208 protein-coding genes, 4 tRNA genes, 1 pseudogene and 1 riboswitch (1 of these 214 only partly in view) are annotated in these 230686 nt (G+C 64.9%); of the genes and pseudogenes, 114 read left to right on the plus strand and 99 right to left on the minus strand.

The genetic code is table 11. The features are described from left to right. Window positions 1–73 precede the first annotated feature (73 nt). Both adhP and ACVT6V_RS10045 read left to right on the plus strand, forming a co-directional pair. Window positions 74–1108, plus strand: coding sequence for an alcohol dehydrogenase AdhP (adhP, locus tag ACVT6V_RS10040; RefSeq protein WP_489899662.1), 1035 nt, complete (start codon window positions 74–76; stop codon window positions 1106–1108). A 41-nt stretch (window positions 1109–1149) separates the two neighbouring features. Next, window positions 1150–2034: an alpha/beta fold hydrolase gene (locus ACVT6V_RS10045; protein ID WP_489899663.1), complete on the plus strand. Its 885-nt coding sequence runs from the start codon at window positions 1150–1152 to the stop codon at window positions 2032–2034. Window positions 2035–2046: 12 nt separating this feature from the next. On the opposite strand, the gene ACVT6V_RS10050 is transcribed toward ACVT6V_RS10045, so the two are convergent. From ACVT6V_RS10050 to ACVT6V_RS10070, 5 genes are all read right to left on the minus strand, one after another. Continuing rightward, complete coding sequence (locus tag ACVT6V_RS10050) at window positions 2047–3825, minus strand: NAD-binding protein (protein ID WP_489899664.1); 1779 nt, start codon at window positions 3823–3825, stop codon at window positions 2047–2049. Between the two features lie 96 nt (window positions 3826–3921). Continuing rightward, entirely contained in the window at window positions 3922–4557 is a 636-nt protein-coding gene (locus ACVT6V_RS10055) for a LutC/YkgG family protein (protein ID WP_489899665.1), read from the minus strand. After that, complete coding sequence (locus tag ACVT6V_RS10060) at window positions 4554–6071, minus strand: LutB/LldF family L-lactate oxidation iron-sulfur protein (protein ID WP_489899666.1); 1518 nt, start codon at window positions 6069–6071, stop codon at window positions 4554–4556. Before ACVT6V_RS10060 ends, ACVT6V_RS10055 begins: the two co-directional genes overlap by 4 nt. Then, entirely contained in the window at window positions 6068–6808 is a 741-nt protein-coding gene (locus ACVT6V_RS10065; protein ID WP_489899667.1) for a (Fe-S)-binding protein, read from the minus strand. Before ACVT6V_RS10065 ends, ACVT6V_RS10060 begins: the two co-directional genes overlap by 4 nt. Before the next feature lie 100 nt (window positions 6809–6908). Continuing rightward, window positions 6909–8606 (minus strand): BCCT family transporter, encoded by a 1698-nt coding sequence (locus ACVT6V_RS10070; protein WP_489899668.1) that lies wholly within the window; start codon window positions 8604–8606, stop codon window positions 6909–6911. 259 nt (window positions 8607–8865) lie between these two features. Here ACVT6V_RS10070 and ACVT6V_RS10075 point away from each other — a divergent pair, with 259 nt between their 5' ends. Together ACVT6V_RS10075 and ACVT6V_RS10080 are read left to right on the plus strand one after the other, a co-directional pair. Next, on the plus strand, window positions 8866–10119 hold the full coding sequence (locus ACVT6V_RS10075) for an ATP-grasp domain-containing protein (RefSeq protein ID WP_489899669.1): 1254 nt from the start codon (window positions 8866–8868) through the stop codon (window positions 10117–10119). Between the two features lie 59 nt (window positions 10120–10178). Then, complete coding sequence (locus ACVT6V_RS10080; protein WP_489899670.1) at window positions 10179–12185, plus strand: hypothetical protein; 2007 nt, start codon at window positions 10179–10181, stop codon at window positions 12183–12185. 105 nt (window positions 12186–12290) lie between these two features. On the opposite strand, the gene ACVT6V_RS10085 is transcribed toward ACVT6V_RS10080, so the two are convergent. The 3 genes from ACVT6V_RS10085 to ACVT6V_RS10095 form a co-directional block, all read right to left on the minus strand. Further along, window positions 12291–12758 carry an ester cyclase gene (locus ACVT6V_RS10085; protein WP_489899671.1) on the minus strand — a complete coding sequence of 156 codons (468 nt, stop codon included), beginning with the start codon at window positions 12756–12758 and terminating at the stop codon, window positions 12291–12293. Next, window positions 12758–13186 (minus strand): ester cyclase, encoded by a 429-nt coding sequence (locus ACVT6V_RS10090; protein ID WP_489899672.1) that lies wholly within the window; start codon window positions 13184–13186, stop codon window positions 12758–12760. The genes ACVT6V_RS10085 and ACVT6V_RS10090 overlap by 1 nt, the downstream gene beginning before the upstream one ends. A gap of 140 nt (window positions 13187–13326) precedes the next feature. Then, window positions 13327–14118: a hypothetical protein gene (locus tag ACVT6V_RS10095; RefSeq protein ID WP_489899673.1), complete on the minus strand. Its 792-nt coding sequence runs from the start codon at window positions 14116–14118 to the stop codon at window positions 13327–13329. 190 nt (window positions 14119–14308) lie between these two features. Between ACVT6V_RS10095 and ACVT6V_RS10100 the strand changes: the two genes are divergently transcribed. Then, window positions 14309–14512, plus strand: coding sequence for a YgaP family membrane protein (locus ACVT6V_RS10100; protein ID WP_489899674.1), 204 nt, complete (start codon window positions 14309–14311; stop codon window positions 14510–14512). A gap of 313 nt (window positions 14513–14825) precedes the next feature. Here ACVT6V_RS10100 and ACVT6V_RS10105 read toward each other — a convergent pair. Further along, window positions 14826–14901, minus strand: a tRNA-Lys gene (locus ACVT6V_RS10105). A gap of 106 nt (window positions 14902–15007) precedes the next feature. Beyond that, entirely contained in the window at window positions 15008–15418 is a 411-nt protein-coding gene (locus ACVT6V_RS10110) for a hypothetical protein (RefSeq protein ID WP_489899675.1), read from the minus strand. A gap of 227 nt (window positions 15419–15645) precedes the next feature. Here ACVT6V_RS10110 and ACVT6V_RS10115 point away from each other — a divergent pair. From ACVT6V_RS10115 to ACVT6V_RS10130, 4 genes are all read left to right on the plus strand, one after another. Then, window positions 15646–15718, plus strand: a tRNA-Glu gene (locus ACVT6V_RS10115). 46 nt (window positions 15719–15764) lie between these two features. Next, window positions 15765–15838: transfer RNA gene (locus tag ACVT6V_RS10120), tRNA-Asp, on the plus strand. A 38-nt stretch (window positions 15839–15876) separates the two neighbouring features. Continuing rightward, window positions 15877–15950, plus strand: a tRNA-Phe gene (locus tag ACVT6V_RS10125). Between the two features lie 184 nt (window positions 15951–16134). After that, window positions 16135–16929, plus strand: a complete 795-nt coding sequence (locus ACVT6V_RS10130) for an enoyl-CoA hydratase/isomerase family protein (protein ID WP_489899676.1) — start codon at window positions 16135–16137, stop codon at window positions 16927–16929. Between the two features lie 25 nt (window positions 16930–16954). Here the strand turns inward: ACVT6V_RS10130 and ACVT6V_RS10135 are convergent, their stop codons facing one another. Then, window positions 16955–18448, minus strand: a complete 1494-nt coding sequence (locus ACVT6V_RS10135; RefSeq protein ID WP_489899677.1) for an alpha-amylase — start codon at window positions 18446–18448, stop codon at window positions 16955–16957. A 125-nt stretch (window positions 18449–18573) separates the two neighbouring features. Further along, window positions 18574–19509, minus strand: coding sequence for a LysR family transcriptional regulator (locus ACVT6V_RS10140; protein ID WP_489899678.1), 936 nt, complete (start codon window positions 19507–19509; stop codon window positions 18574–18576). A 114-nt stretch (window positions 19510–19623) separates the two neighbouring features. On the opposite strand from ACVT6V_RS10140, the gene ACVT6V_RS10145 reads away from it, so the two are divergent. From ACVT6V_RS10145 to ACVT6V_RS10155, 3 genes are all read left to right on the plus strand, one after another. Next, window positions 19624–21015, plus strand: a complete 1392-nt coding sequence (locus ACVT6V_RS10145) for an MFS transporter (protein WP_489899679.1) — start codon at window positions 19624–19626, stop codon at window positions 21013–21015. Then, the gene (locus ACVT6V_RS10150) at window positions 21012–21764 is read left to right on the plus strand and encodes a 3-hydroxybutyrate dehydrogenase (RefSeq protein WP_489899680.1); all 753 of its coding nucleotides are present in this window, start codon (window positions 21012–21014) and stop codon (window positions 21762–21764) included. Before ACVT6V_RS10145 ends, ACVT6V_RS10150 begins: the two co-directional genes overlap by 4 nt. A gap of 212 nt (window positions 21765–21976) precedes the next feature. Beyond that, the gene (locus tag ACVT6V_RS10155; RefSeq protein WP_489899681.1) at window positions 21977–23581 is read left to right on the plus strand and encodes a hypothetical protein; all 1605 of its coding nucleotides are present in this window, start codon (window positions 21977–21979) and stop codon (window positions 23579–23581) included. Between the two features lie 408 nt (window positions 23582–23989). Here ACVT6V_RS10155 and ACVT6V_RS10160 read toward each other — a convergent pair whose 3' ends face one another. Then, on the minus strand, window positions 23990–25588 hold the full coding sequence (locus ACVT6V_RS10160; protein WP_489899682.1) for a GMC family oxidoreductase: 1599 nt from the start codon (window positions 25586–25588) through the stop codon (window positions 23990–23992). A gap of 25 nt (window positions 25589–25613) precedes the next feature. Then, the gene (locus ACVT6V_RS10165) at window positions 25614–27335 is read right to left on the minus strand and encodes an aldehyde dehydrogenase family protein (RefSeq protein ID WP_489899683.1); all 1722 of its coding nucleotides are present in this window, start codon (window positions 27333–27335) and stop codon (window positions 25614–25616) included. 176 nt (window positions 27336–27511) lie between these two features. Between ACVT6V_RS10165 and ACVT6V_RS10170 the strand changes: the two genes are divergently transcribed. From ACVT6V_RS10170 to ACVT6V_RS10180, 3 genes are all read left to right on the plus strand, one after another. After that, window positions 27512–28702: a PucR family transcriptional regulator gene (locus ACVT6V_RS10170; protein ID WP_489899684.1), complete on the plus strand. Its 1191-nt coding sequence runs from the start codon at window positions 27512–27514 to the stop codon at window positions 28700–28702. 731 nt (window positions 28703–29433) lie between these two features. Then, entirely contained in the window at window positions 29434–30945 is a 1512-nt protein-coding gene (locus ACVT6V_RS10175; RefSeq protein WP_489899685.1) for a long-chain-fatty-acid--CoA ligase, read from the plus strand. Between the two features lie 91 nt (window positions 30946–31036). After that, window positions 31037–32083 (plus strand): hypothetical protein, encoded by a 1047-nt coding sequence (locus tag ACVT6V_RS10180; protein WP_489900769.1) that lies wholly within the window; start codon window positions 31037–31039, stop codon window positions 32081–32083. 33 nt (window positions 32084–32116) lie between these two features. On the opposite strand, the gene ACVT6V_RS10185 is transcribed toward ACVT6V_RS10180, so the two are convergent. Continuing rightward, window positions 32117–33046 carry a cytochrome c oxidase assembly protein gene (locus ACVT6V_RS10185; protein WP_489899686.1) on the minus strand — a complete coding sequence of 310 codons (930 nt, stop codon included), beginning with the start codon at window positions 33044–33046 and terminating at the stop codon, window positions 32117–32119. A gap of 193 nt (window positions 33047–33239) precedes the next feature. Here ACVT6V_RS10185 and ACVT6V_RS10190 point away from each other — a divergent pair, with 193 nt between their 5' ends. The 6 genes from ACVT6V_RS10190 to ACVT6V_RS10215 all read left to right on the plus strand — a co-directional run bounded on the left by ACVT6V_RS10190 (window position 33240) and on the right by ACVT6V_RS10215 (window position 39024). Next, complete coding sequence (locus tag ACVT6V_RS10190) at window positions 33240–33842, plus strand: NUDIX hydrolase (protein WP_489899687.1); 603 nt, start codon at window positions 33240–33242, stop codon at window positions 33840–33842. Window positions 33843–33945: 103 nt separating this feature from the next. Then, window positions 33946–34746 carry an enoyl-CoA hydratase/isomerase family protein gene (locus ACVT6V_RS10195; RefSeq protein WP_489899688.1) on the plus strand — a complete coding sequence of 267 codons (801 nt, stop codon included), beginning with the start codon at window positions 33946–33948 and terminating at the stop codon, window positions 34744–34746. Next, on the plus strand, window positions 34743–35501 hold the full coding sequence (locus ACVT6V_RS10200; RefSeq protein WP_489899689.1) for an SDR family oxidoreductase: 759 nt from the start codon (window positions 34743–34745) through the stop codon (window positions 35499–35501). The genes ACVT6V_RS10195 and ACVT6V_RS10200 overlap by 4 nt, the downstream gene beginning before the upstream one ends. A gap of 127 nt (window positions 35502–35628) precedes the next feature. Then, window positions 35629–36177 (plus strand): YceI family protein, encoded by a 549-nt coding sequence (locus tag ACVT6V_RS10205; RefSeq protein ID WP_489899690.1) that lies wholly within the window; start codon window positions 35629–35631, stop codon window positions 36175–36177. A gap of 162 nt (window positions 36178–36339) precedes the next feature. Next, window positions 36340–38043: an adenylate/guanylate cyclase domain-containing protein gene (locus ACVT6V_RS10210; RefSeq protein WP_489899691.1), complete on the plus strand. Its 1704-nt coding sequence runs from the start codon at window positions 36340–36342 to the stop codon at window positions 38041–38043. A gap of 105 nt (window positions 38044–38148) precedes the next feature. Next, window positions 38149–39024, plus strand: coding sequence for an oxidoreductase (locus ACVT6V_RS10215; RefSeq protein ID WP_489899692.1), 876 nt, complete (start codon window positions 38149–38151; stop codon window positions 39022–39024). A 21-nt stretch (window positions 39025–39045) separates the two neighbouring features. Here ACVT6V_RS10215 and ACVT6V_RS10220 read toward each other — a convergent pair whose 3' ends face one another. Together ACVT6V_RS10220 and ACVT6V_RS10225 are read right to left on the minus strand one after the other, a co-directional pair. Next, on the minus strand, window positions 39046–39606 hold the full coding sequence (locus ACVT6V_RS10220) for a hypothetical protein (protein ID WP_489899693.1): 561 nt from the start codon (window positions 39604–39606) through the stop codon (window positions 39046–39048). Between the two features lie 99 nt (window positions 39607–39705). Further along, window positions 39706–40335, minus strand: coding sequence for an alpha-ketoglutarate-dependent dioxygenase AlkB (locus ACVT6V_RS10225; RefSeq protein ID WP_489899694.1), 630 nt, complete (start codon window positions 40333–40335; stop codon window positions 39706–39708). A gap of 198 nt (window positions 40336–40533) precedes the next feature. Between ACVT6V_RS10225 and ACVT6V_RS10230 the strand changes: the two genes are divergently transcribed. From ACVT6V_RS10230 to ACVT6V_RS10240, 3 genes are read left to right on the plus strand one after another with little or no spacing between them, the layout of a single operon-like run. Next, window positions 40534–42771, plus strand: coding sequence for an MMPL family transporter (locus ACVT6V_RS10230; protein ID WP_489899695.1), 2238 nt, complete (start codon window positions 40534–40536; stop codon window positions 42769–42771). Between the two features lie 18 nt (window positions 42772–42789). Continuing rightward, window positions 42790–43410: a TetR family transcriptional regulator gene (locus tag ACVT6V_RS10235; protein ID WP_489899696.1), complete on the plus strand. Its 621-nt coding sequence runs from the start codon at window positions 42790–42792 to the stop codon at window positions 43408–43410. 18 nt (window positions 43411–43428) lie between these two features. Then, window positions 43429–44241, plus strand: coding sequence for a mycofactocin-coupled SDR family oxidoreductase (locus ACVT6V_RS10240; RefSeq protein WP_489899697.1), 813 nt, complete (start codon window positions 43429–43431; stop codon window positions 44239–44241). Between the two features lie 28 nt (window positions 44242–44269). On the opposite strand, the gene ACVT6V_RS10245 is transcribed toward ACVT6V_RS10240, so the two are convergent. The 3 genes from ACVT6V_RS10245 to ACVT6V_RS10255 are packed head-to-tail and all read right to left on the minus strand — an operon-like array spanning window position 44270 to window position 47004. After that, window positions 44270–44938: an acetoacetate decarboxylase family protein gene (locus ACVT6V_RS10245; protein ID WP_489900770.1), complete on the minus strand. Its 669-nt coding sequence runs from the start codon at window positions 44936–44938 to the stop codon at window positions 44270–44272. Next, on the minus strand, window positions 44910–46430 hold the full coding sequence (locus ACVT6V_RS10250) for a flavin-containing monooxygenase (protein WP_489899698.1): 1521 nt from the start codon (window positions 46428–46430) through the stop codon (window positions 44910–44912). The genes ACVT6V_RS10245 and ACVT6V_RS10250 overlap by 29 nt, the downstream gene beginning before the upstream one ends. Further along, window positions 46423–47004: a TetR/AcrR family transcriptional regulator gene (locus ACVT6V_RS10255; RefSeq protein ID WP_489899699.1), complete on the minus strand. Its 582-nt coding sequence runs from the start codon at window positions 47002–47004 to the stop codon at window positions 46423–46425. Before ACVT6V_RS10255 ends, ACVT6V_RS10250 begins: the two co-directional genes overlap by 8 nt. Window positions 47005–47132: 128 nt before the next feature. On the opposite strand from ACVT6V_RS10255, the gene ACVT6V_RS10260 reads away from it, so the two are divergent. Both ACVT6V_RS10260 and ACVT6V_RS10265 read left to right on the plus strand, forming a co-directional pair. Then, window positions 47133–48083 carry an SMP-30/gluconolactonase/LRE family protein gene (locus tag ACVT6V_RS10260; RefSeq protein WP_489899700.1) on the plus strand — a complete coding sequence of 317 codons (951 nt, stop codon included), beginning with the start codon at window positions 47133–47135 and terminating at the stop codon, window positions 48081–48083. Between the two features lie 143 nt (window positions 48084–48226). Further along, window positions 48227–49816, plus strand: a complete 1590-nt coding sequence (locus tag ACVT6V_RS10265) for a GMC oxidoreductase (RefSeq protein ID WP_489899702.1) — start codon at window positions 48227–48229, stop codon at window positions 49814–49816. On the opposite strand, the gene ACVT6V_RS10270 is transcribed toward ACVT6V_RS10265, so the two are convergent. After that, window positions 49809–50450 carry a TetR/AcrR family transcriptional regulator gene (locus tag ACVT6V_RS10270; protein WP_489899703.1) on the minus strand — a complete coding sequence of 214 codons (642 nt, stop codon included), beginning with the start codon at window positions 50448–50450 and terminating at the stop codon, window positions 49809–49811. The two genes, ACVT6V_RS10265 and ACVT6V_RS10270, sit on opposite strands and share 8 nt — an antisense overlap. Before the next feature lie 104 nt (window positions 50451–50554). Here ACVT6V_RS10270 and ACVT6V_RS10275 point away from each other — a divergent pair, with 104 nt between their 5' ends. Then, window positions 50555–51538 (plus strand): LLM class F420-dependent oxidoreductase, encoded by a 984-nt coding sequence (locus ACVT6V_RS10275; protein WP_489899704.1) that lies wholly within the window; start codon window positions 50555–50557, stop codon window positions 51536–51538. A gap of 310 nt (window positions 51539–51848) precedes the next feature. Here the strand turns inward: ACVT6V_RS10275 and ACVT6V_RS10280 are convergent, their stop codons facing one another. Then, window positions 51849–53012, minus strand: a complete 1164-nt coding sequence (locus ACVT6V_RS10280) for a pyridoxal phosphate-dependent aminotransferase (protein WP_489899705.1) — start codon at window positions 53010–53012, stop codon at window positions 51849–51851. 82 nt (window positions 53013–53094) lie between these two features. On the opposite strand from ACVT6V_RS10280, the gene ACVT6V_RS10285 reads away from it, so the two are divergent. Continuing rightward, complete coding sequence (locus tag ACVT6V_RS10285) at window positions 53095–54438, plus strand: LppU/SCO3897 family protein (RefSeq protein ID WP_489899706.1); 1344 nt, start codon at window positions 53095–53097, stop codon at window positions 54436–54438. A gap of 330 nt (window positions 54439–54768) precedes the next feature. Here ACVT6V_RS10285 and ACVT6V_RS10290 read toward each other — a convergent pair whose 3' ends face one another. Next, window positions 54769–56436, minus strand: a complete 1668-nt coding sequence (locus ACVT6V_RS10290; RefSeq protein ID WP_489899707.1) for a DNA repair helicase XPB — start codon at window positions 56434–56436, stop codon at window positions 54769–54771. A 142-nt stretch (window positions 56437–56578) separates the two neighbouring features. Further along, complete coding sequence (locus ACVT6V_RS10295) at window positions 56579–58918, minus strand: helicase-associated domain-containing protein (protein WP_489899708.1); 2340 nt, start codon at window positions 58916–58918, stop codon at window positions 56579–56581. 64 nt (window positions 58919–58982) lie between these two features. Between ACVT6V_RS10295 and ACVT6V_RS10300 the strand changes: the two genes are divergently transcribed. The 5 genes from ACVT6V_RS10300 to ACVT6V_RS10320 all read left to right on the plus strand — a co-directional run bounded on the left by ACVT6V_RS10300 (window position 58983) and on the right by ACVT6V_RS10320 (window position 61327). Then, window positions 58983–59219 (plus strand): hypothetical protein, encoded by a 237-nt coding sequence (locus ACVT6V_RS10300; protein ID WP_489899709.1) that lies wholly within the window; start codon window positions 58983–58985, stop codon window positions 59217–59219. A gap of 166 nt (window positions 59220–59385) precedes the next feature. After that, entirely contained in the window at window positions 59386–59847 is a 462-nt protein-coding gene (gene moaC / locus ACVT6V_RS10305; protein ID WP_489900771.1) for a cyclic pyranopterin monophosphate synthase MoaC, read from the plus strand. Between the two features lie 24 nt (window positions 59848–59871). Then, window positions 59872–60369, plus strand: coding sequence for a MogA/MoaB family molybdenum cofactor biosynthesis protein (locus ACVT6V_RS10310; protein WP_489899710.1), 498 nt, complete (start codon window positions 59872–59874; stop codon window positions 60367–60369). Beyond that, window positions 60369–60821, plus strand: a complete 453-nt coding sequence (locus tag ACVT6V_RS10315) for a molybdenum cofactor biosynthesis protein MoaE (RefSeq protein WP_489899711.1) — start codon at window positions 60369–60371, stop codon at window positions 60819–60821. Before ACVT6V_RS10310 ends, ACVT6V_RS10315 begins: the two co-directional genes overlap by 1 nt. Continuing rightward, the gene (locus ACVT6V_RS10320; RefSeq protein WP_489899712.1) at window positions 60821–61327 is read left to right on the plus strand and encodes a DUF6328 family protein; all 507 of its coding nucleotides are present in this window, start codon (window positions 60821–60823) and stop codon (window positions 61325–61327) included. Before ACVT6V_RS10315 ends, ACVT6V_RS10320 begins: the two co-directional genes overlap by 1 nt. A 666-nt stretch (window positions 61328–61993) precedes the next feature. On the opposite strand, the gene ACVT6V_RS10325 is transcribed toward ACVT6V_RS10320, so the two are convergent. From ACVT6V_RS10325 to ACVT6V_RS10345, 5 genes are all read right to left on the minus strand, one after another. Further along, complete coding sequence (locus ACVT6V_RS10325; protein WP_489899713.1) at window positions 61994–62638, minus strand: transglycosylase family protein; 645 nt, start codon at window positions 62636–62638, stop codon at window positions 61994–61996. A 7-nt stretch (window positions 62639–62645) separates the two neighbouring features. Continuing rightward, window positions 62646–62830, minus strand: a riboswitch (cyclic di-AMP (ydaO/yuaA leader). Window positions 62831–63082: 252 nt separating this feature from the next. Beyond that, a complete protein-coding gene (locus ACVT6V_RS10330) occupies window positions 63083–63331 on the minus strand; it encodes a MoaD/ThiS family protein (protein ID WP_489899714.1) in 249 nt (82 codons plus the stop codon). A 6-nt stretch (window positions 63332–63337) separates the two neighbouring features. Continuing rightward, the gene (gene moaA / locus ACVT6V_RS10335) at window positions 63338–64426 is read right to left on the minus strand and encodes a GTP 3',8-cyclase MoaA (protein WP_489899715.1); all 1089 of its coding nucleotides are present in this window, start codon (window positions 64424–64426) and stop codon (window positions 63338–63340) included. After that, window positions 64423–64965: a flavin reductase family protein gene (locus ACVT6V_RS10340; protein ID WP_489900772.1), complete on the minus strand. Its 543-nt coding sequence runs from the start codon at window positions 64963–64965 to the stop codon at window positions 64423–64425. The genes moaA and ACVT6V_RS10340 overlap by 4 nt, the downstream gene beginning before the upstream one ends. A 2-nt stretch (window positions 64966–64967) precedes the next feature. Next, window positions 64968–65177 carry a hypothetical protein gene (locus tag ACVT6V_RS10345; protein ID WP_489899716.1) on the minus strand — a complete coding sequence of 70 codons (210 nt, stop codon included), beginning with the start codon at window positions 65175–65177 and terminating at the stop codon, window positions 64968–64970. Window positions 65178–65421: 244 nt separating this feature from the next. On the opposite strand from ACVT6V_RS10345, the gene ACVT6V_RS10350 reads away from it, so the two are divergent. After that, window positions 65422–65835, plus strand: a complete 414-nt coding sequence (locus tag ACVT6V_RS10350; RefSeq protein WP_489900773.1) for a cold-shock protein — start codon at window positions 65422–65424, stop codon at window positions 65833–65835. An 18-nt stretch (window positions 65836–65853) separates the two neighbouring features. Here the strand turns inward: ACVT6V_RS10350 and ACVT6V_RS10355 are convergent, their stop codons facing one another. Together ACVT6V_RS10355 and ACVT6V_RS10360 are read right to left on the minus strand one after the other, a co-directional pair. Beyond that, complete coding sequence (locus ACVT6V_RS10355; RefSeq protein WP_489899717.1) at window positions 65854–66405, minus strand: DUF2771 family protein; 552 nt, start codon at window positions 66403–66405, stop codon at window positions 65854–65856. Between the two features lie 9 nt (window positions 66406–66414). Continuing rightward, window positions 66415–68370, minus strand: coding sequence for an MFS transporter (locus tag ACVT6V_RS10360; RefSeq protein WP_489899718.1), 1956 nt, complete (start codon window positions 68368–68370; stop codon window positions 66415–66417). Window positions 68371–68475: 105 nt separating this feature from the next. Here ACVT6V_RS10360 and ACVT6V_RS10365 point away from each other — a divergent pair, with 105 nt between their 5' ends. Then, the gene (locus ACVT6V_RS10365; protein ID WP_489899719.1) at window positions 68476–69267 is read left to right on the plus strand and encodes a DUF3027 domain-containing protein; all 792 of its coding nucleotides are present in this window, start codon (window positions 68476–68478) and stop codon (window positions 69265–69267) included. Between the two features lie 62 nt (window positions 69268–69329). Next, complete coding sequence (locus tag ACVT6V_RS10370) at window positions 69330–72062, plus strand: sacsin N-terminal ATP-binding-like domain-containing protein (protein ID WP_489899720.1); 2733 nt, start codon at window positions 69330–69332, stop codon at window positions 72060–72062. On the opposite strand, the gene ACVT6V_RS10375 is transcribed toward ACVT6V_RS10370, so the two are convergent. Beyond that, window positions 72031–72618, minus strand: a complete 588-nt coding sequence (locus tag ACVT6V_RS10375) for a TetR/AcrR family transcriptional regulator (protein ID WP_489899721.1) — start codon at window positions 72616–72618, stop codon at window positions 72031–72033. The two genes, ACVT6V_RS10370 and ACVT6V_RS10375, sit on opposite strands and share 32 nt — an antisense overlap. A 61-nt stretch (window positions 72619–72679) precedes the next feature. Between ACVT6V_RS10375 and ACVT6V_RS10380 the strand changes: the two genes are divergently transcribed. Further along, a complete protein-coding gene (locus ACVT6V_RS10380) occupies window positions 72680–73822 on the plus strand; it encodes an acyl-CoA dehydrogenase family protein (RefSeq protein WP_489899722.1) in 1143 nt (380 codons plus the stop codon). 676 nt (window positions 73823–74498) lie between these two features. Further along, entirely contained in the window at window positions 74499–75890 is a 1392-nt protein-coding gene (locus ACVT6V_RS10385) for an IS1380 family transposase (RefSeq protein WP_489897037.1), read from the plus strand. Between the two features lie 164 nt (window positions 75891–76054). On the opposite strand, the gene ACVT6V_RS10390 is transcribed toward ACVT6V_RS10385, so the two are convergent. Then, the gene (locus tag ACVT6V_RS10390; protein ID WP_489899723.1) at window positions 76055–76789 is read right to left on the minus strand and encodes a hemerythrin domain-containing protein; all 735 of its coding nucleotides are present in this window, start codon (window positions 76787–76789) and stop codon (window positions 76055–76057) included. 90 nt (window positions 76790–76879) lie between these two features. Continuing rightward, window positions 76880–79054, minus strand: coding sequence for an MMPL family transporter (locus tag ACVT6V_RS10395; RefSeq protein WP_489899724.1), 2175 nt, complete (start codon window positions 79052–79054; stop codon window positions 76880–76882). 126 nt (window positions 79055–79180) lie between these two features. On the opposite strand from ACVT6V_RS10395, the gene ACVT6V_RS10400 reads away from it, so the two are divergent. From ACVT6V_RS10400 to ACVT6V_RS10415, 4 genes are all read left to right on the plus strand, one after another. Beyond that, the gene (locus ACVT6V_RS10400; protein ID WP_489899726.1) at window positions 79181–79732 is read left to right on the plus strand and encodes a phosphatase PAP2 family protein; all 552 of its coding nucleotides are present in this window, start codon (window positions 79181–79183) and stop codon (window positions 79730–79732) included. A 90-nt stretch (window positions 79733–79822) separates the two neighbouring features. Then, window positions 79823–80899: a phosphotransferase family protein gene (locus ACVT6V_RS10405; RefSeq protein ID WP_489899728.1), complete on the plus strand. Its 1077-nt coding sequence runs from the start codon at window positions 79823–79825 to the stop codon at window positions 80897–80899. Window positions 80900–81761: 862 nt separating this feature from the next. Next, window positions 81762–84524 (plus strand): ABC transporter permease subunit, encoded by a 2763-nt coding sequence (locus tag ACVT6V_RS10410; RefSeq protein WP_489899730.1) that lies wholly within the window; start codon window positions 81762–81764, stop codon window positions 84522–84524. Next, window positions 84517–85278, plus strand: a complete 762-nt coding sequence (locus ACVT6V_RS10415; RefSeq protein WP_489899732.1) for an ABC transporter ATP-binding protein — start codon at window positions 84517–84519, stop codon at window positions 85276–85278. Before ACVT6V_RS10410 ends, ACVT6V_RS10415 begins: the two co-directional genes overlap by 8 nt. 595 nt (window positions 85279–85873) lie before the next feature. Here ACVT6V_RS10415 and ACVT6V_RS10420 read toward each other — a convergent pair. Further along, on the minus strand, window positions 85874–87142 hold the full coding sequence (locus tag ACVT6V_RS10420; RefSeq protein ID WP_489899734.1) for an ABC transporter substrate-binding protein: 1269 nt from the start codon (window positions 87140–87142) through the stop codon (window positions 85874–85876). Between the two features lie 577 nt (window positions 87143–87719). Beyond that, entirely contained in the window at window positions 87720–89399 is a 1680-nt protein-coding gene (locus tag ACVT6V_RS10425; protein WP_489899735.1) for an FAD-dependent oxidoreductase, read from the minus strand. Window positions 89400–89638: 239 nt separating this feature from the next. On the opposite strand from ACVT6V_RS10425, the gene ACVT6V_RS10430 reads away from it, so the two are divergent. Then, window positions 89639–90499 (plus strand): 3-carboxyethylcatechol 2,3-dioxygenase, encoded by an 861-nt coding sequence (locus ACVT6V_RS10430; RefSeq protein ID WP_489899736.1) that lies wholly within the window; start codon window positions 89639–89641, stop codon window positions 90497–90499. A gap of 205 nt (window positions 90500–90704) precedes the next feature. On the opposite strand, the gene ACVT6V_RS10435 is transcribed toward ACVT6V_RS10430, so the two are convergent. The 4 genes from ACVT6V_RS10435 to ACVT6V_RS10450 are packed head-to-tail and all read right to left on the minus strand — an operon-like array spanning window position 90705 to window position 94493. Beyond that, window positions 90705–91505, minus strand: a complete 801-nt coding sequence (locus tag ACVT6V_RS10435; RefSeq protein WP_489899737.1) for a crotonase/enoyl-CoA hydratase family protein — start codon at window positions 91503–91505, stop codon at window positions 90705–90707. A gap of 36 nt (window positions 91506–91541) precedes the next feature. Beyond that, complete coding sequence (locus ACVT6V_RS10440) at window positions 91542–92633, minus strand: CaiB/BaiF CoA transferase family protein (RefSeq protein WP_489899738.1); 1092 nt, start codon at window positions 92631–92633, stop codon at window positions 91542–91544. Continuing rightward, the gene (locus ACVT6V_RS10445) at window positions 92626–92931 is read right to left on the minus strand and encodes a hypothetical protein (protein ID WP_005199568.1); all 306 of its coding nucleotides are present in this window, start codon (window positions 92929–92931) and stop codon (window positions 92626–92628) included. The genes ACVT6V_RS10440 and ACVT6V_RS10445 overlap by 8 nt, the downstream gene beginning before the upstream one ends. 50 nt (window positions 92932–92981) lie before the next feature. Further along, the gene (locus ACVT6V_RS10450) at window positions 92982–94493 is read right to left on the minus strand and encodes a class I adenylate-forming enzyme family protein (protein WP_489899739.1); all 1512 of its coding nucleotides are present in this window, start codon (window positions 94491–94493) and stop codon (window positions 92982–92984) included. A gap of 342 nt (window positions 94494–94835) precedes the next feature. Between ACVT6V_RS10450 and ACVT6V_RS10455 the strand changes: the two genes are divergently transcribed. After that, window positions 94836–96980, plus strand: coding sequence for an acyl-CoA dehydrogenase family protein (locus tag ACVT6V_RS10455; RefSeq protein ID WP_489899740.1), 2145 nt, complete (start codon window positions 94836–94838; stop codon window positions 96978–96980). After that, entirely contained in the window at window positions 96980–98161 is a 1182-nt protein-coding gene (locus tag ACVT6V_RS10460; RefSeq protein WP_124711251.1) for a CaiB/BaiF CoA transferase family protein, read from the plus strand. Before ACVT6V_RS10455 ends, ACVT6V_RS10460 begins: the two co-directional genes overlap by 1 nt. A 117-nt stretch (window positions 98162–98278) precedes the next feature. Here ACVT6V_RS10460 and ACVT6V_RS10465 read toward each other — a convergent pair whose 3' ends face one another. The 5 genes from ACVT6V_RS10465 to ACVT6V_RS10485 form a co-directional block, all read right to left on the minus strand. Continuing rightward, a complete protein-coding gene (locus tag ACVT6V_RS10465) occupies window positions 98279–99049 on the minus strand; it encodes an SDR family NAD(P)-dependent oxidoreductase (protein WP_119032216.1) in 771 nt (256 codons plus the stop codon). Between the two features lie 182 nt (window positions 99050–99231). After that, complete coding sequence (locus ACVT6V_RS10470; RefSeq protein ID WP_124708218.1) at window positions 99232–100566, minus strand: TetR/AcrR family transcriptional regulator; 1335 nt, start codon at window positions 100564–100566, stop codon at window positions 99232–99234. Window positions 100567–100633: 67 nt separating this feature from the next. Further along, on the minus strand, window positions 100634–101065 hold the full coding sequence (locus ACVT6V_RS10475) for a MaoC/PaaZ C-terminal domain-containing protein (protein ID WP_124708217.1): 432 nt from the start codon (window positions 101063–101065) through the stop codon (window positions 100634–100636). Then, window positions 101062–101514 carry an FAS1-like dehydratase domain-containing protein gene (locus ACVT6V_RS10480; RefSeq protein ID WP_005199561.1) on the minus strand — a complete coding sequence of 151 codons (453 nt, stop codon included), beginning with the start codon at window positions 101512–101514 and terminating at the stop codon, window positions 101062–101064. Before ACVT6V_RS10480 ends, ACVT6V_RS10475 begins: the two co-directional genes overlap by 4 nt. After that, a complete protein-coding gene (locus ACVT6V_RS10485) occupies window positions 101511–102614 on the minus strand; it encodes a phosphotransferase family protein (RefSeq protein ID WP_489899741.1) in 1104 nt (367 codons plus the stop codon). Before ACVT6V_RS10485 ends, ACVT6V_RS10480 begins: the two co-directional genes overlap by 4 nt. Window positions 102615–102705: 91 nt before the next feature. On the opposite strand from ACVT6V_RS10485, the gene ACVT6V_RS10490 reads away from it, so the two are divergent. From ACVT6V_RS10490 to ACVT6V_RS10500, 3 genes are all read left to right on the plus strand, one after another. Next, on the plus strand, window positions 102706–103788 hold the full coding sequence (locus tag ACVT6V_RS10490; RefSeq protein ID WP_269462495.1) for a TIGR03857 family LLM class F420-dependent oxidoreductase: 1083 nt from the start codon (window positions 102706–102708) through the stop codon (window positions 103786–103788). 116 nt (window positions 103789–103904) lie between these two features. Next, complete coding sequence (locus ACVT6V_RS10495) at window positions 103905–105341, plus strand: aldehyde dehydrogenase (RefSeq protein WP_124708215.1); 1437 nt, start codon at window positions 103905–103907, stop codon at window positions 105339–105341. Window positions 105342–105376: 35 nt separating this feature from the next. Beyond that, window positions 105377–106540 (plus strand): NDMA-dependent alcohol dehydrogenase, encoded by a 1164-nt coding sequence (locus ACVT6V_RS10500; protein ID WP_119032214.1) that lies wholly within the window; start codon window positions 105377–105379, stop codon window positions 106538–106540. 128 nt (window positions 106541–106668) lie between these two features. Here ACVT6V_RS10500 and ACVT6V_RS10505 read toward each other — a convergent pair whose 3' ends face one another. Then, entirely contained in the window at window positions 106669–107871 is a 1203-nt protein-coding gene (locus ACVT6V_RS10505; protein ID WP_039880777.1) for a CaiB/BaiF CoA transferase family protein, read from the minus strand. A 322-nt stretch (window positions 107872–108193) separates the two neighbouring features. On the opposite strand from ACVT6V_RS10505, the gene ACVT6V_RS10510 reads away from it, so the two are divergent. Together ACVT6V_RS10510 and ACVT6V_RS10515 are read left to right on the plus strand one after the other, a co-directional pair. After that, on the plus strand, window positions 108194–108607 hold the full coding sequence (locus tag ACVT6V_RS10510) for a Zn-ribbon domain-containing OB-fold protein (protein WP_005199555.1): 414 nt from the start codon (window positions 108194–108196) through the stop codon (window positions 108605–108607). Further along, window positions 108604–109788 (plus strand): thiolase family protein, encoded by a 1185-nt coding sequence (locus ACVT6V_RS10515; protein WP_005199554.1) that lies wholly within the window; start codon window positions 108604–108606, stop codon window positions 109786–109788. Before ACVT6V_RS10510 ends, ACVT6V_RS10515 begins: the two co-directional genes overlap by 4 nt. 101 nt (window positions 109789–109889) lie before the next feature. On the opposite strand, the gene ACVT6V_RS10520 is transcribed toward ACVT6V_RS10515, so the two are convergent. Both ACVT6V_RS10520 and ACVT6V_RS10525 read right to left on the minus strand, forming a co-directional pair. Next, the gene (locus tag ACVT6V_RS10520; RefSeq protein ID WP_489899742.1) at window positions 109890–110939 is read right to left on the minus strand and encodes an alpha/beta hydrolase; all 1050 of its coding nucleotides are present in this window, start codon (window positions 110937–110939) and stop codon (window positions 109890–109892) included. Window positions 110940–110953: 14 nt separating this feature from the next. Further along, a complete protein-coding gene (locus tag ACVT6V_RS10525) occupies window positions 110954–111745 on the minus strand; it encodes an SDR family oxidoreductase (protein WP_005199552.1) in 792 nt (263 codons plus the stop codon). A 220-nt stretch (window positions 111746–111965) separates the two neighbouring features. Between ACVT6V_RS10525 and ACVT6V_RS10530 the strand changes: the two genes are divergently transcribed. From ACVT6V_RS10530 to ACVT6V_RS10540, 3 genes are read left to right on the plus strand one after another with little or no spacing between them, the layout of a single operon-like run. Then, on the plus strand, window positions 111966–113198 hold the full coding sequence (locus ACVT6V_RS10530; protein ID WP_164473764.1) for an amidohydrolase family protein: 1233 nt from the start codon (window positions 111966–111968) through the stop codon (window positions 113196–113198). A gap of 11 nt (window positions 113199–113209) precedes the next feature. Next, the gene (locus ACVT6V_RS10535; protein ID WP_124708212.1) at window positions 113210–113416 is read left to right on the plus strand and encodes a hypothetical protein; all 207 of its coding nucleotides are present in this window, start codon (window positions 113210–113212) and stop codon (window positions 113414–113416) included. Continuing rightward, window positions 113413–114213 carry an SDR family NAD(P)-dependent oxidoreductase gene (locus tag ACVT6V_RS10540; protein WP_005199548.1) on the plus strand — a complete coding sequence of 267 codons (801 nt, stop codon included), beginning with the start codon at window positions 113413–113415 and terminating at the stop codon, window positions 114211–114213. Before ACVT6V_RS10535 ends, ACVT6V_RS10540 begins: the two co-directional genes overlap by 4 nt. Window positions 114214–114223: 10 nt before the next feature. Here the strand turns inward: ACVT6V_RS10540 and ACVT6V_RS10545 are convergent, their stop codons facing one another. Next, a complete protein-coding gene (locus ACVT6V_RS10545; protein ID WP_489899743.1) occupies window positions 114224–114826 on the minus strand; it encodes a cysteine hydrolase family protein in 603 nt (200 codons plus the stop codon). 147 nt (window positions 114827–114973) lie between these two features. Here ACVT6V_RS10545 and ACVT6V_RS10550 point away from each other — a divergent pair, with 147 nt between their 5' ends. From ACVT6V_RS10550 to ACVT6V_RS10570, 5 genes are read left to right on the plus strand one after another with little or no spacing between them, the layout of a single operon-like run. Further along, entirely contained in the window at window positions 114974–116239 is a 1266-nt protein-coding gene (locus tag ACVT6V_RS10550) for a cytochrome P450 (RefSeq protein ID WP_489899744.1), read from the plus strand. Then, window positions 116236–117057 (plus strand): enoyl-CoA hydratase/isomerase family protein, encoded by an 822-nt coding sequence (locus tag ACVT6V_RS10555; protein WP_489899745.1) that lies wholly within the window; start codon window positions 116236–116238, stop codon window positions 117055–117057. Before ACVT6V_RS10550 ends, ACVT6V_RS10555 begins: the two co-directional genes overlap by 4 nt. Before the next feature lie 2 nt (window positions 117058–117059). Next, window positions 117060–117500, plus strand: coding sequence for a Zn-ribbon domain-containing OB-fold protein (locus ACVT6V_RS10560; RefSeq protein ID WP_489899746.1), 441 nt, complete (start codon window positions 117060–117062; stop codon window positions 117498–117500). A gap of 49 nt (window positions 117501–117549) precedes the next feature. Next, window positions 117550–118473, plus strand: coding sequence for an SDR family NAD(P)-dependent oxidoreductase (locus tag ACVT6V_RS10565; RefSeq protein ID WP_489899747.1), 924 nt, complete (start codon window positions 117550–117552; stop codon window positions 118471–118473). A gap of 5 nt (window positions 118474–118478) precedes the next feature. Further along, window positions 118479–119288 carry an enoyl-CoA hydratase/isomerase family protein gene (locus ACVT6V_RS10570; protein WP_489899748.1) on the plus strand — a complete coding sequence of 270 codons (810 nt, stop codon included), beginning with the start codon at window positions 118479–118481 and terminating at the stop codon, window positions 119286–119288. 25 nt (window positions 119289–119313) lie between these two features. Here ACVT6V_RS10570 and ACVT6V_RS10575 read toward each other — a convergent pair whose 3' ends face one another. The 14 genes from ACVT6V_RS10575 to ACVT6V_RS10640 all read right to left on the minus strand — a co-directional run bounded on the left by ACVT6V_RS10575 (window position 119314) and on the right by ACVT6V_RS10640 (window position 132630). Then, window positions 119314–120282 (minus strand): NADPH:quinone oxidoreductase family protein, encoded by a 969-nt coding sequence (locus ACVT6V_RS10575; protein WP_489899749.1) that lies wholly within the window; start codon window positions 120280–120282, stop codon window positions 119314–119316. Window positions 120283–120288: 6 nt separating this feature from the next. Further along, a complete protein-coding gene (locus ACVT6V_RS10580; RefSeq protein ID WP_005199540.1) occupies window positions 120289–120906 on the minus strand; it encodes a TetR/AcrR family transcriptional regulator in 618 nt (205 codons plus the stop codon). A 45-nt stretch (window positions 120907–120951) separates the two neighbouring features. Then, window positions 120952–122271, minus strand: coding sequence for an acyl-CoA dehydrogenase family protein (locus ACVT6V_RS10585; protein WP_124708211.1), 1320 nt, complete (start codon window positions 122269–122271; stop codon window positions 120952–120954). Between the two features lie 22 nt (window positions 122272–122293). Continuing rightward, window positions 122294–123055 carry an SDR family NAD(P)-dependent oxidoreductase gene (locus ACVT6V_RS10590; RefSeq protein WP_005199538.1) on the minus strand — a complete coding sequence of 254 codons (762 nt, stop codon included), beginning with the start codon at window positions 123053–123055 and terminating at the stop codon, window positions 122294–122296. A gap of 1 nt (window position 123056) precedes the next feature. Then, window positions 123057–124079, minus strand: a complete 1023-nt coding sequence (locus ACVT6V_RS10595) for a phosphotransferase family protein (protein ID WP_119032210.1) — start codon at window positions 124077–124079, stop codon at window positions 123057–123059. Between the two features lie 116 nt (window positions 124080–124195). After that, complete coding sequence (locus ACVT6V_RS10600) at window positions 124196–124390, minus strand: ferredoxin (protein ID WP_119032209.1); 195 nt, start codon at window positions 124388–124390, stop codon at window positions 124196–124198. A 28-nt stretch (window positions 124391–124418) separates the two neighbouring features. Further along, on the minus strand, window positions 124419–125132 hold the full coding sequence (locus ACVT6V_RS10605; RefSeq protein WP_119032208.1) for a tyrosine-protein phosphatase: 714 nt from the start codon (window positions 125130–125132) through the stop codon (window positions 124419–124421). Next, entirely contained in the window at window positions 125129–126637 is a 1509-nt protein-coding gene (locus ACVT6V_RS10610; RefSeq protein ID WP_174718269.1) for a class I adenylate-forming enzyme family protein, read from the minus strand. Before ACVT6V_RS10610 ends, ACVT6V_RS10605 begins: the two co-directional genes overlap by 4 nt. A 35-nt stretch (window positions 126638–126672) precedes the next feature. Further along, window positions 126673–127824, minus strand: a complete 1152-nt coding sequence (locus ACVT6V_RS10615; protein ID WP_005199533.1) for an acetyl-CoA acetyltransferase — start codon at window positions 127822–127824, stop codon at window positions 126673–126675. Further along, window positions 127821–128849 (minus strand): acyl-CoA dehydrogenase family protein, encoded by a 1029-nt coding sequence (locus ACVT6V_RS10620; protein WP_489899751.1) that lies wholly within the window; start codon window positions 128847–128849, stop codon window positions 127821–127823. Before ACVT6V_RS10620 ends, ACVT6V_RS10615 begins: the two co-directional genes overlap by 4 nt. Before the next feature lie 16 nt (window positions 128850–128865). Continuing rightward, window positions 128866–130038: an acyl-CoA dehydrogenase family protein gene (locus tag ACVT6V_RS10625; RefSeq protein WP_119032205.1), complete on the minus strand. Its 1173-nt coding sequence runs from the start codon at window positions 130036–130038 to the stop codon at window positions 128866–128868. A gap of 84 nt (window positions 130039–130122) precedes the next feature. Further along, complete coding sequence (locus ACVT6V_RS10630; protein ID WP_119033734.1) at window positions 130123–130845, minus strand: aldolase/citrate lyase family protein; 723 nt, start codon at window positions 130843–130845, stop codon at window positions 130123–130125. 58 nt (window positions 130846–130903) lie between these two features. Then, window positions 130904–131737 carry a 2-oxo-hept-4-ene-1,7-dioate hydratase gene (gene hpaH, locus ACVT6V_RS10635; protein ID WP_489899752.1) on the minus strand — a complete coding sequence of 278 codons (834 nt, stop codon included), beginning with the start codon at window positions 131735–131737 and terminating at the stop codon, window positions 130904–130906. Next, window positions 131734–132630 (minus strand): alpha/beta fold hydrolase, encoded by an 897-nt coding sequence (locus ACVT6V_RS10640; RefSeq protein ID WP_489899753.1) that lies wholly within the window; start codon window positions 132628–132630, stop codon window positions 131734–131736. Before ACVT6V_RS10640 ends, hpaH begins: the two co-directional genes overlap by 4 nt. A gap of 252 nt (window positions 132631–132882) precedes the next feature. On the opposite strand from ACVT6V_RS10640, the gene ACVT6V_RS10645 reads away from it, so the two are divergent. The 15 genes and pseudogenes from ACVT6V_RS10645 to ACVT6V_RS10715 all read left to right on the plus strand — a co-directional run bounded on the left by ACVT6V_RS10645 (window position 132883) and on the right by ACVT6V_RS10715 (window position 147515). Then, window positions 132883–133197, plus strand: a complete 315-nt coding sequence (locus ACVT6V_RS10645; RefSeq protein WP_005199527.1) for a hypothetical protein — start codon at window positions 132883–132885, stop codon at window positions 133195–133197. Next, window positions 133194–134342 carry a thiolase family protein gene (locus ACVT6V_RS10650; protein ID WP_005199525.1) on the plus strand — a complete coding sequence of 383 codons (1149 nt, stop codon included), beginning with the start codon at window positions 133194–133196 and terminating at the stop codon, window positions 134340–134342. The genes ACVT6V_RS10645 and ACVT6V_RS10650 overlap by 4 nt, the downstream gene beginning before the upstream one ends. Further along, window positions 134339–134800, plus strand: a complete 462-nt coding sequence (locus ACVT6V_RS10655) for a Zn-ribbon domain-containing OB-fold protein (protein ID WP_005199524.1) — start codon at window positions 134339–134341, stop codon at window positions 134798–134800. The genes ACVT6V_RS10650 and ACVT6V_RS10655 overlap by 4 nt, the downstream gene beginning before the upstream one ends. Next, window positions 134787–136100, plus strand: coding sequence for an aromatic ring-hydroxylating oxygenase subunit alpha (locus ACVT6V_RS10660; protein ID WP_197718213.1), 1314 nt, complete (start codon window positions 134787–134789; stop codon window positions 136098–136100). Before ACVT6V_RS10655 ends, ACVT6V_RS10660 begins: the two co-directional genes overlap by 14 nt. Further along, the gene (locus ACVT6V_RS10665) at window positions 136097–136612 is read left to right on the plus strand and encodes an aromatic-ring-hydroxylating dioxygenase subunit beta (protein WP_119032204.1); all 516 of its coding nucleotides are present in this window, start codon (window positions 136097–136099) and stop codon (window positions 136610–136612) included. Before ACVT6V_RS10660 ends, ACVT6V_RS10665 begins: the two co-directional genes overlap by 4 nt. A 58-nt stretch (window positions 136613–136670) precedes the next feature. Next, on the plus strand, window positions 136671–138239 hold the full coding sequence (locus ACVT6V_RS10670) for a class I adenylate-forming enzyme family protein (protein WP_124708208.1): 1569 nt from the start codon (window positions 136671–136673) through the stop codon (window positions 138237–138239). Between the two features lie 23 nt (window positions 138240–138262). Beyond that, window positions 138263–139741 (plus strand): annotated as a pseudogene (locus tag ACVT6V_RS10675) (class I adenylate-forming enzyme family protein); the annotation flags it as partial. A gap of 93 nt (window positions 139742–139834) precedes the next feature. Beyond that, on the plus strand, window positions 139835–140617 hold the full coding sequence (locus ACVT6V_RS10680) for an enoyl-CoA hydratase/isomerase family protein (RefSeq protein ID WP_232017167.1): 783 nt from the start codon (window positions 139835–139837) through the stop codon (window positions 140615–140617). Window positions 140618–140673: 56 nt separating this feature from the next. Further along, the gene (locus ACVT6V_RS10685; RefSeq protein ID WP_085950799.1) at window positions 140674–142140 is read left to right on the plus strand and encodes an aldehyde dehydrogenase; all 1467 of its coding nucleotides are present in this window, start codon (window positions 140674–140676) and stop codon (window positions 142138–142140) included. 30 nt (window positions 142141–142170) lie between these two features. Beyond that, complete coding sequence (locus ACVT6V_RS10690; protein WP_489899755.1) at window positions 142171–143370, plus strand: thiolase family protein; 1200 nt, start codon at window positions 142171–142173, stop codon at window positions 143368–143370. Between the two features lie 52 nt (window positions 143371–143422). Further along, window positions 143423–144007, plus strand: a complete 585-nt coding sequence (locus ACVT6V_RS10695; RefSeq protein WP_489899756.1) for a flavin reductase family protein — start codon at window positions 143423–143425, stop codon at window positions 144005–144007. Window positions 144008–144014: 7 nt separating this feature from the next. Next, the gene (locus ACVT6V_RS10700; protein WP_489899757.1) at window positions 144015–145202 is read left to right on the plus strand and encodes an acyl-CoA dehydrogenase family protein; all 1188 of its coding nucleotides are present in this window, start codon (window positions 144015–144017) and stop codon (window positions 145200–145202) included. 10 nt (window positions 145203–145212) lie between these two features. Continuing rightward, window positions 145213–146127, plus strand: coding sequence for an LLM class F420-dependent oxidoreductase (locus ACVT6V_RS10705; RefSeq protein ID WP_489899758.1), 915 nt, complete (start codon window positions 145213–145215; stop codon window positions 146125–146127). 31 nt (window positions 146128–146158) lie between these two features. Next, window positions 146159–146734 carry a hotdog domain-containing protein gene (locus ACVT6V_RS10710; RefSeq protein WP_489899759.1) on the plus strand — a complete coding sequence of 192 codons (576 nt, stop codon included), beginning with the start codon at window positions 146159–146161 and terminating at the stop codon, window positions 146732–146734. 34 nt (window positions 146735–146768) lie between these two features. Then, window positions 146769–147515, plus strand: coding sequence for an SDR family NAD(P)-dependent oxidoreductase (locus tag ACVT6V_RS10715; RefSeq protein ID WP_124708203.1), 747 nt, complete (start codon window positions 146769–146771; stop codon window positions 147513–147515). Window positions 147516–147544: 29 nt separating this feature from the next. Here ACVT6V_RS10715 and ACVT6V_RS10720 read toward each other — a convergent pair whose 3' ends face one another. Then, window positions 147545–148150: a TetR family transcriptional regulator gene (locus ACVT6V_RS10720; RefSeq protein ID WP_051989316.1), complete on the minus strand. Its 606-nt coding sequence runs from the start codon at window positions 148148–148150 to the stop codon at window positions 147545–147547. Window positions 148151–148274: 124 nt separating this feature from the next. On the opposite strand from ACVT6V_RS10720, the gene ACVT6V_RS10725 reads away from it, so the two are divergent. Both ACVT6V_RS10725 and ACVT6V_RS10730 read left to right on the plus strand, forming a co-directional pair. Further along, window positions 148275–149771 (plus strand): aldehyde dehydrogenase family protein, encoded by a 1497-nt coding sequence (locus ACVT6V_RS10725; RefSeq protein WP_489899760.1) that lies wholly within the window; start codon window positions 148275–148277, stop codon window positions 149769–149771. Window positions 149772–149809: 38 nt separating this feature from the next. Beyond that, window positions 149810–150679 (plus strand): mycofactocin-coupled SDR family oxidoreductase, encoded by an 870-nt coding sequence (locus ACVT6V_RS10730; RefSeq protein WP_124708201.1) that lies wholly within the window; start codon window positions 149810–149812, stop codon window positions 150677–150679. Window positions 150680–150791: 112 nt separating this feature from the next. Here the strand turns inward: ACVT6V_RS10730 and ACVT6V_RS10735 are convergent, their stop codons facing one another. Beyond that, on the minus strand, window positions 150792–151568 hold the full coding sequence (locus ACVT6V_RS10735; RefSeq protein WP_124708200.1) for an enoyl-CoA hydratase: 777 nt from the start codon (window positions 151566–151568) through the stop codon (window positions 150792–150794). A 237-nt stretch (window positions 151569–151805) separates the two neighbouring features. On the opposite strand from ACVT6V_RS10735, the gene ACVT6V_RS10740 reads away from it, so the two are divergent. The 6 genes from ACVT6V_RS10740 to ACVT6V_RS10765 all read left to right on the plus strand — a co-directional run bounded on the left by ACVT6V_RS10740 (window position 151806) and on the right by ACVT6V_RS10765 (window position 156300). Beyond that, window positions 151806–152207, plus strand: a complete 402-nt coding sequence (locus ACVT6V_RS10740) for an acyl-CoA thioesterase (RefSeq protein WP_119032201.1) — start codon at window positions 151806–151808, stop codon at window positions 152205–152207. A 9-nt stretch (window positions 152208–152216) separates the two neighbouring features. Next, entirely contained in the window at window positions 152217–153119 is a 903-nt protein-coding gene (locus ACVT6V_RS10745) for an alpha/beta fold hydrolase (protein WP_124708198.1), read from the plus strand. A 98-nt stretch (window positions 153120–153217) separates the two neighbouring features. Next, window positions 153218–153982, plus strand: coding sequence for an SDR family NAD(P)-dependent oxidoreductase (locus ACVT6V_RS10750; RefSeq protein WP_489899761.1), 765 nt, complete (start codon window positions 153218–153220; stop codon window positions 153980–153982). Then, on the plus strand, window positions 153979–154542 hold the full coding sequence (locus ACVT6V_RS10755) for a TetR/AcrR family transcriptional regulator (protein WP_124708196.1): 564 nt from the start codon (window positions 153979–153981) through the stop codon (window positions 154540–154542). Before ACVT6V_RS10750 ends, ACVT6V_RS10755 begins: the two co-directional genes overlap by 4 nt. Further along, the gene (locus ACVT6V_RS10760; RefSeq protein ID WP_124708195.1) at window positions 154539–155399 is read left to right on the plus strand and encodes an acyl-CoA thioesterase; all 861 of its coding nucleotides are present in this window, start codon (window positions 154539–154541) and stop codon (window positions 155397–155399) included. The genes ACVT6V_RS10755 and ACVT6V_RS10760 overlap by 4 nt, the downstream gene beginning before the upstream one ends. Beyond that, complete coding sequence (locus ACVT6V_RS10765; RefSeq protein WP_489899762.1) at window positions 155392–156300, plus strand: LLM class flavin-dependent oxidoreductase; 909 nt, start codon at window positions 155392–155394, stop codon at window positions 156298–156300. Before ACVT6V_RS10760 ends, ACVT6V_RS10765 begins: the two co-directional genes overlap by 8 nt. Window positions 156301–156321: 21 nt before the next feature. Here ACVT6V_RS10765 and ACVT6V_RS10770 read toward each other — a convergent pair whose 3' ends face one another. Further along, window positions 156322–157125: an SDR family NAD(P)-dependent oxidoreductase gene (locus ACVT6V_RS10770; protein ID WP_489899763.1), complete on the minus strand. Its 804-nt coding sequence runs from the start codon at window positions 157123–157125 to the stop codon at window positions 156322–156324. 171 nt (window positions 157126–157296) lie between these two features. Beyond that, window positions 157297–158046 (minus strand): enoyl-CoA hydratase-related protein, encoded by a 750-nt coding sequence (locus tag ACVT6V_RS10775; protein ID WP_124708192.1) that lies wholly within the window; start codon window positions 158044–158046, stop codon window positions 157297–157299. 175 nt (window positions 158047–158221) lie between these two features. Here ACVT6V_RS10775 and ACVT6V_RS10780 point away from each other — a divergent pair, with 175 nt between their 5' ends. The 3 genes from ACVT6V_RS10780 (at window position 158222) to ACVT6V_RS10790 (ending at window position 161484) form a co-directional block, all read left to right on the plus strand. Next, complete coding sequence (locus ACVT6V_RS10780) at window positions 158222–159262, plus strand: aldo/keto reductase (RefSeq protein WP_124708191.1); 1041 nt, start codon at window positions 158222–158224, stop codon at window positions 159260–159262. Between the two features lie 67 nt (window positions 159263–159329). Next, window positions 159330–160169, plus strand: a complete 840-nt coding sequence (locus ACVT6V_RS10785; RefSeq protein WP_124708190.1) for an SDR family oxidoreductase — start codon at window positions 159330–159332, stop codon at window positions 160167–160169. A gap of 133 nt (window positions 160170–160302) precedes the next feature. Next, on the plus strand, window positions 160303–161484 hold the full coding sequence (locus ACVT6V_RS10790; RefSeq protein ID WP_489899764.1) for a thiolase family protein: 1182 nt from the start codon (window positions 160303–160305) through the stop codon (window positions 161482–161484). Window positions 161485–161554: 70 nt separating this feature from the next. On the opposite strand, the gene ACVT6V_RS10795 is transcribed toward ACVT6V_RS10790, so the two are convergent. Next, the gene (locus tag ACVT6V_RS10795; RefSeq protein ID WP_255220728.1) at window positions 161555–162319 is read right to left on the minus strand and encodes a FadR/GntR family transcriptional regulator; all 765 of its coding nucleotides are present in this window, start codon (window positions 162317–162319) and stop codon (window positions 161555–161557) included. A 219-nt stretch (window positions 162320–162538) separates the two neighbouring features. Between ACVT6V_RS10795 and ACVT6V_RS10800 the strand changes: the two genes are divergently transcribed. After that, window positions 162539–163570 carry a DUF2889 domain-containing protein gene (locus ACVT6V_RS10800; protein ID WP_489899765.1) on the plus strand — a complete coding sequence of 344 codons (1032 nt, stop codon included), beginning with the start codon at window positions 162539–162541 and terminating at the stop codon, window positions 163568–163570. 1 nt (window position 163571) lies between these two features. Here ACVT6V_RS10800 and ACVT6V_RS10805 read toward each other — a convergent pair whose 3' ends face one another. Continuing rightward, complete coding sequence (locus ACVT6V_RS10805) at window positions 163572–164216, minus strand: TetR/AcrR family transcriptional regulator (RefSeq protein ID WP_489899766.1); 645 nt, start codon at window positions 164214–164216, stop codon at window positions 163572–163574. Between the two features lie 185 nt (window positions 164217–164401). On the opposite strand from ACVT6V_RS10805, the gene ACVT6V_RS10810 reads away from it, so the two are divergent. From ACVT6V_RS10810 to ACVT6V_RS10830, 5 genes are read left to right on the plus strand one after another with little or no spacing between them, the layout of a single operon-like run. After that, window positions 164402–165538 carry an amidohydrolase family protein gene (locus ACVT6V_RS10810; RefSeq protein ID WP_124708187.1) on the plus strand — a complete coding sequence of 379 codons (1137 nt, stop codon included), beginning with the start codon at window positions 164402–164404 and terminating at the stop codon, window positions 165536–165538. Window positions 165539–165543: 5 nt separating this feature from the next. Next, window positions 165544–166758 (plus strand): thiolase C-terminal domain-containing protein, encoded by a 1215-nt coding sequence (locus ACVT6V_RS10815; RefSeq protein WP_124708186.1) that lies wholly within the window; start codon window positions 165544–165546, stop codon window positions 166756–166758. Then, on the plus strand, window positions 166758–167189 hold the full coding sequence (locus ACVT6V_RS10820; protein ID WP_005199492.1) for a Zn-ribbon domain-containing OB-fold protein: 432 nt from the start codon (window positions 166758–166760) through the stop codon (window positions 167187–167189). The genes ACVT6V_RS10815 and ACVT6V_RS10820 overlap by 1 nt, the downstream gene beginning before the upstream one ends. An 11-nt stretch (window positions 167190–167200) precedes the next feature. After that, window positions 167201–167425, plus strand: a complete 225-nt coding sequence (locus ACVT6V_RS10825) for a hypothetical protein (protein ID WP_005199491.1) — start codon at window positions 167201–167203, stop codon at window positions 167423–167425. Then, a complete protein-coding gene (locus ACVT6V_RS10830) occupies window positions 167422–168069 on the plus strand; it encodes a PaaI family thioesterase (RefSeq protein ID WP_232016859.1) in 648 nt (215 codons plus the stop codon). The genes ACVT6V_RS10825 and ACVT6V_RS10830 overlap by 4 nt, the downstream gene beginning before the upstream one ends. 247 nt (window positions 168070–168316) lie before the next feature. Here the strand turns inward: ACVT6V_RS10830 and ACVT6V_RS10835 are convergent, their stop codons facing one another. The 4 genes from ACVT6V_RS10835 to ACVT6V_RS10850 are packed head-to-tail and all read right to left on the minus strand — an operon-like array spanning window position 168317 to window position 172857. Then, the gene (locus ACVT6V_RS10835) at window positions 168317–169954 is read right to left on the minus strand and encodes a class I adenylate-forming enzyme family protein (protein ID WP_232016858.1); all 1638 of its coding nucleotides are present in this window, start codon (window positions 169952–169954) and stop codon (window positions 168317–168319) included. A 49-nt stretch (window positions 169955–170003) separates the two neighbouring features. Next, window positions 170004–171176, minus strand: a complete 1173-nt coding sequence (locus tag ACVT6V_RS10840; RefSeq protein WP_489899767.1) for a thiolase family protein — start codon at window positions 171174–171176, stop codon at window positions 170004–170006. Continuing rightward, on the minus strand, window positions 171169–171621 hold the full coding sequence (locus ACVT6V_RS10845; protein ID WP_489899768.1) for a Zn-ribbon domain-containing OB-fold protein: 453 nt from the start codon (window positions 171619–171621) through the stop codon (window positions 171169–171171). The genes ACVT6V_RS10840 and ACVT6V_RS10845 overlap by 8 nt, the downstream gene beginning before the upstream one ends. Window positions 171622–171648: 27 nt before the next feature. After that, a complete protein-coding gene (locus tag ACVT6V_RS10850) occupies window positions 171649–172857 on the minus strand; it encodes an amidohydrolase family protein (protein WP_124708184.1) in 1209 nt (402 codons plus the stop codon). A gap of 250 nt (window positions 172858–173107) precedes the next feature. Between ACVT6V_RS10850 and ACVT6V_RS10855 the strand changes: the two genes are divergently transcribed. Further along, window positions 173108–173404, plus strand: a complete 297-nt coding sequence (locus tag ACVT6V_RS10855) for a hypothetical protein (protein ID WP_124708183.1) — start codon at window positions 173108–173110, stop codon at window positions 173402–173404. A 12-nt stretch (window positions 173405–173416) separates the two neighbouring features. Here the strand turns inward: ACVT6V_RS10855 and ACVT6V_RS10860 are convergent, their stop codons facing one another. From ACVT6V_RS10860 to ACVT6V_RS10880, 5 genes are read right to left on the minus strand one after another with little or no spacing between them, the layout of a single operon-like run. Next, a complete protein-coding gene (locus ACVT6V_RS10860) occupies window positions 173417–174229 on the minus strand; it encodes an enoyl-CoA hydratase/isomerase family protein (RefSeq protein ID WP_124708182.1) in 813 nt (270 codons plus the stop codon). Continuing rightward, on the minus strand, window positions 174226–175182 hold the full coding sequence (locus ACVT6V_RS10865) for an acyl-CoA dehydrogenase family protein (RefSeq protein ID WP_124711244.1): 957 nt from the start codon (window positions 175180–175182) through the stop codon (window positions 174226–174228). The genes ACVT6V_RS10860 and ACVT6V_RS10865 overlap by 4 nt, the downstream gene beginning before the upstream one ends. Then, window positions 175172–176329 carry an acyl-CoA dehydrogenase family protein gene (locus ACVT6V_RS10870; RefSeq protein WP_232016855.1) on the minus strand — a complete coding sequence of 386 codons (1158 nt, stop codon included), beginning with the start codon at window positions 176327–176329 and terminating at the stop codon, window positions 175172–175174. Before ACVT6V_RS10870 ends, ACVT6V_RS10865 begins: the two co-directional genes overlap by 11 nt. Continuing rightward, complete coding sequence (locus tag ACVT6V_RS10875) at window positions 176326–177489, minus strand: thiolase family protein (RefSeq protein WP_489899769.1); 1164 nt, start codon at window positions 177487–177489, stop codon at window positions 176326–176328. Before ACVT6V_RS10875 ends, ACVT6V_RS10870 begins: the two co-directional genes overlap by 4 nt. Continuing rightward, window positions 177486–177938, minus strand: coding sequence for a Zn-ribbon domain-containing OB-fold protein (locus ACVT6V_RS10880; RefSeq protein WP_124708180.1), 453 nt, complete (start codon window positions 177936–177938; stop codon window positions 177486–177488). The genes ACVT6V_RS10875 and ACVT6V_RS10880 overlap by 4 nt, the downstream gene beginning before the upstream one ends. Window positions 177939–178111: 173 nt before the next feature. On the opposite strand from ACVT6V_RS10880, the gene ACVT6V_RS10885 reads away from it, so the two are divergent. Together ACVT6V_RS10885 and ACVT6V_RS10890 are read left to right on the plus strand one after the other, a co-directional pair. Further along, a complete protein-coding gene (locus ACVT6V_RS10885) occupies window positions 178112–179590 on the plus strand; it encodes an aldehyde dehydrogenase family protein (protein ID WP_489899770.1) in 1479 nt (492 codons plus the stop codon). Between the two features lie 14 nt (window positions 179591–179604). Then, window positions 179605–180492 carry an SDR family NAD(P)-dependent oxidoreductase gene (locus tag ACVT6V_RS10890; RefSeq protein ID WP_124708179.1) on the plus strand — a complete coding sequence of 296 codons (888 nt, stop codon included), beginning with the start codon at window positions 179605–179607 and terminating at the stop codon, window positions 180490–180492. A 90-nt stretch (window positions 180493–180582) separates the two neighbouring features. On the opposite strand, the gene ACVT6V_RS10895 is transcribed toward ACVT6V_RS10890, so the two are convergent. Together ACVT6V_RS10895 and ACVT6V_RS10900 are read right to left on the minus strand one after the other, a co-directional pair. Beyond that, window positions 180583–182079 carry a class I adenylate-forming enzyme family protein gene (locus ACVT6V_RS10895; protein ID WP_489899771.1) on the minus strand — a complete coding sequence of 499 codons (1497 nt, stop codon included), beginning with the start codon at window positions 182077–182079 and terminating at the stop codon, window positions 180583–180585. 3 nt (window positions 182080–182082) lie between these two features. After that, a complete protein-coding gene (locus ACVT6V_RS10900; protein WP_124708177.1) occupies window positions 182083–183162 on the minus strand; it encodes an amidohydrolase family protein in 1080 nt (359 codons plus the stop codon). Window positions 183163–183314: 152 nt separating this feature from the next. Between ACVT6V_RS10900 and ACVT6V_RS10905 the strand changes: the two genes are divergently transcribed. Both ACVT6V_RS10905 and ACVT6V_RS10910 read left to right on the plus strand, forming a co-directional pair. After that, entirely contained in the window at window positions 183315–184619 is a 1305-nt protein-coding gene (locus ACVT6V_RS10905; protein ID WP_124708176.1) for an acyl-CoA dehydrogenase family protein, read from the plus strand. Next, the gene (locus ACVT6V_RS10910) at window positions 184616–185731 is read left to right on the plus strand and encodes an acyl-CoA dehydrogenase family protein (protein WP_124708175.1); all 1116 of its coding nucleotides are present in this window, start codon (window positions 184616–184618) and stop codon (window positions 185729–185731) included. The genes ACVT6V_RS10905 and ACVT6V_RS10910 overlap by 4 nt, the downstream gene beginning before the upstream one ends. Before the next feature lie 59 nt (window positions 185732–185790). On the opposite strand, the gene ACVT6V_RS10915 is transcribed toward ACVT6V_RS10910, so the two are convergent. Further along, the gene (locus ACVT6V_RS10915) at window positions 185791–186915 is read right to left on the minus strand and encodes a serine hydrolase domain-containing protein (RefSeq protein ID WP_489899772.1); all 1125 of its coding nucleotides are present in this window, start codon (window positions 186913–186915) and stop codon (window positions 185791–185793) included. A 100-nt stretch (window positions 186916–187015) separates the two neighbouring features. Here ACVT6V_RS10915 and ACVT6V_RS10920 point away from each other — a divergent pair, with 100 nt between their 5' ends. Further along, window positions 187016–187615, plus strand: coding sequence for a TetR/AcrR family transcriptional regulator (locus tag ACVT6V_RS10920; RefSeq protein WP_124708173.1), 600 nt, complete (start codon window positions 187016–187018; stop codon window positions 187613–187615). A gap of 353 nt (window positions 187616–187968) precedes the next feature. After that, complete coding sequence (locus ACVT6V_RS10925) at window positions 187969–189528, plus strand: AMP-binding protein (protein ID WP_489900775.1); 1560 nt, start codon at window positions 187969–187971, stop codon at window positions 189526–189528. Between the two features lie 17 nt (window positions 189529–189545). Here the strand turns inward: ACVT6V_RS10925 and ACVT6V_RS10930 are convergent, their stop codons facing one another. Then, entirely contained in the window at window positions 189546–191177 is a 1632-nt protein-coding gene (locus ACVT6V_RS10930; protein ID WP_489899773.1) for an AMP-binding protein, read from the minus strand. A gap of 168 nt (window positions 191178–191345) precedes the next feature. Here ACVT6V_RS10930 and ACVT6V_RS10935 point away from each other — a divergent pair, with 168 nt between their 5' ends. After that, window positions 191346–192143, plus strand: coding sequence for an enoyl-CoA hydratase/isomerase family protein (locus tag ACVT6V_RS10935; RefSeq protein ID WP_489899774.1), 798 nt, complete (start codon window positions 191346–191348; stop codon window positions 192141–192143). Here the strand turns inward: ACVT6V_RS10935 and ACVT6V_RS10940 are convergent, their stop codons facing one another. From ACVT6V_RS10940 to ACVT6V_RS10950, 3 genes are all read right to left on the minus strand, one after another. Beyond that, on the minus strand, window positions 192144–192677 hold the full coding sequence (locus ACVT6V_RS10940) for a hotdog domain-containing protein (RefSeq protein ID WP_489899775.1): 534 nt from the start codon (window positions 192675–192677) through the stop codon (window positions 192144–192146). Window positions 192678–192760: 83 nt separating this feature from the next. After that, on the minus strand, window positions 192761–195040 hold the full coding sequence (locus ACVT6V_RS10945) for a CoA transferase (RefSeq protein ID WP_489899776.1): 2280 nt from the start codon (window positions 195038–195040) through the stop codon (window positions 192761–192763). Between the two features lie 161 nt (window positions 195041–195201). Beyond that, complete coding sequence (locus ACVT6V_RS10950) at window positions 195202–196350, minus strand: acyl-CoA dehydrogenase family protein (protein WP_489899777.1); 1149 nt, start codon at window positions 196348–196350, stop codon at window positions 195202–195204. 110 nt (window positions 196351–196460) lie between these two features. Here ACVT6V_RS10950 and ACVT6V_RS10955 point away from each other — a divergent pair, with 110 nt between their 5' ends. From ACVT6V_RS10955 to ACVT6V_RS10990, 8 genes are all read left to right on the plus strand, one after another. Next, entirely contained in the window at window positions 196461–197222 is a 762-nt protein-coding gene (locus ACVT6V_RS10955; RefSeq protein WP_489899778.1) for a crotonase/enoyl-CoA hydratase family protein, read from the plus strand. A gap of 25 nt (window positions 197223–197247) precedes the next feature. Beyond that, window positions 197248–198018, plus strand: a complete 771-nt coding sequence (locus ACVT6V_RS10960; protein WP_489899779.1) for an SDR family oxidoreductase — start codon at window positions 197248–197250, stop codon at window positions 198016–198018. Window positions 198019–198056: 38 nt separating this feature from the next. Beyond that, window positions 198057–199226, plus strand: coding sequence for a thiolase family protein (locus ACVT6V_RS10965; protein WP_489899780.1), 1170 nt, complete (start codon window positions 198057–198059; stop codon window positions 199224–199226). Between the two features lie 18 nt (window positions 199227–199244). Then, entirely contained in the window at window positions 199245–200861 is a 1617-nt protein-coding gene (locus tag ACVT6V_RS10970; protein ID WP_489899781.1) for an AMP-binding protein, read from the plus strand. Between the two features lie 582 nt (window positions 200862–201443). Then, complete coding sequence (locus ACVT6V_RS10975; protein ID WP_489899782.1) at window positions 201444–204428, plus strand: ABC transporter permease subunit; 2985 nt, start codon at window positions 201444–201446, stop codon at window positions 204426–204428. After that, window positions 204428–205135 carry an ABC transporter ATP-binding protein gene (locus tag ACVT6V_RS10980; RefSeq protein WP_489899783.1) on the plus strand — a complete coding sequence of 236 codons (708 nt, stop codon included), beginning with the start codon at window positions 204428–204430 and terminating at the stop codon, window positions 205133–205135. The genes ACVT6V_RS10975 and ACVT6V_RS10980 overlap by 1 nt, the downstream gene beginning before the upstream one ends. Window positions 205136–205309: 174 nt before the next feature. Continuing rightward, window positions 205310–206428, plus strand: a complete 1119-nt coding sequence (locus ACVT6V_RS10985; protein ID WP_489899785.1) for an ABC transporter substrate-binding protein — start codon at window positions 205310–205312, stop codon at window positions 206426–206428. A 242-nt stretch (window positions 206429–206670) separates the two neighbouring features. After that, window positions 206671–207534 carry an SDR family NAD(P)-dependent oxidoreductase gene (locus ACVT6V_RS10990; RefSeq protein WP_489900776.1) on the plus strand — a complete coding sequence of 288 codons (864 nt, stop codon included), beginning with the start codon at window positions 206671–206673 and terminating at the stop codon, window positions 207532–207534. Between the two features lie 317 nt (window positions 207535–207851). Here ACVT6V_RS10990 and ACVT6V_RS10995 read toward each other — a convergent pair whose 3' ends face one another. From ACVT6V_RS10995 to ACVT6V_RS11030, 8 genes are all read right to left on the minus strand, one after another. Beyond that, window positions 207852–208733, minus strand: coding sequence for an alpha/beta fold hydrolase (locus ACVT6V_RS10995; protein WP_489899786.1), 882 nt, complete (start codon window positions 208731–208733; stop codon window positions 207852–207854). Between the two features lie 92 nt (window positions 208734–208825). Further along, entirely contained in the window at window positions 208826–210526 is a 1701-nt protein-coding gene (locus tag ACVT6V_RS11000) for a thiolase C-terminal domain-containing protein (RefSeq protein WP_489899787.1), read from the minus strand. Window positions 210527–210539: 13 nt separating this feature from the next. Next, window positions 210540–210962 (minus strand): Zn-ribbon domain-containing OB-fold protein, encoded by a 423-nt coding sequence (locus ACVT6V_RS11005; protein ID WP_489899788.1) that lies wholly within the window; start codon window positions 210960–210962, stop codon window positions 210540–210542. Then, a complete protein-coding gene (locus ACVT6V_RS11010) occupies window positions 210959–212137 on the minus strand; it encodes a thiolase domain-containing protein (RefSeq protein WP_124708157.1) in 1179 nt (392 codons plus the stop codon). The genes ACVT6V_RS11005 and ACVT6V_RS11010 overlap by 4 nt, the downstream gene beginning before the upstream one ends. After that, on the minus strand, window positions 212134–213357 hold the full coding sequence (locus ACVT6V_RS11015; protein WP_489899789.1) for a CaiB/BaiF CoA transferase family protein: 1224 nt from the start codon (window positions 213355–213357) through the stop codon (window positions 212134–212136). The genes ACVT6V_RS11010 and ACVT6V_RS11015 overlap by 4 nt, the downstream gene beginning before the upstream one ends. A gap of 9 nt (window positions 213358–213366) precedes the next feature. Continuing rightward, window positions 213367–214290, minus strand: coding sequence for an SDR family NAD(P)-dependent oxidoreductase (locus tag ACVT6V_RS11020; protein WP_005199483.1), 924 nt, complete (start codon window positions 214288–214290; stop codon window positions 213367–213369). Next, window positions 214290–214988: an SDR family NAD(P)-dependent oxidoreductase gene (locus ACVT6V_RS11025; RefSeq protein WP_005199482.1), complete on the minus strand. Its 699-nt coding sequence runs from the start codon at window positions 214986–214988 to the stop codon at window positions 214290–214292. The genes ACVT6V_RS11020 and ACVT6V_RS11025 overlap by 1 nt, the downstream gene beginning before the upstream one ends. Window positions 214989–215069: 81 nt before the next feature. Continuing rightward, window positions 215070–215822 carry an enoyl-CoA hydratase-related protein gene (locus tag ACVT6V_RS11030; protein ID WP_489899790.1) on the minus strand — a complete coding sequence of 251 codons (753 nt, stop codon included), beginning with the start codon at window positions 215820–215822 and terminating at the stop codon, window positions 215070–215072. 265 nt (window positions 215823–216087) lie between these two features. Here ACVT6V_RS11030 and ACVT6V_RS11035 point away from each other — a divergent pair, with 265 nt between their 5' ends. The 5 genes from ACVT6V_RS11035 (at window position 216088) to ACVT6V_RS11055 (ending at window position 220962) form a co-directional block, all read left to right on the plus strand. After that, the gene (locus tag ACVT6V_RS11035) at window positions 216088–217002 is read left to right on the plus strand and encodes a VOC family protein (RefSeq protein WP_489899791.1); all 915 of its coding nucleotides are present in this window, start codon (window positions 216088–216090) and stop codon (window positions 217000–217002) included. 38 nt (window positions 217003–217040) lie between these two features. Next, window positions 217041–217502 (plus strand): Zn-ribbon domain-containing OB-fold protein, encoded by a 462-nt coding sequence (locus ACVT6V_RS11040; protein ID WP_005199479.1) that lies wholly within the window; start codon window positions 217041–217043, stop codon window positions 217500–217502. Further along, complete coding sequence (locus tag ACVT6V_RS11045) at window positions 217499–218650, plus strand: thiolase family protein (RefSeq protein ID WP_005199478.1); 1152 nt, start codon at window positions 217499–217501, stop codon at window positions 218648–218650. The genes ACVT6V_RS11040 and ACVT6V_RS11045 overlap by 4 nt, the downstream gene beginning before the upstream one ends. A 105-nt stretch (window positions 218651–218755) precedes the next feature. After that, window positions 218756–219910, plus strand: a complete 1155-nt coding sequence (locus ACVT6V_RS11050) for an acyl-CoA dehydrogenase family protein (RefSeq protein WP_489899792.1) — start codon at window positions 218756–218758, stop codon at window positions 219908–219910. Further along, on the plus strand, window positions 219910–220962 hold the full coding sequence (locus ACVT6V_RS11055) for an acyl-CoA dehydrogenase family protein (protein WP_489899793.1): 1053 nt from the start codon (window positions 219910–219912) through the stop codon (window positions 220960–220962). The genes ACVT6V_RS11050 and ACVT6V_RS11055 overlap by 1 nt, the downstream gene beginning before the upstream one ends. A gap of 46 nt (window positions 220963–221008) precedes the next feature. Here the strand turns inward: ACVT6V_RS11055 and ACVT6V_RS11060 are convergent, their stop codons facing one another. After that, a complete protein-coding gene (locus ACVT6V_RS11060) occupies window positions 221009–222232 on the minus strand; it encodes an acyl-CoA dehydrogenase family protein (RefSeq protein WP_489899794.1) in 1224 nt (407 codons plus the stop codon). A 99-nt stretch (window positions 222233–222331) separates the two neighbouring features. Here ACVT6V_RS11060 and ACVT6V_RS11065 point away from each other — a divergent pair, with 99 nt between their 5' ends. Further along, complete coding sequence (locus ACVT6V_RS11065; protein ID WP_489899795.1) at window positions 222332–223465, plus strand: acyl-CoA dehydrogenase family protein; 1134 nt, start codon at window positions 222332–222334, stop codon at window positions 223463–223465. Between the two features lie 423 nt (window positions 223466–223888). On the opposite strand, the gene ACVT6V_RS11070 is transcribed toward ACVT6V_RS11065, so the two are convergent. The 5 genes from ACVT6V_RS11070 to ACVT6V_RS11090 are packed head-to-tail and all read right to left on the minus strand — an operon-like array spanning window position 223889 to window position 229176. Next, window positions 223889–225013 carry an acyl-CoA dehydrogenase family protein gene (locus tag ACVT6V_RS11070; RefSeq protein WP_489899796.1) on the minus strand — a complete coding sequence of 375 codons (1125 nt, stop codon included), beginning with the start codon at window positions 225011–225013 and terminating at the stop codon, window positions 223889–223891. Continuing rightward, window positions 225010–226257, minus strand: coding sequence for an acyl-CoA dehydrogenase family protein (locus ACVT6V_RS11075; RefSeq protein WP_119032182.1), 1248 nt, complete (start codon window positions 226255–226257; stop codon window positions 225010–225012). The genes ACVT6V_RS11070 and ACVT6V_RS11075 overlap by 4 nt, the downstream gene beginning before the upstream one ends. A 20-nt stretch (window positions 226258–226277) precedes the next feature. Beyond that, window positions 226278–227195: an acyl-CoA dehydrogenase family protein gene (locus ACVT6V_RS11080; RefSeq protein WP_124708147.1), complete on the minus strand. Its 918-nt coding sequence runs from the start codon at window positions 227193–227195 to the stop codon at window positions 226278–226280. Further along, a complete protein-coding gene (locus ACVT6V_RS11085; protein WP_489899797.1) occupies window positions 227192–228382 on the minus strand; it encodes an acyl-CoA dehydrogenase family protein in 1191 nt (396 codons plus the stop codon). The genes ACVT6V_RS11080 and ACVT6V_RS11085 overlap by 4 nt, the downstream gene beginning before the upstream one ends. Further along, window positions 228379–229176, minus strand: coding sequence for an enoyl-CoA hydratase/isomerase family protein (locus ACVT6V_RS11090; RefSeq protein WP_119032179.1), 798 nt, complete (start codon window positions 229174–229176; stop codon window positions 228379–228381). Before ACVT6V_RS11090 ends, ACVT6V_RS11085 begins: the two co-directional genes overlap by 4 nt. A gap of 183 nt (window positions 229177–229359) precedes the next feature. On the opposite strand from ACVT6V_RS11090, the gene ACVT6V_RS11095 reads away from it, so the two are divergent. Both ACVT6V_RS11095 and ACVT6V_RS11100 read left to right on the plus strand, forming a co-directional pair. Further along, complete coding sequence (locus ACVT6V_RS11095) at window positions 229360–229866, plus strand: MaoC family dehydratase (protein WP_489899798.1); 507 nt, start codon at window positions 229360–229362, stop codon at window positions 229864–229866. Continuing rightward, a protein-coding gene (locus tag ACVT6V_RS11100; protein ID WP_119032178.1) for a class I adenylate-forming enzyme family protein crosses the window boundary here: on the plus strand, window positions 229863–230686 show its 5' portion. 733 nt of this gene lie beyond the right edge of the window; only the first 824 of its 1557 coding nucleotides appear in the window; its start codon is at window positions 229863–229865; its stop codon lies beyond the right edge, outside the window. Before ACVT6V_RS11095 ends, ACVT6V_RS11100 begins: the two co-directional genes overlap by 4 nt.

Genomic DNA, 230686 nt, shown 5'->3' on the forward strand with positions numbered 1-230686 from the left:
CCGGACCGTCGACGCCCGCGGTGGCGAACACTGGGGAACGCCAGGACACACAGATGTACAAGGTGGTGCGGAGATGACAGGCAATGGTCAGACGTTCACGGCGGCGGTGGTCACCGGCTTCGGTGATCCACTCGAGATCACCGAGCTCGAGGTACCCGAACCCGGACACGGTCAGGCGCTGGTGAAACTCGAGACGTCCGGCGTCTGCCACACCGACCTGCACGCGGCGCACGGCGACTGGCCGGTCAAACCGTCGCCACCGTTCGTGCCCGGTCACGAGGGGTATGGCACGGTTGTCGCGGTCGGCCCCGGCGTGACCGAACTCGCCGTGGGGGACAAGGTCGGCAATGCCTGGCTGTGGTCGGCGTGCGGGACTTGCGAGTACTGCCGGACCGGGTGGGAGACGCTGTGCGAGAAGCAGCAGAACGGCGGCTATTCGGTCAATGGTTCGTTCGGCACCCACATGCTGGTCGACGAGAAGTTCGCGGCCCGCATCCCCGACGGACTCGACCCGGTGGAGGTCGCCCCGATCCTCTGCGCGGGTGTGACCGTCTACAAGGGTCTGAAGGTGTCGCAGACCAGGCCGGGGCAGTGGATGGTGATCTCCGGGATCGGCGGACTCGGCCATGTCGCGGTGCAGTACGCCACGGCCATGGGCATGCGGGTGGCGGCCGTCGACATCGGCGACGACAAACTGGAGCTGGCACGCGAGCTCGGCGCCGAGGTGACGGTGAATGCCGCCGACACCGACGTCACCGCGGCGATCGTCGATCAGACCGGCGGCGCGCACGGCGTGCTGGTGACCGCCGTCCATCCGCAGGCCTTCGGCCAGGCGATCGGCATGGCCCGACGAGGTGGAACCATCGTGTTCGTCGGACTGCCGCCGGGAGATTTCCCGGCGCCGATCTTCGATGTCGTGCTGAAGGGCCTCACCATCCGCGGGTCGATCGTGGGGACGCGTCAGGACATGGCGGAGGCGCTCGACTTCTATGCCCGCGGCCTGGTGAAGCCGACGGTCACGACCACCCGCCTCGACGAGATCAACGATGTCTTCCGCCGTATGGAGGAGGGCAAGATCGAGGGTCGAATGGTCATCGATTACCGCTGATCACAGGTGTTTCTCAACCTGAACCGCGTACCGTCGTCAGTGTGAGATCTGACTTCGCGCGCGGAGCGGCCCGCGCCTTCGGCCATGTCACACGCCCGTACCCGGCGCGCAACATTCCGTCCGGGTCGATGCTCGATCTGCCGGGGCGCGGTGAGGTGTTCGTCACCGACTCCGGCCCCAAGGATGCGCCCGTGGTGTTCCTGCTGCACTCGGTGCTCACCACCGGACTGCTCTGCTGGTATCCGGTCATCCCCGAGCTGAACAAGCGGTATCGGGTGATCACCATGGACCAGCGCTGGCACGGGCGTGGCATCCGGTCGGACGAATTCGATCTGCGCGACTGTGCCGACGACGTGGTCGCGGTCGCCGACGCGCTCGGGATCCGGCGGTTCACCGCGGCAGGTTTCTCGATGGGTGGCGGCATCGCCCAGCTCGTGTGGCGTCGACACCGGCAGCGTGTCTCCGGTCTGGTCCTCTGCTCGACCGGTCCGTACTTCAGCACAAATGATCCGGACCTGCGCGCACAGTCGCAGCGCACCGGGCGGATATTGACGGCGATGAACCGCCTGCTGCCGCGTCCTCGGGTCGGCCGCCTCGACGACACATCCGTGCACACCGCGGTGTGGGCTCTGCGGCAGTTCTTCTCCACCCCGCTGTCGCACATGGGACAGTTCGGCGACGGACTCGGCGCGTTCGACTCGCGGTCGTGGCTGGCCGACGTGGACGTTCCCACCTCGGTGGTGGTCTCGGTGCGCGATCGGGTCGTCGAGCCCGCTCGTCAGCAGCTGCTACTCGACGGCATCCGCGGCTCGCGACGGTTCGAGGTCGACGGCGGACACGCGTGTTGTGTGCTCGGGGCCCAGTGGTTCATCCCGCCGTTCGTCGAGGCGGTCGACGCGGTCAGCCACATCTCGGTCGAGACGTAGCGGCACGCCAGCTCAGGCGTTGCCCTGTCGCTGCTGTTCCAGGACGGACAACAGTTCTTCGTAGGGCCCCATCAGGTACGCGCGGTCGCCCGCGGCGAAGCTCGTCCCGCGACGCGGCGGATACTCGAGCGAACCGTCGGTCCGGGCGATCGCGACCACCCGGGTGTGTGCCGAGAGCTCCTTCATCGCGATGCCGTCGAGCCCCTGGCCGGCGTGGATCGCGACCCGTCCCACCATGAACGACTGCGACCGCACCGACATCGTGCCCAGCACCTCCAGGCCGAGCGCGGCACCGATGAACCAGGGCGCGGCGAGCTCGGCCGTCGACCGGACGTTGCGGAACCCGAACCGGGCCGTGAGGGCGTCGGCGAGCGGCCGGTCGAAGATCCGCATCACAACCGGCACGCCGCGCCGGTACGGCGTGTCGGCCCACCGGTCGCCCAGGACACCGCGTGCGGTGATGCCGATCTCCACGTTGACCATGTCGTTGCTGGTCAGGACGGCCACTGCGGATGCGCGGTCGACGCCGGCGTCGAACAGGGTCTCCGGCAGGGTGGCATCGCCGACCACGATCGGGATGCCGAGGTCGCGGGCGGCAGACACATAGCGGTCGGCCTGCGATATCTCGACGATGACGACCTGACGACCGCGGGCACGGAGCTCGCGCGCAACGCGGATTCCGAAGGTGCCCAGCCCGATCACCACCACATGCCCCGACATCATGCGTGCCCGGCGCCGGCCGATGGTGTGGGAGAACCGCCGGGACACCAGCAGCTCGGCGAGGAACGCCATGACCAGTGCGGTCGTGGTGAGGCCGGCGAACATCAACACGATCGACCAGACCCGCAGCCACGTCGGTTGAAACGAGAAGTTGAAGTCGCCGTAGCCGACGGTCGCGACGGTCTCGGTACTGAAGTAGATCGCGTCGAGCACCGACATCCCGGGGCGCTGATAGCCGAAGCGCAGCACGATGGTGGACACGATCAGCAGGCTCGCGAGCGCACCGAGCATCCGGAAGAAGTTCGGGTTCACGTCCTGGACGAACGACGATACGGCCTGACGTAGCCGACTCAGCGGGCCGATTCTGGGTTTCGTCGCGTCCGACCGTCTCACCGGTTCCTGCCCGACATCGATCCGATGCTCGGCGAACTGCCGCGGTGTACCGAACATCGTCGCGGTGTCTCCGGGACGCACGATGACGTCACGTCCGGGGCAGGCGGTCAGCCCGGGGCGGTGCGACCGGTCTCCCGGCCCGGCCGCGACCGCGACGGGCGCGAGGTCGCCGAAGAGTTCCCGCAGGGTGGATTCGGTCTGGATCGGCAGCTGGGCGGCGACGAACGGTACGCCCTCGATCTCCAGGTGATACTCGGGGTGGCCTTCGCAGGCCTCGATCACCGACGGCGCCGCCAGCTCGGCGATGTCGAGGGTGGCGCCGGGGAATATGCCGTCGGAGAGCGCACCGCGCACCGTGGTGTTGGCCATCTGCGTGACCACGCGGACATCGGGTCGCAGCTCCCCGGCGGTCAGTGCGGTCTCCAGATTCCACAGTTCGTCGTCGGCGACACACACCACGGCCAGCGCGGATTCGATGCCGGCATCGACCAGTGCGGCGCTGACACTCACCACCGAGGTGTGATGATCGATCTCCCACCGGCGCAGCGCGGCAACGAGTTCGGGCTCGACGCTGCGCACCACGAGTACCACCCGCTCGCCGGAGCCGATCAGCTGCTCCACGATGCGGACACCCATTGCGGAGAATCCGCAGACGATCAGGTGCCCTCGGTCGGCCATCGAATCCTTTCCTCGGAGCGTCTCCTCAGGCACACGCCTGACGAGACGACTGTACGAGTCCTCGGCTGTTCGCGCCGGTGGTCCGGGGCGGGCGGTTCACGGCGCCCCGGTGATGATCACGTGCAGGGTGCGCGGCCCGTGCACCCCTTCGACGCGGTCGAGCTCGATGTCGCTGGTGGCGCTGGGGCCGCTGATCCACGTCTGTGGCCGCGACTGGACACCGAGTTCGATGAGCCGGGCGACCGCCTGCGGGACGTCGTCGACCACCCGTGCGGCGTCGACGGTGCAGATGTGGACGTCGGGGACCAGTGACAGCGCGCGTCGACCTTGCCCGGCACCGTGGTCGAGGACGATGGTGCCGGTGTTGGCGATCCCCACGGTCGCCTCGGTGACGACCGCCCCCACGGTGTCCAGGTCGGCCGCGGAGAGGATGTCGTCGACCCAGGTCAGGTCTGTGTGGACCCGCTGCCGGATCGTCTCGTCGGCGAGGATCGGGCCGTCGACCGCCGCCAGGGCCGTGGCCACCGCCGAGCCGAGCTCGTCCTCGCTCACGTGCACGACGGCTGCCCGGTAGTCGGCCACCCGCTCGGCGAATCTGTCGACGAGGTCGAGGTCCCCGGTGCCGACCGGCCGCCCATACGACCAGTCGACCGGTGTCTCGGTGACATCGGTGTTCGCCACATCGGCGAGGGCCGACCGGACCCGGCCGAGGATCTCCTCGCGGGCGCTCATGATCGCGGCCCTCGGTCGCCGGAGCGCCCACCGCGCTCGCGTTTCCACCAGTCGCGGAACGATTCCGCCGGCGGCACCGGGATGTCGCGGGCCGAGCTCCAACCGGACAGCGGACCGGGCAGCGCGCCGATGGTCATGCGTCGGCCGAAGAACCGGTGGCTGGTGGTGGCGGCCTTCTGCGCGGCCTCCAGACGTTTGTGGCTGCCGAACATCCAGGCCATGGCCTTCATCGCGCCCGACTCCGGGGTGGGCAACCCGCCTCGGTGCTCGTCGACCACCCGGGTTCGCAGGTGCACCAACAGTTCGGGGATCGGGATACGAACCGGGCAGACATCCGAGCAGGCGCCACACAGGCTCGACGCGAACGGCAACGACTGGTCCACCGCCGACGTCGTGCCCCGCAACTGCGGCGTGAGGATCGCGCCGATCGGGCCGGGATAGACCGAGCCGTAGGCGTGGCCGCCCGCGCGTTCATAGACCGGACAGACATTGAGGCAGGCCGAGCAGCGGATACAGCGCAACGCGGCACGCCCGATCTCGTCGGCCAGCGCCGTGCTCCGATTGTTGTCGAGCAGGACGATGTGCATGTCCTGCGGTCCGTCGCCCGGGGTGACGCCGGTCCAGATGGACGTGTAGGGGTTCTCGCGCTCGCCGGTGCTCGATCGCGGCAGCACCTGCAGGAAGACCTCGAGGTCGGCCCAGGTCGGGAGAACTTTCTCGATGCCGACCACACAGATGAGGGTCTCGGGCAAGGTGAGGCACATCCGGCCGTTTCCCTCGGATTCGACGACGACGAGGCTGCCGGTGTCGGCGACGGCGAAGTTGGCGCCGCTGATGCCCACCCTGGCTCGTAAGAACTTCTCCCGCAGGTGAAGCCGCGCCGCTTCGGCAAGCCGCTTCGGTTCGTCGGTCAGGTCGTCGGGTGCCGCGCGTCCGACCTCGCCCATTCGCCGCCGGAAGATGTCGCGGACCTCGCTGCGGTTGCGGTGGATGGCCGGAACCAGGATGTGGCTGGGCCAGTCGTCGCCGAGTTGCACGATGAGTTCGGCGAGATCGGTTTCCCAGGCATCGATCCCGGCGGCCGCGAGCGCCTCGTTGAGCTCGATCTCCTGGGTGGCCATGGATTTCACCTTGACCACTTCGTCGGCGCCGGTCGCGCGCACGAGGTCGACGACGATCCGGTTGGCCTCCTCGGCATCTAGGGCCCAGTGTACGACGGCGCCTGCTGCGGTGGCGTTTTCCTCGAACTGGACGAGGTAGTCGTCGAGGTGGCGCAGCGTCCGGTTCTTGATGGCCTCGGCCGCCAGGCGGAGCTCTTCCCAGTTGTCGAGCTCGCTCACCACCTCGGCGCGCTTGCTGCGGATGATCCCGGTGGCGTGGGCGAGGTTGCGGCGCTGCGTCGTGTTGGTCAGCTCGTCGCGCGCGGCGATCGGGAACTTCGGCATGCCGACGAAGGCGGACGTCACCCCCACGTGTGGATGTGCGGCGTCGACGGTCTCGTCAGCGGTGCTCATGCCGGTTCCTCCTCGGTGGACACCAGGATCTCGGCCAGGTGCATCATCCGGATCCCGGATCGCTCTCGAGAGAGCAGTCCGCCGATATGTGCCAGACACGAGTTATCTCCCGCGACAAGCACTTCGGCCCGGGTTTCCTTGACGTTGGCCGCCTTGTCCGACCCCATCGCCACGGACACGTCGGCGTTCTTCATCGCGAAGGTCCCACCGAAGCCGCAGCACTCCTCGGCGGCGGGCAACTCGACCAGGTCGATGCCGCGCACTTGGCGGAGCAGCTGCAGAGGTTTGTCGCCGACCCGCAGCATGCGCAGCGAATGGCATGTCGGGTGATAGGTCACACGGTGCGGGAAGTATGCGCCGACATCGGTGACCTGCAGGACGTCGACGAGGAACTCGCTGAGTTCGAACACCTTTGGGGTCAGCGAGTCCACCGCACTGCGCAGTCGTCGGTCGCCCGCCCGGTCGGCGATGTCGCGGTGCTGATGCCGGACCGATCCCACACACGACCCCGAGGGCGCGACCACGGCGTCGTAGTCGCCGAACACCTCGGTGAACTGCCGCACGCCGGGAATTGCTTCTTCGGCATAGCCGGTGTTGGTGAACATCTGTCCACAACAGGTCTGTTCGATCGGGAACTCGACCTCGACCCCGAGGCGCTCGAGCAGGAGCACAGCCGCTTTCGGGGTGTTCGGCCACATGGTGTCGTTGAAGCAGGTGGCGAACAGTGCGACCCTCATGACGCGATCATCCTCCACCGGGGGATCGTGCGCAGCCCGATCGTCGAAGGCTGTTCGGGACCGGCGTGGGGCGGGCCGATCCGCGCAGGCCGATGGCCCGTCAGGAGGTGTCGGCGGTCGGTCTCGCCTCGGACCCGATGTCCACCGAGGTGCTGGGTTCGGAGGCGTCCGACGGAGGCGGCGGTGAAGCGGCTCCGTCGGGTTTGAGCTGATCCTTGTACATGTCCAGGAAGTGCGCGTGCGTCATCGGTGTCACCTTGTGCTTCTCGGCACGCAGACCCATGAACAAGGTGACGATCATCAGACTGACGAGGATGAAGATCGGCAGCCCGACGACGGTGATGACCTCCTGCAGTGCGCTGAGTCCGGCCTCGCCACCGACCACGATCAGGGTCGCGGCGACCGCTCCCTCGGTCAGTCCCCAGAACACTCGTTGCCGGACCGGTCCCGCCTCGGCATCGCCCGAGCACAACATGTCGACGACCAGCGACGCCGAATCCGACGAGGTGGCGAAGAACAGCGCCACCACGACCACGGCGATGCCCTGGATCAGCGTCGTGAGCGGGAAGTTCGCGAAGAACTCGAACATCGCCAATGGCACACTGTCGGCCACTGCCGCCGAGATCGGTCCGCCGTCGCCGCCGATGCCGTCGATCTCCATGGCCGACCATCCGAAGATGACGAACCACACCAGGGTGAACAGCGACGGGGCGACGAGCACACCGCCGACGAACTGCCGGATGGTGCGGCCCCGGGAGATGCGGGCGAGGAATACGCCCATGAATGGTGCCCACGTGACGGTCCATGCCCAATAGAAGACCGTCCAGCCGCCCTGCCAGCCCCAGCCGCCCTCCTTGGTGAAGTCGGCCATCGCGTCGTTCCAGAACGCCAGCGGGACGATCTCGGCGGCGTAGGAGCCGAGACTCTCGATCACCTGTCGTAGCAGGAAGACGGTGTCGGAGAAGACCAACACGAACAGCATCAGGCCGACCGCCATCAGGATGTTGATGTTGGACAGGCGTTTCACGCCCTTCTCCAACCCGACGACGATCGACGAGGTCGCGACGACGGTGAGGGTGGTGATGATGATGACCTTCGCCCAGACCGAGTCGGGCAGTCCGATGAGTTCGCTGAGCCCGGCGTTGATCTGCGAGGTACCCAGGCCGAGGGACACCGCGAGGCCGAAGACCGTTCCCAGTACCGCAGCGACGTCGATGGCCTTGCCGATCGGCCCGTGGATGCGCTCTTTGAGGACCGGGTAGAACACCGACGAGACGCGCATCGGCAATTTGTATCGGTAGATGAAGAAGCCGAAGGCGAGTCCGGGCAGGGTGAAGATGGCCCAGGTGTGCAGGCTGAGGTGATAGAGCGAAATGTTCATCGCATCCTCGGCCGCCTCGGGGCTGTACGGCGCGACGCCCTCGAACGGGGGATTCGAGAAGTGTGAGATCGGCTCTGCGACACCCCAGAACATGAGTACGGTGCCGATCCCTCCGGCGAAGAGCATGGCGAACCAGGAGAGATTCGAATACGCGGGTTTGTCCCCGTCGTCGCCCAGGCGCAGCCGCCCGTACTTGCTCAACGCCACACAGATGAGGAATATCAACCAGACGGTCACACCGAGGATGAAGAACCATCCCAGATTCGTGACGATCCATTCACGCCCGTTGCCGAACGCATCGCCCACCCAGTCCTGGAAGATCAGGAACAGGACGAGCAAGGAGATCGTCAGGCCGGCTGACCAGAAGAAGATGTGCGGATTTGTCCGAAGGCCGAGTTTACGTGCGAGAGTATCCACTTTTCGCCGTCTCCAATTCTCGACGGCTCCATCGTGGGTTCGGTTTCGTTGCTGGTCGGATCGCGTGTGATCGGGAGTACCGTCGACTGTTTCTCAGCATCGTCGTTCGCGGCGGCGTTGGCCACCGATGCAATCGAGTCGTTACACTTGCGAAGTTTGTCCGTTTTGGGTGCAGACGGCGGGCGCGATGCGATTGGCACATCTGTACGGTTGAATCGAGTCCACATGACCGCGCAAGATCCTGAGCGAAAGGACATGTATGTCGCAGCCCGCGACGATCGAGGCAAAGAGAGAGAAGGATCCGACCAAGGGCTATGTGGCACTGCTCGGCTGGAGTCTGGGGGCCATCGAGGCCGTCGACAGATTCGACCGCCGCTACGTCGTGGTGGCGCCCGATTGGGCCGAGGAGTACTGCGCTGAGCATGACATCCCTTATGTGTCATGGAATTTCGAAAGACTCAACGACCGGTCGCTGGAGATCGCCGAGACGCTGCAGGACATGGGCGTCGACGTCGCGATCCCGCTGTTCGAGGAGACCGTCGAATGGGCCGGTGCCATCAACTCGGTCCTGATGAACAAGCCTCGACTCTTCGGTCAGGCAATGCTGTTGCGCGACAAGGCGCTGATGAAGCGTCGCGCGCAGCTCGGTGGCATCCGGGTCGGCATCTTCGAGGAGGCGCACGATCGCGAGGACGTGATCCGCTTTCTGCGCCGCGTGAACCAGACGTTGCTCAAACTCGACGGGGATCCGAACGACCCGATCCACCTCAAGGCCTTCGACAAGGCCGGCTGCCTGGGTCATCGTGTCATCCGAACTCCCGACGAGGTCGACTCGATCCCGGACGAAGAATTCCCGGTGCTGATGGAATCACATCTCGACGGTTGGGAATTCGCGGTCGAGGCATGGATTCACAACGGAAAGATCAAGTTCCTCAACATCTCGGAATATGTGACCTTGGGGTACTCGGTCTTCGTGCCGGCCACGCCCGAGCTCGAGAAGTACCGGCCACAGATCACCGCGCAGATCGAGAAGCTGATCAAGACGTTCGACATCGACTTCGGATTCGTGCATCCGGAGTACTTCGTCACCAACGACGGCGAGATGTACTTCGGTGAAGTCGCTTACCGGCCACCGGGTTTCAAGGTGTTCGAGCTGCTCGAACGTGCCTACGGCTTCAATGCCTATCAGGCGCTGGTGCTCTCGTTCGACCCCAAGACCACCGAGGAGGAGATCGACGCGTTCTTCCCGCGTGAGGTGGTCGACGCGAACGGTATCGCCGGGTGTTTCGGGGTGTACCCGCGTCGCCGCGTGGTGTCCAATCTGGAGATCCCCGAGGTCACCGCCGACGACGACTACTACGAGACCAACGATCTCTCCGAGCCGCTGGAGGAGACCGTCACCAAACGCACGGCTTTCGGCACGCACTGGGGTCTGCTCTACTTCTTCGGCGAGGACCCGTACCGGATGCGTGACCTCCTCAAGCAGCAGGAAGAGCTCGACTTTTACGTATGACGGTTCGCGTTGGGCCACAGGACGGCGCCGCGCGGACCTCGAGGACAGCAGAGGTTTTCGTGGCCACTTTGGACGCCCCCGATCCCGGCCGGGCGCTCGCATCCCGGATCGAACAGCTCGATCACGCGGTCGCGGCGATCCGGGATGCGCCGGACTATGCCAAGCCGGGCAAGCTGCGTCGGGTCCTGGACTCGCTGCGCCGTGTGCTGACGCAGGACGGCGGGGCGGCGGCGATCCGCGATCGTGCCGGCGCGCTGGAGGCGGCGGGCGTGTTCGCGGGGTCGGACTGGGACCACCCGGCCATCCTGGTGCCCGGCCTCGCCGGGCCGAGCTTGCGCAGCGATCACGCCGACACCGTGGTCCTCGAGGCGACCAGTGAGTTGCGGATGCTGGCGATCGCCATGGGGGAGCACAGTCGCGACGACGTGACCGCCGAGGATGCCCGTCGGTTTCTCTCCCAGATCCTCGCGATGAACTTGGAGGTGCTGCTCGCCGCGCCGTCGGAAGCCGACCGTGTGCGACAGGGCCGCACCGCGCACATGACTCGAGACGTGTTCGGCTACATCGTCGATCAGATCGGCTACGACAGCGTGCTCGACGAACTCGTCGAGGAACTCTGGCGGATACTTCGGCAGCGTCCCATCCAGGTGGACCACGTGACCGCGATGGTCACGCGGATCGCGATCCAGCGCAACGACCCGTCGGTGGACCTCGGGTCCGCGGGTCAGGGACTCGATCGCCTGACCAGCGCCCTGTTCGGCCCGACCGAGGCGTGTCGAGAGGACCCCGGCGTCGACGTGTATCTGTCCCGGGTGGCCGCGATGGACGCCGAGGGGCTGGAGTTCGAGGCCCGTGGCTTCGCCCGCGCGATGCACGACACCGGACTGGTCTCGGCGTATCACGCTGCGCTGGTGCGCTTCCTGGTCGACGACAACATGTACCTGCTGCCCGAGGCGCTGGGGGTGTCGGACGTGGGCCGCAACTGCCTGCTGCGCTACCCGGAGCTCGTGCACGAGTTGATCATGCGGGCGGTCCATCCGCACTCGCCGCAGTGTCTGTACGGCCTCGCGCTGCTGTTGGATCGCGGGATCCTGCATCAGCCGCCGGTGGTCCCGTCGCTGTGGCGACAGGCGGGACTCACCCTCACACCGCGGGTGAGTGAGCGTATGCATGCCGCGTTCGGCCCGGACGTCGATCCCGCCGCGCTGTTGTTGGGTGGCCTGCTGTCCATGTTGGGCCAGCCACTCGGGGTCGGACAGGGCGACAACCCGACGTGCCAGGCAGCCCGAGCGCTGTCCATGTGGGCCTACAACGATCCCGACTACCTTCTGCAGGTCGTGGCGTGGGCGGCCCGCGACGATGAGGTCGTCGCCCATTTCGAGGGGCAGGCCATCTCATCGGCCGACAGTGTGGGCGGGGTCGCCGCCACCGACCCCATCGACCTCGATCCGGTGTCGTTGCTGGTTGTCCCGCATCTCGACCGGATCTATGCGGAGATGGTCCGGCGCTGCGCGGGACGGCCCGGTGACCCGCATCGCTGGGTGAACCCCGAGTTCCACGGCTGGTGGTCGGCCCGGGGATTCCGGATCAACGTCGACGTCGAGACCGGTAACCTGATCGACCTCGACGACTTCATCCGCCAGTTCTATGCGGCGTATCACCCCGCCTACAACGGCGGCCAACCGCTCATCCACCCCCAGCCGGCCGGGATCGCCTTCACCGACAGCGCGGCCCGTTATGTCGGCTGGCACGCGATCACGATCCTGCGCGTGACCGACGACCCGAACGGGGTCGTCCGCGTGTACTTCTTCAACCCGAACAACGACAGCGGCCAGGACTGGGGCGACGGTGTCGTCGTCGGCACCGCCGGCAACGGCGAGCGGCCGGGCGAGGGGTCGTTGCCGTTCGAGCAGTTCGCCTCCCGGCTGTACATCTTCCACGCCGACCCGCTCGAGGACGGTGCACCCGAGGAGGTCCCGGCCGCCGACGTCGCCGATGTGGTCGGCTACATCGAACGCAGCTGGGGCGCCGATCGGATGCCGGCCACCTCAGAAGCCGGCGCGTAGCCACGGATGGATTCTCGCTCCCCGATTACGTTCCCGCTCCCTCGATCGAAGGAGCGAGAACGAAATGGGGGAGCGACAGGCGCCTGTCACCCTCGGCACCGTCGGTCAGTGGACGCCGGGCGGCGGGACGGCTCCCATCTGGACGAACAGATTGAGCAGGTCGCTGATGCCCCAACGGCTGACGATCTTCCCGTCGACGACTTCGAAGATGGTGACACCGCGCATCGACACATCCTTGCCGGTGGCCGGTATGCCCAGTAGTTCGCCGGTGTGGCGGCCGCCGGCGGTGAGCCAGGTGGCCACGAGGTCGCCTTCGGCGATCTGGCCCTCGATGACGTGTGATGGTGCGGAGAACGCCGACTGGTTGACCTCGTAGACCTGTCGGGCCCCGTCGATGCCGGCCGCGAGTCCGGGAATGGGAAGCGGTGTGTGGTCCACGTAGTTCGGGTCGAAATAGTCCGTGTGCAGGGTGGGACTCAGCGCATCGATGTCGTGGAACAGTCGCCGGATCAGCGCCTTGTTCGCCTCGGTCGCGCTCGTTTCGTCGCCCCGCTCGGCGTCGAGAAGAGACATCAGGCGCTCGCCGCGGCCGGGAGCGCGCCGAGTTGGGCGAGCAGACTCATGTCATCGAGTCGGTTCCATCGCTCGGCGATCAGCCCGTCGACGAAGCGCACGATGGTGATGCCCTCCACGGCGAGCGGACGGCCGGTTCCGGCGGCGCCGAACAGTTCCCCGCGGTGGGTACCGGTGAGAGTGAATCGGAGCGCGACACGATCTCCATCTGTGAGGACGTCGGTCGCCGTGATCCGCGCATCCGGTACCGCTTCGATGAGGGTACGGAAGAACTCGGCAATGCCGTCGCGGGTGGGGGCGAAGGCGTCGGGAAACCCATGGAACCGGCAGTCGGGCGCGTACAGAGAGGTCACATAGCCCTGCACGTTCCCGGCGTTGAGTTTGTCCACTGCGTTGGCGATGGTGGCGGTGTAATCAGTCGTGGTCACGATGGGTTCCTTTGCGAGTTGTGGTTGCCTCCTGATACTCGCCCGATCCTCGGGCGCTGGATAGTTCCAGATCTGTACCCATCACTGAGGTGAAGCCGGCCTCGGACCGACGACCATGAAACGAGCCACCTCCGTGCTTCTCACCCACGCTCCCGGTCAGACAGATAGTCACGGAGGGCGTCCGAGTGTCGCGCCGCCCAGGTCACCGCGAACCGGTGCGCCCACCACCAGCACACCCCGCTGATCGCCATGGCCATCAGCGCACACACCGCGGCATCGGACGTCGGTAGCCGCTGACTGCCGTCGATGTCGGTGATCAGCCACCAGATGCCGAGCGGAATCGCCAGGATGGCTATGGCCGACGCGGGATACACCAGGAACGGCATCACCGTCAGCACCGACCATCGCAGGATCACCGGTCGGAATCGGGACCGCTCACGCCAGCGCCAGCGCAGCGGTCGCTGGTGGTACGGGAACAGCACTCCGAGTACTCCGCTCACCGCGAGCGCGCCGATCGGCACCACGGTCACCGTGAGTATGACGACCGCCGTGTACCGCCAGTCGTTTTCGAAGTAGCCGCACACCACCGCTGCCACCACACACACGGGCGCGATGATCAGCCAGAGGGCGGTTTCCTTGGCGCGCAGGACGGTGCGCAGCGTGTCGGGGTCGTCGAGAAACGTCAGCACGCGATCACTGTCTGCCGCCAGAACATTCGTCGCGGTGACGTCGGCGTACATCCAGCAGGACAACGCGACCGCATATCCCGAGGGTCCGGTGAAGTGGAAGAACCAACTGCGCGGCAAGGCAAACCAGACAAAGGTCATCAGCAGTCCGTTGATGACTACGACGGCGATGGTGTCACCCGGGTGCTGTCGGATGCGCGTGAACTCGGCGCTCAGCGCGTCGCGGAATCCGATGCCGCCGCTCATGTGCTCTCCGTGGGTTCGACCCAGAAATCGTGCCCTCAGGCTAACGCTCACGGTCGGCGATTCCGCGGTTTTCGTACCCTCGATCGCCCTGCCTGTCGGCCGCTTCTCAGGCCGACCGACGCATACCCCGATTGGTGGACAAAATACCCCCGGGGGTATTATGTCCACGAAGTCATCGGAAGGAATGTTTGTGACCATCGATCGTGCTGTGTTGACCATGGCCGGGACCATCGTGCTGATCTCGGTAGTGGTGGCTGTCCTCGTCTCGAACTGGTGGCTGGTGCTGACGGTGTTCGTCGGTCTCAACCTGATCCAGTCGGCCTTCACCGGATTCTGTCCGGCCGCCCTGATCTTCAAGAAGGTGGGGCTCAGGCCCGGCGTGGCCTTCCGCTGATCGGGGGAGTCTGCTGCCCTCGTGGACGCAGGACGACAGAACACTGAAAATTACTGTGGTACTGGCTGTTTGACTCGTCGGGACGCCTGTGTGATCGAGGGCGGCGAGACGGGTGGTTTCGTGGATGCTCGGAAAGGGCTGCCGGATGTGGGCGCAACGCGACCCGAATCGGCTGTTGCGGTGCGCGTGGTCGGCGTGATCACAACTCGTTGACGGCGCCCGCGACGATGTCGATCGCCAGGGCGGGTGCGCTACCTCCATCGTGAGTCGCGCCACGCGGTTGCGCGTGTTCCGCCCGTGACCAGGCGATTCATGGTGCCCCCACCAGGGCTCGAACCTGGGACCTGCGGATTAAAAGTCCGTAGCTCTACCAACTGAGCTATAGGGGCCGTGCCCTGCGAGCAGGGCGTCGATGAGTTTACAGGTCCCGGGGATCGCTGCGGCAGGGGCCTGCCGCGCACTGCACTCGCGGCGCACGCTCGACCTCGGTGGGCATCACGTGCGGCCGTCGACGATGCCGGATCGGTTGGCGCCCATCCGCATCGCCTCTCGCAACTCCGTGATGGTCGAGACCACGACCAGGGTGTTCGCCGGGCTGGCGCCGGCATCGAGCCACGACGGGTCGCAACTGATCGCCAGGGCATGGTCCGCGTCGACCGCGATCCCGCCGACTTCGTTGAGCGCCGCGAAGATGGTCTGTTCGGCAGCGCTGCCGCCTTCGTGGAAGACGATCGCGCCGGGCCCGACGTCGACCCGGATGCCCGAGGGAGCGATGTAGGCGGCGCCGGCGGGTCGGTGTCCGTCGACGAACGGCGCGTCGTCGGCGTCGAGATCCTCGATCGGCATCGCCAGCAGGTGGCGTGCGACAAATCGCCGGATGGCGTCCTCGTCGAACGGTGTCGCCACCGTTCGATGATCGCTCGGATCGGCCGGACGGACGACAAGCTGTTCCCCCATTGCTCTTGCTTATCATGAACGACGGATCGTTGTCAGCGAAGGGTGGGCGCGAGTCACGTGTCTGAACATCCGGTGTTCAAGGTGGGCGCCAGAGCCACCAAAACCGGCTCCGACCACCTGATTTGTGAATTGTTCGAGGAGTGTCCTAAGCTAAGTCGGCTCCCAACGGAGAACCGGCCCCCTTCGTCTAGCGGCCTAGGACGCCGCCCTTTCAAGGCGGTAGCGCGGGTTCGAATCCCGTAGGGGGTACGCTTGCCCGGCCCCCTGCGGACCGGGGGAGCACACAACAGAACATGGCCCTGTGGCGCAGTTGGTTAGCGCGCCGCCCTGTCACGGCGGAGGTCGCGGGTTCGAGTCCCGTCAGGGTCGCAATTTATTGCGATTGGCATTCGGTTAGGGTGCCGTCCGGCCAGGTAGCTCAGTTGGTACGAGCGTCCGCCTGAAAAGCGGAAGGTCGCCGGTTCGATCCCGGCCCTGGCCACGTCAAACCCCCGACATCGTTCGGGGGTTTTCTCGTCTCACTGGCGTGTCGAGTCCGAACACCCACATCGATAGGCGATGGCAAACCCTCCAGGTGAGATCGTGTCTTTGACGCGGTCGATCTCTCTCAATTGAATTGTTGTGTGCCAGTTCACGCGGGCGTCAGAACAATCCGAGGAGGACCATTGACCGGTCATACGCAGCTCACCATCGACGGGGCGATCGCGACCGTGCTGCTCGACAACCCCGGTCGGCGTAACGCGGTCTCCTGGGCCGTTCTCGATGAACTGCGCGAGGTCGTCGACAAGGTCTCCAGGTCGCCGGACCTCAGGGTGGTGATCCTCGCCGGGCAGGGTCAGGACTTCAGCGTCGGTGGTGATCTGTCCGCGCCGCTAGAGTCCAGGACGCTGCGCCGCGACTCGGTCGAGGCGGACACGGCCCGGATGCGGCAGGTGGGCAACACCCTGCTCGCCTTCCACCGTCTACCGCAGATCACGGTCGCGGCGATCGACGGCGCGTGTGCCGGCGCCGGCCTGTCGCTCGCTGCGGCCGCCGACTTCCGGATCGCGTCCGAGCGCGCAGTATTCAACACCGCGTTCGTCACTGCGGGGCTGTCGGGAGATCTCGGGGGTGTCTGGTTGATCAGCAATCTGATCGGTGGTGCCCGCGCCCGTGAACTGTTTCTCACGCCGAGTAAGTTGACTGCGGCCCAGGCGCACGATCTGGGGCTGGTCTCATCTGTGGTGTCCGTCGATGTGCTGCACGAGCGAGCCGGCGAGCTCGCACACCGGCTGGCATCCTCGGCGCCGCTGGCGCTGCAGGCGATGAAGCAGAATCTGCTCCAGTCCGCCACCGCGCCCCTGAGCGAGTATCTGCTCGACGAAACCGACCGGATGGTGCGCTGCTTCCATTCCGACGACGCTCGCGAAGCTGCGGGCGCCTTCCTCGACAAGCGCCGACCGGTATTCACCGGTCGCTGACGACCGCGGCCCGCATTCACGCGTACTACCGGTCGGCCTCGACGCGGAAGAAGTGCCAGTGCCACGGCTCGAGTTCGACGTGGAACCCGTCCACCGCGTCACTGAGCTCGAGCGTGATGCCGCCGGTGGCGTCGGCGAGGCGAAACCTGCTTCCCGGCGCGTCTTTCCAGGGGAACTTCACGTGGCCGCCGGCCACCTCGTCACCGAGATTGACCACGATCAGCCACCGGTGTTCGCCGGTCCAGCACCACGCGACGAGCTTGCCTACTGTGGCGTTGCCGGGTCGGCCGGACCGATCGCAGAGCTGCCAGCTGCCGGTACGGAACGTCCTGTCGCGCACTGCCGCGAGCAGAGACCGATGGAAGTCTGCGAGGTCCCGGTCGACCGGTTCGTCCGGGAACCGGCCCAGGAAGACCGGTAGCCGCACCCGGCGACCCTCGATCTGGCCGTCGTGGACCAGGCGTGCCCCGGTCTGGGTCAGGGTCGTGACCGTCACGGCCTTGAGCTGTGCCCGCCCGAACACCTCGGCTGCGCGCGGTTCGTCGTGGTTCTCGACGAATCGCAGCAGCTTGTTCTGGTAGTCGGTGTCGGCGCGCACGTGCTGCAGTACCGCCTCACCGTCGCCGTGACGAAGGTGGTCGTAGAGACGTTTGTCGTAGCAGAAGTCGAACCCCTGCTGCTGTAGCTGCCGTTCGAGGTCCCAGTACGCTTCGGCGATGAACGTGAACCCGGGGTGGGTTTCTCGGACCGCGGGGATGACGGTCGGCCAGTAGTCGTCGGTGGGCCGGTCGCCGACCCGCGACCCCCAAGTGCGTGCGAAGGTGTCGTTCATCATCAACATCGCCATATCGCAGCGCACCCCATCGCACTGGTCGGCGATCATGCGCAGCACGTCGATGGCGGCGGACCGCAGCGCCGGCGCGAATGCATCGAGCTGAACGACATCCGGCCATGCCGCAAAGTGTGGGTCGCGGCCGTTGGCCAGGATCGTGCCCGCGACCTCGACAAAGGAGGATGGATCGCTGCGCAGATCCTCGACACTGCCGTGCACGAACAACTCCGGATGTGCCGTGGTCCAGGGATGATCGGGAGCAACGTGATTGGGCACGAAATCGAGTAGCAGCCCGACACCCCGCTTTGCCAGGGCCGCCCGCGCCGCCGCGAGGCCGGCCGGACCGCCGAGCGCTGCGTCCACTCGGTAGTCGCGGATGCAATACGGCGACCCGACGACATCGTCAGGGGTGAAGTCGGGCAGTGCCACCTCGAAATCGGCGACCAGATCGGCGTTCTGCAGTGCGATCGCCACACCGGCCGGGCTGCGCTGCCACACCCCCGTGAGCCACACGGCGTCGAAACCGTTGTCGGCGATGGTGTCCCACTGCTCGTCGGGGACGGATCCGAGGTCGACGGGCTGTCCGGCCGTCACGCTGAGCTCCCGCAGCCATGGCCACGTGTTGATCTCGAAGACAAACGGGTGGTCCGCGTCGGCCCACCGCGACGCAACGGCTGTCCGGGTCACGATGACACCGCCTTCCGATCGGTCGAGACCGGTCAGCGCCCAGCTAACCACCCGGCGTCACCGGCGGGCGCGGTGTTCACCGAGGATTCCTTCCGGTCGCGGTCGGCTGACGGCGTGCCGCGATGTCATGTGCGCGGGGCGGCGGGCGGTTCCGGGGCGGGGCCCTCGCCCATCAATTCCTGACGCCGCACATCCACCACAGCGCGGATGGCATCGACGACCGCGGCCACCTCGGGCCGCCGGAACGACTCGGTGCGGGCCACCAGCCAGTACGTCAATTGCGCTCCGACGGTGGGCAGGACACGCACCAGGTCGTCGTGGCGGTCGGCCATGTAGCAGGGGAGTAGACCGATGCCGGCGTGCGCCCGACTGGCCTCCACATGGACGAACACGTTGGTCGACGTCACCGATTCGGCCATCTGCGGCACCAGGGTACGGGCGAGGTCGAGGTCGTCGACCTGCAGCATCGCGTCGACGAAGTAGATCAACGGGTGCGCCGTCAGATCCTCGGGAGTCTGCGGTGCCGGGTTCTCGGCGAGATACCTCGCCGAGGCGTACAGGCCGAGCCGATAGTCGGCGAGTCGGATCGCCTCGGCGCGATGGACATGGGGCTCGCCGACGACGATCTCGATGTCGAGGCCGGTGCGGTGCTGAGAGGCGAGACGCGTCGCCGTCACGATCTCGACGTTCACGCCCGGATGTCGACGACGCACCGCCACCACCGCCGGGGCCGCCAGATAGGCAGAGAAACCGTCGGTCGCCGACATCCGCACGACGCCACTCAGGGTCGGCGAACCGTCGATGTCGGTCTCGAGCCGACGCACCGCGCCCTCCACCTGCTCGGCCGCGGCGAACGCCCGTCGCCCCCGATCGGTGAGCTCCCATCCGGCGCTGCCGCGGGACAGGACCCGGCCACCGATCGCGCGTTCGAGGGCTTCGATCCGACGGGCCACGGTCGTGTGGTTCAGGTCGAGCAGATCGGCCGCGGTGGTGAAACGGCCACTCCGGCCGACCGCGAGCAAGACGAGCAAGTCGTCGGAACTGAGCTTGTCAACCGGCATATCTGCATTCTTGCAGATGTGATCCGCCCTTTCGGTTATTGCGTGCGCACTTTTGGTTATCGATACTCGACCGAGTACGTGACCCGCATCACACGCAGATCGTGAGGAGACACCATGCACGGTGCAACGAGCACAAGCCCGCCCACACCGGGCGACGCCAAACCATCGGGACTTCGCCGGATCGTCGCCGCGTCGATGGCTGGCACCGTCGTCGAGTGGTACGAGTTCTTCCTGTACGGGACCGCCGCAACGCTGGTGTTCAGCAAGGTGTTCTTCCCGGCCGGAGGTAACGAGCTCGACGCGATCATCGCGGCCTTCGTGACCTACGCGGTCGGTTTCATCGCGCGGCCCCTCGGCGGTGTGGTCTTCGGACACTTCGGTGACAAGTACGGCCGCAAGAAGCTCCTGCAGCTCAGTCTGATCATGGTGGGCGCCGCGACGTTCCTGATGGGCTGCCTGCCGACGTTCGGTCAGGTCGGCTATTGGGCGCCCGCGCTGCTCGTCGCCCTGCGGTTCATCCAGGGATTCGCGGTCGGCGGTGAATGGGGAGGTGCGGTGCTGCTGGTCGCCGAGCACAGCCCCAACCGCTCTCGGGCGTTCTGGTCGTCGTGGCCGCAGGCAGGAGTGCCGGCCGGCAACCTCGTCGCCACGATCGTGCTGCTGGTCCTGACGACCACGCTCTCCGACCAGGCGTTCCTGGGCTGGGGCTGGCGTGTCGCGTTCTGGCTGTCGGCGGTCATCGTGCTGGTCGGATACTACGTGCGGACCAAGGTCACCGACGCGCCCATCTTCGTTGCGGCGCAGCGTGAAGCAGAGGAGATCAAGACCTCGTCGTTCAGTGCGGTGGAGGTGCTCAAGCGCTACCCGCGAGGCGTCTTCACCGCCATGGGCCTCCGGTTCGCCGAGAACATCATGTACTACCTCGTCGTCACCTTCTCGATCACCTATCTCAAGGTCGTGGTGCACGCTCCCACCGCGGACATCCTGTGGTGGATGCTCGCGGCACACGCCGTGCACTTCGCGACGATTCCCCTCGTGGGCCGTCTCGCCGACCGGGTCGGTCGCCGCCCGGTCTACCTGATCGGAGCGGTCCTGACCGCCACCTGGGGCTTCTTCGCCTTCCCGCTCATGCACACCGGCCACTACGGCGTCATCATGTTCGCCATCATCCTGGGCCTGATCTTCCACGCCTTCATGTACGCCCCGCAGCCGGCGATCATGGCGGAGATGTTCCCGACCCGCATGCGCTACTCCGGTGTGTCCCTGGGGTACCAGGTGACGTCCATTGTGGCCGGATCGCTGGCGCCGATCATTGCTGCGTCACTGCTGAGTCGGTTCGACTCGTCGGTGCCGATCGCCATCTACCTCGCCGTGGCATCCGCCATCACGATCGTCGCCGTGATCGCCGCCCGGGAGACCAAGGGCATCGCGTTGGAGACGATCGATGCCGCGGACGCCGCTGCGCACGTCGATGTCGCGGCGCGCGGAGTGAAGGTGCCGGCATGACCGCGACCGGTATGGAGGGACGCCGGGCCCTGGTGACCGGGGCCGCCGCCGGCATCGGCGAGGCGTGTGCCCGCGCTCTGGCGGCACGCGGAGCCCAGGTGGTCGTCGCCGACATCGACGACGTCGGTGCCAAGCAGGTGGCCGCCGACATCGGTGGCACCGCCTGGCAGGTCGATCTGTGTGAGACCGCCGAACTGGACTCACTCGATCTCGACATCGACATCCTGGTCAACAACGCCGGGATCCAGTCCGTGGCACCGATCGAGGAGCTGGACCCCGAGACGTTCCGGCGGATGCAGCGGTTGATGGTCGAGGCGCCGTTCCTGCTGATCCGTGCCGCGTTGCCACGGATGTACGAACGGGGGCACGGGCGGATCGTGAACATCTCGTCGGTGCACGGTCTGCGCGCGTCGGCCTACAAGTCGGCCTACGTCGCGGCGAAGCATGCCCTCGAAGGATTGTCGAAGACGGTGGCGCTCGAGGGTGCGTCTCGCGGCGTCACCAGCAATTGTGTGAACCCGGGCTATGTCGAGACCGAGCTGGTGACCAAGCAGATCGCCGACCAGGCGCGGGTGCACGGGATGGACACCGACGAGGTGGTCGAGAAGATCATGCTGACCGAGAGCGCGATCAAGCGGCTGGTCCGCCCGCATGAGGTCGGGTCCCTGGTGGGGTGGCTGGCCTCGGACGAGGCGTCGATGGTGACCGGGTCGTCCTATCCGATGGACGGTGGGTGGAGCGCACGGTGACGTCGGGGCACCCGGTCGGTCGGCCGGTCGGGTGATCCCGTCCTCGTTAGGCTCTGACTGTGGCAAAGAAAAAGAAGGGTCGAGACAAGCGAAAGCCCCAACGGCATCCCGTGAGGCCACGCCCCGCGAGACCGGAGGCGAGTCCGGAGGATCAGGCGCTGTTTCAGCAACTGCGTCCGGCACTGCGGTCCGATGAGCCGTTAGACCTGCTCATGACCGTCGGAGCGCTCATCGCGGCCACCGACCGGCGTAGCCGCAACCCGTTCGCTCGCGACGAAGAGATCCCGGCGTTGGTCGATGTCGTGGAGTCGTTCATCGGCACGCCGTACGCCGAGACGACCGCGGCGCTGATGGTCATCCGGGCCCTGACGACCGACGAGCTGCTCGCTGCCCGGATCGGCCGTGAACTGGCCACCCGCCGGCACCCGATGCCGGACTGGCTGACCGGGCTCGATCGGGCCCGGCTCGAGCCTGACGTGTGGTTCTTGACCCACATATTGGCCGACGGCGACGACTATCTGCTCGGTGTCTCGCTGCCGTCGGGGCATACCCTGTCGGCGCTGGTGTACGTCGATCACAATCTCGGAACGGTCGTCAAGGATGCCTTTGTCGTCCCCGACTCCTTGGCGGAGTTGTCGAACAAGCTCGCCGACCTGATCGGCGACAGAACACAGACCCTGAAGACCACGGACGCGGCCACCGCACGGGCGGTGATGGAGGACGCGATCGATCACGGGGCACGGATGCTTCCCCCGCTCGAATCCGAGACGTGGCCGATATGCCGCCCACTCGTCGAGTGGATGCTGCGGATGCTGCCGCCGGATGGAGTGGTGCCACGCCGCAAGGAGTGGTCCGACGAGGAGCGGGCGGCGATCGCGGCGGACTTCTTCGCCTCGCCGTTCGGCCAGCCGGTGGACCGCGAGGACGAGCGCGGGTTGATGGACAACCTGTTGTGGTTCGGTACGGACTACGCGAACGGGGACCCGTTCCGTTGGAGCAGCGTCACCGTCGAGCTGCTGCTGGCCGACTGGTTCCCCCGCAAGATCGTCGCCGAGCCCGTATACCTCGCCAAACTACCGAACCTGTTGCGTGCCTTCATCCGCTATGCCCACGATCACGAGGGGATCGTGGCGTCGCTGACCGAGGCCGCGCTGGACGCTGTCGACGACTTCGAGCCCGACTATCAGCGGGTCATCCGGTCGGCACGGCCGCAGGGACCGCAGGCGTTGTTGGCCGGACTGATCGACACCCATGTGGACGTCGAGGACGGGGCCGAGTCAACCACGGGCGGGTCCATGCTCGAGTTCCTCGACCGTTCGGTCGGCGACCGCCTGACCTTGATGGACCTCGACGACGCACCTCTCCCCGACGAATCGTTCGAATGGGCCGGTATTCCCGATGACATCGTGCCCGCGGTCCGGGAGGTGCTCGCTGCCTGCGATGCCTGCGCCGACGAGCTTCTCGATGTCGAACACCGCACGGCGATGAGACGTTTCCTCAGCCGAGCGGCGGCCGGTGACCCGGAGATCTTCCGCCGCAAGGCGTCGCCCGCCAGGGGTGCGGCAGCCGTCGCCTGGGTGATCTGTCGCGCCAACAGGACCGTCGGACAGTACGACTCGGGTCTGTCCGTGCAGGAGTTGTTGGCGTCATTCGGTGTCAAAGGCAGCGTCTCCCAACGCGCCGAGCCCATGTTGCGGGCCAACGGCGTCAACCCTCACGGGCTGTACGGCGTGATGGACCTCGGTGCGCCGGACCTGCTGATATCCGAGCGACGCGAGGCCATCATCGACGTCCGGGACCGGTACGTGAACAGGTGACGAGCGTGGGGAGTCTCTCAACGCCGTTGTGGGACAGAAAGAGTCCTCACCCCCGGTCTCTGGGCCGGCCCACCGCGCCCTACCCACCCCCGGTCTCTGAGCGGTCCACCGTGAGCGGTCCGCTCGGTCCCTGAGCGGTCCACCGCGCCCTACCCACCCCCGGTCCCTGAGCGGTCCACCGTGAGCGGTCGGCTCGGTCCCTGAGCGGTCCACCGTGCCCAACCCACCCCCGGTCCCTGAGGAGCCTCCGAGCCTGCGAGGATGCGTCACGAAGGGCCCTTCGTGACACTCGGCTGGCGCCTCGTTCCTCAGGGACCGGGGTTGGGTTGCGCGGCGCGCTGATCCGGCAACTCTTCCGATCAGGACGGTTCCCCAGGGACCGGCCGGCGAGAAGCGATGCTCGTCGATTCAGCGATCGGCGAGGATCAGGTCCGCGGCCTTCTCGCCGATGAGCACCGACGGGGCATGCGTATGCCCTCGAATGATCGTGGGCATGACCGAGGCGTCGGCGACGCGCAGGCCCGCGACGCCACGCACTGCGAGTGTCGGGGTGACGACGCTGTCGGGATCGTTGCCCATCCGGCACGTGCCCGCCGGGTGATACAGCGTGTGCGAGTGACGGTTCAGCACCTCGGCGAGCGTGTCCTCATCGGGCACGCGGGAGTTTGTGCGTGGTTGTGACACCACACCGAGACGCCCGCGCAGCGACGGCGCCTGCGCGATCTCGACGGTGGCCCGCAGACCCGCCATCATGGCAGCCCGGTCGACGCCGTCGGAATCGCTGAGGTAGCGCGGGTCGATGAGCGGCTTCGCGGTCGGGTCCGCCGAGCGCAGCGTGATCGTTCCGGTGCTCTCCGGTTTGACCAGGATCGGCCCCATGGCGACGGCGTGGTGTGGATATGGCTCGCCGAGGCCTTCGTTGTAGAAGGCCACCGGGGCGAAGATCAGCTCGAGGTCCGGCAGTCGCAGATCATCGCGGCTGCGGATGAAGCCATAGGCCTCGCCGACGTTCGATGTGAGCATCCCGCGACGTCGCAGCAGGTACTTCGCGAGCTCGAGGGGACTCTCCGCGTCGGCGAGAGAACCGGATTCGACATCCCAGCCGATCGGGGCGAGCAGGTGATCGAGCAGGTTTCGCCCGACGCCGGAATTGTTTGCGACGGTGCGGATTCCGTGGGTGGCGAGTTCCTCGCCGTGTCCCACACCCGAGAGCATCAGCAGCTGCGGGGTGTTGACCGCCCCACCGCACAGCACCACCTCGCGCCGCGCGTGGACGGTCAGCGATCGTCCCGCGCGAGAGTATTCGACACCGACCGCGCGGGTGCCCTCGAACAGCACCTTGGTGGCGGTCGCCTCCGTGATGAGGTGCAGGTTCTTGCGGTTGAGGGCGGGGCGCAGGTACGCGTCGGCGGTGCTCAACCGCGAGCCCTTGTGCTGGGTGACCATCGTCTGTGAGAAGCCCTTGGGCTCTGGCAGATTCGCCCGCTCGACGGCATGGCCGCACTCGGCGGCCGCATCGAGGAAGGCGCGCGTCAATGAGCGCGGCGAACGCTGATGCGACACCTGCAGCGGCCCGGTCGTGCCTTCGTCGTTCTCGGTGGCGTCGGCAACATTCTCGATTCGCCGGAAGTACTCGACGAGGGAGTCGAACGACCAGTCGTCGCCGGCGTGCTCGGCCCATTCGTCGTAGTCGGCGGCGAATCCGCGCACCCACATCATGGCGTTCATCGACGACGACCCGCCGAGGGTCTTGCCACGCGGGTAGAAGACTCGACGCCCGCCGAGTTCCGGCTGCGGCTCGGTGGAGTAGTCCCAGTCGGACGCGCCGCCGAAGAGCTTCGAGAAGGCCGCCGGGATATGGATGAACTTGTCGGAGTCCTTGGTTCCCGCTTCGAGGACAAGGACCTCGTTGCGGGGGTCGGCGCTGAGTCGATTCGCGACGACGGCACCGGCGGAACCGGTCCCGACCACGACGAAGTCGACGGTGCGTGGTGTGGTGCTGGGCATGATGGCCTTTCGTTCTCGGATGTGGTCAGCCGCGCAGCGCGGAGGCGAAGATGGCGGGCAGTTGTCGGGGGCTCGGCTCCGCGGCGAATTCCGCGAGCAGGCGGCCGGTGGCGGCCGACGTCCGGTTGGTCACGAACCACGGGGGCTTGGGAGACAGCGACCATTCGCCGTGCAGGATCGAGCGCGGCGCGGGCCGGAAGGGTCCGCGAACCACGGTGCGTTCGGTGTCCGCGAGCAGAAACGCGTTGTGCACCAATCCGGTTCCCGACTGGATGTCATCGAGTGTGTGTCCTCCGAAGGCACCCCAGGTCGCGGCGGCGGTGAGGAAGCCGACCGCGGTCCACGCGTTCACGGCGATGGTTCCGTAGCGGAGGTCGGCGATCATCGCCTCGAAGTCGGTGCCGAGATCGGCGATGGACCGTGGGTGCGCGATCACGTTGATCCCGAGCGTGCCGATGAACTGGTTGTTCACCACATCGGTGGCAGTGGTGAGGAAGTCGGTTCCGGAACCGGGCAGTTCGAGGACGCCGAGGACGGGGCCGAAGTATTCGGTGGACAGGAGGTCCTCGTCGGCGTCGGGCGACAGGCCGGTGACCAGCAGCCGCTCGCCGGCGGTCCCGCAGCGCTCCGCGTCGGGGTAGGCGGTGTGCGCGGCTGCGACGCGGCCGTCGCTGCCCGGGTAGTAGGCGACCCGTGCGGGCGCGTTGTGGAAGGCCTTGCGCAGCGCGGTGAGGAACTCCTGCTTCTGGTCCCAGTCGGCAGAGATGATCACGGCCTGGGCGGCGACACAGTTGTACCCACCGTTGTGCAGACGCTGCGTCGCGATGTGTTCGGCCTGGAACTTCAGATCTGCGGCACTCCACCTCCCGGGCACCACGATGGTGGGTGACACGCCGCCGAGTTCACTCGTGATCGGCTTGGTCAGTCGGGGATCTCCGGACTCTCTACGGCGCTGTGCTTCCTCCCCGGTTCCCCACACGATCAGGTCGTGGGTGGCGGCGCTGCCGGTCATGTGCACATGCGCGACCGCGTTGTGGTGCACCAGATATTCGCCGACGTCGGCACCGCCGGTGAGGATGCGGATCGCGCCGAGCGAGATCAAGGGTTCGAGTACCCGCTCGAGGACGGGGAGCAGGGGGTCGGTGAGCGGATTGAGCTTGAGGGCGACGACCCGATTGTGTGCGAGCAGCTCGTAGATCACATCCAGCGGTGCGATCGAGGTGATGTTGCCCGCGCCGAGCACCACACCGATACCGCCTGTGGTGGTGGGATCGAGCTGGGCGAGGCCTGCGGTCGCCTTGGCCTGTGCGGTGTCGATCCCCGGCCGCAGCCAGACGTCCACGCGGAAGCCGCTGAGCAACAACGAGTCGTAGACCGAGGTCGGCAGCACCTGCACGGTGGTGCGACCGGATGCGGTGCCGAACGTGGCCTCGGCGACGGGACTGCGACCGGCGGCGAGGTCACGGAGTGATTGTGCGGCCGCACCGAGCCCCGTCGCGAACGCGTACGGACCCGAAATCCACTCCTCGCCGGCGAGCGCCGAATGTGGCCCGAGCCGCTTGATCGAGGATGCGGCGGCGACCCAGTCGGCCGCATGAACTCCGGTCAGTGCCCGCACCCGGTCGAGAAGGTCCGCTCGTTCGGTAACCGACAACTCGGCCCAGACCTTCTCACCTGCGGACAGATTGGCGAGAGCGCTCTCGACCAGGGCTTTGTTCTCGGTGTTGTGCTGTGTGTCGACGCTCATCGCGTGCTTCAACTCCTGCCGTGAGGATGGGGGTGGCGGTTTCGCCGGTACCTGAATTCTCGGCGAGCAGCCGCGTCCTCACCATGGGCGGCCGCAAAAGCGCCGACGCTGTGACTTTGTGCCACGGCACAAGCCGGATATGGCGTGGCTCACCCTTCATCGTTACGATGTGGGCTGTGGCCATATCAACGGGCAGCTCGCGCGCAGCTGCGCTCGCCGCCGACGTGCTCGACGACCTGTCGGAGCTGACCGACACCCTGGTGGAGCGGCTCGAGGCCGCCGAGCAGACGTACCTCGATGCGCAACTTCTCACCCTCGAGCAACTCCGCAGCGCCTGCACCGAGAACCTCAGTTCGATCCTCACGGTCCTCGCCGGGCAGGGGCGGGTGCGCGTCGACGTCGCCCGCGCGACCGGACGTCTCAAAGCCGAGCAGGCAATCCCTCTCGCAGCCGTCCTTCGTGCTTACCGGCTTGGTGGGCAACTGATCTGGGAACAGATGCTGCGCCGGGCGCAGCAGGTGTCGCCGGAGGAATTGCTCGACATTCCCGCGCATCTCTGGGAGGCGATCGACACCTACTCCGATGCCGCGGTCGAGGGCTATCGCGAGGCCGAGATCCTGCGCACCCACGCCGACGCCGAGGCGCGAGCACTGCTCGTGCGGACGGTGTTCGACGACCACTCCGACAACCCCACCGCGATCATCGATGCGATGCGCGCTCTGGGTCTGCCCGAACGCGCATGCTTCGCGGTGGTCTGCGCGGAGGGCGCGGAGCCTCGTCCGGCCGTCGCCGGCGACACCGCCACCCGGCTGCAGAACAAGGGCATCACCTCGGTCTGGGACACCCAGCCCGACGGTTACCTCGGACTGATCTGCGGCCGGTCCGACGCCGACGTCGACATCGCGGTCGGCGAGGTGGGCTCGGTGTTCGAGCGCCGCGTCGGGGTCAGCCGGGCGTTCGCGGTCCCCGCCGACATCGCCGGTGCCGTCGACGAGGCACGTCTTGCGCGACGGTGTGCGCCCGCCGACGTCGCCACCCTGATCCGATACGAAAACCTTTCGCTCGCACTGCTACTCGTCCGTGTCCCGGTTGCCGCCCGCGAGGTTGCGAGCCGCACCCTGGGAGCCTTGCTGGAGTTGCCCGACGGCGAACGCGACGAGATGTTGGCAACGCTGGAAGCCTGGTTCGAATGCGACGGGTCGACCGCCGCCACCGCGGATCGGCTGCATTATCACCGCAACACGGTGCTCTACCGGCTTCGCAAGATCGGTGATCTGACCGGCCGCTCCGTCGACAAACCGATCGATGCCGCCGAACTCTACGTGGCGCTGCGGGCGATCCGATTGCTCGGTCATTCAAGGACCTGACCAAGCGTCCCATTCGGTCCCCGAGGAGCGAGCGTGCCCTCCCGGTCCCTGAGGAGCGAGCGTGCGAGCGTGTCCTCCCGGTCCCTGAGGAGCGAGCGTGCGAGCGTGTCCTCCCGGTCCCTGAGGAGCGAGCGTGCGAGCGTCACGAAGGGCGGCCCTTCGTGACGGCCCTTCGCTAGCGCTTCGGGCCTCCTCAGGGAGCGGGGGTTGGGCGGGCTTGCGAGCGTGGCCGTTTCGGTCCCTGAGGAGCGAGCTTGTCCACCCGGTCCCTGAGGAGCGAGCGTGCGAGCGTCACGAAGGGCGGCCCTTCGTGACGCATCCTCGCAGGCTCGGAGGCTCGTCAGGGATCGGGTGGTGGGCGCAGCGTTTCGGGCCTTCTCGGGGTCGGGGGTTGGGCGCGGCGTTTCGGGCCTTCTCGGGGTCGGGGGTTGGGCGCGGCGTTTCGGGCCTTCTCGGGGTCGGGGGTTGGGCGCGGCGTTTCGGGCCTCCTCGGGTCGGGTGGTGCGCGCGGCGTTTCGGGTTCTCTCGAGGATCGGGTGGCTGGGCTTTCTCTACCGGTGTGCGAGCCTCGGCACCGGACCGGGGGAGCGAGCCTGCGTCCGTTCCGCACCCTCGCTGTGCACAGGCACAAGTGTCTGCCGGACTGTGTTGTCACCGCGACCATCGACACCGAACGTGATTGACGCAACACTTGAATCATCCACGAAATCGAGGCCCGGGAGACTGAGCAGATGACCAACCTTTCCATGAATCTCGTTGCCACGGCACGCGATCACGGTGACACCGTCGCGCTGAAGTGCGGCGAGTTCGCGTTGACCTACACCGAGTTCGACGCCGCCGCAGCCCGCGTGGCGACGCTGCTCGAGCGGGAAGGGATCGGCCCTGGCGATCGGGTCGGGATCATGCTGGGCAACACACCGGCGTTCGCATTGGCGTTCTACGGGATCTTGCGTCGTGGCGCGATCGCGGTACCGATGAATCCATTGCTGAAGGCCCGCGAGATCGAGTTCTACCTGACCAACACCGGGGCCTCCGCCTTGTTCGCCACACCCCTGTTCGCCGACGAGGCGCGCCCGGCAGCCGAGACAGCGGGGAGCCGGTTGTGGCTGGTCGACGACGCCGGACTGGCGGAGCTGATCGCCGACCTGCCGGCGCAGCCCGGCCCCGTCGAGCGGACCGACGACGACACGGCGGTCATCTTGCACACGTCCGGCACCACCGGCAAGCCCAAGGGCGCCGAACTCACCCACGGCGGCCTCGCCCGCAACGGTGAGGTGACCGCGCGGACCCTGCTGGGCATCGAGTTCGGCGACGTCGTCATGGGATGCCTGCCGCTGTTCCACGTGTTCGGACTCACCTGCGGGATGAACACCTCGGTGCTGGTCGGTGCGACACTCACGCTGATCCCGCGTTTCGATCCGCGCACAGCGGTCGAGGTGATCGAGCGCGACAAGGTCACCGTGTTCCTGGGTGTCCCGACGATGTATGCGGCAATGTTGGGTGTGGCGCAGGAGTTCCCGACGTCGGCGACCGCGACCCTGCGCACCTGCGCGTCCGGTGGTGCCTCGCTGCCGGTGCGGGTGCTGAGCGACTTCGAGAAGACCTTCGGATGCATGATCCTCGAGGGTTACGGCCTGTCGGAGACCTCACCGGTCGCCTCGTTCAACCACCCCGACCGTGAGCGCAAGCCCGGTTCGATCGGTACCCCGATCGAGGGCGTGCGCATGCGCGTCGTCGACGCCGCCGGCAAGGAGGTCGCCACCGGTGAGCCCGGCGAGATCCAGATCGCCGGACACAACATCATGAAGGGCTACTGGAACCTTCCGGACGCCACCGCGGCAGCGATCGACGAGCAGGGGTGGTTCTCCTCCGGAGACATCGGGAAGGTGGACTCCGACGGCTACTTCTTCATCGTCGACCGCAAGAAGGACCTGATCATCCGTGGCGGATACAACGTCTACCCACGCGAGATCGAGGAGGTGCTCTACGAGCATCCCGCGGTCGCCGAGGCCGCCGTCGTCGGTATCGCCCACGAGTCCCTCGGGGAGGAGATCGGCGCCGCGGTCGCACTGAAGCCCGGCGCCTTCGCCGACCCCGCCGAGCTCGTGGAGTTCGTCAAGGAGCGCGTCGCCGCCTACAAGTACCCGCGTCACATCTGGATCCTCGCCGAGCTGCCCAAGGGCGCCACCGGCAAGATCCTGCGCCGCGAGATCACCGTGCCGGAGGTGCAGAACATCCGGTGATACGGCCGGATCGACCGAATCCGGTGGGGCGGCGAGGAAGTCTGACCATACTGCGAGAATGACCGAATCGCGACGCCCACCGGCCAGCGCGGTGGTGATCCGGAGTATCTACGGGACCTCGGCCGTCGAGTGGTTCCTGATCTTCGCCATCGGCACCATTCTCGTCACGCGCCTGTATCTGGAGGTGACCGGCTACCCCCAGGTCGGTGGCGGCACCCTGCATATCGCGCATGCGCTGTGGGGCGGTGCGCTCATGATGCTCGCCCTGATCATCGGCTGGCTGTTCCTCGGTGCGGCCACCCGGATCACGGCGATCATCATGGGCGGCATCGGGTTCGGGTTGTTCCTCGACGAGGTGGGGAAGTTCGTCACCAAGGACAACGACTACTTCTACGGTCCATCGGCCGAGATCATGTACGTCCTCGTGGTGCTTGTCCTGGTGATCAGCCGGATCGTCCGGGACGTCAAGCGGCCGACAGTGGCCGAGGCGATGGCGAATGCGGCCACCATCGCCGCCGATGGGATCTCGCACGGCCTGCCGGCGCGTCGCCGACGACAAGCGCTCGAGTTTCTTCAGTCGGCCGCCGAACAGGATGCCGACCCCGAGCTGATCGCCCACATCCGGGGACTGCTCGATGCCGGCCGGGACAGTCCGGACCGCCTCATGCGGCTGCGCGATCACGCGACCGCGTTGATCCCGGGCTTCTTCCGCAGCCCCCGCTGGGTCACGGTGGTCGGCTGGCTGCTGGTGGCGAGCTCGGCGTTGACCCTCATCGTCGGCGGGCTCGCCTGGTACTTCAACAATCGCGACCTGGGCGATGACGTCGACGTGTACTTCGAGATCAGCCGCAGCACCCCGGCCAGCTGGATTCTGTTCATCAGCGGCATCGTGACGCTCGCGCTGTCGCTGCCGGCGATGATCGCGCGGCGACGCACCGCGAGCCTCTGGCCGATGCGCTCGCTCCGGTTGGCGGCGCTGGTGTTCACCCTGACCAACGCGCTCGTCGACTTCGCGCTCGAAGGCTTCGGCGCATTGTTCAACCTCGCCGTCGGACTCTTCGCGCTCGCCGTGATGACCTACCACCTCGGTGAGCAGGTGGCCGCGCGCGGCCCGGCGCGTGAGCGACTCAGAGTCTGAGGATTCTCGTTCGCGCGTGAGCGGCCGCCGCGGTCAGCGGAACCGGTCCCGCAGGTTCGGATCGTCGTGCCACCACAGGGTGGGTGCAGGCTCATGATCGTCGACGACCGGCCGGTCGACCGAGGGCACATCGAGCTCCGCGTCGATCTGCGCCTCATGCTCATGTTCATCGGACCGGAACCGTGCGAACAAGGTCATCAGGAACGGCAGCCCGACGGCGTCGCCGAGGATCCAGAACACTCCCGCGCCGATCGTCTGGTCGGTGCGCAGCGACGGACCCCAGGTGCGATCCAGTGCGGCGTAGTGGCTCGCGGCGATCAGCGAACCCTGCCACAGGATCACGCCGAGCACGCCGTCGCCGATCGATTCGCCGAGCGTGATCAACAGGGACAGACCCTGGGGTTGTCGCCGCGGCACCGGGTCGAGTTGCAGACGCGCGTAGAAGTAGACGACGCCGACGACGACCAGGAGAATCCGTGTCCCGACATCGACGACACCGTTGTCCAACAGCGCCGGGTACCAACCGGTCAGGTAGATGAGCCACGGCGTCATGAGGAGAGCGGCCGACGTGGTCGCCGGTGACAGGCCGACCCGCGCGGCACGTGACCGCAGCGCGGCATCGACCCGGGCCCGGCCCCGCGGCCCGAGCGCGTCGCGGGCGACTGTCAGCGGCATGCCGAGTGCGAGACCAAACGGTGTGACCATCAAGACCAGCACGAACTGCAGAGCCCGCACCCAGAACAAGGTGTCGCTGTAGACACCGATGAAGCTGCACGCGCTCACCAACCAGACTCCGCACCCGAGGGCGCCGAAGAGGACTGCTCGCCGAGCGGGCACCGACGAGCGTCGCCAGGCGAGTCCGTACGCCACCGCCACGACGAGGATGATCGTCACCGTCGGCGCGTCGACACGCCACGCGGTGAACGCGGTGCCGAGTGTCAGCGGGGCCTGGGCTGCGGTCACGGCGACCAGTATGCGCCGCCACGTCCGAGGATGCGCAGGCCCGCCAGGGATGTCGCTTATGCGTGAAATCTATACGGACAAAAGCGAATTGAGCAGGATCGCATCCCAAACCGAGCCGAGCGGCGACGTTCGGCCGAGGTTGCTGCGGTACCGGGCACATCGCGGGGCCGGATTCGCATGATCAACTGAGAGTGTGAACACTCTCGACCGCGCCACCGTGAGCGCCCGCATCTCCGGTTTCCGACGGCGGGCCGCCGACGTCCCCGACGCCCGGTTGGCGGCAGTCGCGATCACGATCGCCGAACGGGACGGACGTCAGGGGATCTGGCTGACCAAGCGCCCGGCGACGATGCGTCGACACGCGGCGCAGTACGCGCTGCCCGGTGGTCGGCTCGATCCGGGGGAGGACCAGCAGACCGCCGCGCTTCGCGAACTCCACGAGGAGATCGGCATCGACCTGCCCGCCGACAGTGTCATCGGCACGCTCGACGACTACGCGACCCGGTCCGGTTTCGTGATGACACCCGTCGTCTGCTGGGCCGACGAGACCCATGTCCCCGATCCCAACCCCGATGAGGTCGCGCAACTGTTCTTTGTGACCTTCGATGAGCTGATGGTGGAACCGCGGTTCCTCACGATCCCGGAATCCGACCGTCCGGTGATCCAGCTCCCGATCGTCGGAGCGCTCGTCCATGCGCCCACAGCCGCGGTCATCTACCAATTCGCCGAGGTCGTCCTGCGCGATCGGCACACCCGCGTGGACGGTTTCGAGCAACCGGTGTTCGCCTGGCGCTAGCGACACCAGGCGGGACCCACCCCACTCGGACGCGACATCACAGCGGTGGTAGCAACAAGGTCATGACTCTGAGCATCGGACGCTTCGCGAAGGAAAGGCAGTGATGGGCACCGTCACCGTCGAGCGGCGCGGCGAGATCGCGATCGTGACCCTGGATCGGCGAGACGCGATGAACACGCTCACCGTCGATCTGGTGCGCGACCTCACCGAGGTGCTGGACGCGATCGACGCCGACGACGAGTGCCGTGTGGTGATCCTGACCGGCGCCGGACGGGCCTTCTGCGCCGGTCTGGATCTTCGTGGCTATGGTGACGACGAATCCGTCGAGGGGCGTGGCGTGATGGTGTCGGCGTTCTCGCGGCAGCAGGACATCGCCGGCCTGGCCCAACGGATTCACGGGCTGCGCCAGCCGGTGATCGCCGCGGTCAACGGCGCTGCCGCGGGCGGTGGTCTGGCGCTGGTGTGCGCCAGCGACATCCGGATCGGGTCCACCAGAAGCGTGTACGCGGTCGGTTTCATCCGGGCGGGCTTCTCCGCCTGCGACATCGGCGTGTCGTGGCTGCTGCCGCGACTGGTCGGGACCGGCCGCGCGCACGAGTTGATGCTGACCGGACGCCGGTTCACCGCAGCGGAGGCGCAGCGCTACGGGCTTCTCGTCGACGTCGTCGAACCGCCGGAGCTGCTGGACACCGCAATCGCCACGGCAGAGTCGATCCTCGCGAATCCTCCGCTCTCGGTGGAGCTGACCAAGGTCGGTATGTGGGCCGCGGTCGAGTCGAACTCCTTCGCCGCGACGGTGGAGTTCGAGAACCGTCAGCAGATGATCACCGCCATGACCGACGATCGGAGCGAGGCAACCGCCGCGTTCCTGGAGAAACGACGACCGGAGTATCGACGACGATGACGACCGACCTGTTCGATGTGAAAGGCAAGACCGCGCTCGTCACGGGCGGCACCAGCGGAATCGGCGCCATGATCGCGCACGGACTGCATGAACGCGGGGCGCGGGTGCTGATCGCCGGCCGCAAGGAGGCAGCGCTGGCGGAGGCCCGTGCGGCCGGCCTCACCGCGTTCCAGGCGAACCTCTCGACGCCGGACGCCTGCCGGGAACTGGCGGCGCAGGTCGCCGGCGAGGTCGATCGGCTCGACATCCTGGTCAACAACGCCGGGGCCACCTGGGGTGCGCCGCTGGAGGAATTCCCCGATTCGGCCTGGGACCGGACGCTCGACCTCAACGTGAAGGCGCCTTTCGCACTGACCCAGGCGCTGCTGCCGTCGCTGACCCGAGGGGCCACCGACGACGATCCGTCCCGCGTGATCATGATCGGCAGTATCGACGGGATCCGGGTCCCGCGGACGGACTCGTACTCGTACTCGGCGAGCAAGGCGGCCGTCCATCAGGTCACGAGGCATCTCGCACGCGACCTCGGGCCGAGACATGTCACCGTGAACGCCATCGCGCCGGGGCCGTTCGAGTCCCGGATGATGGCTCCCATCCTCGCCGACCTTCGCGAGGAGATCGAGGCGACTTCTCCGCTCGGACGGATCGGGCGGGCCGACGACGTGGTCGGCGCCGTCGTGTTCCTGTCCAGCCGAGCGGGCAGCTATCTCACCGGCGCCGTGATCCCCGTCGACGGAGGCATCTCGACCACCCGCTGAGCGCGCCGGAAAAAAAGTTTCCCTCCCGGGAATGGAATCGGACCATGGTCCGTTTAAAGTGGTGTTGGGTCGCGAGGGCCCACGGACCAGTACCTACGAACAGACACGTTCACCTGGAGGAATCACCATGACCACAGCCGTATCCGCCCCCATCGCCACCGGCACCTGGACCATCGACCCGGCCCACTCCGCGGTTGCCTTCTCCGTGAAGCACCTCATGGTCAGCAAGGTGCGTGGCAACTTCGAGACCTTCTCCGGCACCATCACCGTCGCCGAGGACGGAACCCCCTCGGTGCAGGCCGAGATCGATGTCACCTCGATCACCACCGGCAACGCGCAGCGCGACGGGCACATCAAGTCCGCCGACTTCTTCGACGCCGAGAAGTTCCCGACGGCCACCTTCGTGTCCACCGGCGTGGCACCCAAGGGCGACGACTACGTGCTGACCGGTGACTTCACCCTGAAGGGTGTCACCAAGTCGGTCGAGCTCGAGCTGGAATTCAACGGTGTGAACCCGGGCATGGGCCACGGCCCGGTCGCCGGTTTCGAGGCCAAGACCGTGCTGAACCGCAAGGACTTCGGCATCGACATCGAGATGCCCCTCGAGGGCGGCGGCGTCGTCGTCGGCGACAAGGTCACCATCACCCTCGAGATCGAAGCCGGTCAGCCTGCCTGACCCCACCGGCTCCGGTCGCCTGCGGCCGGTCATCAGAGCCGACTCCACGGTCAATCCCCTCGACCGTGGAGTCGGCTTTTGTCGTGGCCGCCCGCCATCGGTACCTCTCACCCATGCGCGATGGGTAACGTGAGGTACCTATCGGGGTAGGAGGTGGCCGGCATGTCGCGACCGCTCGGTGGCGCCGCATTTCACCGGGCGTGGCCGCACATCCACGGTGAAGCCCTGCCCCGATTCGTCTGGGGCCCGCACCGGTCGACGGACGTCCGCGAACTCGGCGAGCTGCCCCGGACCCAACGGTCGAAGATGTCGCGGCGGGCGACGGCGGCCGCCGCGATCGCCCTGGTCGGGACGAACTGCGCCATCGGCATCGAGACGTTTCTACTGGTACAACTCGCCTACAGCGGCAGCCAACTCACCTTCGACGAAACCGTCGGCGCCCCCAATTTCCCGGCCGTGCTGACCGGCATCATCGTCGGCACCATCACCAACGTCGTGTTCGGTGTCCTGCTCATCAAGCCGCAACTGGAGTGGTTCGTCAGCGGCGTGCCCGCCGACCACGAACGCCGCGCCGCCATCCAGCACATTCCCCGTAATCAGGTCATCGCGACCATCACCGCCTGGGCGACCGCGGTGGGTTCCTACGCCTTGGTCGCCGACGATCCGCGGTCGACGCGAACGGCCGGTGTCGCCGTGGCCTTTCTGCTCGCGGCGATGTCGAGTTCGTGCATCACCTACCTGTTCGCCGAGCGGGCCGCCCGCCCGCTGGCGGTCGTCGCCTTCCGCGATTTCCCGGCGCGACACGTCGTCCACGGTGTCCGGACCAGGATGATCGCGGTCTGGCTGGTGAGCTCGGCTGTCCCGATGATCGGTCTGCTCATGCTCAACGTCGGGCGATGGCTGGACATGATCCCGCCGGTGACCGGCCGGGTCGATTGGACGATCGTCATCCTCGGCATCGTCGCGCTGGTTGCGGGCATCCGGGTGATCACCCTCGTCGGCCGGTCCATCGCCGATCCTCTCGGCGATCTGCACGATGCGGTGGACCGGGTGGACCAGTCGGACTACGCCGCCCGGGTGCCGGTGTACGACTCGTCGGAGTTGGGAGTACTCCAACACGGGTTCAACACGATGGTGGCCGGACTGCAGGAGCGCGAGCGGATGCGCGAACTGTTCGCTCGCCACGTCGGCGACACCGTTGCCGCACAGGCACTCGAACACGGCACCGGCATGCGGGGCGTCAACGCGACGGTCGGGGTCCTCTTCGTCGACATCATCGACTCCACCGGAATCGCCGCCCGACAGGACCCGCAGGCCACAGCGGACCTGCTCAACGACTTCTTCACCATCGTCGCCGAGGTGGTCGACGACCACCGTGGCTTCGTCAACAAGTTCGAAGGGGATTCCGCGCTCGCGATCTTCGGCGCGCCCGTGGAACTCGACAATCCCGCCACATCGGTGCTCGCAGCCGCACGGGAGTTGTCGTCGCGTCTGTCGGCGGAACTCGACATCGGTTGGGGGATGGGCATCTCGTTCGGCACCGTCTTCGCCGGCAACATCGGTGCGGAAACGCGCTACGAGTACACGGTGATCGGCGACGCGGTGAACGAGAGCGCACGGCTGTCCGATCTGGCCAAGCAGTCGGGCACGGTGGTGATGGCCAGTGGCGCGGCGCTCGCGGCGACCGTGGAAACCGAGGCGGCCGAATGGGTGCCGGTGGGGACGCGACTGCTTCGGGGTCGCCACACGCCGACCGAGGTCTTTGCGCCGCGCTCGATGGTCGCTCGACGCGTGCCAGGGATCTCGATGGGCGCTATGGTCGCCGGTCTGCTGCGTCCGGCGAGGCGTATGACAGGCCAATCGTGACGTGTCGTTGACTCCAGTAGTGGCAGGCCATAGCGTCGCTGTCGGGAGCGATCACTCGAAGACACGTCTGTCGGCCGCGGGTGAAACGAGCAGGGGAGAGCGCAGATGAGCAACTGGACGACGTCGGACATCCCGGATCAGACCGGACGGCGAATCGTGATCACCGGGGCCAACAGCGGTCTGGGGGCAGAGACCGCGAAGGCGTTGGGGAAGGCGGGCGCGTCGGTTGTCCTCGCGTGCCGCAACGTGGCCAAGGCGCAGCCGGTCGCGACCGAGATCGGTCCGAATGCGACTGTCGCGCAATTGGATCTGGCCGACCTCGAATCGGTCCGGGCGTTTGCGGGCAATTTCGACCGCGCCGACGTGCTGATCAACAACGCCGGTGTCATGGCGATCCCGTTGCGGCGCACCGCGCAGGGATTCGAGATGCAGATCGGCACAAATCATCTCGGCCATTTCGCGCTCACCGCGCTGCTGCTGCCGAAGATCGCCGAGCGGATCGTCACGGTGTCGTCGTCGATGCATCAGATCGGCCGGATCGACCTCGGCGACCTGAACTGGGAGAAGCGGAAGTACCGCCGCTGGCGCGCGTACGGCGATGCCAAGATGGCCAATCTGATGTTCGGTAAGGAACTGGCCGAGCGGCTCGCGGCCGCGGGCTCGACGGTTTCCTCGATGATCGTCCATCCGGGCTACGCCGCGACCGAACTGCAGGGACGCTCGGAGTCTTTCGAAGACGTCTTCATGAAGTTCGCGAACAAGGTGTTCGCGCAGTCGGCCGCCGACGGCGCTCTCCCGACGCTGTACGCGGCCACCTCACCCGATGCGGCGAACGGGGCCTTCTACGGCCCGACGGAGATGTTCGGTGCCCATGGATCGCCGGGGATCTCGAGCTACCACAAGCGGGCCGACGACAAAGCGGTTCGTGAAGGGTTGTGGACGGTGTCGGAGAAGTTGACCGACACCACCTACACGTTCTGATCGGCTACCGGGCCGGTTCGGCTACTGGACGTCGAACGTGATGGAGTTCGACGCTCCCGAGATCGTGTCGGTGACGCTGATCGAGTAGGAGCCCGGGGTCCGCAGCATGAACGACTTCACCGAGGTGCAGTCCTCGGTCTTGGTCAGCTGGGCCTTCTTCGGGATCTTCGGCCCGGACAGCCGGATGTCCATCTTGCATTCGTTTCCGTCGACGACGGGTCCGGCGTCGATGGTCGAGTTGTAACGCACGCCGAGCTGCGAGTTCTTGGGATAGACCCCAGGGCTGATCGCGGTCGCCTTGGGCGCGTACACCCAGACGTTGATCGACTTGACGCCGTTGGGCGCATCGTCGCGGCCCAGTTTGCCGTAGTGCTTCGGCTTGTTGTCCGACGAGCCCAGTGCTGAACTGCCGGCGTTGAGCAGGTCTGAACTCCCCGAACCGGAGCTGCCGGAATCGGCACTCCCGCTACTTCCGAAGAGGCTGTCGAGCGGTCCTGCGGCGGCGGGTGAGGCGACACCGGCGCCGACGGCGGCGACTGCTGCGGTGGCCATCAGGGCGGCGGCAACGGACTTACGGAACATGACTCTCACTTCGGCGCCGGGGACGTGGGCAACGCCCCCGATTCAACCATGCCGGGTGAGTTTGCCTCGGTCGGGTGCCGTCCCGGTGGGGGGCCGCCGTCACCACACTCCGGGCGGGCGGAACTGGATGCTGATCCGCGGGCCGACTCCGGCGACCTTCGGCACCGCGTGCTCCCAGGTTCGTTGGCAGCTGCCGCCCATCACGAGGAGGTCGCCGGGCCCGACGACGAATCGCAGCGCCGCGCCACCGCCACGCGGCCGCAGCATCAACGGGCGCGGTGACCCCAGCGAGACGATCGCGACCATCGTGTCCTCATTCGACCCGCGGCCGATCCGATCACCGTGCCAGGCGACGCTGTCGGAGCCGTCGCGATACAGGCACAGGCCGGCGGTCGCGAATCCTTCCGGCAGCTCGGTGCGGTAGCGGCGGCTGAGGCTGTCCCGCGCAGCGACGAGCAGTGGATCGGGAAACTCGTCCGCCGTGTGGTAGGTCGCCACGAGCCGAGGGACGTCGACGACGCGGTCGTACATCCGGCGCCGCTCCGCCCGCCATGCCGCGCCCGTGTGCAGCCGGTCGAACAGCTGGTCGGAGCCGGCGATCCACCCCGGGCGGACGTCGACCCACGCCCCGTCGGTCAGCGGCCGTCGGATGGTGGCGTCGAGGTCGCGCAGCTCGATCGCCGAGTCGGCCGGCTGGTCGAACAGCGACCCCTGGATGCCCGTACTCATGACGACCAGGATACCCATTCTCGCGAACACATGTTCGATGTTCTTCGTCGCCGTCGCGGCCCCCGGAGTTCTTCGCCACAACCGGCCGGTCGGAAGTGGCACTCCGTCGGAATAGTTGTTATCCAGTAACAAGTGGTAGTCACTAACACTTTCTGTTGTTGCGTCGTCTGACTCGACACCGAACCCGAAGGGGAGGCCATGGCGTCGTTCTTGTTCCGGGTCGGAAGGTTCTCCTTCCGGCACAAGTGGTGGGTGATCGCGACGTGGCTGCTGGCTGCCGTCGCCATCGCCGGTCTCGTCGGGGCGCTCAACCCCAAGTTCGCGAAGGACTTCAGCCTCCCCGGCACGGACTCGGGTACGGCGACCTCACAGATCCAGGACTACTTCCCCCAGGTCATGGAGCAGCAGAAGCAGGCCTCGACCAGTGTTCTGGTCGCTGCCGATGACGGTCTCGCGGCACACAAACCGCAGATCGATGCGCTGGTCGCCGACCTGCACAGGCTGCCCGAGCTCACCGATCCCGCCACGGTGGTCAATCCGCTCACGGTGGCCGCCGCCAAACCCGAGCTGGCCGCGTCGGTGATCGGCGACGAGGGCAAGGTCGGCCTCATCCAGATCCGGCAGAACATCGACATCATGGATCTGACCGTCGATCAGAAACAGCAGTTGCAGGACCTGCTCGCCGACCATCGCGACGGCGGACTCCAGGTGGAGGCGACAGGCTCACTCATGCAGGTCCAGGAGGCCGGCGGCAAGGCCGAGTTGATCGGCTTCGCGGTCGCATTCGTGGTGATGATCGTCGCGTTCGGCGCGCTGGTGGCCGCCTTCATCCCGCTCGTGACCGGACTTCTCGGCGTGATGATCACGATCATGCTGCTGACACTCTCCGCCGAGTTCCTGAGCATCAACGAGACCGCCACCGGCATCGTCACGATGCTGGGGATCGCGGTGTCGATCGACTACGCGCTGTTCATCGTGTCGCGGTATCGCAGTGAGACCAAACGTGGGGGCAGTCGGGCAGACGCGGCCGGCCGGGCGGTCGGTACGGCCGGTTCGGCAGTCGTCTTCGCCGGGCTCACGGTGATCATCGCCGTCGTGGCCCTGATGGTCATCGGCATCCCTCTGATCACCCAGATGGGCATGGGTGCGGCGGTTGCCGTCGCGGTCGCCGTGCTCGCGGCATTGACCCTCATCCCCGCCCTGCTCGGGGCGGTCGGGCGGTTCGCCTTCAGCCCGCGCATCCCGTGGATCAAGCACGCCGAGGAATCCGACACCGCCGACACCGTCGGTGTGAAGTTCGGGCGCACCGTGGTCAAGCGGCCGGTGCCGTTCATCGTGGCCGGACTCGCGGTGCTGGTGTTGGCCGCCATCCCGATGTCGAAGCTCGAGCTGGGCATGTCGCTGGCCACCGATGACGAGGCACAGGCGCAGACCCTGCTGCAGCGCGGCTTCGGCGAGGGCATCAACGGACCGCTGCTCGTGGTGCTGCACACCGAGAACGGGGACGTCTCGGCGGCTGCGCAGCAGGCCGTCGATCACATCGCCGGTCTCGACGACGTCGCCAACGCCAATTCGCTGACCTGGGTCGGCAATGGAGCGCAGCAGCCGCAGGTGGGCGCGAACACCGCCCTGATCTCGGTCACCCCACGGAGCGCACCGTCGGATACGGCGACGCATGACCTCATGGAGCAGATCCGTTCCTATGCACCGACGGCCGAGGCCGCGGGTGTGGAACTACACGTCGGTGGGCAGACGGCGATCATGTCGGATCTGTCGTCCAAGCTCGACAAGGCACTGATCCCGTATCTGGTGGTCGTCGTCGGCCTCGCATTCCTGATCATGATCGGCGTGTTCCGATCGATCTGGGTGCCGCTGATCGGCACCTTGGGCTTCATCTTCTCGGTGCTCGCGACGTTCGGTGTCACGGTGGCGATCTTCCAGGAGGGCGCACTCGGGCTGATCGACAACACCCAGCCCATCCTGTCGTTCCTGCCGATCTTCCTGATCGGCGTCGTGTTCGGTCTCGCGATGGATTATCAGGTGTTCCTCGTGACCCGTATGCGGGAGGAATACATCCACGGGATGTCGGCGAAGGATGCGATCATCGCCGGTTACCGGCATGGTGCCCGCGTGGTGACCTCTGCCGCGATCATCATGATCAGTGTGTTCGCCGCGTTCATGCTCGCGCCGGACACGACCTCGAAGATGATCGGATTCGCCCTGGCGGTCGCGGTCGCGTTCGACGCCTTCATCATCCGGATGATGGTGGTGCCCGGGATCATCGCTTTGCTGGGTGACCGCGCCTGGGGTCTGCCGAAGTGGTTGGATCGACTCGTGCTGGACTTCGACATCGAGGGGGGCGCAGTCCGTGACCGCGGATTGGAGCCCACCGAGGGTGGGTCGGGGTCGCGAGAACCGGTCGCGTCGGCGACCTGATCCGAGGAGGTCGAAACCGTGGCCACACCGACGACGTCTCCGGGCGCCTGCCCGGGGCGTCGCATCGGTTTGCGGGAGAAGAACAAGATGCGTACCCGCAAGGCGATCCGCGACGCGGCGATGAGGCTGTTCGCCGATGAGGGCTATGCGCAGACCACCGTCGAGCAGATCGCGCGCGAGGCCGAGGTCTCCCACACCACCTTCTTCCGGTACTTCTCCTCCAAGGAACAGGTGGTCATCTCCGACGACCTCGACGAGGTTCGCAAAGAGGCGATCGCATCGATCCAGCCCGGGCTCGGGCACTTCGACCTGCTCCGGCGGCTGCTGACCGAACTGTATGCGGTCGGCTCCGCGGACGAGTGGGCCAGCAGCCCCCAACGAGCGCGGCTCATCCGATCGGAACCGGTGCTGCGCACCGCGTATCAGATCGAGTCGGATCGAGCGATCTCGGAGGCCACCGATTTCTTCGCCGACTACATCGGCAGAGACGTCGACGATCTGCGGCTGCGGGTGTTCATCGCCGCGGCCGGAGGAGTGATGTTCCACTTCGCCCAGTCCGAGACTGACCTCGCGGGCGACGATCTGTTGACCACCCTGCTCCAAGCGATCGATCTGCTCGAGCAGGGACTACCACTGTGAATCGAAAGGAACTCCGCCATGGGGCGTCTCGACAACAAGGTTGCCTTCATCACGGGCGTGGCGCGCGGACAGGGGCGCGCGCACGCTGTTCGGCTCGCCGGTGAGGGAGCACAGATCGTCGGTGTGGATCTCGCCGGGCCGTTACCCGGGGTGCCGTACGACTCCGCCACGCCGGCCGATCTCGACGAGACCCGCAGGCTGATCGAGGAGCAGGGCCCCAAGGCGTACCTCCAGCGGTGCGACGTCCGTGATCTCGATGCGCTGAAATCTGCTGTCGACGAGGGTGTCTCACGATTCGGTGGGATCGATGTGGTGGTCGCGAACGCAGGCATCTGCATTCCGGAGACCTGGGACGAGGTCACCCCGACCAGCTTCCGCGACACCATCGACATCAACGTGATCGGCGCCTGGAACACGGTCACCGCGACCGCGCATCACCTGATCGAACGTGGTGGGGGATCGGTCGTGCTGATCAGCTCGCTGGCCGGTAAGAAGCTGCAGCCGTTCATGGTTCACTACACCACCAGCAAGCATGCGATGGTCGGTATGACGCGCGCGTTCGCCGCGGAGCTGGGCAACCACAACATCCGGGTGAACAGCGTGCATCCGGGTGCCGTGGCCACGCCGATGGGTTCGGGTCAGATGGTCGAGCGGATCGAACAGACGAACGCGGCGAATCCGCGGCTCGCGGGCATGGGCATGACGTTCCTCAACCAGTTCGTCGCCGAGGCCCAGGAGATCTCGAACGTGGTGGCGTTCCTGGCGTCCGACGAGTCGAAGTTCATCACGGCCGAACACATCTCGGTCGACGGTGGCGCCCAGTACTTCTGATCGCGGAGCACCGCCGAGGTGACCGGTGTCAACGCCGTCGCCCTCGGCCGGTCGTCATCCGGCCCCGCGTGATCACGATCCCGACGTGGTCCCCGGGCGTGAGCCAGCCCGGTAACGTCGGGCCGTCACAGTTCACCGTGACCCGCGCGGGCCGGAAGGCGCCGACGAGTCGTGCTGTCCCGCAGAGGAAGTGCTCGGCTCCGCCTGGGCGACTGATCGGCTGGGCGAAACCGAGCGCGCCGGAGAGCGGGAGCGGAGGTGAGAGCCGAGCGGGTCGGACGTCGGCGGTCACCGACCAGTTGTCACCTGCGACGGCGCTGCCGCGGGTGACATCGCCGGTGAATTTCGCGAGCACCTTCGGCAGCAGCCAATGGCAACGCCCACCATGGACCGATCGTTCGGAGTCGACCGCGATGAACGGCACCTGCAGCCGCGGCAGCGCGCCGAAGCGGCGTGACGGCGCGAGCAGGACGGGACTGGCGAGGACCTCGCGGTAAGGGCCGACCGGAGACTCCAGGTAGTCGACCATCATGCCGACCGTCATCGGCAGCGTCGGCCGGTCTCCGATCGTGAGAGCCTCGGCATCCGGTGTGCTGCGGTGCCACCACAGACAGGCCCGGACCGTCGCGGGCCAGGGTGCCGGCGGGCTGACCGGCCAGTCGTCACGATCAGTACGGGATTCGGCGACACTCCACATGGTCACTCCAGGTTTCTTGCGTGCGGTCGAGGATATGGTCGTCGGCGTCGAAGACCGACATCATGCGCCGATACGTCCGGGTGAAGGTCGGCCACATGACCGAATTGCGTCCAGATGAGTCGAAGTACCAACTCGCGCAACCGCCGGTGTTCCAGACGGTGCCGCGCAATTCGTCGTCGAGGTCGGCGTTGTAGCGGTCCTGCGCAGCGGCGCTGACCTCCACGGTGTCGTATCCGTGATCGCGCAGATGGCGAATCGTCGTGCTCGCGTAGTGCGCCTGCGGTTCCAGCATGAGCGCGATGGAGCTGTGGCCGAGATTGGTGTTGGGTCCGTAGAGGAGGAACAGGTTGGGGAAACCGTGGACGGACACGCCGCGATACGCGTTCGGTGAACCCGCCCAGCAGTCGGCGAGCGAGATCCCGCCACGCCCGCGAATGTGTTTCGCGAGGGGAGGTTCGGTCGGGGTGAACCCGGTCGCGAGAATCACTGTGTCCACGGGGTGGATCCGGCCGTCGGCATCGACCGCGCCCTTCTCGTCGAGCGCGGTGATCGCGCCGGTCACCGTGACATTGGGGCACTGCAGGGCCGGGAACCACTTGTTGGTCAGCAGCATGCGTTTGCAGCCGATCGTGTAGTCGGGGGTGAGCCGTCGGCGCAGCGTGCGGTTGCGAACCTGGATGCGTAACTGCGCCTTGGCGATCGCGGTGGCGATGGGCAGCAGCTGAGGCCGACGTGCCATGAGGATCACATAGAGCTCGCGGTAGTGGTACACAACGCGCCGCATCAGCCGGTGTACCGCCGGGAAGCGGCGGTAGATGCTTTTCTCGGCGCGACTGATACGACGGTCCAGCCGTGGCACCACCCACGCGGGGGTGCGCTGGAAGAGGGTCAGATGTTCGACGTCGTCGACGATCTCGGGAACGATCTGTACCGACGACGCGCCGCTGCCGACCACGGCGACCCGCCGACCTGTGAGGTCGTGGCCGTGGTCCCAGTGCGCGCTGTGGAAGACCGTGCCGCCGAAGTCGGCCAAGCCCGGCAGGTCCGGGGTGCCGGGTTCGGAGAGCGCTCCCGGTGCCGTCACCAGAAATCGGCACCGGACGGTGCCCTGTTGGGTGACGACGACCCAGTCGGATTGCGTTGCATCCCATTCGGCATCGATCAACGCGCAGTCGTAGTGGATATGGGCCGCATGGTCACCGGCGACCTTCACGAGATAGTCGCGGATCTCGTGCCGGCGGCCGTAGCTGTGTGACCAGTCGGGGTTGGGTGCAAACGACAGGGAGTACAGCGACGTCGGCACATCACATGCCGCGCCCGGGTAGTCGTTGTCCCGCCATACCCCGCCGGCTCCGGATGCGCGCTCGATCGCCACGATGCGGAGATCGGGATGGTCGTCGCGCAGGCGGTGCAGCGCTGCCAGACCGCCGAAACCGACGCCGACGACGAGGATGTCGACACGAGCGGGGAGATTCGTGGTGTTCTCACTCATCGTTCGTCAGCAAGCCTTTCCAACTGGTGAGCAGCCGTGTCATGAGAGCGTCGTCGGTCTCGGGGCTGCGCAGGATGCGCGACACCGCGAGACCGCGTGCCAGTTCGACCGTCAAAAGGATCTGTTCGGGGGTGTATCGAGTGCCGAACAGTTCGGTGCTGCCGGTGATCAGCGCGTCGGATACCTTCTGTTCCAGCGGAATCATCGCCGCCCGCAGGGTCGGGTCGGTGCGCGCGGCCACCCACAATTCGAGGGCGGCATCGAACAGGCGTCCGCCGAACGCCTCGAAGATCACCGAGATGTCCTCGTCTCCGGTTCGTGGCCGGGTGAGGATCTCGCTCATCCGCTGTTCGACGAGGTGCCCGACGGCCGCCACCACCAGCGATTCACGAGTGGGAAAGTGGTGCAGCAGGGCCCCGCGCGATACCCCCGCCCGACGGTTCACCTCCTGCGTCGTCGTCCGCGCGTAACCGAGTTCGACGAGTGCGTCGATCGTTGCGTCCAACACTCTCGCCTGCGTGGCGGCCGTGCGCTGGGCCTGTGTGCGCGGCCCTTCGCCGGGATCGTCCGTCATGGCGTGAGCGTAGCCGGGAAAGAAGAAACAGTCCAGACTGCTTTTTACTTTCGATGAGGAGGCTGTACGGCGTACGCACGATCGGATAGCGTTCGACCTGCTCGGACGTTCGGCCAGGGAGGGAATCGATGGCATCTGCACGGCGGCACAGGGGAACCCGTGGGATCGCGATGTCGGTGGTGGCCCTCACCGCCGCGGTGGCCTCGGCGGTAGGGGCCGGTCCGGCATCGGCGCAGGGGTGCCCGCAGGTGTCGGTGAGAACCCTGGCGCCGACTCCCGGCGCCACCGGTTGGTCGGAGAATGTGACCTTCGACGCCGGGGGCAACCTCTGGGTGTCACGATCGTTCGACAACATCGTCGAACGGTTCGATCGCGCCGGCCGCCGCACCGCCCGGGTGCACGTCGTCGCCCCGGGTTCGATTCGGCCCGGACCCGACGGCTTGCTCTATGTCGCCTCGGGCGACACTGCGGTCAACATGCTTCCCGGCGCTCCCCGCACGGGGCGGATACTTCGGATGCCCACGGACGCACAGCATCCGCGGCCGAGCGTGTTCGCGGCAGGATTGGGCATGCCCAACGGCATGACCTTCGACGATGCCGGACGGCTCTACGTGGCCGACGGCAGGCTCGGTGTTCTGCGCGTCGATCGCGACGGGACGATCGACGACGAATGGTCGCGCTCGGCGCCCCACAACCTCGCGCCCTCGGCTGTGGTGAACGGCACGGGTACGAACGGCATCGTCGCGCTGGACGGCAACCTGTACGTCACGCTCACCGTGAGTGCCACCGGCCGTGTTCTGCGCGTTCCCATCGCCGATCCGTCCGCGGCCTCGGTCGCGGCGGACGTGACGTCGCCGCTTCCGGGGCTGCTCGACGACCTGGCCGTACTCGACCACCGGACCCTGGCCGTCACGTCGACGACCGGCACGATCGCGATCGTGAACGTGCCCACCGGCTCGGTGTGTTCGTCCGCGGTGGGTCAGCCGGTGACGTCGGTTGCGATGCGACCAAACCGCCCCGATGAGCTCGTCGCGGGCACCGAGAGTGGCGCCGTGCTGCGGATCGCGCTGCGTCGCTGACTGCCCGTCGTCTGGCCGGCGCGCCTGAACCGGACAATTCGCCCCTGCTATTGAGTCAAACGACTGAAACATGTTTCAATGGCCGGGACCCGCGAGCAAGCGCGGCGGGTCACGAGGACGACAATGTCGAGGGGGACACTGACGTGATTGCACGTCGATCGTTTCTCGGTGGGGTTGCGGCGGCGGGGGTGGCCGCCGCAACCGTCCCGAGAATGGGGGCCGGACTGGCCAATGCGGCACCGGGCAAACGAGTTCGGGTGACGCGCGAAGATCACCGGGTGGTGGTGATCGGATCGGGTTTCGGTGGTGGTGTCACCGCGCTGCGGCTGGCCGAGGCGGGCGTACCGGTGGTGGTGCTGGAGCGGGGGCGCCGATGGCGAACCGGCCCGAACGCCACGACCTTCCCGAGTCCGACCAATCCCGACAAGCGCATGCTCTGGTATCGGTCGGCGCCCGAGTTGTTCGGTCGCCCTGTTGCTTTCGACCCGTACGTCGGGTTGGTGGAGGCAGTCGTCGGCGAGAACATGACGGCCCTGTGTGCCGCCGGTGTCGGCGGCGGGTCGCTGGTCTACCAGGGCATGACGCTCAAGCCGGCCGAAGACGTTTTCAATACCCAGCTGCCCGAACGGCTCGACTGGGCGACGATGAACCGCGTGCACTACCCGCGGGTGGCACGGATGCTCCAGTTGGAGACCGCGCCGGACCGGTTGATCAACACGCCGCAGTATCGCGCGGTGAGAACCTTTGCGCGCCATGCCCGTGCGGCCGGTCTGCCCGTGTCGAAGATCCCGATGCCGATCGACTGGAACTACGCGATCGCCGAGATCGAGGGCAAGATGAAGCCGTCGTACACCGACGGGTCGGGTGCGATGGGGGTGAACAACGGTGGAAAGCATTCCGTCGACGTCACCTACCTCGCCGCAGCCGAGCGTACCGGGCTCGTCGACGTGCGCCCGCAACACGAGGTCATCGATGTCGCGCGCGCCCGGGACGGGCGATGGACCGTGCACGTCGACCGCATCGACAGCGACGGAACGACATTGGAGCGCAAGATCCTCACGACCGGCGCCCTGATCATGGCGGCGGGCAGCCTGAACACGACCAAGCTGCTTGTGCGTGCGTCGGCGCGTGGACTCATCAGCGACCTGCCCGACGGTCTCGGCGCGGGCTGGGGAACCAACGCCGACCGGATCTATGTCTGGTCCGATCCGTCCGGTGGATTCGGCGCCGTGCAAGGCGGTCCGGTCGTGTACGGCAGCCTGAACTGGTCGAATCCGTCACTGGCCCATACGGTCATCCAGGCGTCCATCCCGTCGTTCGGGGTCGATGCGCACTCCACGATGATGGTCGGCTACGGGGTCAGCGACGCGCGGGGGCACTTCACCTACGATTCGGGCGCCGGCGAGGCCAAACTGTGGTGGCCGCACGAGGGGGACGCCCGCATCCAGACCAAGGCGATACATCCGACGGCGTCGGCGATCGTCGGTCCGAGCGGAGTGCTCACCGACACCAATGCGGTCTTCCCGTCGACGTGGCACGCGCTGGGCGGCGCGAACATGGGACCGGTCTGCGATCTGGAAGGACGGGTGCACGGCCAGCGGGGCCTCTACGTGCTCGACGGCGCGTTGATCCCGGGCAATGCCGCAGCCTGTAACCCGTCGATGACGATCGCGGCGGTCGCCGAGCGTGCTCTCGACAGCATCGTGGCCAAGGACGTCGGCACGATCATCTAGTCTCCCGCGTCACCGGCGCGAGCCACAGGGCGACGAGGACGTCGACCAGTTGATCGCTGATCTCGGCCCACGAACAATTGGCCTCTCCGGTCGCCACGGCCCGCTCGAAGTCGGCGATCGTGAGGACGATCATGTTGCGCGCCATGGTGTCCCGGTTGTCCAGGATCGGCCCCGGGAGCGGCGGGACTGACGAATAGAGGCCGGTGAGCACAGCCATCAGCCCTTCGGATGCGGTGGCCTGTTCGTAGAGCAGTGGGCCGTAACCCGGGTCCGTGCTGACCTGCGCGCAGAAGCGGGCAAAGTAGGTCGGCGTGCCGAGGGCGCCCAGATAGTCGTTCTGAGGTTGGACGAGGCAGGCGATCCAGTCGCGCAGTGCGGGATCGGGTCCCAGTGCCTGGATCATCTCGTGGCGCAGCGGTTCGATGAGGGCGTTGTGGTGGTCCAGAATGGCACGCACCAATTCGAGTCGCCCGCCGAAGTGGTATCCGACGGCGAAGTTGTTGCCCTGTCCGGCCGCTTCGCTGATATGCCGGTTGGAGACCGTCGAGATGCCCTCTTCGGCGAACAGGCGTTCGGCGGTGGTGAGCAGAAGGTGGCGTGTCGTTGCCACCTGGTCGCTGCGGCCCCTGGCCATCGTGCTCGTTCCTCCACCTGTCGCCGGCACGACCGGCCGGACCACCTCATCCTAGTCGTGCCGGAGTCGGCCGAGCAGCGTCGCTCGACGGGTAGCGTGGGCCCATGCGATTCGGTCTCTTCATTCCGCAGGGTTGGCGTCTGGACCTCACCGGAATCCCGCCCGCCGACCAGTGGTCGGTGATGTCGTCCGTGGCTCGACGGGCCGAGGACACCGGCTGGGACTCGATCTGGGTCTACGACCACTTCCACACGGTTCCGCTACCGACCGACGAGGCCACGCACGAGGCGTGGACGCTCGTGTCGGCGTTCGCGGCCACCACCTCCCGGGTGGACATCGGGCAGATGTGTACGGCGATGAGCTACCGCAATCCGATGTATCTGGCCAAGGTGGCGGCCACTGCGGATCTCATTTCCGGCGGCCGGGTGCAGATGGGCATCGGCGGCGGTTGGTACGAACACGAGTGGCGCGCCTACGGTTACGGATTCCCGTCAGCAGGGGAGCGGCTGGCCCGGCTGAACGAGGGCGTGCAGATCATGAAGCAGGCGTGGGAGTCCGGGCGCGCCACGTTCGACGGCGCCCACTATTCCGTCGACGGTGCGATCTGCGCGCCGCAGCCGGTGGCCGGTCGAATCCCACTCTGGATCGCCGGCGGGGGAGAACGCAAGACCCTGCGGATCGCGGCCGAGTTCGCCGACTACACGAACTTCGACGGCACCCCGGAGGGTTTCGCGCACAAGTCGTCGGTACTGCAAGAGCACTGCGCCGACCTCGGCCGCGACTATGACTCGATCGTGCGGTCGGCAAACTACAACGTCGTGATCGCAGAGACCGAGGACGAGGTGCAACGGCGGCTCGACGATCTCGAGGCACGACTCGCGCAATCGGTCCCCGCGGAGGCCGCCAAGGCCACGATGGGCGCCTTCCGCGGGATGCCCGCGGTGGGAACGCCGGCACAGGTCGTTGCGAACCTCACCGCGATGGCCGACCTCGGCATGTCCTACGGGATCTTCTACTTCCCCGACATCGCTCGCGACACCGGCACCCTGGATCTGTTCGTCAACGAGGTGATGCCGGCACTGCGCTGACAGCTGGTCGGTGAATTGAGCCCACAGTCCCCGCTCGCGCAGCAGTCCACCCCGCCCGGTCCCTGAGGAGCCTGCGAACCGCCGCAACTCGGTCTCTGGGGCTGTGAGGAGCGTGCGAGCGGCCGCAAACTCGGTCCCTGGCTGTGAGGAGCCTGCGAGCCTGCGAACCGCCGCAAACTCGGTCCCTGAGGAGCCTCCGAGCTTGCGAGGATGCGTCACGAAGGGCAGCCCTTCGCGACGCTCGCACGCTCGTTCCCCGGGGGTCGGTGTGGCCGCCTCAAGCCGTTGGGAAGTCGCCGACCGCTTCGGGTCAGGAGTGATGCAATCGCCGAAGTCGTTGCGCGGCTTCGGCGATCACGTCGTCGCGTTTGCTGAACGCGAAGCGGACCAGGTGGCGCCAGGGTTCGACGTCGTCGACGAAGGCGCTGACCGGGACCGCGGCCACACCGACGCGTTCGGGCAGGGCACGGCAGAATGCGACGCCGTCGTCGAACCCGAGTGGGCGCGGATCCGCGCACACGAAGTAGCTCGCCTCGCTCCGGTGCACGCCGAACCCCGCATCCCGTAGGGCGGCGGAGAGCAGGTCACGCTTGCGCTCCAGCGCGGCAGCCGAGTTACGGACCCAGTCCATCTCGGCGTCGAGAGCACCTGCCACCGCCGGTTGGAAGGGTCCGGACCCGACATAGGACATGAACTGTTTGGCCGACCGCGCGGCCGCGACGAGGTCGGACGGACCGCTGACCCATCCGACCTTCCAGCCGGTGCAGTTGAACGTCTTGGCGGCGCTCGAGATGCGCAGGGTACGGTCGCGCATACCCGGGAATGTCGCCAGCGGCCGGTGTGTCCGGCCGTCGAACAACAGGTGCTCGTACACCTCGTCGGTCACTGCGATCACGTCGTGTTCGACACACAGCCGGGCGATCTCGGCCAGATCGTCGTCGGACAACACGGTTCCGGTGGGGTTGTGCGGCGAGTTGACCAGGATCAGGGCGGTGGCCGGGCCGAACGCCTCGGCCAGACGCGACCGGTCCAGACGGAATCCGTCGCCATCGGGAATCAGTGGCACGGTGCGGCGGATGCCGCCCGCCATCGCGACGGTGGCCGCATACGAGTCGTAGTAGGGCTCGATCATCACGACTTCCCGACCGGGTTCCACCAGTCCGACCACCGAACCGGCGATCGCCTCGGTCGCCCCGACGGTGATCAGCACCTCGGTGTCGGGGTCGTAGTCGAGTCCATAGTGATTGCTCTGGTGGCGGGTCACCGCCTGCCGCAGCTCGGGCACGCCGATCCCGGGTGGGTACTGGTTGTGTCCTTCGGCGATGGCCCGCTGCGCGGCCTCGAGCATCGATTCCGGACCGTCGGTGTCGGGGAACCCTTGTCCCAGGTTGACCGCGTGATGCTCGACGGCGAGCGCGGACATCTCGGCGAAGATCGTGGTGCCGAAAGGGCGGAGGCGAGATACGGTGCGCACGGCCTCAAGGCTGACATATTCGTCGGTCATCCGGCAGAAGACACCGCCCGACAAGCCATCGGCGGCGGTAGCATCTGCGAATATGACCACGCCGCCGGTACCACCGAATCCGGATTCTCCGAACAGGCCGGACGATCACGGTCCCTCGGATTCATCGCAGCCCGACGATGCGGGTCAGCACCCAGGCGACACAGCGCAGCAGCCCGGAGGTTTCCAGTATCCGGGTGGGCAACAGTACCCGGGAGGCCAGGCGTATCCCGGTGGTGCCCAGCCGGGTGGCTCGCAGTATCCGGGTGGTGCCCAGTATCCGGGCTCGCAGTACCCCGGCTCGCAGTACCCCGGCTCGCAGTACCCCGGCTCGCAGTACCCCGGCTCGGGAGAGCCGCCGCCGGGAGGCCAGTCGTATCCGGGTACCGGGCCGGAATCCGGCTCCCAGTCCTATCCGGGTGCCCAGTCATACCCGGGGAATGCCCAGCAGTATCCGGGCGGTCAGCAGTACCCCGGCTCTCAGCAGTACCCCGGTACTTCGCCGTCCGGCGACACGGGGCAATCCGGCGCCGCGCCGTACCCGGGCCCCGGCCAACCATCCGCGGGCCAGCAGTATCCGGGCCAGTCGTATCCAGGACAGCCATCCGGGGGCCAGCAGTATCCGGGCCAGTCGTATCCAGGACAGCCGTATCCGGGTCAGCCACCCTCGGGCCAGCCGTATCCGGGTCAGCCACCCTCGGGCCAGCCGTATCCGGGTCAGCCACCCTCGGGCCAGCCGTACCCGGGTCAGCCATCCGGCGGACAGCCGTACCCCGGTCAACCAGTCGGCGGGCAGCCCTACCCAGGGCAGCCCTACCCGGGCCAGCCGCCGTATCCGCCGCAGCAGGGCAAGCGGTCGAGCAAGCGGCTCTGGTGGGTCATCGGAGTCGTGGTCGTCCTGGTGATCGCGATCGTCGGAGTCGTGGCTTTCGTGATGCGTGATGTGGTCACCGACAGCAAGGATGTGGCGATCGGTGATTGCGTCTCGATCAGCGGCAGTCAGAGCGACGAGAACGTCAGTGCGAAGAAAACCGACTGTTCGTCGAGCAGCAAGTTCACCTTCTATGTGGCCCAGAAGGTGAACGGCACCCCCTGCCCATCCGAGGACTACTCGCGGCTGTATTGGCTGCGCGACGGCGACAAGACCGGCGAACAACTGTGCCTGGTCCCCAATCTCACGCAGGGCGAGTGCTACCAGATCCCGATCGGTGGCCTGCCCACCGCCAGTCTCTCGGACTACAAGAAGGTCGACTGCGGAGCGCTCAGAGGTGCGGGAACCGCGATCTTCCAGGTCGAGCAACGCACCAACGGTCAACCCTCATGCACCGGTGACCAACTCGAGGTCTACTTCGCCCTGCCCACGCCGATCGGCTACTGCCTGGCCGAGCCGACCACATGACCAGACGGCACCGCCGCCCGTCGGTGAATCCGAGGGCGGCGGTGCCGTCCGGGAGTGCTGCCGGGGTCAGCTCGTCTGGCCCCAGACCCACTCCCACTTCTTGGTCGCCGGATCAAAACGGCGCCGGCGACGATAGGTCGGGCTGCCCGGGGAAGTGATGGGAGCGGCAACGCCGGCGTCTCTGCGGAAGGTCATGTCTATCGCTTTCTCGATGAGTTCTGTTGTGTCCCCGACGACTCAACTGTGTTCCGCGATGCTGGAGATGGCCTCGGCGTCAACTGCGAACTTCCTGGACGTGCCGGCATGTGGCAAGTCCACGGTTGACGCGGATCAGCTGGGCGACTCCTCGCCGATGGTCGGGCCCAGCAGATCGTCGGCGTCGGTGATGCGATAGGCGTATCCCTGCTCGGCGAGGAAGCGCTGCCGGTGGGCGGCATAGTCGGCGTCCAGGGTGTCGCGGGAGACCACCGAGTAGAAATGTGCCTGGCCACCATCGCGTTTCGGCCGCAACAGCCGGCCCAGCCGCTGCGCCTCCTCCTGGCGCGAACCGAAGGTGCCGGACACCTGCACCGCCACGGAAGCCTCGGGGAGATCGATCGAGAAGTTGGCCACCTTCGACACCACGAGCGTCTGGAGCTCACCGGAGCGGAAGCGATCGAACAGTGCCTCGCGCTCCTTGTTCTTCGTCGAGCCCTGGATCACCGGGGCGTCGAGTTCACGTCCGAGCTCCTCGAGCTGGTCGATATACGCACCGATCACCAGGGTCTGAGAATCCTTGTGCCGCGCGAGGATCGACTTCACCACGTTCACCTTCGTGTGCGCGGTCGAACAGAGCTTGTACTTCTCGTCGGCCTCGGCGACCGCATACTGCAGGCGCTCCTCGTCGGTCAGCGTGACGCGGACCTCGATGCAGTCGGCGGGCGCGATCCACCCCTGCGCCTCGATGTCCTTCCACGGTGCGTCGTAGCGCTTGGGCCCGATGAGGCTGAACACGTCACCCTCCCGGCCGTCCTCGCGGACAAGCGTGGCGGTCAGACCCAGTCGGCGCCGCGACTGCAGGTCCGCGGTCATCCGGAACACCGGCGCGGGCAGCAGGTGCACCTCGTCGTAGATGATCAGGCCCCAGTCCCGTGAGTCGAACAGGTCCAGATTGCGGTACTCACCCTTCGATTTGCGGGTCATCACCTGATAGGTGGCGATGGTGACCGGCCGAATCTCCTTGCGCTCCCCGGAATATTCGCCGATCTCCTCCTCGGTCAACGTGGTCCGCGCGATCAACTCGCGCTTCCACTGCCGGCCCGCGACCGTGTTCGTCACCAGGATCAGAGTGGTGGCGCCGGCCTTGGCCATCGCGGCCGCGCCGACCATCGTCTTACCGGCGCCGCACGGCAGCACCACAACACCGGAGCCGCCGGCCCAGAAGGAGTCGGCGGCCATCTCCTGATAATCACGCAGATGCCACTCCTTCTGCTCGAGGGCGATGGGATGCCTCTCGCCGTCGACATAGCCGGCGAGGTCCTCGGCCGGCCAGCCGACCTTCAGGAGGACCTGCTTGAGTCGGCCCCGCTCCGACGGGTGGACGACGACGGTGTCGTCGTCGAGGCGGGCGCCGAGCATCGGCGCGACCTTCTTGTTCCGCAGGATCTCCTCGAGCACCGCACGGTCGAAGCTGACCAGGGTCAGTCCGTGTGCCGGATTCTTGACGAGCTGCAGCCGGCCGAACCGGCCCATGGTGTCGACGACATCCATCAGCAGCGGCTGCGGCACGGCATAGCGCGAATAGGTGACCAGCGCATCGACCACCTGTTCGGCGTCGTGACCGGCCGCGCGGGCGTTCCACAACGCCAGGGGCGTCACGCGATAGGTGTGCACATGTTCCGGCGCACGCTCGAGCTCCGCGAAGGGTGCTATCGCCGCACGCGCCGCCGGCGCGTCGGGGTGATCCACCTCGAGCAGCAGCGTTTTGTCGGATTGCACGATCAAAGGTCCATCGGTCACCCCGTCCATTGTCCAGATAGGAGCAAATCCTGTCAGGCCACGACCGTCGTGCAGGTCTCGCCGAGGAGGCCGACACCGCGTGAGTCGCAGGTCAGGGGAAGATCGGGCCGGGCTCGCGCGAGGACGCGACGGCTCGGTCCGCTCAGGTCTCCATCAACTCCAGGCTGGTGATGCGGTGCAGCGAGAAATACTGCTCCTCCTCGGTTCCGGCGTCGACGCCCACCAGCTGACCTGCGCCGAGGGTGCGCGGGGTGACCACATGACGGCTCGCCGAACCGTGTGCGTCGACGTAGTCCACACGCAGACGGCGGTTCACCCGCAACGCGAGCTGGATCAGCGCGGTCGCCGACTCGCCACCGCCGGAGGCGCGCACCGGCGCCGCCGAGGCCGACGACGAGGCCGGTCGCGCCGACGCGGCGCGGTCCTGGGAGCGCATCCGCGAGATCACCGTGCGCAGCTGCTCCGCGGACGGAGCAGTCCGGCGAGGCTGCGTCCGCCGACGTGGCCGGGCCACGGTGACCCGGCTGCCGCGTTCCCGCAGGTCCACCAAGGTGCCGGTCGAATCCTCGCCGGCCGGGGCGAAGCCGGCCGACCGCAGGCGGTCGATCACATCGCGGATGTCGGCCGGTGACACCGCCACCGTGGGTGCGAGTGCCCGCAGCGCCAGGTGATCGGCTGCATCGCTGCGCAACACCGCCGCCAACGTCGTGGGGTCCTCACATCTGATGAACGAGGAGGCGACCCCCACCCGAAGCTGTCCGTGCTTACGCGCGACGTCCTCGATCAGATAGGTCAGGGATTGCGGCACCGGAGTGCTGGAATGGGCGGTGAACATGCCGAGGAGTTCGCTGCTGCTGCGGCCCGCGTCCAGCGCCCGCCGGACACTGTTCTCGGACACCCGGTACACCGACGCCGCGCCGCCGGATTCGAGATCGGCGACCAGGTCAACCTGTTCGGCCAGTTCCGGGGTCATCGGCCCGGGAACCGTCAATGTCAGATCGGCCTGCGTGAGAAAGTGGTCCACCGGTTCGGGCAGCGCCGTGCGCATCGCGGCGAGGATCGCCGCCTCTGCCTCGTCCCCGACGCTGTCATCGATCGCGGCGCGTCCGACGGCGGTGATCGACGAATGCGCTACGACGCCGAGTTCCCGTGCTTCCCTTAATGTTTCGTCGACAATGCGCCGCGAGAAGCGGCGGATCTGCCGAGGGTGGTGCCAGTGCAGCGCGGCGACGAGCGCGTCCGTGTCCACCGGGGCGGAACGCGACGCCTCGGACAGGGTCTCCAGGATGGCGCGACGTTGCACTGGCGCGTACGCGTCGTGCAGGTCTCCGGACAGTGCGGGCAGAGCGTTGCCGTCGCGGTCGGGTTCGCCCACCTGCCAGGCCCGCCGCGGCATCTCCAGCCAGGCGCCGAGCAGCACCCACCACTGGCGCTCCGGTGGCTGGTGTATCCAGCTGTCGGCCGCAGGGGTGGGGGCGAAGGCCTGCTCGCCGGTGTCCGACGGCGGCGGCGGGTCCGGGAATCCGGCGTCGATGAGTCGCAGGTAGGCGAGCAGTTCGGCGATGAAGGAGACGCGCTGTTGCTCGAGCCCGGTCACTTTCGCCAGGCGGCGTAGCTCGCGGACGCCGAGCGCGCCGCTGCGCAGCACGGCAGCGGGAGTCGCCCCGAGCGCACCGATCAGCGTGGTGGTGTGCCGGATCAGCTCGAGTGCCTCGCCACCGGCGGCGCCCTCGAGCGCGCCGCGGGAGAAGCGTGCCTTCGCCTTCGCCTCGTGCAGCGCCGGCGAGCGTAGATCGTCGGTGCGCAACGGGGGCTCGCCGCGCAGGATCTGGCCCACCATCGGTGGCAACTCGACGGTCTGATCGTCGATGCGTGCGAGCAACCCCGCGGCGATCAGCCGAGGGACCGGCTGCTCGGGATCCGCATTGGGCGCGGCATCGCGGCTGCGGCCCAACGCGGGTCCACGGGACAGGGTCTCGAGCAGACCCCGCTGGCGTTCGTCGAGGCCGTCGATCATCGCGCGCAGGTCGTCGGGGGTCTTGTCAGCGAGTGGACCGGTGAGGTGGTGGGCACGCCAGGGCAGGGCCGCGGGCGCATGCGCTCCCGACCACAGCGTGTCATCGGGTCCCCAGAGCAGCGCACGGCTGCGCAGCAACCGAAGCCGGTCGATGATGTCGGCACGCTCCGCCCGGCCGGAGAGTTTCGCGACGATGGCGTCGACGCTGGTCGGCGCGGGGATGCGGCCCGAGCCCTCGGTGCTCGATCTGATGGCCTGCTCGAGGACGGCCACCGCGAGCAGGTCCAGGTTCTCGCCGGCCAAGGCCGAGGAGGCCGCCGACAGCGCTCGCGACGCCAGCACCCCGGAGCCGGCGGGCGGCGGGGAGGCGAGATCGGGGCGTGCGGTGAGCAACTCGACGAGCGCGTCGTCATCGCGCAGCGTCAGATCATCGGCCAGGCGTAAATCCTGGTCATCCGCACTCATTCGGCCGATTCTACTGAGCGGGCGATCGTCGTACGTCGGCGCAGGCTCGGAGCACACGCCGGCGATGGCCTTCGGCGGGACGGCTGAGAACGCCACATGGCACAATGAGCGCGTGGCTGAGAAGAAGAAGTATGTCGACAACGGCTGGCCGAAGGACGGGGACGGCGGCGACGCTGCTCACGCGGTCTCCGAGTTCGCCGCCGGACTCTCCGGCGCGCTGTCGCCGTTCGGGGACGTCGAGTTCCCGCTGCCGCTCGACGAGCTGCCCTACGTCCAGCCGAAGACGGTCATCAACCGCTGACCTGCGGGTGTCCGAGCAGGAGCAGCATTCGGGTCCGACCGGCGCCGGGAGCGCAGCGAGCGGGCCGAGTTCCAGCGGCGCCGGGAGCGCAGCGAGCGGGCCGAGTTCCAGCGGCGCCGGGAGCGCAGCGAGCGGGCCGAGTTCCAGCGGGCCGGATCAGACCGGCCTGAGTCATATCGACTCGGCCGGCGCCGCGCGCATGGTGGATGTCGGTGGCAAAGCTGCGACCGTGCGGCGTGCGGTGGCCGGTGGCACGTTCTCGACCACCGCCGAGGTGATCTCGTTGCTCAGCGATCGCAAACTCCCCAAAGGTGATGTCCTGGCCACCGCCAGAATCGCCGGGATCATGGCTGCCAAGCGCACCGATGAACTCATCCCGTTGTGTCATCAGCTGGCGTTGTCGTCGGTGGAGGTCGATTTCGCGATCGGCGATGACCACATCGATGTCACCGCGACGGTCGGCACCAGTGGTCAGACGGGGGTCGAGATGGAGGCGCTCACCGCTGTCGCGGTGACCGGGCTGACCCTGCACGACATGGTCAAGGCCGTCGATCGCCGGGCATCGATGAACAACATCCGACTGCTGGAGAAGACCGGCGGCAAATCAGGGCCGTGGCACCGTGAGTGAGTGGCATCGTGAGTGAGTGGCGCCGTGAGTGACGAGTCGGCGAACGCCGGGTCTCGGGTGGCGCGGATCGTCGTTGCGTCGACCCGGGCGAGCCGCGGTGAGTACCCCGATCGCTCGGGCCCCGTCATCAGTGAGTGGCTCACGGCGCGAAGTTTCGTCGTCGAGGAGCACATCGTCGTCTCCGACGGCAAACCTGTGGGTGACGCGATCCGCGCCGGGGTATACGCCGGGGTCGACGTGGTGATCACCACCGGTGGAACGGGACTGACGCCGACCGACCGGACGCCCGAGGAAACCCGGGCTCTGGTCGACTTCGAGATTCCGGGACTCGCCGACGCAGTGCGGTCGGCCGGACTCCCGCAGGTGCCGACCGCGGTGCTGTCCCGCGGTGTGGCCGGAGTGGCGGGCACGACGCTGGTGGTCAACCTGCCGGGGTCGGTCGGTGGGGTACGTGACGGTTTGTCCGTGCTCGACAGCGTGCTGATTCACGCGTTGGATCAGATTCGTGGAGGTGATCATTGATGGTCCGTCCGAATTCTGGTGCGCTTATCGCGCGAGCGCACCTCTCCGACACCGTGATCGGGGTCGCCGAACACGAATCGCTGGTCGCCGAGGCCGCCGATGGCGCGGCCGGCGCGATCGTCGGGTTCACCGGGGCGGTGCGCGACCACGACGACGGACGCACGGTGACCCGACTGTCCTACAGTGCGCACCCGACCGCTCAGCAGGTGCTCGAGGAGGTCGTCGCGGAGGTGATCGACGCCGCGCAGGGAGTGCGGGCCGTAGCCGTGTCGCACCGCGTGGGTGATCTCGCGATCGGTGACGTGGCGTTCGTGGTGGCCGTTGCCGCCGACCATCGTCGGGCGGCCTTCGAGACCTGCTCGCGCATGGTCGACGAGGTGAAGGCGCGGTTGCCGGTGTGGAAGCACCAGTTCTTCTCCGACGGCACCGATGAGTGGGTCGGGTCTGCCTGATGACCGCCGGCGACGGCGGTGCCACACCGGACCGTGACCCGGAGCGCAACGAGACGCGGACCCAACGGCTCGATCGGAACTGGGCGAGCCTGCTGCAGGAGCTGCGGGTCGCGCAGACCGGAGTACAGATCCTGACCGGGCTCATGCTGACGATCCCGTTCCAGCAGCGGTTCACCGAACTGAGCGACTTACAGCAGCTGGTCTATCTTGTCAGCCTGGTCTTCTCGGTGCTGTCAGCAGTGATGCTGATCGCGCCGGTGGCGCTGCATCGATTGCTGTTCCGCCAGCACGCGGTCGCCGATCTGGTGGCCAGATCCCATGTGTTCGCGCTAATCGGGCTGGGCTTTCTCGGCCTGGCGATGACAGGGGTGCTCTCGCTGATCTTCAGCGTCGTGCTCGGCACGGCGGCCGCGGTGGTCGCGGGCACGACCACACTGCTGGTGTTCGTGGTGATCTGGGTGATCCTGCCGATGCGCGAGCGACGTCGCTCCGGCGACGTCAACTGACCCACGGGGACCGACCTCACCACCCGGTCTTGAGCCGTCACCACCCCGGTCCCTGAGAACATCCGAGCGCTACCACCCGGTCCCTGAGGAAGCTCCTGGCCGGCGTTACCACCCCGGTCCCTGAGGAGCCGCCGAGCCGGCGTTACCACCCCGGTCCCTGAGGAGCCTCCGAGCCGGCGTTACCACCCCGGTCCCTGAGGAGCCTCCGAGCCTGCGTTACCACCCCGGTCCCTGAGGAGCCTCCGAGCTTGCGAGGATGCGTCACGAAGGGCCCCTTCGTGACACCCCTCCGCTGGCGCTCCGGGGTTCCTCAGGGATCGGGGAAACACCCCTCCGCTGGCGCTCCGGGGTTCCTCAGGGATCGGGGAAACACCCCTCCGCTGGCGCTCCGGGGTTCCTCAGGGATCGGGGAAACACCCCTCCGCTGGCGCTCCGGGGTTCCTCAGGGATCGGGGAAACACCCCTCCGCTGGCGCTCCGGGGTTCCTCAGGGATCGGGGGAACACCCGTCCGCTGGCGCTCCGGGGTTCCTCAGGGATCGGGGAAACACCCCTCCGCTGGATCTCCGGCCTACCCCGGAAATGGACAAGGGCCCCGCACGGGCTCATGGCCATCGTGCGGGGCCCTTCGACTGTGGGCCCGTATGGGCTGGTGTCAACTACTGCGCTCAGGGAGTGGGCAGCTGATCCTTGTGCTGGTTGAACAGCTTGATCTGATCCGGGGTGAGCTCGTAGCCGCTCTGCTTGGCGGCCTTCCACAGGTTCTCGACCTCGGGGTTGATCTTGTTGTTCTCGACGGCCTGGCCGAGCGCCTTGTCGATCTGCGTCTTCACGTCGTTGGTGGTCTTGGCCTCAGGAGTGGTCGACCAATTGAACGGCGCAGGCAGGGTGGGCAGCTGCGGCAGAGCCGGCGTCTGGACGGCCGGAGCGGTGCGCTGGGTGGCGCCGGACAGGCCCGTGCCACAGACCGGCCATGCTCCCTTGCCCTGCGAGGCGAGAACGCGCTCGGCGACGACGATCTGCTGTTCGCGGGTGGCCTGGTCGGCGCTCGGCGCGAACTGGGTGCCGCCGTGTCCGGCCCAGGTGCTCGGGCTGAACTGCAGGCCGCCCTGGTAGCCGTTGCCGGTGTTGATGGCCCAGTTGCCGCCCGACTCACACTGGGCGACCTGGTTCCACTCGGCGTCGGTGGCTGCGTTCGCCGAGCCGGTGCCCAGTAGTGCCGCACCGCCGCCCAGGACGGCGCCGGTGAGGGCGACCTTTGCGAAGGTCTTGGTGGTCGTGGTGGTCGACGGTTTGCGGTGACGTCCGGACATAGCTGGTATTTCCTCTCTCCACGCGCCTACGAAGTCAGCTGTCGGGTTCGGGCGAGAGGTGCCCGGTCTCGGCGCGACGTGAACGTCACGCCGGGACTTAACCCCAAGGGCGTCGGTCTGACGCCCGGATCTCTGTTCGGGAGGTGGGTCCCCCGTCCTCGCTCCTAGATGTCGTACTGGCGTCCCTGGCGGCGGAGCGAGGTTCGGCGCGGTCGCCGGGACGGTATGCATTTGGTTACTTGCTTGTGACCCCCCATGGGCGTCGTTCAGTCACACTACGACGTCTGGCACCACGAATCACGTTGTTGGCAAGCCCATTTTCCGCGCCCGAGTTGGGCTTTCGACCCAGTTTTGGCGTCGTGCCTGATCACGGGTCGATAGTCGACTTGTGTCCTTCTCGTGACCGATCCGTTATGTGAGGAAGGTCACAACAGGATTGTGGTCTCAGCCACCCGCAAACGGCGGCAACACGTCGAGGGTTTCGCAGCGACCCAGTCGGGCGGTGCGGTCGCAGAGTGCGACCGAATCGCGCAGATACGAGCAGCGGGCGAGGACCCGCGCGAGGTTGGCGTCGCCGGACGCCAGGAGAGTCTCGAGTTCGCCGAGAGTGACGTCGGCCTCGAGCTCGACGACCGTGGATTCGGTCCCGGCGGCCGCGCGCGCGGCAGCGAAGAATCGGACGGTGAGTTGCACGGGTCGTCAGCCCCCGATGGCCGACATCGGCCGGGTCGGTTGGTGGAATCCGGGATCGTTGACGCCGTGGCCGGCCTTCTTGACCCACGTGTTGCCGCGCCATCGCTGGGCGATCGCGACGTCGAGCTCATCGTCGGGAAGTCCGCTGCGCAGAAGCGAGCGCAGGTCCGTCTCCGATTCGGCGAACAGGCAGTTCCGCAACTCGCCGTCGGCGGTCAGCCGGGTGCGATCGCAGTCGCCGCAGAAGGGGCGCGTGACCGAAGCGATGACGCCGACCCGTGCCGGCTCGCCGTCGACGTCGTACCCCTCCACCAGCCATGTCGCGGCGGGGGCGCTGCCCCGGGGGCGAGGATCGGGGAGCAGGGTGAAGCGCGATGCCAGCGCCGCGAGGATCTCGTCGGCGGTCACCATCGACGACCGGTCCCACTGATGGTCGGCGTCGAGGGGCATCTGCTCGATGATGCGCAGCTGATATCCGTGTTCGAGGCAGAAGAGCAGCAGATCGGGCAGCCGCGGGAGATCTTCGTGGCCCGCGAGGACCGCATTGACCTTGACGGGCAGGCCGGCGCGGTGCGCCGCGGCCATTCCCATCACGACATCGTCGAGGCGGTCGCGGCGGGTGATCTCGGCGAACCGATCCCGGTCCACGGTGTCGAGCGACACATTCACCCGGTTCAGACCGGCGGCCACCAGACCGTCGATGCGTCGGGCGAGTCCGAGTCCGTTGGTCGTCATCGCGATCTCGGGCCGGGCGGGCAACGCCGAGACAGTGCTGATCAGCTGCTCGAGATCGCGTCGGAGTAGCGGTTCCCCACCGGTGAAGCGAATCGATCGGATACCGAGGTCGCGGACCGCAACGGTGATCACCCGTTCCAGTTCCGCGGTCGTGAGCACTTCGTCGGTGGGCAACCACTGCAGCCCTTCGGCCGGCATGCAGTAGGTGCACCGCAGATTGCATCGATCCGTCACCGACACCCGCAGGTCGGTCACGATGCGTCCGAAGCGGTCCCGCAGCGGGCCGCTGGTCGGTGCGTCGGCGACCGCACCCGGGTCGGGTGACGGGGTGGTCGGCAGGCCGAGGGCGACGATGGTCATGAGCCGTTCCTGAGTGCTTCGAGCGATCGGAACGTACTGGCATGGAAGACGAGCGGCTCCACGTCGGGATCGCAACGCAGGGCCTCGATGCGCAGCAGGACCAGGGTGTGGTCGCCCGCCGGGATCTCGTTGTACAGCGAGCAGGAGAGGCCGGCGGCGGCGTCCGGGATGAACACGGCTCCGTCGTCGGTGCGCGACGGCGTGATGCCGTCGAATCGTGTCTCGCTCGGACCGGCGAGCTGACGGCAGAGGGCGGATTGGTCGCGGGCGAACACGCTGACACCGATTGCGGGGGCTTCCCGAAGCCGCGGCCACGTGGTGGAGCTGTTCTGCACGCATAGTGACACCAGCGGCGGATCGAGCGAGACCGTGGTGAAGGCGCTCGCGGCCATCCCGGCCAGTTCGGCGGTCCCGTTGTGGCCGGCGAGATGGCAGGCGACCGCGACGACGCCGGACGGAAAGCAGCTGTACGCGCGTTTGAGAGTGGCGGAATCCTCCGCCGACGTGAGATCGCCGGCGAGTGGGAGCGCAGCGTCGATGCTCACCGCACCCTCCGGCCCGACCGCAAGGCGAAGATGAGACCCAACACGAACCCGAGGGGTGCGCACATCGTCAGCACGTAGACGACCGTGGGTGCCGTGCCACCGTCGGTGACGATGGGCGTCACGAACAGGGCCACGATCGCCGCCAGTCCGACGGCGAAGACGATCACGGCTGCCTGCAGCAGTCGTGGGGACGGTCCGCGCTTCATGCTTCCACGGTAGATCACACCGCTGATGCCTGGAGGGTGCCTGGTCCTTTGGGTGCGGTGCTGGTGGGGTATTCCATGTGACCGGGCGCAGATCGGTTGGCTAGACTGAATGCTCATAGGCGCCTCTGCTCATCTGATGTGGAGCCGGGCCCGCGATGGGGCCAGCTGTTGATCAGGTGAGGGGCGCTTTTGTCATGACACGTCCGAAATGCAGATTTCCGAAATACAGATGAGGGTGAGCACAGTGCCGACCGGCAAGGTGAAGTGGTACGACGCGGAAAAGGGCTTCGGCTTCCTCGCGCAGGAGAACGGCGAGGACGTCTATGTCCGCTCGTCCGCGTTGCCCGCGGGCGTGGAGACGCTCAAGCCGGGCCAGCGCGTCGAGTTCGGGATGGCTGCGGGCCGTCGCGGACCGCAGGCCTTGAAGGTGGCTGTGCTCGAGCCGGCGCCCAGCGTCGCGAAGAACACCCGCGAGGCGGCGCGTAAAGATGTCAAGCGGCACACTCCGGATGAACTGCACGGCATGGTGGCCGACCTCATCACGCTGCTCGAGGGCACCGTGCAGCCGGAACTGCGCAAGGGGCGCTATCCCGATCGCAAGACCTCGCAGCGGATCTCCGAGGTGGTGCGAGCGGTCACCCGCGAACTCGAGCACTGAGCTCGGTTCGCCGACGTCTCAGCCGTCCTGCGGTCCCGGTAACCGAAGGTTGTCCGGGGCCGTGTCGGCGGCGAGATAGCCCCGGGCGATCACATTCTGGGTCTGACTGTCGGAGATGGCCGACGGCAACTGAACCTCGATGTTGACCAGAATGCGCTCGGGGGTGGAGTGCAGCATCGTCGTATAGGTGGAACCCGACCTCATCGGTACCGACGTGCCCTCGAGTCCCTGCGGCGTCAGGTACTGGACCACCAGATTCCACGGCCACTCGGCGATGTCCTGGGACACCGACAGAACCGCGGATTCACCGACCGGGACCGGTACCCGCTGGACGCGGATGTCGGCGGGATTCGAGGGCTCGCACTCCTTGAGGAACACGGTGCACATCAGCGTCGGGTCGACGCGGACGAGCTGATCTCCGACGGCGATCTGCAGATATGGATCGTCGTCTGAGCCGTCCCCGGACCAGTGGTCCTTGGTCAGCACCGCGACCGTCACGCCGACGACAACGACGAACGCGACGATCACCGCCGCGATGATGGCGAGCGCCTTCTTCTCTCCACTGGTCACGTTCACCGTTCAGGGCCGTCCTGTGCGATTGGGTTTGGTGGGTGGGGTACCCCGGTCATCGGTCTGCGGTTGCGGCGGAGCCTCGCGGTGCGCGCGGGCCATGCGGGTCGGTGCCTCCGACGGTGACCGGTGTGAGCGCCGGCGGAGGCGATCGGTGTCACCGAGGGCGGGGATGGCGATCGTCGGCTCGGCATAGTCGGGGCGTTGTCCACCGATACCCGGCACCAGCGACGATCCGCGATTGGTCAACACGGTCTGCACCAGCCCAATGCCCAGCAGCACCGAGACGACGGTGAACCCTATCCACAGCGTGGTCGGCAGCACCACACCGAGCGTGGCACCGAAGACCCAGCCGAGTTGGAGCACCGTCTCGGACCGGCCGAACGCCGACGCCCGCGACTCCTCGGGCAGGTCGTCCTGGATCGAGGAGTCCAGGCACACCTTGCCGATCGCGCTCGTGCCGGAGGCGACGAATGCGGCGAGCGTGGCGATCATGATGTTGCCGAAGATGGCCGCGAGGACCGCGGCAACGAAGCACGCAGCGGTGGACCACACCACGATCATCGGCGGATTCTTCAGCTCGAGGCGGGTGCCCAGACCGTTGCCCAGCATGTTGCCCGCGCCGGCCGCGGCGCCGACGGCGCCGAGCAACGCCAGCTGGGTCCAGTCGGAATGCACATCCTGCTGGGCCTTGGCATAGAACGCGATGTAGAGCGTGAGGAATCCGGTCAGGATGCGGATGGTCGCGTTGCCCCACAGCCCCGCGACGACCTTGCGGCCCAAGGGCTGGCGCATCTTCTGGGCGAGGGCCGTGGCGGTCTCGCGCGCCCCCTTGAGCCCGCTCCCACCACCCGAGTCGTGGTCCGGGGCGTGCGACATCGCACGCTCGCCGTGGTAGGTCAGGGTCGTCGGGATCTCGCCCTCGGTGACCTCCACCCGGGACGGGATGCGCATGCACAAGTACGCACCGACCGCGGCGATCACCGCCAGCCAGGCCATCGCGCCCGGAATGTGGATGGGCAGCACCTTGGCCAGCAGCAGTTCGAAGAACGCTGCCACACCGCCACCCACGATGGTGCCGCCGATCAGGCCGAAGGTGGTCAGGCGTGAGTTCACCCGGGGCAGGTCGATGGACGGGGGCACCACCCGTGGCGTGACGGCCGACTTGAGCACCCCGAACGATTTCGACAACACCAGCAGACCCAGCGCCGACGGGTAGAGCACCCACGGGTCGTACTGGAGTTGCTGTGTCGCGCCATCCCATGACGAGTTCGCCAGGATGAGCAGCGCGAGCACCACCCGCAGGCCGAAGGTGGTGGCCATCGCGATACGCCGACCGTGCTGGAGGCGGTCGAGCATCGGGCCGATGAGCGGCGCGATCAGGGCGAACGGCGCGATCGTCAACGCGAGGTAGAGCCCCACGTTGGTCTTGGATTCGCCGGTCGCCGCTGCGAAGAACAAGGTGTTGGCCAACGCGACGGCCATGGCGGCGTCGACGGCGAAGTTCGCGATCACCGGCAAGGTGAGCGCCGTCAGGCCCGATCGGTCGGCGCCGTCGGCGGTGGCGGCCTGGTAGATCTTGCCGATGCCGCGGCCGGTGAGCTGGCGGCTGCGCATGGCCGCGACACGGGCGACCGTGATCTTCTTCGGCATCGACGGATCGGTGTTCTCGGTCGACGGCATCTTCTTGGTGCCACCGATGCGGTCGGTGGGGGCGTGACCCGATCCCGGGTACCCGGCGTCGTCTTCGTCCAGCGGCGGCAGGTGCGGATTGTGCGTCCGCGGCGGTAGGTATGCGTGATCACCGTGACCGCGGGAGGCGCCCCGGCCGGTGGGACGCCCGGTGCGTCCTTCGTCGGCCGGGTAGTTCGCGGTCCCGGGATGTTCTCGGGGGCTGCGGCGGTCCTCGCCCGCCGTCGGTTCACCGTTGTCCCGGCGGGGAAAGTGGGGACGGGGTGGGTTCACACAGACGATTGTTCCTCATTGCACCGACTGGCTCTCGGCACGGTCGCCACCTGCAAAAGGGCGGGTCGGTGCCACCGGCCGCGCGCGGTGTTGCACACTGGGAGGGTGACTCTTGCATTCGATGGTGACCGGCTGCTCACCGCCGTCGACGTGGCGCGTGCCGCGCTGGTCTCCGACGGTCAGCATCCGGGAGCACACCTGGAGAGCACCCCCGAGGGTGAATGGGCCGTTGCCCACTATTTCGAGGCGGACCTCACCGGTTATCGCGGCTGGCAGTGGTGCGTGGTGCTGGCCGGTGCGCCCGGCACCGACGACGTCACCGTCAGCGAGATCGTGTTGCTGCCGGGGGAGGGGTCGCTGCTCGCACCGAACTGGGTGCCGTGGAATGAGCGCGTCGCTCCCGGCGACCTGACCCCGGGCGATGTGCTGGCCGCGGATCCCGGCGACGCCCGGCTGGTGCCGAATCAGTTCGACACTTCCGACGAGTTCCACCTCGACACCGAAGACCTCGACCCCGACGACATCGGGCAGATCGCCGGAGCGCTGGGGCTCGGGCGCCGTCGGCTGCTCAGCCCGCAAGGCCGCGACGATGCCGCCGAGCGCTGGCACGACGGCGAGTTCGGGCCGCACAGCGAGATGGCCGCCGCAGCGCCGTTCAACTGCGTGACGTGTGGCTTCTATCTGCCGCTGGCCGGTGCGCTGCGCCCGGCGTTCGGTGTGTGCGCCAACCAGTACTCGGCCGACGGTCATGTGGTGGCCGCCGATTACGGCTGCGGTGCGCACTCGGATATGACTGCGCCGCAGGGCAACGGGTCGCCCGCGTATGACGCCTATGACGACGGCGTGCTCGAGATCGTTCGTGTCAGCGCGGACGCCGGCGGGGACACGACCTCCTGACCGAGTTCGAGATCGTCGACGGTACCGATCGATTCGGGACCGATCGGTTCGGACTCGACGAGTTGCGTACGTCCACGCTGGACGCCTGGCGTTCCTCGCCCACCCGCTTGGCCGAAGACGCCGCGGCCGAACGGGATCTGGTCACCATCGGCTACCGGGACCGGCTCTTCACCGAACTCGTCGCCAACGCCGCCGACGCCGCGATGGCCGGCGCCAGAGCCGGCCGGGTCGCGATCTGGGCCGACGCGGAGTCGCTGCACATCGCCAACACCGGAGCGCCGCTGTCGGCGGCCGGGGTGCGGTCGCTGCTGTCGCTGCGGGTCTCGGCCAAGTCGGCCGGGCCGACCAGCGTCGGCCGGTTCGGTGTGGGATTCAGCGCCACCGCCGCGGTGGCCGACCGGGTGGAGGTGCGCTCCACCTCCGGCTCGATCGCCTTCGACCGCGCGGCCACGGCGCGCGCGGTTGCCGCCATCGAATCGAGCGCCGCCGCTGCGAACACCCCGTTGCTGCGGCTGGCATGGCCGATCGCGGCGCCTCCCGCCGCCGGATTCGACACCGAGATCGTCCTGGGCCTGCGCGACGAGGTGACCGCCGAGCCACTGCTGGCATCGGCGAGGTCGCAGGCGGCCGAGCTACTCCTGGAGCTCGTCGGCCTGGCCGAGATCACGGTTGCGGATGCGGCATTCACCATCGAGCGCCACGTGGCCGACTCCCCGCGGGTGAATCGGGTGGTGATCACCACGGTCGCCGCGGGTCGAACCGAACAGAGCCGCTGGATCGAGGCGGTCAGCCCTGGCTCCCGGTGGCTCGTCGAGGTCACCGATGCCGACCAGGTCGAGGTCGGTGGAGACACGTTGGCGCAGAACGTGCTTCGCGCGCCCACGCCCACCGACATCGAGTTGTCGGTACCGGCGCACTGCATCACCGACATCGCCCTCACGCCCGATCGGCGCCACCTACATCCGGATGCCGATATCGGCACGGCAGCAACGGGTTACGTCGACCTGATGACGGCGCTGCCGAACGCGCAGCGGCCCTCGCTGGTCCCCGTCCCGGCGCGCACCCGCAACCGTGACGACGCGATGCTCACCGAATCGGTCATCGCGCAACTGCGCGACGGCACCTGGCTTCCGGCCATCTCCGGTGCCGACCTGGTCCCTGCCCGGTCGGTGCTCCTGGCCGACCTGACGGCCGAACTCGCCGCCGTGCTGGGGCCGATCATGGGCGATCTGGCGCACCCCGACGTCTCGGAACGACGGCACCTGCAACGGCTCGGCGCCGTCGGCGTCACCGCGATCGGACTCGCCGACCTCGCCGAACGCCTCATCGGAACCGAGCATGAACCTTCCTGGTGGCACCAGCTCTACTCGGCGCTGTCGCCGCTGGTGACCACTGCCGCCGACGCCGAGGAACTGGGTACCCTGCCGATCCCGCGCGCCGACGGCCGGATGAACATCGGCGCGCGTGGCCTGTTCGTGGCCGTCGGAGTCGATGTGCCGGTCTCGTGGATTCCCACCGTTCACCCCGCGGCGCGGCATCCGTTGATCGAACGGCTTGGTGCCACCTCGATCTCGGTGTCGGATGCGTTGGCCGATCCCGCGCTGCGGCGTCTCCTCGACGAGGCCGACGACGACGAACTCGGGGCGACCGCCGATCAGGTGTTCGCCCTATTGGCCGCGGATACCGATGCGACGGTGCCGGAGTGGCTCTCCGGGTTGCCGATACCGGATGACACCGGGGAACTCTGCGCTGCCGACCAACTGCTACTGCCCGGCAGCCCGCTGGCGTCCGTGCTCGTCGACGACGCACCGTTCGGCGTCGTGTCGGCTGACCTCGTGACCCGGGTGGGCTCCGATGTGCTGCGCCGGATCGGGGTCGGATGGGGCTTCCTCACCGTCGTCGATGACCTGCCCGTGGGCCCCGATCACGACCTGCCCGACGAGGAGCAATGGTGGTCGACCTTCGACGATCCGCCGGAAACCCTTGCCGCGGTGCGCGATCTCGACCTGGTCGATCCGGATCGATGGGCACAGGCATTGACCCTGCTGGTCACCGACGAGATGACCGCGCCGCTGTTGGCCGACCGCGCGGGCTACACCGCGTGGTGGCTGCGGCACCACGCGATGGTGGGCGGGCAACGGTTGGGCTGGTATCGCGCACCGTCGGATGCCTCGGTCGCCGGTGCGCGCGACGCCCTCGATCACCCGCACGCCGATCTGCTCGCCGCCGCGCTGGGCGGCATCGGGATCGACACGATTGCCGACGCCGACACTATGCTGGCCCATCTCGGTGATCCGGCCCGCACGATCGCGTCCGGCGTCGCGGCCACCATCCACTCCGCACTTATCGTCGCCGCCCGCCACGGGACATTCGAACCGACTCAACTGACGCTGCCACAACGGGTTCGGTCGTCGGCCGGATCAGCGGTGGACCAGGCCGTGGTGGTGGACCGGCCCTGGCTGATCCAGGTACTCGACGCCGACGAGATGGTCGTGTCCGCCGGGCGGCTCGATCCGGACGACGCGCTGTTGCTCGCCGAGATCCTCGATCTGCCCACCGCGAGTGAAGAAGTGGACGCCGTGGTGCCCACCCCCGGTGAGGCCGCCACCTGGACGGCCACCGAGGCGGTGCTGTTCGCCGCGCAGTGGGGCCGCGACGTCGAACACGGCGAGATCCGACTCCACGACGAGCTGCAGGTCAGGGTGCGGCGCACGGGGGAGACCCGACACGTCACCGTCGCCTGGTGGGTGGACGAACGCGGTGTCACCCACCTGCCGCGTCGATACCCGTCGTGAGGATCGACGCGAGCTGACGGTAGGCGGCCGCGTCGTCGAGGCCGGTGGTGGCCGCCACCTCGCGACGTTGGATACGGCTCATCATCGACGCGGCCAGATCGGCCGCGAAGGCCGCGTCGATATCGCGGAACTCGCCGGTCGCGACCCCGTCGGTGATGATCTCCTGTACACGCGCCGCCGCCGCGGCGGTGTTCTGTTCGTAGAGGGCGCGAGTCGGTTCCATCGCGTGCAGATCGGTCATGAAAGCCGCCGACGCCGGGGTCAGGGCGTTACCGACCGCGATGAGATAGGTGATCACGCGCTCGCGGGCGGTGGTGGCGGCGGCGACCTGCGACTCGACCTGAGCGGTCGCGGTGCGGAAGAAGTGAGTCACGGTCTTGACGACGAGCTGTTCCTTGCTGCCGGCGAGCGTGTAGAGCGTCGACTTGGAGCACCGCAGTCGCGATGACAGTTCGGCCACACCCAGATGCGCAAACCCCTCCGCGAGGATGAGCGCGAGTAACCCGTCGAACAGGTCGCCCCGCCGCTGCGTACCGAAGCCGGTGGTCTCAGCCATGCCGTCCATAGTACTGTGAAAAGTACTTCAGTACTGATCCATATCCCTCGGGAGGTTTCTCATGCCGGTCGATCGTTTGCTCCCCACCGACGAGGCGCACGACCTCATCGCGCTGACCAGGGATTTTGCCGACAAGCGACTCGCGCCGATCGTCGACGAGTACGAGAAGGCGGAGAAGTACCCGGAGGGACTGTTCGCCGAACTGGGGGAGGCCGGACTCCTCGGCCTGCCATATCCGACGGACTGGGATGGTGGCGGTCAGCCCTACGAGGTCTACCTGCAGGTACTCGAGGAACTCGGCGCCCGGTGGGCGGCCGTCGCGGTGGCCGTCAGTGTGCACGGACTCGCGTGCCACCCGCTGTTCAACTTCGGCACCGATGAGCAGAAGCAGCAATGGTTGCCGGACCTGCTGAACGGTCGGATCGTGGGCGCCTACAGCCTGTCCGAGCCGCAGGCCGGCTCGGACGCGGCCGCGCTGTCGTGCAAGGCGGCAGCGGTGGACGGCGGATATCGCATCAACGGCGCCAAGGCCTGGATCACCCACGGCGGCATCGCCGACGTCTACAACCTGTTCGCCCGCACCGGCGAAGGCTCGAAGGGCGTGAGTTGCTTCCTGGTTCCCCGCGACACCGAGGGCCTGAGTTTCGGCAAGCCCGAGGAGAAGATGGGCCTGCACGCGGTGCCCACCACGTCGGCGACCTATGACGACGCTTTCATCGACGAGGGCCGTCGCCTTGGTGCCGACGGCCAGGGGTTGACCATCGCCTTCTCGGCGCTGGACTCCGGTCGCCTCGGGATCGCCGCGGTGGCGACCGGTCTGGCGCAGGCCGCCCTGGATGCCGCCGTCGACTACGCCGAGGAACGAACGGCATTCGGACGCAAGATCATCGATCACCAAGGCCTGGGCTTCCTGCTCGCCGACATGGCCGCCGCCGTGGATTCGGCCCGCGCCACCTACCTCGACGCCGCCCGCCGCCGAGACGCCGGCCGGCCCTATTCTCGGGCCGCCGCGACCGCCAAGCTCGTGGCCACCGACGCGGCCATGAAGGTCACCACCGACGCCGTCCAGGTCCTCGGCGGCTACGGCTACACCCGCGACTTCCGGGTTGAGCGCTACATGCGCGAAGCCAAGATCACCCAGATCTTCGAGGGAACCAACCAGATCCAGCGCCTGGTGATCTCGCGCTCCCTCTCCTCCCGCTAGTCACATCCGCTCCGTGCGGATCGAGGCGCTGGAACTTGCCCCCCGCTTCCTGAGGAGCGGGGCGCTGGAACTTGCCCCCCGCTTCGTGAGGAGCGGGGCGCTGGAACTTGCCCCCCGCTTCGTGAGGAGCGGGGCGCTGGAACTTGCCCCGGTCCCTGAGGAGCGAGGCGCTAGCCGAGCGTCACGAAGGGGCGGCCCTTCGTGACGGTCCTCCGCTAGCGCTCCGGACCTCCTCAGGGGGCGAGAAGGGTCGGCTCCGCTAGCGCTCCGGACCTCCTCAGGTGGCGGGGTTGTGTTGCGGTGCATCGTCTTCCGCTTCCTGAGGAGCGGGGCGCTGGAACTTGGCCCCGTTCCCTGAGGAGCGAGGCGCTGGTACTTGACCCCGTTCCCTGAGGAGCGAGGCGCTAGCCGAGCGTCACGAAGGGGCGGCCCCTTCGTGACGGTCCTCCGCTAGCGCTCCGGACCTCCTCAGGGGGCGAAAGGGTCGGCTCCGCTAGCGCTCCGGACCTCCTCAGGGGGCGAAAGGGTCGCCTCCGCTAGCACTCCGGACCTCCTCAGCCTGGATCTTTCATGTTTGTTTGGGGTGTTCGGCGTGGGAAATGCGAAAGTGCCTACCTGGCAAGGGATTATTGAATCTCCACAACACAATAATTCCTGGCAGAAAGGCACTTCGCAGGTGAAGCATAACCGCTATCCCCGTCTGGTTGTCGATGATCAACGCCGCGAGTCGCTGACGAGTTCGTCGGGGGCGTTGCTGCTGCGTGACGCGGCGCAGGTCGCGGGCCTGGACGAGGCGTTATCGGCGGCGTTGGCGCCGTGGACCTCGCCGCGGGCCACCCATGATCCGGGCCTGATGCTGCTGGATCTGGCGATCGCGTTGGCTCTGGGCGGTGACTGCGCGGCCGACGTGGCGATCGTGCGAGCCCAACCCGACCTGTTCGGGCCGGTGGCCTCGGATGCGACGTTCTCCCGGCTGATCAGCGTGTTGGCCGACGACCTGAGCACGGCGCTACCGGCGATCCGCGCCGCGCGTGCCGCGGCCCGCACCCGGGTATGGACGCGGGCGCGCCCGCTGGCCGGAACACCCGGCACCCGCGATGGGGGGCAGGTGATCGTCGATCTCGACGCCACCACCATCGGTGCGCATTCACTCAAAGAACACGCCCAACTGACCTACAAACGCCAGTTCGGGCATTCCCCGATGTGCGCGTTCGTCGATCACGGCCAGTACGGCACCGGCGAACCACTGATCATCGATCTACGCCGCGGCGGCGCCTCCCCACAAGGCGCCGACCTGCACATCAACACCACGACCGCCGCGCTGGCCCAACTGCCCGCCGCCGAACGCCCCCAGGTGCTGCTCCGCACCGACGCCGGCGGCTGTTCCAAAAAATTCCTCAGGTTCCTGCGCGCCGAGAAACTCGCGTACTCGATCGGGTTCACCCTCTACGACAACGTCAAAACCGCCATCGCCGCGCTGCCCGAGCAGGCCTGGCGCGATGCGTTCAACGGTGACGAACAACCCCGCAACGGCGCCCAGGTCGCCGAGCTCACCGACCTGATCGTCCCCGCCGCCGACCCCACCGACCCCTGGCCGGCCGGGATGCGCGTCATCGTGCGCCGCGAATACCCCGACCCCGGCGCCCAACTACGCCTGACCGACATCGACGGCCGCCGCTACACTGCGTTCGCCACCAACACCCGCGGCACCGGCTGGACCCTGCCGGTCCTGGAACTACGCCACCGCCAACGCGCCCGCGCCGAAGACCGCATCCGCAACCTCAAAGACACCGGCATGGCCAACCTGCCCTTCCACGAGTTCACCAAAAACCAGATCTGGCTCGAAATCGTCTGCCTGGCCGCCGAACTCTTGGCCTGGACCCAAACCCTATGCTGGCCCGAACACCACCCCGCGCGCCTCTTCGAACCCAAACGCATGCGCCTATGCATCCTCGCCGTGGCCGGACGCACCATCCACACCGGCCGACGCCACCTGCTACGACTACCCCGCGGCTGGCCCTACAACGACCTCATCTACCAGGGCTACACCGCCCTGCACGCCGCCTGACACACCACACAGCAGCCCCTGCCCCTCAACCCAGGACCCGAAGAACCGGCGAACACCAGCGCCGGCGATCACCCACACCCACACCACACCAACCCCACACCCAGCCGCCGAAACCCCCAACCCACCACCACATGAAAGATCGAGGCTCAGGGGGCGGGGCCCCCTCAGATCGCAGCCTCCGGGTCGTAGCGGAAGGCGCGGCGTTCACCCGCGCCGAAGCGTCGGGAACCGAGCTTGGCGATCAGGAAGACCGGCATCGGCACGCGGCTGCGCAACGCCTGGCGAGCCTCGTCGTCGAGACCCTTGATGGCCCACGGCGCGATGCGGAACATGTCGATGAACGTGTTGTCCTCGCCGAAGTGCTTCTCCAGTTCGGCCCAGTCGTCGGCCGACAGATACTTCTGCACCAACGCCAGCGCGTCGTTCTCCTCGTGTTCGAGATGTGCGGCCAGATGCTCGCGTGTCTGATCCAGAACGTAGGTGAGTGTCTCGCGCGCAGTCGAATCCGCGTCGGACATCTGGGCGAAGCCCGCGTCACACGCCTCGAGCAGCGGGTCGATCCGACCGTGCTCGGCCTCCATGGCGTCGAGTACGTCGCGTTCGGCGGGGGTGCATCGCGAGGCGAGAAGAGGCCACAGCCAGGCATCTTCGCCGCTGTGGTGGTGGTGCAGCGTTTCGCGGAACAGTGCCCACCGGGTCTGCAGGGCGCGCCAGGTCGCATAGTCGGGGACCGGAGTGCGCGGCACCGAACGCGCGAACTGGTCCAGGTCGCGCCGGAAGGCGTGGTGCATCAGGTACATCATGAACGGGTCGATCGGTCCCTCGGGCGCGGCACTCTGCCCGGGGAGTCGGAACTGTTCGACGTGGGTGGGGGCGGTGGGGGAGTTGGTGATGGTCATCGGATTTCCTTATGTGAAGTGGTCGGTTGGTGGGTCATGATCAGGGTCGCGCGGGTCGCTTGCAGCCGACTTGGAGCGCGCTTGCGAAGGTCAGGTCAAGGCCGGCTCCTGCTCGCGTTCGGGCTCGGTCGAGTCGTCCGGTACGGGTGCGTCGTCGAACCCGCCCTCGATGCCGATCTCGGGGAGTAGGCGGTCGAGCCAGGCAGGCAGCCACCAGTTGAATCGTCCGAGGAGCGACATGGTGGCCGGCACCAGGACCATCCGGATGAGGGTGGCGTCGAGGAACACCGCCACTGCCATCCCCAGGCCGAGCATCTTGAGCACGATGTCGGTTTCGGAGGCGAAGCTGATGAACACGGCGACCATGATGGCCGCGGCGGTGGTGATCACCCGCCCGGTTTTGGCCAGCCCCGTGATGACGCTGGCCCGGGCATCGCCGGTGGCGAGCCATTCTTCCCGGATACGCGACAGCAGGAACACCTCGTAGTCCATGGACAGGCCGAACAGGATCGTGAAGATCAAGATCGGCACCCAACTCGACACCGCGACAGGGTGATCCACACCCAGCAGTGACAGTCCCCAGCCCCACTGGAACACCATGGTGAGGAAACCGAAGGCGGCGGCCACCGATAGGAGATTCATGAACGCGGCCTTGATCGGGATGACGACCGACCGGAACACCACGGTCAGCAGCAGGACCGAGGCGGCGACCACGAAGCCGATGACCACCCAGAGTCGCTTCTGCAGCAACGCGGAGATGTCGTCGAGGTAGGCGGTGTAACCGGTCAGGATCGCGCCGTCGGGCAGCGCGGCGCGGATCTCGTCGAGCACGGCGGGCGTCTGCGCGTCCGCGGGGTCATGGGAGATCGTGATGGACATGACATCAATTGCGCCATCTGGAGATTCAGTGACGGGTGCGACGGAGGTGACGTCCGGCAGCCGGCCGATCTCGTCGGCGGCGTTGGTCAACTGGGCGGCATCGACCCGATCGGTGGGTGCCACCACCACGACGTCGGCGTTGGCCCCGGCCCCGAACTCACTCGCGAGCAGGTCATGCGCCTGCCGGGTGGTCAGCTCAACGGACTGGGCACCGGAATCCTGCGGCCAGGTCCGCATGGCCACCGCGGGGGCGGCGAGCGCGAGCATGGCGAGCATCGCGATGATGATCGCGGCGACGGGCCGAGCCCCGATGCGGGCGGCCCACCGCGCGGTGAGCGGGGGACGTTGCGGCGCTTGACCGTCCACGACCGGATTGGGCGCGGCAGCCTTCCGTGCCTTTCGGGGGATGATTCGTCGTCCGCTCACCCGGCACAGTGCGGGCACCACGATCAGGGTGGCGGCCAGCATCGCGATCACCGCGATCGCGGTGGCGAAGCCGAACGACGAGTACGTCGGCAGCCCGGCCAGGCGCAGCCCCAGCAGCGACACCAGGACGGTGGTCGCGGCGAACACGGCGGATCGTCCGGCGGTGGCCACCGACCGGGCGGCGGCCTCGATCGGGTCGTGGCCGCGGCGCAGGAACTCGACGTGACGGCTCACCACCAGCAGCGCGTAGTCGATGCCCACGCCGAGTCCCACCATGGTGGCCACCATGGGTGCCGACGGACTGACCTCGAGGACGCCGGCGAGTATCGTCACGCCGGCCGATCCGGCGAGCAGACCGGCGATGGCCGAGGCGATCGGCAGGCCCGCCGCGATCACCGAGCCGAACGCGAAGACCATGATCAACAGGGCCAGCGTGATGCCGACGATCTCGGCATGACCCTTCATCGGCGCCGCCGCGGTCTCGGGCAGGGACCCGTTCATCTCCACCTGCAGGCCGGCCGCCTGGGTGGGCGCGATGGCCTCTTCCAGCGCACTCGCGTCGCCCATCAGGTCGGGGTCGGTCTCGGGGACGTCGTACCCCACCACCAAGACACCGGTGTCCTGGTCGGCGCTCATCCGCGGGTCACTCACCGAGGCCACATGCGGCATCTGCTGGAGCCGCGCGCGCAGATCCGAGGTCGCCGTGGATGCGAGCGCGCCGTGGTCCGAATGAACGACGACGTTCGCAAAGGCATTGCCGGCGCCGGGGATGTGGTCGCGCAGGAGTTCGATGCCGTCGTGGGAACGCGTTCCGGGCACGTCCCAGTTCTCGCGCGTCTGCCCACCGAGGGCCGAGGCCGCGCCCAGGAGAACGGCGAGCGCCAGCAGAAAGCCGAGGAGGGCTCGAATCGGATGAGCCGCACTGGCGTGCCCGATCCGGTAGAGCAGGGTGGTCTTCATGACGGTCCTTCGGTCGAATGTCGGAGTACTTCTGACCGTTAGGGTGGGTTGCATGACTTGCGGCTGGCTTGGGCGTGACTTGAGTCCGGTCGGACGGACCCGAGCAAAGGGCTCCCACCAGTGCTGATGGGTCCGAACGGGATGGACCGGGCGATCACCGATGCAGTGGTCGACGCACGCACCGATGTGGGCACCGCGATCGCTCAGGTCATCACCGCGACGGGGAATACGGTGGTTCTCGCGACCATCGTGGCGGTGGTGGTGCTCGGCCTCGCCTCCTGTCGCCGGTATGCCGAGGCGGTCCTGCTCGGTGTGGGTTCGGCGAGTGGGTATGTGGTGATGGTGGTGCTCAAGCACATCGTCGCCCGTCCGCGACCACCCGTCGACGAGCGGCTGCTCGACATCGACACCTACTCGTTCCCGTCAGGGCACGCGATGATGAGCACCATCGTGTTCGGTCTGCTGGCGGTGATCGCCTATCGGGTCAGCGGCTGGGTTCGGGCGCATCCGGTGGTTCTGGTGATCGCGCCCGTGTGGGCGATCGCGATCGGCTGTACGCGCGTCTATCTCGGCGTGCACTGGGCGACCGATGTCATCGCCGGCTGGTTGATCGGTGCGGCCTGGGTGGCGGGGTGCGTCTGGGTGTCGGCGCACCTGCGGATTCTGGCCCCGAGGTGAGGTTGCGGCCGGAACCTGCGGGTGCGACCCGATGCGTGGGTTAACGTCGGATCGAGGACTGGTGGATTCGTGGACGAGGAGAAGTGACAGATGAGCAGTCAGGTCGCGGGCGCACGCGAGGTGCGTGCAGAGGATGCGTTCGACGTCGAGGTCGTGGCGAACTGGCTACGCGAGCACGCCGACGACCCCACCGGACTCGACGGAACCCCCCAGGTGAAGCAGTTCTCCGGCGGCGCGTCCAACCTGACCTATCTGTTGACCTATCCGACGCGTGAGCTGATCCTGCGCCGTGGTCCGGCGGGCACCAAGGCGCGCGGCGCCCACGACATGGGGCGCGAGTTCCGCATCCAGTCGAAGCTGTCGCCGGTGCTGCCCTACATCGCGCCGATGGTGGCGTTCTGCGATGACGAATCTGTGCTGGGTTCGAACTTCTACGTGATGGGCAAGCTCGACGGCATCATCCCGGGCAAGGAATGGCCCGCCGATGTGCCGCTCTCGGCCGAGCAGGCGCGGGCGCTGTGCCTGAATTTCTTGGACACTCTCGTCGAACTGCATTCGGTCGACGTGGAGGCCGCCGGCCTCACCGATCTGGGCAAGGGCTTCGGCTATGTGAAGCGCCAGGTGGACGGATGGTCGACCCGCTTCCGCAACGCCCGCACCGACGATGTCCCGGACTACGAGGACGTGATGGTCTGGCTGGCCGAGAACCAACCCGACGACGTCGCAAACTGCGTGATCCACAACGACTTCAAGCTCGACAACGTGGTCTTCTCGGAGGACGACGTGACCCGCGTCATCGGCATCCTGGACTGGGAGATGGCGACGCTGGGCGATCCGCTGATGGACGTGGCCGGATCGATGGCGTACTGGGTGCAGGCCGACGACGACGAGCAAACTCAGTTGATGCGTCGTGTGCCGACGAATCTTCCCGGCATGATCACCCGCGCCGAGTTCGTCGAACTCTACTGCGAGCGAATGGGTTTCGACATGTCCCCGGACAAATGGCGCTGGTATGAGGCCTTCGGGCAGTTCCGCTTCGCAGTGATCGCGCAGCAGATCTACTACCGCTACTACCACGGGCAGACCACCAACGAGGCGTTCGCACTCATCGGTAAATCGGTCGGCGCGGTGGAGGGTCGACTCAACAGGCTCATCGGTAAGTCCTGACCGTCCCCACCCGGAGCGGTTCCCATCCGGTCCCTGAGGAGGTCCGGAGCGCTAGCGGAGGGCCGTCACGAAGGGGCAAGTTCGCCGGGTCTCGATACGCTCCTCACTCTGTTCGTCGCTACTCGACCAGCGGAGGGGGGTTCCCGTCCGGTTTCCTGAGGAGGTTGCTGGTCGAGTAGCCCGAGGCGCTAGCCGAGGGCGTATCGAGACCCGCGTAGACGCTCCGGCCCCATCACATGTCCGCGGTTTCCCGTCGCTCGACCTGAAACGCGCCGATCTACCCCGCGCCGGGAATCAGTGCGGCGAGACGCCGTCCGTGGTCGGGCGGCATCACCCGGATGTCCGACCAGAGCACCAGTGTGTCGCCGTCAAAACGGCGCAGCGCCTCGGCATCCGGCCGGGTGGGAAGTTGTCGAAGGCCTCGCAGGGCAGGATCACCATCGCTCCTACTCGTTCGTCGCGACCGATCGCGGTCAGGAACAGGCCTCCACCCCAATCGGGATGGACGACAGTCGCATCTCGCAGGTCGAGCGCCTCGAGGGAGTCGGTCAACAGGTGTGGAACAGAAACACGCTGGCTATCCCCGAATCGCAGGCATCCAACTCCAGGCTCGCCAGGCCAGAGTGGACGGAGCTCGCTGCGCCACAGCCGTATCCGTCCAGGAGCGTGCCGCGCGCTCCAAAGGGTCACAGGTGAGATGCGCCAGCTGTGATGGCCGAGGAGCGGGCGCGCGTTCCCGTGCCCGATGGTCACGCCGCACTGTGAACCACATCAATCTGGGCCAAGGGGGTGACGTACGTCGCAGTATGATCTAACATCAGTGTCACCTTTCAAGTGGTCTCCGGTGAGGAATGTCGTCACAATGCAGCATCTGGTGTTTTTGCTTCTCGGACTGGGTAACGGCGCAGTTTTCGGTGCCCTGGCGCTCGCGATCGTCCTGACGTATCGCAGCTCCGGGGTCGTGAACTTCGCAACTGGAGCGATCGCGTTGTACACCGCGTACACATACGCGTTTCTTCGGCAGGGGCAACTGCTCGTGCTGATCCCCGGCGTGGACTCGATCGATCTGGGCACACCGATGGGAATGTGGCCTGCGATGGGCCTGTCCCTCGTGATCGCCGCGTTGCTTGGCCTGGTCCTCTATCTGCTGGTCTTCAGGCCATTGCGTACATCACCTCTGGTGGCGCGAGCAGTGGCCGCACTCGGCATCTCGCTGCTGATCGCCGGCCTGGTGGCCCAGAAACTCGGTACGGACCCGGTCGAGGTGAGCCCCATCTTCCCGACGGACGTCTGGCAGGCCGGTGACCTGCAGTTGTCGGCCGACCGCTTCTACTTCGCGCTGACCATCGTGGTGCTGTCCGTGCTGCTTGCACTGGTCTTCCGCTATACCAAGTTCGGGCTAGCGACTCGGGCATCCGCGGAGACCGAACGCGGTGCGTACGTCAGCGGGATCTCGCCCGACCGCATCGCTGCATACAACTGGATGCTCAGTTCTGCGGTCGCGGGTCTGGCGGGAATCCTGATTGCGCCGATCGTCCCGCTGGTACCGGTTGCCTACACCCTGTTCATCGTGCCGGCGCTGGCCGCCGCGATCTTGGCACGCTTCGACCTCGTCGTGGTCGCAGTGTTCGCCGGTCTCGCCGTGGGCATGCTGCAGTCCGAGGCGCAGTACCTGGCATCCCAATACGACTTCTTGCCGTCCGCCGGTCTGCCCGAACTGGTGCCATTGATCTTGATCCTGGCGGTGCTGCTCATCCGTGCCAAGCCGTTGCCTGCACGTGGCGAGATCATCCTGCAAACCCTGGGACGTGCCCCCCGGCCACTTCACGTGGCTCCTACCGCCGTGGTGATGACGATCGTCGGCATCGTGGCGCTGGTCCTGCTCGACGACCGCATGCGCACGGGGCTGATCGTCAGCTTCATCATGGCCATCATCGCGTTGTCTTCCGTCGTGGTCACCGGGTACGCCGGTCAGGTATCGTTGGCCCAGTTGACGATCGCCGGAGTCGCGGGCTTCCTGCTCGGACCCATCGCCAACACCTTCCATCTTCCGTTCCCGATCGCTCCGCTTGTGGCTGCGATCTGCGCGGCAGCGCTCGGCGTTGTGATTGGACTTCCGGCCCTGAGGATTCGAGGTCTCACAGTCGCGGTGGTGACGCTGGCAATGGCGTTTGCGGTCGAAGCGATCTGGTTCCGCAACGGCGACATCGTCGGCACCAGTGGCGTCGAGGCGCCGAAACCCAGCCTGTTCGGATGGGACCTGAGCATTGGTCAGGGCCTGGCGTATCCGCGGGTGACGTTCGGTGTGCTGGTGCTACTGGTGTTGGTTGCGGTCGCTGTCTCGGTCGCGCTGCTACGGCGCAGTCGACTCGGGACCGAGATGCTGGCCGTCCGGGCAAACGAGAGATCCGCTGCCGCAGCCGGTGTGAGTGTCGTCCGGGTCAAGATTCTGGCTTTCGCGATTGGTGCGTTCATCGCCGGCATCGGCGGCTCATTGCTGGCCTACCAACAGCAGACCGTGACATTCGACTCGTACTCGGCGATGGCCGGCGTTGCGCTCTTCGCCACGGTCTACCTGGCCGGTATCACCTCGGTTGCCGGCGGCATCCTGGCGGGGGTCTCCGCCGCGAACGGGCTGATATTCATCTTCGTCGACGAACTGTGGTCGGTGAGTGGTTGGTATGTCGTGGTCTCCAGCGTCCTGCTGATCTTCACTGTGATCCTCAACCCCGAGGGCATCGTGGGCCCGGCACACAGTGTGTTGGCGAACCGCCGGGCCGCAGCGCTGCGGGACAAGGCCAAGGCCTCTCCGGATGCGCATGCCACGGATGCCATTCCCATCGAGGAGCTTCCGGCCCAGCCGCGGGTTCTCGATCGGACGGGGCAGTCCGAGCTGACCCTCACCGATGTGTCGGTGAAATATGGTGGTGCGGTTGCGCTGTCGGACGTATCGCTAGACGTTCCGAAGGGTGCGCTGGTGGGGCTCATCGGTCCGAACGGTGCCGGAAAGACTACACTCATGGATGCCATCACCGGATTTGCGGACTACACCGGCGACGTCACACTGTCGGGGTCGTCCATGGGCGGGCTCGCCCCGCACAATCGGATTCGTGCGGGCCTCGGCCGTACCTTTCAGGCGATCGAGCTGTACGACGATCTCAGCGTGACAGAGAACGTCAAGGTGGGCCGAACGGCCGCAGTGCATCGTCCCGACGTCAAGACCGAACACACCGATATCGGCCACCTCACTGAGGTATTCGAACTCCTGGGCATCACTGAGATCAGTGAGCGCCCAGCCGGCGAACTGTCACAAGGACAGCGTCAGCTGGTATCGATCGCACGGGCTCTGGCCGGCTCACCCAATCTGTTGCTGCTGGACGAGCCGGCAGGTGGCCTGGACAGCACCGAGAGCCGTTGGCTCGGAGAACGACTGCGACGAATCTGTGACAGTGGGGTGACGATTCTGATGGTCGATCACGACATGGATCTGGTCCTGAGTATCTGCGACGAGGTTCACGTGCTGAACTTCGGTGAGCTCATAGCGTCCGGGTCCCCGGCGGAGATCCGGTCAAATCGAACAGTTGCGGAAGCATATCTAGGAAGAGAGGCTCAGGTTCATGGCTGACGTGCTACTTGCCGGAAAGGGCAAACCGGAAGAGCCTGTGCATACCGGAAGCCCGATCCTGGAATGCCGAGAGGTGTCGGCCGGCTACGGTTCGGTCAAAGTGGTTCGAGACGTGAGCTTCTCGCTCCATGCCGGCAATGTCCTGGCGATCCTGGGGCCCAACGGCGCGGGGAAGTCCACTCTGATGAACACCTTGGCCGGGTTGCTGCCCCGCAAAGGAGGCGACGTCGTCGTCGAGGGCAGACAATTGCGCAGCGGTCGTCCTGCGGAAGCCAACCGTCATGGACTGGTGCTGGTTCCGGATGATCGGGCGTTGTTCACATCGCTCACGGTCCGTGAGAATCTGACGATCGCTAAGAGGTCCGGAGGGCTCGATGTTGATGCGGCCATGGAAATGTTCCCAGCCCTTGCCAAGCGCATCAAAGTCAATGCCGGGGCGCTGTCGGGTGGAGAGCAACAGATGCTCGCCGTGGCGCGAGCGCTGACCCAGAATCCCCGCGCCCTTCTCATCGATGAGATGAGCATGGGATTGGCCCCGGTCATCGTCGAGGAGCTGTTGCCAATCGTGCGTCGGATCGCGGATGAGACCAAAGCCGTTGTAGTGCTGGTGGAACAGCACGTGCAGTTGGCTCTGGAGGTCGCCGACGAGGCGCTCGTCCTCGTGCACGGCGGTGTGCGACTGAGCGGGCCGGCCGACGACCTCGCAAAGGACCCAGCGTTGCTCGAGCAGGCTTACCTGGGCGAAGCCGTCTGACAGTTCATCGGCAGAGCCCGTTCACCGATAGAGCCGGCCACCCCCGTGCGCGGGGGTGGCCGGCTCTATGTCTCATTCATGGCGAGGAAGACCTGTTCTCCGAGACTGTTCACACCCAATCGACAGCTACCGGATTTCACTCCTGGAAGCCGATCGGTTTCGAGAGAACCAAACTCGGGAGTCAAATGTGCCCGCGATCCTCAGTTGGATCTCACGGTCCGTACGACGGCTCTCGATCTGACGCGGGCGACCACGCAGCTGCCCGTGGAAGCGTCCTGAGTCTGTTCCGCTTGCCTGAAAGGCGACTGCGCAGGCGCAGCGTCGCGGGATCTCCCACATTCTGCCTGCCGCGCCGTGGAAGACGGTCATCGTGCCGTACGAAGCGGACACGCAACCAGCAGTCAAACGGCGATCGGGCGCGCAGTGATCGATTCGGCAGTGGCCATCGGACTTGCGCGACGACCGACCCCGACAACGACATGCGGACCGACTTCCAGAGCGGAACGTGGCACTCGCTCCGAGGCTGGTTCCGTCCCAAATGGATTTGGCCGCCAGCCCGAAACGGGCTGGCGGCCAAATCAGTTCGAGCGATTGATCAGGAGGTGGGTTTGGCGTAGAGCGATGGGTCGATGGTCACCTTCTTGTAGTCGGTGAGTTCGCCGTTCTCGTTGGCCTTGGCAAGGATGCCGTCTGCGCTGCAGATATTCGGTGAGATCGGGATCTGCTTGCCGTTGCACTGGAACATGATTCCGTCGGTCAGCGGGTACTCCGTCGGAGGCGCGGTCTTCATACCCTCCATGACCGTTTCCTTCGTGGGGTCGGTGACCTTGGCGGCGTTGAGTGCCTTGATCATGCCGAGCATCGGGGCGTATCCGGCAGACGAGAGCTGGCCGAACTTTGCGCCGTCGCCGTACTTGGCCAGAATCGCCGAGTACAGCTGAGAATCGGCCGCGTCGGGGCTGAGGTTGAGTGCGGCCGCGACATTGATGTCCTTGTAACCGTTCGGGATCGAGCTGCCGCCACCGATGCTGATGCATCGATCGATGGCGAAGATCGGGGTATTGGGCTTGGTGGTCTTGATTGCTTTGAAGGCGCTGGTGCAGAAGCTGTCATTGCCGAGGACGAAGAAGTTGTCCGCGTCGGCTCCTGCGGCACTGATCTGCGGGGTCATGTCCGCGGTGCCCGGCGGAATGCCGACGACATCGTACCCGACACCTGCATTACCCCAAACCATACCGCCTACCGCACGGGTGGGTCCCTCTGCGCCCGGCACGCCGATGGACACGGCGAGAGTGTCCTTGAGCCCCTCGTCTTTGGCTGAGGTGGCCGTGATCGCGAAGTACGCGGTGCCGTTCGACAGGGAGAAGACCCCGGGGGTGCTGAGGCCCTTCGGCGTGGTGCCGCTGTGGACGACGAGCGGGACACCGGCGGGCGACAGGACGTCGACGAGGTTGTCGAGTTCGCCCGGGGTCGGTCCGACCACCGCTGCGGCGCCGGCCTGGACCATCTGGTTCGCACAATCGGTTGCCACGGCAGGCTGCGCGAGTGCCTCACACGGCTTGAACTGGATCGGATGTCCGCCGATGCCGCCGAGGTAGTCGTTGGCGTAGGCGGCCGCGGCTTGGGCGCCACGGATCTCGTCGCTCGTGTCGATAGTCGGCGACTTGCCTTCGCTGACGAACCCGATTGTCACTGGAGTTCCGGTTGCCTTGTTGGGTGTGCCCAGAACGGATTCGTTGGCCGAGGGTTCGGCTGCCGAGTCGCCGCCGTCATCGGAACTGCTACAGGCGACCATCCCTGCGGTGAGGGCGGCAGAGAGCAACGTTGTTGCCAACAGCCGCCGGCCGGTCCTTGTCTTGTTCATTCTGTGCTCCTGAGATCGGGACGTCGGAATTGCGCCCGCACATGGGTGTTGGATTGAGTCTCGTATCCAATCGTTCGGGTTGGTGCGAAGATCGGATCCACTGGGAGACGTGGTGTCAGATACGGACTCTTGAATCGTGGACTATGACGGCGGTCACTCCTATCGTTTTCTCGGAATGTTATCCAACTGTTATGTCCCGGCGTCTCAGAGACGTGCTGTGTGCGCTGGTGATTCCGTGATTCGGGGATTGTTGATGACTCGAAGACCCTGCGCGCGTCAGGCTTGTGTAGGCGGACAGAAGATACCCAGTCATGTCAGAAAGGTGCGCTTAGGCTCGGGTCACTGCCACCCGAGGTGCTGTCGCGATGGGCTGAGACCTCCTGAGGAGATCTGGTGGTGGCGCCGGAGGGCTTCCGCTCCGTTGACTGTCGATGGATTGTGGCAGAGGACAACACGCTGATCGTCCACCTCGGGCGGCAGTGGTCGAGCACCACCGGTCCTTCACCGCCGGTCCTTCCACCGCGGAAATGTCCGTCGTCTGATAGGTGAGGTCCTCGTGTCGTGGGTTGAGGACGTGTCAGTCCCCGCGCACGACCTCCATCATCGAGTCGGCGTCGACGAACTTCACTCGTGGTCGCCTCCGGAGCTTTCCAGCGGCTCGCTCGGCCTTGTCGATCAGGGACCAGCCGGCGAAGTCGACGACGTGCGGCGCTCGCTGGGACACCAAGTCCGCGAATGATTCCGAGTCGTCTGCGGGAGCGGCGAGTGCGCCCGCGACGTAGTCCTGCAGCAACAGGTCGACGGTATCGGCGGCGCACTTCTTGTTCGTCCCGATGACCCCTGAGGGCCCCCGCTTGACCCATCCGGTGGCGTAGACACCCTGGACTGGTTCGTCGCCGTCCAGTGTGACAACCCGACCATCGACGTTCGAGATGACACCACGGGCGTCGTCGAACGGCACCCCTGGTACCGGCACGCCACGATAGCCGACCGCCCGGAGTACGAGCGACGTGTCGATGACCTCGGTGGTATCCGTTCCGACCGCGACGACGGCTCCTGACTCGTTGCGGTCGAGGTTGTTGTGCATGACGCTGACGGACTCGATGTGACCCTCGCCCGAGATCTCGGTGGGGGAGGCGAGGTATCTCAAGACGAGACGCTTCGATGAGCCGGCCCCGCCCTCCTCGGCAACCTTGCGGGCCAAAGCGACCTTGGCCTTGACCGATGACTCGGTTTCGGGGTCGTCGAGGATCTCCTGCGTCACAGAATCGATGCGCACCTCGTCGGGATCGATCACGAGGTCGACCCCGGGGAGATGGCGCAGGGCCATCATTTCGGGATTGGTGTATCCGGCTTGTGCGACACCCCGTCGGCCGAGCACGACCACCTCGCGAATGTTGCTCGCACGCAGTACTTCCAATGCATGGTCCGCGATGTCGGTGCGGTCGAGGTCGTCCGGGTCGGAGAGCAGGATGCGAGCGACGTCGAGAGCGACGTTGCCGTTGCCGACGATGACGGCTCGTTCACCGCTGAGGTCGTAGGTCCGATCTGCGTAGTCGGGGTGGCCGTTGTACCAGCCGACGAATTCCGTGGCGGTGTGGCTACCCGGGAGGTCCTCGCCGGCGATGCCGAGGCGACGATCCGACGACGCGCCCACTGCGTAGATGACAGCGTGGTTGTGTGCCAGCAATTCTTCATGCGTCAGGTCGACACCGACCTCGACCCCCAGGTGCAACCTGAAATTCTTGCGACGCTCGAGGGTCCGGAAGATGTCGGTCACCGCCTTCGTGCCCGGGTGATCGGGAGCGACTCCGGAGCGGACGAGCCCATACGGTGTCAGCAAGCGCTCAAACATGTCGACCTGGACGCCTTTGAGTGCGATCAGCTCGGACGCGGCATAGAATGCCGCAGGTCCTGACCCGACGATGGCGACCCTCAGCTGCGAGAAATCCGCCTTCCGCCACAGCGGTTTCGGCACGTCGAGTTCACCGCTCTGCACCGGATGCAGGTCGAAGTACTCGGCATTGAGTTCGATGAACGGGAGCTCGGGATCGTCCAACTCGTCTTCGGCCTTGATCGCCTCCACGGGGCAGGCCTCGACACAGGCGCCACAGTCGATGCAGGTCTGCGGGTCGATGTGGAGCATCTCTGTCCGCATGAAGTCTGGCTCGTCGGGCGTCGGATGGATGCAGTTGACCGGGCATACATCAACGCATGAGGCGTCGTTGCAACACGCTTGCAAAATCACAAAGGCCACGGCGATGTCCTCCAATATCTGACAGTTACGTCTACTTTGGGGGCAAGGGTTCGATCTGTCAAGTAGCAGAAGAACCCTTCCATGCGTCTTTCTGCCGTTATGCCGGCTGCGAGCGTACGGCGTGATCAACGGCCCGTCGAAGTGGCGCTCGACTGGAGTGAACATTTGATCTAACGTCAGTGTCACTAATGGTTCAGGTGCCATTCCAGCGGCGACCGAACGTACCGACGAGGAGGGTCATGACGGAACGCAATCGACTGGTCGTGTGCGCGAGCCACAGCCCGGGGATGGAGCGAGACACCGAGCATGTGTTCGGATCGGAGTTCCGGGCCGGCCTGGCTGATGCGCGGGCACTGATCACCTCGTTCGACCCGGATTTCACGATCCTCTTCGGTGGCGACCATCGCCGTGCCTTTCGGCACGTGGTCCCGACCTTCGGCGTGGCCACGTCCGCGACCATCCTGCCCGAAGGTGGCCATGACGAAGGGACACTGAATGTTCCGGCCGATGTCGCCATGGACCTCGCGGTGCATCTACTCGACTCGCGGTTCGATATCGCGGTCTGCCGGGACGTCTCCCTCGACCACGCTTTCGCGCAACCACTACGAGACCTCACCGGCGACCTCGGACGCTACCCGGTCATCCCGGTGCCGATCAATTGCGCGACCGGACCGTTGCCGGCGGCCGCGCGCGTACTGGAGTTCGGGGAAGCGGTCGGGCGTTTTCTCGACACGCTGGACGCCCGCGTGTTGGTGATCGGGACCGGCGGGCTGTCTCACTCGCCGCCGAGTCTGGAGCTCGATGCCTACGACATCAGCGACGAGGAGCGGCGCCGCGTGATCCGCGAGGGCGCGGCAGCTGCGCGTACGAAGATCAAGCCGCAATGGGACAAGGCCTTCCTGGACGCGTTGGCCACCTGGGACGGTGCCGAACTGGTCTCGCTCACCGATGATGCCCGCGCGCAGGCCGGTGTCGGCGCCAACGAGGTGCGCACATGGCTGGCGGCCGGGGCCGCGGGAGGCGGCACGCCGCTGGATGCGCTTGTTTATCAGCCGGTCGAGGAATGGATCACCGGGATGGGGCTGGCGGTGTCGCGGTGAACCCGCTGATCTGATCAGGCCACCGGAGGGAATCGGGTGGTCGACGACGTTCCCAATCGCACGGACAATCCCGAACCCGGTGCCGCGCTTCACGAGTGTTGAGAAAGGAGCTGATTTCGACGTGCGGTTGAACTGGCCGGCGTCAGAACGGACTGCCCGAAGCAATCGCTGTGGGGCAGTCCGTCTCCGTTGGTGACGCGCAGTTTCAGCGGCCCTGCCACACGGGTGGCCGCTTCTCGGCGAAGGCGCGGGGTCCCTCCTTGGCATCTTCGGAGTAGGCGATCGCCGGGAGTGCGGCGCTGGTCATGTCCCAGCCGATGGTCTCGTTCGGTCGATCGCCGGACTCTCTCTGTGCGAGAGCGATTCGTTTGGAAGCGGCTACCGCGAGTGGTGCATTGGCCGCGATCTTCTCAGCCAGCGCCAGCGCAGTGGCGAGCACGTCGCCTGCAGGGACCACCCGATTTATCAGGTGCAGCTCGAGCGCCTGCGCAGCGGTGATCGGTTCGCCGGTGAGCAGCAGTTCCATCGCAACGACCTGAGGTAGCTTCGCGGCGAGGCGAAATGCGCCGCCCGCACCGGCGATCAGACCCCGTGTCACCTCCGGCAGCCCGAAGATCGCAGTGTCGGCGGAGACCGCGAGATCGCTGGCCAACACGAGTTCAGTGCCACCGCCGAGCGCGGGTCCGTTGACTGCTGCGATGGTCGGCTTGCTGATCGCATGTCCGACGTAGCCCGCCAGGCCCCACTGCTCGCGCCCGGGTGGGATCACCGCCTCGCCGCGGGTGATGGCCTTGAGGTCGGCTCCCGCGCAGAACGCCTTGTCGCCGGCGCCGGTGAGGACCACGGCGCGAACGTCAGGGTCCTTGTCTGCTTCGGCCAGGGCATCGCCGACGACAATGCACATCTCGGCATTGACGGCGTTACGCGCCTCTGGACGATTCATGGTGATGAGCATGACGTGCCCGCGACGTTCGATCAGCGCGGGAGACTCCGGTGTATCAGTCAAGATTCCTCCAAATTGTTGTGGTGCACGAATCAGCGATCACGGCCAGACGTCCGCGACATCGACTGCGTGCCTTGGCGGTGGTGCGGGAACCGCAGGGGACGTGCGCGAGAACGACGGCGCCGGCCCGGGTTGGGTGATCCCGTCGATCGTCGTGAAGACACCGCGCGCGACCATCTGTGGATCGGCTTCGGCCTCGGCGAAGGTCAAAACCGGAGTCACGCAAGCGTCGACCCCGGCGAAGACGCTTGCCCATTCGTCCCGTGACCGAGAGGCAAAGCATTCGGCGAAGAGCTTACGCATGTGCGGGTAGTTCTCGGGTTCGCGTTGGGCGCCGACCTCGGCGGGATCGAGGCCGAGGGTTTTTACCATCGTCGCAAAGAACTGTGGCTCCAAGGCTCCGACCGCGACATACTTGCCGTCTGAGCACTCGTAGGTGTCATAGAACGGAGCAGAGCCGTCGAAGACATTCTCGCCACGGTCATCTGACCACCGTCCTGACCCGCGCATGGCCCACAACAGGTGCCCCAGTGCCGCTGCGCCGTTCACGATTGCCGCATCGATGATCTGCCCGCGTCCGGAGGTCTGGCGTTCGACCAGAGCGGAGATGAGACCGATCACCAGGAACATCGAACCGCCGCCGAAGTCGCCGAAGAGGTTCAGGGGTGGCACCGGGCGCTCACCCGGACGTCCAACGGCGTGCAGCAGTCCCGTCAGTGAAATGTAGTTCAGGTCGTGGCCTGCCTCCATGGCCCGTGGACCATTCTGCCCCCATCCAGTCATTCGGCCGTAGATGAGCCGTGGATTGACCTCGGCGACGTCGACGGGGCCGAGACCGAGGCGCTCGGTGACGCCCGGGCGAAAGCCCTCGATGAGGATGTCTGCCCGCGCGACGAGTCGCATCACATCGCGGAGGTCCTCGGGGTTCCTGAGGTCGGCTTCCACGATGGTTCGTCCGCGCAGGCCGGCACTCGATCCTGTTCCGGCTGTGGCCAACCCGCCGCGTCTCTGTACGCGGACCACATCGGCGCCCAGATCGGCCAACACCATCGCGGCGTGAGGACCGGGACCCATGCCGGCGAGCTCGAGTACCCGTACACCGGCGAGGGGCCCGGCGTGCGGGTCAGTCACTGGAGGGAAGGGGTTTGGCGCTCTTGATGTCCAGTGGCGTGCCGCCGAGCGACAGGGTTCCGGTGCCGGGCTTGGTCACCAGGACCTCGACGGTGTCCTCGGGGTCGACGTAGCGTTTGCCGAGCTGTGTCCCGCTGTCGAGTCCCGCTGCCGGGGTGAGCCCGGTCGCCGGTGTCTTCGTCACGTCGATCATCGGCTGGCCGCCGCAGTCGAGTTCCGATTCGCCTGCGGGTGCCTTGACGATGATCACCTGTGTGCCGCATACCTGGCTCTGCAGACGACTTCCGGTTTTCAACACGATCTCTCCTTTGATTCTGGTGCTGTTCGACGTCGAGCTCTGTGCGCCGTTCACGCGCGGGATTCCGCTGTGGGTTCGACGATGCTCGACACCACGTTCTTGCGGAGAATCTTTCCGGTTGCGGTTGCCGGGAGGTCGTCGAGGAAGATGACCCGATCCGGGGTGCGCGAACCGCGTAGGCGTTCACGTACGTAGGTGCGCAACTCCTCGGGATCAACAGACATGCCAGGCTCGACGACGACCGCAGCAGCGATCGCCTCACCCCAGTGATCGTCTGGTATGCCGACCACCACAACCGAGCGGACCATCGGGTGGTGTACGAGAACGTCCTCGATCTCGGCGGGGGCGATGTTCTCGCCACCGCGGATGATGGTGTCGTCGTTGCGCCCGACGATGTAGAGGAAACCCTCGGTGTCGGTGTACGCGAGATCCTTGGTAGGGAACCAGCCCTCGGCGTCCAGCACCGAGCCGGCACCCATGTACTCCCCGGACACCTGTGGCCCGCGTACCCAGAGTTCGCCCTGCTCGCCTGACGCGACCGGGAGCCCCTCGGGGCTGCGCAGTTGGATCTCGATGCCGGGAACCGGTCGGCCGATCGAGCCCAGACGCGCCTGGACAACCGGATCGTCACTGTCGAGTGCCGCGCGGTGATCGTCGGGGCCCAGCAGCGCGATCGTGGAACTTGTCTCGGTCAGACCGTAGGCGTTGACGAATCCTGCCTCGGGGAATGCCCGCAGCGCCGCTTCGAGAGTGGGCCGAGGCATGCGTGCTCCGCCGTAGGAGAGCGATCGCAGCGTGGGCACATCGGCGCGTTTACCTGCCAGCACATCGACGATACGATCCAGCATCGTCGGCACGACCATGGCAGACGTCGCACCTTCTCGACGGACGAGCTCCACCCAGGCGCGTGCATCGAAGTTGGGCAGATAGATCAGGCGGCGACCGGCATAGATGTTCGTCAGGATCGTGCCCATCCCGGCGACGTGATACGGCGGAACACTGATGAGCGCACCGTCGGTCTCCGCGGCCGCCCCGTACTCCACAGTGCTCATGACGTAACTGAGCAGATGGCTGTGCCGCAGGATCACACCCTTGGGTGCGGATGTGGTTCCACTGGTGAACAAGATGATCGCCGGATCGTCCGGGTCGACGTTCGCGGCGGGCAGCGGATCTGATGCAGCCGTGCGGGCGGCGGAGGCAAAAGCGTCGGTCGTCATGACGTCGCGGATCGACGCCAGTTCGGCGACGTAGCGGGGGTCCGCGATGACCAACGGGGATTCTGTACGCGCAATCAGCTGTTCGAGCTGCCCGCGGGCGAGGCGGTAGTTGACCGGTACGAACGGCACACCGGCATGGGCGGCGGCGAATACCAGCACGGGGAGCTCGAGTCCGGAATTACCGAGGAAGACGACGTTCTTGGCGTCCGCCCGCGCGATGACACTTGCTGCGCCGGCGACCAGTTCGCCGAACTCCGCATACGTCAGTGAGGTGCCGTCGACCGTGATGGCAGTCCGGTCCGGGTGACCAGATGCCGCCATGTCCAGGATCAGCGAGATGCTCATGCAAGACTTCCAAATCTCTCGTGTGATGTGATCCCCATCGTCGGCCCGATGCCCGTTCTGTGCTGACTCGGCAGGGGTGCTCCGGAAGAATGACGTGGGTCACTCCTTGGCAAAACCATAGTGGATGATCTGACACCTTGTCCACGAATTGTGGGAAAGATGTCGGTCCACCGGTTCGAGCGATTGTTTGCGCAGTTCAGAAGGGGGCGGAATCATTGGGTGTTGTGGCGATGCTTGTTCGGCATGCGCGCTACATCGAGCCTTGAATATCGTTGATCTGACATCTAGGGTCAGTTGCGTGTGCCGAAAGGCCAATCAGCTCGCAATCGAAAGGTGGCCGAGATGGCACTTGCCATATCCCCCGAACACATTGAACTCGCCGATGCCGCTGCCGGCCATCTCCGGCGGCATGGTGTCCGCGACGCTGCCCGCGCTTCCCTCGACGGATCACCCGTTCCCGACAAGTTCTGGTCGAGCACAGCGGATCTCGGTTGGCTCGGCTTGCATCTCCCGGAAGAACACGGTGGGTCGGGCTACGGTATCGCGGAGCTGACCGTCGTCCTCGAGGCGATGGGGCATGAGCTGGCTCCCGGCCCGTTCCTTGCGACGGTCGCCGCATCGGCAGTCATCGCGCACTCCGGGGATGCCGACCTCAAGGCGGAAGTGCTCCCCGGGCTCGCGGACGGATCGACAGTTGGTGCGGTCGGCCTCGCCGCGGGGCTGTCCCGCGACACCGAGGGCCTGGTCAGCGGCCAGGTGCGCGCGGTCTTGTCGGCTCCGGAGGCAGATCTGCTCGTCCTCGCGATCGGCGATGACCTCGTGGTGCTCGACACGACCATGGCGGGGGTAAGCATCAGCCCAGCCACCTCACTGGACACCACTCGCGGGCTGGGGACGGTCTCATGTACGGGAGTTGCTGTCCCGGCCAACCGAATTCTCGAGGGTGCGGCACGCTCGGGTCGCAGCCTGCTGCGTGTCCTCGCATCCGCCGAGGCCACTGGCGGGGCGCTGGCGTGTCTCGAGATGGCCACGGACTACGCAAAGGTTCGCGAACAGTTCGGACGGACCATCGGCTCGTTCCAGGCTGTCAAGCATCACTGCGCCGACATGCTCATCGCCGCGGAGGCGACCGTCGCGGCCACCTGGGATGCAGCCCGCGCCAATGACATCGACAGCGCCTGGTTCGCATCAGCTGTCGCGGCCTCCTATGCGGGCCCGACCCAGCTGAAGAACGCCCGGATGAACATCCAGCTTCATGGTGGCATCGGGTTCACCTGGGAGCACGATGCGCACCTCTACCTGCGACGTGCGACCACGGTCGCCGCAATCCTGTCCGACGGCATCGATCCGTTGGTCGACATCGTCGCCGCCTACCGGTCGGGTCAGGCCCAGGGCGCAATATTCGAGCTGCCCGAGGAGGCCGAGGTGTTCCGGACGGCTGCCCGTGCCGAGGCCGAGGCTGTCAGAGCACTGCCCGAGGCGCAGCGACGCGATCACCTCGTCGACAGCGGATACCTGGTCCCGCACTGGCGCAAGCCCTGGGGGCGCGAGGCCGGGGCGATCGAGCAATTGGTGATCGAGGAGGAGTTCGAGGGCATCGATCTGCCAGACCTGGGCATCACCGGCTGGGTCAATCTCACCATCTCGCAGGTGGGTTCGGACGATCAGCGCAATCGGTGGATCGAACCGGTGCTGCGCGGCCGGGATCAGTGGTGTCAGCTGTTCAGCGAGCCCGGTGCAGGTTCGGATGCCGCTGCCGTTCGAACCGTGGGCAAGAGGGTGGAGGGCGGTTGGCGCGTGACCGGCCAAAAGGTCTGGACCAGTGTCGCTCTCGACTGTCAATGGGGTCTGGCGACCGTCCGGACCGACCCCGACGCAGCCAAGCATGCCGGGGTGTCGATGATGGCGATCGACCTTTCGGCCGAAGGTGTCGAGATCCGTCCGTTACGTGAAATCACCGGCGACGCGTTGTTCAACGAGGTCTTCTTCGACGATGTCTTCGTGCCGGACTCCGACGTCGTCGGCGCAGTGGGCGAGGGCTGGAAGGTCGCCCGTGCCACCCTGGGCAACGAACGGGTATCCATCGGCGGCGGTAGCGGTTCCATCGCGTTCGGGGCCGCCGGTCTCGTAAAGCTGCTCGACGAGTCAGAGAGTGCCGACGGTGTGCGGCGCGTCGGTGAGGTGATCGCCGAAGCACACACCCTTCGTCTACTCAACCTGAGGCAGGCCGCACGCGCGGTCATCGGTGCCGGTCCCGGCCCGGAAGCCAACGTGACGAAGCTCATCAAAGCCGAGCATTCGCAACGTGTCACCGAGCTGGGTATCGATCTGGCCGGCACCGCAGCGGTGACCGGTGAGACTCCTGAGCTGACGTACGCATATCTGTTCGCGCGCTGTCTGACCATCGCCGGCGGCACATCCGAGATCATGCGCAACACCATCGCCGAGCGGCTCCTCGGCCTGCCGCGCGATCCGCTGGCCCGATGATGAACTCGTTGCCGCTCGCCGGCATCACGGTGATCAGTCTGGAGCAAGCGGTGGCCGCTCCGTACGCCACTCGCCAACTGGCCGATCTCGGGGCGCGCGTCATCAAGATCGAGCGGCCCGGGGTCGGGGACTTCGCGCGGGGATACGATGACACGGTCCATGGGGAATCGAGCTACTTCGTCTGGCTCAACCGCTCCAAGGAATCGCTCACGTTGGACCTCAAGAGCGCTGTGGGGCAACAGTTGCTGCGAGAACTTCTGACCGACGCGGACGTGTTCCTGCAGAACCTCGGACCGGGTGCGACCCGCCGGATGGGGCTGGGGGCCGACGACCTCAAGGACTCCCACCCACGACTGATCGTCTGTGACATCACCGGGTACGGAGAAGGGCCTTGGCAGTCGCGGAAGGCCTACGATCTGTTGGTTCAGGCCGAGGCCGGATTGCTCAGTGTCAGTGGAACCGAGCAGGAGGTCGCAAAGGCGGGAATCTCGGTTGCCGACATCGCGGCGGGTAGCTTCGCCTATTCCGGCATCCTTGCCGCTCTCTATTCTCGGGCGACAACGGGCGATGCTCCGGCAGTGACGGTCTCGCTGTTCGAGGCACTCGCCGAGTGGATGGGTTCACCGATGTACTACTCGCAGTACGGAGGAACCCCTTCGCGTCGGACGGGTGCACGGCACGCGACGATCGCCCCGTACGGCCCTTTCAGCGTCGGCGATGGCGGCACCGTGCTGCTGGCGATACAGAATCAACCCGAATGGGAACGGTTCTGCACTCAGGTCCTGGACCTGCCCGGGCTGGTCGACGATCCGCGATTCGCAAAGAACCCTGTGCGCGTGCTCAACCGCGAAGAGTTGGAGGCGATCGTTACTGCGGCGATCGAGCCACTCAGCGCGGACGAACTGGAGAAGAAGCTCGAAGCCGCGGGTATCGCAAATGCCAGGATGAACACGATGGAGCAACTCTGGGATCACCCGGTCCTGTCCGAACGCGAGCGCTGGCGCGACGTCCAGACGCCGGGCGGACAGGTCCGGGCGCTCCTACCGCCGGCGGTGCTGCGTGGAGTCCAGGCCAGAATGGATCCGGTGCCGGCGCTGGGCGAACACACCATCGCCATTCTGCGAGAGCTCGGCAGGGATGACGCAGAGATCGCTCGGCTCCGCGAAGTGCATGTCGTCTGACCCGTTGATCGGGTAGATCGTGCCCGACGCGGACGGCGAGTCCTGAATCAACGGCGAGCGGGTCGAAAGATCGGTTGATGTTTCGACCCGCTCGACGTGAATGCTCTTCTGCCCGGACTACTTCGGTCCGAAACGCAAGGCTCCGTCGATACGGATGACCTCGCCGTTGAGGTAGTCGTTCTCGGCGATGTGCTCGACCAACGCCGCGTACTCTGCGGGGCTACCCATCCGGTTCGGGTAGGGGACGCCTGATCCCCAGTGCTTTTCGGCCTCTTCTCGCTCCATCTTGAATGCGGGGGTGAAGAAGGTACCCGGCGCGATCGCCATCACACGGATGCCCTGTTTCGTCAGGTCGCGTGCGGCAGGCAAGGTCAGTCCCACAACACCGCCCTTGGCGGCGGAGTACGCCGTTTGGCCGATCTGGCCCTCGAATGCGGCGATGCTGGCGGTGTTGACGATGACACCTCGATTGCCGGCTTCGTCGGGCTCGTTCTTCGCCATCGCCGCCGCGCCGAGACGCAGCACATTGAAGGTCCCGTTGAGGAAAAGGTTGATGTACCACTGGAATTGCTCGAAGGACGCCGGCTCCCCGTCACGGCCGACAACGCGGGACGCGCCCGCGGAGCCGCCGTGGGCATTGACGACGATCCGAAGGGGGGCAAGCTCATTGGCTACGGCGAGAGCCGCGTTTACGCTGCTCTCGTCGAGCACATCGGTACTGACATAGCGGACGTGGTCGCCGAGTTCGACTTCGAGGGCTTTGCCCTTCTCGTCGTTGAGGTCGGCGATGACCACCGAGGTGCCGGCGGCGGCCAGCGTACGAACGGTGGCCTCGCCGAGACCTCCGGCGCCACCGGTGACGAGCGCTGATGCGCGGGTGATATCCATGTGGAGTTTCCTCTCCTGCCGCGGCACCTATCGGGGTACCGCCGGGCGAACAGAACTCCATCAAAGATGACACAGTTGTCAGAAAAAATCCACCTCCGAAGGTGGTCTGAGTCCAGATACACAGCAGCGCTTTAGGTATGGAAACTAACTCGTTGAAGCACAGGTCAGATCGATCAGTGAAATCAGGTCAGATGGCTGAAGAAGCCTCGCCCGACGCAGTCGATCACGAGGTCGGCGATCTCGTCTTCCGACAATGGTGGTGAGAGTTCCTGTGCGGCTTGCGGAACCCGGGTCACCAACGACCGGAAGATGATTGCGGCGATGACCGGGTCGAAATGGTAGTCACGTTTGCGGGTGACCAGATCGGCCACCATCGCCGAATCCATGGCCGCCTGTCCGCAGATGCCCAATTGGGTCACGATGTCGTTGTCCGTGGTCTTTTCGGTCCATGCGCCGATGGAGCCCGAGAATCGCGTCATGAAGCCCGTGAAGCTGCTGATCCAGGCGCGCAGTTCGGTGGTGTCGGGATCCGTGAGATCGATCTTGCTCAAACGCTCGGCGTGTTCGAGGGCGTGCCGGATGCCCTCGATGCTGACGGTGACCAGCAGATCCTGCTTCTCACTGAAGTATTTGTAAAAGGTGCCGCGGGCCAGTCCCGCCTCTTCGACGATGTCGTCGACGCTGGTCCGGTGGTAGCCCTTGAGCTGGAACTGTTTGGCGCCCGCGTCCACCAGCGTTCGGACTGTGTTGACCGCGCGCTTGCTGAGATTCGCGGTCCTGTCGTCCATCGACAGACCAGCGATCGACGGTAGCGGAGGTACGTTGATCACCGGGTTCTCGGGCGGCGTCTCCAACGGAATGCTGTTCAGCACGGACGACGGCGTGTCGGGGAACAGGAGCAATTGGAGGTAGACCGACAACGAGTCGACGACGGCCTGGGTGTCGCGACCGTAGGTTCGGTCGGTGGCGAGGAACAGGTTCATGCGGTGCACGATGGCGATCATCGCCATCGCGGCCACCCGCGGTTCGATGCCGTGTAGCTCCGACTGCTCGAGCCGGGCGGTGACCATCCGTGTGTAACCGGACATGAACGAATCGATCTGCGGTCGCACAGAGGTGTCGGCCATCGCGACGCTGGTCCACTGCACGAACATCGTGGAATAGCGGTCGAAGACCCAACTCCACTCGCCCAGCCACCAATTGAGATTGTCGAATCCAACTTTGGTGGGACCCAGCGGTCCGATGCGCCGCGCCACGCGGAACAGTGCCCGTCCACAGACATCGAGCAGTTCCAGGAAGATCTCGTCCTTGCCGGGAAAGTATTGGTAGAGTGTCGCCCTGGAGATGTCGGCTTCCTTGGCGATCGCATCGACCGAGGTGTTGAAGAACCCGACGCGCCCGAACAGGTCCAGCGAGACGTCAACGATTTTGGTACGCGTGTTGGCGCCCCGGCTGCCCACTTCTGGGCTGGACGGGCCGTAACTGGCTCGGCGCGTGATCGGCGTTGTTTCTGACACTGCGGTCAGTCTAACTGTTGTTGTAGGCATGGACGACTCCCGGCCCGGCGTGGCTGTCGTCGGGTTGTCATGCCTGCGCCCGCGTGATGACGAAATCCGCTGATCCTGCGATCGCGATGGCACCGGTCTGCCGACTACAGATCAACTCCACTGTGGCCACGGTCTCCCCATCGGCGCCATCAGTGATCGCCGTGATGGTTCCGGTGCAGGTCAAGATGTCTCCGGGCCAGACCTGCTCTCGAAATCTCACTCCGAATCGTCGCACATTCGCTGCGCCGAGCCAGTCTGTTGCGAATGTCGCGAGGAGCGCCGACTGATGCATTCCTTGGGAGAACACCGACGGGTTTCCCGCGCTGCGCGCCATCTCATCGTCGTAATGCATCGGGTTGAGGTCACCCGAGGCCCCGGAGTATCGGACAAACATCTGGCGGGTCAATGGTCCGAAATCGCGGGGAGGGGCGGTATCGCCGACCGCGAACACGGTTTGGGTGCTCGTCATTTCGATGCCTCTTTCGCCGCGCGTTCGATGAAGGTTGCCTTGGCCTGGGCGACGAGATCGCCATTGCGGTGGCGGTAGTCCGTGACGACCACCGCAAATCTCATCTGCCCGCCGCGTTTGCCGGGTTTTTCGTATCTGTCCACGATGCGCTCTTGGGCAACGAGGACGTCGCCGACCTTCGGGGGAGGGCCGCTGAACACGTACTCCTGCTCGCCGTGTAGCAGTCGCTTTCGCTCGAAACCGACATTGACCCGCACTCCGGCCGGCGCCCACTGTGCGGCATTCACCAAGAAGGTGGGTGGGATGATGGCCTCCGCACCCTGGTATGCGGGATTGTCCGACTGCATTGCCGCGGCGAACTCCCTGATCTTGCCCTGTTCGATCACCATTTCCCAGGGCAGGCCGGTGGTGCCGACCGGGGATGCGTCTGGATCTGTGGTACTGCTCATTTGGTTCCTCCGGTGCTCAGTTCGGTGAGGTATCTATCGACGAGTGCGACGACGGTGGTGGGGTAGCTGTGTGCGATGTCGACGGCGAGGCCATCCCGGGCGAGGAGAACGGCCAGTCGATTATTGATGAGCGACAACACAAACGCCGCCACCAGTTGGTAGTAGGTGATGTCACCGTCGATCCGTCCGCCGAACTCGAGATAGCGGCGGACGGTCTCGTCACTGTCCGGGACTCCCGGCATTCGGGTGAAACCCAATGCCTCGCAAAGGAACTCTTCGAACATCAACCACCACCCCAGGTCGATTTCCGGAGGACCAGTGGTGGCAGTCTCCCAGTCGAAGAGTGCGGCGACCGACATGTCGTCGGCGAAGGACATGTTTCCCACCCGCGCGTCCCCCCAGACCACCCCCTCGCGGTTGGTGTCAGGGGCCAGGGTCATGATGACGTCGAATGCGCGTGCGAGGATCTGCGAGCCGACCACCAGGTCGGCACGTGCCCACTCGTACCATCCACGGAGGTTGTCGAGGTAGCGCGCCAGTGCGGTGTCACCGGTGGCGGGATCAGCGCGCAGGTAGTCGAGCACATCCGGGTCCTGGACTTGGTGGACTGCAACAAGGGATCGTATGGCGTTATCGCACAGAAGTTCTCGATCTGACTCGGACAGCTCTGCGGTCCACCCGCGTTTGTGCCAGCTCGGGACGTCGGACGGGGTGCGGCCCGCGACGCGACGCATCAAGTAGAACGGGGCGCCCAGGACCGATTCGTCGTGTTCGATCCACACGATCTCCGGAACAGCGATCCCGGCGGTACGGCCGAGTCGCTGCATGATCTCGGCCTGTCTCGGCGCGTCGGGGGTGGTGAACAGCTGATGGTCCGACGCCTGCATGCGCAATACCAGATCCGTGTGCTGCCGGGTTCCCGTCGTGTCTGTCCAACGTGCGGCGAAGAACACGGTCTTGCCCGAGTAGCCGGCGTCGGGAGCCGAGAAGTCCGAGATCTCGAAGTCGGTGCCGTCGGGTGCGATGCGCTCGGGTAGCCATGAGTCGAGGACCTCGCGGGCTCCGCCCCCGAGTTCGCCGCGGGTCGGTGTGTACACCATGCGATTGCCTTCCCCGGGCCCGGTTCGCCGTCCGAAGAACCCGGCGGCGAAGACCCTTTCCTAAAGTGACCAACACTGTCAGAATAGGGGTATGACCGACGGAAAATCCACCAATGCCGAAAAAGTGCCGCCTCCGGTCGGCAAGGCCGGGCAACCGGCCTCTCCCGCCCTGGGTGCGTACACGCTTCCCGGACGGGTGCCCGATCCGCGTCCGGCCATCGGCCAGGCGATGGAAGCGGAGCGGCTCGGGCTGAGCACACTGTGGCTCAGTGAGCGATGGGGCACGAAGGATTTCGGGGTCCTGGCCGGGGCCATCGGCCAGGTCACCGACTCGATCAGGATCGCCTCCGGAATCACGCACTTCCAGTCCCGACATCCCGCGATGCTCGCGTCGATGGCGATGACCGCCCAGGCCATGTCCAACGGTCGCATCGTGATCGGGATCGGGCGCTCTGTCGACGCGATGTGGAAGGCGGTGGGGCTACCGACTTCCACCAACGCATCAATCATCGACTCGGCTGAGCTCTTTCGCCGCCTCTGCCGGGGCGAGAAGGTCAAATACGATGGACCCGCGGGCAATTACCCATCCCTGCGTCTCACCGACCTTCCCGATCAGCCTGTTCCGCCCCTCGTCTTCGCGGCAATCGGGCCCAAGGGTCTCGGCATCGCCGGGCGACATTTCGATGGCGTGTTGCTGCACCCGTTTCTGACGCCCGAGGCGGTGGCACGATCGGTGACCGCGGTCCGCGAAGCCGAGAAAGAAGCTGGTCGAAAGGCCGGCAGTGTGCGCATCTATGCGACGGTCGTGGTCGCATCGGGCCTCGACCCCGCCGAGGAGATGGCCGTGGTGGGTGCGCGTGCGGTGACCTATTACCAGATCCCCAAGTTCGGCGAACAGCTCGCAAAGGTCAACGGGTGGTCGATCGAGGACCTCGACGCGCTGCGTGCACATCCCCATCTGGTCGGCCTTCGCGGAGCAGCGGATTCGGTTCGGACCCGCGAACAACTCACCGATGTCGCATCCTCGCTGCCGGTCGAATGGATTCGCTCGGCGGCGGCGGTGGGGTCGGCGGCCGACTGCTGGAAGACATTCGAGAGCTACCGCGACGCGGGTGCCGACGAACTGGTCCTCCACGGCAGCACGCCCGATCAGCTCGGCCCACTCTTCGGCTGAACCGCTGGGGCGGCACCTTGCCCTAGAGTGACATTACTGCCAGAATTGAGTCGATTTCGATGGGCGGCCGCTGCACCTTGGCTTCGACGCTCGCGGAGAAGGATGAAAGGTTGCCCGTGTACGAATACGAAGGCATGTATGTCGCCGGCAAATGGAGCCCGACGTCGGGGCCACGCATCGAGGTCCGTTCGCCGGCCTCCGGCGTGGTGCTCGGTCGCGTCAGTGAGGCGAGCACGGCCGACGTCGGTGTCGCCGTCGACTCCGCTCGGGCGGCTCTTGATCACGGGCCGTGGCGGAATTGGAGTCCGGCGGAGCGTGCGGCGGCGATCTCCGCGTTGGCCGACGCAATCGAATCCAGGACCGAGGTCTTCGCCGACCTCATCTCCGCCGAGGTCGGCTCGCCGCGCAAGTGGACACCGTTCGGGCAGTTGGCCACTGCCCTCGGTGTATACCGTTCGTGCGCCGCAATTGCGCCGGATTACGAGTTCGAGGCCAAGCGTCCATCGCTGATCGGTGGGGAGGTGCTGGTGCGACGTGTTCCGGTGGGCGTTGTCGCAGCGATCGTGCCATGGAACGCTCCGCTGTTCACCGCGGCACTGAAGATGGCGCCGGCGCTGGCGGCGGGGTGTGCGATCGTCCTCAAACCATCCCCCGAGGCGCCGCTGGGTCTGTCGATGCTCAGTGAGTGCATCGAGGAAGCCGGTATCCCGGCGGGTGTGGTCAACATCGTCTCCGGTGGCATCGCCACCGGAGAGGCCTTGGTCGAGCATCCTGGTGTCGACAAGGTCAGCTTCACCGGATCCACCGGCGCCGGAAAGCGGATCGGAGCGGCGTGTGCACGAGACATCCGCCGTGTGACGCTCGAGCTCGGCGGAAAATCGGCCGCCATTGTTCTCGACGACGTTGTCGTCGATGCCAAACTCATCAAGGGTTTGGTCACCGGCGTCATGGCGAACAACGGACAGATCTGCGCAGCGCAGACGCGTATTCTTCTGCCGCGCAGTCGCTACGACGAAATCCTTGAACCATTTGCCGCGGCCGTGGCGGCGATGCGTGTCGGAGATCCGACCGAGCGGGAGACCGAGGTCGGTCCCGTCATCAATAAGGCGGCCCGAGACCGGATCGAGGCGGCGGTGTCCGGCGCGATCGAGGCGGGCGCCCGTGTGGTCGCAGGAGGCACGCGGCCCGACGGGCTCGACGGTGGGGCATACGTGAATCCAACAGTGCTCGCCGATGTGGACAACGACATGGCGATCGCCCGTGACGAGCTGTTCGGCCCGGTTGCCGTCGTCATCGCTTATGACGGGGACGACGAAGCGGTTGCTGTGGCCAACGATTCCGAGTACGGCCTGGCGGGGGCGGTCTGGTCGGCTGATCCCGTCCGGGCGGCCGATGTCGCCACTCGTATGCAGACCGGTTCAGTATCGGTGAATTCGCCTGCACCCCTGGACTTCGGGAGTCCATTCGGTGGCTTCAAGAAGTCTGGGATCGGCCGTGAGGGCGGGCCAGAAGGCATCGCGACGTATCTCGAGTCGCAATCGATCATTCTCTGACGTCTCGTCAGAACCAGTGTGGAAGGACGATGATTATGGAGACCAAGGCGGCGGTCCTGTGGGAGCGCAATGCTGCATGGCAGATCGAGACAATCGAACTCGATGCGCCGAAAGAACAAGAGGTTCTGGTCGAACTGCATGCCTCGGGCATGTGTCATTCCGACGAGCACATCGTTACCGGCGACATGCCTTTCAGGCTGCCCTGCATCGGCGGGCACGAGGGCGCGGGTGTGGTGAAGCAGGTCGGCTCTCATGTGTCGTGGCTCCAGCCCGGTGATCACGTTGTCTTCGGATTCATTCCGTCGTGTGGGCGATGCCCCTCTTGTTCCAACGGCCATCAGAGCCTGTGTGACCTGGGGGCAAAAATATACAGTGGCAACCAGATCCAGGACGACACGGCACGCCACCACATTGCAGGAGAAGACCTCGCGCTCGCCTGTGGGGTGGGCTCCTTCGCTCACCACACCGTGGTCAACGAGGCGAGTTGCATCAAGATCGAACCGCACCATCCCCTTGATCGTGCGTGTCTACTCGGTTGCGGGTTCATCACCGGGTGGGGTTCGTCGGTGTACACCGCCGACGTTCAGCCCGGGGAGAACGTGGTCGTCGCGGGCGTCGGCGGCATCGGCGCCGCGGCGGTCCAGGGCGCGAAGCTGTCGGGCGCCCGCACGATCACGGTGATCGATCCGTCGGAGCACAAGCAAGAGATCGCCCTGTCCATGGGCGCCACTCACGTGGCGAAATCGTGGGACGAAGCACCCGCGGTGGTTGCCGAGGCCACCTGGCACCGGGGCGCCGACAAGTTCATCTGCGCCATGGGTGTGGGCGAAGGTCGTTTGATCGCAAAGGCTTTGGCGATGACTGCCAAACGCGGACGTCTCGTTGTCACCAACATTCATCCGATGCTCGAACGCGAGGTGTCGGTGAACCTGATGGACCTGACCCTGCAGGAAAAGCAGATCGTGGGCAGCCTGTACGGTTCGGCCAACCCGCGCGCCGACATCCCCAAGATCTTGGAGCTGTGGAGCGGTGGATTCGTCGACCTCGATGCGATGGTCACCCGTAGCTACCCGCTCGAGGGTGTCAACGACGGGTACGACGACATGCGTGCCGGCAAGAACGTCCGTGGCATCCTCCGGTACCCGGCGGCCGACGCGGACGGCGCGGCTGCGCTGGAAAGCGCTACCGCAGGAGTCTGATCCACCCGAGTGTGCCCGGTGAACGTCACCGGGCACGGCCATCGCCGACGGCGCCCGTCGAGCAGGAACCGAATCTGAGAGCGGGAGTGCACCGTTCGGTGCACTCCCGCTCTCAGATTGTCCGCTGCCTACAGGATCGCGCCGCTGACCTTGTAATCGATGATCTCGTCCATCGTCAGCCCCAACTCTTCGAGGACGGCGTCGGTATGTTCACCGTGATCGGGAGCGCGGGTCAGCTCGTTGGGCACTTCGTTGAACTGGATCGGGGTATTGACGAGCTTGAAGTCCACGCCGTTCGAGTCGGTCACGTCGGAGATGTACCCGTTGGCGAGGACCTGCGGGTCGGTGACCACCTCCCGAGGTGTCTGTACGACACACCACGACCCGTCGATGTGGGCGAGCTCCTTCTTCCATTCTTCGAGGGTTCGCTTGCCGAAGGCGTTGTTGAGGACCTCGATGGCTTCGAGACGGTTTTCGCCTCGCTTCTTGTGACTTTCGAATCGAGGATCGGTGATCATCTCCGGAATGCCCAGTGCGGTGACCAACTCGGGCCAGAATCGGTCGGACTCGAGCATGACCAACGAGATGAAGCGGTCGTCCGAGGTCTTGTAGATGTTGACAAGTGGATTCGCCGCCGTCGACGGTGTGTGCTTGGGGTACCGCTCCATGTCGAAAGCGTTGGCGCCCGCAATGGTTGCGCCCATCGCCCAGGCGCCCATTGCCAGCAACGAGCTGTCGACCGTGAGAGCCTCACCCGTTCGCTCGCGATGCAGCAATGCGGTGGAGACGGCGCCGGCGATGGTGAGCCCGCCCAGCACATCACCGAATGCGGGGCCGGGCATGGTGAGTCGGTAGTCGAGCTCGTCTGGGCTGACATTGTCGGCGGCGCCACCGCGACTCCAGAAGGATGTCATGTCGTACCCGCCGCGGTTGGCTTCATCGCCGCGCTGGCCGGTGGAAGACCCGCGGACGTACACGATCTTGTCGTTCACGGCGCGAACGTCCTCGACGTCGATGCGCAACTTCTTCCGAGCGTCCGGACGAAAGTTGGTGAGGAAGACGTCCGCGGTGGCAACCAGCTTCATCAGCAGATCGCGACCCTGCTCCGACTTCAGGTCCAGTGCGACACTGCGCTTGCCACGGTTGGGGAGCTCGAACATGTGGTTGACGCCGCCGGCGGGGATCAGGCCAGAGGTGACCAGCCCACGCTGAGGATCGCCCGATTCGGGGTGCTCGATCTTGAGCACGTCGGCGCCCCACTCGGCGAGGATCGCCCCCGCGACGGGCACGTACGTCCACGCCGCTACCTCGACGACACGAATTCCATTCATCACACCAACCACGGCATTGTTCCTTTCGGTCCAGATCTCGACGGACCGCGAGCGAGTGTCGCCTAGGCCCATCGACCAATATCTGACTGAGTGTACATGAAAAGGATCGCAATTTGTGGCGCGGATCACGACCGCTGACACGGAGCTATTCCCAGTTAGGGCCGCTAATGCAGATGACGTAGATGCAAGGGGTGTGATTGCGCGAGATTGGTATCTGACGATATGCCCACGAAGTGGTAGCCTCAGTAGCCGTGACCGGCGTCACGTCCGGCACCACGTTTGCACCACCGCGGCAACGGTGGTTCTCGGAAGGAAATACAGGATGTCGATTGACACGGGCCGGATGCTTCCGGAGGTGACGCCGGAATCGCAGGCCTTCTGGACCGGCGGTTTCGAAGGAGAGCTCCGCATCTACCGATGCCAGGAGTGCCGGGGCTGGATTCATCCACCGGTGGGTGCGTGCTGGCGCTGTCGAAGCCGCAACGTCGGTCCCGAGGCCGCATCTGGACGCGCCCGGATCTCGTCGTTCACCGTCAATCACCACCCGTGGTTCCCGGCGTTCCCGCCCCCGTACGTGATCGCCGTGGTCGAACTCGACGACCAACCAGATGTCCGCCTGACCACTTGCATCGTCGGTATCGATGTCGACGCAGTCGAGATCGGTATGGCGGTCGAGGTCGTGTTCGAAGAACATGACGACGTGGCCCTGCCATTCTTCAGGCCGGTGGCGGCATGACATTCGTCGACGACAAAGCAGTCATCACCGGGATCGGTCAGTCTCAGATCGGCAGGCGCATCGGCCGCTCGGGTATCGACCTCGCACTCGAGGCAACCGAACGGGCCGTTGCCCATGCCGGCTTGTCTTTCGACGACATCGATGGTGTCGCCAGCTATCCGGGTCCGGTGGCGGCCGAGGGCGGGTTCGTCGGCGCGACGACCCACGACGTTCGCGATGCCTTCGGCCTCAAGACGACGTGGCACGTCAGTGGTGTGGAGACCTCCGGGCAGATCGGCACGCTCCTCGACGCTGCGGCAGCAATCGCGTCCGGACGGGCGAAGCACGTGCTCTGCTTCCGATCAGTGTGGGAGGCCACTGCGCAGGCGTCGGGACGCGCGGCGGCGTTGACACAGAAAGCTACCCGGGCCTCGGGTCATGCCGAGTTCCGGCTGCCGTTCGGCGCGGCGTCGCCTGCCAACTGGATCGGCATGTACGCGCAACGCTACATGTACGAATTCGGTTTGACGCGCGAGCAACTCGGAAAGCTCGTGATCAATGCCCGGCGCAACGCCGGGCTGAACCCGAATGCGATCTACCGCACTCCGATGACGATGGACGACTATCTGAGCGCCCGGATGATCTCGACTCCGATGGGGCTGTATGACTGCGATGTGCCGTGCGACGGCGCCACCGCCATCATCTTGTCGCGGCGAGAGGAAACCGCCGGTCTTCCACACCCTCCGATCACGATCGAGGCCGCAGGCGCAGCGCTCTACGAACGCCACACCTGGGATCAGCGGACCGACTTCACCACGATGGCAGCCCATGACGCCGCCGCGTCGATGTGGGACAGCACCGACCTCACACCTGCCGATGTCGACTTCGCGACCCTCTACGACGGATTCAGTTACCTGTGTTCGCAGTGGATCGAGGCACTCGGATTCGCTGACCATGGCAAGGTGGGGCAGTTCCTCGATGAGGAAGGCCATTACGCGCTCGACGGGACGCTGCCGATCAACCCGCACGGGGGGCAGCTGTCGGCCGGTCGGCTCCACGGGTACGGGTTCCTCCATGAAGCCTGCACGCAACTATGGCGTGAGGCCGGAGACCGGCAGATCAAGAAGGACGTGTCGGTGGCTGCCGTCGGGATCGGTGGCGGACCCGAGGCAGGGTCGATGCTCTTGACCCTCGACGCCTGAACGAGACGGTCCGAACGAGTTCGCGGTGTCGACCCGCCGCTGCGGGTCGACACCGCGAACTCGGATGGCGGGCGTGGAGAACCGCTGGTGACCTTGGCCGATCAGATCGAGTCGATCCACCTCGACGCACGCTCGAAGAACGCTCGATTGTTGAGTGTCAGATTGATCGAATGCCCCGCCCCGGGCAGAACAAAAGTACTCACATCGGCCTTTGGGAAGTACGGGCGTTCGGAACGGTAGAGACTGTCGGCAGAGGCGCAGTCGGTGAGCGAACCGCCGCCCCCTTGGGCGCAGAAGACCTTGTCCGCCCGGCCGTTTGCGATGAGTACGGGAACGTCGATGTCGAACGTCGTGGGGATGAATACCGGAATTGTCGCCAGGACACCGATCGTTCCCGCAACCCGGGTCGCTTCGTCGGCGGCGACGACCGCCGGGTCCGAGTCCCCAGGTGCGTGGAAGGCCGTCGCCCGGGCGCCCGGCACGCTGAGGTAGGTGTAGTCGCCGGCCGGGACGGAATCACTGGTGGCCGGATCGAGGAGCGCTGGTCGTACGGTCCTCTGGATCTGCAGGATGCCACCGGGGCCCGGAGCATGTGAGGCGCCGCTGATCAGGAGGCCGTCGATGTCGTGGTACATTCCGGCTTCCATCATCGCGGTCAGTGAGCCGAATGAGTGGCCGACCAGGACAACTTTGTCCCAGCGATGGCCCAGTTCTCCTTTGCGGGCGGCCGCGATGACCTCATGGACGGTCTGCGCAGCCGTGTATGCGGAAACCTGAACGCCGGACGGCTTCGAACTCTTGCCAACACCGATGGGATCGATTGCCAGTGTGGCTTTTCCGGAACCCGACGCGTGACGGACGTAGGAGTACTTGCCGTCGAATCCAGGGAAGTCCCAGTACGAGCGGTCGTAGGTCGCGCCCGGGATCAGGATCTGCAGAGTGGTCCCCGGATCAGCGGCCGGGACGCAATAGCCACCCGCAATGTTCGCGGTGACCGGGCCGCCAGGTGCGAGAGCCACGGGAACCGAGATCTCGGCGCATCCGGCAGAAGCATGCGGTGTGGCCCCGGCAACCGGTGTGGACAATCCGATCATCATGGCCGCCGCTACGGCGGGATAGAACCAATGCCATAGTGAAAGAGCCGATTTCATTGCAGGGCCTCCGTTCAGAAGTTCGTGCCGCCGTCGATGTTGATGAGTGATCCGGTGAGATAGCCCGCGCGTGGCGAAAGCAGGAACGCGATCAGCTCGCCGATCTCCTCGGGTTTGCCGGGGCGCCCAAGTGCCGCGTCGAAGCCCCATTCCTCGACCATGACCCGCTCGAGTGCGGTCTCCACCGGGTATCCGCGTTGCTCGGCGAGTTGGACCCGGAGCGCTGCCAATGGAGCGGTCTCGACGGCGCCCGGGCAGACACAATTCGCCCGGATGCCGTCCTTCCCGTACGTCTTGGCGATTCCTTTGGTGAACACCGCAACGCCGCCTTTGAGAGATGCGTAGGGGAGCCTGGCGATTTCGGGTGAGCGGATGGAATACGCGGCGGTGGTGACAACGGTGCCGCGAGTCTTCTTGAGGTGGGGAAGCGCTGCCTCGACCGAGCGTGTCGTGGCCAGGAGGACGTCGCGGAAGGCCGACGTCCAGACATCGTCGGACGATTCCACTGGAACCATGCCCTCGGTTCCCATGGTGACCGCCAACCCGTCGATCCCGCCGAGAAGTTCGGCAGCGGTGTCGACGGCTTCCCGCGCACCACCGGGCGCACTCACATCGCGGGCGATTCCGTACGCCTTCGTGGCGCCCGACTCTTCGGCGGCGCGCGCGGCGTCCTGGGCCTTGGACTCGTCGCGACCGATGAGGACCATCGAGGCGCCCTCGCCGGCAAGCACCTGGCCCGTGGCCGAACCCATTCCCGCTGTTCCACCTATCAGGACATAGCGCTTGTCGCGCATCCGCAGATCCACAGTCGATCACCTTCCGTAGTGACATTAATGTCAGACGCAAACGGTACTAGACCCGGCCTCTGGGCGGTGCTGATCTCGAAATACAGAAGAAGGTCCTGGTAGAGCTTGACACTTGTGATCACTGTCACTAGCGTTACGCACTGTCAGATATACGGGAACGGCGCCGAGATTACCGGTGCCCCGTTTCTTCCTCAGCCCGTCATACGCAGCAGGAGGCGTCGTGCCGCTCCAGGATTACATGCACTTGATTTCCGTCGATGATCACTTGATCGAGCCACCGAATGTCTGGTCCGATCGGCTGCCGCGGAAGTTCCTCGACCAGGGGCCGCGGATCATCGAGATGGACATGAGTCAACAGCACGGGGACGAGGGCCTGTCGGCAGTTCTGCTCGACGCCGCGCGCGGCGAGGGTGGCCGTGCCGCGCAGAAGAAGCTCGCTGAGGTGTGGACCTACGAGGGCCGTATCTATCCGAACATCGGTCTGAACGCGGTTGCGGGCAAGAAGCCGCAGGAGTACGGCATGGATCCCACTCGCTATTCGGATATGTTGCCCGGCTGTTATGACGCCAAGGCCCGAGTTGCCGACATGGACATCGATGGTGTGCAGGCGGCGCTGTGCTTTCCGTCGTTTCCCCGTTTCGCCGGCACGGTATTCCTCGAGGGCGAGGACAAAGAGCTCGCTCTGTTGTCGGTCCAGGCCTGGAATGATTTTCACCTCGACGAGTGGGCGGCGACCGCTCCGGACCGGTTCATCCCGCTGATCATCCTCCCACTGTGGGACCCCGAGGCCGCCGCGGCCGAGATCTACCGCTGTGCCGCCAAGGGCGCGAAGGCCATCACCTTTCCGGAAAACACGGTTTCGCTGGGCCTTCCGTCGTTCTACACCGACTTCTGGGACCCGGTGTTCCGCGCGGCCGAAGAAACCAAGATGCCGCTGTGCATGCACTTCGGGTCGTCGGGACGGGCGCCGATCACCTCGCCCGAGGCCCCGATGGCGGTGATGATCGCACTCTTCGGTACCAATTCGATGTACGCCACCGCCGATCTGCTCTTCTCGCCGGTCTTCTACAAGTTCCCGAACCTGAAGGTCGCGTTGTCCGAAGGAGGGATCGGTTGGATGCCGTACCTGCTCGAGCGCATCGACCTGACGTGGGAGAAGCACCGTTGGTACCAGAACGTCAACAAGGAGGTTCGTCCCTCTGATCTGTTCCGTTCCAACATCTATGGTTGCTTCATCGACGACCATGAAGGTGTGGCGCGGCGCCACAAGGTCGGCATCGACAACATCACGTGGGAATGCGATTACCCCCATTCGGATTCCAACTGGCCCAACAGTCGGCGCTACACCGAAAAGTTGCTGGCGCAAGTGCCGGACGACGAGGCTCACAAGATCGTGGAACTCAATGCGCGCACGTTGTACAACTTCCCGCGCGTCGAGGCCTCGGCACAGTGAGGACCGTCGACGTGGCCGAGCACAAGGACATCGATGCAGCAGACTGGGTGGACCAGGACCTGCTCACCCGCGAAGAGTCCCGTGACCGTCTCGATGACGAGATCGAGTTCGAGCGGAACAAGCTGAACAAGCTCGAATCTGATTCGGGAAGTGCAGATTCGATCACCATGGCGAGGAGACGGTTGGTGGCAATGCAGAACCTGAGGGATTCCCTGTGAGCGGCCAGGGGTCGCGCCTGCAGGGCAAGGTCGCATTGGTGTCCGGTTCGACCCGGGGCATCGGCCGATCGATCGCTCAGCACTTTGCCGCCGAGGGTGCCCAGGTTGCCGTCACCGGGCGGACGGTGGAACGCGGCAACAAGGTCGTCCAGTTCATCCGCGATGCCGGCGGTGAGGCCGAGTTCTTTCCACTCGACGTCACTTCCGAGGACAGTGTTCGATCGACCATCGATGCGGTGGTGGCCCGGTTCGGCGGTCTCTCGACCCTCGTCAACAACGCGGCACCTACCGACGTGGTCGCCACGACGGTGAAACCGCTGCACGAGTACACCACCGCAGAGTGGGATTCGATCCTGACCGGAACTCTGACCGGAAATGTGTTCTGGGCATCGAAGTATGCCTGGCCACATCTGATTTCGGCAGAAGGTGCCTCGATCGTGAACATCTCCTCGGGACAGGCGATCGCGGGGTTCAAAGGATTCGGTGCATACGGCGCCGCCAAGTCGGCGGTCGCGAGTTTGACAAGGTCGCTGGCGGTCGAGGGGGGCCCGGACGGTATCCGGGCCAACTGCATCCTGGTGGGCCGTGTGGTCTCCGGGCGTGGGGATTCCGGTCATCACACCGGTGGTGGCCGTCTCACCCGGATCGGGAATCCGATGGACATCGCTTATGCGGCGACCTATCTCGCGTCAGATGAGGCCGAGTTCGCCACAGGTTCGATGGTCACGGTCGACGGCGGGTTCTCGATCAACGGAGACGCCGTCTCCGATGCGGAAGCGGCGCTCGCGATCAGCTGATCTGCAAACATCACCCCGGCAGCCGCCCGATGACGTCGGCTGCCGGGGTGATTCGCGTGAGCATCGCGAGGAGGTTGTCGACCATGTACCGGTGATCCTCGGCGGTGGTACCTGCGGTGCAATCCTCCGCGAGGACCACGTCGTAGCCCCTGTTCACAGCCTCGAGTGCTAGTCCGGGCAACGCGACGTTGGTGGAGATCCCGGCAACGACCAGAGTCCGAACGCGCTGCAGCCTCAGCATCGCGTCCAGATCCGTGCCGTAGAACGCGGTCAGGCCGGTCGCCCGAGAGCTCACCAGATCAGTGGGTTCAGGGCCCAGTTCGGCGGGGATCTGCACATCGCGGGTGCCCTCGACCATCATGCGTTTCTCGATCGCCATCTTGCCGAGATACGAGTTGGGCAGCATGCCCTTCTGGTCCGCGCGATGAACGATGGTGCAGTGCACCACCGGAAGCGAGCGTGACCGGAAGGCGCGGGCGAGTTCAGCGGTGCGTTCGATCAGGCCGCGGCCCGCGGCCTGTGCGGCAAGTCCGGAGAAAGCCCCGGGTGGCGGGTCCAGAAGACCTTGCTGACATTCACTGATCACCAGCGCGGGCGCCTCGTAGGCTGTCATCGTTCCTCCTCGACTACAAGTGACGTTTGAGCCAGTTATGTTCTGACAGCGTGCCATCCGAAGCAACAAAGATGCAGTTCAACGTGGTTGCCAAATAGTGACACCAATGCCAGAATGGGTCCAGCATATCTATCAGAGGCGGTGCACATGATCGAAACCGACGAGATCGCGTCGACCCCGTTACACGAGCTTTCCTGGTGGCAACAGTCGCCGGCCGAACGAGACGCGGCCTTTGCGGCGCTGCGCCGTGATCGGCCGCGAATGTTCGTGCCGCTTGAATCGACAACGGACGGACGGCGACCCAAGGGATTCTGGGCTCTGACGACCTACGAGGACATCCTCGAGGTCAGCCGAAGGCCGGAGGACTTCTCGTCAGGAATCGGTGGAACACAGATCTTTGATCAGCCGGCCGAACTGCGCGAGTACCGTGGCTCGATCATCGACATGGACAACCCTGAGCATGCGAGACTGCGCAAGATCGTCTCGCGCGGTTTCACGGCGCGAAATCTCTCGGGACTGCGTGACGAGATCGAGGAGACGGTCAGTGAGATCCTCGATGAGATGTCCGACACCGGCGAGTGTGACTTCGTCGAAGAGTTCGCGTCATTGCTGCCGCTGCGCATCATCGACAATCTGCTCGGGATCCCTCGTGAGCATGAGAAGTTCATCCTCGAAGCGACGAACATCATCCTGGGTGCGTCCGATGCCGAGTACATCGCGGACCAGTCCGCGAGTGGCATCGGGAAGGCCGTCACCGCCGCCAGCCAGGCACTCATCGCGTTGCTCAACGACCTCGCCGAAGATCGAATCGCCAACCCGCAGGACGACCTGATCACCAAACTCGTTGCGGCAGACGATGAGAATCTGACGCCGCAGGAGATGGCGAAGTTCTTCATCTTGCTGGTCGGAGCCGGCAACGAGACCACCAGGAATGTGATTTCCCACGGTTTGCACGTCCTGACCCGGCATCCTGATCAGCGTGACCGTTGGTTGGCGGACTATGAGGAATATGCGAGCACGGCCATCGAGGAGATGCTGCGCTGGGCCACTCCGGTGATCCACTTTCGGCGTACGGTGACCCGCGACGGTGTGATGCTGGGCGACCTCGAACTGTTCGAAGGCGACAAGGTCGTGATGTGGTACACGTCGGCCAACCGCGACGACACGATCTTCGAGAATCCCGAAGAGTTCGACATCGCTCGGGATCCCAACCCGCATGTGGCCTTCGGCGGGGCCGGTGCGCACTTCTGCCTGGGAGCCCACCTCGCCCGGCTCGAACTCGACGTCGCGTTCCGGATGCTGTTCGAGCGTTACCCCGATATCCGCTCGGTCGGGGAGCCGGTGCCTTTGCGCTCCAATTTCCTCAACGGGATCAAACATCTCCGTGCTGAATACACCCCGGTGACAAAATGACAGAGCTGGACATGCGGGTCGACGAGGACGCCGTGCAGAGCGAGCTGACCGAGGGCATTCTGACGATCCATTTGAATCGTCCCCAGGCGGCCAACGCCATTCGGCCCGCTGACCGAGACACCCTCATCGAACTATTCCTCGAGGCGAGCACCGACCACGAGGTGCGCGTCGTAGTGCTCCGAGGCCGTGGCAAGCAGTTCTGCGCCGGTGCCGATGTGGTGAAACTCGCCGACGGACATGCCAACAACGTGAAAAGGACCACCGGCCCGATGAAGACCATCATGGGCGGTGCGCAGCGCCTTGTCGCATCGGTGCTCGACTGCAGCAAGCCGGTGGTCACGGTCGTCCAGGGTGCGGCCGCCGGTGTCGGCGCTCATCTCGCGTACGCGTCGGATCTGGTTGTTGCGAGCGAGAACGCCTACTTTGCAGAGTCATTCGTCAAGCGCGGGTTGGTGGTCGACGGCGGGGGCGCGTACCTGCTGCCACGTCGGATCGGTATGCAGAAGGCCAAGGAGATGGCCTTCTTCGGAGACAAGCTGCCGGCAAGCGAAGCGTTCGGCCTCGGTCTGGTGAACAAGGTCGTGGCCGCCGACGAACTCGACGCGGCGGTTGGTGAGTACGTTCGGCGCCTCGCTGCCGCGCCGACCAGCGCTATCGGTCTGACCAAACGGCTGTTCAACGAGTCGCCCGACGTCGACCGGGCAGGTTCCTTTGTCACCGAGGCGATGGCCCAGGAGATCCAGTCGTACTCGCACGATGCCCGTGAGGGCGTGCAGGCCTTCGTTCAGAAGCGACCCGCCGAGTTTGTGGGGTGGTGACGATGGCGGCACAAGCGGACTCGACGCCGAACACTCCGGCGAAACCGCGCGCCGACATCCCGACGGTCGAGACTGCGACCACGGCGTACTGGGATGCCGCCAACGACGGCACGCTGCTCATCGCCCGCTGCGATGACTGCGGAAAGGTGCATCACTACCCACGGCCCTTCTGCCCGTCGTGTTGGAGCGAGAACGTGACGAGCATCGAAGCCAGCGGTCGTGGCACGTTGTACACATATTCGACGGTGTACGTGAACGATCTGCATCCGTTCAAGGAGCGGTTGCCCTACATCGCGGCCATCGTCGAACTCGACGAGGGTCCGAGGCTGATGACGAACATGGAGGATTGTGAACCCACCGACCTCCACGTCGGAATGCCGGTGACCGTCGGATTCCGGCCCATCACAGACGAACTCACTGCCACGATCTTCCGGCCGGCCTGACACTGCCGGCCACTCACACTCACACAATTCACGAGGGAGTACACCACTAATGAGCGGATTGCTGGACGGCAAGGTCGCGCTGGTCACCGGTTCCGGGCACGGCATCGGACGAGGTCACGCGTTGGAGCTCGCGAAACACGGTGCCACGGTGATCGTCAACGATCTGGGTACCTCGCTCGATGGCCAGGGCACCGGCAAGGTCGCCGACGAGGTTGTCCAGATCATTGAAGACCGTGGCGGCAAGGCGATCTCGGACTTCAGTGACGTCGGTGACGAAGAGTCCGTCGACCTGCTGGTCGAACGCGCATACTCCCAGTTGGGCCGGCTGGACATCGTGGTCAACAACGCAGGTATTGTCCGCGATCGGGCCATCTGGAACATGTGTGTCGACGACTTCGATCTCGTGATGCGAGTGCATGTGCGCGGTAGCTGGCTGACCAGCCGTGCCGTGGCCCGCAAGTGGCGTGAAGAATCCAAGGAGACAGGCGATAAGGTCTACGGCCGGATCATCAATACCACCTCGGGTGCCGGTCTTCAGGGACACTTCGGACAGACAAACTACAGCGCGGCCAAGGCGGCGATCGTCGGACTGACACAAACGCTGAGCCTCGAACTGGCTTCGATCGGTGCCACGGTGAATGCGATCAGCCCCGGCGGGCGCACCCGGATGTCGGCCACGATGGCCGGCGCCGCGGCGCCCATCGAACCGGACGAGCGATCCGAGGACGAGTTCGACCCCAAGGATCCGTCGCTCGGATCGCCGGTCGTCGCCTGGCTCGCCAGCCCGGAGGCGGGTCACGTCAGCGGCCAGGTGATCAAGGCGCTCGGTGAGAACATCCAGTGGCTCAAGGGCTGGACTCCCATCAGCGCTGTCTCCAACGGTGGAAAGCGTTGGGATGCAAACAAACTCGGTACAATCATGGGTGTCGACGTGTTCGGTACCCGCGCCTCGGGTCTGCGGCTGGGCGGGTAGCCCGCGTGGCATCGCCGAGTCCACCCGCGGGTGACTGGCTGGGTACTCCGTTCCTCAGGCTGGACCGTGCGGGACCCTTCGCCGTGGTGACGGTGGATCGCCCCGATGCCCGGAACGCGCTGAGTCCGGCCATGTACTTCGGGCTGCGATATGCCATCGCGCATTGCGAGTCGGATCCGGATATTCACGGACTCATCCTGACGGGAACCGGAGATGTGTTCATCCCTGGCGGCGACCTGGGACGTACCGGTGTCGATGACTGGATGGACATGGGGCACCTGGGGATGGATGCCACCCCGTTCGATTCGTTGCGTGTCACCGCGCTACCGGTGATCGCTGCGGTGAACGGCATCTGTCAGGGCGGCGGATTCATGATCACGCTCTGCAGCGACGTCTCGGTGGTGAGTGAGCGTGCCACATTCCGGGTGCCCGAACTGTTCCGCGGCATCAGTGACACCTACTACGCGCAGATCCTGGCACGCACGATCGGGCCGGTCCGTACTCGCGACCTGATGTTCACCGGACGTGTGCTGAGCGCCGCGGAAGCGCTCGACTGGGGTCTGGTGACGCGGGTGGTTCCGCACGAGGAGCTGATGGGCAGCGCGACCGAGTTCCTGGCCGAGATCTGTCGGACCGCGCCCGCCGCCCGCCTCGACATCAAGAAGAGCCTCGACCACTACCTCGGCCTGTTCGATCGGATAGCCATGCGGCAGAGCCAAGCCGGTGTTGAAGCCATCGAGGGATTCGCGGCGTTCAAAGAGCGACGCAACCCGCGGTGGGTTCCCGCGTCGCTGCGGACCGAAGGCCGACTCTAGAACATTGACTGTGTCGTGGGCAGCGTCAGGGGCGGATGATGATCTTGCCGAGGGCCTGGCGGTCGGCCACGCGCCGCAGCGCCTTGGTGGTCTCGGCGAGTGGGTGGACACTGTCGACGTATGGCGCCAGTACGCCGTCGGAGAGCATCCGGTGAAGCTCCGCCCGGCCCCGCGATTCGGCCATCGGCCGATGCACAGGCATCGTCCCCACATCGACACCGGTGATTGTGATGCCCTTGAGGAGTACCAGATTCAATGGGATTGCCGGTATCTCACCGGACGCGTATCCGACGGTGACGAATGTACCTCCACGACGCAGGGAGCGTAACGCCGACTCTGATGACCTGCCGCCGACCGGATCGATGATGACATGGGCGCCCTGGCCGGTGATCTCCTTGATCCGGCTCCGGAGATCTTCGGTGTGGTAGTCGAGGGCCACCTCGGCCCCGCGCCGGCGGCACAGTGTGAGCTTGCTGTCACCCGACGCTGCGGCGATCACTCGGCCTCCGAGATGATGGGCGAGATCGATGGCGGCCGATCCCACTCCGCCGCCGGCGCCGAGTACGACAACCCACTCGCCCTTGCGGATTGCTGTGGCAGTACACAGGGCGTGGTATGCAGTCGTGTACGCGACGGCGAAACCGGCGGCGGTGTCATCGTCGACCCCATCGGGGATACGCTGTACCCGAGCGGCGGGAACGGTGACATACTCCGCGAACGCACCTGTGGCAACCGTGCCATAGACCCGATCCCCTGCCGCGAAACCACTGTCGATGCTCGATTCGACGACGACTCCTCCGAATTCACTTCCCGGGACGAAAGGCAGTGGCGTCGAACGCTGGTACCGGTTGGCGATGGTGAGTACGTCGGGAAAGTTGACTGCTGCCGACCGCACTGCCACCACAAGTTCGCCGGCCGCCGGTTCTGGATCGGCGAAATCGCCGACCTCGATCACCTCCGGCGGTCCATACTGCCGACAGATCGCTGCTCGCATCGGGTATCAAGCCTGTTCTGTGCCGAGCCCTTTCAGGCAAAAAGTGATGAAGAAGTCGATGTCCTCGGCGCGGGCGGGCTCGTCCAGGGACAACTGCCTACGCATCATTCCCAGTGCAGCGGTGAACACCGTGTCGGTGGCGCGGACGGGGTCGTCGATCACCAGCTGGGAAATGGGACGGTACAGCAGATCACGCAGTGGCTCGGTGACCCGGACGTCCGCCCTTCCCGAGTCGTCGGTGAAGCTCAGCTGGCGGGTCACCGCGCGACTCATGTTCGCCAGTTTCGGGTCACCGACCTGGGCCAGGACACCTCTGATCCATCGGTCGATCTGTGCCGCAGGTTCGGGTTCCTTGGACATCTGGTGATCGAGATACGACGCGACGATACCCACGCCGCGCTCCATCACCGCCAGGATCAGATCGTCCTTTCCCGTGAAGTAGCGGTAGAACGTCTTGTTCGAGGTTCCTGCCTCGGCGACGATGTCGGACACCCGCGGGTCGGCAGGAGTGGTTCGTTCCATCACGGTGGCCGCGGCGACCAGGATCCGCTCGACATCGGCAGCGGCCTGGCGCTGCCGCTTGTCCAGGGCCCGGTCGACCGCCGCGGTTGCACGTGAACTCATACTGCTCCTGCCGACGACTGCGAGCTTCAAGGATATCGCTCGGCGTCACGGCCCGGTCGGGGGTCCGGCAGGCACTGCCGGCACCGCGTCGACCAGGTCGCCGTACTTGATCCGCGCCGCCTCGATCTTGCGTCCGAGGAACTGTGACGGCCACATCGGGTCGTCGGCCTTGTAACGCTTGAGCAGGCCCCTGGCGAGATTCATCTTGTGGACATCGGTCGGTCCGTCGGCCAGTCCCAATGCTATGCCGGTCATCAGCATGTCGACCAGCGGTAGTTGCTCGGTGGCGCCGAGCCCGCCGTGGATCTGAATGGCGCGCAGGGTGATCGACTGGAGCACCTTGGGCGTGAGCACCTTCAGGGCGCCGATGTCGGTGCGAGCGGCATGCTCTCCATGTTCGTCGATGAGCCAGGCGGCATGCAGCACGGCCAGCCGGAACGGCATCAGTTCGGTGTACGAGTCCGCGATCGCAGCCTGCACCAACTGTTTGTCGGCGAGTGATGATCCCTTGGTCTCCCGGCTCAGCGCTCGCTCGGCCATCATGTCGATGGCCTTCTGGGCAACCCCGATCGACCGCATCGCATGGTGCAGCCGGCCGCCGGCCAGCCGTGACTGTGCGACTTCGAATCCGGCACCCTCGGTGCCGAGCATCGCGTCGGCGGGAACCCGCACTCGCTCGTAGCGGACCAGGGAGTGCCCAGGTTCATGCCGATGGGCGCCGAACAAGTGGTGGCTGGCCTCGATGACCACGCCCTCGCTTTCCGCGGGCACCAGGAACGTGGTGGCTCCGCGGTGGACCGGGACGTCGGGATTGGTGATCGCGACGACGATGAAGAAGGATGCCACCGCAGCGTTCGACGACCAGTACTTGCTGCCGGTGATGATCCAGTCGTCTCCGTCGCGTTTGGCTCGTGTGGTGAACACTCCGGGGTCGGCGCCGCCCTGCGGTTCGGTCATCGAGAAGCAGGAGAACACCTCCCCGGCCAACAGTGGTGCCAAGTAGCGGTCTCGCTGGGCCTCGGTCCCGAACCGCGCCAAGATCTCGGCATTTCCGGTGTCGGGTGCCTGAGTGCCGAAAATGATCGGTCCCCAGTCGGTTCGGCCCAGTATCTCGTTGATGAGGGTCAGTTTGACCGCGCCGAAGCCTTGTCCGCCGAGCTCCGGGCCCAGATGTGCGGCCCACAGTCCCTGATCGCGGACGCGTTGCTTGAGCGGGTCGACGATCTTGCGCCGCTCGTCGTCGAGCGGCAGATACTCACATCCGGGGAACAGGGTGTCGAGCGGCTCGACCTCCTGCTGGACGAAAGTCCTTATCCAGTCGAGTTTCTCCTGGAAATCCGGATCGGTGGAAAAATCCCATGCCATGGTGGTGCGCTCCTTGATCGTCTTACGGAATGCCGCCGTCGACCCGGAGGGTCGCGCCGCTCGTGTAGCTGGATGCGTCCGACATCAGATAGAGGGCGGCGCCGATGATTTCGGGTGGATCCCCGGCTCGCTGCAGGGCGTGGGCCTTGGTCGCCTTCTTGGTCGACTCGAGGTCCCAGTGCTTGCTCACGTCGGTGTAGAAAGGTCCGGACATCAGGGTGTTGACCCGTACGGTCGGTCCCAGCGTGAGTGCCAGGCCCTCCGTCAATGCGTTGAGGCCGGCCTTGGCCGCCGCGTAGGGAAGGATCCAGGGCGCCGGCCGAATGGAACCGGTTGAGCTGACATTGATTATGACCCCTCCGCCGGCCTGCTGCATCCGTTCGCCGAACAGAATCGACAGCCGGAAAGGACCTTTCAGATTGAGGTTCACCACCGCATCGAACATCTTCTCGTTGATGTCGGAGGCCGAGTCATAGACAGGTGACATGCCCGCATTGTTGATCAGGACGTCGGCACGGCCGAACCGTTCGTAGACCGCATCGGTGAGCCCGTCGAGTTGATCCCATCGGCCCACGTGGACTGCGAAGGGCATGACACTTCGACCGGTGGCGTCGGCTATTTCCTTCGCAGTGGTGGCGCACGATTCGAAGTCGCGGCTGGCGATGACCACATCTGCGCCGCAATGCGCGGCGCCGAACGCCATCTGGCGTCCGAGGCCGCGGCTGCCGCCGGTGACGACGACAACCTTGCCGGTCAGGTCGAAAAGCGTGTCCGCATAACCCATGTCACACCCCTTCGGTTCGTTCGGTCGTGAGGTCGGCGGCCGTCGCGATCAGATCGAGCACCAGCGGTCCGAAGGTCTCGATCTTCTCGTCCTTGCGATCGCCTTTGACCAGTGCCGCGTAACTCTTCTCCAGGACCACGCCGAGCTTCCAGTTGGCCAGCACGAGGTAATAGTGGATGTCGGCGGTCGAGCGCCCACTGATCTTCTCGTAGTGTGCGATCAACTCCGAGCGCTTCGGCATACCCTCGAGATCGACGTAGAAGTCGGTCTTGGGCGATTCGCCGTCCCAGCCGAGGAGAGCCCAGCCGAGGTCGAGGAGCGGATCGCCGATGGTGGTCATCTCCCAGTCGATGATCGCGGCGAGTTTGGCCGGTGTGCCGTTGTGGAACATGACGTTGGCGAACTGGTAGTCGCCGTGCATGATTCCCGGGGACCACCGTGCGGGACGGTTGGCGCGCAACCAATCCGCCGCGACATCCAGACCCGGAAGTTCCCGGAACCGGTAGTTGCCGAGAAATGCGAGCCAGCGGTCGACCTGGCGTTCGTGGAAGTTCTCCGGCCGGCCGAATCCGGTCAGACCACGGCCCTGCCAGTCGACCTTGGACAGTTGCGCGATGCCGCCGACCAGTTCGAATGCGAGCTCACCGCGGGCGTCGAGGTCGGTGTCGAACGGCGCCGCCCACGAACCGGTCGGGCTCCACCCGTCGATCGACTGCATCATGTAGAACGGCGACCCCAGCACGTCACCGGTCGGTTCGCCGCCGATGAGTTCCGCATGTGGAACCTCAGAACCCTTGAGGGCGGCCAACAGTCGTAGCTCGCGCCGTAAACCGTCGAGTCGCGCATCGTCCGCGCCGGCGGGCGGCATGCGCAAGACGCCGGTCATCCCGCTCCGGGTTATCCGAAAGAGCTCGTTCTGCGAGCCGCCGGTCAGGCGCTCGATCTCTGGCTTCTCTCCGTCGCCGGGTGCCCCGACGTCATCGAGCCATCTGGCCAGCGCGGCCTTGTCCTCAGGGTTTTCCATGCAGAACCTCCAATCGAAAATGTCGATGACTGGAGAATAGCGTTCTCCAGTTTGGAGGTCAAGAGGTTCCCAAAAGGAGGTTCACGTGTGACCGCACACCGCTGCGCGCGTCGGCGTCAATCCTCTATGATCTTGATCGCGCTCATCGGGCATCGAGTTGCGCCGTTGCGGGCGGCAGGCTCCATGCCCTGGGGCACAACGAAATCCGCTTTGGCCGCAAAGCCATCGTCGTCGATGTCGTATAGATCGGGCTCGTGCATCGCACACATTCCGTGTCCTTCGCACTCGTCGAGGGCGATGTGAATCCGCATGGTGATCTCCTAGGGTGTGATGGACTGATCATGACCCGTCGGGTCGGGTGAGTCGGCGTCGCCAGCTGCGTAGGTCTGTCTCGGTTGCCCCGGCGTCGGTGAACCATCCGTGCACACCGCCGGGCCAGGAGAGGAGATGGCCGATCACCTCGTCGATGGCCTCCGGCGAGGTGGTCAGCCAGCTGCGTGGCAATCGAATCGCGGGAGCGAGCCGGGGGCCCTTCGCCTTCCATCGTCGCCGAAGCAGTTCCATGTTCGCGGTGGTGGCGAGATAGTCTTCTCGGACCGCCGCCGGCTCGACGCCGGCAGCGAGCAGCAGTGCTGCCACCATCACGCCGGTGCGGTCCTTGCCCGCAGTGCAGTGCACGAGGACCGGTCCGGCGGCAGCTGCCGCGATCTGGAGAACGTGCGCGGCTCGACTGGCCTTCGTCTCGAGCGTTGTCAGGTACAGTGCCGTCAGGTCCGGGGGTCGGACGTCGCCGGGTGCGGCCGCGTCGTGGAGGGGTAGTGCGTGCACGACGGTGCCTTTGTCCCAATCGAATCCGGTACGCTCACGCTCTTTCTTCGAGCGCAGGTCCACGACCGTGGATGGCGGCCAGGACGCCACGTGAGTGGGCAGACTGTCGCCGACATGGGGCGCGTCGCTGCGATACAGGACCCCGGATGCGGTCAGTCCGCCTCCGGTCAGCGGGAGGCCGGCGACGTCGCGCAGGTTGACCAGGTGATCGACCGCCGCAGTCATGTGCGTCGTGACGGGGGAAGTGTTTCGGCCAGTTCACGAAGCCGCTTGCGATCCGTTTTCGCCATCGCTGTCTGGGGGATCGTCTCGACCACGACCAGGTGATCTGGAGCCTTGTAGTCGGCCAACAGTGATCGCGTCCAGTCCCGCACTTCGGCGAGCGTTGGTGGCGCAGCGGGGTCGACGGGAACCACAAAGGCGACTCCGATCTCTCCGATCACAGGAGCGGCGTGCCCGACGACCGCGGCTTCCGCAATCGCCGGGTGGCCGGCGATGACCTGTTCGACTTCGACGGGATGCACGTTGAAGCCGCCGCGGATGTACATGTCCCCAGCTCTCCCCACCAGCTTGAGGTTTCCGTCCGTGGTGATCAGGCCGAGGTCACCGGTGACCAGGAACCTCTCGGAATCAAAAGCGGTGGAGGTCAAGTCGGGATCGTGCCAGTACCCGCGCATCACGCAACCGCCCTTGATGCGTACCCGTCCCACCATCCCGGGTGAGAGCACGATCCCGTTGCTGTCGACGACCTCGACGGTCATTCCGTACTGAGGACGACCGACCGTGCGGAACTGGACCTCGGGCGGATCGTCGGGTTCGGTTCCACAGACCGTCGGCGACTCGGTCATCGCGTACCGGACCACCAGTGGTACGCCGATCAGGTCGGCGGTGCGCCGAACCAGGTCGGGTGAGGCCGGAGCGGTGGCGACCACACCGACCCGGAGTTCGGGGAAGGAATGGCGATCGAGGCCGGGCAGTTCGAGCAGCTTGGCCCACTGGGTGGGTACCCCGCCGCCGACGGTGACACGCTCGTCGATGAGCGTGCGCGCCATCCCGGTCGCTGTCCACGGCGCAGGCGGGATGACGATCGCTGTGCCCCAGAGTAATTGGTCCCAGAGCTTCGACATGTAGCCGGCATGCGAGAAGGGGGTGGAGGTCATCCGCCGGTCGTATGCCGCACTCATTATGCCTGCGGCCTGTGCAGACGCGGCGAGATTGTCGGCGTCGAACCAGGCGCCCTTGGGTAGCCCGGTGGTGCCACTGCTGAAGATGATCGCGACGGGGTCGCGACGGTCGACGTCGACGGTCGGAAGGTCGTTGACCTCGTGGTACGAGGACCGTAACTCGTCGATGCACACAGTCAGGCGCTGCGCAGTCGATTCCGGCGGGAGCTGGGAAGGTCCGTGCACCACCAGGGCGGGCGATGAAGTGTTCAGGATGGATGTGGTCTCGGTCGGACCGAGTCGCGGGTTCACTCCGGTCGTGACGGCGCCCAGCATGGCCGCGGCCGCGTAACAGATGGCGTAGTCGATTCCCGAGGGGAGCAGGAGCGTCACCACATCGCCTTTGCCGACTCCGGCGCCGGCGAAGTGGCCGGCGACGGACCGGGCGTGTGACACCCACTGAGCAAACGAGATCCGCGAGCCGGGTTCGACGTACGCGTCCCGGTCACCGTGCACGCGGGCGGCTGCGTCCAGTAGTTCGCGCGTGTTCGCGAATGTGTCGGCCAAGGGTGGTCGGATCGTGCCCGACCGCGGCCGGGGTGTCACGGCTTCTCCGAGCCGAGCAGCACCGTCCCGCTCGAGCAGAACCAGCCGCCGGTCCCGCTGACACACGCGATCCTTGCATCCGAAACCTGGCGCGGGCCGCACTCACCGCGCAGTTGCCGCGCTGCTTCGACGAGGAGGAAGAGTCCACGCTGGCCGGGGTGACACGCCGACAGTCCGCCTCCGTCGGTATTGGTCGGCAGCTCGCCTCCGAGCCGAAGACTCTGCTTGGCGACAAATGCCCCTCCCTCGCCTTTCTCGCAGAAACCGAGGTCCTCGATGGTCAACAGCAGCATGTAGGTGAACGCGTCGTAGATCTCGGCTACATCCACATCGGACGGTTTCAGACCGGCCCGCTCGAACGCGAGAGGGCCGGTGATCGCGGCGGGCCCCACCGTCATGTCATCCCACTGACTGGTCAGCATGTGGGAGGTGGCGTCGGCCGAGCCGAGCACCCATACCGGCGGCGACTTGAGATCGGGCACTCGGTCCTCGGCCACGAGGATCACCGCAGCCCCGCCGTCCGAGCGGATGCAGCAGTGCAACTTGGTGAATGGGTCGGCGATCATCGGGCCGGAGACGACATCATCGATCGTGATCGGATCCCGGTACATCGCTTCGGGATTGTCTGCGGCATTGAATCTGGCCGACACCGCGACCTCGGCCAACTGCTCGATCGTTGTCCCATACTGGTGCATGTGTCGGCGGGCGGCCATGGCGTACTTCGAGATGAGGGTGTGCCCATAGGGGGCATCCCACTGCAGGGGGCCACGTGCACCCCAGTTGATGTTGGCGCCGCGCAATCCCTTTCGGATGTCGGCGCGTGCCGTGGATCCGTACGTGAGCAGGACCACGTCGGCATGACCCGCGGCGATCGCATCGGTGGCATGGGAGACCATCACCTCCCACGAGGCGCCACCGACAGAGGTCGAGTCGATCCACCTCGGCTTGATGCCGAGGTACTCGCCGACATCGGTGGGGGGCAGCGTGCCCTGACTCGTCGATGCGAGACCGTCGATGTCGGAAGGCGTCAGTCCTGTCTGAGCCAAGGCCCGCCGACTGGCCTGCGCCATCAGTTCATAGGCATTTTTGTCGTCCACCTTGCCCACATCGGACAGCGCGACCCCGGCGATGGCAACCTTGCGACTCACTGGGCGGCCTCCAACTCGAGAAGATCGGCGAGAACCTCGGACGCACCGGCGAACAGGTTCTTGTAGACGATGGCCCGCTTGAGATACAGGTGGGCGTCGTGCTCGTAGGTATAACCCATCCCTCCGTGCACCTGAATACTGCCGCTGCCGTTGGACAGGGCAGCCTGACCCGCAACCGTCTTGGCCGCCAGGATCTGGAACTCGGTGTCGGGGCGATCGGCCTTCAGGGCCGCTGCCGCGAAAAGTGTTTGGGCCGAAGCAGATTCGGCACGAACGGCCATGTCGACGACCGCGTGCTTGATCGCCTGGTGGACGCCGATCGGCCGTCCGAATTGTTCGCGTGTCTTGGCGTGTTCGGTGCAGACCTGGGTGATGGCCTCGGCCAGCCCGGCGAGATACGCAGACGCCAGAATCTGTGCCCGGCCCCAGATCCACTCGGTCTCTGCCGGCAGCCACGCGACGACCCGTCCGGACGTCACCGTGGCGGTGGCCAGGCGCGTTGCGGGGTCGACGGATTCGACTGCAGTGATATCACCGAACTCTCCGAGCTCGGCCAGTGCGGCACCGTCTCTGGTCACCAGCAGCGCGTGACTGCTGCCGGCGCAATCCAGCAGATCGAAGGACCCCTTGAAGCCGTCCGAACCGATCTCGCCGTCGCCGCGCAATTCGGCGAGTCCGACCATCGCGGTGCCGGCCGCGATCTGAGCGACGAGCTCGCTCTTGCCGTCGCCGGCCGCGACGCGTGCGGCCAGTGTGGAAGCGAGGAACGGGCCGATGGCCAGATGCTTTGCGAGTTCCATGAAGAGCATGACCTCGTCATCGATGGACTGTCCGGATCCGCCGAATCGCTCATCAAGGGCGAGCGTGAGCAGGCCCAGTTCGGCGCCTTCGCGCCAGACGTCCTTGTCCACCAGTGTGCTCTCATCGCGATGTTCGCGGATCGCGGTGACGGGTGGTCGGGAACTGATGAAGTCCGCGGCTGCCGCGACCAGTTCGAGCTGATCGTCAGAGGGGAGCAGGTTCATGGTGTGCTTCTTTCCTTCAGCGTGGGAGTCCGAGTACCCGGTCGCCGACGATGTTTCGTTGGATCTCGGAGGTACCGCCGCCGATGGACTGGGAGAATGCGTACAGATAGTTGCCCACCCAGCCGTTCTTGTCCCATCGGGAAGTACTGCGCAGGGCATCGACCCCGATGATGTCCATCGCCAGCTCCGCGACCTGTTTGGCCAGATCTGCATAGAACAGCTTGAGCATCGATCCCTTGGGTCCGGGGGTGTCGGTCTGCATACTGCGGCAGATGCCGACGTAGGTCATGGCGCGCAGTGACGTCACTGCGGCCCGGGCCCGGGCCAATCTCCGGGCGATTTCGTCATCCGCGATCGCCGGGCGGCGTCCGTCCGGCCCGACGTGATCGCGCGAGAAGTCGATCAGGTCTTCGACCACCTTGGCCAGGCGGACCTGATTGGCCGTGAATGCGGTGCCCCGTTCGAACGACAGCGTCGACATCGCGACGCTCCATCCGTCGTTGATCTCACCTACGACGTTGGACAGCGGGATTCGGACGTCGTCGTAGAACACCTCGCAGAACTCGGCGCCGCCCTCGATGGTCTCGATCGGGCGGATCTCTATGCCAGGTGTGGTCATGTCGCACACGATCCACGTGATGCCCTGGTGCTTGGAGCCGGTGTTGTCGGTCCGGACCAGGAGCTCCTGGTAGTCGGCGATGGTGGCGAAACTGGTCCAGATCTTCTGCCCGTTGACCACCAGATCATCGCCGTCGATGACCGCCCTGGCGCGTAGCGAGGCGAGGTCGGAGCCGGCCTCGGGTTCGGAGAATCCCTGGCACCAGATCGCCTCACCGCGCAGGATCTTGGGAAGGTGGAAGTCCTTCTGCGCCTCGTCGGCCCGGGTGATCAGGGTCGGACCGGCATGGGACAGACCGACGAAGTTCGCGTCGATCCCCGGAAATCCCTGGGCTGCATACTCCTCGTACCAGATCAGTTGCTGAACCAGGGTCAAACCGCCGCCGCCGTATTCCTTCGGCCAGGCGATGCCCGCCCAGCCGCCGTCCCACTGGGTGCGTTGCCAGGCGGTGTCGTACTCCCGGATGCCGTCGGCGTCGCGCGGGCGGGGCTCGGACGGCTTGTTCTCCTCAAGCCATGTGCGCACCTCGTCCCGGAACTCCACCTGTTCGGGGCTGAAGTCCAAATCCATGTGGAGGCCTTCCATCGTCGTGCGGGGCGAGATCCGCTCCTGTAGTGACACTATTGTCAGATTTAATCCGCGAAGAGTCAAGTATCAGCTTGTGCCGGGTTGCGGGATGAAGCGTGCGGCCAGGGCCTCGCTGCCCCGCGCGAGCACCGTGACATCGGCTCCGACCAAGACGAACGAGGCTCCCGCCGCGATGTAGCGGTCCACCAGGGCGGGATTGAACGCGTTGACGCCTGCCGCCTTGCCTGCGGCCTTGATCTGCGATAACGCTTGCTCGATCGCGGCCACCACCGTGGGATGCTCGGGCTTGCCCAGGTGGCCGAGCGACGCTGCGAGATCGGCCGGTCCGATGAACACGGCATCGATCCCGTCGACCGCGACGATCTCGTCGAGTTGGGCGAGCGCGGCGGCGGATTCCACCTGAACCGTGAGTGACAGGCTGTCGTCTGCGGTGACCAGATAGTCAGAAATCCGGTTCCATCGCGAGGCTCGGGCGAGTGCGCTGCCGACTCCGCGAATGCCCTCGGGCGGGTAGCGGGTCGCGGCGACCATGGCCCTCGCCTCGTCGGCGGATTCGACCATCGGGATGATCAGATTCGTCGCACCGATGTCGAGGAGTTGCTTGATCGCGATCGGGTCAGCGGATGCCGGACGCACGAGAACCTGCACCGGGTAGGCGGCGAGCGTCTGTAGTTGCGCCAACGTGGATCTGACGTCGTTCGGGACGTGCTCGAGGTCGAGCATCAGCCAGTCGAGACCGGCGCCCGCGCAGATCTCGGCGCTGTATGCGTTGCCCGAGGCTATCCACATCCCGATCTGGGCGCGTTCACCGTGGATCTGCTGTACCCACGTGTTCGGTCCCGCGGCGCTAGTCACGTGGTGCCTCGTTCTCGAAATGGATCGAGACGGTCCCCATCGGTCCGTAATCCGCGACGAAGGTATCACCGGGATCGGCGAACACCGGCGCGGTGAACGAGCCGGCCAGGATCACCTCACCGGCTTGCAACGACACCCCATGCGGAGCAAGCCGGTTCGCCAGCCACGCGACACCGTTCGCCGGATGGCCCAGCACCGACGCCGCAACGCCCGAATCCTCGATCGACCCGTTGCGCAGCAGCAATGCGGCCACCCACCGCAGGTCGACGTCCATCGGTCGTGCCACCCGGCCGCCGAGAACGATGCCGGCATCGGCGGCGTTGTCGCAGATCGTGTCGACGATGGTGCGTAGATGCCCGGTTTCCGGGTCCGCCATCTGTACCCGTGCATCGAGGATCTCGATGGCCGGCGTCACGTACTCCGCCGCCCGGAGCACGTCGTAGAGCGTCACCCCGGGGCCGGACAACGGGTCGCCGAGCACGAAGGCGAGTTCAACCTCGATACGGGGGCGGATGAACCGTCCGGCCGGCACGGTTCCGCCGTCGTCGAAGAACATGTCGTCGAGCAGTGCACCGTAGTCCGGTTCGGTGATGGACACGGCGCGTTGCATGACCTTGGAGGTGAGTCCGATCTTGCGTCCGCGAACCACGGCACCACCGGCGACTTTCAGGCGCACCAACTCCCGCTGTACGGCATAGGCGTCTTCGATGGTCATCTCGGGATGCTGCAGCGATATCTGCCGGATCGGGGTCCGGGATTTCTCGGCCTCATACAGGCGGCGCGCGAGCTCGGCGACCGCTGTGTCCGGCACGGCGATGTTCGTCATCGCCCGAGGAACTCCAGAGCGGCCGGGTTGAAGGCCGCCGGGTCCTCGAAGTGTGGCCAGTGCCGGACGGCGGCCATCTCGAACACCTCGGCGTTCGGGATCAACCCGGCGACGATGTGGGCAGTGCTCTGGTATTCGCCGTGGTCCTGGCCGGACGCCACCACCATGGTGGGCGCAGAGATGGTCGCCCATTTGTCTTCCGGGATGAGATTGCGGTCGCGGGCTTGCGCATCCTGCAGGATCAGCAGGTGATCGATCGTGTTCCGGGTGTCGTCGCGTCGGTAGATGGCCTGCCGCAGCGCGATGAGGTCGGGTAGACGATTGGATTCGTCCGCGATCAGGTGTGCGAACACCTTGTGCATCGACTCCCAACTGGGATTGTTGACGGCTTCGGTGCGCTCGGCGCGGATGCGGGCCATGTTCGACGCGGTGGCGATCAGTCCGGCGGGCGACATCAGGATCACCTTGTCGACACGCTCGGGATGCCCGACCGCGATCGCGGCCGATACCCATGCGCCGAGTGACATCCCGATGAGATGTGCTCGGGTCATCCCGAAGTGCTCCATCACACCGAGAACCTGCTGGACGTAGACGGCGATCTCGTAGTCGTAGTCGGGTTTGTCGGAGAACCCGTTGCCGACCATGTCGATCGCCACACAGTGGTAGTGCTCCGAGAGCGGTCCCAGGTTCGGCGCAAAGGTCTCCCAGTGGCCGCCGGTGCCGTGCAACAGGATGGCGTGTGGTTTGTCGGCGGAGCCTGCCTCGGCGAAACGGGTCCGCACGCCGTCGATGTCGACGAACCCCTGCCGGAACTCCAGTTCTTTGAGGTGGCTCCAGATGCTGCGGTACTCGCCGGTGTCGGCCGCAGGGGCGGAAATCGTTGTCTCAGTCATGGTCGGGGCCTCCGTTGTCTAACCAAATTTTCCACTGTGTGCATGTTCAGTCTTAGCACTTTTAGCGCCGTGAGCTGGGTGAGTGTCAGATTTCTGCCACCGAGTTCTCGGAATTGGGGGATTGTTTCTGACACCTGTATACGATAAGACTATGAGGCGGGATCAACGCAAGGGCAAGTGTCTTCTGAGGGTTGGTCACAACTTTTCGAGAAGTCACCAGAGCGAGGTTGGGCGAACAGGTCGTCGATGACTATGACCACACACGAACATGAAGGTGCGGACGCGGGAGACGGCGACGCGGATCTGCGCCGGGTGCACCGACGCGTGCTGGCGTCGCTCGTCAACGAGTTCGCGGCAGTGCGTGTGTCGCTGGATTCGACCGGCAACGGGGACAGGCTGCTCGTCGAGGACCTCGAGAGCGACGATCACATCTTTCTCTCACCCCTCGAGCTCGTCAGCCTGTGCCTGGCGACGCCGGACGATCGTGAGGACTGGCTGCGCGTCGGTAACTACCGGGACGAGCGGCGCGACCGCTCCCTGGGGCCGGTTCGGGGGAGAACCTCATGACCGCGTCGATCGTGGGCGTCGGGATGACCCCGATGTCACTGAAGCCCGGGCACAGCCCGCACGAACTGGCTTCTCGCGCCTGCCGAGAGGCCGTGGCAGACGCCGGAATCGAACTGTCCGACGTCGACGGACTGCTGGTCGGTTCTTCGCAGGGGATTCGGCCGGACCGGCTTGGTGTCGGCTTCGCATCCTCGGGAGGATTCGGCGATGTGCGACTGTTGGAACACGTGGAGATCAAGGGCGCCACGACCGTTGCGATGATCCAGCGGGCCCGCTACGCCGTGGAGGCCGGCGCAGCCCGCGCGGTCATGTGCGTCTTCGCAGACGCGCCCCTCGTCGCGGGCAAAGCCGCCGGATCGACCTATGCGCAGAGCGGCGGACAGTCCGGATCGCGCGGCCTGGAGCGGGCCAGCGGGGTCCTGGGCTCGGTCCCCACCTACGCCCTGCTGACGCAGCGATGGATGCATGTCAGCAACGGTTCGCCCGACGATCTCTGCGCGGTTGCCACGTCGACGCGTGCCTGGGCGACCGGCAATCCCGATGCGGTGATCCGCACGCCCCTCGACATCCAGGGTTACCTCGACAGTCCGATGATCTCCGATCCGCTGCGGCGGCTCGACTGTGCACGCCCGGTCAACGGTGCCGTCGCCGTCCTCGTCAGCGCCGATCCGTCGATCGGCCACGACATTCGTGTCGACATTCGGGGAGCCGGTCGGGATCATCCGGTGCGTCATCGGCGATCCGGCTCCGAGTCATGGTTCGGCGGTGGCCGACGATGCGTGGACGACGCCCTGGCAGAAGCGGGGATGACACGTGGCGACCTGGACACCGCTCAGCTCTATGACCCGTTCTCGGTCGTCACCCTGATCTTGCTCGAAGAATATGGGCTCACCGGGGGGGCGCCCGCAGGAAAGTTCGTCCGCGACGGGAACACCGCTGCCGGCGGCAGTTTGCCGACCAACACCGGTGGAGGGCAGCTGTCGGGGTTCTATCTCCAGGGAATGACCCCGTTGGCCGAAGCGCTCGTGCAGTTGCGCGGAGCCGGCGGCGAGCGACAGGTGCCTCATGCGTCGACCGCACTGGTCGGTGGCATCGGCGGTCGGATCGATCACCACGCCGCGTTGATCCTGGAGCGTGCGGCATGATCACCTCGACCGATTGGTTGCTCTCGGATTCGCTGGCTCCGGTGGTGGCAGGCGATCCCCTCGAACCGTTGTATGCCGGTGCCTCCCGCGGCGCACTCGTGCTGCCGTTCTGTGGGGGTTGTTCGCTGCCGCTCGACCTCGAGCAACGAGTGTGCGACGACTGTGGATCAGATGAGATCGATTGGCTCGAAACCCTGCCGAGGGGAGTGGTCCATTCGTCGACGACGATGCACAGACTGGAGCCCGGACTCGTGACCGCGACCGGTCCATACCCGATCGTCGACGTCGAACTCGACGGTGGGCATCGGCTGATCATGACGACGGTCGAGCCGGCGGCCGGTACACCGCGGATCGGCGACGCCGTCGACATCGCCTTCAGATATCTGGCCGGAGTGGCGATCCCGGCCGCGCAGACCATCACTTCCACCGATACGGAGGCCACCAATGACAACCACTGAGGCGAATCCCGGCACCTCGAATCCTGCCACCCCGAGTGACTTCGACGTGTCCAAGATCGTCCAGGAAGATCGTGTGCACGGCTCCGTGTACACGTCTCCGGAGATCTTCCAGCGTGAGATGGACACCATCTTCCGCACCGGCTGGGTCTATGTCGCGCACGACAGCGAGGTCAGCGAGCCCGGTGACTATCTGACCCGCCGTATCGGCAGTGAGCCGGTCGTGGTGTCCCACGGCAAGGACGGAGAGATCCGGGTCCTGCTCAACCGGTGTTCGCATCGCGCCAACAAGCTGTGCAACGCCGAGAAGGGAAACGCGAGCTCGTTCCGCTGCCCGTACCACGGGTGGACCTTCAGTAACACGGGTTCGCTCACCGCGGTCCCGATGCGTGAGGGTTACGGCGAGGCGTTCCGCGCGGTACGGTCCGAGCTCGGTATGGCCGAAGCCCCTCGGGTCGACAGCTACGGCGGTTTCATCTTCGCCTCGTTGGCCGCCGACGGTCCGTCGCTCACCGAGCACCTCGGTGGCTCGATCGCGGCCTTCGATCGTCTTCTCAACCTGTCGCCGACCGGTCAGATCGATCTCCGGGCCAACTGGATGAAGCACCTCCACCATGCCAACTGGAAAATGGTGGTCGAGAACAATGTCGACGGTTACCACGCGCTGTTCACTCACGCGTCGGTCTATGACGCCATCCGCCCGGCCAAGGTCTCCCATATTCCGTCAAAGACTGACGTCGTGGTGCGTGACATCGGTGGCGGCCACTCTGAGATCGACTACTCGGCCGAATACCGCAAGCTCGACGAGGAGTTCATCTGGTACGGGCGCATGCCACGGGCGAAGTTGCCCAAATATGTTGCCGCACTGGAGAAGAAGTACGGCGAGGAGAAGGCACACGACTCATTGGTCGTCGGCCCACCGCACACTCTGATCTGGCCCAACCTCTTCCTGGCCGAGATGAACGTGATGTACGTGGAACCGATCGGGCCGGACGAGACGGTCGCATACACCACCGCGGCGCTGATCCCGGGACAGGACGAACTCAATCTGAGGACCCTGCGCCGTTCCGAGGGTGCGATGGGTCCGGCCGGGTTCCTGATCGCCGACGACGGTGAGATCGGGATGCGCAACCAGGCCGGACTGGCCGCCAAGGATCCGGAATGGCTGCGGTTGTCCCGCGGGCTGGAGACCGACATCACCGACGAGACCGGAATCGTCAACAGCGACAAGAGTGCCGAGACACCTCAGCGTGGTTTCTACCGCCAGTGGGCCAGCGTTGTGGGACAGGAGATCAGCAAATGAGCACACTCGACGACACCGAAGTCCTCGCCTCGGCACTGCAGCCGCTGCCCGCGCCGTCCCCCGAGGTGGCAGGGTTCCTGTTCCTCGAGGCTCGTCTGGCCGACGAGGCGCGCTATTCCGAATGGGAGCTGCTCTGGGACGACGACGCACTTTACTGGGTGCCGATGCATCCCGACGACGATCCGGCAGTCAATCTGTCGTACATCTACGACAACCGTCGACGTATCAAGAGTCGTGTAGCGCAACTCAACACAGGGAACCGGCACTCGCAGACCCCGCCGTCTGTGATGCGTCGGCAGCTCACCAACATGGAGGTTCTCGACTCCACCGATGACACCGTCACGGTTGGATCGAACTTCGCCCTGTTCGAATACCGCCACAACCAGCGCATCTGGGCCGGCCGGGTCATCCACAAGGTCCGCCGCCATCCCGGCGGGTTCAAGCTCGTGAGCAAGACCGTCCACATGATCAGCGCCGGCGGTCCCGTGGACACCCTCGCTTTTCTGATCTGAACCAACCATCCGAATCCGCGAAGGCTGCGCCTTCGCGCTGAAGTACCTGTGAGGCAACGTGCTTGTAGGCGACATCTCAACCAACAACGCCCGTCGATACCCGGACAAGCCCGCCGTCATCGAGTCCGGGCGGACCCACACCTGGAGTGACGTCGACGAGCGTGCGCGCCGACTGGCCAATCACCTCCTCGCCGCTGGCCTGAAGAAGGGCGACCGGGTGGCCGTCATCGCCCGAAACTGCATCGAATGGCCGGAGATCACCTTCGCCGCGGCCAAGGCCGGGCTGGTCACCGTTCCCGTGAACATCAGGCTCGCCCCGGACGAGCTGGCACATGTCCGGGACGACTCCGGAGCGATTGCCGCGGTGATCCACACCGACCAGGTGGAACGGTTCGGTCCGGAACTCGCCGATCTGCAGACGGTTGTCGAGATCGGCGGGAACGCAGTCGGTATCGACTACGAATCGGCACTGCGGGCAGCCGATGACAGCGACCCGACACCGGCGTCGTTGCGGCCTGATGACATTCAGTTCATCCTGTATACCAGCGGGACCACGGGTCGATCCAAGGGCGTGATCAACACGCACCGCGGGATGCTCGCCCAGGCCGTGGACACGAGCCTGGTCACCGAGGCCAATCGCAGCGACGTTTTCCTCGCGACGACACCCTTCTTCACGGCGGGTGGGATGGTCCGGACCTTGTCCTGGACCTACCTCGGCCAGACGATGGTGATTCACAAGCGCTTCGACCCCGAAGCCGTCATCGACGAGATCGAACGCAGCGGGATTACTTTCACCACCTTCATCCCCACGATGCTGCAGCGCACCCTGCGTCTTCTCGAAGAGGGCCCGCACCGGGACATGTCGAGCCTACGGCGGATCAGCTACGGCTCGGCGCCGGTTCCGCCCGGACTGGCGAAGAAGGCGATGGATCTCCTCGGGTGTGACCTGCAACAGCGGTATGGGCTCACCGAATGCGGCGGACAGGCAACGATTCTCACGCCTCAGGATCATCGCGACATGGTCGACGGAAAGACGAGCATCCTGACCTCCTGCGGGCAGGAAACGCCGATGTGTTCCATCCGTATCGTGGACGGCGACGGCAACGAGCTCCCGACCGGAGAGATCGGCGAGGTCGTGATCGTCAGCGAGGCCAATGCGATCGGGTATTGGAACCGCTCCGATCAGACCAAACAGACCTTCCGGAGTACCGGATTATGGTCGGGTGACCTCGGGTACCTCGACGCCGAGCGGTACCTGCACATCACCGGCCGCAAGACCGACATGATCATCTCCGGGGGCTTCAACGTCTACCCCGCCGAGATCGAGCGGGTGATCGGACATCATGCCGCCGTGGACATGGTTGCGGTGGTGGGAATCCCGGATCCCGAATGGGGTGAGACGCCGGTCGCCGTGGTGGTTCCCAAGGGAGACATCGACACCGATACGGTCGCGGGCGAGCTGACGGCACTGTGCCGTGCCGAGCTCGCCGGCTACAAGCAGCCGCGGCGGTTCGAGTTCCGCACCGAGTTCCCGCTCGGCCCGGCCGGCAAGATCCTCAAGCGTGAGATCGCGGAGTCGTTGCGTACTGCACCGGAGAAGGTCTCGGCGTCCGGGGTCTCGTCGTGACGTCCACGCAGCGGCAACCGACGATGGCGCGGGCGACGAATCTCTGGGAACTGCTCACTGAGCGTGTCGAGCTGAGTCCCTCGAAAGAGTTCGCCGTCGACGAGCACGGCCGCCGGTTCACCTTTGCCGAGCTGGCCGACCTCGCGATGACCACGGCGGCGGCCCTACACGGCCACGGAGTGCGCGCCGGTGACGTGGTGTCGTGGCAGCTGCCCAGCAGTGTCGAAGCGATGGCGTTGTCGCTGGCGCTCTCCCGGCTGGGTGCGGTGCAGAACCCGATCATCCCGATGCTGAGGGAGAGCGAGGTCGCCTTCATCGCCGGACAGGTCGGCGCATCACTGCTCATCGTGCCCGACGAGTTTCGTGGCTTCGACCACGGTGCCATGGCGACCGCTGTCGCGCAGCAGGTCGAAGGCCTGCGGACCCTGATCGCCGACCAGGACTGGATGTCGGGCGATCCCGAGACGTTGCCCGCGCGCCCGCAGCGTGACGACAACGAGGTGAGGTGGATCTTCTATACGTCCGGCACCACGGCGGCGCCCAAGGGCGTCAAGCACGGTGACGCCGGACTGATCGCGGCGGCGAAGACCTTTGTCACCAACGTGCAGGTCACCGAGGACGAGCGGTGCGCCGCATACGTACCAATCACACATGTCGGTGGTATCGCGCATGTGCTGAGCAGCCTGCTGGTCGGACACACGCTGATCACCGCGGCGAAGTTCGTTCCGGAGGACAACGCGGATCAATTGATCTCCGAGGGAGCAACCCTGATCGGCTCCGGTCTGCCCTTCACCACCGAGTACCTGCGGATTGCGCGCGACCGCGGGGTGCGGCCATTGTTCCCACAGGCGCGCGCCACACTCGGTGGTGGTTCCGGCCGGCCGGCGGAGCTGAGCCTGCAGACGGCGCAGGTTCTCGGGGGCGTGGGGATCATCTCCGGATACGGGATGACCGAGTGCCCCTACCTGACCTGGGGCAGCCCCGACGACACCGATGCCGAGCATTCGGCCTTCGAGGGGACGCCGGGTCCGCAGGGCGCAGTCCGCATCGTCGGAGCCGATGGCGCCGAACTGCCCGTCGGGGAGGTCGGGGAGATCCGTGTGCACGGACCGCAGTTGTTCCAGGGCTACGTTGATTCGGCTCACAATGACGGTGCCCTCGACGAACGGGGATTCTTCCGTACCGGTGATCTGGGATTCGTCAATGCGGCCGGTCGACTGTGTGTCACCGGACGCATCAAGGACATCATCGTGCGCAAGATGGAGAACATTTCGGCCCGTGAGGTCGAGGAGGCGCTGATCGGTGACCCCGCCATCGCGGATCTCACCGTGATCGGCATGCCCGACCCGGCCTCGGGGGAGCGGGTATGCGCAGTGGTGGTGCCGAGCGATCCGGACCAGCCCCCGAGTCTCGATTCGATTCGCGACCACCTCGCGACCACGACCCTGAACAAGCGCAAGTATCCCGAACAGGTGGAGATCGTGGAGGTCATTCCCCGGAACTCGCTCGGGAAGATCGCCAAGTCGCAGCTTCGTTCCGATCTTCTCACCCCTGCGACGGAGGTTCCGTTGTCCACGCAGGTTTCCGAGCAGCAATTGCCTGAAACGAGCTATCAGACAGTTGAGTTCGTGGTCAGCGCGCATGTCGCGACCATCACGCTCAACCGGCCAGATCGGTTGAACTGCTTCAACGAAACCATGGCGAACGAGATGGCCGACATCTGGAAGCGGGTCCGCGACGAGGACGACATCCACGTCGCGGTTCTGCAGGCCAACGGCGACCGTGCGTTCTGCACCGGTGTCGACGTGGGCGAGGGCGCGTGGTGGACGCACATCAACCGGTTCAACCAGGAAGATCCCGGGGTATTGCTGGGACCCAAACAGCATCGCGTCTGGAAGCCGGTGGTGTGCGCCCTGCACGGAATGGTCGCCGGTGGCGCCATGTATTTCGTCAACGAGTCCGACATCGTCATCTGCAGCGACGACACCACCTTCTTCGATCCGCACGCCAACGCCGGGATCGTGTCGGCGCTCGAGCCGATGGGCATGCTCGCCCGTGGGATTCCGCTCGGCGAGGTGTTGCGATGGGCGCTGACCGGGAGCGATGAGAGGATGACCGCCGACAGCGCGCTGCGGACGGGGATCGTCACCGAGGTCGTGGCGCGAGCCGAACTTCGGGAGCGCGCCCAGCAACTCGCGGCTGAGATCGCGGGCCGGCGTCCGGAGGCGATTCAGGGGACTGTGCGGGCGATTTGGGAGTCACTGGACATGACACCGTCGATCGCGCTGCGCACGGGGCTGTCGTACACCCAGATCGGTAATCCCGGATCGGGGCGCACCGATTCCCGAAAGAACAAGCGCAGCCCGCGTCTACGCTGACCCATCCGCGATTGACCCAAGGAGTTGTTGTGAGCACAGAGACCCTCACCGACCAGATCGCCAGTTATCCGTTGCTCATCGGCGGTGACGAGGTGGAAGCCGAGTCCGGCAAGACGTACGAGAGTGTCGACCCATTCACCGGTGAGCCGTGGGTGCGAGTACCCGACGCGGGCGCCGCGGATGTGGATCGTGCGGTCCGGGCGGCCCGAGCGGCACTGTCCGGTCCGTGGGGAGAGTTGACCGCGTCTGCGCGTGGAAAGCTGATCTGGCGTCTGGCAGAGCTGATCGAGCGAGACGCCGACGAACTGGCGGAACTCGAGGTCCGCGACGGCGGCAAGCTGTTGCGCGAGATGTCCGGCCAGATGCGCGGACTGCCCGCGTACTTCTACTACTACGCGGGAATGGCCGACAAGCTCGAGGGCACCGTCATCCCCACCGACAAACCCAACTTTCTCGTCTACACCACGCACGAGCCGGTGGGTGTCGTCGGTGCCATCACGCCCTGGAACTCACCGCTGCTGTTGCTGTCCTGGAAACTCGCCGCAGGTCTCGCCGCAGGCTGCACGTTTGTGATCAAGCCGAGCGATCACACCCCGGCATCTACCCTGGCCTTCGCCAGATTGTTCGCGGAGGCGGGATTCCCGCCCGGAGTGGTCAATGTGGTCACCGGTTGGGGACCGGAGACGGGGGCCGCACTGGCCTCGCACCCAGATGTCGACAAGATCGCATTCACCGGGTCGACCGGGACCGGGATTCGGGTCGGCCAAGCCGCGGTCGCCAACATGACCCGGTTCACCCTGGAACTCGGCGGCAAATCGGCGCAGGTGGTCTTTCCCGACGCGGATCTCGATGCTGCTGCGAACGGAGTCATCTCCGGCATCTTTGCCGCCACCGGGCAGACGTGCCTCGCGGGCTCACGGTTGCTGGTGCACGAGAGTGTCGCCGACGAGTTGATCGAGAAGGTCGTCGCCCGGGCCTCGACGATCGTCCTCGGCGATCCCAAGGACCCGCGCACCGAGATGGGGCCGGTGTCGAACGCGCCGCAGTACCAGAAAGTGTTGTCACACTTCGATTCCGCGCGGGAACAGGGTGCCACCATCGCCTATGGCGGGGAACCCGCGGGCGAGCTCGGCGGATACTTCGTCAAGCCGACGGTGCTGACCGGGGTGACCGCGGGCATGCGGGCGGTCACCGAAGAGATCTTCGGTCCGGTGCTCGCGGTGTCGACGTTCACCGATGAGGAGGAGGCGATCACGGCCGCGAATTCCACCGAGTTCGGCCTGGCCGGCTCGGTCTGGACCAAGGACGTTCACCTGGCCCACCGGGTTGCGGGCAAGCTGCGCGCGGGCACCGTCTGGATCAACTCCTATCGCACGGTCTCTCCGCACGTGCCCTTCGGAGGGGTCGGTGCCAGCGGTATCGGCCGCGAGAACGGCATTGACGCGGTCAAGGATTTCACCGAAACAAAGGCGGTGTGGGTCGAACTCAGCGGCGCCACCCGTGACCCCTTCACGCTCGGCTGAGCCGCGCACCCGAACGAAAGGTACTCAATCATGTCAACCATCGAAGCCGTCATAGTCGCCGGAGCGCGTACCCCGGTCGGCACCTCGTTCAAAGGCACCCTGCGCGACACCACCGCCATGGAGCTCGCCGAAGTCGTCGTCGCCGAGGTGCAACAGCGTTCCGGCCTGGAGCCGTCACAGATCGATGACATCATCCTCGCCGAATCGAACTACGGCGGTGGCGATGTCGCGCGGCATGCGGCAGTGGTGACCGGAATGACCCAGGTGCCCGGCCAGTCTGTCAACCGACATTGTGCGGGCAGCCTTACTGCAGTCGGAAATGCTGCAGCGCAGGTTATCTCGGGCGCCGAACGCGCCATCATCGCCGGCGGCACCCAATCCGTCTCGACCGGTCCGCTGCAGGCGTTCCGGACGCCGGGGACCGTCGACGAGTTCACCGAGAGGTGGATGCCGCCGACCCATCCGGACAGCCCGGAGGCGCCGAACCAGGACATGTCGATCACCGTGGGCTGGAACACCGCGACAGCACTCGACCTGACCCGTGAAGAGATGGATGCGTGGGCGCTGCGGTCGCATCAGCGGGCCGTCGCGGCCATCGACTCGGGAGCGTTCGTCGACGAGATCGTGCCGGTCTCGGCACGACAGCAGGATGGCAGCACGGTGAAGTTCAGCACCGATGAGCATCCGCGCCGCGACACGACCGCGGAACGCCTCGCAGGCCTCAAGCCCCTACACCCGGAGATCGAGAACTTCTCGATCACCGCAGGCAACTCCAGTGGCATCAATGACGCCGCTGCCGCGGTGATGGTGGTCGGCTCCGATCTCGCCGAAGCCCGGGAACTCGAGGTCCTTGCGACCGTCAAGGCGTGGGCGGCAACTGGTATCGACCCGTCGCACACCGGCCTTGCGGTCCTCGACGTCATCCCGAAGGTCTTGGACCGGGCCGGAATCGGGATATCGGACGTGGCGTTGTGGGAGATCAACGAGGCGTTCGCCGCAGTCCCCGTCGCGGCCTGCAAGAAGCTCGGGATCAGCGAGGATGTTGTCAACGTGCTCGGCAGCGGATGCTCGATCGGGCATCCGGTGGCGGCATCCGGGGCTCGCATGATCATCTCGCTGATCGGCGAACTGCGCCGTCGCGGAGGCGGATACGGTGTCGCCGCGATGTGTGCAGGTGGAGGCCAGGCAGGTGCGGTCGTCATCGACGTCCCGGCACCGGCGACCAGATGACGACGATCTGCCCGACACGCAACACTTGCCCGACACACAAAGGAGAACAGCGATGAATGTGGACACTGACGCCGCCAACAAGGTTCTGGGCGGTTTGCGTCCGTACCCGGTCGCCATCACCACGGTCGACGGTGGATTCGCCAACGGCTTGATGTCGCTGTCGGCCGGCGCCGCCAGCATCATCCCGGAGGCTCCGCGTGCCACTGTGAGCCTGACGAAGTACAACATGACCCACGACATGCTCTTGAACTCAGGGGTTTTCGCGATGCACATGCTCAGTGCGGGTGAGGACGAGGTCGATGCCTCCCTCGAGATCCTGATGACCCTCGGTGGCAGCTCGGGACGGGACGGCGACAAGATCGGCAAGCTCCGGACGAAGACCGGCGTCACCGGCGCTCCGATCCTTCTCGATGCGCACAGCTACGTCGAATGCAAGGTGATCGGTTCGCTCGATGTGCAGGAGAGCACCATCTTCGTCGGTGACGTGGTCGCCGCCGAGGTGTTCAGCCAGGCGCCGCGCATCAAGATCGGTGAGGCGTGGGGCAAGCTGCCCGACGAGTGGATAGCGCAGTACGACGCCAACCACGTGCCGCAACTGCAGAGCGCCAAGGATCACCGTTTCGGTCAGAAGGTCTGAGGCACAGATGACCGTGGACACCGTCACCGACGTCGAGGGCCCGCCGCTCGGCTCATGGGAGTTGCCCGAAGAGTTGCGAATGCTCCGCGAGACGGTGCGTCGGTTCATGGAGCGAGAGGTCCATCCGCTCGAGGCGACCCTTCCGCACGATGCGGCGGGCCTGGCCCGCGATCAACTGATTCCCCTGCAGGAGAAGGCCCGCGGCCTTGGCCTGTGGGCGCTGCAGACACCAGAGGAGTACGGGGGTGCCGGTCTGAGCGTCCTCGGGCAAGTCGTGGTGGCCGAAGAGGCGGCCAAGTGCCGGATGGGAGCGTTCTTCCCGGCGTTGGGCGCCTTCGGTGGCAATCCGCCCAACGTGATGTTCAAAGCCTCGGCCGAACAGTTCGAAAAGTTCGCGCAACCGATTCTCGACGGCACGATGACCAAGGCCTATACCGCGATCAGCGAGGCGAACGGCGGTTCCGATCCGGCACGTGCGATCAGCCTCAGAGCAGTCCGAGATGGCGACCACTACGTGCTCAACGGCAGCAAGATGTGGACCTCACACGCAGAGAACGCCGACTGGGGAGTGGTGTATGCCAGGACCGGCGAGGGGCGAGCGGGGATCTCCTGCTTCATCGTTGAAAAGGACACTCCCGGAATGTCCTTGCACCGCATCGGTGTGATGGCGTCGTTTTCACCCTTCGAGCTGCACTTCGACGATGTGCGGCTTCCGGCCTCCAATCTGATCGGTGCCGAGGGTGGCGGGTTCAGGCTGGCCAGTGACTTCCTGATCTACAGTCGGATCATCTACGCGGCCGGCCCGATCGGGATCGCACAAGAGGCGCTCGACGCCGCGTGCCGATGGGCCAAAGAGCGCGAAGTGTTCGGCGGCAAGCTCTCCGACAAGCAGGGCATCGCCTGGATGTTGGTCGATGCCGAGGTGGAACTTCGGGCGGCCCGGCTGCTGATGTATCAGGCTGCCTGGAACGCCGATCTCGGCAAGGACGTCAAGGTCGACGCCTCCATCGCCAAGATGTATGGCACCGAGGTGGCCTACAAGATAATCGACAAGTGCATCCAGATCCACGGCGCCCTAGGACTTTCCGACGAGCTGCCGCTGGAACGGTGGTTTCGCGATCTGAGGGTGAAACGCCTCGGAGAAGGCGCCACCGAGGTGCAGCGGGTAGTGATTGCCCGCGAACTGTTCAAGTGAAGGTGTGATCATGGCTGTGAAGTTCAATCTGATGTTTCCCATGCGAGCGGTCAAACACTACCGCGACTGGATCGGCGACGGCAGTCTCGGTGAAGTCGCGCGTTGTGCCGAAGACGCCGGGTTCGACGGCTTCTCCATGAGTGAGCATCCCTATCCTGACCGCGAATGGCTGGCCAACGGCGGACACCATGCCTTTGATCCGTTCGTCTCGTTGTCGATGGCGGCCCAGGCCACCAAGAACATCAGGTTGATCACCTATCTGATGGTGGTCGGATATCGGAGTCCTTATCTGGGTGCCAAAGCCGTTGCAAGTCTCGACCTTCTGTCCGGTGGTCGGGTCACTCTCGGACTCGGTGCCGGATATCTCGAGTCGGAGTTCACGGCGCTCGGCGCGGACTATGCGCGCCGCGGGAAGCTTTTCGACGAGGGCATCGACGCCATGCGGGCCACATGGCGAGGCGAGGAACACGACGGTCCGGCATTCGGAATCTCCGGGCACATCGCGCTGCCACTGCCACTGACCGACGGCGGTCCGCCGATCTGGATCGGTGGCAACAGTCAGGCCGCGCGTCGGCGGGTGACCGAGAAGGCGGACGGTTGGATGCCGATCGCACAGAAGGCCGAAATGGCGGCGATCACCAAGACCCCGCCGCTCGAGGACATCGAATCACTCGGCATCCAGATCAGCGCGCAGAACAAACGACGTGCCGAGCTGGGCAAACCTGACATCGACGTTTCGTTTGTCCCGTTCGAAAGCGATGCGCTGCGATCGGGAGGCGCCACTGAGTTCGTCGCCAGGGTCGCACCGAAGCTGGCCGCCTACGAGGACGCCGGGGTCACCTGGATCACCATCGAACCCACGAGCCGAAGCTTCTCCGGTCTCAAGGCGGACCTGGCCGTGATCAGCGAAGGCCTGATCCGGTGATCGATCGCCGAACCCCACAGAGAGAGCGACGATGACCGAGGCGCCGGCGTACGACACCACAGCCTTTGTCGACCTGATAGATGCGTTTCGGGATCTGCAGGAGACCCTGTGCTTGGTGGCGCCGCCACCGGCGGCCACTCTGGAACTGACGGCGGCCGTCGCGGATGTGACGAAGCGGCTCAAAGAGTTCGAGGCGCCCGAGGGTCACCGCGTGGCACGGGACCGGGAGATGGGCAGCGATGTACACCCGATGCTGGTCAAGTACGAGGCCACCGACACATCCGACACCTCCCTGGCCGGAACCGTGACGTTCAACCACGCGCACATGGGTGGGGGAGGCGCCGTCCATGGCGGAGTCATCCCCATGTTGTTCGACGATCTACTCGGTATGTTCGTCAGCCGCAGAGGCCAACCCAACTCGAGGACGGCATTCCTGAATGTGAACTATCGCAGCGTCACCCCGGTGCTGCGAGCACTGCGCGTCGACGCGAGGATCGAGAAGATCGAGGGTCGAAAGACCTTCGTGACCGGAACGATCTCCGATGGTGACCTCGTCTGCGCCGAGGCAGAAGCGCTTTTCGTCCGGCTGTTGCCCGGCCAGCCCTGATCGACACATCGCACGCACGTCAACGGAGACGAAGATGACATTTGAGAATGCCGGCGCGCTGGTCACCGGCGCGGGCTCGGGCCTGGGTCGGGCGATTGCCATCCGCCTCGCGAGTGACGGAGCGCGGGTGGTTGTTTCGGATGTGAGCGCCGAGGGGGGAGCAGCCACAGTCGATACGATCGTGGGCGCCGGTGGCCAGGCCTCGTTCATCCAGGCCGACGTCTCCGATGCCGACGGTGTGGAGGCGTTGATCGCCGAGTCGATCGACTACCTCGGAGGTCTCGATCTCGCCGTGAACAACGCGGGAATCGCCCATACCCCCGGAGACCTCCATCAGCTGTCGATCGCCGAGTGGGATGCGGTGATGGGTGTGGATCTGCGCGGTACGTTCCTCTGTATGCGTGGAGAACTGGCCCACATGGTCCAGGCCGGACACGGCAAGATCGTGAACATGGCGTCGAATGCCGGAACCAAGAACGCGCCCGGCATGGCCGCCTACACCGCCGCCAAGCACGGTGTCGTGGGACTGACGAAGAATGCCGCGCTACAGTACGCGCGGCGAAACATACAGATCAACGCGGTCGGTCCCGGCACGATTCTGACCGAGGGAATCATCGCGTTCGGCGCCGACCAACAGGAGCAGTGGGCAGATCTGATCCCGGTGGGTCGGATGGGTCGGCCGGAGGAGGTTGCGGCGGCCGTCGCGTACCTGCTCTCCGACGAGGCGGGTTTCGTCACCGGACACACCCTGCTCATCGATGGTGGTCTGATGTGGGACTGAGCGCGACGATCTCGCGTTCGTCGCTCACATCAGGTGCTGGTGAAACCGCCGCGCACCAAGCCGAATGCCTCCTGCAGCAGCCGGTCCGGCCGCTGCTCATCGGATTCGGCCCAGACCGTGAGTGCCGTCCAGCCGGCATTGAAGAGGCTTTGCGTCAAAAGCTGTGTGAACAGATCGCCAGGCCGGTGATCGGTGCGGGACGTGATGAAGAGGGTCACCACGGATTCCCAGGAGCTGAACCTGGTCGACCCGAGGGGCCAACCGTTCGACGACTCCGCAATGATTCGCACTTGCGTACGCAGCAGATCCAATTCGGAATCGAGGTAGCCGAGCATCGCCGGCAGCTCCACGCACAGCACCCCAACCGGATCCGCGGACGTCGGCGCTGCCCGTAGCTTCTCGGCCAGCGCCGCCACTTCGTCGGCCGAGCGATCCCAGAGGATGTCGGCCTTCGCGGCGAAGTACCGCAGGAGGGTGCTGCGACCGATGCCGCATGCGTCGGCGATGTCTGCCATGGTGACCGAGTCGAAGCCGCGTTCGGCGAACAGTCGCAAACCGACCGCCGCGATGGCGGTCTTGTCCGTGACACGGGGCCGTCCCCCGCGATTCGTCTCCGTCTTGTGAAGCTCGGCCATATGCCCTCCCTCTGCACGAAACCCTACTACGTCAATGGGTTGTGGTTCTGAGGCCCAAAAGGTAGCGTCTGTGACACGGAACACAGCTTGCCCGCACACGCAGGTGCGGGATCGGAGGACGCAAATGTCAGCACCACAATCGGTTTCGGTCACACACGAGGAGCGGATTCTCCTCGATGGAGTTCTGCGACACGCGGGCGCAGGGGGGACATTCGACGTCGTGAATCCCGCGACCGGTGAGAAGGTGGGTGTCGCCGCCGATGCCACCGCCGCCGACATGGACGCGGCTATTGCGGCCGCCCGGAGCGCCTTTGACAACACGTCCTGGGCCACGGACCTCGAGTTCCGGCAACGCTGCCTCCATCAACTGCATGAGGCGATCAGTGCCGAGGCAGAGGACCTTCGACTGGAGTTGGTCATCGAAGCAGGTGCGCCACTGATGACAACCTATATGGCACAGCTTGATTGGCCATTGTCAGACGGTCTCCTCTGGCCGGCCGAAGCGGTCGCGGGCCTGCCGTGGCACCGCCGCCTTTCCGACAGCTCGTTGCTCGGTATCACCAACATGCGGCATGTGTTCAAGGAACCTGTCGGAGTCGTCGCCGGCATAATCCCGTGGAACTTTCCCTTTGAGATCTTGATCAACAAGCTCGGTCCGATTCTCGCGACCGGAAACACCGTGGTCATCAAGGCGGCATCGGAGACGCCGTGGAATGCGACCCGGGTCGGGCGACTGATCGCGGAGAAGACCGAGATCCCGGCCGGCGTCGTCAACATCATCACCACCAGTGACATCGCCGTCGCCGAGCGACTGGTGACGGACCCGCGCGTCGACATGATCTCGTTCACCGGGTCGACCAGGACGGGTCGGCTGATCACCGAGAAGTCGGCCCCCACGTTCAAGAAACTACTCCTCGAACTGGGCGGCAAGAGCGCTGGAATCGTATTGGACGATGCGGATCTCGCATCGGCGCTACCCGCCGCGATGTCGGCGTGCATGCACGCAGGACAGGGCTGCGCGTTGCCGACCCGGCTGCTCGTCCATCGGTCAAAGTACGACCAAGCGGTAGCCGCGCTGGAAGAGATCTACGCGGCAATCCCTTATGGCGATCCGGCCGATCCCGGCGTCTTCTGTGGGCCGGTGATCACGGAGAAGCAGCGAACCAACATTCTTGAGCTGATCAGACGTGGCGAGGCCGAGGGTGGCCGATTGATCGTCGGTGGCAGGATTCCCGAGGACAGGCCCCAGGGCTACTTCGTGCAACCGACCCTCTTTGCCGACGTGGACAATGCGGCTGCGATCTCGCAGGCCGAGATCTTTGGGCCGGTGCTGTCGGTCACGCCGTTCGATGACGATGCGGACGCGATCAGGATCGCCAACGACAGCATCTATGGATTGTCGGGCAACGTCTTCACCACATCCCCGGAACGAGCACTGACGATTGCCCGTGGCGTCCGCACGGGTTCCTTCATGATCAACGGTGGCATGTTCTACGGGTCTGATTCGCCCTACGGCGGGTACAAGCACAGCGGCGTGGGCAGGCAAGGCGGCATCGAGGGACTCGAGACCTACCTCGAGACCAAGGCAGTCGCCACAACGTTGCCGCTCGATATCGCCTGACAACCATCCACACCGAACACAAACGAGGAGAATCAATCATGGCCGGAAGAGTCGAAGGCAAAGTCGCATTCATCACCGGTGCGGCACGCGGGCAGGGGAGAAGCCACGCGGTACGGCTTGCCGAAGAGGGTGCGGACATCATCGCGGTCGACATCTGCGAGCAGATCGAGTCGAACCCATATCCGCTTGCCACCGAGGAGGATCTGGCCGAGACCGCCAAGCTCGTCGAGAAGTTCGATCGTCGGATCGTCACGGTCAAGGCCGACGTGCGTGACCGGCAGCAGCTGAAGTCGGCGCTCGACGAGGGACTGGCAGCGCTTGGCCGTCTCGACGTCGTCGTGGCGAACGCCGGCATCCTGCCGATGGCCATGGGCGACCCGCACGCATCGGACTTCGTCGATGCGGTGGACGTCGATCTCGTCGGTGTGATGAACGCGGTCGCTGTGGCGATGCCGCACCTGGGTAAGCATGCTTCGGTGGTGATCACCGGATCGACGGCAGCGATGCTGCCGAACACGACGGACAATCCGGCGATGGGTCCCGGTTCTGCCGGATACGGCTGGGCGAAGAAGACGTTGATGGGTTACGCCGAGCAGCTCGCCTTGCATCTGGCACCAGAGTTCATCAGGGTCAATGTGATCCATCCGACCAACGTCAATACGCACCTCCTCCACAACGACGGCCTCTACTCGATGTTCCGTCCCGACCTGGAGAATCCCACGCGCGAAGACGTGGAGCCGGCCTTCACCATGTTCCAGGCGATGCCCATCCCGTATGTGGAACCCGTGGACATCTCGAATGCGGTGCTGTTCTTCGCCTCAGACGATTCCCGCTACGTCACCGGTCAACAACTGCGGGTCGATGCGGGATCGCTTCTCAAGATGCCGGGTGGTCCGGCGGGCTCTTAGTTCACCAGTGCGACAGCTGTGGCGAGCTCCGCCCGGTGCCGAGACCGACGACGGGTCACGGCGCCGGGCGAGTGACAATCGGGTGGTATGACGGACACCTGGCGTGGCGGCCTCATCGACGGTCGGCGTTCTGAGCCCGGCCGTGATCCAGAACAGCTGCGGTGGATTCGGCCAACGAGCTCACGTGTGCGGTCCAGGTCCGGTTGATCTCGGTCTCACGGGCGAGGGGAACGGTGAGCCGATCGTCGGACTGCGAGTCGTACAGAGCCCACACCTGGTTCAGGGTGGCCGGATCGGCGGCGCAGAATGATTCGGCGATGGCCAGGCCGCGGTCGCGCAACTGTTCCGGCTCGACTACTTCGTTCACCAATCCCCAGTGCAGGGCGGTGGCTGCATCGACGTACTGCCCGGTGGCGCTGAGCTGCCGGGCCCGGCGAATCCCTACCGCCTCCGCCAATCGTGCGGTGAGCCCACCGCCCGGGACGATACCTACCCGAGAGTGGGTGTCGGCGAACCGAGCTGTCGCAGATGCGATGAGGAAATCGCACGCCAGCGCAAGCTCGAAGCCGCCGGTCACGGCCGGCCCGTCCACGAGTCCGACAACTGGTGTCGTGCAGGCGGCGACGCGATCGATGCAGTTCTCGGTCTTCTCGCTTCCGGTGAACCCCCTCTGCGCGAGTTCCTTCAAATCCACTCCGGAACAGAAAGACCCACCGGCACCGGTCAACAGGATGACCGCCACGGCCGGGTCTGCGTCCACGTCGTCGACGGCGGCCACGAGTTCATGGTTCAGCGCCTGCGACAGTGCATTGCGGGCCTCCGGGCGATTGAGGGTGATGGTGCACGTGGACCCTGAATGCTCGACGATCACCAGTTCTGATTGGTTCATCTCTCTCCTGACATGGTCGGGCGGGCCGCGTCGGCTCGCGCGTGGACCAACTGTCCCGACTGCTCAATCCGACTCTTTCGACCTCTCGAGGAGCCCTGCACTCACGATCTCATGAGCTGGGCCGGTTCGGCCAGGCCTCGACTCGCACCGGTGCATTCCTTTTGTCACGCATGGATATTTGAGTTGTGTTGTGCGAACGGCGCAGACATCGACCGGATATCGGGACATACTCAGACGGTGAAGTCGTATGCGGCCCCCATCTCACATCGCCCGGAGCGTGACGGCACGGTACCCGCGAGCGCCCATGTCCCGTTCTATCTTGCGATGGAGTACTCGTCCGACGCCTGGAACTCATTGCTCGTCGATACGTGTGGCGCTCTGTTGCCCGCCCGCGACCTGGGTGTCGTCGACGTGACCGCGCAGTTCAACCGGGAATTGTTCGTCGGCGATGTCTGCGCGGAAACCGGTCTGATCCGGCTCGGTGTGAGCAGCTTGGGTTTCCGGGTGGTGCTATACCAAGAAGATGTGGTCTGTGCGGTCATCACGATCGTGCTGGCCCGACTGGCTCCCGACCGCAAGCGGTCGACCCCGCTGACCGCGGAGCAGCGAACCGCGCTGGAGACGATTCTGGAAACCTGAAGGGCGCTCATGGCCACCGATGACACCTCACATGCCCGCGTCGCCCTTCCGGGCGCCGGACTCGAGCTGGCTGCCGACCGTTGGATGGGCCTGGCGACCGGCGGAATCGTGGTCCTGCTCCACGGTGGAGGTCAGACACGGCATTCCTGGCGCACGACCGGCGAGCGACTGGCGGCACTTGGCTGGATCACCTACGCGGTGGATCTGCGTGGGCACGGTGACAGCGGATGGGCACAGGATGCCGATTACGGGCTGTCCGGACACCTCGATGACCTACTGGCACTGATCGCCGAGGTCCGGCGTCGTGATCCTGGACTACCGCTGGCGCTGGTCGGGGCCTCTCTCGGCGGCATCATCTCGCTCATGGCCGCCGGCGAGAACGAGGGACTCGCGCAGGCCGTGGTTCTGGTCGATGTCGCGGCCAGAATCGAAGAGTCCGGTAGCTCGCGGGTACGCGATTTCATGCGGAGTGCGCCCAATGGATTCGAGAGTCTCGAGCAGGCCTCCGAGGCGATCGCGGCCTACAACCCGCACCGACGTCGGACCGGCGGGCTGGAGGGCTTGAAGAAGAATCTCCGGCTGCGAGACGAGCGGTGGCACTGGCACTGGGATCCGCGCAGTCTCGACCTCGATGACGCGTCGGACAGTCCGGAGCATCCGAACAGTGCAGCGGCATACCAACGATCCCTCGCGGCCGCGCGCACTGTCGGTTGTCCGTTCCTGCTCATACGAGGTCTGCGCTCAGACGTCGTCTCCGACGAGGGAGTCGCCGAGATGCGGGAGCTCATCCCGCAGATCGAGGTGGTCGATGTGCGCGAGGCCGGGCACATGGTCGCGGGAGACGACAACGACGTCTTCACCACTGGTCTCGCTGATTTCCTCACGCGTGCGCTGGTGAACGCCCATCCCTGAAGAGGGCAGCACCCTTGCGTGGCGTTGCGCCTGAGCTCTATGGTGAGAGATCAAACAGGAGTCAATAGCTCCGTTTAAGTGACGCGAAAGGCAACTGGATGGGCGCACAAGATCTCAACGGCCGTCGCGTCATCGTCACCGGTGGTGCCAGCGGCATGGGGGAGGGCCTCGTGCGTGCGTTTCCCGAACTCGGAGCGCGGGTGGTGTCGCTGGACCTCGTCGAGAGCGTAGGACGCACTGTCGCAGACGAGGTGGGCGCAACGTTCCAGCAGGTTGATGTCTCGGATCAGGTCTCGGTGGATCGAGCCATCGATGCGGCAGTGGAAACCCTTGGCGGACTGGATGTCTTGATCCATGCGGCGGGTATTGCGCCTTTTGCCCCGTCGGAATCGACCCCGCTGGACTTGTGGAACACGGTGATGGCGATCAACGCCACCGGCACGATGCTGACCAATCAAGCCGCATTCCGGCATCTGCGAGATCACGGCGGAGCTATCCTCAACTTTGCTTCCGCCGCAGGTCTCGACGGGTTGCCGCGCAAGGCGGCCTATTCGGCGAGTAAGGGCGCAGTCCTCGCCTGGACGCGCACCGTCGCCGCCGAATGGGGGCAATACGGCATCACGGTCAACGCGATCGCGCCGGCGATTTGGACACCGATGTACGACAAGACCCGGTCGGAGATGACCGAGGATCAATTGACTCAGCACGACGCGATCATGGCTCAACGCATCCCGATCGGTGGCCGACTAGGAGACATCGTCGACGACTTCGTGCCCGTGATGGCGTTCTATGCTTCCGAAGGTGCCGGATTCGTCACCGGGCAGACGATATCGATCGACGGCGGCACACTGAAGGTGCGATGAGCCGCCCACATGCGCCGGCGCGACGGCCCCGTACCGACGGACTTCGCAATCGCGAGAGGTTGCTGGAGATCGGTCGGGAGCAACTCTGGGACAGGGGGTTCGACTTGTCCGCCGCCGCGGTCGCCACAGCTGCCGGTGTGGGGATCGGGACGCTGTACCGACACTTTGCCACCCGCGACGATCTGATAGAGGCCGTGTTGGCAGATCTCCTGACCGAGGTCGAGAGCGAACTGGACGAGGTCGAGTCCATGAGTTCTGCGTTTGATGCCGTCCAACGATACTCATCGACATTGACGCGACTGGGGGGTCGTGGGCTGGTCGATGTGGTTCTGGGCAGTCCGGAGGACACGCCAGGTTTGGCGCAGCGCCGTAGCGAGATTCGACGACGTGGCCAGGGCCTCATCGACCGGGCGCACGAGGAGGATTCGCTTCCTGCCGACTTTGCACTGGAGGACCTGCACGTCTTCCTGTGCGCTACGGCGCACTTGTGTGCCGATGATCGCGTCGACGCCGAATTGGTCGACCGATTCGTGCGTGACCACCTGAACGGGCTCGCATGACGACAGACAATCTGGCTGACATCTTGAACCCGGCACAGCTGGGTGACATGGTGTTTCGGGGCGCGCCACGTCTCGGGCTCCCCGGGAATGTCTTCGGCGGTCAGCTTCTCGGTCAATCGGTGACGGCCGCCGGCCGCACGGTCAACCCGGGGTATCTCCCGCATTCACTACACGCGTATTTTGAGCGCCCAGGTGACTGGGCGCGTCCGATCGACTACCGAGTAGACGCCACGCGTGATGGGCGATCCAGTGCTAGGCGACGCGTTGTGGCTGTCCAGGGGGCCGATCTGCTGGCAACCGTGGAACTCTCGCTACGTCCCGTCAGTGACGCGCATCCCGAAGCCGACCATCCGACCGTCGATGCGGGTCAGGCGTCATGGACGCCTGAGCCCGCCGATGACGACCACGCTCGCCAGTTGCGGTCGTGGCTGGCGGCGTTGACGAGCATGCTTCGACTCGACGTCCGATTCTTCGAAGAGCCGGCGCGCTCGCGTGTGCTGCGGACCGGCTCGGCGCCACCGCGGCAGCGGTTTCTGGTGCGGCCGGCTGACCCACTGCCGAAGGAGCCGTTGCTGCACGCGGCGGCGGTTGCCTACCTCTCCGACATGTTCTTGCTCAGCGCGTCACTTGGGCCACTGGGTGTGGTCATGGGTGATCGACGGCTGCGTGCAGTCAGTCTCGACCATTCCCTGTGGTTTTCGCCCCGACCCGATGCGCAGACGTGGCTGCTGCACGAGACGACCACGGTCCGATCGTGGACAGACCGCGCACTGTGCCGGGGCCAGATCTACGATCTGGCCGGGAGAGCCGTCGCCGATTCGACTCAAGAAGGGTTGGTTCGACTGACACATGACTGAACATCGTCGCCCTCGGCTCCGGTTCGGTCTGTTCCTACCGCAACTGGGAATCGACGCTGCAGCAATGATCGCCGCTGCGCGCAGTGCGGAAGCTGCCGGATTCGACTCCTTCTGGGTCATGGACCACCTCTATGCCCCCGGTGCACCGCAGTTCGATGCCCTGGAGAGCTGGACGCTGTTGTCTGCGATCGCCTCGTCGACTACGACGATCCGCTTGGGGCACCTGGTGGGATGCAACCCCTTTCGCCACCCGTCACTGATTGCCAAGATGGCAGCCACGCTGGATCAGATCTCCGGCGGCCGACTCGAATTGGGCCTCGGGTGGGGTTCGGTGGACGACGAGTTCGCGATGTTCGGCTTCGACGTCGGCACCCGGCAGGAACGGGCCGAGCAACTCGGTGAGACGATCGACATACTTCGGCTGATGTTCTCCGGTGAACCGTTCGACTACCCCGGGAAGCACTTCCAGCTGTCTGGCGCCTACGGCCGGCCGACTCCGCAACAGGAGACGATTCCCATCCATATCGGTGGAGGTGGAAAACGACTGACGATGCCCCTGGTCGCCAAGCATGCGGACTGGTGGAATTGTGTCGCATCCGCGCGGCCGAGATTCAACGAACTCGCGCCGCTGAGCGGAGCTGCGAAGATCTCGGTGCAGTATCCCGTCGGCGTTGTGACCGACGAAGCGACTCGGGCGAAGGTCGCGGAACGATCGGCTCGCAGAATGCCTGAATCAGGTTGGGGTCCTGCGCTGATCGGCACGACTGACGAGCTGACGGCACGGTTCGCGTCCGAGGCGGATCGAGGTGTGAAGCTCGCGATCGTCCGATTCCATGACCGCGCCGATCCCGATACGATCGACCTGTTCGGGCGGGATGTCATCTCTGCCCTGCGCGAATGACAGCCGACGCACGACCTCAGGTCACGGACGTTGGGTCAGATCACGAAGAACCGAGTCGAGCCGTGTTCGCGCACCCACCGCCGCACCCGCGCCGGCGACGATGTGCACCGTGCCCGCCTCGATAGCGGCGATGGTCAGCTCCGCAAGCTCGGCCGGATCGAGGACTGATTCTGCGGAATCCTGCGGATTGCCGATTGCCGCGACACCCGCCGCCGGTTGGAGAGCTTCTGAATTGGTGCCGAGCCCGGTCGCCACGCGGCCCGGGCACAACACCGAAGCGCCGACACCAGCTGCAGCCCCGCGTAATTCGATGTTCAAGGTTTCGGTGAGACCGACCACGGCGTGCATCGTCGCGTTATAGGGTGTCATCGTGGGCAGTGGCATCAAACCGCCGGCGGACGCCGTGTTGAGGATGTGGCCGGTGCCCTGCTCGAGTAGGAGCGGCGCGAACGTCGTGACCCCATGCACCACACCCATCAGCTTGATGTTGATGAGCCACTGCCACGTCTGACGTTGCTGCTCCCACATCGGTGCTTGTGCGCCAACGACTCCGGCGTTGTTGCAGACGATGTCCACCCGGCCGAAGTGCCGGATCGTGGCATCGGCGAGCTGCTGGACCGAGTCGGGATCGCCGACATCGGTCACAACGGTGAGGACGTCGATCCCCCGGTCCGTCAGGCTTGTTTTCGCCTGGGCCAGTCCGGGTTCGCGGATGTCGGCGAGCACGATCTTGACTCCGCGGGATCCGAGCCCGGCCGCGAGTCCGTACCCGATTCCACTGGCCCCTCCGGTGACGACAGCAACCTGGCCAGGTGCAACCCTCACGATGATCCTCCCGGAGTTCGGTCGACGTGAATCGTCAACCGGCTGACGGTTCTTGGGTAAATGTAGCGCAGTGCGCAGTGGTGGGAACGGTGGCCTTGCACCGGAATGATCCCGACACCCCTCTCCTCACGATCGCGACCTCGACCCGACGGTCGAGCGCTCAGCAGGACGTCACTTTCCAGTCCATTCCGGTGCCCGGCGTTCGAAGAAGGCGCGAATCCCCTCCTGTATGTCCTCTGATGCCGTGACCACGTCGATCGCCCGACCGGTGGCGGCCCAACCTATCTTGTCGGCGTCCTCGTCCTGCTCGGCCATCGCGGCCAGGGTTTGGCGTACCGCGATCGGAGAGGACTGGCAGATGTCCTCCGCGAGCGCGAGCGCTTCGGTGAGGGCCTTGCCGGGCGCGGCGAGGGTATTGATCACACCGAAATGGTGGGCCCGCTCAGCGGACAGGCCGGCACCGGTGATGAGGAGTTGCTTGGCGATCGCCGGCGGCAGGGCACGGGGCGCCCGGAACAGGGCGCCGGAGCTCGCGATGACGCCACGGCGCGTCTCGGGCAGCGCGAACCGTGCAGAGGTGGATGCGACGATGAGATCGCACGCGAGCGTGATCTCGAACCCTCCGCCCAAAGCCGGCCCCTCCACGGCCGCGATCAGCGGTTTTGTGCGTCGACGTCGGATCAGACCGTACTCGTCACCACGATCGGTTTTCGCATCCCGGCCGGCGGCCAGGTCGGTGCCTGCCGAGAACACGGTGTCGGTGCCGGTGATGACGCCGACCCACAGCTGGTCGTCGTCGTCGAGTCGGTCGAGGGCGGCACTGATGCCCTGCGCCATCTGGCGGTCGATCGCGTTGCGTTTGGCTGGGCGGTCCATGTGCACGACCAGCGTTCGGCCATGGACGGATTCGTAGACGCTCATCGTCTCGGCTCTTCGTCGTGGTGGGTGGGCCACCGATCGGGTTGGCCTTGATTGTCGGCCACGATCGACTATCGTACAACTAAATGCACTGTTTTTGCGCCATATCGGTCGCCTCAGCGGGCGAACGACCGCCACCATGGGCGCCGCGGCAGCGGGGCACGAAGGAATCGAAATCATGCAGATGCGCCACCTGGGTCAGACCGGTATCCAGGTATCCAGACTGTGTTTGGGTGCGATGTCGTTCGGTGCAGTCGGTGACACGGACGCCGAGCAATGCCGGACGATCATCGATGCCGCGTTGGACGGCGGCATCAATTTCGTGGACACGGCCGACGTGTATTCGGCGGGGCAGTCCGAGGAGATCGTCGGTACGGCGCTGCAGGGGCGGCGCGACAAGATCATCCTCGCGACCAAGTTCTTCAACCCGATGAGCCGCGATCGCAATCATCGTGGCGCGTCGCGGCGGTGGATAATCCAAGCCTGCGAGGACAGCCTCCGTCGGCTCAAGACGGATTACATCGACCTGTATCAGGTCCATCGTCAGGATGAGTACACCGATCTCGACGAAACGCTGGGCGCCCTGTCCGACCTCGTTCGGGACGGCAAAGTGCGGATGGTCGGCACCTCTACGTTCGCCGCGGAGACGATCGTCGAGGCGCAGTGGACGGCCGAGCGTCGCGGTCACATCCGGTTTCGGTGCGAGCAGCCGCCGTACTCGATCTTCGTACGCGGTGCCGAGCGCGACGTCTTTCCCACCTGCCTGCGCTACGGCATGGGTGCGATCGTCTGGAGTCCGCTCAACGGTGGATGGCTGACCGGCAAATATCGCGCCGACACCGCGATGGCATCGGATTCACGGTTCGCACGCGTGGGACGCGGCACGTGGACTGCCGACGGTCCGGGTGCCGACACGAAGCATGAACTGCTCACCCGCCTCGACTCAGTCGCCGCAGATGCAGGACTGGACCTGATCACGCTGTCGCTCGCATTCACTCTCGCTCATCCTGCCGTGACATCGACGATCATCGGTCCACGCACGTTGGCACAACTCGAGAGCCAACTGCCGTCGGCACAGGTCCACCTCGACGACGCCATCCTCGACCGGATCGACGAGATCGTGGCTCCGGGCGAGACGATCAGTCGCGCGGATGTGGCGTTCGAGCCCCAGGCCATCCGACGAAAAGACCTGCGCCGCCTTCCCGTCGGCGCGCCGTGACAGCGGCATCGGATCCCACCGTCGCGGTCGAGGACCGCCCGGACATTTCGCAACGAAGGAGTACATAGTGCCGTCACTGGCCGGAAAAACCATCATCATGTCGGGCGGTAGCCGCGGGATCGGTGAAGCTATCGCCGTTCGCGCAGCGCGAGACGGCGCCAACATCGCACTGCTGGCCAAGACCGCCGCACCCCACCCGAAGCTACCCGGCACCATCTACACGGCCGCCAAGGCCATCGAGGAGGCCGGTGGGCACGCGCTGCCCATCGTCGGTGACGTGCGGGACGACGACAACGTCGACGCCGCCGTGGCGGCCGCCGCCGAACAGTTCGGGGGCATCGACATCGTCGTGAACAACGCCAGTGCGCTGAATCTGGCTCCCACCGAGCAGATGAGCATGAAGGCTTACGACCTCATGCAGGACATCAATGCCCGTGGTGCCTTCTCGTTGTCGCGCAGCGCGATCCCGTATCTGAAGAAGTCGGGCAATGCGCACATCCTGACCTTGTCGCCGCCGATCTCTCTGGACCCCAAATGGATCGACCAGGTTCATCTCGCCTATACGATCTCGAAGTTCTCGATGTCACTGGTCACCATCGGGTTGGCCCGCGAGTTGGCGGACTACGGGATCGCGGCCAACTCTCTCTGGCCGCGTACGACGATCGACACGGCAGCCGTTCGCAATGTCCTGGGCGCGGACCTCGTCTCGCGTAGCCGCACCACCGACATCGTGCGCGATGCCGCCTACGTCATTCTCACCACGCCGAGTGGTGAGAGAACCGGGCAATGTCTCATCGACGACGAGGTCCTTGCCGAAGCCGGTGTCACCGATATGTCGGTCTACCGGTCATGCGCCAGAGAGGAAGAACTCGAACTCGACTTCTGGATGGAACGGGCAGGCTCGTGAGCTGACGGCGAATCGGTTGTTTCCGCAGACGTGGGCCCCCGCATCGCCGGTGCCGTGTTCGGCCCGCGCGTTGCCCCAAACATGTCACTAATGGTTAAATAAATAAACTGTAAAGCAAGCGTGAGGAACAATCATGACCGAAGCAGTCATCGTCGACATCGTCCGGACCGGGTCCGGCAAGGGCAAGTCCGGCGGCGCGCTGTCCGACGTACATCCCGTCGTCCTGCTCTCACAGACACTGCGCGCGCTGGTCGAGCGCAATGACCTCGATCCGGTACTCGTCGACGACGTGATCGCCGGCTGCGTGGGCCAAGCCGGCGATCAGGCGCTCAACATCGCCCGGACCGCATTGCTGCACGCCGGTTTCCCGGAAGCGGTGCCGGGTACGAGCATCGACCGGCAGTGCGGATCGAGCCAGCAGGCCGCACACTTCGCCGCGCAGGCCGTCCTGTCCGGTGCTCAGGACATCGTCATCGCCTGTGGCGTGGAGTCGATGAGCCGTGTTCCGATGGGCGCAGCGGCGCTGCCGGGAACCAATCCTTATGGGCCGCTTGCCGAGCGGTATCCTGCCGGCCTCGCGCACCAGGGCATCGGCGCAGAGCTGATCGCGGCGCGGTGGAAGCTGGATCGCGAAGAGTTGGACGCCTTCTCGGCGAGGTCACACGCGCGTGCCGCGGAGTTCGCCGCGAACGGCGGATTCGCCAACGAGATGATCCCGGTCGCACTGCCGGACGGATCGACCCATGTCGCCGACGAAACGGTCCGTGCCACCACCACCGCCGAAGGACTCGCGCAATTGAAGTCGGCCTTCGCCGACGAGAAGTTCGCACAGCGCTTCCCGGAGATCAACTGGGTGATCACGCCGGGCAACTCGTCACCGCTCACCGATGGCGCATCCGCGGCGTTGATCATGAGCGCCGAGAAGGCCGATGAACTCGGTCTCAAGCCCCGCGCCCGCTTCCACACCTTCGCCGTCACGGGTTCGGACCCGCTGGTGATGCTCGACGGTGTCATCCCCGCGACGCACAAGGCGTTGGCCAAGTCGGGGCTTTCGATCGACGAGATCGATGCCTACGAGGTGAACGAAGCGTTCGCGCCGGTGCCGCTGGCATGGGCGCGCGAGTTCAATGCCGATCAGGACAAGCTCAATCCGCGGGGCGGCGCGATCGCGCTCGGCCATCCGCTCGGCGGCTCGGGAACCCGTATCTTGGGCACCCTGCTCAACCACCTGGAATCCACCGGCGGACGATACGGTCTGCAGACGATGTGTGAGGGTGGCGGCATGGCCAACGCGACGATTATCGAGCGGATCTGATTCTGCGGCAATTACTCTGAACACGCGCAGGGCCCGCGATCAACGTCGATCGCGGGCCCTGCGCAGCTCATCACTTGACGATGTCGACCAATGGGAGATTGCTGGGGTCGAACCGGAATATGTAACCGGCGGCGATCTCCATATGCGACCGCCAGTGCAGCTCGGCGCCTGCACCGTCGTGCGTTTCGAGTAACCGGATCATCTTTCGGTACGAACGGAGCGTCTTCTCGAAGCGGGCAGGCTGTAGATTCTCCTCTTCCAGCATGCCTTGGGAGATCGCCTGCACCAAATGGGTCTCCACGATATCTGCCAACACCGCGCCCTGGATGGCCAGCGTCGTGTTGCCGCATCGCTGCAGGATCAACTCGTGAAAACGGTAGGTGTTGTGGCTCCATTGGGACATGTCGGGCGCTGCGCTGGGTCCCGACTCGACCAGCGCGCTGAGGTCGGCAACCACCAGGCGCAGGTCGTCGAGATCCTGATCGGTGCGGATCGCGGCGAGCATGCGTGCGCAGACCGGCTCGTTGACCATGCGGGCCTGGTATACGTCCTGGATCGTGGTCCCTTGCAGCTGTAGCAACAGGCCGACGTGTCGGGCTGCGACAATCGGATCGGGTTCGAGCACCTGAGCGCCTCCGCGTGCTCCACGGCGCACTCCGATCAGGCTCTCCGCCTCCAGAATCCGATACGCCTCGCGGAGCGTGGGTCGTGACACGCCGAACTGATCCATCAGCGTCATCTCCGGCGGTAGGGTCTCGCCGGGCTCCAACTCACCCTGCACGATCTGGCGGCGTAGGTGTCCGGCGATCAGTTCGGCCGTCTTCGGTGCGCGCATGACCGTTCCCACGCGAGCGGCGCCGGAATTCGATCGGGAGTGGGTGGTCATAACGCTCAAACTGCCTTTCCGCGGCGGCATGCCGAGGCACGTAGGGTGGCGGGGGTGACGCTGGAATCCAGCGCCGCTAACATCCATAATAGTAAAATAATTGCACTGAAAATGGAATAACGCCATGCGCGTCTCCGTCGACACCGAGGGGTGAGGAGCGAACAGCTGATGAGTCTGATCGACGTCGAGGGCATCGGGCCCTTGGACCCAGCAGATCCGCGCGCCAGAGTGCGGGGGCCGGCCGTATCGGCGCCTCCGCGCCGACCGGGTTCGGTGCGAAGGACCACCACGATCGATATGCGCTGGGCCGACGGGTGGGGAAGTCGGCTGACCCTCGACGGACGTGGGCGTGACCTGGTCACCACAGGACGTGACGGTGTCGCAATCGCCCGCAGTTCGATGCGTGTCACTGTGGCGACCGATCGTCGAGTCGAGGCGATCACGATTGCGACGGCGCCGGACCGACCGGGCATCGGCGATCTGGTCGGGGAGCGTGCCGGCAGTGGATTCCGCCGCGCACTATCGGCGAAGGTGGGCGGAGTCACGGGGGCCGACCCGGTCGACCTGATGCTCGACGACATCCCGGGGGCCACGTTGATCTCGGGATTCGCGTTTGCTCAGTGGTACCCGATCGAGAGTCTGCTCGCTCCGGGGGCGGCCGGGACCGCTCGGCAGCGCGACATGACCGGCATTTGTACCGGATTCATGCCGGGATCGAGTGGTCTCGCGCCCGACGGCACCTCCCGATGGACGCATCGGACCCGCCAGGTCGAGCCTCTCGAAGCCAACGACGACCCCCTTGCCTGGCACGACATCGAGCAGATCTCCGAGCTGTCGATGCGCCGCGCGAGGCGCATCGACGTCTGGCGGGATGGCCGTGACGTGTGGGTCGACTCGATGTTCCAGGACTCATCGACTCGACCGGTTGGGGGTCGGATCGCGGTGCACGAGTACGGACTGACCGCACGCATCGATGCCGAGTCGATGACCCTCGTGGAGGTCACTCCCGAACCGCACGTCCTGCCGTATGCCGAGTGTCCCCTCGCCGTGTTCGGGGTGGATGGGTTGATCGGCTCGCCGATCGCGAACTTGCGCACGACAGTCCTCGAACGGCTGCAGGGCGTGGCCGGCTGCACTCACCTCAACGACGCACTGCGTGCCCTGGCCGACGTCGGGCACCTCGTGTCCCAGATCCGCTGACCTATCCCCCGGCGAGTAGGGCGCGGGTGCCCTCGGAGGCCGGCGCGGTGAGCATCCCGACCCAGGCGTCGACGTAGTTGTGCAACTGCACCTCACTGATGGGATGCGCGGCCCGGGCCTGCTCGCCCAGCAGGTTCAGCACGCTGTTGTAGAGCTGAAACGCCCGGCCCCGGCGTAACCGGTCGGGCATGTCCGCGATCGCCCCACCGACGAGCTTCTCCATGAGGTCGGTCGACCAGTCGTCGATGTCGGCCGGCCAGTACTCCTGGGTCGCCCGTGGATTCTCGCTGAGTCGGGCGAGGAACGGCACGAACATCTCGCCGGCGGCGATCGACTCCGCCAGCGGGCGGACCACCAGCCATACCACGGCACCGGGGTCCTGTTCCCGGCCGTCTTCGCGCGCGTCGTCGAGCAACTCGGCGCGACGCCGGTCGAGTTCGGTGTTGCGCCACCGGATCAAGGCCTGGACCAGGCCCGTCTTGGAGCCGAAGTGGTAGGTGATAACCGAAGCGTTCGATTGGCCGGCGCGCTCCTGGATCTCCCGCATGGTCACGCCTTCGACGCCGCGCTCGGCGAAGAGCCGCTCCGCGGCGACCATCAGCGCGGTACGCGTCGCCTCGCCGGTGACATGTCGGCGTTTGGCCATGGGTTACCCCTTGTCTCGGGATTGCGTACAGCTGCGCTGAGGGCGTGGACAGTGTGCCACGAGAATATCTAATGATCTACTCTTAGAAAAGCTTGACAGCCTAATTGTTTAGATGAATACTCTGATTAGCCCTTGAGGATGTCGGTCCCGGCGTTCTCACAGACAATCGTTGGAGGCGATGATCGATGCCCAAGATGTGGACCAACTCCGGTGACTCCCACTTCCTCGAACCCGATGACGTGTGGGATGCCCGCCTGCCGAAGGCGCTGGCCGAACTGACCCCGAAGTCGCAGAAGGATCCCGACGGCGAGTGGGAGACGGTCTCGGTGGACGGCCAGACCTTCCGGCGCAAGCTGCCGACGTCGGCAGCGGTCCAGTTCATCGAGGAGAGCCACAAGCCGCAGGGCGTGCGTGACCCGGTGGCACGCCTGGCCGACCTCGACAAGGAGGGTGTCTGGGGCGAGGTGATCTTCCCGAGTCTGGGCATGTGGGCATCGACGTTCCGTACGCCGGAGCTTCTCAAGGCCTGCATGCGGGCGAGCAACGAATATGCGCGCGACGAACTGGCACCGGTGTCGAAGCGCTACGTGGTCACCGGACAGGTCTCCACCCTCGACGTCGATGACGCCGTGTCGGAGATCGAGTGGCTGGCCGAGAACGGCTTCAAGTCGGTGTTCCTGCCGACCACCCCCCATCCGTCGGCGCCGGATTGGCACCGCAAGGAGTGGGAGCCCTTCTGGGAGATCTGCGAGAAGTCGGGCATCGTCCCGGCCTTCCACATCGGTACCGACCCGGTCGACATGACCTCCGGCGGGGCCGGGCAGGTGTTTCGCGGACCGGGCGGCGCGGTCATGAACTACACCGAGACGACCTTCTCCGGTCAGCGTGCAGCGATGAAATTGGTCGCGTCGGGCGCGCTGGATCGTCACCCCGACCTCAAGATCCTCATCTCCGAGGGTGGAGCCACATGGATTCCGTTCCTCGGCGACCGCCTGCTCGAGGGATACCGCCAGCACCACATGGCCGTGCGGCCCAAGCTCACCCGGGATCCGAAGGAGATCCTGATGACGCAGGTCTACGCGTCCTTCCAGCACGACGAAACCGCCGTCGCGGCCAACGAGGCGATGGGCTACAAGAACGTCATGTTCGGCTCGGACTATCCACACATGGAGGGGACGTTCGGACACACCCAGAAGACCCTCGAGGGGTTGTTCGCTCACGCCAAGCCGGAAACGGTCGAGCGGATCACCCAGGGTGTCTTCTATGAGCTGTTCCCCGACGTTCCGCCGGTGCCGGAGAGCACCGACGCGATCCAGGGATGAGCGCGATGGCGGACGCCAACGGATTGCGCGACGTCGCGATCGTCGGAATCGGGGCCACGCCCTACTACCGACGCGGCGAGTCGTGGCCGCAGACCACCACCCAGCTGGCCTGCGAGGCCATCCTGGCCGCCTGCGAGGACGCGGGCTTGTCGGTCAAGGACATCGACGGATTCGCCTACTACTCCGGCGCAGGGGCCGGTTACGGCGACAAGATGGACACGGCCGACTTCATGGAGACGCTCGGGATCCCCGAGGTGACCTTCACCGCCTCGCTCACCTCGGGTGGCGGTGGTTCGGCAGGTTCGATCGGTCTCGCCCGAGCCGCGATCGTCGCCGGCGACGCGACCGTCGTCGTGACGGTGATGGCGCTGCAGCAGGCCAAACAACGTCTGGGCACCGTGTTCTCCGCAGTTGCTCCGGACCCGATCAACTCCTTCCTGCAGCCCAGCGGCCTGGCCGGACCGGGGCATCTGATGTCGGTGCTGGCGCGGCGTCACATGCACCTCTACGGAACGCGCCGCGACGCTTTCTGCGAGATCGCGCTCACCGAGCGAGAGAACGCGCAGAACCGTCCCAAGGCTCGCTTCCAAGGCGTGCCGCTCACCAAGGAGGACTATTTCAACGCGCGGATGATCGCCGAGCCGTTGTGTCTCTACGACTTCTGTCAGGAGACCGACGGAGCGGTGGCGGTGATCACGACCAGCATGGATCGGGCGCGGGATCTGAAGCAGAAGCCGGTGCCGGTCGTCGCGGCCGCACACGGGGGCTCCAAGGACTGGGGTCGCGCGTTCGCGTGGATGGGGATGCCAGACGAGTACTTCGCGTCGGCCGGGAACAAGCCGATCGCCGATCGCCTCTACAAGCAATCAGGTCTCGGTCCGTCCGACATCGATGTCGCACTGCTGTACGACCACTTCAGCCCCATGGTTCTCATGCAGTTGGAGGACTACGGGTTCTGTGATCGCGGTGAGGGTGGTGCATTCGTGGAGTCCGGAGCCATCCGCTACTCGCCGGAACGCAAGGACGGTCACATCTCGGTGAACACCCACGGCGGCCAGTTGTCCGAGGCGTACATCATCGGTATGACCCATATCGTGGAAGGTGTGGAGCAGATGCGCGGGACCGCGATCAACCAGGTCACCGACGCAGAACACGCTCTCATCACCGGCGGACCGGCGTCGCTGCCGGTCTCCGGACTCATCTTGGGAAAGGCCAGCTGATGGCGACCGCAACCGCGCTACCGAGCGATTATGTTCAGATCACCACGAATCCGGTGACCGAGCCCTTCTGGACCGCAGCCCGGGAAGGCCGGCTCGTCGCGCCGAAATGCTCTGCGTGCGGGCACTTCCGGCTTCCGCCGACGCCTTACTGTCCCGAGTGTCAGTCCACGGATGTGGACTGGGTCGAATTGTCGGGAGCGGCAACTGTGTACAGCTTCGCCGTGGTGCACGGTTTTCCGGGATTGCCCGACGTCACCCTGGTACCGGTGGTCGTGGACCTTCCGGATGCCCCGGGGGCACGGCTGGTCTCCAACATCGTCGACGTTGATCCGGAGGACGTGGAGATCGGTCAGGCCCTGACCGTGGACTTTCACCCGATCACCGACGGCTGGATGCTGCCGGTCTTCCGTCTGGCACCCGACGAGAATTGAGGAGTGAACACATGAGCGATCACGACGAAGACAATTCGCTGTACGAGAAGCCGTTGGAGTTCATGCAGTCGATCGCCAACACCGGCGGATACTGCGACGGGCAGGCGATCATTCCGTCGGCCGACGGAGATCACTACGACTGCTGGTGCTCGTGTGGTGAGTGGCGGATCGAGGCGCCGAGCACCGAGGAGGGTCTGCGTGCGGCCCGGATTCACACCGGGAGTGTGCCCGCTTGAGTGGGCAACATCCACCCGGCGCCGCGGGGTTCTCCGATGGCGGAGAACGCCCGTGGCGTTCCTCGGAGCTCTCCGGCGGAGCGGAATACAGCGCCGTGTACGGCGACATGATCGAGAACCTCGGGGATTTCCTGGACCGCCTCGCCGAGGCGAAGCCCGACCCCGAGCTCCTGGAGTCATTGTCCGCCGTTCTCGGTAGCTGGGCGCGAAAACTCGAGCCACTCGGCGTGCGCGAACGCGATCGGGTCTTCGGACGACGAACCGACATCCCGGGCCGCGGTCAGACGATGTCGCCGACCATAGTCGTCACCGAATCCGACGGCGACAGTGTGAGCGGGACGGTCCGTTTCGGCCCTTACTTTCTCGGTGGCAACAACGCCGCCCATGGCGGCACCATCCCGCTGATGTTCGACGAGATACTTGGTCGCCTGGCGAACTCTGGGGGTCGGCCGCCCCAACGGACTGCGTACCTGCACACCGATTTTCGTTCCATCACACCGATCGCTCGGACCTTACAGTTGCGCGCCTGGCTGGTCAGCGAAGAAGGCCGCAAGCGCATTCTCAAGGCGACACTGCACGACGGGGACATATTGTGTGCGGAGGCCGAGGGCCTGTTCGTGGCGTTGCGGCCCGATCAACCCTAGCAAAAGATCTGAGCGGGCCCTCCGTGACGGGCCCCACTAGCGCTTTGGTGCTCCTCAGGGATCGTACGGTGGTGAATCTTCACGTTCCCTGAGGAGCGCAGCGACGGCTCTATCGGTCTCTGGGGAACGGAGCGTTGGTTCTACTCGCTCCGGCACTCCCGAGTGGCCGGGTTGACAAGGTCGAGAAAATTGGGCGAGTCGTTCCGGTCTGAACCCGATCCAGCTCACTGTGCGATAGCGGCCCCGGTCATCCGGGACGGTGGAGTTCGGGTTGGATGCCTGGACGTAACTCGCGTCGAAGGACCTTTCCGGTGACCGTCTTCGGGATGGCATCCACGATCACGACCTCACGCGGGTATTTGTATGCCGCCATGCGGCTTCGGCAGAAATCGATCAGTTCCTGAGGGGTCGTCTCGAATCCGTCTCTGAGACTGACGAATGCCATGACGGATTCACCTCGATAGTCATCAGGCTGACCGACCACACCTGCTTCCAGAACGGCCTCGTGCTTGTAGAGAGTGTCTTCGACTTCGCGTGGCCATACCTTGTATCCGCTGGCGATGATCATGTCCTTGCGCCGGTCCACCAAGTAGAACCAGCCGGCGTCGTCTCTGTAACCAACGTCACCGGTCAAGAGGCGGCCGTTGCGAAAAGCCTCGGCGTCGGCTGCCGGGTTGTTCCAATAGCCGGTGATGACCTGAGGGCCGGAAACTGCAACCTCGCCCAGTTCGCCGACAGCTACGGGCAGCCCGTCGTCGCCGACAACGGCTACATCGGCCGTGATGACGGGGACTCCGACGGACAACGCCTCGGTCTGGGTACCGACAGGTGCCCTGGAGTTCATGGGGACCGCCAGCACTGGCGACGTTGTCTCGGTCATCCCGTAAACATTGTGGATATACGAGCCGAACAGATCTTCAAAATTGTCGATCGTCGCAGCCGCTACTGGAGCGCCACCGGATGCAACCTTTGTCAAGCTGGCGAGGTCGGCGTGCCTGACCTCGGGGGAGTTTGCCAGGGCGATGAAGGCTGTGATGGCGCCGACGGTGAACGTCGGCCGTTTGTCGCGGACAACCCGCGCTACTTCATCCACGGTGAACCTGTACAGAAGTATCAGGCGCGCACCGGCCGCCAGAGTGCTCGCGATGTGGCCCGACAATCCGGTTACATGGAACAGGGGCGCGATTCCCAAGATGATGTCATCCCGACCGAGACCGAACCAGTCGCGGTACGCTCGGCCGCCGGTGGCCACGTTTCGGTGAGAGTTCATCGCGCCCTTGGGTACCCCGGTAGTTCCAGAGGTATATGTGATCACCGCGACATCGTCGGGAACCGGCGATAAGTGGGGTGGCTTCCGGTTGTCGTTGTGTTTGATCAACTCGGACAGATCCTCGCAGCCGTCAAGCCCGTCTACTGTGTTCGCGACAATGGAGCTATCGGCAATCGTTGCTCGCCAGTCGAGCGGGCTGGTGGTGATGACTCTGGTGACTGTCGAGTTCGCCACTGCCGTCGCAATACCGAGGGTGAACAGTTCGTCGAGACATACCAGCACTTTTGGTGTCGAATCGGCGAGTAGTTTCGACACCTCGTGACCGGTGAGCATTGGATTGATCGCGACCGCGATGCCCTTGAGCTTCCAGACTGCCAACAGTGTCACCACGTACTGCGGGACATTCTGCAGGTAGAGCGCCAACCGGTCGCCTTCGTGAAAGCCGCCGTCAGACAGCCCAGCCGCCAGGGAATCGGACAGCCGGTCGATGTCATCGACCGATAACGAGTTGTCGAAGTAATCGAGCAGCGGCGAGTCGGGGGAGTCTGCCACCAGAGCTCGGAACATGTCCAAGGCCGTTTCGTCGTCGTCCGCTGAGTCGAGACTCTCGATCATGATTCCTTCCCATAGGTCTGTCGAATCGAGGTGGTCCGATTTGTGGGTGTCAACCGGTGTGGAGCATCAAGCCTTGCGCGTTGAAAAAGAATCCACCGATGGTCAGCAGAGCGCGTCTCGCCCCGGCAACTTGCCTGTCACCGGCAAGTCCTTGCAATTGATGGACGGCCTCGCGGATGTGGCCAGAACCTTGCGTACCGCCCTCGGACAGCGAACCGCCATGCGTATTCATGGGGATCCGGCCGTTGATGAGCACGCGACTGGAAGCATCATCCCAGTGTTCGCGCAAGAACTTTCCACCCATTCCTGGCTCGCACCAGCCCGCATTCTCGATCCAGTTCAAGGTTATCGGGGTGAAGCCATCGTAAGGGTAATAGAGATCGATATCGTCAAGCCAGAAGTCGCCCTTGGCTTTCAGCGTCTCGATCACCACCTGTTGGCCGTGTTGACGAAGACTGACGGTCTGATCTTCTTCGTTGTGCCGATCCTGACCGAGGACTGCCGCGTTGATCAGGACCGGAGGTAACGGTAGATCACGTGCCCGGTCGGCCGTGGTGAGGATGAAGGCGTCGGCGCCGTCGACGGCCACATCCATGTCCAGTAGGCACAGAGGCCACCGGATCATCCGTGCTGCGAGGTAGTCGTCCATCGTCATGGGCTCGCGCAGGGCGGCCCCCGGATTCTGGGCAGCGTTGCGACGCGAATTCATCGCAACAAGTCCGAAATCCTCACGGCTGACACCATATTCATGCATATACCGCGACGCCCATCCGGTGTAGCCGGCGCTGGAGGCCATCGTCTCGGGGCCTGGATGGGGATCAGACAAGCCCGGCGTAGAAATTCTGCGGAAGGGATCCTTGAGCGCAGAACCGGTATTCCAGGATACACGGTACGCGGCGTGATAGACGAGCACAACGTTGCATAGTCCGGCATGTATGGCCGCGGCCGCGGTGGCGATGTGATCGACGAGTGGAATGAAAGGGTTTCCGGACCATGTCAATTCGGGTATTCCGAGCGTCGACTGCATTACCGCTGCGGTCGGGTAGCTTCCGCAAATTCCGTCGATCTCGGACCGGTCGATGCCGCTTTTACGGATGACGTCGACGCACGCCTCTGCAGCCAATGACGTTTGGCTTCGTTCAAGATTCTTTGCGATGAACCCGGTAGTCGAGGCGCCGGCTATGGCGATCCTGTCCTTCATCGGGTTCCGTGAATCAGGCATTGGCAGAACTCCTCAATGCGAATACCGGCATCGGTGAACCCGCGCGCTCTTGCCACTCGAGCCGTACAGGCGCCCCAATTGTGATGTCCGCGTTACTAGCACCGACGACGGTCGAAGTGATTCGAAGGCCGGCTTGCTCTTGGAGCTCGACGGTGACCACCGGATAGGGCGTGGAGTAGTCCACGCCCTCTGCCGGTGGTCCCTGATGGAGAAAGATGGCCATGAATATGGTGCCGTTGCCACTGACCGAAGTCGGAGTCACTCGCGACGACCAGCAATCCGGACAGATCGGCTTTGCGGGAGCATGCCACGCCCCGCAGCTATCGCACCGGTTGACAAGGAGCTGTCGACGAAGTCGTCCGCGGTAGTGTGCGGCGTTGTCGTGGGTGATGGGCTCCCCAGGAAACCGTTGCACCAGAGCTTCGTTCGAGATTTCGTCGGTCATGCATCACTCCTGCGGGGTCGTCTGTGGTCAGGCCGTACCTTCCGTGAGCCTCATGCCATTCTCCCTGAGGAACTCACGTCGAACGTCATCGCCCAAGCCTTCGACCCTGTTGTAGAAATCGGCCGGCTCACGTAGTCCCTCGGCATGTGGCCAATCCGAACCCATCAGCAATGTCTCAGTAGAGCCGAGGTTCTCGATCATCGTGACGGTGTCGTCCTCGGGGTAAGGCACAACTCGGACGTGCTTCTTGAAGATCGTGCTCGGGCGTTCCTTGAGTTGCCCCCCGAGCCACTGTCCGTTCCGGGCCATTCCTCGGCTCTTGTCCATATGCCGGATGAAATGCGGAACCCACTCGGCACCGAACTCGCTGACGAGAACTCGTACATTTGGAAATTTGCCGAAGACGTTGTCGAAAATCAGCGCGGAAAGTGTATCCGTGATCGGACGTTCACCGTAAGTGTTTTGCCATTGCCACGCGGAGAACTGGAAGGGTGGTACCAATCCCCAGCCCCATTGCGAGGCGACATTGTCCTGATAGTGGAATTCGGCGATGTGATAGCAGACGACCGCGCGTGCCTCGTTGATTCGGGCCCAGAACGGATCGAAGTATGGGTCGCCAGGGGACCTGCCGTATGCGGGGCCGGCGGGCATCGTGATGAAGCGAGCTCCGGCGGCGAGCACGCGGTCAAGTTCCTCGCAGGCGCGATCGAGATCTCGCATCGACATCAGTGCCGGCGCGAAGATGCGGTTCTTGTACGCGAAGCCCCAGTCCTCGTTGATCCACTTGTTGAAGGACTCGATGTTGTCGTACAGCGGATCTATACCCTTGAGGTATTGCTCCGCCATGAGCGCCCACCCGCCCGGGTACATGATCGAACGCTCAATCTGCTGTTCCGTCAGTTGGATTAGGCGAGCGTCTCGATCCAGGTATTCCTTCTGCATTGGCTCGTAGAATCGGTCGGCGTCGGTCGCGTCACCGGATGCGCGTTGCTTGAGCATCTCGACAAGCGAACCGGGAACGTAGGCCTGGTCCAGGTCGTTTTCCAGCGCGGTGACGACGCGGTCGTTGGCCAGCAGTACCTTGCGCCCGCTTGCCGAGAGGATGGGCCGGACCGACGTGTCCAGCTTCGCCTTCGGCATGAATCGCGTGAAGCAGTCCTCGGCTTCGTACGAGTGCTGGTCGAAGTCGGTGAGCATGTAAGGCAGTTGACCTACGGAATTCTCGATGATCGCCATTCGCGCTTCCTTTCGCTGGTGTGCTGAAACCGCTGAGGTCGACAGCATCCATATTGGCGGCCGCACCGCTTCGCGTGAGGCCATCAGGTTTCTACAACTATACACGTATAGTTGTGAAAACATAGCGCCTGCTCCGCCAGGTCAAGTAGGTATTCGGATTTGGCTGAACTCGCGTTGACGACGTGCTATACATGTACGAACCGAGCCCTGTCCTGTGGCTCGAGCCACCAACCAGATGAGGAATGCCAGTATGTCCCTGAAGATTGGGTCCCGGTTGTACAGCGCGACCTGCGATGCGGAGGTCATCGTCATCGCGGTATCCGCCACCGACGCGACCGTGACCTGTGGGGGCGTCCCGATGGCGAGTTCGGCGACGCCTTCCAAGGTTGCATCGAGCGAGGCCGGGGGAGCAGTGATCGGTAAGCGCTACGAGTCGATCGATCACGGTCTCGAATTGTTGGTGACAAAGGCCGGCACCGGGACACTAGCGGTCGATGGTGTCCCGATGACGGTCAAGGATCCCAAGCGCCTTCCGGCGTCGGATTGATATCCAGGTCACTCAGTTGCCGGTGAAGTTCGGGCTCCGTCGCTCGAGGAAGGCCGTTTTGCCTTCCAGTGCGTCGTTGCTCGGACCCACCCACAATACTGCCTGCTGAGAATCGCCCAGGGACGACTCCAGGGTGCTTTCCATAGCTCTCCTCATCATCATCTTCACCGCTCGGATTGCGAGTGGCGCCCCCTGTGCAAACTGTCTTGCGAGGGTGAGGGCACGCATTTCGAGCTCTTCGTCGGGCACGACTTCGGTCGCCAACCCCAGCCCGAGCGCAGTCTGGGCGTCATAGATCTCCGATAGGGTGACCATTCTGAACGCCTTGTCGTATCCCATCGTCCGGGGGAACAGCCAAGCACCGCCCTCATCGGGCAGCAGCCCAGCTCGCCCGCTGGTGTCTCCGAGTCGGGCACTGGCCGCGACAATCCGGATATCGCAGGCCAGAGCGAACGCGAGGCCACCGTTGACAGTGATTCCGTTGATTGCGCAGACGACTGGTTTGTCCAACTTGTGAAGCGCGGTCACAAGCGCGTGAGAATCTTCGCGGAGTTCTCGTGCCCGCCCGATTTGGTGAGAGAGCGCGTCGCCGAACCCGGCGTCTGGTGAAACATCGCCACCGGTGCAGAACCCTCGGCCTGTGCCGGTGAGGATCAGCACGCGAATCGAATCATCGAGTTGTACTCGTTTGACTGCGGCGAGCATCTCCGAACACATTTGTGGCGTATACGCTCCCAGGCGCTCAGGGCGATTGATTGTCAGCCGGGCGATGCGATCCTCGACGACGTCGAATCGGCAATGTGGAGTTGTCGTTTGCTCGGTCACGCCGACGCTCCCTGCGGCAGCGAGCCCGAGGCCGTCAGGTCCATTCCGATGCGCTGGATCGATCTGTGCCAGCCGCCGTACAGCGCGTCGAGCATCCGGGCTCGTTTGACGTACCCGCCCAACCGATGCTCGGACGTGAGACCGATTGCTCCGCAGACCTGAAGGCAGGCACTGGCAGTCAGCTCATTGGCGTACCCGGCGTAGGTCTTTGCAACGATCGCGTCCCACTCGTTCTGGCTCGACCACGCCGCGTCGACCAACTCGTTCGCGGCCGCCAGATGGACATAGGAATCGGCCAATCGGTGACGTGGTGTCTGATTGGCCCCGATTGCACGCCCGAATTGTTCACGATGGCTGACTTGGTCGACGGCAATGCCGAGCATTGCCCTTCCGTTGCCGACGAGCTCGCCCGCGAGCGCACGGCGCCCTGCGGCCCGCGCGATCCGCCAATCGGCTCCCATGTCTTCGGCCTCGGCGATCGGAACCCTGAACTGTATGTGGTGGAACTTGGAGGACGGGTCGAAACCCGAGACCGCGGCCGTCTCATGTGGCTGCGGGCGCGGAACACGGAGAATCACGGTTTCGTCGTCAGGCGATGCCACGAGCATGTCGGTGGAGAACTCGGCCGAACTCAGTGAAACACCGTCGACCACCAGGTGGGCGCCGTCGATTGATGTGGCAGTCCGAGCGAGCGGGTGGACGACCGGTAACCGTGGCGCGTTGGCACCGTTGGCTCCGATGCCGCAGGCATCGGTCATGACGACATCCAGTACGGCAGATGCGGTTGCTGTTGCTCCCTGTTCTGCGAACAACAGGCCGATCGTGGCGGGCTCGTCATCGGCGACTGCTTCTGCCCATCCGAGCTCGGCGAGTTCAGCGACGAGGTCGGATGGTTCGGACAGCATCAGAGCGCGTACGGACTCGCGCAACAGGTCTTGTGTTTCAGCGTCCACGGGAACTCTCCTTGGGCAGGCCGAGAATACGATCGGCGATGATGCTGTGCTGGATCTCCCTAGCGCCGCCATACACGGATGCGGCACGGGAGTACCACCATTCGTCACGCCAACCAGCGTCAACAGCGCGGTCACCGATGAGGAGTTCGGCATCCAAGAGCGTCAGCGACGCATCCAGCACCTTTTGTTCAGCGGTCGACAGCAACAGCTTGTCCACGCTTGTCTGGGCACCGACGACCTCATCCGCGGACAGACGACGGAGGGTCGATGCAGTCCGGGCGCGCAAGCCCGCCAGCGCCAGATACGCCCGGCCGACGACGTCGGCTGCCAACGCATCCGGTTTGTCACTCATCTGGCGCAGAATCTGTGCCAGATGAGCGGTCGTGCTCGCCATCCTCATCCAGGCGTAGACCCCTCGCTCGTACTGCAGCAAATCCATGGCCACTTTCCACCCTCCGTCGATGTCGCCGATGAGGCGCGACGAATCGACCCGCACGTCCGTGAAGAAGATCTCGGACAGTTCCTCTCGTCCGCTGGCCAGAGCAATCGGCCGGCGTTCGATTCCGTCTTGGTCGAGGTCGACGAGCATCATGCTCAGCCCGCGATGTCGACTGTCCGCGGAGCCAGTTCTGGCGAGGAGGACAATCCGATCCGCGCGAGCCCCGTAGGAGGTCCAGATCTTCTGCCCGCTGACCGAGAAGCTCCCGTCATCACGGGCAACGGCCCGCGTCCGCAGCGACGCGAGGTCGCTACCGGCCTCGGGCTCAGAGAACCCCTGGCACCAGAGCTCCACGCCGCTGAGGGCTTTCGGCATCATTTCGGCGGCGAGCGAAGGTGCGTGAGACACCACTGCCGGCCCGACCACCTCCAGAACGAAGAGATGATCGGGTATGCGGTAGCCACTCAGTGCCAGTTTCTCGTAGATCTGACAGCGGATGGTTGCTGGTCCGCCGAACCCCCCGATGGTCTCGGGCCACCCCCAACGAGTCCAACCTCCGCGATAGAGCCAGTCCATCAATTCTGCAGAGTTCGAAAGCTGTTGCCCGAGTGCGTGGGCTGGCATCCGTAGGTGGGCGAGTTCGTCGGAGGACTCGTGAAGCGCCTCTTCGAAGTCATGCAGGGTCCGGGATTCGTCGGTCACCGTCACGACGAGGCCACCTTGCTCAGGATTGTGGCCGCACTGATTCCAGGGGCACCGTAGACGTGGGTCAACGCCGTCTGGGGATCGTCTACCTGACGTTCGCCGGCTTGCCCTCGTAGCTGGAGGCTCGCTTCATAGACCATTCGCAGACCGGATGCCCCGACCGGCTCCCCGTTGGCGAGAAGGCCACCATCGGTGTTGACCGGATGTGAACCACCGATGGAGGTGGCACCCGAGCGGATGAGTTCTGGTTGCGCTCCGTGTTCGCAGAGCCCGACCTCGGCCATGTGCATGATCTCGGCACCGCTTTCGGTGTCTTGCACCTGCCACACGTCGATATCTTGTGGGGTCAGTCCTGCTGCTGCATAAGCTTTTTGTGACGACATCTCGGACGGTGTAGGCGGCAGGTCGTGCGGGAGCGAGGTCTGGAACAGTTCGAATGACCCGTACTTACGACTGGCCAACTCCGCTGCTCGGACGTAGATCGGTGAATCGGTGTACTTGTCGGCCACCTCCGCGCGACAGACCACGAGCGCGACGGCTCCCTCGCTCGGCGAGCAGATCATGAATTGGCGAAGTGGATCGTTGATCAGGCGCGAGTTTTCGATCTGCTCGCGTGGGATGGGCTTGCGCCGCCAGGCATTGGGATTGAGTTCGCCATTCCTGAATGCCTTCTCGGCGACATCGGTCAGACTCTCGAGGGGAATGTCGTGGTCGTGCATGTATCGGCGAGCCTTCATCCCGAAGAACTGCGGGTTGACGAACATCCCCGTCTCCCCGTACCAGTGGCCTACGCCCCACGTGGTCACGTCGGGCGCCGTGAACGCTCCACGTGGGTGTTTGTCGAACCCGACCACCAATCCGAGATCGCCCATACCGCTGGTGATCATGTTGCGTGCGGTGATGAGACTGGCGGCGCCTGTGGCGCAGCCATTGAGGACGTTGATGAAAGGTAGGCCGGTGGGGCCGAGTTGGCCGACCATCACATCTGCCTGCCCGCCGTCCAAGCTACCGCCGGTAGCGATCTGGATGTCTGGCCACGTGACGCCGGCATCTTTGAGTGCCAACCGGATTGCGGTCAGGGCCATGTCCTGGGCACTGGCATCAAAGCGCCCGAAAGGGTGGATGCCGATTCCGATGATCGCGATCGAATCAGAGTTGCTCATTTGGTTTCCCCTGCCTTCGTGACAACCGGACGAAATGCGTAGGTATGGACCATTTCTCCATCGCTCCGGCGTCTGAACTCGTAGGCGAAGGACTCGACTTCGGTTCCCAGGTCCGCCAACTCGACGGCTCGGTCAGCGGGGACGTCGATCCTGCCTTGGACGATGCACGCACCGGGGAGATCGATATACCCGACTACGAATGCCTCGAAGTCTGCCTCGGTTTCCGAGCCGTTGTAGGGCTCTTTCGGCAGGAATGACTGGCTTGTCCAGGTCCACACCTTGCCGCGCCGGGGCAGAGTCTCGTCGGTGACATGCTCACTCTGGCATCGTCCACACGTGCTTCGCGTCGGAAAAAAGACCTCGTTGCAGTCGTCGCAGCGACCTCCGATCAGTTGAACGCCGTCGTCGACCTCTACGAACAGTCTTTCGGCTATCGACTTCAATGCCATGGCAGCTCCAATCGCGCGGTCTCGGGCTCGCCGTCCGGCGGCGACACCCGTTCGGTGGGTGAAATATTCGGTGTGAACCCGTTCACACCGGCCAACTATACATGTATAGTTGGCCGCACGACAGGCATCCGCATTGACGGCGATTGCCTGTGAAATCGAGCAATGGAGCGACGTTGACAACAAGTGTGGATTACGAGGGCCGTCTGTTCATCGGCGGCGAGTTCAGGGAGGCGTCGTCTGGCCTTCGTTATGCCGTCATCAACCCGGCGGACCAATCAGTGGTCGCATCGGTTGCCGATGCGGGGCCTGAGGATGTGGCAGCGGCCGTCTCGGCTGCGCGAATTGCCGCTGATACCACCGACTGGAGTACCAACCACGACTTCCGTCGACGCTGTCTCACCCAGCTGCAGGCGGCCCTACGTGAAGCGGCACCGCAATTCCGTCAGCTCGCAACAGCGGAGGCCGGAACTCCTCAACAAGCGACGGTGACGCACGTCGACGCCATGATCGAAGACATGGACTATTTCAACGGTCTGATTGGGACGTGGCGCTGGGAGGAAGACCTGCCGGCGTACGACCTGATGGGTATGTCGAGCAATCGGCGGATCCGGTACGAGCCGTACGGCGTAGTCGGTGCCATCACCCCATGGAATGCCCCGTTCATGACCAACCTCTGGAAGGTGGCGCACGCCCTCGCGACGGGTAACACGGTCGTCCTGAAAAGTGCGCCGGACACGCCCCTGAGCGCAGCGCTCATCGCCAAGGTGGCCGCCGAGTCAACTGATATTCCCACAGGCGTTTTGAATACGATCAGCTCGTCGGACAAGGCGATCGCAGGCGAGGCGCTTACTACTGATCCTCGCGTCGACCTGTTCCACTTCACGGGCTCACCCGCTGTGGGACAACGTATTGCGCAGAACGCGGCTGTCGGTATCCGCCATGTGGTACTCGAACTCGGTGGTAAGTCCGCCAACGTCCTGCTACCGGACGCGGACTTGGACATGGCTACCGCACTTGGTGTGGGCATGTGCATGGCGAACAGCGGGCAGGGCTGCGCGCTTGCGACACGCATGGTCGTACATGCCGACATCTACGATGAAGTCGTCGCTCGGCTGGAAGCTGCCGTGAGCGCGTTGCCGTGGGGAGATCCAACCGATCTGGGCACTGTCGTCGGACCGATTATCCGTGAAGAGCAACTGCAGCGGATCGAAGGGCTCGTCGACCGGGCGGTTGCGGCGGGCGCCCGTGTCGTCACCGGCGGTCGGCGCGCCGACGTCAATGGGAAGGGCTTCTGGTACCTGCCGACGGTGGTCGCAGATGTCGACGAGAACGCCGAGATCGCGCAGGAAGAAGTCTTCGGTCCTGTGCTCACGGTGATCCGCTATGTCGGCGACGACGATGAAGCCGTCCGGGTCGCCAACAACAGCCGCTACGGCCTTTCGGCGTACGTCCAGTCACGTGACGAGGATCGAGCGTGGAACGTCGCGAACCGCCTCAAGGCGGGCACTGTCAACATCAACAACTCCTTTTACCTTTCGCCGGATTCACCTTTCGGCGGCTACGGGATCAGTGGTGATGGAGTGGAGCACGGCGAAGCGGGCTTCCGTGAGTACCTGCAGCTCAAAACAATTGCCAGCCCGAACAATCCCTGAAAGGAGCTTTGAATATGAGGTTGCAAGGCAAAATTGTCGTCATCACCGGATCGGGTTCAGGTCTGGGACGCGACGCCGCATCGTTGTTCGCGTCGGAAGGAGCGACGATCGTCACAAGCGACATCGTGCCCGGCCGTGCCGAGGCGGCGGCGAAGGAGGTCGAGGCTGCCGGTGGGACTGCCGTCGCCATTGATGCCGACGTCCGCAAAGAGGCAGACATCAAGAATCTTGTATCCCAGACCGTTGCCAACTTCGGACGTATCGACGTCATGTGGGCCAACGCAGGGATCCCGGAGCCAGGGTTTGGTTCGCAACCGTTCATCGACTCGTCGCTCGAAGACTGGGACAACATATTCAGAGTGAACACCACGGGGATCTATCTCGCATGGAAGCATGCAGCGAAGTGGATGGTGACGAACAACCATAGCGGCAACCTGCTTGCAACCACCTCTGCGGCGGCGTTTGTCGCATACCCGGGGTTTCCGATGTACACGGCGTCGAAAGCGGGCGCGAACGGTCTCGTCCACGCCGCAGCCATCGAGTTGGGCAAGTTCGGAATTCGCGCGAATGCGCTGTGCCCAACGCACGGTATGTCGGTCAACTTCGCGCTCCCCGCAGAGGCTGACGTGCTCGGGAAGTCGTACGAGGAGATGTCACCCTGGGATCCCGACCATCGAGCGATGCCGCTTCGGCTCGATCGCCCGCCGAATCTGCGCGACAACTCTAGTCTCGCTCTGTTCCTGGCGTCCGACGAGTCGCTCTACATGACCGGACAGACCATTCAGTCAGCCGATGGCGGGCAATTCGCTCGTTCCTCGATAATCTTCCCGACTGACCTCGGCGAAGACAACGACATCACCGCCGGCTCGATACCGGAAGAGCTTCGCGATCAGGCCGACTGACGGCGAAGGATAGAAACAGCTGCATGACAAGTTCTCGCCGGAGCGGCGGCACACCACGTCAGGGTGTGCCGCCGCTTTGGGGTCGCTCGGCTACACCGTAGTACCGGTGTACCCAGTCTTGAGCTTGTTGCGCAACAGTTTTCCCGTCGCGGTGTACGGCAATGACTCGGCAAACACGACGTCGTCGGGTGTCCGGGAACCGCGAAGCTGTTGGCGGACATACTGACGAAGAGCTTCCGCCGATGGGGATTCGCCGACTCCGGTGACGACAACCACAGCAACGATGCGTTCACCCCATTCGTCGTCGTCGGCGCCGAAGACGGCGACGTCACTCACGCTGGGATGTTCGACAAGGACAACCTCGATCTCTGACGGCGAGATGTTCTCACCACCCCGGATGATGGTGTCGTCTGAGCGCCCTTCAATGAACAGATATCCGTCCGGGTCCAGCGAAGCGCGGTCTTTGGTCGGGAACCATCCGTCGACATCGAGCACAGAACCAATACCGACGTATGTCCCGGACACCTGTGGCCCGCGGACCCAGAGTTCGCCAACCTCGCCCGTTGCCAGCGTGGTGCCGCCCGGACCTCGAATTATTCCCTCTACCCCGGGTACGAGCCGCCCGACCGAATCGAGACGCCGTCTGGCGACCGGATCGCCGGTGAAAGCCCGCCGATGATCTTCTGGACCTAGGACTGCCACGGTGGAACTGGTCTCGGTGAGCCCGTAGGCATTGACGAAGTCGACATCTGGAAACTGCCGCAGGGCCCGTTCGAGTACAGGCCGAGGCATTCGGGCTCCGCCATACGCGAGAGCGCGCAGCGACGGGGTGTCGGCGATGGTATCGCCAAGCTCATCGAGGATTCGCGCGAGCATCGTGGGTACGAGCATGGCGTTCGACACATTCTCCGAGCGCACCAGATCCAGCCAACCGCGGCCGGTGAAGTTGGGCAGATAGGCCATCCGCCGGCCGGCGTATATGTTTGTGAGCACCGTGCCCATGCCGGCGATGTGATACGGCGGGACGCTGACCAGCGCTGCCGAATCTTCTGGTGCCGAGGCGAATTCGACAGTCTGCAGGACGTAGTTGACCAGGTGTTCGTGCTTGAGGACCACCCCTTTGGGCTTCGAGGTGGTTCCGCTGGTGAACAAGATGACGGCGGCTTTGTCATCATTGACCGGGTGCTCGTCGAGCGGATCTGCACCCAGGGAGTTCGCGATCCATTCATCGGTGGTGATCACGCTCGGCAGAACCGGCCGGACCGTGTCGACGTAGGTGTGATCCACGACGATCAACGGGTTGGGCAGTTCGGCAATCTGATCGGCGAGTTGGTCGGGCGACAGTCGGTAGTTCAGTGGGGTCAGCGGTACCCCGGCCAGTCCCGCGCTGAACAGCAGGCACGGCACCACCGGACCGTTGAGACCTACGAAAACCAGAGATTGTGCGCCACTTTCAATGATCAACCGCGCACCGCCCGCTGCAGCCCGACGGACGCCACCGTAGGTGAGGGTGCGCCCGTCAGCGGTGAGCGCAACGCGTTCGCCATAGGTGTCCGCGGCCATCTCGAGTATCAATGCGATAGGCATCTACTAACGTGCCTCGTCTTGTGCGGTTCGTTCCGGGATGCGGAACAGTTCCGCGAACGTGCCGCGTAAGACCCTGTCTTGGATTGCCGGATCGACGCCGTCAAACAGTGTGCGCAGGGTCTCCTGAGTGTGACCGTATGTCCCCTCGAGGTGTGGATAGTCATCACCCCAGCAGACGTTGCGGTAGTTGGTCCCCTCGATGATCTGAACGCCGCTGATGTCGTGCTGGAACGATGCATACACCTGATGGCGAACGATCTCGCTGGGTAGGCGATCAAGCTTTGGGCGCACGAACATCCCGTGCTGACGGTAGGCCTCGTCCATGCGGTCGCCTATTGCGGGCACCCATGCTGCGCCGCCCTCGGCGATGAGGATTTTGAGGTCTGGATGCCGATCGAGGGCGCCACCTGCAACCATGTGCGACACAACCCTCATGCCTGGATACGTCGTCTCCATGTAGTTCACGACAGCCCCACCGGGGCCCCGGTACACGACGTTCTCACCGCCAGTTCCGATGTGGAAAGACAAAACCGTGTTGTGTTCCTCGGCGGCGGCCCACAGCGGCTCCCATTTGTCGAGGCCCCACTCTTCACCCGGCCTGGTCCCGCACGGCAGAAATACCGTCTGAAATCCCATTCCCACTGCCCGCTCGAGCTCAGCGACGGCGTCAGAGACATCCGCGATGGGAACGATCGCGGGAGTGAAGATACGGTCGTTCTTCTGCAGAACTTCCTCGTAGGCCCAGTCGTTCCATGCGCGGACGACTTCGCGCGCGAGCTCGGGATCTTGGATCTCTACGGTCCAAAAGCCCATGGAAGGAAAGGCAAGCTGTGCCCACACGCCCTCTTGGTCAAGGTCTTTCAGTCGAATGTCGAGATCGCGAGCGCCCGGGGGGCGGATTGCGTCCATGAAATCGTTCAACTGTCGGTTGATCTGTTTGCCGTCGATGTACAGCACCTCAAATTTTTCGCCGCGTTCGGCGCGGGGCGCTCGATCGGCCAGTCGTTGTGGCAGGCGCTGAGTCCAGAGGTCGTCGGGCTCTAGCACGTGAGAATCGGCGGAGTTGGCCCAAATCTTCGTCATGTGTCCCTCTTCTCGGTGGCGGTTAGGGGTCGCGCACAGTTCACGCGTCTACGCCGCAGCGGCGGCTTCCCCTACTATACATGTATAGTAGGGGATGGTGTGCATCACAATCCGTACTCCGCATCATTACGAACTGCCTGAGGAGGATGGCTATGGCCGAACACGGTGGCGGTCTACGACCGGACACAGAAGATCCCAGCGCCTTTGAGCAATCGGCTCGACGATTCTTGTCGGCCACCGCGCGGCCGCGGACTGATTCGGCCAGGGAGTGGGGCCAAGGTAGAGACAGTGTCAGCTACTTCGCCAGTGGCACCGCGGAACAAGAACGAGATGCGGTTCTCGCCGCAAAGAAATGGCAGAGAACGCGATACGAAAACGGTTGGGGCTGGATCACTGGTCCATCCGAGTTCGGTGGGCTCGACCTGCCAGTGAACTATCAGATGATCTACAACTCAGTCGAAGCCGACTTCGACGTACCAGATACGAATCAGCTCTCGGTGGTAGGCCTGGGGATGATCGGACCGACCATTCTCGAACACGGCAATGATGAGCTGCGAGCGAGCCTGCTGCCGGCGATGTACAGCGGGGACAAGATCGCCTGTCAGCTCTTTTCCGAGCCGGGGGCGGGTTCAGATCTGGCATCCGTCGAGACCAGGGCTGTTCAGCAAGGCGATGAATGGATTCTGAATGGGCAGAAGGTCTGGACATCGGCTGCACAGCACAGCGCTATCGGCGAGATTCTCTGTCGCACAGATCCAGAGCTGCCGAAACACCGTGGCATGACAGCCTTCATCATCGACATGACGGCGCCCGGGGTCGAGGTGCGGCCACTGCGCCAGATGACCGGTGGCGAGGAGTTCAACGAGGTGTTCCTGACCGATGTCCGGGTGCCGGACGGTAACCGCCTCGGCGAAGTGAATGGCGGTTGGTCTGTCGCCCTGACCACGCTGACCAAGGAACGTGATGTCGTCGCGGGATCGGACACGGAGGACATCGACCGTGCGTTGACGCCCAAGCATCTGTCGGCTTTGATGCGAGCCACCTGGACCTGGGATGATCGTGCGCTGCGTCGAGACCTGAGCCAGCTCATCGCAGAAGCAATGGCGGTCGACGGTCTGAACGAGATGGCGGCCCAGGCAATGGAAACCGGCCAGGCAGCCGGTCCGGAACGCTCGATCGCCAAGCTCATGCACGGCAGAAACCTCACTCGCAGTGCGCATTTTGCTTCAGACGTACTGGGACCCCGAATCATAGCCGACAACGGCGATTGGGGCACGTACTCGTGGTCAGAGTTCCTCTTGGCATCCCCGGCGCTGCGAATTCTTGGTGGGACAGAAGAGATCATGAAGAACATACTCGCGGAGCAAGTTCTGGGATTGCCGAAAGACCCTGGAATCGACTCGAAGTCGCCTTTCCGGCCTCAGCGCCACGCCACGACAGGGGGAGAAGCACGATGACTGTTACCACACTGCAAGAACTGGCCGAACTCCGAGCCAGCGTCCGCAAGTTTCTTGAGACCAGGCTCCCCGAATCGAGGGTTCGTGAGCTGATCGAGACAACGACAGCCTTTGATGCCGAGATCTGGATGGAGATGAGCTCCGGTCTCGGGCTCCAGGGCCTGGCAATTCCCGAACGCTTCGGCGGTGAAGGCTACGGATTGCGCGAAGTGGCGGTCGTATTCGAGGAGATGGGCAGGACACTGGCGCCGACACCATACTTCGCCGCATTCGTTGCGGCGCAGACCCTGCTGGATTCGGGTGACGATGCTGCCTGTGCTAGGTACCTCCCCGCGTTGACCGACGGATCGAAGCTCGCGACGGTCGCTGCGGCGGAGCGCGATGGTTCGTGGGACGCCGCTGTCATCCGAACACGGGCCGAACTGAAGGCCGACCAAACCTGGGAGCTGACGGGTAAGAAGTTCTGGGTTCCCAACGCGGAGACCGCGGACGTGATCTTCGTTTTTGCGCGCACCACAGCGGGACCGACGCTGTTCGCGGTCGAGCGCAGCGACAAAAGCGTTCAGGTGGAGGCGATGCGAGTGCTGGACGGAACTCGACCACTGGCGACAGTCGATCTCGACGCCACCCCGGCCGTTCTGATCGGCAGGCAAGGTGGGGGCGGAAGGCTCCTGTCCCGAGTGCTCGACGTTGCCGGACTTGCGCTTGCATCCGAACAGGTGGGCCTCGCTCAGCGGTGTCTGGAGATGAGCACGATGTACGCCAAGACGAGGGTCCAGTTCGGCCGCCCGGTCGGTACCTTTCAAGCAGTGAAACACATCTGTGCCGAGATGCTTGCGCAGCTCGAAATGGCCAGGGCTGCAACTACCGTTGCTGTCAGAGCGTCGGAACAGAACACTGCCGAGTCGGCAGTGACTGCGGCAGCGGCGCACATCACGGCGTCAGCTGCGGCAATGTTCGTCGCCAAGGAGACAATTCAGGTTCACGGTGGCATCGGATTTACCTGGGATCACCCGGCGCACCTCTATTTCCGCCGCGCGAAAGCCTCAGAGATGCTGCTGGGAGGGCCCGCGCTCTCGCACGAGCGGCTCTTGGAGCGTTTGGGAATCTGATCGGAGGTCGGGGTGGCGGCGCGAGCAGCTGCCGCCACCCCGTTGATCGTCACCGATTGTCAGGCGAGACAGTCTGCCGCAAGATTGGCGATGTTGATGATCCGGTTCAGTCCGGCGCGGGACTGATCGTAGCCGGATGGCGGGTATCCGTTGGTCAGAAATGCGAACGACAATCCGGTGCTGGGGTCGCCGAAGGCGATCTGGCACGGTGCACCGCCGTGGCCGAAGGTCGTCGGACCCGTCGCTGTCGGCAGGAACGCACGCGACAGGCCGTCGTCGCCGACTACTGCCACGAAAAGTGCAATATTGCCAGGTACGCTGGCGGTGCCGCCGCGTTCACCTTCGATCGGCAATCTGACCCGAATGCGCAACGCGTCTTCGACGACATCGCGTCGCCAGAGCGGTGAGTGCATCAAGGCCTGGTACCAGCGTGCAAGGTCGGATGCGTTTGCAACCATCGAGTGACTTGGTTCGCCGGCAGCGAGGATCTCTGGTCTCGCGAGATACCATGGCCCCCACGGGTAGACCTCAGAGTTGTCGTCGGCGGCGCCCACCCGCACGAACGGTGCCACGTTGTCTTGGGCGGCGAGTGGTGGTCCGATCTCGATGCTGTCGAGATGTAGTGGCTCGGTCAATGTCGAGCGGAGGTACTCGCTGATCGGGGAGCCGGTGACACGCTGGCACAGTTCGGCGATCACCCAGGCGGCAGAGGTCAAGTGAAACTCGAGTTTGGTACCCGGTGCCGAGGTCAGGCGCCACTTTGCGAACGCCTCGAGGCGCTTGTCGCGGTCGAGCATCTGAGGAAATGCGAGAGGCGCCAGCGGGAATCCGCCCATGTGGGTGAGAACCTGCTCAACGGTGACGATGTCTTTGCCATTACTACCGAATTCGGGAATGTACGACGCGACCGATCTCGAGATGTCCAACAGTCCATCGGAAATCAGCTTCCAGACCACACCGGCCACAACGGGCCTGCCGGCTGACTGCAGTACGTACCGCGTATCGGTGGTTGCTTGCCCAAACGCTTCGAAAGCGTATTCCTCGTCGTTGACCGAGACTGAGACCTGCGCCGATGGCAGTGTGCCGTCGTCAATCTCAAGTCGGATGCGGTCTAGCAAGATGTTGAGTCGTCGATGGTCGACTCGTTGAGTCTGCAATGGATGCTCCTTTGTGTTCTGATACATGTTTCACGTACTGGCTTGGGGTGCCGACGCACGAAGAATCGAGTTGTACGAGTAAAGTTCGTACCCTGGATGAAGTTCGTGTCACGAAAGGCAGGCGAGGGTGGCCACCAAGAAATCTGTTCGCGAGCGCAGCCCCCTGGGGCGTGTCGCTATCGCGGCAACCGCGACCGAGATGATCCGGGAACGCGGGATCGAGAAGCTCACGATGCGCGCTGTAGCAGCTCAGCTGGGGGTGTCGGCAATGGCGCTCTACCATCATGTAGAGGACAAGGATGAACTCCTCCGACTTGTCGGTGATGAGCTGCTCGGTCAAATCGACCTTCCTGATCCCGAGTCTGGTGAATGGCGGGACCTGTTCACGTACACCGTGAACGCCTCGATTGACTCTTTGTTGAGCCTTCCTGGATTGAGCTCGGTGGTCTTGACGAGCAAGTTGCTCCCCAACGCCCGACGTCTGTTGTTCTTCAGCATTCGACAGTTCGAACGAGCAGGGCTGGACCGCGATCGTGCGCAAGAGGCGTACGCGGGTGTGCAACAACTCGTACTCGGTCACCTTTTGGTACACGAGAGTGCCAACTTTCAAACCGCGCCGACCTCCCACCCGGATGCCGATATGTCGGCGTATCTGATGCAACTCCGTTCTCGCAAGAGTTTCGATCATGCGCTCGCCGGTCTGTTGGATCATTATCCGCCTTCGTAGCCGAGCCGCGCCGGCTCTTCCGGTTCCGTTGCGTGACGACTCTGAGGTGGAGTGCTCTTGCCTACTATACATGTATAGATGGCATTGTTAGTATGGTCTCATGCGCTTGATCACCGATTCTGGTTGCGGTACTGGCCACTGCCGACGCCATAGCGAAGCCCCGGCGTGGTGGATGCCGACGAGGGTGGGCAACCGTCGTCGCTGGGCGGACAAGTTTCACCATTGCGAATCCGGCAGCTTTCTGCGGCGAGATACTTCGGGAATGTCCGGTGGCGAAGGTGGAAGTTGTCCACGCATCGTGGAAGGGGTTGCTCGTGCAGGTCTATAAGGACGGCGGTGTCGGTGCGGACGATGTGCCTGCAGTCGCTCGGCCCGACAGCTTCTTCCAGTACGCGGACCTCAACCCCGACCGCATCGCGGTGGTCGAACCCGGTGGGACATCCCACACGTTTGGCGAACTACACCGACTGGCCAACCGAATCTCACACGCGTTGCGCGCAGCAAACATTGTCGCCGGTGACCGCGTTGCGCTGTTGTCGCCGAATTGTGCGGACTTCCTGGCAATCCTGCTGGGTGCCGAACAGGTTGGCGTCAAGGTGGTTCCAGTGAACTATCACCTCACCGCACCCGAAATCGCATATATCGTCACGAATGGTGACAGCAGGCTGCTGTTGGTGCACGCGAACTACGAGTCGGTCGCTCAACTGGCGATGGCGACAGCGTCATTGCCGTCTGACCGGTGTCTCCTGCTGGGACCGTCCACGTCCTCCGGTCGGAGGTTCTCGGATCTCATCGACCAGTACAGCGAGGACCCACCGTTGGACCGCGTGCACGGATCGGTGATGATGTACACCTCCGGCACGACTGGCAGGCCCAAAGGCGTCAGTTGGCCCTCGCGGGAGGTGGATCCGGAGTCAGCTGCCAGGGCGCTCGATCCGTTGATGGCACTGCGTGGAATGCAGCACGACGTCACAGCGGTCAGTCTGGTGAGTGGACCGCTATACCATGGAGCGCCCCTCGGCTGGGGGACACAGGCGCTTCATCACGGGCACAGTCTCGTCCTCATGGACAAGTGGGACAGCAGAGAGTTCTTGAGGCTCGTTCAGCGTCATGGGGTCACCACCGCTCAACTGGCGCCTATCCACTTCTACCGTCTGTTGCAGCTCACCGCCGATGAGCGGGCACAGTTCGATACCAGCACGCTGCAGGTTGTATCGCATTCGGGCGCACCAACCCCGGTCACTGTCAAACGGCACATCATGGAGTGGCTGGGCCCCGTTCTCTACGAATATTATGCGTCGACCGAAGGTTTCGGCACCAGCATCTCGCCCCAGGACTGGCTCGAGCATCCGGGCAGTGTCGGACGTGTTGACGGCAACGGCGCTGATATGCAGATCCTCGATGAGGACGGCAACGGCGTCGGCGCAGGAGTGACCGGAACGCTGTGGATTCGGAATCCTGGGGGGCTGGCATCGGAATACTTCGGCGATGCAGAAAAGACCGTGTCAGCGCGGCGCGGAGAGTACTTCACGACTGGGGACATGGCGTACATCGATGGCAGCGGATGGCTGTATCTCGTCGACAGGCGCACCGACATGATCCTTTCCGGAGGGGTGAACATCTATCCCGCAGAGATCGAGGACGTGATGCGGACCCATCCCGCTGTGGACGACGTCGCCGTGCTGGGTCTGCCCGACGAGGAGTGGGGGCAGCGAGTGCACGCGGTGGTGGTGCCGGCTGCGGGTCATCGTCCCGATGATCATCTCGCCTCTGAGATCCTCGGCGAACTTGCTCACTCGGTTGCGAAGTACAAAGTACCCAAGACGGTCGAGTTTCGCGACTTGCTTCCGTACTCCGCGTCAGGAAAACTGTTGCGACGCGTTCTCCGTGAGGATTTGGCCGAGTCGGAATGATCTGAATGTGACCCGCACTAGTGCGGAGTCTGGACTCGCAGACTCGCCCGGAGATCGGATTTCCGGACTTTACCTGCAGGCGTCCGCGGAAAGTCCGCTGCGTGATGCCGTACTTCTTCTGGCCACTTGTATTTGGAGATCTGTGCAGCCGCCATGTGCGCGGCGATCTCGGCAACGGATGGTGCGTCGAACCCCGGTGCCGGGCGAATGAATGCACAGGCGTGTTCACCTGTTCGCGGATCTGGGGCAGCGACGACCGCGACATCAGAGACCTGTGGCATGGAGATGAGTACCGACTCGACTTCGGCAGCGCTGATGTTCAATCCTGACCTGATGATGATGTCCTTCTTGCGGTCCATTACCGAAAGACAGCCGTCGTCGTCGATCGCACCTATGTCGCCGGTTCGGTACCATCCATGGGCGAACGCTTCGGCGTTCAGAGAAGCATCGGTGTAACCGGAAAAGAGGTCGGGGCCCCGACTGAGGATCTCACCGGCATGCCCCGTCGTCACATCTATGCCGGCGTCGTCGACTATTCGAACTTCTACTCCGGTGCACAGGGTCCCGTCTGTGTTCGCACGCATGTGCAGGGGCTGATCGGGGCGACCCAGGGAAATGCTCGGGTGCTCGGTGCATCCGTATCCCCGCCACGCTCGAACTCCCAAATCATCTGCCCGCGTGATCAAATCAGGTGGCACCGAGGCACCCCCGAGGGGAGCCATCTCGATGAGTGAATGGTGGGCTGGGGTGCAGTCGGGATGATCGAGGAGGGAAGCCAGGAACAGAGGTGCACCGCTACCTGCCGACAAGTCCTCACTGATCATGAGGGCGAGCACCTGACCGGGATCCCAGTAGTCCAAGAGGTGAATGTCTTGCCCCAGCAGGGGCGGGACAAGAACTGATATGAGCATGCCGGTGACGTGGCTGACCGGCGAAGTACTCACCAGGGGGTGTGAGCGTCGGTCCAGCAAGGGTGACATGTGCAGTCGGGAGTCGGCACAGAGGGCTCGGTGACTGAGGAGAACCCCTTTGGGTACACCGGTCGTGCCGGACGTCCAGCCGATGACGGCGGGCGCAGCGGGATCGACGATGGCGGGTTCCGAAAGCGGATCGGTGTCGAGCAGATCGTGGAAGTCGAGGACGCCCGTCGGTGTGGCCCGGTCGCCGACAGCGATCACGTGCTCGAGTTCCGGATACTCGGATCGCATGTCGAGCACACTGTCGAAGTCGAACGCGGCCTTCTGCCAATTCGCGACTATGACCACTCGTGCGCCGGACTGCCGCAGGGCCATTCGGACTTCACGAAGGCCAGATGCACTCGCCACGGGCACCAGGACCGCACCGAGGAGAACGAGCCCGTAGAACACGGCGGCGGCCTCGACACTGTTCGGTAGCTGGAAGGCAACAGAATCCCCAGGCCGCACGCCACGACGCCGCAACCCTGTCGCCACGCGTCGAGCCATCTGTGCAACGTCGAGAAGTGTCCCATTCCAAGGGCGTTCGTTTGAGTGGACTCGGAACAGGCGGGCCTCCGACCGGCTCAAGGCATCAACGAGCAGGCTCGGCAATGTCTTGCCGTCCCACCACCCTTGCTGCCGGTACTCGTCCGAGATCGCCGTCTCCGGATCGACGGTTTGCCACGTTGTCATCGTCTCGACACCACCAGTGCTATACATGTAAAGGGTCAATTGAACGATACGTGACGTGTGCATTATTTTGAAGCACTTCACGAATGAGCCCGCCGATCAGTGGCGCATCCCCGGACCGGGACGCTGATCATGTGCCCACAGCGAAGCCGAGTGTAAGGAATGACTCCGATGTCAAACGAGAAGTCTACGTACAGCCTGCCCCCTGAATTGCAGGTCACGAGTGATGGTCCAGTGCGGATTCTGACCATCAATCGACCCGAGGACCTCAACGGGGTCAATCGTGCGCTGCACCAGGCGCTGGCGGGCGTGTGGGCACAGATCGGCGACGATGCGGATGCCCGCGCGGTCATCATCACCGGTGCCGGTGATGCCTTCAGCGCCGGTGGGGATTTCGCATACATGCAGGAGAATCTCGATGATCCGGAACTGCGGGCGAAAACGATCGAGGAAGCCCGCGCAATCGTCGGTGGGATCGTGCGCTGCAAGCTACCGGTCATCGCCGCGGTCAACGGGCCCGCTGTGGGCCTCGGGTGCAGCCTTGCCGTTCTCTCCGATCTGGTCCTGCTCTCGGATCAGAGTTTTCTCGCTGATCCGCACCTACGAATGGGACTGGTTCCTGGTGATGGAGGGCTGGTCTGGCCGTTGCTGACTAGCTTATCGCGTGCAAGAGAGTATCTTTTCCTTGGGCAACGGATCATGCCGGCTGATGCTGTTCAATGGGGCCTTGCGAGTCGGGTCGTGCCGTCGGGAGATCTCGCGAGAGAGGCGCTTTCCTTGGCACATCGGCTGGCAGCGGTGCCCCAAGCTGCATTTCAGTCCACCAAGTCGGCTTTGAACTCATACGTCGATATGCACCTGGACAACGCCTTTGACATCGCCTTCACGGGTGAGCTGGAGAGCATGAGTTCACCCGAGCACCGAAATGCGGTCGATGCTGCGCGGAACCAGTCTCGAGCGCAGTCTTGATCAGGGCTGGCCGGGGCGAAGTTCTACGAACAAACCGTCGGCATCAGCAACTACGACATCCCCGTCGCGTAGGCGGGCAGAGATGTACCGCTTACGCCCCTCCTCGCGATCGAACGTTGCCTCGAGTTCCAGTCGCCGACCGATCGGGGTGATGTGGCGGTAGTTGACGTGGAGATAGGCAGTGCGCGCGACCTTTCGGCCGCCACCACTGCTGAGCCGCCCGAGGACTTCATCGAATAACAAGGGTAGAGCGCCACCGTGTGCAGCGCCGTTGCCGCCAAGGTAGAAGCGTGTGAAGGTCACATGGGCCTCGACACGTGAGTCGGTCCAGGAGTCCACAACGTGGGGGACCAGAAACGGATGCCCTCGGCCAGGAAGGTCGGTCCGGGTCCCGACCGGCGCCTGTGCTTCCGGTACCTCGTATTGTTCCAACTCACTTGCGATCTCGGAGAGATGTCGGGCAACAGCCACAATCGTCTCATCGGGGGCTGATGCCCCCGCGACCGCATCTTGAAGACGACGAACCTGCGTCATCAGGTCTGGGTAGCCCGCACCGCCGCGGTTGGCCATTGGTCCGAGATGGCTCCAACTGTCCTGTTGTCTGTCGTGGTCCCCGGTCATCGGGGAATGAAGGCAACGTCGGTGACCACAACGGTTCCGTTGTCTGTCATCGCCGAGATCGCGGCGTCCTCGAAGCCGAGGTCTGCCAGTATTTCCGACGAATGCTCGCCGAGAAGGGGGACAGGACGATCCAGCGTCAAGTCGAGGTCATCGAAGACCCAGAACGCTCCTGCGTTGTCGACTCGCCCATAGACCTTGTGCTCGGTGTGAGTTGCCAGCTTCACCCTCTGATTGTCGGGGTCGTCAAAGAACTCGTCTTGGTAGTCCACTCGGACAGATTCTGCCGGTATGCCACTTTCGCCGAGTAAGTCGAGTGCCTTGTCGACGGACAATGCGGCGAAAGCTGCTACCAGCGTGGTCTCACTCGTAGCTCCCACCGCCTCCCGCAGCTGGCCGACTTTGGTTTCGCCGACCGCCGCGACTGCCACCCATCCATCCCCGGTTCGGTAGACGCCATACCCCTCACCGACGAGCTTCTGATCGTGGTCGAGTTCCGGTGTCGGCGCAAAGCTGCCGTCGGGAAGGATCATGGTTTCGCTGTTCAGGGTGGCGGCGATCCCCATCAAGGAGGCTGTCACCATGTTTCCGTTCCCGGTCCTGTCTCGCTGGTAGACAGCTAGGAGTGTTCCGACAAGCGACGACAGAGCGGTTTGGAAGTCGAGGGGTGCGCTGCGAATCCACATCGGGGGATTGCCTTTTCCGGCGCCGGCGTCCATGTGTCCTGAGTACGCCTGCGCAATGGGGTCGTATCCTGGCCAATCCGCTCTCGGGCCTTCCGAACCGTACGAGCTCACATGGCAGTAAATGAGGTCGGGTTTGATCTTCCTCAAGGTCGGCTCGTCGATTCCGAGAGACTCTGCTGCGGGTCGGCGCAGGTTGTGATGTACGACGTCCGCCCACTTGACGAGGCGTTCGATTACGTCGCGGGACTCATCCTTGGTGAGATCGATTGCCAAGGAACGCTTTCCGCGTTGACAGCCGATGAACATCAATTCCGAGATACGCATCCGATCGCCGGTTGTTGCTTCGACCTTGATGACGTCTGCTCCCATGTCCGCCATGAGGGATGGAGCGAATGGGCCGGCCAGGAACATTCCGAAATCGAGGACCTTGAGCCCCTCAAGGGGGCGCCGGGGGTACGGACCCGCCGGTGATACGGAAAGTTCATTTCGGGCAGTCCATGATTCGCCCTGGTGTTGACCCAGGGTCGGTGCCGCCGATTGAACCATCCCTGCCGGTGACAGGTGAAATGGGTTGGTGCTCTGGCGTACTTGCCCCCACACGGGGTCATCGACTTCCGTGACGTGACCGTTGGCGATCACTTGGGGATCCTTGAGGACCTCGCCGATGCTATAGACCATGCCGGCCGGTACGTCGCCGTCCCAGAACGCTTGAAGCCACTCGTCAGAGCCTCGCTGCTCGAACATCCTTTGCCACAGATCTCTTTGCTCCGGCGTAGGCATCTGCTGAAACGGAACGAATACGTACTCTTCGCCCATCATCGCTATCGTTTCGATGACGAGTGGGTTCTCCATGAAACCGCCGAGTGTTTGTATCCAACGGCCATCGGCACATCTGAAGAGCGTAATCGCCGGGAATGCCATACGTTTGGGTAGTGGGATCTTGGCGATCAGGAAGTCGGTCGGATGTTCTTCGCGGTTCCAGAAGCACCCCATCGCGGCGTATGCGCCCTGCTGCAGGCTTGTGTGGGCAGGTCCGGCCTTACCTGTTCTCTGTCGAAGGATCAGTCGCGCCAGTATTCCGGACGCCGCCAGATAAGCTGCGGTCCAGCTCGCGAGCGGCAGTCGCAAGTGAGTCGGGCCATCGTCGTGACCCATCTGCTCGTCCATCATCGCTGTTTGAGCCTGTACGAGTACTTCGTAACCCGGCTTCTCGGCGTCAGGGTGTGTGCGCATATACCCGGTCACCGCACTCACGATCAGGTGTTGATTGTGCTGCGAAAGCGTCTGATCGTCGAGGCCTAGCGCTGCGGCCCGCGTTGGGCTGAATCCGTGGACGAGGATGTCTGCTTCTGCGAGGAGGCCGAGGAGATGCTCACGGCCCTGCTGCGTATTCAGGTCGAGGACGATGCTCCGTTTACTTCGATTCCAGTTTGAGAACGCTGCCGGGTGGTGCTCCCGGATCGGGTCGCCTTCCGGACGCTCGATTTTGATGACGTCCGCACCGGCTTCGGCGAGGAGGCGGGTGGCCATAGGCCCCGCGAGTCCCGACGTGAGGTCGATGATGCGGATGCCCTCCAGGATCGAGTTGGTCATCGCAAGTCCTTTCAGAAAATGGTTCTAGCTGCACAAATAGCAACCGAGGTATACGTGTACAGTCTAGTTTGATCGAGACTGTTTTCGCCTCCGAATCGGACATTCGCATCGTGGGGGTCGACGTCGATCTGGCCCGTCGACTCAACGCGCGAGACGTCTGCTCAGAATCCCATCGAGCGGCCGATGAGGTCTTTCATGATTTCGTTCGTGCCGCCGTACAGGCGCTGAACGCGTGCATCGCGCCACAATCTGGCGATCTCGTACTCATTGATGTAGCCGTACCCCCCGTGCAACTGAAGGCATCGGTCGAGGACCTCCCACTGGGTTTCCGTGGCCCACCACTTGGCTTCCGCGGCTTCCACGGCGGTCAATTCCCCGGCGTTGACCGCGAGTATGCACTGGTCGATATACACCGTCATGACATCGACTTTCGTCCGCATCTCCGCCAGTGCATGGCGGTTGACTTGGAAGGAGCCGATCGTTTGTCCGAACGCCTTGCGTTCCTTGGCGTATTCGAGGCTGAGGTCGAGTGCGCGAGAAGCTTGCGCTCGCGCGTGCACGGCGATGCCCAGCCTTTCCGCCGGCAGATTCTCCATCAAATGGTAGAAGCCGCGATTTTCCTCACCCAGGAGATTGTTCAGCGGTACGCGAACGTTGTCGAAGAACAGCTCGGAGGTGTCCGCTGACTTCTGCCCGATCTTGTCGAGATTGCGCCCGCGGCTGAAACCTGCCATGCCGTCTTCGACAACGAGCAACGAAATCCCGCGGTGTGGCTTCTCTGCCGATGTGTCCGTCCGGCACGCGACGATGATCAAATCTGCCAGAGCGCCGTTGCTGATGAATGTCTTGGAGCCGTTCAACACGTAGTGGTCACCGTCGCGCACTGCTGTCGTCGCAATGTGTGCCAGGTCCGATCCTGTTCCTGGCTCGGACATCGCAATTGCTGTAATATATTCTCCCAGAATATATTTGGGTATCCACCGGGCCATTTGCTCGGCGGTGGTCAAGTTCCGAAAGTAGCCGGCCACTATATCGTTCTGTACGCCGAGTCCGATGCCGACGGCACCTGAGTTGTGGAACTCCTCGGTGATGATCGCGTTGAAGCGGAAGTCCTTTATATCGAGGCCGCCGTATTCTGTGGGCATCTCCCATCCGAGAAGCCCTTGACTTCCTGCTTTTATCCAAGCGGCGCGGTCGACTTTCCCATTCTGCTCCCACTTCTTGGCATGGGGAACGCATTCACGCTCAAAAAATGTCCGGGCAGATGCGCGGAATTGATCGTGTTCGGGTTCGAAGATGTGACGCCGCAATGTTCCTCGATTCGATATGGTGCCAAGCCTCTTTGCAACGGCAACCGAAGTGTACTATACATGTATAGCAGATGGGTGTCTCCGGGTCAGCAGGTGAAGGTTGGTGGCAGATGGCAGAGGAAGTGCTGTGTGAGCGTCGTGGCGCGACGATGGTGATCACCATCCAGCGCCCGGAGGCGCGCAACGCGATCGACGCTGCGACCAGCGTTGCGCTCGCGCGAGCGATGGACGAACTCGACGACAGCGACGACGTCTCGGTCGGGATCGTTACCGGTGCGGCCGGTATGTTCTCGGCAGGTATGGATCTCAAGGCATTTGCCAGAGGTGAGACGATCGCGGTGCCAGGCCGCGGACTGGGCTTCACCGAGCGGCCGCCCAGGAAGCCGTTGATTGCGGCAGTCGAGGGTTACGCCCTGGCAGGGGGAACTGAACTCGCCTTGGCTTGCGACATGATCGTTGCAGCTGGGAACTCGCAGTTCGGATTGCCGGAGGTCAAGCGTGGACTCGTCGCCGGCGGGGGCGGGCTGTTGCGTCTGCCGGGGCGGATTCCGTATCAGGTCGCTATGGAGTACGCCCTGACGGGAGAACCGATGTCCGCGGACGCCGCATTGCGGTTCGGCCTGGTCAATCGACTCGCCCGACCAGGCGAAGCGCTGTCGATGGCGTTGCAGCTGGCGGGCCAGATTGCTGCCAACGGTCCGCTGGCAGTGGCGGCAACAAAAGAGATCATCGTCGGGGCGCAGGCGTGGTCGCCGCACGAGGCATTCGCAAAACAGCTCGAGATCTTGTTGCCGGTGTTCGCGTCGGACGACGCCGGGGAAGGCGCGCGCGCGTTTGCTGAAAAGCGCCAGCCCGTGTGGCAGGGCCGTTGATTACTGAAATCGAAAGTAGGACAGAGTGATTACTTCAGATAGCGTCGCCATCGTTACCGGGGGTGCCGGTGGGCTCGGCGAAGCGGTGAGTCGGCGTCTGCATGCGTCCGGGAATTTCGTTGTCGTAGCGGATCTGGCCGATGAACGCGCGTCACAGCTTTCAGATGAGCTGGGTGCCAGGGTTTGCTATGTCCGGACCGATGTCACAGACTCCACGAGCGTGGAGGCATGTATTGCCGCCGCGGCCGATTTCGGCGAACTCCGGCACGTGGTGATTTCCCATGGCGGTTTCGGGGTCGCGGAGCGGATAGTGAGCCGTGATGGCGCCGCGGCGCCGCTGGAGAACTTTTCCAAGACCATCGACATCTACCTGGGTGGCACCTACAACGTGTTGCGGTTGGCTGCAGCCCACATGGCCACACTCGACCCTGACGAACACGGCGAACGTGGTTCAATCGTGTGCACGGCATCGATTGCCGCCTACGAGGGTCAGATCGGCCAGGCGCCGTACGCCGCGGCGAAGGCCGGGATCGTCGGTCTGACCCTGGCAGGCGCTCGTGACTTGAGTTCGATTGGTGTTCGGGTCAATTCGATCGCTCCGGGGACAATGCGTACCCCCACCATGGAGTCTGTCGGTGACGATGCGCTCAAGCACTTTGCTTCCACTGTGCCGTTTCCGAAAAGGCTGGGAGATCCCGACGAGTACGCGGATCTCGCGCTCTTCTTACTGGGTAACAAGTATATGAACGGCGAAGTGGTCCGTATCGATGGCGCACAGCGCTTCGGCCCCAAATAGCGACTATTCCACCAATTGCAAGAGAGAGGGTAGACACCATGCGTGACGCAGTAGTTGTTGAAGCAGTTCGTACACCGGTGGGAGCGCGCAACGGAAGCCTGGCCAATGTGCACGCGGTTGACCTTTCCGCACTGGTTCTCAATGAGCTCGTCGCCAGGACGGGCGTCGACCCGGGCCTGATCGATGATGTGCACTGGGGAAATGTCATCAGTATCGGGCAGCAGTCCGGGAATGTCGCCCGGATGGCGGTTCTCGCGGCTGGTTGGCCCGAACACGTCCCCGGCTTCACCATCGATCGACAGTGTGGGTCGTCCCAGCAGGCTATCTCGACGGCAGCAGCCGCCGTGATCTCGGGGCAATCGGACCTGGTCGTTGCTGGCGGCGTTGAGATGATGTCGGGGGTACCCATGACTGCTGCCGTGGTCGAGGGTACGGGCGCGATGGGTGGTTCTGCGGTCGATAGGTACGCAGGAGCATTGACCCAGCCTGGATTCCGGGGTCATTTCAATCAGGGAGCCGGCGCCGAACTCATCGCAGAGCTGTGGGGCCTGAGCCGGACCGATTTGGACGAGTACGCGCTGCGTTCGCATGAGCTGGCGGCCCAGGCTCAAGATGGGGGTGCGTTCGACGACGAGCTCGTCGCGGTGGACACATCCGCAGGGTCCCTCGCCCGTGACGAAGGTATACGGCGAGGTTCGACGATCGACAAGCTGGCCCGTCTCAAGACCCCCTTCCTCGAAGGCGGAACGATCACTGCGGGGAACGCATCTCAGATCTCCGACGGGGCTGCCGGAGTCATGGTGACGTCGACAGAGTTCGCAGAGAAACACGGTCTGGTGCCGTTGGCGCGGATTCATACCGCAGTGGTCACCGGGGATGATCCCGTCAAGATGCTGACCGGACCGATCCCCGCGACAGCGCTCGCGCTGAAGAGATCTGGCTTGTCCATCGATGACATCGACGCTTTTGAGGTCAACGAGGCCTTTGCGCCGGTGCCGTTGGCGTGGCATGCCGAAACTGGTGCTGCGCTCGATCGCCTGAATCCACTGGGCGGTGCAATTGCTCTCGGTCATCCGCTTGGCGCGTCTGGCGCACGAATCGCGACGACGTTGATCTATCACCTCCGCCATACCGGTGGGAGATATGGCCTGCAGACGATGTGTGAGGGTGGCGGAACTGCGAACGCAACCATTTACGAGCGCCTGTGATGGAGTTCTGAGGCAGCGATGAATGTCCGAGCTGTTCCCGATCGATTGCGGCAACACTATCTGGACACAGGGTTGTGGAGTGATACGACTGTCGGGTCACTGTTGTTGGCAGGACTGACCGACAGTCCCGATCAGACCTTCCGAGTCTGGTCGAAAACTGATCCGGCGTCCCTGACTTTCATCGAACTGGAGTCGCTCGCGAGACGATTCGCACAGGGACTCGTCGCACGGGGCGTGCGGCCGGGGACGAGGGTCGCGTTTCAGTTACCGAACTGCCTGGAAGCTGCGGTCACCTTCATCGGTTGTAGCCTTGCCGGCATGGTGCTGGTGCCGATTGCCGGCTACTACGGCCGCAAGGAGCTCACCGAGATCGTGAACGGTTCCGGTGCGACTGTTCTGATCGTCCAGCATGGGGCGTTCGACGAAGGCGGCAATCTCGATGTTCCGGTCGGCGCATGTGTTGCCATGCCGATGCTGCAGGAGGTGGTGGTGTGCGGAACCTCGGGTGTTGACGGCGCACTCGACTTCGACGACCTCATCGCAGGCGGACCCATCGAGTCCGCAGTGACGACATCTGCCGACGACCCGGTGTTGCTCGCGTACACCTCAGGGACATCGGGTCAGTCCAAGGGTGTTGTCCACACGCATCGTACGATCGTCGCTGAGGTGCGAAACCATCTGGCACTCATGATCCCAGCGAATGCCACGCCTCAGATCACCGCCTCACCGATAGCACATGCCGCCGGTATGACCCTCGGCCTGTTGGCGCCCCTGTATCGGGGCGAACCCATCAATGTGGTGGATTCATTCGATGTCGACTTCATCCTGTCAATCTGCGGGAAAAACGACCTGGCTCCCGGCGGAGGTGCATCGGTGTTCCTGTCTGCCCTGATCGACCACCCTGGGTTCACAGACCGGATAGCGCGGCGGATGGGATATGTGATCCTCGGCGGCTCAACGGTTCCCGAGGATCTGGTACGACGGGCGGAGGATCGCGGTGTGACGGTTCTGCGCTCATACGGCCTGACGGAGCATCCCACGATCAGTGCCGGGTTGATAGGCGACGACAGTGTCGCGTTGCTCACCACCGACGGACAGCCCTTGCCAGGCGTCGAAGTCGAAGTTCGACTGCCGGACGGCACGATAGCGCCGTCCGGGATCGAGGGGCACATCCACAGCCGCGGTCCCGATCTTTGTGCCGGCTACACAGATCCGTCACTCACGGCGGAGTCGTTCGACAACGTCGGTTGGTTCGCCACCGGCGACCTCGGCGTCATGGACTCAGCCGGGCACCTTTCGGTCACAGGGCGAGCGAAGGACCTGATCATTCGCAACGGTGTGAACATCTCTCCGGCTGAGGTCGAGAACGCGCTGCTGTCGTGCCCCGGCGTTGCCGATGTATCCATCGTCGGAGTGCCGGACGCTCGCACAGGTGAACGGTCGATCGCTTTCGTCACGCCCGAGAATCCGGACAACGAGCCCACACTTGCCGATGTGAGGTTACACCTCGGTGCGGTCGGACTCGCGAAACCTAAATGGCCAGAGGAGCTTCGGGTGGTCTCGAGCTTTCCGAGGACGCCATCGGGCAAAATCAGGAAGATAGATCTTCGGGCATCACTCGGTTTCGAAGCATAGGCGGGTTGCTGCCACCAGCGCCGATCGGTCACTCGACAATCGGATTGATCTAGGTGGAGATCAACAAGGATGGGTCGACCTTGTCCTCGTGAACTGGGCTGTGCTCGACGTCTTGCTGGGTTCGGGTGCAACCGAGTTCATCACCGATTGATTGATGTATCGAGGTCGCGCGGCTGCTTTCGCCAGGAGGTGTCATACAAACTCCCGGCCGCTGACCGGAGCCTTCCAGGGCATGAATCCGAGCTTGCCCATTCTGCGGACAATCCTTTTCAGTCAGAGGCGCGACGGCGCCACATGCACCGTTTCAGCCGAGAGACGCCTCCCCATCGACCTCTCGGCGTCAAGTCATCTGCAGAGCAATTTCACGACCAACAAGGGCGAACCGGCCGGCGAGCCTGGCAGTAGACCAAGGGTTGCTATACATGTATAGTGAGTCGTATCACGTGAAGATGCCCCAGTGAACAGGTTCACTGGGGCCGAAGGACCTATCTCCAGGTGATCAGTTCGGCGCCGGAATCCGCAGACAGCCAGCCTATTTCACGATATCTGCGGCCTTCTGTGTCCATCCACATAGAGAGAAATATGACAAGCTTCCTCGGCTACACGCTGCTGAGCCTCGGTACGGGCGCTCTCTATGCGCTCCTTGCATGTGGGGTGCTCATCATTCGGCGCGGCACAGGTGTCCTGAACTTCGCCCAAAGCGGATTCTTGCTATTCGCTGCATACTTCTTCGACCAGCTCGCTACAGCCTGGGACATCCCACGGGCGCTCGCTGGGATCATCACAGTGTTCGTCACCGGCGTCATCGGGCTTGCGTTTCACGTGGTGGTGATGCGTGCATTGCGCGAGACCAGTCAGCTGAACAAGGTCATCGCAACCCTCGGCTTGTTGATCATTCTCCAAGCAGCGGTTGGGCTTCTCTTCGGTAGTGCGACACGGTTGGCCCCCTCGGTGCTCCCTCGTGCCGAGATTGAACTGGCCGGTCAATTGATCGGTTGGGATATCCTGGTCCGACTGGGCGTCATTGCCGCGATAACGCTCTGCCTCTGGCTGTTCTATCGCTATACGACATATGGTCACGCGGCTACTGCAGTTGCGGAGAACGAGCAGTCGGCCGCCTCGCTGGGCTGGTCACCGGACGCTATTGCCGGGATGTCGTGGTTCGGCGGGGCTGCACTGGCGGGTCTCGGGGGAGTGCTGTTGGCCCCTCTCCAGAACCCGCTGAGTTCGGGAAACTTACTGCTCCTGATCGTTCCGACACTAGCCGTTGCGCTGGTCGCGGGATTTACTTCCTTCCCCATCGCCTTCTTTGCGGGACTGGCGATCTCGATCCTGGAGCTGCAGATCCAGGTTCACAGCGGCGACGGTTCCTCCTTGAAGGGGCTGGATAAGGCTGTGCCGGTGTTGCTGATCGCGGTATTCCTGATGATTCGTGGCCGAAGCATTCCTGAGCGAGGGCATCTGAGCGAAAAGCTACCCAGACTTGGGAGTGGACGAGTCAATGTCCCTGCCCTGCTGATCGCCAGTCTTCTTGTGTTGGCGATGATCTGGTTGGTCCTTCCAACGACCTGGCTCAACGCGCTCACAATCAACTCCATTTGGGCGATACTGCTCCTCTCGGTAGTGGTCCTGGTCGGTTACACCGGACAGCTGTCACTTGCGCAGGTCACATTCGCCGGCATCTCTGCTCTTGTCGCAGGACGCCTTGTCGCCGTGTACGGCTGGCCGCTCGAACTGGCATTTGTCGCTGGGATCGTTGTTGTCGTCCCCGTCGGCTTGTTGTTCGCGATTCCAGCGCTTCGAACGCGTGGAATTCAACTCGCAGTTGTGACTTTGGGAATGTCAGTTGCCGTGGACGCCTTCTTTTTTCAGCGGCAATACTTCTCTCCGGCTCCCGCCGGCACGGGCCGCTCGGTCTTTGGAGAAGCACTCAGTAGGCCTGAGGGAACGCTGGTGGGTGAGTCGACACTATTCGGTATCGACATCGACAACACGCTTCATCCCGAGCGATATGCCACTCTCGTTCTGGTCGCCGCGGTGGTGATCGGTTTGCTCGTGGCCAACATTCGCCGTGGCCGGGTTGGGCGCAGATTGATTGCGGTCAGGACCAATGAGCGTGCGGCTGCATCTTTGGGCATCAGCATTTTCGGGGCCAAGATGTACGCGTTCGCGTTGTCCGCTGCGATTGCAGGCGCGGGCGGTGTGCTGTTGGCGTTTCAGCAGAGAAATATCACCTACGGCGGTGGGATGTTCGATCCATTCCAGGGCATCCTGATCATCGCCTTCGCTGTCGCCGGTGGTGTCGGCTACATCACTGGTGCCTTCGCTGGTGCGACTCTGGTTGCGGGTGCGCTGGCGTCACGGATCTCTGACGGCCTCAGTGGCCTGTTCAGCCGTTCTGCCACGTTGGCGCGGGTTGCCGGTGCAGTCCTTGCCGCGGTGGTGGGATTTGTTGTTGGACAAAGTGTTCAAGAGAGAATTGTGAACAATGTCAGATTCCGCAGATGGGCACGATATGCGCCGGTTGTCGGTCTGGTCACGTTCGCAGTTCTGGGGGTTGTCTTCTCTGATCACATCCAGGGCTGGCTGGGTGACCTCGAGAGGTACCTGCCGCTCGTGGGCGGGATCGTGCTGATCCTGGTACTGATGCAGCCGGGTGGTCGAGGGATCGCGGGGACAACAGTGGATCAGATCTCGTGGGTGTCTTCCAAGGTGCCGAAGCGTTTCCGGCGGCGCGACGTCGGCCGGGCCGAGATGGTGGGCCAGCTTGCACAGTCCACGCATAACCGCGCTGATTCAGTCACGTTGACGGTCGCCGGCCTCGGTGTTCGGTTTGGTTCGGTTCGGGCCGTTGATGATGTCTCGTTCACCGTCGAGGCCGGCAAGGTCGTCGGGCTGATCGGACCCAACGGTGCGGGTAAGACGTCAGTTGTAGACGCCATCACGGGGTACAGCCCCGCTGCTACAGGGCAGGTCACGCTCGGCGACCAAGCATTGCACGACCTTCCCGCCCACAAACGTGCTCGTGCGGGTGTCAGCCGTTCCTTCCAGAACCTCGAACTATTCGAAGACCTGAGCGTGCTCGAGAACATCAGGGCAGCGAGCGATGATCGGAGGCTGGCCGCCTATGCGACTGATCTCGTCCACCCTGGAAACCGACCGCTCAGTTCGACCGCAATAGCGGCAATCAAAGAGTTCGATCTGCTGGATGATCTGCATCGTCCGGTCCGTGACCTCCCGTACGGTAGGCGACGCCTCGTCGCGATTGCGCGTGCGGTGGCTACCCGTCCGTCGATTCTCCTCCTCGACGAACCGGCGGCCGGCCTCGACGAGCAAGAGAGCGCTGAATTGGCGGTTCTCACAAGGAAGCTCGCCGACGAGTGGAACCTGGGCGTTCTGCTCATCGAACACGACATGAACTTTGTGATGGAGATCAGTGACCACGTCATCGTCTTGGACTTCGGACGAAAGATCGCCGAGGGCACTCCGCACGAGGTCCAGGCAGACGACAGCGTTCGTGTTGCGTACTTCGGTGCCACGACCACCGAACCAGTAGGGAGTCACTGATGACCAGCATCATCGCCGCCTGCGATCTCGAGGTTGGATACGGACCGATCCCGGTGCTACACGGCCTCGATCTGGAAGTGAATGCGGGCGAAGTCGTGGCGTTGCTCGGCCCGAATGGAAGTGGGAAGACTACGACCTTGATGGCCCTCGCAGGTGCTCTGTCCCCGAGTCGCGGGGAGGTACGGTGGAAGGGGGAGGTAGCTCATCTTCCCCTGTATCAACGCACTCGCCATGGCCTGTCGATCGTGACCGAGGAACGTTCGGTTGTCATGTCGCTGACGGCGAGACAGAATCTGCGTCTGGCGAGAGTAGATCCCGAAGCGGTTGTCGTAGACTATCCCGAGCTCGCTGACCATCTCGATCGGAAGGCTGGTCTACTTTCGGGTGGGCAGCAGCAGATTCTCACCCTCGCTCGCGCACTCGCCCGACGACCGGACGCCCTGCTCGCTGACGAACTGTCCCTCGGCCTTGCGCCTCAGATCACCTCACGACTGTTGACCGCGGTGAGATCGGCCGCCGACAGCGGTATGGCTGTGCTGCTGGTCGAACAGCATGTGAGGAAGGCGCTCCAGGTTGCCGACCGCGTTTACGTATTACGCCAGGGACGCATCGACTGGTCCGGAACAGCTGCCCAGGCCTTGGCGAATCAATCTCGTATCGAATCTTCGTACCTTGGCGGCAACACATCCACGGCCACGACCCCGTAGTCCGGAAGAGTTCGGACCATTCGTAACCAATGAGAGGCAAAAATGTTCAATAAGAAGATAATTGGGGTGTGCTCGACCGCGGCTGCACTCGTCCTTGCGATGGGTGCGTGCTCGGACGGTGACGGCTCTTCCGGTGGGTCATCGGAGTCATCGTCAGGTGGCACGATCAAGCTGATGACGGTTGCACCGACCGAGACCTCGACCGGCGGTGCGAACCTGCCCGAGTCGATCGCGGCGGTGCAAGCTGCGGTCACCGCCCTCAACGACAGGGGCGGTATCAAAGGTCAGCAAGTTGAGCTGACTGTGTGCAACAACAAGAATGACGCGACCGCTGCTGCCGCGTGTGGACAGCAAGCGGTGGACGAGAAGGTGGTCGCGGTCGTCGGGATGTACTCGCAGACCGGTGGTGAGATGGCGCCTCTCGAATCGGCCTCGATTCCCGCGGTCGGTAGCGTCGGGATCGCAGGCGATGGTTCTGAGCTGACCAGTAAGATGAGCTTTGTCTACTACAACCCTGTCTTTGGCTTCGTAGCTTGTCCTTCTGTTTTGGCAGCTGACGGGGTCAAGCAAATAGGTGGAATCAGTTCGGATGTAGCCGCGTCCCAACGGACTGCGGCTCTGGTCCAGGCGGGCGGTGTGGCCGCAGGTAAACCGATCGATCCAAATATCAAGCTGCCGCTGAACACCAGTGACTACGCTCCTGCGGCAGCTCAGCTCGTCGACGGCGGCGCGGACGGCGTGACCATGGTCTCGACCGAGCAGGGCAGCGTTGCACTCATGCGAGCAGGCGGGGACAAGCTGAAGTATTGCAATGCACAAGGCGCACTGTCCGAACCAAGTCTTGCCAGCGCAGGTCCCTCGGCGGCAGGCTTCTACGAAAGTGGCCCGTTCCCGCCCTTCTCTGCGGCAAGTGAGTATCCGGAGTTGCAGCAGTTCACTACCGAGATGGATGCAGCCTTCGCTTCCGGTGACAAGGCTGCCGCGCCTGAATTACGCAAGGCCACATCCCTCAACGCGTGGTTGGCAGTACAGGCTGTGGACAAGGTGGCCGAGCAGATTTCCGGTGACGTCACCAGTGCGTCGCTTTTGGACCAACTGAACAAGACGACCGACCTCGATCTAGGTGTGGTCCCGCCCCTGAACTTCACCCAACAGACACCGATCCCCGGACTGGATCGACTGTTCAACACAACTGTCCGCGCAAACAAGTGGGATGTTGCGTCGAAGCAACTCGTGCCGGCGTCGGACACCTTGTACAACGGCCTGGAATTGCTCTCGAAATCTCAGGGGTAGCACCCGCGGAGGCCGGCACCAGGCGCACCCCCATGCGCGGGTCCGACTCGGATCTGGACTCACAAAAGGGGATGGATGCGCGCGCGGCGGCGAGAGGACTCGACGCCGCGCGCGCTTTCGTCATCCTTTGCGGATGCACCGACAACCAAGGCGGGAAAGACATCCGGGGCTTCCCAGTCGCATGCACCTTCGCCAAAGCGGCCTGTACACGTAAAGCCGGGAGACGGTACGATCGCATCGTGATGGGTTCTGGTGATTCGAACGTAGACAATGATTCATTGGTCGGTAAGGTTGCTCTGATTACCGGAGCTGGCCGCGGCATTGGACGCGCCGAAGCAATACGGTTGTCGCGCAGAGGAATAATCGTTGTCGTGAACGATCTGGGTGTTGCAGTCGACGGCACCGGCACGGATACATCTCCGGCCCAGAGTGTAGTTTCTCAGATTGAGGCAGAAGGTGGGCAGGCGATCGTCGATCACACCGACGTCGGATCGTTGGCCGGTGGCGAAGAAGTTGTGCGCAAGACCGTGAGTGAGCTTGGGCGTATCGATATCCTGATTAACAACGCCGGCTTTGTGCCGGCACCGGGAGATGTTGAGAGACCGATCGAGGCGGATGTTGACGCTCAACTCGATATTCATTTCAAGGCTGCGCTGGGAACGATAAGTGCGGCGATCCCCTGGATGAAGAACCAGAGGTTTGGTCGGATCATCAATACGGTCTCGGAGGTTGCACTAGATTCCAGATACGGGGGTGGCACATACGCCTACGCTGCGGCCAAAGCTGCGCTGTGGTCGCTGACTCTGTCGATGTCGTCCGATTTCGTTGATGAGGGGATCACCGTCAACGCCATATCGCCGGGCGCTGCGACCCGGATGAACGCCGCTTATCTGGATCCATCCCGAACAGATCTTGCGCCGGACCATATCGCTCAGGTCGTTGAGTATCTCATCTGTCCGTCGGCAGGTGATTTCAGCGGTCGGGTCATACATGTTGCCGGCGATCAGCTTCGAGAGTTCATGGTCCGTCGAACTGCCGACAGCGGCGCTGTTCGACGCATTGAACTATTTCGTCAATCCGATGAGTCGGTGACGGACGAAGCCTAGGTCCATGGATGAACAAGTGCAGCTGGTTGTGTCGGGCGAATGGAAGAGGCGCGATCTAGTTTTGATGTCTCGGAAGCTGGCGGCATACCCGACGTCGAGATGGCCATCTCGTTGATCGCGTCGGAGCTTCTTGGCGATTGGCCCGTGGTGGCTGTCGGCTTTCCGGGTGGCGGATACTCGCGAGGGCGTACATACGGTGGCCGGGTAGTTGTCGCGACCAGAATGATCATGCCAGCCGAACTGGATGTTCCACCGCCGACCATCTCGGACTCGGAGGCAGCTCCGATCCCCCGGCCGCAGGGGCTGGTCCGGTGAAATCAGCTCTGTCCCAGCACATGCGCGATCAGCGTCGCGAGCTCTCGCGGGGCATCGCTCTGCACCGAATGACCGGCGCCGTCGATCGTCACCACGTCGGTGTGTGCCCGGCGGTCGCGGAATCGCACGACGTCCTCGTCGGAAGTGAAGGCGGATCGACCACCGCGGACGAGAGTCATCGGGGCCGTGGCTGCTCGCAGATCGTCCCAGAGCGGTTGCGCCCGGGGCGCTTCGCGGAGCCGATCGTAGCGCCACTCCCAGCGGCCGTCTGAGCGCCGCCGGGTGTTGTGGATGACGCCGCGGCGGATCGATGTCAACGATCGGTGTGGTGCCGCAGCGTGGGTGCGGTCGATGATCTCGGCGAGATCTGCGAAGTCGTGGGGCCCGTCGATCAATGCGACGGTTCCGCGGGCCTGCCGTTCGAGTTCGGCTGCGCGGCTGGGTGATTCCGGTGTGACATCAACGATGACGGCGCGTGGCACGAGGTTCGGGACTGTCGCCGCGAGGCGGATGGCGGTGAGCCCGCCGAGTGACATGCCCACCACCAGCTCGACTTGGGGAGCCAGCTCCTCGACCACCGGGGTGATGGCTTGTGCATTGGGTGCCGGCGAGTAGTCGCTGTCGGCGCGCCAGGACGAGTGGCCGTGTCCGGGGAGGTCGATCGCCAGCGCCGGTATTCCCAGGGTCAGTAGGACGCTGTCCCACGTGTGTGCGTTCTGCCCACCCCCGTGGAGAAACACCGCCCGCGGACTCGGGGCACCCCATGCCAAAGCGCTGACCTGATGGCCCTCAACGGTGGTGTCGATGCGTCGGACGGTCGGAACCGGGATTTCCAGACCGAGTTCGTCAGCGGTTTCGCGCAACAGGCTGAACTCGTCATTCACGGGTTCACTGTATCGACTCACGTCGTCGAGAGCGATTCGCGACGATTGTCGGTCTGGTACGGAACGTTCGCGGTTTCCACAACAGTGGTTTGTCACTCGGCGCGGAGCAGGATGGCTCCGGATGGCACTCCGCCACCTGCGGTGACGACCGCGACGTGTGCGTCATCGACCTGCCGGCCGGGTGCCTGCCCTCGCAATTGCAGCACCGCCTCCCTGAAGTGCCCGTAGCCATGCGTACGTCCAGCGGAGAGTTGCCCGCCATGCGGATTCACCGGTAGCGGTCCGTCGATGGCGATACCTCGTCCGCGATCGATGAAATCCTCGGCGCCCCCGAACTCACAGAAGCCGAGTCCTTCGAGCCAGGACAGGGCGTTGAAGGTGAATCCGTCATAGAGCATCGCGACGTCGACGTCGTCGGTGGTGAGGTCGGTTCGAGTCCACAGGTGGTCGGCCGGGCCCAGCGATTGGGGCAGGTGCGTGAGCGTGCCTTGATCCCAGGAGATTCGCTCGGTGATCTGGGTGCCCACCGCCTCGACGCGGACCGCAGTGCCGGGGAGGTCTTTGGTGGTCTCGATCGCGGACACGACTACCGCGACCGCTCCATCACAGGGAACATCGCAGTCGTACAGGCCGAATGGTGACGACACCATTCGGGCACCGAGATAGTCGTCGATTGTCATCGGCTCGCGATAGACGGCTTCAGGGTTCGCGGATGCGTTGTTTCGCCCATTGACCGCGATCCAGCCGAGGACCTCACGGTCGACGTGGTAGCGATGCAGATACTGCGAAGCATGGCAGGCGATCCAATTCGCCGGCGACATCGCCCCGTAGGGTGCGCGTTCTTCGAGCATTCCGGTTGCGCGCTGCTCGGGGATGTGCCATTGCCCGGTTCGTGACAGCTCTGAATATGTTGACTCCCAGACTGTCCGGAAGCACAGCACATGCCGGCACAATCCCGATGCGACCGCGAGCATGGCTGCGACGATGGACCCGTTCTGGCCGGGAAGTTCTCCACCACCGTTGACCCACGTGGGATGGATGCCCAGGGCGTCTTCCATGGCCATGATGCCTCCCTCCGACATGCCGGCCGGTGCTGCGCCCGGGTACGTGGAGAGACCGTCGATGTCGGCGAAGCGCAGTCCCGCGTCCTGTACCGCCTGCCGGCAGGCGGTGATGGTCAGGGAGAGCGGGTCAACCATCAGTCGTCGTCCGATCTGCGACTGGCCCACTCCGGTGATTGCGACCTTGTCCTCGAACTTCGTCGTGGATGCCCTCGGCCGTAGGTTGGTGTGTGTCGATGAGGGGTCGGGGACATCGAGGACGGCGTCGTCGCGGTCCGGGTCGGGCTCGAACAGCGGGAGCCAGATGTCGTCGGCGGCGTGCTCGAACGTGACCCGCACCGGCATGCCGATGCGGAGCGTCTCCGGCGCGCAGTGGACGATATTGGTGGTCAGGCGGACATCCGGGTCGTCCTGCAGCGCAACGATGGCGACGACATACGGAGGAGGGAACCGTGGCAGCCACTGCTGGGTGTTGACAGTGAATCCGACAACCGTCGCGAGGCCGCTGGTACCAGTCATCGGCACATCTTCGTGCCCGCAGTGGCGGCAGACGGGCGGCTTCGGATGTGTGCGCCGGCCGCAGGAGCTGCATTGGGCGATCCGGAGGATGCCGTCGGCGCCGGAGGCCCAGAACTCCGCACTTGTCAGGGTCGGTTGCGGAAGCACCCGCCCGGTGTCGACGATCGGAGTCTCGGTGGCCGCGTCGACCGCGGAACCGGTGTGTTGCGACATCGGACAGGTCCCTTCAGGCAGGAGTGAAGCGCAGTGCCGGTAGATCAGCGTCAGAGCCCGACTCGAACACTGCCTTGACGGGCATGCCAACGGCGAGTTGGTCTTCGGAGCAGCCAATGATGTTGGTCAGCACCGTGACCCCCTCATCGAGGGTAACCCAGGCGATCACGAACGGCGTGTACTCCGCCCACTCTCCGAAGGCGCGTCTGACGACCGAATAGCTGTACACCTCGCCGCGGCCGGTCGCCTCAGGCCACGCAAGCGAATCGCCGGCGCAGCGGGGGCAGAATCCTCGTGGGTACCAGAAGAACTGCTGACAGGCCTCGCAGAACGGCAGCACGAGGTGTCCCACCCGTGCGGCATCCCAATACGGTGCGGTCTCGGGGTCGAAGGCCGGTTGATCGGTGGGCAGTCCTCGCTCGAAGTAGGTGGTCATGGGTATTGCTCCAATACGGCTGCGGCACTGTAATGCCGTTGAGAGAGTCGGAATCCGGTTCCCGCCACGAGTGCGAACTCGAGGTCGGGGACCTGTACGGCAGGGGTGGCCTCGCCGCGGAGTTGCCGGACCGCTTCGATCGTCTTGGTCATTCCGCCGCGATTTCCCGGGTGGTTGTTCATCAACCCGCCACCGTCGGTGTTCACGGGCACTCGCCCGCCCGCCGCGGTGAGACCGAGGTTCTCGACATATCGCCCGCCCCGGCCCCGTTCGGCGAAGCCGAGATCTTCGAGCGCGAGCAGCACGGTGATGGTGAACGAGTCGTACAGGGACAGGTAGCCGATGTCTTGTGGCCCGAGCCCGGACTCCGCGTAGGCCTGCTCCCCGGCGCGCCGGTTGGCCGAGTAGGTCAGGTCGATCTGCCCGAGCATCGAATCCTTGTGCGCCTCACCGTAGCCCCGCAGGATGGCTCCGCGCCTTCCGAGGTCCCGTGCGATGTCAGGGTGGACCACGACCAGCGCACCACCGCCGTCAGTCATCACGCAGCAGTCCATGACGTGCAGTGGATCGGCTACGAGGGGGGAGGCCAGCACCTGCTCGACGGTGACCGGCTCCTGGAGTTTCGCATTCGGGTTGTGTTTGGCGTGCTCGGACGCCGCCACCTTGATCCAGGCGAGTTGTTCGGACGTGGTGCCGAACTCGTGCATATGGCGTCGCGCCACCAGTGCGTAGTCGGCGACCGGACCGTAGCCGCCCCGAAATCCGTTGTTCTCGAAGCTCGCCACGGGGCCCGGAGGCAACGCCAGGGCTGCGCTCTTGGTACTCGCCTGGCTGGGCAGTCCGGCCAGGCTGATCACCGCGACTCGGCAATGACCGGCAGCGATGGCGGCGGCAGCCTGTCCGATATAGGCGACATAGGTTGCGCCGCCGAGTTCGCCGGAGGCGGTCACGCGACACTCGATGCCGAGGTACTCCATCATGTCGACCGGGCCCAGGCCGGGAGTCGTTGCATCGCAGAAGAAGCCATCGACATCGGCGAGCGCCAGCCCCGCATCGGCGAGCGCACCGAGGATCACCTCGCGGTGGACCTGCGCGATGGTGTGGTCAGGGAGCTTTCGACCCGGATGCTCGTAGGCGCCGACGATGACTGCCGAACCGTTGAGTGAAGGGATCATGAGTGGACTCCGATCGTCGTCTCGACCAGGACGCCGTCATCGATCAGCGATTGGATGGTCTCGGGCGGTAGGGAGAGTTCGGCCGCCACCTGGCGGCTGTGCTGACCGAGGGTGGGCGCCGGTCGCACGCCGGCGCCGGTGCCGGCTGAGAAGCTGGCGGGGTACGGCGCGAGGCGCAGCGGCCCGGCCACGGGATGGTCGACAGATTCGAAGAAGTCGACGTCGGTCAGGTGCGGGTCGTCGAGCAGATCGTCGAGGGACCGGACCGGGATGACCGGGATGTCGGCGCCGGCGAGCGCCTTTTCCCAATACGCCGACGGATGTTTGCGCAGTTCGTGATCGACGAGGGCGTAGAGCTCGTCGATGTGCTGCGTGCGCCCGGTGATCGTTCGGTAGCGCGGGTCGTCGGTGAGCTCTGCACGGCCGATGAGATCGAAGAAGGACAGCCACATCCGGTCGGTGTAGACGACCACGCCGAGGTAGCCGTCGCTGGTGGCGTATGGGCGCCGGAACGGCGACATGAGGCGCGGATAGCCCGTGTCGCCACGGGGTGGATCGTAGGTCCGGGCCCCCTGGTGGTCGAGAAGGTTGAACGCGGCCATCGTCTCGAACATCGGTACCGTGATGGCACACCCGCGACCCGTGCGTTCGCGACTGAACAGAGCGGCGAGAATCGAGTTCGCCGCCACCAACCCGACAGTCTTGTCGGCGATCGCCGACTTCACGTAGGTGGGCGGCCCCTCTGGTCCGCCCTGCACCGAGGCCATGCCGCTGACCGCTTGGATGACGTCGTCATAGGCGGCTGTTCCGTCATATCGCCCGCCCGCGCCGAAGCCGACGAGATTGGCGACGATACAGCGCGGATTCCGGTCGAGAATCGCCTCGGTGCTGATCCCGAGGCGTTCCAGCGCACGGGGCCGCATGTTGGAGACGAAGACGTCGGCGGCCGCGACGAGTTCGAACAACAGGTCGCACCCGCGCTCCTTCTTCAGATCCACGGCAAGACTGCGTTTGCCATGGTTGGCGCTCAGGAAGATCGGCCCGAGGCCCGTCCCGTCGTGATCGAGGATGCCGCGAACCACATCCCCTTTGGGATCCTCCACCTTGACCACGTCGGCCCCCAGACGTGCGAGCTGCATGGTGCAGTACGGGCCCATGAACGTGGTCGTCAAGTCCACGATGCGCACGCCGGTGAGTAGGTCGGCAGAATGCGTAGCCACAGCGTGCTCCTATTCGTTGTCCTGCAGGCGTCGGTCGCCGAGCCCGAGCGGAATCGCGCCATACAGCGAGCGCAGCGCGACATCCATCTCGTCGGTGCGCAGCGCGCGCTCCTCCGACAGCGAGAACGCTTGTGTACCAAGGCTCCATCGTTCGTAGATGCGGAGTCGGTTGCCGTCCACGCGGATGATCTGGCCGGTGATCCAGCCGGCCTGCTCACTGGCCAGGTACGCCACCACGGGCGAACAGTTCTCGGGCGCGAACGTGTCGAATGCCCCTGGCTCGACCTCGGCGAGAAGCCCGCCGACCGCTTCGGTCATCCTGGTGCGCGCCACCGGCGACACTGCATTCACCGAGACGCCGTAACGTTGCAGCTCCATGGCCGCGACGACGGTGGCGCTGGCGATCGCGGACTTGGCTGCGCCATAAGCAAGCTGCCCGATGTTGCCGCGCATGCCGGAGCCGCTGGTGGTGTTGATGACTCGACCGGTGACCCGGTCGCCGGCTTTCGCACGCTCGCGCCAGTGACCGGCGGCGTGCCGCATGAGGTTGAAGGTGCCCTTCAGGTGGACGGCGATGACATCGTCGAAGTCGCGTTCTTCCATCGAGGTGATCATCTTGTCGCGGGTGATGCCGGCGTTGTTGATCACGGCGTGCACATCGCCGTGTGCAGCGACCACTGTTCGAACGAGGTCTCCGATGGCGTCGTAGTCGGTGACCGACAGTTCGGCGACCTCTGCCTTGCCGCCGATCTCGGCGATCTCACGAACAACAGAGTGTGCGGGTGTCTCGGCGTCTCGTGCCCCATCGAGTCCGACACCGGGGTCGACGATGACGACTGTTGCTCCCTGTGCGGCGAGCTCGAGAGAATGTGCGCGGCCCAGACCGCGGCCGCCGCCGGTCACGATCGCCACGCGGTCGTCGAGTAGTCCCATCAGATTCCTCCGGTGTACGAGTGTGTGGTGCGCGACGACGGGTCGATGGTGACGACCGCGCCGGGGTTGTCGAGCGGGTTCTCGACCACTTGGACGAGGTGCTCGGCGACCTCGGTGGCGGTCAGGGAGCCCTCGCGTGCATCGTTCGGGCCGTGTCCCCGCACCATCGCGGCGATCAACAGCTCGCGGATGTGAATACCGGACGTCTTTCCCTCCTTGTGCCAGGACCGCAGCAACGCTCGCTGTGCCGCCTGCGTCATCGACATGGGCCCCATGCCGGGGAACGTGAAGTCGGCCATGCCGCCGCCGGTGGCGAGGTAGACGGCACCGGGCGAGAGTCGGGGGATGAAGGTTCGTGCCGCGTTCACGTGCAGTCGCAGGTCACGTTCGAAGACATCGTTGATGATGTCGAAATCCAGCTCGGCGATTGGGCGCGGGTTCCAGGAGGCTGCGGTGGTCACCACCACGGCGTCCAGGGACGCTGCGGTGCACCGGTCTGCGAGAGCGTCTGTCTCGGTAGTGGATTCAACGCTGCAGGGTTGCGTGGTGACCTGTCCGGACGGGAGTGAGGCCGACAAGTCGTCGAGACGCTGCCCAGTGCGGGCGCTGAGGACGACGTCCCAGTTTCGTGAACAGAGGACTTCAGCGACGGCGCGCCCGACAGTTCCTGTGGCACCGATGAGTAGCGCTCTGGGCATTCGGATCGGATCCTCTTCTGTTGGTGGGCTGTAGCGATGTGAGAGCTGTAGGTGCGCGATCCCCGGACGGTCGGCGCGCGGTCAGGTTCGGGCGGCGAACTCCACGAGGAAGTTGCGGAAGGTCTCGTTGGTGGTGGATTCGGCTTGTGCCAAGGCCTCGACGTCGATGGAGTCGGCGAATCCCGCGTGGGTTGCCGTATCGACCGAGCGCTTGATGGCACTGCTGAGTTCGGCGCGCCGCGCGTATCGGGAGGCCAGCCGGAATGCTTCGGCGAGCGGGTCGTCGGCCCGGAGGTCCGACAGTCCGATCTCGTGAGCGTGGTCGGCCGCGATGATCGCTCCCTCGAGCAAGGCCGCCATCGCGCGGGACCGGCCGATGCGTTCGACCAACATCCAGGAGCACCCTCCACCGGGGTGCAGGCCGATCTCGGCGAAGGTGGGTCCGTAGCGAGCGCGCGGGCCGCTGACGATGATGTCGCAGGCGAGCGCGATGTTCAGACCTGCGCCGATCGCCGGCCCATGAACTGCCGCCATCGTGGGCACGGTCAGATCTCGGAGGCCGAGAAAGGACGCGTAGACGCCTTTGAGGTGGTCGCGGATCTCCTCTGTGGGTCGGGTGAGATCACCGAACATGCCGGTCAGGTCTGCGCCGGAGCAGAAACTGCGGCCGGCGCCGGTCACGACGACAGCGCCGACCGTCGACGTGTTGGCCGTGTCGTCGATCGCCTCTCGCAATTCGGCCAGGACGTCGAGGTCGAGCGCGTTGAGTCGCTCGGGTGCGTTCAGTGTGATGGTGCGGACTGGTCCGTCGTCGGCGACGAGTACAAGGGGCATGAGTCTCTTCCGTGGGCGCGGCGAATCCTGGCTGTAGTGTACTTGACTAAAGTGTCAAATGCCATCATATTGGAGCTATCAGCGACCCGCTTCGCCGGGAGGGTGCTGCACCGTTCTCGACGAATCTGGGCTATGTCAAGGGGCTGGCTCGCTGTAACGGCATGGCGTCGCACACAGTTGTCACAAGTGTCAAGTTATTCTAGGCTGCTGAACCAGCGGCGTTGCGAGGACGTCGAGGTTTGGACGCGAGTAGGAGATGACCGCGATGACCATCAGTGACCACGAACTCGAGACGACCGCCCTCGACCGACGTGTGCATGCAGTTCTGCACTGCAACGTCAACACTCCGGTACTGGCCGAATCCGCCGACTTTCTGACCCGCCTCGGCCTGGTCGAGCGCATGCGGTCGGTCTCCGACGACACGGACGGCAGACCCCTCGGACTCGGCGAGCACACGTCGAGCATCACCGCATTTCACTACGACGGTCGCGGGCCGCGCTCCGCGCCGGCAATCGAGCTCGTCGGCTGGAGGGAGCCCCCCGTGGCCGCGCGGGAGGTCGCAACGAAGTCCCACACACTCGGGTTCGAGGCCATCGGTCTGCGTACGCCCCAGCCCGCAGCGTTGTCGCCGGGCGACACCGACATGACCGAGGTTGTGGTCCGGGGCCGACGAGTGGCCGCATGGATGGCGTCGGATCCCGCCGGTGGCCCCGTCGAGCTGATCCACGTCGATCCCAGTGCGGTCGTCGATGAGCCCGAGGGTGCCAAGTTCTCTCACGTCCGGCTGGTCAGCAGCGATCTCGAGCGCACTGCCGCATGGTGGCAGCAGCTCGGTTTCGAACCCGTCCCGAATGCACCGGCGGGGGCGCTGAGTCTCGTCGCGGCCGAGGATCCCACTTTCTCGATCGAATTCCGTCATGATCCCGGCGCGGTGAGGCCCGATTGGCATGCGAACACCGCCGGCCTCTATCGCATCGCGCTCGCGGTCGAGGATGTCGTGCGGGCCCACCACGCCCTTCTCGATCTGGGCGCGGACATCCCGGAACCGGTGTTCATCCCGATGGTCGATACGCCGACCGGTGGCTTCACCGTGCTGTTCCTGGCTGATCCCGACGGCGCGGTCGTCGAGCTCGTTTCCCGTCCGCGTAGCGAGGTGCGTAGACCCACCCAACCATGCTGACCCCCTTGTTGTTCCACGTTTGACCAGAGGAGACCCCGATGACCCAGACCAGTGCCGAGGCGACCGTGCCGGTGGCGCCCGATCTGTTCACCTGGCCGGCCGAGCGGCCCGCACTCATCGCCGCGAAAGGATCGGACGGAAAGCTGACGTTCCCCTACCGGAGTCACCGACTGGTGAACGGGGTCCGCGAGGAGCAGGAGCGTGTGGAGTTGCCGCGTCGAGGAACGCTCTGGACGTTCACCACTCAGGCATTCCGGCCCACCTCACCCCCGTACGCCGGCGATGACGACGCAAAGACCTTCCAGCCCTTCACCGTTGGCTACATCGAACTGCCCGGCGCCCTGCGCGTCCAAGCCCGGCTGACCGAGCCGGACCCGGAGAAACTCATGATCGGGCAGGAGATGGAATTGGTGATTCTCCCGTTCGCCAGGAATGCCCAGGGCACGCCGACCATGATGTACGCCTTCGCCCCTGTGACAAGTGAGGAAACCTCGGTATGAGCACTCCATCAGATATCGCGATCATCGGCGTCGGACTCCATCCGTTCGGCCGCTACCCCTCGAAGTCCGCACTCGAGATGGGCGAGGACGCCGTCATCGACGCGCTCGGCGACGCGGGTGCGAAATGGGAAGACGTCGACGTACTCTGGGCATCGAGCATGGAGGTCAAGAACCCGGAGGCCATCACCGGCCTGCTGGGAATGACCGGAATACCGGCACGTTCCACCTTCACCGGATGTGCATCGGGCGGCAACACTCTCGCGCAGGCGGCGAATGCGCTCCGTCTCGGCGATGCCAACCTCGCTGTGGCCGTCGGGCTCGACAAACATCCCCGCGGCGCGTTCTCCGACCACCCCTCGGTATCCGGGCTTCCGGAATGGTACGGCGAACTCGGTCTGTTCCTCACCACCCACTTCTTCGGTATGAAAGCCACGCGCTACCTGCACGACCACGACATCTCGGAGACAACCCTGGCCAAGGTGGCAGCGAAAGCGTTCGCCAATGGTTCGGTCAACCCGGTCGCGTGGCGTAACAAGAAGCTCGGCGTCGAGGAGATACTGGCCAGCCCGGTACTGAACTATCCACTGCGCCAATACATGTACTGCGGGCCCGACGAGGGTGCGGCGGCAGCGGTGCTCTGCCGCGCGGAGGATGCGCACAAATACACCGATACGCCGGTGTATTTGCGTGCGAGCACGTTGTTCTCGCGCCGTGACGGGGCGTTCGAACTGCTGATGCCATCGCTGCCGCTCGAATCCGAGGATTCTCCGACGGTGTACGCGTCCCGTGCCGCCTACGAGCAAGCGGGGATAGAGCCGGGGGATGTCGATGTGATTCAGCTGCAGGACACCGATGCGGCTTCCGAGATCATTCACATGGCGGAGAACGGCTTCTGCGCCGACGGAGATCAGGAGAAGCTGATCGCGGAAGGCGCCACCGAGATCGGCGGTCCGCTGCCGATCAACACCGACGGGGGCCTGCTCGCCAACGGCGAACCGGTGGGGGCTTCGGGTCTGCGCCAGATCTGGGAGCTCACGAACCAGCTGCGCGGACGGTGCGGGGACCGGCAGGTCGACGGCGCGACTGTCGCTTACGCCCAGCTGTACGGAGCCCCGGGTACCGCGGCCGTGACGATTCTGTCGACCTGACATGGGTGCGTGCAGCGTCAGGGCGGCGCGACAGCAGCTGTCGGCCGACCCCTGGCACACCCGCAGCGGCGAAGACTGGGCGGTAGCGGCCGCGGGGGTCGTCGGATGAATCGTCCCGCGATGCCGTCGGCGGTCGACGAGGACCAGGCGATGGGCGATCTCCGACGAGAGGTACGCGAGTTCATCTCGCAGGAGACCGCGGCCGGGCGGTTCGTCGGCCAGGTCGACAGTTGGCTCACCGGTTGGGACGAGGACTTCAGTCGTTCGCTGGCCGAGCGTGGCTGGTTGGGAATGACCATCCCGGTACACTACGGTGGCCGAGGTCAGAGCTTCCTCGAGCGGTTCGTGGTGACCGAGGAACTGCTCGCCGCCGGAGCCCCCCTCGCCGCCCACTGGATCGCGGACCGGCAGATCGCGCCGTCGCTGCTCAAGTACGGCACCGAGTTCCAGAAACACGCGTTGCTCCCCGGAATTGCTTCCGGTGACACCTATTTCGCGATCGGAATGAGTGAGCCCGACTCCGGTTCCGACCTGGCCTCGGTCCGGACCCGTGCCACTCGTTGCGATGATGGTTGGCTGCTCCAAGGAGCGAAGGTCTGGACGTCCGGCGCGCACCGGGCGCACTACTTCATCGTCCTCGCGCGCACGGCTGCGGTGGACCCGGGGGACCGACACGGCGGGCTCAGCCAATTCATCGTTGATCTCCGCGCGCCGGGTGTGCGGATCCGACCGATTCTCTCCCTCGACGGCAGGCACCACTTCAACGAGGTCTATCTCGACGAGGTTCACGTTCCCGACGAGTGGGTGTTCGGCACCATCGGCGCCGGTTGGGAGCAGGTGACATCGGAACTGGGCTACGAACGCAGTGGACCGGAGCGCTTTCTGAGTACGTTCCCGTTGCTGGCCGCCATGGCGCGAGCCGTCGCCGACGGGACGTTGGAAACGACTGCGCAACTGGGGCGTTCACTGGCACGAACGGCAGCGCTACACGAGTTCTCCGCTGCCATCGCCGATGGTCTCACACGCGGCGAGTCGGTGGACCTCGCCGCGGCCATCACGAAGATCCTTGGCACGACGCACGAGGGTGATATCGCTGAACTGGCCGGGTCGTACGGACTTGACGCTGGTTCGTCTCCACTCGGCGAGCCGGTGCGTGAGCTGACCGCCGACGCCCTTGCCCAGCGTTCGGGATTCACTCTGCGGGGCGGCACAAACGAAATCCTGCGGGGCGTGGTTGCCCGCGGTTGGGGGATGCGCTGATGACCTCGCTTCATCCGACGTCGAGACATACCGGCCGGGTCGACCCGGATGTGGCCGACCTCTTCGACAACGTGTTCGCCGACTGGCACTCGAGGCGTCCCGCGCCGGGCGTGGTTCTCGAACTCGACCGCGACCTGTGGGCGAGGTTGGATGAGCTCGGCTTGACCGACCTCGCCTCGGCGGACGACGCAGACGTGTGGACAGTCGCGGAACTGCTGCGAGCGGCTGCTCGATACGCGGTGCCGCTGCCGATCGCAGAGCATGACGCGTTGGCTGGGCTGCTCGCCACAAGGGCGGGAATCAGCTGTGGATCCGGGATAAGAACCATAGCGCGCCTTGATGTTTACGGCACCGACCGTGCCGTGCCGTGGGCGAGCCAGGTGGATCGGATACTGGTGCTGAGGCCTTCGGGTGACGCGGCCTTCGATGCGTGGCAGATCGCCGACATCCCGGTGTCCTCATGTCGGCTCGAGGCCGCCACCGATCTGGCCGGCCGGCCGCGGGATCGGTTGACGATGACAGCATCGGCAGGCGTGGGGACGCTCATCGGTGCCGATCTGGCCAGGGAGTTCTTTCTTCGTGCCGCTTTGATGCGCGCGGTACAGGCCACCGGAGCGTTGGACCGGATCATCGACCTGTGCGTCCGGCACGTCACCGAGCGACGCCAGTTCGGCCGGCCGCTCGCGCGTTTCCAGGCCGTCCAACATCTGGTCGCCGACGCTGCGGCAGAGTCGGCCCTCGCCCACATCGCCACGGATGCCGCCCTCACCTCACTTGCCTCACTCGGCCGATCGGGCGCGAGCCTGGACGAACTGGAGCGTGCGGTTGCGATCGCCCGCTCTGTTCTCGGCACAGCGTCGGGCGTCGTTGTTCGTAATGCGCATCAGGTACATGGTGCGATCGGTACGACACTCGAGCATCCGCTCCGTGGATTGACCCAACCGGTGCTGTCGTGGCGCAACGACTACGGCACAACGCGTGATTGGGACCTACGGGTCTGCCAACTCGTCCCGGGTGAAGGCGATGGTGCCTGGGCGGCTCTGGTCAAGTGACTCCGGCCGGCCACCCCTGTGGGGAGGCCGGCCCGGCCGAACCGCCTCAGGACTGTCGCGACTCGCGAGGGAGGCCGAGTGCACGTTCGGCGATGATGTTGCGTTGGATCTCCGACGTGCCCGCATACACGGTGCCCGCCAACGAATTCTGCAGGTGAATCGACAACCAGGACGCAGAGGTGTTCGGCGCTCCCGGATCGTCGGCGCGGAACCAGCGCATGGGCGGGTCGCCAACCCAGTACAGGGCGTCCTGTCCGAGAACGTCGACCGCGATCGAGGACAGCCGTTGATGGTATTCACTCCAGTACAGCTTGGAGACCGACGCCGCGGGCCCCAGGGATCCGTCCCGGATGTAGGCATCGAGGATCCGGTCACCCATCGCCTTCATCGCGCTCAGTTCGGTGTACGAGCGGGTGATCCGCGCGCGAATGGCCGGGTCGCGATCGGCGCCGCGCTCGCGGACCAGCGCCAGGACACGCGCGAACTCGTGCGCAAACAGGACCGGATTCACCGCGGCCTCTTCGCCCCGCTCATGTGTCAGAAGGGAATTGGCCACGGTCCAGCCATCGTTGACAGATCCGACCACGTTCGCAGCAGGGGTCACCGCGTCGGTGAAGAACACCTCGCAGAAGTCGCTGGCGCCGGACAGCATGGTGATCGGACGCACCTCTACACCCGGCTGTGTCATGGGCATGATGAGCATGGTGATGCCCTTGGTCCGCGCGGCAGCGGGATCCGTACGCGCGAGCAAGAACATCCAGTTGGCGTTGGCAGCGTTGGACGTCCAGATCTTCTGGCCGTCGATATGCCACTCGTCGCCGCGCAGCGCCGCGCGGGTGCGCAGACTCGAGAGGTCCGATCCGGACTCCGGCTCGGAGTATCCCTGGCACCAGACATCGTCGCCGGAGATGATCCGTGGGAGGATCTGTGCCTTCTGTGTGTCGGTGCCCCACTTGTTGATGGTGTTGCCCAGCATCTTGATCGAGACCGTGTCGCCGGGTGTGCCGACCGGAACCTTCGCGCGGGAGAACTCCTCGACCACGACAAGATGGTCGACCTTGCCGAGCCCGCGACCGCCGTATTCCTCTGGCCAGGTGACCGCCAGGTATCCGCGGGACCCGGCGAGTTTGCGCCACGAAGCGACAAAGCCTTCACGTTCGCCGGCCGGAAGAGCGCCGACGCCCTGCCAATCGGTGGGGAGTTCGTCACGCAGGAACTCGATCACCTCATCACGGAAGCCTGGTGTCTCCCCGGGACGGGTAGTTGTCATCGATTATCTCCTAGCGGTTCGAGCTGATCTTTTCACGCTGTCAGTCAGCTGAAATCAATGATATAAGTCTATTGTAGAAATAAGAAGAGGTGACCATAAATGGAACTGATGTCGGACCAAGAGCAGGTGGAGTTCCGCACGATGATTCGCGATGGGCTCGCGCGCGTCGCCCCGGTCGAGACCACCCGACACCTGGTGACCGAAGGTCGTCGTGGCGATGAGCAGTTGCGCGACCGGCTCGTCGAATTGGGATTGCCGGGGCTCGTGATCGCCGAGGAACGCGGGGGGGCCGGTGCCGGTGCGACGGCGTTGGGAATCCTCCTGGAGGAGGCTGGGCGAGTGCTGTTGCCCACTGCGTACCTGTCGTCGGCGACAGTCGCTCCGTTTCTGTTGGGGCACGACGACTCCGGGCGGGCTGCCGATGTCATCGCCGGCGTGGCCGCGGGAGTCGATCGGGTGGCCTTTGCCGACGTCGACGTGCGCGGCGCGGCACGCACCGAGCTCGAGAACGGTCCGGGGGGTCCCACCGTGACCGGAAGCAAGGCTGCCGTCATCGACGGGGACCTCGCGACAGATCTTCTCGTCACCGCCACCCGAGGCGGTGAGTCGGTCGTCGTCCTGGTTGATGCTCATTCGCCGGGGCTGGTGATCGAGGAACTTCCTTGCCTCGATGAGACGCGACCGGTGGTGCAGATGCGGTTCGACCACGTGTCGGGGGAACCACTGAAGATCGCCGAGGTGGATCGGGTGCTCGACGACGCCCGAGCGCTGCTCCGACTCTCGCTGGCTGCGGAGGCTTCGGGGCAGATCGCCGCCTGCCTCGACCTTTCGGTGGAGTACGCCAAGAGCCGCAGGCAATTCGGCCGTGCTATCGGCGGCTTCCAGGCGATCAAGCATCGTTGCGCCGACATGTTCGTGGCAGCTCAGGCCGCCTCCGCCTCGGTGGCAGCGGCTTTCGCAGCGTGGGACGAGCAGCCCGAGCAACGCGGGCTGATCGCCGAGGCGGCGACGGCCTACTGTCTGCAAGCGGGCTTCGACGCGGCGGCCTCGACCATGCAGATCCACGGCGGCGTCGCGTTCACCGCGGAGGCGTTGCCGCAGCTCTTCCTCAAGAGGGCGAAAGCCACGCAGCTGCTGGCGGGCGGGATGGATGCCGAGGTCGCGCGGCTGGCCGACCTCGTCTTCGACGAGGGCCGCGACCCGCTCGAGCCGATCCTCGGTGCGGCTTCCTGACACCGAATCCGGCCGGCCCACATGGACGCCGTGGCGACCACCGCATCATCTCCACAACGCGTGGGAGTTTGGTGCGGTGGTCGTTTCTCGCTGGCGGCGACCGGCGGTCAGCGACACGGCGAATCCGAGATCGGGAGACCCGGGCACCCTGACTCACCATGAGAACGCTGTGACCAAGCGAGCTTCACTGCGAAATCGACATTGCCACGTCGAATCAACCCGATCGGATCCTCTCGATAAAGAATGGGTCGAGTCGATTTGGGAAAATCAATAGCCGCACACTGTTGGTTATTTATGGGACGTGAATACTCTCACCGGGAAATGGATCTGCGTCCGCGATTTATATGTGTAATCGCATTCAACCCGCGCTGTTCGATAATTGTTCGGTGAGAATGTCACGGCCGCGAGATCCTTCGAAGAATGTTACACACCGATCTGATCGAGTAGTCGCTCGTGATAAACCGATGGGCCCCCGAACATCAACTGGTCAGCCTTGGCTCGCCGGAAGTAGAGGTGTGCCGGGTGCTCCCAGGTGAATCCGATCCCGCCGTGCACTTGAATGGTCTCCGCGGCCACGAACATGAACGCGTCCGAACACACCGAATGCGCCACGGCAGCTGCCTCGGCCGGTAGCGGCGCGTCGTCGTGACCATCGGCCGCACGTAGCGCCTCGGTCGCGGCGGCGTCGGCAAGAGTGACCCGCGCGAACATGTCCGCGAGTTTGTGTTTCACCGCTTGGAACGAACCGATCTTGCGGCCGAACTGCTCACGCTCCTTGGCGTAGGCCACACTCATCGTCAGACACGTCCTGGCGGCGCCGACCTGCTCAGCGGCGAGGGCAGCAGTGGACCGGTCGAGTACTGCGGCCAGGATTCGCGATGCATCGCCCTGTGCACCGACGAGGACCGCGGGTGTTCGGTCGAAGGACAATCGCGAGATCGGCCGGGTGATGTCGAGAGTTCGAAGCGGTGTCTGCGAGAATCCGGCTGCCCCTGCCTCGACGGCGAACAGCGACGGCCCGGCCGGCGTCGTCGCGGCGACCAGGATGAGGTCGGCGTCGCCATCGGGCACCAAGGCCTTCTGGCCGGTGATGACCCAACCCGAACCGTCCGCCTCACCGGCTACAGCGAAACCCTCTGTGCGCCATAAGCCGTCGCACTCGACCACAGCCAGAGTGGCGATGGTGGATCCGTCCGCGATGCGCGGTAGGTGCGTGGCCTGGGCCGCGCTGTCACCCGATGCCAGTAGAGCGCTACCGGCGACGACGACAGATGACAGGAAAGGACCGGGCATCAGTGCGGCGCCCATCTCCGCCAGGACCACGCCGAGTTCGGTCAGCCCGAAACCGTCTCCGCCGAACTCTTTCGGCATCGCCAACGCGTGTACTCCGATGTCGCTCGCCAACAGCCGCCAGAGCGAATCATCGAAGCCCCGCTCGGTCTGCACCGCAGACCGGACCGCGGAGTCGTCACAGCGTTCGGCGAGGATGTCGCGCACCGTTGAACGCAGATCCTGGAGTTCCTCGGCACTGATGCTGTGCTCGCTCATGACGGTTCCTTCGGTAGCCCCAGGACCCGCTCGCCCAGGATGTTCTTCATGATCTCCTCGGTGCCGCCGAGGATGCGGAATGCCGGGGTGGAGAGCAGGAGTTCGTTCCATGAGAACGTTCCCCACTCACCGGTATCGGCGGTCAGCTTCGGTCCGACGAGTTCGGCAGCAAAATGTGCTACGCGCGTGAGGTTCTGGGCCCACAGCATTTTGGAGACGGATGCCTCCGGGCCTGGCTCGGCACCTGCGCGGAGCTTGCGAAGCGTCTGGCGGTTGAGATACTCCGCAGCGGTGAGATCGGCGGTGATCTCCGCAAGCCGACGGCGTGCGGCGCCGTCGGTGCGGTGTCCGGTCGCGCGGAGCAGGGAAGCCAGGAAGCCGTCGGACAGAACCCTGGCCACACCGGTCGACGAACTCTCGCCACCGACGCTGGCACGTTCGTTCATCAGGGTGGTCAACGCGACCCGCCATCCGCCGTTGACCTCTCCGAGACGATGACTGTCGGGGACGCGGACATCGGTCAGGAAGACCTCGTTGAACTCGGCGCCGCCACTCATCTGGCGCAGCGGACGCACCTCGACGCCCGGTGACGACATGTCGACCAGAAACGCCGTGATTCCTTTGTGTTTGGGAGCATCAGAATCGGTGCGGCACAGAGCCATCCCGAGTTGGGCGTGGTGGGCGACCGACGTCCAGACTTTCTGTCCCCGCAGTACCCAGCCGTCGTCGATGCGCTCGGCTCTGGTGCGCACGCCGGCCAGATCGGAACCGGCGCCGGGCTCACTGAACAGTTGGCACGCGATCGCATCGCCGCGATACATCGCCGGGAGGTAGCGCTCCTTGATGTCATCGCGGGCGTGGGTCAGGATGGTCGGACCGATCATGCCGAGGCCGATGAGCGAAAGCACGCCGGTGTCGGCCACCGCGTATCCGGCTTCGATCTGGTCATAGATGAGTTCGTGGACGGGAGTGAGCTCGCGGCCGCCGTATGTGAGTGGCCCCGTGATCCATCCGAAGCCGTTCTCGTAGCGCGTTCGTTGCCACCGGCGGGCCGCGTCGACGTTCATGCGTTCTACTTCCGGGGGATCGTCGGAGAAATAGCCGGTGTGGTCGTCGCCCTCACCCCAGGACAGCGCGGTGGGGGAGCGTCGTTCGGCGTGACGGTCCAGGAAGGTGCGTGCCTCATCAACGAACTGGGTGAGAGATTCGGGTGTCACGTCCGCAGGCGCGCTCATGGTGGTCATGTGTCCTCCCGGTTCACTGGTCAGATTTCGACGATCGGCAGCGGAGGCTGCGCACCGGACACGAGGTCGTGGCCGAGTTGTCGGGCGAGATGGTGATGGGAACCCATCAGCGAGTCGAGCGCGGCGGCACGTGTGACAGCGCGGTGCACGTCGCTCTCGAGGGTGAGACCCATCGCGCCGTGCACTTGGATGGCGTGCCGCATCACGAGTGCGTGGGTCGCGCCGGCCCGGTGTTTGGCGACGCGCGCTGCCAGCGGTGCGAGCGCGGGGTCGGCGTCTTGAGCCCCGGTCAGAGTGGCCCGGGTGAGTTCCACTGCCGCATGCGATTCGGCGAGTGCATGTCGCACGACCTGGAAGGTGGCGAGCGGCCTTCCGTACTGTTCGCGCGCAGTCGTGTGCCGGACGCACATCTCGAGCGCGGTCTCACACGCGCCGATGATCTCTGCGGTGAGCGCCAGTCGCACCGCGGCCACAGCCGCTGCGACAGCGTCCGGGTCGAGTTCGAGGGGTACAGATGGGACTTCGGCGCGATCGAGAACCTGCCAGCTCCCACCAGGGTCGAATCCCGACGAGCTCCGCACGTGCGTGCCGGCGTCGGCCGCCGTCGCCACAGCGGCGCGGTCGACGTCGAGGAGCACGATGGTGTCGACGTCTTCCACGGCACCGAGGAGGATGTCACCGTAGGCCACGGCGGTTCTGTCAACGGTGAACCCCTCATCGAGGGCTGCGAGGGCGACCTCATCGAGCAACCTGCTGGCCGCCAGGGCCCGGCCCTGTGCGCCGAAGAGCAGTGTCTGCGCGGTTACCGGGTCGGCCTCGACCACCTCCGACCAGCCCAGCTCGCCGAGTGCGTCGGTGATGGCGGAGGGTTCGCCGACAAAGACCTGTTCCAACGATGCGCGAATGGTCGCCGTGGTCTCGGCGTCGAGAACACTCATCTGACAGTCTCTTTCGGTAGTCCGAGCACGTGGTCAGCGAGGATGGTGCGCTGCACCTCCGCCGACCCACCGAGAATCGTGGCCGATCGGCTGTACCACCATTCGTCGCGCCATTCGTTCATCTCGGCCGAATCGCCGAACAGGAAGTCGGTGCCGTGGAGGTCGGCGGCGAGGTCGTACAGTCCGATCTCCACGCGCGCGAGTGCGATCTTGTCGATGCTCGCCTCCGGGCCGACGGGAGCTCCGTCGGCGAGCCTGCGCAGAGTCGCTGCGCTGCGGGCACGCAACGTGACCAGGTCGGCGTACAGGGCTCCGATCCGCGAGACGAGGCCGTCGGCCTGCGAGTTCTGGTTGGCAGCGTCGACAAGTGCGCGGAACCGTCCGAAAGCGGTCGCGGCCGACTGCCATGCGTAGACCGACCTCTCGAACTGCAGCAGGTAGGTTGCCACAGCCCAACCACCGTTCTCCGTGCCCACCAGGCGATCAACGCCGACGCGTACCTCGTCGAAGTACACCTCGGCCAGTTTGTTGCGACCACTCGCGATGGCGATCGGGCGGACCGTGACGCCGGGGAGGTCACGGTCGATCACGATCATCGACAACCCGCGGTGGCGAGACTCGGGGGTGCCGGTCCGCACCAGGCAGACGTATCGGGAGGCGGTGTCGCCGTGACTTGTCCAGAGCTTCTGCCCCGAGACGACATAGTGGTCGCCGTCGCGGACGGCACGGGTGCGCAGTGACGCGAGGTCGCTACCCGCTTCGGGCTCGGAGAACCCTTGGCCCCACCATTCGGCACCCGCGAGCGCGCGAGGGAGCAGATCGGCAGCGAGCGCCGGTGCGAACTTCACCAACGGTGGTCCGAGGGTTTCGAGCAGCAGCGTGGGTTGCGGGATCGCGACGCCGGCCGCTGCCAGCTCCTCGTAGAGCACCGCGCGATGACGCACGTCGCCGCCGAGGCCGCCGACCTCCGCGGGCCAGCCGAAACGATTCCAGCCCGATCCGTTGAGCTCTGCCATCAGCTGGGCGTCGGCGGCGATCTGTTCTTCTTCGGTCGCGTAGCGGGTGTTGCGCCATCGCGCATATCGGTCGGACTCGTCGGGTGATGTGGGCACTGCGAGCTCGGCGTGCAACTGCTTCGCGAACTCGCGATGATCCGCAGCCTGTCCCGCGACGTTCGACGGGTTCATGAGGATGCGGCCGCACGCGACCGGCTGCGCGCGAGGAACTTGTTGACGATCTCGTGATGTTCGGGTGTATCGAACGAGGCGTACTCCTCGGCGAGTGCATATTCGATGACCCCGGCGACGGCCCGCTTCATGTGGATGTTCAGCGCGCGCTTCGTGCTCTGGACGGCATGTGCCGGCTGTGCCGCGATCCTCTCCGCGAGGGCGATGGCCTCGGTCAGCACGTCGCCGTCGGCCACGACCCGGTTCGCGAGGCCGATCTCAACTGCCTGCTGTGCCGGGATTCGTGCGCTGGTCAACAGGTATTCTTTTGCGCGCAGCATACTCATCAGCAACGGCCATGTCGGGGCACCGCCGTCGGCTGCCGTGAGACCCACCCCGACGTGCGGGTCGGACAGGTATGCCGACTCGGCGATGAGGACGATGTCGCTGCAGGCCGCCAGACTGGCGCCGAGACCCACCGCCGGGCCGTTGATCGCCGCCACGATCGGCAGGGGGCATTCCAACATCTCCCGAACCAGCTTGCCCGCACTGTCGATCTCTTTGCGCCGCATGGATTTGTCGTCCCACAGTTCGACGAAGTGATCGAAGTCGCCGCCGGCGCTGAACGCCTTTCCGGCACCCGTCAGCACCACTGCGCGAGCGTCCGGATCTTCTGCCAGGTACTGCCATACGGCGACGAGTGCGTCGTGCAGGGTCTCGCTGGTGGCGTTCATCGCTTCCGGACGGTTGAGGGTCACGATGCGCAGGGCGCCCCGTGACTCGATCAGAAGTTCGGAGCAAGCAGGATTCTGCATCGTTCTCTCCTCGGTTGCCCATTGCGTTGGGACGTCGGTGCCGGCGTGAGACGGCGGTGGTCGCTCCATTCGACAGCTAGTTGACGAACTTGTCAAGAAATGCCTATCGTTCCTGCAGTCGATGGTGGGCTGGTTCGGACCGTCTGATCTGAGTGCCCCCGCACGCCGAGTGAAGGAGAACGCATGTCCAATCTGCTCGATCCCGGGAACGAACCGGCGCATGCGGTCGTCTACCGCGGCGTATCCGCGCTCAAGGCGTCAGTGGGGCAGAAGCTGGGACCGACCGACTGGTTGCTCGTCGACCAGTCGCGGATCGACTCGTTCGCCGATGACACCGAGGATCATCAGTGGATCCACGTCGACCCGGACCGCGCAGCAGACGGACCTTTCGGGGGCACCATCGCCCACGGGTTCTTGACACTTTCGTTGGTGCCCCATTTCATCAATCAGCTCCGACGAGTCGAGGGCGTGGCGATGGGTGTCAACTACGGCCTCGATCGCGTTCGGTTCCCGTCGCCCCTGCGCGCGGGGAGCCGTATCCGGGCAACGACGGAGACGATCACGGTCGACGAGGTGGGGCCGGGGATCGTACAGGTCGTCACGCGGACGGTCGTCGAGGCCGAGGGGGCGCCCAAGCCGGTGTGTGTGGCCGATCTGGTCGCGCGGTATCACGGGGAGGACGTCGAATGAACCACAGTTGGCCTTGGATGCTCGACACCGACTCGATCGACGAGTTGGTCGCACAACGGTCGGCGGCGACTCCCGCGGCGGCGGCGTTCCTCGATGAGCATGGCGCGACGGTGACGTTCGGCGAACTCGACGTCGTGGTCGGAAGGGTTGCGGCAGCCCTGAGTGACCGGGGCATCGGTTCCGGGACACGAGTCGCGTGGCAGCTGCCCACCCGGATCTCGACCGCGGTCACGATGCTCGCGCTGCGGCGCCTGGGTGCCGTTCAGGCGCCGATCATCACTCAGTATCGCGACAAGGAGGTCACCGCGGCCCTGCGCACGTTCGGCGCGGACGTTGTGCTGGTGCCGGGCACGTGGGGTGGCCATGACTACAGCGCGATGGTCCGTCGCCTGGACCTCGTCACGGCTCCGGAGCTGATCGAAGTCGGACATGCGCCGATGGAGGCGGAACCGGTCGACGTCGCGCCTTCCCGCGACGCCGACGATGTCGTCTGGGTCTACTTCACCTCGGGATCGACAGGCGCACCGAAGGGGGCACGGCACAGTGATGCGACCCTGTTGGCAACCGGATTGGCCTTCGGCGGGCAGGGTCGGCTCGGGGAGCGCCCCGGCGAGGTCGCCGCGATGGGCTTCCCGATAGCGCATGTCGGTGGCATCGAATACATCATCGCCTCGCTGGCCGGGGGATACCCCTTGCTACTGCTCGAGACGTTTGTGCCCGACCGTGCGGTCGAGTTGTTCGGAAAGTACTCCGTGACGACCACCGGCGGCGCGCCGCCCTTCTACCAAGCGCTGGTCGCACAGGCCCGCGCCGCGGCGCC

It is taken from the genome of Gordonia sp. LMA167 (assembly GCF_058130025.1).

Bases quoted from the DNA above. Each gene is read 5' to 3' on its own strand.
- adhP (WP_489899662.1), top strand. From the start codon at position 74: ATGACAGGCAATGGTCAGACGTTCACGGCGGCGGTGGTCACCGGCTTC.
- ACVT6V_RS10050 (WP_489899664.1), bottom strand. From the start codon at position 3,825: ATGGCCGACCGAGGGCACCTGATCGTCTGCGGATTCTCCGCAATGGGT.
- ACVT6V_RS10055 (WP_489899665.1), bottom strand. From the start codon at position 4,557: ATGAGCGCCCGCGAGGAGATCCTCGGCCGGGTCCGGTCGGCCCTCGCC.
- ACVT6V_RS10060 (WP_489899666.1), bottom strand. From the start codon at position 6,071: ATGAGCACCGCTGACGAGACCGTCGACGCCGCACATCCACACGTGGGG.
- ACVT6V_RS10065 (WP_489899667.1), bottom strand. From the start codon at position 6,808: ATGAGGGTCGCACTGTTCGCCACCTGCTTCAACGACACCATGTGGCCG.
- ACVT6V_RS10075 (WP_489899669.1), top strand. From the start codon at position 8,866: ATGTCGCAGCCCGCGACGATCGAGGCAAAGAGAGAGAAGGATCCGACC.
- ACVT6V_RS10085 (WP_489899671.1), bottom strand. From the start codon at position 12,758: ATGTCTCTTCTCGACGCCGAGCGGGGCGACGAAACGAGCGCGACCGAG.
- ACVT6V_RS10095 (WP_489899673.1), bottom strand. From the start codon at position 14,118: ATGAGCGGCGGCATCGGATTCCGCGACGCGCTGAGCGCCGAGTTCACG.
- ACVT6V_RS10140 (WP_489899678.1), bottom strand. From the start codon at position 19,509: ATGCCGGTTGACAAGCTCAGTTCCGACGACTTGCTCGTCTTGCTCGCG.
- ACVT6V_RS10145 (WP_489899679.1), top strand. From the start codon at position 19,624: ATGCACGGTGCAACGAGCACAAGCCCGCCCACACCGGGCGACGCCAAA.
- ACVT6V_RS10150 (WP_489899680.1), top strand. From the start codon at position 21,012: ATGACCGCGACCGGTATGGAGGGACGCCGGGCCCTGGTGACCGGGGCC.
- ACVT6V_RS10155 (WP_489899681.1), top strand. From the start codon at position 21,977: ATGACCGTCGGAGCGCTCATCGCGGCCACCGACCGGCGTAGCCGCAAC.
- ACVT6V_RS10160 (WP_489899682.1), bottom strand. From the start codon at position 25,588: ATGCCCAGCACCACACCACGCACCGTCGACTTCGTCGTGGTCGGGACC.
- ACVT6V_RS10165 (WP_489899683.1), bottom strand. From the start codon at position 27,335: ATGAGCGTCGACACACAGCACAACACCGAGAACAAAGCCCTGGTCGAG.
- ACVT6V_RS10175 (WP_489899685.1), top strand. From the start codon at position 29,434: ATGACCAACCTTTCCATGAATCTCGTTGCCACGGCACGCGATCACGGT.
- ACVT6V_RS10195 (WP_489899688.1), top strand. From the start codon at position 33,946: ATGGGCACCGTCACCGTCGAGCGGCGCGGCGAGATCGCGATCGTGACC.
- ACVT6V_RS10200 (WP_489899689.1), top strand. From the start codon at position 34,743: ATGACGACCGACCTGTTCGATGTGAAAGGCAAGACCGCGCTCGTCACG.
- ACVT6V_RS10205 (WP_489899690.1), top strand. From the start codon at position 35,629: ATGACCACAGCCGTATCCGCCCCCATCGCCACCGGCACCTGGACCATC.
- ACVT6V_RS10210 (WP_489899691.1), top strand. From the start codon at position 36,340: ATGTCGCGACCGCTCGGTGGCGCCGCATTTCACCGGGCGTGGCCGCAC.
- ACVT6V_RS10215 (WP_489899692.1), top strand. From the start codon at position 38,149: ATGAGCAACTGGACGACGTCGGACATCCCGGATCAGACCGGACGGCGA.
- ACVT6V_RS10220 (WP_489899693.1), bottom strand. From the start codon at position 39,606: ATGTTCCGTAAGTCCGTTGCCGCCGCCCTGATGGCCACCGCAGCAGTC.
- ACVT6V_RS10225 (WP_489899694.1), bottom strand. From the start codon at position 40,335: ATGAGTACGGGCATCCAGGGGTCGCTGTTCGACCAGCCGGCCGACTCG.
- ACVT6V_RS10230 (WP_489899695.1), top strand. From the start codon at position 40,534: ATGGCGTCGTTCTTGTTCCGGGTCGGAAGGTTCTCCTTCCGGCACAAG.
- ACVT6V_RS10240 (WP_489899697.1), top strand. From the start codon at position 43,429: ATGGGGCGTCTCGACAACAAGGTTGCCTTCATCACGGGCGTGGCGCGC.
- ACVT6V_RS10245 (WP_489900770.1), bottom strand. From the start codon at position 44,938: ATGTGGAGTGTCGCCGAATCCCGTACTGATCGTGACGACTGGCCGGTC.
- ACVT6V_RS10250 (WP_489899698.1), bottom strand. From the start codon at position 46,430: ATGAGTGAGAACACCACGAATCTCCCCGCTCGTGTCGACATCCTCGTC.
- ACVT6V_RS10255 (WP_489899699.1), bottom strand. From the start codon at position 47,004: ATGACGGACGATCCCGGCGAAGGGCCGCGCACACAGGCCCAGCGCACG.
- ACVT6V_RS10260 (WP_489899700.1), top strand. From the start codon at position 47,133: ATGGCATCTGCACGGCGGCACAGGGGAACCCGTGGGATCGCGATGTCG.
- ACVT6V_RS10270 (WP_489899703.1), bottom strand. From the start codon at position 50,450: ATGGCCAGGGGCCGCAGCGACCAGGTGGCAACGACACGCCACCTTCTG.
- ACVT6V_RS10275 (WP_489899704.1), top strand. From the start codon at position 50,555: ATGCGATTCGGTCTCTTCATTCCGCAGGGTTGGCGTCTGGACCTCACC.
- ACVT6V_RS10285 (WP_489899706.1), top strand. From the start codon at position 53,095: ATGACCACGCCGCCGGTACCACCGAATCCGGATTCTCCGAACAGGCCG.
- ACVT6V_RS10295 (WP_489899708.1), bottom strand. From the start codon at position 58,918: ATGAGTGCGGATGACCAGGATTTACGCCTGGCCGATGATCTGACGCTG.
- ACVT6V_RS10300 (WP_489899709.1), top strand. From the start codon at position 58,983: ATGGCCTTCGGCGGGACGGCTGAGAACGCCACATGGCACAATGAGCGC.
- ACVT6V_RS10315 (WP_489899711.1), top strand. From the start codon at position 60,369: ATGGTCCGTCCGAATTCTGGTGCGCTTATCGCGCGAGCGCACCTCTCC.
- ACVT6V_RS10320 (WP_489899712.1), top strand. From the start codon at position 60,821: ATGACCGCCGGCGACGGCGGTGCCACACCGGACCGTGACCCGGAGCGC.
- ACVT6V_RS10325 (WP_489899713.1), bottom strand. From the start codon at position 62,638: ATGTCCGGACGTCACCGCAAACCGTCGACCACCACGACCACCAAGACC.
- moaA (WP_489899715.1), bottom strand. From the start codon at position 64,426: ATGACCATCGTCGCCCTCGGCCTGCCGACCACCCCGTCACCCGACCCG.
- ACVT6V_RS10345 (WP_489899716.1), bottom strand. From the start codon at position 65,177: ATGAAGCGCGGACCGTCCCCACGACTGCTGCAGGCAGCCGTGATCGTC.
- ACVT6V_RS10375 (WP_489899721.1), bottom strand. From the start codon at position 72,618: ATGGCTGAGACCACCGGCTTCGGTACGCAGCGGCGGGGCGACCTGTTC.
- ACVT6V_RS10380 (WP_489899722.1), top strand. From the start codon at position 72,680: ATGCCGGTCGATCGTTTGCTCCCCACCGACGAGGCGCACGACCTCATC.
- ACVT6V_RS10390 (WP_489899723.1), bottom strand. From the start codon at position 76,789: ATGACCATCACCAACTCCCCCACCGCCCCCACCCACGTCGAACAGTTC.
- ACVT6V_RS10395 (WP_489899724.1), bottom strand. From the start codon at position 79,054: ATGAAGACCACCCTGCTCTACCGGATCGGGCACGCCAGTGCGGCTCAT.
- ACVT6V_RS10400 (WP_489899726.1), top strand. From the start codon at position 79,181: ATGGGTCCGAACGGGATGGACCGGGCGATCACCGATGCAGTGGTCGAC.
- ACVT6V_RS10405 (WP_489899728.1), top strand. From the start codon at position 79,823: ATGAGCAGTCAGGTCGCGGGCGCACGCGAGGTGCGTGCAGAGGATGCG.
- ACVT6V_RS10410 (WP_489899730.1), top strand. From the start codon at position 81,762: ATGCAGCATCTGGTGTTTTTGCTTCTCGGACTGGGTAACGGCGCAGTT.
- ACVT6V_RS10415 (WP_489899732.1), top strand. From the start codon at position 84,517: ATGGCTGACGTGCTACTTGCCGGAAAGGGCAAACCGGAAGAGCCTGTG.
- ACVT6V_RS10420 (WP_489899734.1), bottom strand. From the start codon at position 87,142: ATGAACAAGACAAGGACCGGCCGGCGGCTGTTGGCAACAACGTTGCTC.
- ACVT6V_RS10430 (WP_489899736.1), top strand. From the start codon at position 89,639: ATGACGGAACGCAATCGACTGGTCGTGTGCGCGAGCCACAGCCCGGGG.
- ACVT6V_RS10450 (WP_489899739.1), bottom strand. From the start codon at position 94,493: ATGAGCATCTCGCTGATCCTGGACATGGCGGCATCTGGTCACCCGGAC.
- ACVT6V_RS10455 (WP_489899740.1), top strand. From the start codon at position 94,836: ATGGCACTTGCCATATCCCCCGAACACATTGAACTCGCCGATGCCGCT.
- ACVT6V_RS10460 (WP_124711251.1), top strand. From the start codon at position 96,980: ATGAACTCGTTGCCGCTCGCCGGCATCACGGTGATCAGTCTGGAGCAA.
- ACVT6V_RS10465 (WP_119032216.1), bottom strand. From the start codon at position 99,049: ATGGATATCACCCGCGCATCAGCGCTCGTCACCGGTGGCGCCGGAGGT.
- ACVT6V_RS10475 (WP_124708217.1), bottom strand. From the start codon at position 101,065: ATGACGAGCACCCAAACCGTGTTCGCGGTCGGCGATACCGCCCCTCCC.
- ACVT6V_RS10480 (WP_005199561.1), bottom strand. From the start codon at position 101,514: ATGAGCAGTACCACAGATCCAGACGCATCCCCGGTCGGCACCACCGGC.
- ACVT6V_RS10485 (WP_489899741.1), bottom strand. From the start codon at position 102,614: ATGGTGTACACACCGACCCGCGGCGAACTCGGGGGCGGAGCCCGCGAG.
- ACVT6V_RS10490 (WP_269462495.1), top strand. From the start codon at position 102,706: ATGACCGACGGAAAATCCACCAATGCCGAAAAAGTGCCGCCTCCGGTC.
- ACVT6V_RS10500 (WP_119032214.1), top strand. From the start codon at position 105,377: ATGGAGACCAAGGCGGCGGTCCTGTGGGAGCGCAATGCTGCATGGCAG.
- ACVT6V_RS10505 (WP_039880777.1), bottom strand. From the start codon at position 107,871: ATGAATGGAATTCGTGTCGTCGAGGTAGCGGCGTGGACGTACGTGCCC.
- ACVT6V_RS10510 (WP_005199555.1), top strand. From the start codon at position 108,194: ATGTCGATTGACACGGGCCGGATGCTTCCGGAGGTGACGCCGGAATCG.
- ACVT6V_RS10515 (WP_005199554.1), top strand. From the start codon at position 108,604: ATGACATTCGTCGACGACAAAGCAGTCATCACCGGGATCGGTCAGTCT.
- ACVT6V_RS10520 (WP_489899742.1), bottom strand. From the start codon at position 110,939: ATGAAATCGGCTCTTTCACTATGGCATTGGTTCTATCCCGCCGTAGCG.
- ACVT6V_RS10545 (WP_489899743.1), bottom strand. From the start codon at position 114,826: ATGACAGCCTACGAGGCGCCCGCGCTGGTGATCAGTGAATGTCAGCAA.
- ACVT6V_RS10550 (WP_489899744.1), top strand. From the start codon at position 114,974: ATGATCGAAACCGACGAGATCGCGTCGACCCCGTTACACGAGCTTTCC.
- ACVT6V_RS10555 (WP_489899745.1), top strand. From the start codon at position 116,236: ATGACAGAGCTGGACATGCGGGTCGACGAGGACGCCGTGCAGAGCGAG.
- ACVT6V_RS10560 (WP_489899746.1), top strand. From the start codon at position 117,060: ATGGCGGCACAAGCGGACTCGACGCCGAACACTCCGGCGAAACCGCGC.
- ACVT6V_RS10565 (WP_489899747.1), top strand. From the start codon at position 117,550: ATGAGCGGATTGCTGGACGGCAAGGTCGCGCTGGTCACCGGTTCCGGG.
- ACVT6V_RS10575 (WP_489899749.1), bottom strand. From the start codon at position 120,282: ATGCGAGCAGCGATCTGTCGGCAGTATGGACCGCCGGAGGTGATCGAG.
- ACVT6V_RS10580 (WP_005199540.1), bottom strand. From the start codon at position 120,906: ATGAGTTCACGTGCAACCGCGGCGGTCGACCGGGCCCTGGACAAGCGG.
- ACVT6V_RS10585 (WP_124708211.1), bottom strand. From the start codon at position 122,271: ATGGCATGGGATTTTTCCACCGATCCGGATTTCCAGGAGAAACTCGAC.
- ACVT6V_RS10590 (WP_005199538.1), bottom strand. From the start codon at position 123,055: ATGGGTTATGCGGACACGCTTTTCGACCTGACCGGCAAGGTTGTCGTC.
- ACVT6V_RS10595 (WP_119032210.1), bottom strand. From the start codon at position 124,079: ATGGAAAACCCTGAGGACAAGGCCGCGCTGGCCAGATGGCTCGATGAC.
- ACVT6V_RS10600 (WP_119032209.1), bottom strand. From the start codon at position 124,390: ATGCGGATTCACATCGCCCTCGACGAGTGCGAAGGACACGGAATGTGT.
- ACVT6V_RS10605 (WP_119032208.1), bottom strand. From the start codon at position 125,132: ATGACTGCGGCGGTCGATCACCTGGTCAACCTGCGCGACGTCGCCGGC.
- ACVT6V_RS10620 (WP_489899751.1), bottom strand. From the start codon at position 128,849: ATGAACCTGCTCCCCTCTGACGATCAGCTCGAACTGGTCGCGGCAGCC.
- ACVT6V_RS10625 (WP_119032205.1), bottom strand. From the start codon at position 130,038: ATGGATTTGGACTTCAGCCCCGAACAGGTGGAGTTCCGGGACGAGGTG.
- ACVT6V_RS10630 (WP_119033734.1), bottom strand. From the start codon at position 130,845: ATGTGGATAGCCTCGGGCAACGCATACAGCGCCGAGATCTGCGCGGGC.
- hpaH (WP_489899752.1), bottom strand. From the start codon at position 131,737: ATGACGAACATCGCCGTGCCGGACACAGCGGTCGCCGAGCTCGCGCGC.
- ACVT6V_RS10640 (WP_489899753.1), bottom strand. From the start codon at position 132,630: ATGACTGAGACAACGATTTCCGCCCCTGCGGCCGACACCGGCGAGTAC.
- ACVT6V_RS10645 (WP_005199527.1), top strand. From the start codon at position 132,883: ATGACCACACACGAACATGAAGGTGCGGACGCGGGAGACGGCGACGCG.
- ACVT6V_RS10650 (WP_005199525.1), top strand. From the start codon at position 133,194: ATGACCGCGTCGATCGTGGGCGTCGGGATGACCCCGATGTCACTGAAG.
- ACVT6V_RS10655 (WP_005199524.1), top strand. From the start codon at position 134,339: ATGATCACCTCGACCGATTGGTTGCTCTCGGATTCGCTGGCTCCGGTG.
- ACVT6V_RS10660 (WP_197718213.1), top strand. From the start codon at position 134,787: ATGACAACCACTGAGGCGAATCCCGGCACCTCGAATCCTGCCACCCCG.
- ACVT6V_RS10665 (WP_119032204.1), top strand. From the start codon at position 136,097: ATGAGCACACTCGACGACACCGAAGTCCTCGCCTCGGCACTGCAGCCG.
- ACVT6V_RS10690 (WP_489899755.1), top strand. From the start codon at position 142,171: ATGTCAACCATCGAAGCCGTCATAGTCGCCGGAGCGCGTACCCCGGTC.
- ACVT6V_RS10695 (WP_489899756.1), top strand. From the start codon at position 143,423: ATGAATGTGGACACTGACGCCGCCAACAAGGTTCTGGGCGGTTTGCGT.
- ACVT6V_RS10700 (WP_489899757.1), top strand. From the start codon at position 144,015: ATGACCGTGGACACCGTCACCGACGTCGAGGGCCCGCCGCTCGGCTCA.
- ACVT6V_RS10705 (WP_489899758.1), top strand. From the start codon at position 145,213: ATGGCTGTGAAGTTCAATCTGATGTTTCCCATGCGAGCGGTCAAACAC.
- ACVT6V_RS10710 (WP_489899759.1), top strand. From the start codon at position 146,159: ATGACCGAGGCGCCGGCGTACGACACCACAGCCTTTGTCGACCTGATA.
- ACVT6V_RS10715 (WP_124708203.1), top strand. From the start codon at position 146,769: ATGACATTTGAGAATGCCGGCGCGCTGGTCACCGGCGCGGGCTCGGGC.
- ACVT6V_RS10720 (WP_051989316.1), bottom strand. From the start codon at position 148,150: ATGGCCGAGCTTCACAAGACGGAGACGAATCGCGGGGGACGGCCCCGT.
- ACVT6V_RS10725 (WP_489899760.1), top strand. From the start codon at position 148,275: ATGTCAGCACCACAATCGGTTTCGGTCACACACGAGGAGCGGATTCTC.
- ACVT6V_RS10730 (WP_124708201.1), top strand. From the start codon at position 149,810: ATGGCCGGAAGAGTCGAAGGCAAAGTCGCATTCATCACCGGTGCGGCA.
- ACVT6V_RS10735 (WP_124708200.1), bottom strand. From the start codon at position 151,568: ATGAACCAATCAGAACTGGTGATCGTCGAGCATTCAGGGTCCACGTGC.
- ACVT6V_RS10745 (WP_124708198.1), top strand. From the start codon at position 152,217: ATGGCCACCGATGACACCTCACATGCCCGCGTCGCCCTTCCGGGCGCC.
- ACVT6V_RS10750 (WP_489899761.1), top strand. From the start codon at position 153,218: ATGGGCGCACAAGATCTCAACGGCCGTCGCGTCATCGTCACCGGTGGT.
- ACVT6V_RS10755 (WP_124708196.1), top strand. From the start codon at position 153,979: ATGAGCCGCCCACATGCGCCGGCGCGACGGCCCCGTACCGACGGACTT.
- ACVT6V_RS10760 (WP_124708195.1), top strand. From the start codon at position 154,539: ATGACGACAGACAATCTGGCTGACATCTTGAACCCGGCACAGCTGGGT.
- ACVT6V_RS10765 (WP_489899762.1), top strand. From the start codon at position 155,392: ATGACTGAACATCGTCGCCCTCGGCTCCGGTTCGGTCTGTTCCTACCG.
- ACVT6V_RS10775 (WP_124708192.1), bottom strand. From the start codon at position 158,046: ATGAGCGTCTACGAATCCGTCCATGGCCGAACGCTGGTCGTGCACATG.
- ACVT6V_RS10780 (WP_124708191.1), top strand. From the start codon at position 158,222: ATGCAGATGCGCCACCTGGGTCAGACCGGTATCCAGGTATCCAGACTG.
- ACVT6V_RS10790 (WP_489899764.1), top strand. From the start codon at position 160,303: ATGACCGAAGCAGTCATCGTCGACATCGTCCGGACCGGGTCCGGCAAG.
- ACVT6V_RS10795 (WP_255220728.1), bottom strand. From the start codon at position 162,319: ATGCGCGCACCGAAGACGGCCGAACTGATCGCCGGACACCTACGCCGC.
- ACVT6V_RS10800 (WP_489899765.1), top strand. From the start codon at position 162,539: ATGAGTCTGATCGACGTCGAGGGCATCGGGCCCTTGGACCCAGCAGAT.
- ACVT6V_RS10805 (WP_489899766.1), bottom strand. From the start codon at position 164,216: ATGGCCAAACGCCGACATGTCACCGGCGAGGCGACGCGTACCGCGCTG.
- ACVT6V_RS10810 (WP_124708187.1), top strand. From the start codon at position 164,402: ATGCCCAAGATGTGGACCAACTCCGGTGACTCCCACTTCCTCGAACCC.
- ACVT6V_RS10815 (WP_124708186.1), top strand. From the start codon at position 165,544: ATGGCGGACGCCAACGGATTGCGCGACGTCGCGATCGTCGGAATCGGG.
- ACVT6V_RS10820 (WP_005199492.1), top strand. From the start codon at position 166,758: ATGGCGACCGCAACCGCGCTACCGAGCGATTATGTTCAGATCACCACG.
- ACVT6V_RS10825 (WP_005199491.1), top strand. From the start codon at position 167,201: ATGAGCGATCACGACGAAGACAATTCGCTGTACGAGAAGCCGTTGGAG.
- ACVT6V_RS10835 (WP_232016858.1), bottom strand. From the start codon at position 169,954: ATGATCGAGAGTCTCGACTCAGCGGACGACGACGAAACGGCCTTGGAC.
- ACVT6V_RS10840 (WP_489899767.1), bottom strand. From the start codon at position 171,176: ATGCCTGATTCACGGAACCCGATGAAGGACAGGATCGCCATAGCCGGC.
- ACVT6V_RS10845 (WP_489899768.1), bottom strand. From the start codon at position 171,621: ATGACCGACGAAATCTCGAACGAAGCTCTGGTGCAACGGTTTCCTGGG.
- ACVT6V_RS10850 (WP_124708184.1), bottom strand. From the start codon at position 172,857: ATGGCGATCATCGAGAATTCCGTAGGTCAACTGCCTTACATGCTCACC.
- ACVT6V_RS10855 (WP_124708183.1), top strand. From the start codon at position 173,108: ATGTCCCTGAAGATTGGGTCCCGGTTGTACAGCGCGACCTGCGATGCG.
- ACVT6V_RS10875 (WP_489899769.1), bottom strand. From the start codon at position 177,489: ATGAGCAACTCTGATTCGATCGCGATCATCGGAATCGGCATCCACCCT.
- ACVT6V_RS10880 (WP_124708180.1), bottom strand. From the start codon at position 177,938: ATGGCATTGAAGTCGATAGCCGAAAGACTGTTCGTAGAGGTCGACGAC.
- ACVT6V_RS10890 (WP_124708179.1), top strand. From the start codon at position 179,605: ATGAGGTTGCAAGGCAAAATTGTCGTCATCACCGGATCGGGTTCAGGT.
- ACVT6V_RS10895 (WP_489899771.1), bottom strand. From the start codon at position 182,079: ATGCCTATCGCATTGATACTCGAGATGGCCGCGGACACCTATGGCGAA.
- ACVT6V_RS10900 (WP_124708177.1), bottom strand. From the start codon at position 183,162: ATGACGAAGATTTGGGCCAACTCCGCCGATTCTCACGTGCTAGAGCCC.
- ACVT6V_RS10905 (WP_124708176.1), top strand. From the start codon at position 183,315: ATGGCCGAACACGGTGGCGGTCTACGACCGGACACAGAAGATCCCAGC.
- ACVT6V_RS10910 (WP_124708175.1), top strand. From the start codon at position 184,616: ATGACTGTTACCACACTGCAAGAACTGGCCGAACTCCGAGCCAGCGTC.
- ACVT6V_RS10915 (WP_489899772.1), bottom strand. From the start codon at position 186,915: ATGTATCAGAACACAAAGGAGCATCCATTGCAGACTCAACGAGTCGAC.
- ACVT6V_RS10930 (WP_489899773.1), bottom strand. From the start codon at position 191,177: ATGACAACGTGGCAAACCGTCGATCCGGAGACGGCGATCTCGGACGAG.
- ACVT6V_RS10935 (WP_489899774.1), top strand. From the start codon at position 191,346: ATGTCAAACGAGAAGTCTACGTACAGCCTGCCCCCTGAATTGCAGGTC.
- ACVT6V_RS10940 (WP_489899775.1), bottom strand. From the start codon at position 192,677: ATGACGCAGGTTCGTCGTCTTCAAGATGCGGTCGCGGGGGCATCAGCC.
- ACVT6V_RS10945 (WP_489899776.1), bottom strand. From the start codon at position 195,040: ATGACCAACTCGATCCTGGAGGGCATCCGCATCATCGACCTCACGTCG.
- ACVT6V_RS10955 (WP_489899778.1), top strand. From the start codon at position 196,461: ATGGCAGAGGAAGTGCTGTGTGAGCGTCGTGGCGCGACGATGGTGATC.
- ACVT6V_RS10965 (WP_489899780.1), top strand. From the start codon at position 198,057: ATGCGTGACGCAGTAGTTGTTGAAGCAGTTCGTACACCGGTGGGAGCG.
- ACVT6V_RS10970 (WP_489899781.1), top strand. From the start codon at position 199,245: ATGAATGTCCGAGCTGTTCCCGATCGATTGCGGCAACACTATCTGGAC.
- ACVT6V_RS10975 (WP_489899782.1), top strand. From the start codon at position 201,444: ATGACAAGCTTCCTCGGCTACACGCTGCTGAGCCTCGGTACGGGCGCT.
- ACVT6V_RS10980 (WP_489899783.1), top strand. From the start codon at position 204,428: ATGACCAGCATCATCGCCGCCTGCGATCTCGAGGTTGGATACGGACCG.
- ACVT6V_RS10985 (WP_489899785.1), top strand. From the start codon at position 205,310: ATGACGGTTGCACCGACCGAGACCTCGACCGGCGGTGCGAACCTGCCC.
- ACVT6V_RS10990 (WP_489900776.1), top strand. From the start codon at position 206,671: ATGGGTTCTGGTGATTCGAACGTAGACAATGATTCATTGGTCGGTAAG.
- ACVT6V_RS11000 (WP_489899787.1), bottom strand. From the start codon at position 210,526: ATGTCGCAACACACCGGTTCCGCGGTCGACGCGGCCACCGAGACTCCG.
- ACVT6V_RS11005 (WP_489899788.1), bottom strand. From the start codon at position 210,962: ATGACCACCTACTTCGAGCGAGGACTGCCCACCGATCAACCGGCCTTC.
- ACVT6V_RS11010 (WP_124708157.1), bottom strand. From the start codon at position 212,137: ATGATCCCTTCACTCAACGGTTCGGCAGTCATCGTCGGCGCCTACGAG.
- ACVT6V_RS11020 (WP_005199483.1), bottom strand. From the start codon at position 214,290: ATGGGACTACTCGACGACCGCGTGGCGATCGTGACCGGCGGCGGCCGC.
- ACVT6V_RS11025 (WP_005199482.1), bottom strand. From the start codon at position 214,988: ATGCCCAGAGCGCTACTCATCGGTGCCACAGGAACTGTCGGGCGCGCC.
- ACVT6V_RS11030 (WP_489899790.1), bottom strand. From the start codon at position 215,822: ATGCCCCTTGTACTCGTCGCCGACGACGGACCAGTCCGCACCATCACA.
- ACVT6V_RS11035 (WP_489899791.1), top strand. From the start codon at position 216,088: ATGACCATCAGTGACCACGAACTCGAGACGACCGCCCTCGACCGACGT.
- ACVT6V_RS11040 (WP_005199479.1), top strand. From the start codon at position 217,041: ATGACCCAGACCAGTGCCGAGGCGACCGTGCCGGTGGCGCCCGATCTG.
- ACVT6V_RS11045 (WP_005199478.1), top strand. From the start codon at position 217,499: ATGAGCACTCCATCAGATATCGCGATCATCGGCGTCGGACTCCATCCG.
- ACVT6V_RS11050 (WP_489899792.1), top strand. From the start codon at position 218,756: ATGAATCGTCCCGCGATGCCGTCGGCGGTCGACGAGGACCAGGCGATG.
- ACVT6V_RS11055 (WP_489899793.1), top strand. From the start codon at position 219,910: ATGACCTCGCTTCATCCGACGTCGAGACATACCGGCCGGGTCGACCCG.
- ACVT6V_RS11060 (WP_489899794.1), bottom strand. From the start codon at position 222,232: ATGACAACTACCCGTCCCGGGGAGACACCAGGCTTCCGTGATGAGGTG.
- ACVT6V_RS11065 (WP_489899795.1), top strand. From the start codon at position 222,332: ATGGAACTGATGTCGGACCAAGAGCAGGTGGAGTTCCGCACGATGATT.
- ACVT6V_RS11070 (WP_489899796.1), bottom strand. From the start codon at position 225,013: ATGAGCGAGCACAGCATCAGTGCCGAGGAACTCCAGGATCTGCGTTCA.
- ACVT6V_RS11075 (WP_119032182.1), bottom strand. From the start codon at position 226,257: ATGACCACCATGAGCGCGCCTGCGGACGTGACACCCGAATCTCTCACC.
- ACVT6V_RS11080 (WP_124708147.1), bottom strand. From the start codon at position 227,195: ATGAGTGTTCTCGACGCCGAGACCACGGCGACCATTCGCGCATCGTTG.
- ACVT6V_RS11085 (WP_489899797.1), bottom strand. From the start codon at position 228,382: ATGAACCCGTCGAACGTCGCGGGACAGGCTGCGGATCATCGCGAGTTC.
- ACVT6V_RS11090 (WP_119032179.1), bottom strand. From the start codon at position 229,176: ATGCAGAATCCTGCTTGCTCCGAACTTCTGATCGAGTCACGGGGCGCC.
- ACVT6V_RS11095 (WP_489899798.1), top strand. From the start codon at position 229,360: ATGTCCAATCTGCTCGATCCCGGGAACGAACCGGCGCATGCGGTCGTC.